The 228878-nt window shown below is 68.1% G+C and carries 209 protein-coding genes, 2 tRNA genes and 1 pseudogene (2 of these 212 running past the window's edge); 81 read left to right on the top strand and 131 right to left on the bottom strand.

The genetic code is table 11. The features are described 5' to 3' along the window. Positions 1-546, bottom strand: partial view of a ScyD/ScyE family protein gene (locus tag AB0M15_RS25645; RefSeq protein ID WP_363823943.1) — the 5' portion only. Its footprint begins 504 nt before the window's first position; the window shows 546 of its 1050 coding nt (coding positions 1-546); the start codon lies at positions 544-546; the stop codon falls past the left edge of the window. 996 nt (positions 547-1542) lie between these two features. Beyond that, positions 1543-2457: a heme o synthase gene (locus AB0M15_RS25650; RefSeq protein ID WP_363824403.1), complete on the bottom strand. Its 915-nt coding sequence runs from the start codon at positions 2455-2457 to the stop codon at positions 1543-1545. 485 nt (positions 2458-2942) lie between these two features. Here AB0M15_RS25650 and tkt point away from each other — a divergent pair, with 485 nt between their 5' ends. Genes tkt through AB0M15_RS25685 form a run of 7 tightly spaced genes read left to right on the top strand, consistent with a single transcriptional unit; the run spans position 2943 to position 12302 of the window. After that, positions 2943-5120: a transketolase gene (gene tkt, locus AB0M15_RS25655; RefSeq protein WP_363823944.1), complete on the top strand. Its 2178-nt coding sequence runs from the start codon at positions 2943-2945 to the stop codon at positions 5118-5120. 28 nt (positions 5121-5148) lie between these two features. Beyond that, on the top strand, positions 5149-6258 hold the full coding sequence (gene tal, locus AB0M15_RS25660; RefSeq protein ID WP_363823945.1) for a transaldolase: 1110 nt from the start codon (positions 5149-5151) through the stop codon (positions 6256-6258). Then, on the top strand, positions 6255-7868 hold the full coding sequence (locus tag AB0M15_RS25665; RefSeq protein WP_363823947.1) for a glucose-6-phosphate isomerase: 1614 nt from the start codon (positions 6255-6257) through the stop codon (positions 7866-7868). Before tal ends, AB0M15_RS25665 begins: the two co-directional genes overlap by 4 nt. After that, entirely contained in the window at positions 7865-9415 is a 1551-nt protein-coding gene (gene zwf / locus AB0M15_RS25670) for a glucose-6-phosphate dehydrogenase (protein ID WP_363823949.1), read from the top strand. The genes AB0M15_RS25665 and zwf overlap by 4 nt, the downstream gene beginning before the upstream one ends. Further along, positions 9412-10677: a glucose-6-phosphate dehydrogenase assembly protein OpcA gene (locus tag AB0M15_RS25675; RefSeq protein WP_363823951.1), complete on the top strand. Its 1266-nt coding sequence runs from the start codon at positions 9412-9414 to the stop codon at positions 10675-10677. The genes zwf and AB0M15_RS25675 overlap by 4 nt, the downstream gene beginning before the upstream one ends. Next, complete coding sequence (gene pgl / locus AB0M15_RS25680; protein ID WP_363823952.1) at positions 10674-11447, top strand: 6-phosphogluconolactonase; 774 nt, start codon at positions 10674-10676, stop codon at positions 11445-11447. Before AB0M15_RS25675 ends, pgl begins: the two co-directional genes overlap by 4 nt. Before the next feature lie 45 nt (positions 11448-11492). Next, entirely contained in the window at positions 11493-12302 is an 810-nt protein-coding gene (locus tag AB0M15_RS25685) for an isocitrate lyase/phosphoenolpyruvate mutase family protein (RefSeq protein ID WP_363823954.1), read from the top strand. Between the two features lie 69 nt (positions 12303-12371). Here AB0M15_RS25685 and AB0M15_RS25690 read toward each other — a convergent pair whose 3' ends face one another. The 6 genes from AB0M15_RS25690 to whiA all read right to left on the bottom strand — a co-directional run bounded on the left by AB0M15_RS25690 (position 12372) and on the right by whiA (position 17270). After that, complete coding sequence (locus tag AB0M15_RS25690; RefSeq protein WP_026162441.1) at positions 12372-12731, bottom strand: RNA polymerase-binding protein RbpA; 360 nt, start codon at positions 12729-12731, stop codon at positions 12372-12374. A gap of 16 nt (positions 12732-12747) precedes the next feature. Further along, a complete protein-coding gene (gene secG, locus AB0M15_RS25695; RefSeq protein WP_328324205.1) occupies positions 12748-12981 on the bottom strand; it encodes a preprotein translocase subunit SecG in 234 nt (77 codons plus the stop codon). Then, positions 12978-13784: a triose-phosphate isomerase gene (gene tpiA, locus AB0M15_RS25700; protein WP_363823955.1), complete on the bottom strand. Its 807-nt coding sequence runs from the start codon at positions 13782-13784 to the stop codon at positions 12978-12980. Before tpiA ends, secG begins: the two co-directional genes overlap by 4 nt. Positions 13785-13790: 6 nt before the next feature. Then, positions 13791-14993, bottom strand: a complete 1203-nt coding sequence (locus tag AB0M15_RS25705) for a phosphoglycerate kinase (protein ID WP_363823957.1) — start codon at positions 14991-14993, stop codon at positions 13791-13793. 84 nt (positions 14994-15077) lie between these two features. Next, complete coding sequence (gene gap, locus AB0M15_RS25710) at positions 15078-16082, bottom strand: type I glyceraldehyde-3-phosphate dehydrogenase (protein ID WP_343972409.1); 1005 nt, start codon at positions 16080-16082, stop codon at positions 15078-15080. 204 nt (positions 16083-16286) lie between these two features. Beyond that, complete coding sequence (gene whiA / locus AB0M15_RS25715) at positions 16287-17270, bottom strand: DNA-binding protein WhiA (protein WP_020384835.1); 984 nt, start codon at positions 17268-17270, stop codon at positions 16287-16289. Between the two features lie 133 nt (positions 17271-17403). On the opposite strand from whiA, the gene AB0M15_RS25720 reads away from it, so the two are divergent. Both AB0M15_RS25720 and AB0M15_RS25725 read left to right on the top strand, forming a co-directional pair. Continuing rightward, entirely contained in the window at positions 17404-17901 is a 498-nt protein-coding gene (locus tag AB0M15_RS25720; RefSeq protein ID WP_363823960.1) for a SigE family RNA polymerase sigma factor, read from the top strand. Beyond that, a complete protein-coding gene (locus AB0M15_RS25725) occupies positions 17898-18668 on the top strand; it encodes a hypothetical protein (protein WP_363823961.1) in 771 nt (256 codons plus the stop codon). Before AB0M15_RS25720 ends, AB0M15_RS25725 begins: the two co-directional genes overlap by 4 nt. A 1-nt stretch (position 18669) precedes the next feature. On the opposite strand, the gene yvcK is transcribed toward AB0M15_RS25725, so the two are convergent. The 3 genes from yvcK to uvrC are packed head-to-tail and all read right to left on the bottom strand — an operon-like array spanning position 18670 to position 22508. Further along, positions 18670-19611, bottom strand: a complete 942-nt coding sequence (yvcK, locus tag AB0M15_RS25730; RefSeq protein WP_363823963.1) for a uridine diphosphate-N-acetylglucosamine-binding protein YvcK — start codon at positions 19609-19611, stop codon at positions 18670-18672. Then, positions 19608-20474, bottom strand: a complete 867-nt coding sequence (rapZ, locus tag AB0M15_RS25735) for an RNase adapter RapZ (protein WP_343972427.1) — start codon at positions 20472-20474, stop codon at positions 19608-19610. Before rapZ ends, yvcK begins: the two co-directional genes overlap by 4 nt. A gap of 6 nt (positions 20475-20480) precedes the next feature. Beyond that, positions 20481-22508: an excinuclease ABC subunit UvrC gene (gene uvrC / locus AB0M15_RS25740; RefSeq protein WP_363823966.1), complete on the bottom strand. Its 2028-nt coding sequence runs from the start codon at positions 22506-22508 to the stop codon at positions 20481-20483. Between the two features lie 198 nt (positions 22509-22706). On the opposite strand from uvrC, the gene AB0M15_RS25745 reads away from it, so the two are divergent. Next, a complete protein-coding gene (locus AB0M15_RS25745; protein WP_363823968.1) occupies positions 22707-24011 on the top strand; it encodes a S8 family serine peptidase in 1305 nt (434 codons plus the stop codon). A 175-nt stretch (positions 24012-24186) separates the two neighbouring features. Here the strand turns inward: AB0M15_RS25745 and AB0M15_RS25750 are convergent, their stop codons facing one another. After that, positions 24187-24711 carry a Rieske (2Fe-2S) protein gene (locus tag AB0M15_RS25750; protein ID WP_363823969.1) on the bottom strand — a complete coding sequence of 175 codons (525 nt, stop codon included), beginning with the start codon at positions 24709-24711 and terminating at the stop codon, positions 24187-24189. 346 nt (positions 24712-25057) lie between these two features. Next, a complete protein-coding gene (uvrA, locus tag AB0M15_RS25755; RefSeq protein ID WP_363823971.1) occupies positions 25058-28096 on the bottom strand; it encodes an excinuclease ABC subunit UvrA in 3039 nt (1012 codons plus the stop codon). Positions 28097-28223: 127 nt separating this feature from the next. On the opposite strand from uvrA, the gene AB0M15_RS25760 reads away from it, so the two are divergent. Genes AB0M15_RS25760 through AB0M15_RS25770 form a run of 3 tightly spaced genes read left to right on the top strand, consistent with a single transcriptional unit; the run spans position 28224 to position 29983 of the window. Beyond that, the gene (locus AB0M15_RS25760) at positions 28224-28925 is read left to right on the top strand and encodes a maleylpyruvate isomerase family mycothiol-dependent enzyme (RefSeq protein WP_363823973.1); all 702 of its coding nucleotides are present in this window, start codon (positions 28224-28226) and stop codon (positions 28923-28925) included. Positions 28926-28939: 14 nt separating this feature from the next. Continuing rightward, the gene (locus AB0M15_RS25765; protein ID WP_363823975.1) at positions 28940-29599 is read left to right on the top strand and encodes an MBL fold metallo-hydrolase; all 660 of its coding nucleotides are present in this window, start codon (positions 28940-28942) and stop codon (positions 29597-29599) included. 6 nt (positions 29600-29605) lie between these two features. Next, on the top strand, positions 29606-29983 hold the full coding sequence (locus tag AB0M15_RS25770) for a hypothetical protein (RefSeq protein ID WP_363823976.1): 378 nt from the start codon (positions 29606-29608) through the stop codon (positions 29981-29983). Here AB0M15_RS25770 and AB0M15_RS25775 read toward each other — a convergent pair. After that, the gene (locus AB0M15_RS25775; protein WP_363823978.1) at positions 29980-30264 is read right to left on the bottom strand and encodes a hypothetical protein; all 285 of its coding nucleotides are present in this window, start codon (positions 30262-30264) and stop codon (positions 29980-29982) included. The two genes, AB0M15_RS25770 and AB0M15_RS25775, sit on opposite strands and share 4 nt — an antisense overlap. Positions 30265-30300: 36 nt before the next feature. After that, positions 30301-31761: a glycoside hydrolase gene (locus AB0M15_RS25780; RefSeq protein ID WP_363823980.1), complete on the bottom strand. Its 1461-nt coding sequence runs from the start codon at positions 31759-31761 to the stop codon at positions 30301-30303. Between the two features lie 114 nt (positions 31762-31875). Here AB0M15_RS25780 and AB0M15_RS25785 point away from each other — a divergent pair, with 114 nt between their 5' ends. Beyond that, the gene (locus AB0M15_RS25785; RefSeq protein ID WP_363823983.1) at positions 31876-32409 is read left to right on the top strand and encodes a GNAT family N-acetyltransferase; all 534 of its coding nucleotides are present in this window, start codon (positions 31876-31878) and stop codon (positions 32407-32409) included. On the opposite strand, the gene AB0M15_RS25790 is transcribed toward AB0M15_RS25785, so the two are convergent. The 15 genes from AB0M15_RS25790 to dop form a co-directional block, all read right to left on the bottom strand. Beyond that, entirely contained in the window at positions 32399-33328 is a 930-nt protein-coding gene (locus AB0M15_RS25790) for a trypsin-like peptidase domain-containing protein (protein WP_363823985.1), read from the bottom strand. The genes AB0M15_RS25785 and AB0M15_RS25790 overlap by 11 nt on opposite strands. A 22-nt stretch (positions 33329-33350) precedes the next feature. Continuing rightward, positions 33351-34133: a hypothetical protein gene (locus AB0M15_RS25795; RefSeq protein ID WP_363823987.1), complete on the bottom strand. Its 783-nt coding sequence runs from the start codon at positions 34131-34133 to the stop codon at positions 33351-33353. A gap of 50 nt (positions 34134-34183) precedes the next feature. Next, positions 34184-34257, bottom strand: a tRNA-Pro gene (locus tag AB0M15_RS25800). 71 nt (positions 34258-34328) lie between these two features. Further along, positions 34329-35711, bottom strand: coding sequence for a ribosome biogenesis GTPase Der (gene der, locus AB0M15_RS25805; RefSeq protein WP_363823989.1), 1383 nt, complete (start codon positions 35709-35711; stop codon positions 34329-34331). Next, positions 35704-36435, bottom strand: a complete 732-nt coding sequence (locus tag AB0M15_RS25810; protein ID WP_363823991.1) for a lysophospholipid acyltransferase family protein — start codon at positions 36433-36435, stop codon at positions 35704-35706. Before AB0M15_RS25810 ends, der begins: the two co-directional genes overlap by 8 nt. After that, positions 36432-37118, bottom strand: a complete 687-nt coding sequence (cmk, locus tag AB0M15_RS25815; protein ID WP_363823993.1) for a (d)CMP kinase — start codon at positions 37116-37118, stop codon at positions 36432-36434. Before cmk ends, AB0M15_RS25810 begins: the two co-directional genes overlap by 4 nt. 10 nt (positions 37119-37128) lie before the next feature. Continuing rightward, positions 37129-38202, bottom strand: a complete 1074-nt coding sequence (locus AB0M15_RS25820) for a prephenate dehydrogenase (RefSeq protein ID WP_363823994.1) — start codon at positions 38200-38202, stop codon at positions 37129-37131. Beyond that, entirely contained in the window at positions 38199-38567 is a 369-nt protein-coding gene (gene aroH / locus AB0M15_RS25825) for a chorismate mutase (RefSeq protein WP_343972475.1), read from the bottom strand. Before aroH ends, AB0M15_RS25820 begins: the two co-directional genes overlap by 4 nt. Positions 38568-38659: 92 nt before the next feature. Next, positions 38660-39505 (bottom strand): bifunctional 5,10-methylenetetrahydrofolate dehydrogenase/5,10-methenyltetrahydrofolate cyclohydrolase, encoded by an 846-nt coding sequence (locus AB0M15_RS25830; protein WP_363823996.1) that lies wholly within the window; start codon positions 39503-39505, stop codon positions 38660-38662. A gap of 11 nt (positions 39506-39516) precedes the next feature. After that, on the bottom strand, positions 39517-40155 hold the full coding sequence (locus AB0M15_RS25835; protein ID WP_363823998.1) for a GNAT family protein: 639 nt from the start codon (positions 40153-40155) through the stop codon (positions 39517-39519). Between the two features lie 43 nt (positions 40156-40198). Then, a complete protein-coding gene (locus AB0M15_RS25840) occupies positions 40199-40810 on the bottom strand; it encodes an NUDIX hydrolase (protein ID WP_363824000.1) in 612 nt (203 codons plus the stop codon). Continuing rightward, positions 40807-41679 carry a proteasome subunit alpha gene (gene prcA / locus AB0M15_RS25845; RefSeq protein ID WP_363824003.1) on the bottom strand — a complete coding sequence of 291 codons (873 nt, stop codon included), beginning with the start codon at positions 41677-41679 and terminating at the stop codon, positions 40807-40809. Before prcA ends, AB0M15_RS25840 begins: the two co-directional genes overlap by 4 nt. 32 nt (positions 41680-41711) lie before the next feature. Then, positions 41712-42554 carry a proteasome subunit beta gene (gene prcB / locus AB0M15_RS25850; protein WP_363824006.1) on the bottom strand — a complete coding sequence of 281 codons (843 nt, stop codon included), beginning with the start codon at positions 42552-42554 and terminating at the stop codon, positions 41712-41714. Between the two features lie 8 nt (positions 42555-42562). Then, positions 42563-42772 (bottom strand): ubiquitin-like protein Pup, encoded by a 210-nt coding sequence (locus AB0M15_RS25855; RefSeq protein ID WP_328324267.1) that lies wholly within the window; start codon positions 42770-42772, stop codon positions 42563-42565. Between the two features lie 76 nt (positions 42773-42848). Further along, on the bottom strand, positions 42849-44369 hold the full coding sequence (gene dop / locus AB0M15_RS25860; RefSeq protein WP_363824009.1) for a depupylase/deamidase Dop: 1521 nt from the start codon (positions 44367-44369) through the stop codon (positions 42849-42851). Positions 44370-44442: 73 nt separating this feature from the next. Here dop and AB0M15_RS25865 point away from each other — a divergent pair, with 73 nt between their 5' ends. Genes AB0M15_RS25865 through AB0M15_RS25875 form a run of 3 tightly spaced genes read left to right on the top strand, consistent with a single transcriptional unit; the run spans position 44443 to position 47171 of the window. Continuing rightward, positions 44443-45675 carry a phosphotransferase gene (locus tag AB0M15_RS25865; protein WP_363824011.1) on the top strand — a complete coding sequence of 411 codons (1233 nt, stop codon included), beginning with the start codon at positions 44443-44445 and terminating at the stop codon, positions 45673-45675. A gap of 36 nt (positions 45676-45711) precedes the next feature. Then, positions 45712-46344 (top strand): RNA polymerase sigma factor, encoded by a 633-nt coding sequence (locus AB0M15_RS25870; protein ID WP_363824012.1) that lies wholly within the window; start codon positions 45712-45714, stop codon positions 46342-46344. Further along, positions 46341-47171, top strand: coding sequence for a hypothetical protein (locus tag AB0M15_RS25875; RefSeq protein WP_363824014.1), 831 nt, complete (start codon positions 46341-46343; stop codon positions 47169-47171). Before AB0M15_RS25870 ends, AB0M15_RS25875 begins: the two co-directional genes overlap by 4 nt. On the opposite strand, the gene AB0M15_RS25880 is transcribed toward AB0M15_RS25875, so the two are convergent. From AB0M15_RS25880 to AB0M15_RS25935, 12 genes are all read right to left on the bottom strand, one after another. Further along, entirely contained in the window at positions 47168-47509 is a 342-nt protein-coding gene (locus tag AB0M15_RS25880) for a hypothetical protein (RefSeq protein WP_343972501.1), read from the bottom strand. The genes AB0M15_RS25875 and AB0M15_RS25880 overlap by 4 nt on opposite strands. Positions 47510-47581: 72 nt before the next feature. Then, positions 47582-50254, bottom strand: coding sequence for a protein kinase (locus tag AB0M15_RS25885; protein WP_363824017.1), 2673 nt, complete (start codon positions 50252-50254; stop codon positions 47582-47584). Beyond that, the gene (locus AB0M15_RS25890; protein WP_363824019.1) at positions 50251-51024 is read right to left on the bottom strand and encodes a PP2C family serine/threonine-protein phosphatase; all 774 of its coding nucleotides are present in this window, start codon (positions 51022-51024) and stop codon (positions 50251-50253) included. Before AB0M15_RS25890 ends, AB0M15_RS25885 begins: the two co-directional genes overlap by 4 nt. Further along, on the bottom strand, positions 51021-51599 hold the full coding sequence (locus AB0M15_RS25895; RefSeq protein WP_363824404.1) for an FHA domain-containing protein: 579 nt from the start codon (positions 51597-51599) through the stop codon (positions 51021-51023). The genes AB0M15_RS25890 and AB0M15_RS25895 overlap by 4 nt, the downstream gene beginning before the upstream one ends. Next, the gene (locus tag AB0M15_RS25900; protein ID WP_363824021.1) at positions 51596-52258 is read right to left on the bottom strand and encodes a 4Fe-4S single cluster domain-containing protein; all 663 of its coding nucleotides are present in this window, start codon (positions 52256-52258) and stop codon (positions 51596-51598) included. Before AB0M15_RS25900 ends, AB0M15_RS25895 begins: the two co-directional genes overlap by 4 nt. Next, positions 52234-54057: an AAA family ATPase gene (locus tag AB0M15_RS25905; protein ID WP_363824023.1), complete on the bottom strand. Its 1824-nt coding sequence runs from the start codon at positions 54055-54057 to the stop codon at positions 52234-52236. The genes AB0M15_RS25900 and AB0M15_RS25905 overlap by 25 nt, the downstream gene beginning before the upstream one ends. After that, positions 54054-55100 carry a hypothetical protein gene (locus tag AB0M15_RS25910; protein ID WP_363824024.1) on the bottom strand — a complete coding sequence of 349 codons (1047 nt, stop codon included), beginning with the start codon at positions 55098-55100 and terminating at the stop codon, positions 54054-54056. The genes AB0M15_RS25905 and AB0M15_RS25910 overlap by 4 nt, the downstream gene beginning before the upstream one ends. A gap of 167 nt (positions 55101-55267) precedes the next feature. Then, complete coding sequence (locus AB0M15_RS25915; RefSeq protein ID WP_363824025.1) at positions 55268-57466, bottom strand: hypothetical protein; 2199 nt, start codon at positions 57464-57466, stop codon at positions 55268-55270. Between the two features lie 129 nt (positions 57467-57595). Continuing rightward, a complete protein-coding gene (gene arc / locus AB0M15_RS25920) occupies positions 57596-59341 on the bottom strand; it encodes a proteasome ATPase (RefSeq protein WP_363824026.1) in 1746 nt (581 codons plus the stop codon). A 69-nt stretch (positions 59342-59410) separates the two neighbouring features. Beyond that, the gene (locus AB0M15_RS25925; RefSeq protein WP_363824027.1) at positions 59411-60367 is read right to left on the bottom strand and encodes a tRNA (adenine-N1)-methyltransferase; all 957 of its coding nucleotides are present in this window, start codon (positions 60365-60367) and stop codon (positions 59411-59413) included. Positions 60368-60415: 48 nt separating this feature from the next. Beyond that, positions 60416-61567: a site-2 protease family protein gene (locus AB0M15_RS25930; RefSeq protein ID WP_363824028.1), complete on the bottom strand. Its 1152-nt coding sequence runs from the start codon at positions 61565-61567 to the stop codon at positions 60416-60418. Between the two features lie 34 nt (positions 61568-61601). After that, positions 61602-62450 carry a 3,4-dioxygenase subunit beta gene (locus AB0M15_RS25935; protein ID WP_363824029.1) on the bottom strand — a complete coding sequence of 283 codons (849 nt, stop codon included), beginning with the start codon at positions 62448-62450 and terminating at the stop codon, positions 61602-61604. Between the two features lie 147 nt (positions 62451-62597). On the opposite strand from AB0M15_RS25935, the gene AB0M15_RS25940 reads away from it, so the two are divergent. The 6 genes from AB0M15_RS25940 (at position 62598) to glpK (AB0M15_RS25965) (ending at position 70918) form a co-directional block, all read left to right on the top strand. After that, a complete protein-coding gene (locus AB0M15_RS25940) occupies positions 62598-63485 on the top strand; it encodes a PD-(D/E)XK nuclease family protein (protein ID WP_363824030.1) in 888 nt (295 codons plus the stop codon). Positions 63486-63570: 85 nt separating this feature from the next. Further along, positions 63571-65256, top strand: coding sequence for a ribonuclease J (locus AB0M15_RS25945; protein WP_363824031.1), 1686 nt, complete (start codon positions 63571-63573; stop codon positions 65254-65256). A gap of 50 nt (positions 65257-65306) precedes the next feature. After that, on the top strand, positions 65307-66065 hold the full coding sequence (locus tag AB0M15_RS25950) for an ABC transporter ATP-binding protein (protein WP_363824032.1): 759 nt from the start codon (positions 65307-65309) through the stop codon (positions 66063-66065). Next, the gene (locus AB0M15_RS25955) at positions 66065-68590 is read left to right on the top strand and encodes an FtsX-like permease family protein (protein WP_363824033.1); all 2526 of its coding nucleotides are present in this window, start codon (positions 66065-66067) and stop codon (positions 68588-68590) included. The genes AB0M15_RS25950 and AB0M15_RS25955 overlap by 1 nt, the downstream gene beginning before the upstream one ends. 61 nt (positions 68591-68651) lie before the next feature. After that, on the top strand, positions 68652-69410 hold the full coding sequence (locus tag AB0M15_RS25960; protein ID WP_363824034.1) for an IclR family transcriptional regulator: 759 nt from the start codon (positions 68652-68654) through the stop codon (positions 69408-69410). Further along, entirely contained in the window at positions 69410-70918 is a 1509-nt protein-coding gene (gene glpK / locus AB0M15_RS25965; RefSeq protein WP_363824035.1) for a glycerol kinase GlpK, read from the top strand. The genes AB0M15_RS25960 and glpK (AB0M15_RS25965) overlap by 1 nt, the downstream gene beginning before the upstream one ends. Positions 70919-70921: 3 nt before the next feature. On the opposite strand, the gene AB0M15_RS25970 is transcribed toward glpK (AB0M15_RS25965), so the two are convergent. The 3 genes from AB0M15_RS25970 to AB0M15_RS25980 form a co-directional block, all read right to left on the bottom strand. Continuing rightward, positions 70922-71737, bottom strand: coding sequence for a GNAT family N-acetyltransferase (locus tag AB0M15_RS25970; protein ID WP_363824036.1), 816 nt, complete (start codon positions 71735-71737; stop codon positions 70922-70924). A gap of 1 nt (position 71738) precedes the next feature. Then, a complete protein-coding gene (locus AB0M15_RS25975; protein ID WP_363824037.1) occupies positions 71739-72557 on the bottom strand; it encodes a GNAT family N-acetyltransferase in 819 nt (272 codons plus the stop codon). A 75-nt stretch (positions 72558-72632) separates the two neighbouring features. Further along, positions 72633-73103, bottom strand: a complete 471-nt coding sequence (locus AB0M15_RS25980; RefSeq protein ID WP_363824038.1) for a nuclear transport factor 2 family protein — start codon at positions 73101-73103, stop codon at positions 72633-72635. Positions 73104-73179: 76 nt separating this feature from the next. Here AB0M15_RS25980 and AB0M15_RS25985 point away from each other — a divergent pair, with 76 nt between their 5' ends. Further along, positions 73180-73674 (top strand): helix-turn-helix domain-containing protein, encoded by a 495-nt coding sequence (locus AB0M15_RS25985; RefSeq protein WP_363824039.1) that lies wholly within the window; start codon positions 73180-73182, stop codon positions 73672-73674. Between the two features lie 42 nt (positions 73675-73716). Here the strand turns inward: AB0M15_RS25985 and AB0M15_RS25990 are convergent, their stop codons facing one another. Genes AB0M15_RS25990 through AB0M15_RS26000 form a run of 3 tightly spaced genes read right to left on the bottom strand, consistent with a single transcriptional unit; the run spans position 73717 to position 77869 of the window. Continuing rightward, positions 73717-75429: a glycerol-3-phosphate dehydrogenase/oxidase gene (locus AB0M15_RS25990; protein ID WP_363824040.1), complete on the bottom strand. Its 1713-nt coding sequence runs from the start codon at positions 75427-75429 to the stop codon at positions 73717-73719. 58 nt (positions 75430-75487) lie between these two features. After that, positions 75488-77005 carry a glycerol kinase GlpK gene (gene glpK, locus AB0M15_RS25995; RefSeq protein WP_363824041.1) on the bottom strand — a complete coding sequence of 506 codons (1518 nt, stop codon included), beginning with the start codon at positions 77003-77005 and terminating at the stop codon, positions 75488-75490. A 27-nt stretch (positions 77006-77032) separates the two neighbouring features. Further along, positions 77033-77869: an MIP/aquaporin family protein gene (locus AB0M15_RS26000; protein WP_363824042.1), complete on the bottom strand. Its 837-nt coding sequence runs from the start codon at positions 77867-77869 to the stop codon at positions 77033-77035. A gap of 220 nt (positions 77870-78089) precedes the next feature. Here AB0M15_RS26000 and AB0M15_RS26005 point away from each other — a divergent pair, with 220 nt between their 5' ends. Genes AB0M15_RS26005 through AB0M15_RS26020 form a run of 4 tightly spaced genes read left to right on the top strand, consistent with a single transcriptional unit; the run spans position 78090 to position 81398 of the window. Continuing rightward, positions 78090-78812, top strand: coding sequence for an ATP-binding cassette domain-containing protein (locus tag AB0M15_RS26005; RefSeq protein ID WP_363824043.1), 723 nt, complete (start codon positions 78090-78092; stop codon positions 78810-78812). After that, complete coding sequence (locus AB0M15_RS26010; protein ID WP_363824044.1) at positions 78809-79570, top strand: hypothetical protein; 762 nt, start codon at positions 78809-78811, stop codon at positions 79568-79570. Before AB0M15_RS26005 ends, AB0M15_RS26010 begins: the two co-directional genes overlap by 4 nt. A gap of 14 nt (positions 79571-79584) precedes the next feature. Continuing rightward, complete coding sequence (locus AB0M15_RS26015) at positions 79585-80742, top strand: sensor histidine kinase (protein WP_363824045.1); 1158 nt, start codon at positions 79585-79587, stop codon at positions 80740-80742. Continuing rightward, positions 80739-81398, top strand: a complete 660-nt coding sequence (locus AB0M15_RS26020) for a response regulator transcription factor (RefSeq protein ID WP_363824046.1) — start codon at positions 80739-80741, stop codon at positions 81396-81398. The genes AB0M15_RS26015 and AB0M15_RS26020 overlap by 4 nt, the downstream gene beginning before the upstream one ends. Positions 81399-81607: 209 nt before the next feature. Here AB0M15_RS26020 and AB0M15_RS26025 read toward each other — a convergent pair whose 3' ends face one another. The 7 genes from AB0M15_RS26025 to AB0M15_RS26055 form a co-directional block, all read right to left on the bottom strand. Then, on the bottom strand, positions 81608-82666 hold the full coding sequence (locus AB0M15_RS26025) for a dipeptide ABC transporter ATP-binding protein (protein ID WP_363824047.1): 1059 nt from the start codon (positions 82664-82666) through the stop codon (positions 81608-81610). Positions 82667-82680: 14 nt separating this feature from the next. Beyond that, positions 82681-83706 carry an ABC transporter ATP-binding protein gene (locus tag AB0M15_RS26030; RefSeq protein WP_363824048.1) on the bottom strand — a complete coding sequence of 342 codons (1026 nt, stop codon included), beginning with the start codon at positions 83704-83706 and terminating at the stop codon, positions 82681-82683. Continuing rightward, a complete protein-coding gene (locus AB0M15_RS26035) occupies positions 83703-84716 on the bottom strand; it encodes an ABC transporter permease (RefSeq protein ID WP_363824049.1) in 1014 nt (337 codons plus the stop codon). The genes AB0M15_RS26030 and AB0M15_RS26035 overlap by 4 nt, the downstream gene beginning before the upstream one ends. Before the next feature lie 88 nt (positions 84717-84804). Beyond that, positions 84805-86562, bottom strand: a complete 1758-nt coding sequence (locus AB0M15_RS26040) for an ABC transporter substrate-binding protein (RefSeq protein ID WP_363824050.1) — start codon at positions 86560-86562, stop codon at positions 84805-84807. An 84-nt stretch (positions 86563-86646) separates the two neighbouring features. After that, complete coding sequence (locus AB0M15_RS26045; RefSeq protein ID WP_363824051.1) at positions 86647-87642, bottom strand: ABC transporter permease; 996 nt, start codon at positions 87640-87642, stop codon at positions 86647-86649. Positions 87643-87877: 235 nt separating this feature from the next. Beyond that, entirely contained in the window at positions 87878-89482 is a 1605-nt protein-coding gene (locus AB0M15_RS26050; RefSeq protein ID WP_363824052.1) for an ABC transporter substrate-binding protein, read from the bottom strand. Between the two features lie 17 nt (positions 89483-89499). Next, positions 89500-90150, bottom strand: a complete 651-nt coding sequence (locus tag AB0M15_RS26055) for an HAD family phosphatase (protein ID WP_363824053.1) — start codon at positions 90148-90150, stop codon at positions 89500-89502. A 129-nt stretch (positions 90151-90279) separates the two neighbouring features. Here AB0M15_RS26055 and AB0M15_RS26060 point away from each other — a divergent pair, with 129 nt between their 5' ends. The 3 genes from AB0M15_RS26060 to AB0M15_RS26070 all read left to right on the top strand — a co-directional run bounded on the left by AB0M15_RS26060 (position 90280) and on the right by AB0M15_RS26070 (position 92905). After that, the gene (locus AB0M15_RS26060) at positions 90280-91125 is read left to right on the top strand and encodes a PAC2 family protein (protein WP_343972602.1); all 846 of its coding nucleotides are present in this window, start codon (positions 90280-90282) and stop codon (positions 91123-91125) included. An 83-nt stretch (positions 91126-91208) separates the two neighbouring features. Beyond that, entirely contained in the window at positions 91209-91994 is a 786-nt protein-coding gene (locus tag AB0M15_RS26065) for a L,D-transpeptidase (RefSeq protein WP_363824054.1), read from the top strand. A 23-nt stretch (positions 91995-92017) separates the two neighbouring features. After that, the gene (locus AB0M15_RS26070; RefSeq protein ID WP_363824055.1) at positions 92018-92905 is read left to right on the top strand and encodes a hypothetical protein; all 888 of its coding nucleotides are present in this window, start codon (positions 92018-92020) and stop codon (positions 92903-92905) included. A 172-nt stretch (positions 92906-93077) separates the two neighbouring features. On the opposite strand, the gene mshC is transcribed toward AB0M15_RS26070, so the two are convergent. The 6 genes from mshC to AB0M15_RS26100 form a co-directional block, all read right to left on the bottom strand. Beyond that, positions 93078-94298, bottom strand: coding sequence for a cysteine--1-D-myo-inosityl 2-amino-2-deoxy-alpha-D-glucopyranoside ligase (gene mshC / locus AB0M15_RS26075; protein WP_363824056.1), 1221 nt, complete (start codon positions 94296-94298; stop codon positions 93078-93080). A 143-nt stretch (positions 94299-94441) separates the two neighbouring features. Beyond that, positions 94442-95461, bottom strand: a complete 1020-nt coding sequence (gene glnII, locus AB0M15_RS26080; RefSeq protein ID WP_363824057.1) for a glutamine synthetase — start codon at positions 95459-95461, stop codon at positions 94442-94444. Positions 95462-95589: 128 nt separating this feature from the next. After that, positions 95590-96870 (bottom strand): hypothetical protein, encoded by a 1281-nt coding sequence (locus AB0M15_RS26085; protein ID WP_363824058.1) that lies wholly within the window; start codon positions 96868-96870, stop codon positions 95590-95592. Positions 96871-97225: 355 nt separating this feature from the next. Beyond that, positions 97226-98017 (bottom strand): SCO1664 family protein, encoded by a 792-nt coding sequence (locus tag AB0M15_RS26090; protein ID WP_363824059.1) that lies wholly within the window; start codon positions 98015-98017, stop codon positions 97226-97228. Further along, positions 98014-98589, bottom strand: a complete 576-nt coding sequence (locus AB0M15_RS26095) for a DUF3090 family protein (protein WP_363824060.1) — start codon at positions 98587-98589, stop codon at positions 98014-98016. Before AB0M15_RS26095 ends, AB0M15_RS26090 begins: the two co-directional genes overlap by 4 nt. Before the next feature lie 13 nt (positions 98590-98602). After that, a complete protein-coding gene (locus tag AB0M15_RS26100; protein WP_363824061.1) occupies positions 98603-99313 on the bottom strand; it encodes a histidine phosphatase family protein in 711 nt (236 codons plus the stop codon). A 49-nt stretch (positions 99314-99362) separates the two neighbouring features. Here AB0M15_RS26100 and corA point away from each other — a divergent pair, with 49 nt between their 5' ends. Next, positions 99363-100346: a magnesium/cobalt transporter CorA gene (gene corA / locus AB0M15_RS26105; protein WP_363824062.1), complete on the top strand. Its 984-nt coding sequence runs from the start codon at positions 99363-99365 to the stop codon at positions 100344-100346. Between the two features lie 108 nt (positions 100347-100454). Here corA and AB0M15_RS26110 read toward each other — a convergent pair whose 3' ends face one another. Together AB0M15_RS26110 and AB0M15_RS26115 are read right to left on the bottom strand one after the other, a co-directional pair. Beyond that, complete coding sequence (locus AB0M15_RS26110) at positions 100455-101282, bottom strand: undecaprenyl-diphosphate phosphatase (RefSeq protein ID WP_363824063.1); 828 nt, start codon at positions 101280-101282, stop codon at positions 100455-100457. A gap of 6 nt (positions 101283-101288) precedes the next feature. Beyond that, positions 101289-102347, bottom strand: a complete 1059-nt coding sequence (locus tag AB0M15_RS26115; protein WP_363824064.1) for an LLM class F420-dependent oxidoreductase — start codon at positions 102345-102347, stop codon at positions 101289-101291. 51 nt (positions 102348-102398) lie between these two features. Between AB0M15_RS26115 and AB0M15_RS26120 the strand changes: the two genes are divergently transcribed. Together AB0M15_RS26120 and AB0M15_RS26125 are read left to right on the top strand one after the other, a co-directional pair. Then, on the top strand, positions 102399-103340 hold the full coding sequence (locus AB0M15_RS26120) for an aldo/keto reductase (protein WP_363824065.1): 942 nt from the start codon (positions 102399-102401) through the stop codon (positions 103338-103340). A gap of 34 nt (positions 103341-103374) precedes the next feature. Then, positions 103375-103560 carry a DUF5703 family protein gene (locus AB0M15_RS26125; protein ID WP_185445878.1) on the top strand — a complete coding sequence of 62 codons (186 nt, stop codon included), beginning with the start codon at positions 103375-103377 and terminating at the stop codon, positions 103558-103560. Between the two features lie 9 nt (positions 103561-103569). Here the strand turns inward: AB0M15_RS26125 and AB0M15_RS26130 are convergent, their stop codons facing one another. Then, positions 103570-104313 (bottom strand): N-acetyltransferase, encoded by a 744-nt coding sequence (locus tag AB0M15_RS26130; RefSeq protein WP_363824066.1) that lies wholly within the window; start codon positions 104311-104313, stop codon positions 103570-103572. Continuing rightward, positions 104270-105031 carry a hypothetical protein gene (locus tag AB0M15_RS26135; RefSeq protein WP_363824067.1) on the bottom strand — a complete coding sequence of 254 codons (762 nt, stop codon included), beginning with the start codon at positions 105029-105031 and terminating at the stop codon, positions 104270-104272. Before AB0M15_RS26135 ends, AB0M15_RS26130 begins: the two co-directional genes overlap by 44 nt. A 47-nt stretch (positions 105032-105078) precedes the next feature. Between AB0M15_RS26135 and AB0M15_RS26140 the strand changes: the two genes are divergently transcribed. Together AB0M15_RS26140 and AB0M15_RS26145 are read left to right on the top strand one after the other, a co-directional pair. Continuing rightward, on the top strand, positions 105079-106266 hold the full coding sequence (locus AB0M15_RS26140; protein WP_363824068.1) for a hypothetical protein: 1188 nt from the start codon (positions 105079-105081) through the stop codon (positions 106264-106266). 106 nt (positions 106267-106372) lie between these two features. Further along, positions 106373-106639 carry an SDR family oxidoreductase gene (locus AB0M15_RS26145; protein WP_363824069.1) on the top strand — a complete coding sequence of 89 codons (267 nt, stop codon included), beginning with the start codon at positions 106373-106375 and terminating at the stop codon, positions 106637-106639. Positions 106640-106676: 37 nt separating this feature from the next. On the opposite strand, the gene AB0M15_RS26150 is transcribed toward AB0M15_RS26145, so the two are convergent. After that, positions 106677-107438 (bottom strand): SDR family oxidoreductase, encoded by a 762-nt coding sequence (locus AB0M15_RS26150; protein WP_363824070.1) that lies wholly within the window; start codon positions 107436-107438, stop codon positions 106677-106679. 5 nt (positions 107439-107443) lie between these two features. Continuing rightward, positions 107444-108772, bottom strand: a complete 1329-nt coding sequence (locus AB0M15_RS26155; RefSeq protein ID WP_363824071.1) for a M20/M25/M40 family metallo-hydrolase — start codon at positions 108770-108772, stop codon at positions 107444-107446. A 90-nt stretch (positions 108773-108862) separates the two neighbouring features. On the opposite strand from AB0M15_RS26155, the gene AB0M15_RS26160 reads away from it, so the two are divergent. Both AB0M15_RS26160 and AB0M15_RS26165 read left to right on the top strand, forming a co-directional pair. Further along, a tRNA-Leu gene (locus AB0M15_RS26160) sits at positions 108863-108947 on the top strand. Between the two features lie 321 nt (positions 108948-109268). Next, entirely contained in the window at positions 109269-109631 is a 363-nt protein-coding gene (locus AB0M15_RS26165; RefSeq protein WP_363824072.1) for a hypothetical protein, read from the top strand. A 172-nt stretch (positions 109632-109803) separates the two neighbouring features. On the opposite strand, the gene AB0M15_RS26170 is transcribed toward AB0M15_RS26165, so the two are convergent. Together AB0M15_RS26170 and AB0M15_RS26175 are read right to left on the bottom strand one after the other, a co-directional pair. After that, entirely contained in the window at positions 109804-110502 is a 699-nt protein-coding gene (locus AB0M15_RS26170) for a GAF and ANTAR domain-containing protein (RefSeq protein ID WP_363824073.1), read from the bottom strand. Further along, positions 110502-110891 carry a sigma factor gene (locus AB0M15_RS26175; protein WP_363824074.1) on the bottom strand — a complete coding sequence of 130 codons (390 nt, stop codon included), beginning with the start codon at positions 110889-110891 and terminating at the stop codon, positions 110502-110504. Before AB0M15_RS26175 ends, AB0M15_RS26170 begins: the two co-directional genes overlap by 1 nt. Before the next feature lie 176 nt (positions 110892-111067). On the opposite strand from AB0M15_RS26175, the gene AB0M15_RS26180 reads away from it, so the two are divergent. The 5 genes from AB0M15_RS26180 to AB0M15_RS26200 all read left to right on the top strand — a co-directional run bounded on the left by AB0M15_RS26180 (position 111068) and on the right by AB0M15_RS26200 (position 114840). Further along, positions 111068-112042 carry an acyl-CoA dehydrogenase family protein gene (locus AB0M15_RS26180; protein WP_363824075.1) on the top strand — a complete coding sequence of 325 codons (975 nt, stop codon included), beginning with the start codon at positions 111068-111070 and terminating at the stop codon, positions 112040-112042. Continuing rightward, positions 112027-113313 (top strand): bifunctional PIG-L family deacetylase/class I SAM-dependent methyltransferase, encoded by a 1287-nt coding sequence (locus tag AB0M15_RS26185; RefSeq protein ID WP_363824076.1) that lies wholly within the window; start codon positions 112027-112029, stop codon positions 113311-113313. Before AB0M15_RS26180 ends, AB0M15_RS26185 begins: the two co-directional genes overlap by 16 nt. Then, complete coding sequence (locus AB0M15_RS26190) at positions 113310-114002, top strand: glycosyltransferase (RefSeq protein WP_363824077.1); 693 nt, start codon at positions 113310-113312, stop codon at positions 114000-114002. Before AB0M15_RS26185 ends, AB0M15_RS26190 begins: the two co-directional genes overlap by 4 nt. Positions 114003-114149: 147 nt before the next feature. After that, complete coding sequence (locus AB0M15_RS26195) at positions 114150-114581, top strand: SRPBCC family protein (RefSeq protein WP_363824078.1); 432 nt, start codon at positions 114150-114152, stop codon at positions 114579-114581. Positions 114582-114612: 31 nt separating this feature from the next. Beyond that, on the top strand, positions 114613-114840 hold the full coding sequence (locus tag AB0M15_RS26200; RefSeq protein ID WP_363824079.1) for a DUF2945 domain-containing protein: 228 nt from the start codon (positions 114613-114615) through the stop codon (positions 114838-114840). A gap of 151 nt (positions 114841-114991) precedes the next feature. On the opposite strand, the pseudogene AB0M15_RS26205 reads toward AB0M15_RS26200, so the two are convergent. Both AB0M15_RS26205 and AB0M15_RS26210 read right to left on the bottom strand, forming a co-directional pair. Beyond that, a pseudogene (locus AB0M15_RS26205) lies at positions 114992-115060 on the bottom strand (hypothetical protein); the annotation flags it as partial. A gap of 306 nt (positions 115061-115366) precedes the next feature. Next, on the bottom strand, positions 115367-116539 hold the full coding sequence (locus AB0M15_RS26210; protein ID WP_363824080.1) for an alcohol dehydrogenase catalytic domain-containing protein: 1173 nt from the start codon (positions 116537-116539) through the stop codon (positions 115367-115369). A gap of 68 nt (positions 116540-116607) precedes the next feature. Here AB0M15_RS26210 and AB0M15_RS26215 point away from each other — a divergent pair, with 68 nt between their 5' ends. Further along, entirely contained in the window at positions 116608-117045 is a 438-nt protein-coding gene (locus AB0M15_RS26215) for an SRPBCC family protein (RefSeq protein WP_363824081.1), read from the top strand. Positions 117046-117348: 303 nt separating this feature from the next. Here AB0M15_RS26215 and AB0M15_RS26220 read toward each other — a convergent pair whose 3' ends face one another. The 12 genes from AB0M15_RS26220 to AB0M15_RS26275 form a co-directional block, all read right to left on the bottom strand. Beyond that, positions 117349-117663 (bottom strand): MerR family transcriptional regulator, encoded by a 315-nt coding sequence (locus AB0M15_RS26220; protein ID WP_363824082.1) that lies wholly within the window; start codon positions 117661-117663, stop codon positions 117349-117351. Between the two features lie 277 nt (positions 117664-117940). Continuing rightward, entirely contained in the window at positions 117941-119287 is a 1347-nt protein-coding gene (locus tag AB0M15_RS26225; protein WP_363824083.1) for a TIGR01777 family oxidoreductase, read from the bottom strand. Between the two features lie 286 nt (positions 119288-119573). Then, positions 119574-119960 carry a hypothetical protein gene (locus AB0M15_RS26230; protein ID WP_363824084.1) on the bottom strand — a complete coding sequence of 129 codons (387 nt, stop codon included), beginning with the start codon at positions 119958-119960 and terminating at the stop codon, positions 119574-119576. Positions 119961-119962: 2 nt separating this feature from the next. Continuing rightward, complete coding sequence (locus AB0M15_RS26235; RefSeq protein WP_363824085.1) at positions 119963-120604, bottom strand: hypothetical protein; 642 nt, start codon at positions 120602-120604, stop codon at positions 119963-119965. A 55-nt stretch (positions 120605-120659) separates the two neighbouring features. Continuing rightward, positions 120660-121103 carry an Hsp20/alpha crystallin family protein gene (locus AB0M15_RS26240; RefSeq protein WP_363824086.1) on the bottom strand — a complete coding sequence of 148 codons (444 nt, stop codon included), beginning with the start codon at positions 121101-121103 and terminating at the stop codon, positions 120660-120662. A gap of 263 nt (positions 121104-121366) precedes the next feature. Beyond that, on the bottom strand, positions 121367-122353 hold the full coding sequence (locus tag AB0M15_RS26245; RefSeq protein ID WP_363824087.1) for an acetate/propionate family kinase: 987 nt from the start codon (positions 122351-122353) through the stop codon (positions 121367-121369). Next, a complete protein-coding gene (locus AB0M15_RS26250; RefSeq protein WP_363824088.1) occupies positions 122350-124722 on the bottom strand; it encodes a phosphoketolase family protein in 2373 nt (790 codons plus the stop codon). Before AB0M15_RS26250 ends, AB0M15_RS26245 begins: the two co-directional genes overlap by 4 nt. A 91-nt stretch (positions 124723-124813) precedes the next feature. Beyond that, positions 124814-125194, bottom strand: coding sequence for a Rid family hydrolase (locus AB0M15_RS26255; protein ID WP_363824089.1), 381 nt, complete (start codon positions 125192-125194; stop codon positions 124814-124816). A 15-nt stretch (positions 125195-125209) separates the two neighbouring features. Next, positions 125210-125707: a hypothetical protein gene (locus AB0M15_RS26260; RefSeq protein WP_363824090.1), complete on the bottom strand. Its 498-nt coding sequence runs from the start codon at positions 125705-125707 to the stop codon at positions 125210-125212. 88 nt (positions 125708-125795) lie between these two features. After that, positions 125796-126980, bottom strand: a complete 1185-nt coding sequence (locus AB0M15_RS26265) for an acetate kinase (protein ID WP_363824091.1) — start codon at positions 126978-126980, stop codon at positions 125796-125798. Beyond that, a complete protein-coding gene (gene pta, locus AB0M15_RS26270) occupies positions 126977-129049 on the bottom strand; it encodes a phosphate acetyltransferase (protein ID WP_363824092.1) in 2073 nt (690 codons plus the stop codon). Before pta ends, AB0M15_RS26265 begins: the two co-directional genes overlap by 4 nt. Before the next feature lie 177 nt (positions 129050-129226). Continuing rightward, on the bottom strand, positions 129227-129493 hold the full coding sequence (locus AB0M15_RS26275) for a response regulator transcription factor (protein ID WP_363824093.1): 267 nt from the start codon (positions 129491-129493) through the stop codon (positions 129227-129229). Between AB0M15_RS26275 and AB0M15_RS26280 the strand changes: the two genes are divergently transcribed. Both AB0M15_RS26280 and ppk2 read left to right on the top strand, forming a co-directional pair. Further along, a complete protein-coding gene (locus tag AB0M15_RS26280) occupies positions 129461-129775 on the top strand; it encodes a universal stress protein (RefSeq protein WP_363824094.1) in 315 nt (104 codons plus the stop codon). The genes AB0M15_RS26275 and AB0M15_RS26280 overlap by 33 nt on opposite strands. Before the next feature lie 56 nt (positions 129776-129831). Then, a complete protein-coding gene (gene ppk2, locus AB0M15_RS26285; RefSeq protein ID WP_363824095.1) occupies positions 129832-130653 on the top strand; it encodes a polyphosphate kinase 2 in 822 nt (273 codons plus the stop codon). Between the two features lie 13 nt (positions 130654-130666). Here ppk2 and AB0M15_RS26290 read toward each other — a convergent pair whose 3' ends face one another. Further along, positions 130667-131326 (bottom strand): PEP/pyruvate-binding domain-containing protein, encoded by a 660-nt coding sequence (locus AB0M15_RS26290; protein WP_363824096.1) that lies wholly within the window; start codon positions 131324-131326, stop codon positions 130667-130669. A gap of 83 nt (positions 131327-131409) precedes the next feature. Here AB0M15_RS26290 and AB0M15_RS26295 point away from each other — a divergent pair, with 83 nt between their 5' ends. Next, positions 131410-132369 (top strand): flavodoxin domain-containing protein, encoded by a 960-nt coding sequence (locus tag AB0M15_RS26295; protein ID WP_363824097.1) that lies wholly within the window; start codon positions 131410-131412, stop codon positions 132367-132369. 19 nt (positions 132370-132388) lie between these two features. Here AB0M15_RS26295 and AB0M15_RS26300 read toward each other — a convergent pair whose 3' ends face one another. From AB0M15_RS26300 to AB0M15_RS26315, 4 genes are all read right to left on the bottom strand, one after another. Continuing rightward, on the bottom strand, positions 132389-132721 hold the full coding sequence (locus AB0M15_RS26300; RefSeq protein ID WP_363824098.1) for a hypothetical protein: 333 nt from the start codon (positions 132719-132721) through the stop codon (positions 132389-132391). A gap of 5 nt (positions 132722-132726) precedes the next feature. Then, complete coding sequence (locus AB0M15_RS26305) at positions 132727-132891, bottom strand: hypothetical protein (protein ID WP_363824099.1); 165 nt, start codon at positions 132889-132891, stop codon at positions 132727-132729. A 69-nt stretch (positions 132892-132960) separates the two neighbouring features. Next, positions 132961-133359, bottom strand: a complete 399-nt coding sequence (locus AB0M15_RS26310) for a DUF3892 domain-containing protein (protein ID WP_363824100.1) — start codon at positions 133357-133359, stop codon at positions 132961-132963. An 86-nt stretch (positions 133360-133445) separates the two neighbouring features. Further along, the gene (locus tag AB0M15_RS26315) at positions 133446-133856 is read right to left on the bottom strand and encodes a ribonuclease H (protein ID WP_363824101.1); all 411 of its coding nucleotides are present in this window, start codon (positions 133854-133856) and stop codon (positions 133446-133448) included. A gap of 202 nt (positions 133857-134058) precedes the next feature. Here AB0M15_RS26315 and AB0M15_RS26320 point away from each other — a divergent pair, with 202 nt between their 5' ends. From AB0M15_RS26320 to AB0M15_RS26330, 3 genes are read left to right on the top strand one after another with little or no spacing between them, the layout of a single operon-like run. Continuing rightward, on the top strand, positions 134059-134712 hold the full coding sequence (locus AB0M15_RS26320) for a response regulator transcription factor (protein ID WP_363824102.1): 654 nt from the start codon (positions 134059-134061) through the stop codon (positions 134710-134712). Further along, complete coding sequence (locus tag AB0M15_RS26325) at positions 134709-135953, top strand: HAMP domain-containing sensor histidine kinase (RefSeq protein ID WP_363824103.1); 1245 nt, start codon at positions 134709-134711, stop codon at positions 135951-135953. The genes AB0M15_RS26320 and AB0M15_RS26325 overlap by 4 nt, the downstream gene beginning before the upstream one ends. A gap of 50 nt (positions 135954-136003) precedes the next feature. Then, positions 136004-137248 carry a hypothetical protein gene (locus AB0M15_RS26330; RefSeq protein ID WP_363824104.1) on the top strand — a complete coding sequence of 415 codons (1245 nt, stop codon included), beginning with the start codon at positions 136004-136006 and terminating at the stop codon, positions 137246-137248. Between the two features lie 12 nt (positions 137249-137260). Here AB0M15_RS26330 and AB0M15_RS26335 read toward each other — a convergent pair whose 3' ends face one another. Genes AB0M15_RS26335 through AB0M15_RS26350 form a run of 4 tightly spaced genes read right to left on the bottom strand, consistent with a single transcriptional unit; the run spans position 137261 to position 141298 of the window. Beyond that, positions 137261-138631 carry an FAD-binding oxidoreductase gene (locus AB0M15_RS26335; protein ID WP_363824105.1) on the bottom strand — a complete coding sequence of 457 codons (1371 nt, stop codon included), beginning with the start codon at positions 138629-138631 and terminating at the stop codon, positions 137261-137263. Beyond that, complete coding sequence (locus AB0M15_RS26340; RefSeq protein ID WP_363824106.1) at positions 138628-139227, bottom strand: DedA family protein; 600 nt, start codon at positions 139225-139227, stop codon at positions 138628-138630. The genes AB0M15_RS26335 and AB0M15_RS26340 overlap by 4 nt, the downstream gene beginning before the upstream one ends. Then, on the bottom strand, positions 139224-140306 hold the full coding sequence (locus AB0M15_RS26345) for a glycosyltransferase family 4 protein (RefSeq protein ID WP_363824107.1): 1083 nt from the start codon (positions 140304-140306) through the stop codon (positions 139224-139226). The genes AB0M15_RS26340 and AB0M15_RS26345 overlap by 4 nt, the downstream gene beginning before the upstream one ends. Further along, on the bottom strand, positions 140303-141298 hold the full coding sequence (locus tag AB0M15_RS26350; protein WP_363824108.1) for a YbhN family protein: 996 nt from the start codon (positions 141296-141298) through the stop codon (positions 140303-140305). Before AB0M15_RS26350 ends, AB0M15_RS26345 begins: the two co-directional genes overlap by 4 nt. A gap of 112 nt (positions 141299-141410) precedes the next feature. Here AB0M15_RS26350 and AB0M15_RS26355 point away from each other — a divergent pair, with 112 nt between their 5' ends. Continuing rightward, positions 141411-142217, top strand: coding sequence for a PIG-L family deacetylase (locus AB0M15_RS26355; protein ID WP_363824109.1), 807 nt, complete (start codon positions 141411-141413; stop codon positions 142215-142217). On the opposite strand, the gene AB0M15_RS26360 is transcribed toward AB0M15_RS26355, so the two are convergent. Next, complete coding sequence (locus AB0M15_RS26360; protein WP_363824110.1) at positions 142204-142854, bottom strand: response regulator transcription factor; 651 nt, start codon at positions 142852-142854, stop codon at positions 142204-142206. The genes AB0M15_RS26355 and AB0M15_RS26360 overlap by 14 nt on opposite strands. Next, positions 142851-143945, bottom strand: coding sequence for a sensor histidine kinase (locus AB0M15_RS26365; RefSeq protein WP_363824111.1), 1095 nt, complete (start codon positions 143943-143945; stop codon positions 142851-142853). Before AB0M15_RS26365 ends, AB0M15_RS26360 begins: the two co-directional genes overlap by 4 nt. Before the next feature lie 143 nt (positions 143946-144088). On the opposite strand from AB0M15_RS26365, the gene AB0M15_RS26370 reads away from it, so the two are divergent. From AB0M15_RS26370 to AB0M15_RS26380, 3 genes are read left to right on the top strand one after another with little or no spacing between them, the layout of a single operon-like run. Continuing rightward, positions 144089-144814: an ATP-binding cassette domain-containing protein gene (locus tag AB0M15_RS26370; RefSeq protein WP_363824112.1), complete on the top strand. Its 726-nt coding sequence runs from the start codon at positions 144089-144091 to the stop codon at positions 144812-144814. After that, positions 144814-145572, top strand: a complete 759-nt coding sequence (locus AB0M15_RS26375) for an ABC transporter permease (protein WP_363824113.1) — start codon at positions 144814-144816, stop codon at positions 145570-145572. The genes AB0M15_RS26370 and AB0M15_RS26375 overlap by 1 nt, the downstream gene beginning before the upstream one ends. 47 nt (positions 145573-145619) lie before the next feature. Beyond that, a complete protein-coding gene (locus tag AB0M15_RS26380; protein WP_363824114.1) occupies positions 145620-146297 on the top strand; it encodes a response regulator transcription factor in 678 nt (225 codons plus the stop codon). Between the two features lie 30 nt (positions 146298-146327). Here AB0M15_RS26380 and AB0M15_RS26385 read toward each other — a convergent pair whose 3' ends face one another. After that, entirely contained in the window at positions 146328-147707 is a 1380-nt protein-coding gene (locus AB0M15_RS26385; RefSeq protein WP_363824115.1) for an ATP-binding protein, read from the bottom strand. A gap of 162 nt (positions 147708-147869) precedes the next feature. Here AB0M15_RS26385 and AB0M15_RS26390 point away from each other — a divergent pair, with 162 nt between their 5' ends. After that, positions 147870-148697, top strand: coding sequence for an undecaprenyl-diphosphate phosphatase (locus AB0M15_RS26390; protein WP_363824116.1), 828 nt, complete (start codon positions 147870-147872; stop codon positions 148695-148697). 22 nt (positions 148698-148719) lie between these two features. Here the strand turns inward: AB0M15_RS26390 and AB0M15_RS26395 are convergent, their stop codons facing one another. The 3 genes from AB0M15_RS26395 to AB0M15_RS26405 are packed head-to-tail and all read right to left on the bottom strand — an operon-like array spanning position 148720 to position 151553. Next, positions 148720-149496 (bottom strand): hypothetical protein, encoded by a 777-nt coding sequence (locus tag AB0M15_RS26395; RefSeq protein WP_363824117.1) that lies wholly within the window; start codon positions 149494-149496, stop codon positions 148720-148722. Next, positions 149493-150863 carry a HAMP domain-containing sensor histidine kinase gene (locus tag AB0M15_RS26400; protein ID WP_363824118.1) on the bottom strand — a complete coding sequence of 457 codons (1371 nt, stop codon included), beginning with the start codon at positions 150861-150863 and terminating at the stop codon, positions 149493-149495. Before AB0M15_RS26400 ends, AB0M15_RS26395 begins: the two co-directional genes overlap by 4 nt. Positions 150864-150875: 12 nt before the next feature. After that, complete coding sequence (locus tag AB0M15_RS26405) at positions 150876-151553, bottom strand: response regulator transcription factor (RefSeq protein WP_363824119.1); 678 nt, start codon at positions 151551-151553, stop codon at positions 150876-150878. A 100-nt stretch (positions 151554-151653) separates the two neighbouring features. On the opposite strand from AB0M15_RS26405, the gene AB0M15_RS26410 reads away from it, so the two are divergent. The 3 genes from AB0M15_RS26410 to AB0M15_RS26420 are packed head-to-tail and all read left to right on the top strand — an operon-like array spanning position 151654 to position 153853. Next, positions 151654-152598 (top strand): ABC transporter ATP-binding protein, encoded by a 945-nt coding sequence (locus AB0M15_RS26410; protein WP_363824120.1) that lies wholly within the window; start codon positions 151654-151656, stop codon positions 152596-152598. Beyond that, positions 152595-153365: an ABC transporter permease subunit gene (locus AB0M15_RS26415; protein ID WP_363824121.1), complete on the top strand. Its 771-nt coding sequence runs from the start codon at positions 152595-152597 to the stop codon at positions 153363-153365. The genes AB0M15_RS26410 and AB0M15_RS26415 overlap by 4 nt, the downstream gene beginning before the upstream one ends. Then, a complete protein-coding gene (locus AB0M15_RS26420) occupies positions 153362-153853 on the top strand; it encodes a hypothetical protein (protein ID WP_363824122.1) in 492 nt (163 codons plus the stop codon). The genes AB0M15_RS26415 and AB0M15_RS26420 overlap by 4 nt, the downstream gene beginning before the upstream one ends. On the opposite strand, the gene AB0M15_RS26425 is transcribed toward AB0M15_RS26420, so the two are convergent. The 4 genes from AB0M15_RS26425 to AB0M15_RS26440 form a co-directional block, all read right to left on the bottom strand. Next, positions 153834-154151, bottom strand: coding sequence for a protease inhibitor I42 family protein (locus tag AB0M15_RS26425; RefSeq protein ID WP_363824123.1), 318 nt, complete (start codon positions 154149-154151; stop codon positions 153834-153836). The two genes, AB0M15_RS26420 and AB0M15_RS26425, sit on opposite strands and share 20 nt — an antisense overlap. 23 nt (positions 154152-154174) lie before the next feature. Then, a complete protein-coding gene (locus AB0M15_RS26430; RefSeq protein WP_363824124.1) occupies positions 154175-156514 on the bottom strand; it encodes a C1 family peptidase in 2340 nt (779 codons plus the stop codon). A 92-nt stretch (positions 156515-156606) separates the two neighbouring features. Continuing rightward, the gene (locus AB0M15_RS26435; protein WP_363824125.1) at positions 156607-157320 is read right to left on the bottom strand and encodes a helix-turn-helix transcriptional regulator; all 714 of its coding nucleotides are present in this window, start codon (positions 157318-157320) and stop codon (positions 156607-156609) included. A 105-nt stretch (positions 157321-157425) separates the two neighbouring features. Continuing rightward, entirely contained in the window at positions 157426-158961 is a 1536-nt protein-coding gene (locus tag AB0M15_RS26440) for a S8/S53 family peptidase (RefSeq protein ID WP_363824126.1), read from the bottom strand. A gap of 90 nt (positions 158962-159051) precedes the next feature. On the opposite strand from AB0M15_RS26440, the gene AB0M15_RS26445 reads away from it, so the two are divergent. Further along, positions 159052-161634 carry a CHAT domain-containing protein gene (locus tag AB0M15_RS26445; RefSeq protein WP_363824127.1) on the top strand — a complete coding sequence of 861 codons (2583 nt, stop codon included), beginning with the start codon at positions 159052-159054 and terminating at the stop codon, positions 161632-161634. Positions 161635-161653: 19 nt separating this feature from the next. Here the strand turns inward: AB0M15_RS26445 and AB0M15_RS26450 are convergent, their stop codons facing one another. The 4 genes from AB0M15_RS26450 to AB0M15_RS26465 form a co-directional block, all read right to left on the bottom strand. Next, positions 161654-162253 (bottom strand): hypothetical protein, encoded by a 600-nt coding sequence (locus AB0M15_RS26450; RefSeq protein ID WP_363824128.1) that lies wholly within the window; start codon positions 162251-162253, stop codon positions 161654-161656. Beyond that, positions 162250-163596, bottom strand: a complete 1347-nt coding sequence (locus AB0M15_RS26455; RefSeq protein WP_363824129.1) for a PASTA domain-containing protein — start codon at positions 163594-163596, stop codon at positions 162250-162252. The genes AB0M15_RS26450 and AB0M15_RS26455 overlap by 4 nt, the downstream gene beginning before the upstream one ends. A 107-nt stretch (positions 163597-163703) precedes the next feature. Beyond that, on the bottom strand, positions 163704-164168 hold the full coding sequence (locus AB0M15_RS26460) for a hypothetical protein (protein ID WP_363824130.1): 465 nt from the start codon (positions 164166-164168) through the stop codon (positions 163704-163706). Next, positions 164143-164772, bottom strand: a complete 630-nt coding sequence (locus AB0M15_RS26465) for a sigma-70 family RNA polymerase sigma factor (RefSeq protein ID WP_363824131.1) — start codon at positions 164770-164772, stop codon at positions 164143-164145. The genes AB0M15_RS26460 and AB0M15_RS26465 overlap by 26 nt, the downstream gene beginning before the upstream one ends. A gap of 202 nt (positions 164773-164974) precedes the next feature. On the opposite strand from AB0M15_RS26465, the gene AB0M15_RS26470 reads away from it, so the two are divergent. Next, the gene (locus AB0M15_RS26470) at positions 164975-165538 is read left to right on the top strand and encodes a hypothetical protein (RefSeq protein WP_363824132.1); all 564 of its coding nucleotides are present in this window, start codon (positions 164975-164977) and stop codon (positions 165536-165538) included. Positions 165539-165615: 77 nt separating this feature from the next. Here the strand turns inward: AB0M15_RS26470 and AB0M15_RS26475 are convergent, their stop codons facing one another. The 9 genes from AB0M15_RS26475 to AB0M15_RS26515 form a co-directional block, all read right to left on the bottom strand. Next, positions 165616-167388, bottom strand: a complete 1773-nt coding sequence (locus tag AB0M15_RS26475) for a hypothetical protein (protein WP_363824133.1) — start codon at positions 167386-167388, stop codon at positions 165616-165618. A gap of 109 nt (positions 167389-167497) precedes the next feature. Continuing rightward, positions 167498-168565 (bottom strand): hypothetical protein, encoded by a 1068-nt coding sequence (locus AB0M15_RS26480; RefSeq protein ID WP_363824134.1) that lies wholly within the window; start codon positions 168563-168565, stop codon positions 167498-167500. Continuing rightward, entirely contained in the window at positions 168562-168972 is a 411-nt protein-coding gene (locus AB0M15_RS26485) for a cellulose binding domain-containing protein (protein WP_363824135.1), read from the bottom strand. Before AB0M15_RS26485 ends, AB0M15_RS26480 begins: the two co-directional genes overlap by 4 nt. 359 nt (positions 168973-169331) lie before the next feature. Next, positions 169332-172313 carry a CHAT domain-containing protein gene (locus tag AB0M15_RS26490; protein WP_363824136.1) on the bottom strand — a complete coding sequence of 994 codons (2982 nt, stop codon included), beginning with the start codon at positions 172311-172313 and terminating at the stop codon, positions 169332-169334. 23 nt (positions 172314-172336) lie between these two features. Beyond that, positions 172337-174781, bottom strand: coding sequence for a CHAT domain-containing protein (locus AB0M15_RS26495; RefSeq protein WP_363824137.1), 2445 nt, complete (start codon positions 174779-174781; stop codon positions 172337-172339). A gap of 25 nt (positions 174782-174806) precedes the next feature. Further along, positions 174807-175835 (bottom strand): hypothetical protein, encoded by a 1029-nt coding sequence (locus AB0M15_RS26500; RefSeq protein ID WP_363824138.1) that lies wholly within the window; start codon positions 175833-175835, stop codon positions 174807-174809. Between the two features lie 169 nt (positions 175836-176004). Further along, the gene (locus AB0M15_RS26505; RefSeq protein ID WP_363824139.1) at positions 176005-176235 is read right to left on the bottom strand and encodes a hypothetical protein; all 231 of its coding nucleotides are present in this window, start codon (positions 176233-176235) and stop codon (positions 176005-176007) included. 60 nt (positions 176236-176295) lie between these two features. Then, positions 176296-178812, bottom strand: coding sequence for a caspase family protein (locus AB0M15_RS26510; protein ID WP_363824140.1), 2517 nt, complete (start codon positions 178810-178812; stop codon positions 176296-176298). 25 nt (positions 178813-178837) lie between these two features. Next, positions 178838-181768 (bottom strand): AAA family ATPase, encoded by a 2931-nt coding sequence (locus AB0M15_RS26515; RefSeq protein ID WP_363824141.1) that lies wholly within the window; start codon positions 181766-181768, stop codon positions 178838-178840. Positions 181769-182012: 244 nt separating this feature from the next. Between AB0M15_RS26515 and AB0M15_RS26520 the strand changes: the two genes are divergently transcribed. Next, complete coding sequence (locus AB0M15_RS26520) at positions 182013-184877, top strand: beta-N-acetylhexosaminidase (protein WP_363824142.1); 2865 nt, start codon at positions 182013-182015, stop codon at positions 184875-184877. A 23-nt stretch (positions 184878-184900) separates the two neighbouring features. On the opposite strand, the gene AB0M15_RS26525 is transcribed toward AB0M15_RS26520, so the two are convergent. From AB0M15_RS26525 to AB0M15_RS26555, 7 genes are all read right to left on the bottom strand, one after another. After that, a complete protein-coding gene (locus AB0M15_RS26525) occupies positions 184901-185938 on the bottom strand; it encodes a LacI family DNA-binding transcriptional regulator (RefSeq protein WP_363824143.1) in 1038 nt (345 codons plus the stop codon). A gap of 39 nt (positions 185939-185977) precedes the next feature. Beyond that, positions 185978-187228: a multiple monosaccharide ABC transporter permease gene (mmsB, locus tag AB0M15_RS26530; RefSeq protein ID WP_363824144.1), complete on the bottom strand. Its 1251-nt coding sequence runs from the start codon at positions 187226-187228 to the stop codon at positions 185978-185980. Next, a complete protein-coding gene (gene mmsA, locus AB0M15_RS26535) occupies positions 187225-188763 on the bottom strand; it encodes a multiple monosaccharide ABC transporter ATP-binding protein (RefSeq protein ID WP_363824145.1) in 1539 nt (512 codons plus the stop codon). The genes mmsB and mmsA overlap by 4 nt, the downstream gene beginning before the upstream one ends. 28 nt (positions 188764-188791) lie before the next feature. Beyond that, on the bottom strand, positions 188792-189931 hold the full coding sequence (gene chvE, locus AB0M15_RS26540) for a multiple monosaccharide ABC transporter substrate-binding protein (protein ID WP_363824146.1): 1140 nt from the start codon (positions 189929-189931) through the stop codon (positions 188792-188794). A gap of 250 nt (positions 189932-190181) precedes the next feature. Beyond that, positions 190182-191237: a Gfo/Idh/MocA family oxidoreductase gene (locus AB0M15_RS26545; protein ID WP_363824147.1), complete on the bottom strand. Its 1056-nt coding sequence runs from the start codon at positions 191235-191237 to the stop codon at positions 190182-190184. A 1-nt stretch (position 191238) separates the two neighbouring features. Beyond that, positions 191239-192081: a sugar phosphate isomerase/epimerase gene (locus tag AB0M15_RS26550; protein WP_363824148.1), complete on the bottom strand. Its 843-nt coding sequence runs from the start codon at positions 192079-192081 to the stop codon at positions 191239-191241. Next, positions 192065-193237 (bottom strand): ROK family transcriptional regulator, encoded by a 1173-nt coding sequence (locus AB0M15_RS26555; RefSeq protein ID WP_363824149.1) that lies wholly within the window; start codon positions 193235-193237, stop codon positions 192065-192067. The genes AB0M15_RS26550 and AB0M15_RS26555 overlap by 17 nt, the downstream gene beginning before the upstream one ends. A 787-nt stretch (positions 193238-194024) precedes the next feature. Between AB0M15_RS26555 and AB0M15_RS26560 the strand changes: the two genes are divergently transcribed. Both AB0M15_RS26560 and AB0M15_RS26565 read left to right on the top strand, forming a co-directional pair. Beyond that, a complete protein-coding gene (locus tag AB0M15_RS26560; protein WP_363824405.1) occupies positions 194025-194432 on the top strand; it encodes a crosslink repair DNA glycosylase YcaQ family protein in 408 nt (135 codons plus the stop codon). Between the two features lie 123 nt (positions 194433-194555). Next, on the top strand, positions 194556-196412 hold the full coding sequence (locus AB0M15_RS26565; RefSeq protein WP_363824150.1) for a S41 family peptidase: 1857 nt from the start codon (positions 194556-194558) through the stop codon (positions 196410-196412). A 35-nt stretch (positions 196413-196447) separates the two neighbouring features. Here AB0M15_RS26565 and AB0M15_RS26570 read toward each other — a convergent pair whose 3' ends face one another. Beyond that, positions 196448-197677: a glycoside hydrolase family 6 protein gene (locus AB0M15_RS26570; RefSeq protein WP_363824151.1), complete on the bottom strand. Its 1230-nt coding sequence runs from the start codon at positions 197675-197677 to the stop codon at positions 196448-196450. 139 nt (positions 197678-197816) lie between these two features. Between AB0M15_RS26570 and AB0M15_RS26575 the strand changes: the two genes are divergently transcribed. Then, a complete protein-coding gene (locus AB0M15_RS26575) occupies positions 197817-198113 on the top strand; it encodes a chorismate mutase (protein WP_363824152.1) in 297 nt (98 codons plus the stop codon). A gap of 59 nt (positions 198114-198172) precedes the next feature. Beyond that, on the top strand, positions 198173-198403 hold the full coding sequence (locus AB0M15_RS26580; protein WP_363824406.1) for a hypothetical protein: 231 nt from the start codon (positions 198173-198175) through the stop codon (positions 198401-198403). On the opposite strand, the gene AB0M15_RS26585 is transcribed toward AB0M15_RS26580, so the two are convergent. Beyond that, positions 198352-198984, bottom strand: a complete 633-nt coding sequence (locus AB0M15_RS26585; RefSeq protein WP_363824153.1) for a DUF2461 family protein — start codon at positions 198982-198984, stop codon at positions 198352-198354. The two genes, AB0M15_RS26580 and AB0M15_RS26585, sit on opposite strands and share 52 nt — an antisense overlap. 106 nt (positions 198985-199090) lie before the next feature. On the opposite strand from AB0M15_RS26585, the gene AB0M15_RS26590 reads away from it, so the two are divergent. Next, the gene (locus AB0M15_RS26590; RefSeq protein WP_363824154.1) at positions 199091-200287 is read left to right on the top strand and encodes a hypothetical protein; all 1197 of its coding nucleotides are present in this window, start codon (positions 199091-199093) and stop codon (positions 200285-200287) included. Between the two features lie 3 nt (positions 200288-200290). Here AB0M15_RS26590 and AB0M15_RS26595 read toward each other — a convergent pair whose 3' ends face one another. Next, a complete protein-coding gene (locus AB0M15_RS26595) occupies positions 200291-201658 on the bottom strand; it encodes a serine/threonine-protein kinase (RefSeq protein WP_363824155.1) in 1368 nt (455 codons plus the stop codon). Between the two features lie 22 nt (positions 201659-201680). Here AB0M15_RS26595 and AB0M15_RS26600 point away from each other — a divergent pair, with 22 nt between their 5' ends. After that, positions 201681-202253 (top strand): sigma-70 family RNA polymerase sigma factor, encoded by a 573-nt coding sequence (locus AB0M15_RS26600; protein ID WP_344846919.1) that lies wholly within the window; start codon positions 201681-201683, stop codon positions 202251-202253. Here the strand turns inward: AB0M15_RS26600 and AB0M15_RS26605 are convergent. The 3 genes from AB0M15_RS26605 to AB0M15_RS26615 all read right to left on the bottom strand — a co-directional run bounded on the left by AB0M15_RS26605 (position 202244) and on the right by AB0M15_RS26615 (position 206872). Then, positions 202244-203773: a cytochrome b N-terminal domain-containing protein gene (locus AB0M15_RS26605; RefSeq protein WP_363824156.1), complete on the bottom strand. Its 1530-nt coding sequence runs from the start codon at positions 203771-203773 to the stop codon at positions 202244-202246. The genes AB0M15_RS26600 and AB0M15_RS26605 overlap by 10 nt on opposite strands. 158 nt (positions 203774-203931) lie before the next feature. Beyond that, positions 203932-204576, bottom strand: coding sequence for a hypothetical protein (locus AB0M15_RS26610; protein ID WP_363824157.1), 645 nt, complete (start codon positions 204574-204576; stop codon positions 203932-203934). Positions 204577-204700: 124 nt separating this feature from the next. Beyond that, complete coding sequence (locus AB0M15_RS26615; protein WP_363824158.1) at positions 204701-206872, bottom strand: MMPL family transporter; 2172 nt, start codon at positions 206870-206872, stop codon at positions 204701-204703. Between the two features lie 342 nt (positions 206873-207214). Between AB0M15_RS26615 and AB0M15_RS26620 the strand changes: the two genes are divergently transcribed. Next, positions 207215-210562, top strand: a complete 3348-nt coding sequence (locus AB0M15_RS26620) for a S8 family serine peptidase (protein WP_363824159.1) — start codon at positions 207215-207217, stop codon at positions 210560-210562. Between the two features lie 73 nt (positions 210563-210635). Further along, entirely contained in the window at positions 210636-211499 is an 864-nt protein-coding gene (locus tag AB0M15_RS26625) for an alpha/beta fold hydrolase (RefSeq protein ID WP_363824160.1), read from the top strand. Between the two features lie 45 nt (positions 211500-211544). On the opposite strand, the gene AB0M15_RS26630 is transcribed toward AB0M15_RS26625, so the two are convergent. Further along, positions 211545-215105: a choice-of-anchor D domain-containing protein gene (locus AB0M15_RS26630; protein WP_363824161.1), complete on the bottom strand. Its 3561-nt coding sequence runs from the start codon at positions 215103-215105 to the stop codon at positions 211545-211547. A 161-nt stretch (positions 215106-215266) separates the two neighbouring features. Here AB0M15_RS26630 and AB0M15_RS26635 point away from each other — a divergent pair, with 161 nt between their 5' ends. Together AB0M15_RS26635 and AB0M15_RS26640 are read left to right on the top strand one after the other, a co-directional pair. Beyond that, positions 215267-215866, top strand: a complete 600-nt coding sequence (locus AB0M15_RS26635) for a hypothetical protein (protein WP_363824162.1) — start codon at positions 215267-215269, stop codon at positions 215864-215866. A gap of 102 nt (positions 215867-215968) precedes the next feature. Next, a complete protein-coding gene (locus tag AB0M15_RS26640) occupies positions 215969-216724 on the top strand; it encodes a phosphoribosyltransferase family protein (protein ID WP_363824163.1) in 756 nt (251 codons plus the stop codon). 14 nt (positions 216725-216738) lie between these two features. Here the strand turns inward: AB0M15_RS26640 and AB0M15_RS26645 are convergent, their stop codons facing one another. Then, complete coding sequence (locus AB0M15_RS26645; protein ID WP_363824164.1) at positions 216739-218529, bottom strand: GAF domain-containing protein; 1791 nt, start codon at positions 218527-218529, stop codon at positions 216739-216741. Between the two features lie 129 nt (positions 218530-218658). Between AB0M15_RS26645 and AB0M15_RS26650 the strand changes: the two genes are divergently transcribed. From AB0M15_RS26650 to AB0M15_RS26695, 10 genes are all read left to right on the top strand, one after another. After that, positions 218659-218892 carry a hypothetical protein gene (locus AB0M15_RS26650; protein WP_363824165.1) on the top strand — a complete coding sequence of 78 codons (234 nt, stop codon included), beginning with the start codon at positions 218659-218661 and terminating at the stop codon, positions 218890-218892. Positions 218893-219038: 146 nt separating this feature from the next. Beyond that, complete coding sequence (locus tag AB0M15_RS26655) at positions 219039-220691, top strand: hypothetical protein (RefSeq protein ID WP_363824166.1); 1653 nt, start codon at positions 219039-219041, stop codon at positions 220689-220691. A 3-nt stretch (positions 220692-220694) separates the two neighbouring features. Beyond that, on the top strand, positions 220695-221759 hold the full coding sequence (locus AB0M15_RS26660) for a 2Fe-2S iron-sulfur cluster binding domain-containing protein (protein WP_363824167.1): 1065 nt from the start codon (positions 220695-220697) through the stop codon (positions 221757-221759). Next, positions 221756-222946 carry a hypothetical protein gene (locus AB0M15_RS26665; RefSeq protein ID WP_363824168.1) on the top strand — a complete coding sequence of 397 codons (1191 nt, stop codon included), beginning with the start codon at positions 221756-221758 and terminating at the stop codon, positions 222944-222946. The genes AB0M15_RS26660 and AB0M15_RS26665 overlap by 4 nt, the downstream gene beginning before the upstream one ends. Next, complete coding sequence (mimD, locus tag AB0M15_RS26670; RefSeq protein ID WP_363824169.1) at positions 222943-223314, top strand: propane 2-monooxygenase effector subunit MimD; 372 nt, start codon at positions 222943-222945, stop codon at positions 223312-223314. Before AB0M15_RS26665 ends, mimD begins: the two co-directional genes overlap by 4 nt. 19 nt (positions 223315-223333) lie before the next feature. Beyond that, on the top strand, positions 223334-224377 hold the full coding sequence (locus AB0M15_RS26675; protein ID WP_363824170.1) for an amidohydrolase family protein: 1044 nt from the start codon (positions 223334-223336) through the stop codon (positions 224375-224377). Beyond that, on the top strand, positions 224377-225093 hold the full coding sequence (locus AB0M15_RS26680; RefSeq protein ID WP_363824171.1) for an iron-sulfur cluster assembly protein: 717 nt from the start codon (positions 224377-224379) through the stop codon (positions 225091-225093). Before AB0M15_RS26675 ends, AB0M15_RS26680 begins: the two co-directional genes overlap by 1 nt. After that, complete coding sequence (locus tag AB0M15_RS26685; RefSeq protein WP_363824172.1) at positions 225090-226115, top strand: NAD(P)-dependent alcohol dehydrogenase; 1026 nt, start codon at positions 225090-225092, stop codon at positions 226113-226115. The genes AB0M15_RS26680 and AB0M15_RS26685 overlap by 4 nt, the downstream gene beginning before the upstream one ends. A gap of 51 nt (positions 226116-226166) precedes the next feature. Then, on the top strand, positions 226167-227858 hold the full coding sequence (groL, locus tag AB0M15_RS26690) for a chaperonin GroEL (RefSeq protein WP_363824173.1): 1692 nt from the start codon (positions 226167-226169) through the stop codon (positions 227856-227858). 96 nt (positions 227859-227954) lie between these two features. Next, positions 227955-228434 (top strand): hypothetical protein, encoded by a 480-nt coding sequence (locus AB0M15_RS26695; protein ID WP_363824174.1) that lies wholly within the window; start codon positions 227955-227957, stop codon positions 228432-228434. On the opposite strand, the gene AB0M15_RS26700 is transcribed toward AB0M15_RS26695, so the two are convergent. Beyond that, positions 228431-228878, bottom strand: partial view of a hypothetical protein gene (locus tag AB0M15_RS26700; RefSeq protein WP_363824175.1) — the 3' portion only. 86 nt of this gene lie beyond the right edge of the window; the window shows 448 of its 534 coding nt (coding positions 87-534); its start codon lies beyond the right edge, outside the window; the stop codon is at positions 228431-228433. The genes AB0M15_RS26695 and AB0M15_RS26700 overlap by 4 nt on opposite strands.

Here is a 228878-nt window from a genome sequence, read left to right on the forward strand (position 1 = left end):
CCGCGGCTTCAGTCTCGCGACCGTCTTGATCTTCCCGTTCGGCCAGACCCGCAACAGGTCGTTGCCCGCGGCATCACTCACCAGCACCGTCCCGTCGCGCAACGTGGCCACCCCGAACGGATTCGACTCCGTCGGCTCGTCGGCCAGGTTGTACGGATCCGGGTCGTGCGCCTGGTACTTCGCAATATCAGCCACCTTGACCGGCGCCTTCCCCGGCCGCAGCCTGAACAAGGTCGCGCTACCTGGCGGGAGCGGCTGCCCCGGCTCTCCTCCAGCACCGGTCAGCGCGTACGTCCGCCCCCACCGATCCGTATCGATCGCCGGCGGGAAGCCACCCGGCACGGTACCGAGCTTCCTGATCCCCTTGTTGGTCCCGTAGCCCCAGGCCTCGTACACCGACCCATCGCCCACGCTGTAAACGATCTTGGCCCCGTTGGCCGCCACGCCCCGCGGCCCATTCAGGCCGGTAACCACCGGCTTCAAACTGCTGTGCCCCGCAGTACCGTCCGCCTGCCCGGCCACCAACACCGTCCCAACCAACGCCACCGCGGATACCGCCGCTATTCGTGCTGTTCTACTCCGCACAGTGCCCCCTACATTCCCCGTCCCCCCAGCGTGGAGCCGCCCCCCACGGACCCTTCATGGCAACACCGCTCGCCGCTCAGGTCAACGGGACAACCCCCAGCCACCACCCGCACACCGAGGGCACATAGGCCGACCAGGCAACCACTTCTGCCCCATCGGGCAGTTCGCATACGCAGCACCTGGTACTTCCGTGAGGCCGGTGTGGTTGCGTGGTGCTGTGCTGAGGGACTGTGGTTCGCGGGCTCCCGCGGAGAGGTCTGAGCCAAGGGGTACTTGGGCAAGGCGGGTCGTGTTGCGAGGTGAGGCGGCACGGCGGCTGGATTTGGTTGCTGAGGGCAACGGGCGGCCGTGGGCGCATACACAACTCGGCGGGCAAACGTTTACCTCGGCGTGTCGGGTGGTTCCCGGGAGTTGTGCATGCGTGTCGGTCCGGGGCAGGGTGGTTGGGGAGAGCCGTATCGGGCAGGTTGCTCCTGTCACATGGCCCGAATGGGCTGATGACAACCCTGCAGGAGTCTCCGTGCCGTTCCCGGGCCGGATGACGGGCGCGCCGGGCCTTGGTGGCCGGCCCGTCGTTCATTTGTGGCCGGTCTTCTCAGCGGCTCCGAGATAGCTGCGTCCTTCCCTGGTCGTGGTGGTGTGTGTCAAGGGTCGAACTTGTTCGATCCCGAAGGGACGCCGATGGCGCCCTTGATGCACACCACCACGACCAGGACACTCAAGCAGCCCGGCGACGCGATCCACAGCCCCATGGACTGGGAGGCATGGTTGGCAGGGTGCCCAGTGATGCGATCCAGGGTCTCTTGGGGTCGGAGGCGTGGTTGGTGGGGTGCCCCGCGACGCCATCCACAGTCCCTTGGACTGGGAGGCGTGGTTGGCGGGTTGCCCGGCGACGCGATCCACAGTCCCTCACCATTGGCAACCCCGCATCCACACCGGCGGGAGGGCTTCGGCGTACTAGCGCAGCAGCGGGTCGATGGCTGCGGCTATGAAGAGGAGCGCCAGGTAGATGTTGGAGAAGTGGAACAGGCGCATCGGGCGGAGGGCTGCTCCGTCGGCGCCGGTGTTGGCTCGGGCTAGGAGGGCGAAGGCTTCGCGGAGGAAGACGACGCCCAGGGCAACGGCTGCGAGCGGGTAGACCCAGCCGGTGCCGCCGACCGGCCAGAGGGCGATCGAGGTGATCACCATGACGATCGAGTAGACGAGGATCTGCCGGGCCGTCTGGACCGCAGTGGCGACTACCGGGAGCATCGGGACGTCTACCGAGGCGTAGTCCTCGCGGTAGCGCATCGCCAGCGCCCACGTGTGCGGCGGAGTCCAGAAGAAGACGACACCGAAGAGAACCAGCGGCGTCCAGGCGAGCGAGCCGGTGACGGACGTCCAGCCGATCAGGGTCGGGAAGCAGCCCGCGATCCCGCCCCAGACGATGTTCTGGACCGTCCGCCGCTTCAGCACCATCGTGTACCCGAAGACGTAGAAGGCGTTCGCCGCCAGCGCGAGCAGCGACGACAGCCAGTTGACCAGCAGGCCGAGCTCGATCGTCGCCAGGATCCCCAGGACGATGCCGAAGACGGTCGCCGAGCGCGGGCTGACCGCGTGCCGGGGCAGCGGGCGGCGGCGGGTACGGCGCATCTGCTCGTCGATGTCGCGGTCGAGCACGCAGTTGATCGTGTTCGCGCTACCGGCGGCCAGGATCCCGCCGACCAGGGTGGCGGCGACGACGCCCAGCCCGGGGACTCCCCCGGCGGCCAGGAACATCACCGGAACCGTGGTGATCAGCAGGAGCTCGATGATGCGCGGCTTGGTCAGACCGACGTACGCCTTGATCACGTCGCGTACCGACGGACCGGATACCTCGAGGGCTGGGTCCAACGGAAGCGGCGCCGGGTACGACGTCGTCGCGGCTGGACGCGGGTCGACGGCCGTCACGAACACCTCGAACTGAGTGGGTTGACGCCGGGGACCGGCGCTGACGGTTCGACAGTCTACGACGCCCCGTAGGAGTCCTTTGCACCCACCCGCACCGGGGTGTCGCCGACCCGCCGCGGACAGTCCGCCGGACAACCGTGGCGCCGTAGTAACGCGCCCGTCGGACAGCGGTAATCCAGCTGTGGAATAAGAGGCGTGGACACCGTCGAGAGGGGTACCGATGTGATCTGCCAGACGCCCCGGGCCGCGGGGGAACAACGACGGGCCGGTCCCGGTTGCGGAGGTATGAAGGGCTCGGGACGACTGGGCGAGTAGGCTCGCTCACGGTAACGCGAGGGGGCGCGACGGCGTGGGACGCAAGCGTCCGGCCGGATCCTCGAGCGTCAGTGTCTGCAGTGTCAGCAGCTATCGAGAGGAGCGCCGCCGGCGTGACGGAGAAGACCAGCCCCAAGCTTGACTGGACCGAGCTCGACAAGCGCGCGGTCGACACCGTGCGGGTCCTCGCGCTGGACGCCGTGGAAAAGGTCGGCAACGGCCACCCCGGTACGGCGATGAGCCTCGCCCCTGCGGCCTACCTCCTGTTCCAGAAGGTGATGCGGCACAACCCCGCCGACCCGCACTGGGCCGGACGCGACCGTTTCGTGCTGTCGGCCGGGCACTCCAGCCTGACCCTCTACATCCAGCTCTACCTGGCCGGTTTCGGCCTGGAGCTCGACGACCTGAAGTCGCTCCGTACCTGGGGCAGCGCGACTCCTGGCCACCCGGAGTACAGCCACACCCCCGGCGTCGAGACCACCACCGGTCCGCTGGGCCAGGGCGTCGGCAACGCGGTCGGGATGGCGATGGCGGCCCGCCGTGAGCGCGGTCTGCTCGACCCGGACACGGCCAAGGGCGACAGTCTCTTCGACCACCGGGTGTACGTGATCGCCTCCGACGGCGACCTGGAGGAGGGTGTCTCCTCCGAGGCCTCGTCCCTCGCGGGCCACCAGCAGCTCGGCAACCTCACGGTCATCTACGACGCCAACAAGATCTCCATCGAGGACGACACGAACATCGCGTTCTCCGAGGACGTCGCCGCCCGCTACGCGGCCTACGGCTGGGATGTCCACGACGTCGACTGGACCAACGGCGGCACGGGCTACGAGGAAGACGTCCAGGCCCTGTACGACGCGATCGAGGCGGGCCACGCGGTCACCGACAAGCCCACCTTCATCCGGCTGCACACGATCATCGGCTGGCCGGCCCCGAACGCCCAGAACACCGGCAAGATCCACGGCTCGGCCGCGGGTGCCGCCGAGGTCGCCGCGACCAAGACGGTGCTCGGCTTCGACCCGGAGAAGTCTTTCGACGTCGCCGACGACGTGATCGCCCACACCCGCGAGGCGCTCGACCGCGGCAAGGCGCTGCAGGCCGAGTGGACCACGAAGTACGACGCGTGGCGGCAGGCCTCCCCCGAGCAGGCCGCCCTGTTCGACCGGCTGGACAAGCACGAACTGACCCCTGGCTGGAAGGACGCGCTGCCGACCTGGGAGGCCGACGCGAAGGGTGTCGCCACCCGGGCCGCATCCGGCGAGGTGCTGACGAAGCTCGCGCCGGCGCTGCCCGAGCTGTGGGGCGGTTCGGCCGACCTGTCCGGCTCCAACAACACGACTCCGAAGGGCCAGCCGTCGTTCATCCCGGCTGAGCACGCCACCAAGGAGTTCCAGGGCAACGAGTACGGCCGGGTCCTGCACTTCGGCATCCGCGAGCACGGCATGGGCTCGATCCTGAACGGCATCGCGCTGCACGGCGGCACCCGTCCGTACGGTGGCACGTTCCTGGTGTTCAGCGACTACATGCGCCCGGCGGTCCGGCTGGCCGCGCTGATGAAGCTGCCGGTGACGTACGTGTGGACGCACGACTCGATCGGCCTCGGCGAGGACGGCCCGACCCACCAGCCGGTGGAGCACCTGGCCGCTCTGCGCGCGATCCCGGGCCTGGACGTGGTCCGCCCGGCCGACGCGAACGAGACGGCCGCCGCCTGGGCGACCATCCTCGAGCACACCGACCGCCCGGCCGGCCTGGTGCTGACCCGGCAGAACGTGCCCACGTACCCGCGCGGTACCGACGGCTACGCGACCACGGAGAACGTGCACAAGGGCGGGTACACGCTGCTCGACACGGACGGTACGCCCGACGTGATCCTGATCGGCACCGGCTCGGAGGTCCAGCTGGCCGTCGAGGCGAGCAAGACGCTGGCCGCCGAGGGCATCAAGGCCCGCGTCGTGTCGCTGGTGTCGCGCGAGTGGTTCGACGAGCAGGACGACGAGTACCGCAACTCGGTCATCCCGGTCGGCGTGCGGGCCCGCGTGTCGGTCGAGGCCGGCATCAAGCTCGGCTGGCGCGAGCTGGTCGGCGACGCCGGGCGCAGTGTCAGCCTGGAGCACTACGGCGCTTCGGCCGACTACAAGAAGTTGTACACGGAGTTCGGCATCACGGCCGAAGCCGTCGTGCAGGCAGCAAAGGACAGCATCGCCGCGGCAGCCGAGCTCGGTGGCAGCGGTGTACCGGCAGGACGTGCCGCGGCTGGGCCAGTGGGTCCGGCAGACACCTACGCCGCCAACTAAGCAACGACAAAATTCGGAGGCTTCGGACATGACCGATCGTTTGAAAGACCTCGCCGACGCCGGCGTTTCCATCTGGCTCGACGACCTGTCCCGGCAGCGGCTGACCAGCGGCAGCCTGGCGAACCTGATCCACGACCAGCACGTCAGCGGGGTGACCACCAACCCGACCATCTTCGCCAAGGCGATCTCGGACGCGAACGCGTACGCCGAGCAGGTCCACCGGCTCGCGGCCGAGGGCGTCTCGACCGACGAAGCGATCCGGGTGATCACCACCTCGGACGTCCGCGACGCCGCCGACCTGTTCAAGCCCGTCTACGACGACACCGACGGCGTCGACGGCCGGGTCTCGATCGAGGTCGAGCCGGGCTTCGCCCGCGACACCGCGAAGACCGTCACCCAGGCCAAGGAGCTGTGGGCGACCGTCGGCCGGGAGAACGTCTTCGTCAAGATCCCGGCGACCAAGGAAGGCATCCCGGCGATCACCGAGACGCTGGCGAACGGGATCAGCGTGAACGTGACGCTGATCTTCTCCCTCGAGCGCTACAAGGCGGTCGTGGACGCGTTCCTGAGCGGCGTCGAGAAGGCGATCGACAACGGCCACGACGTCACGAAGCTGGCCAGCGTGGCCTCCTTCTTCGTCAGCCGGGTCGACACCGAGATCGACAAGCGACTCGATGCCATCGGCACCGATGAGGCGAAGGCTCTGAAGGGCAAGGCCGCCATCGCCAACGCCCGGCTCGCCTACGAGGTGTTCGAAGAGGTTTTCGCGACCGACCGCTGGCGCGAGATCGAGACCGCCGGCGCCAAGGTGCAGCGGCCGCTCTGGGCCTCCACGGGCGTGAAGGACCCGGCGTACAAGGACACCCTGTACGTCGAGGAGCTGGTGGTCGGCAACGTCGTCAACACGATGCCGCAGGCAACGATGGACGCCTTCGCCGACCACGGCGAGGTCCGTGGTGACACGGTCACCGGCGACTACGACGGGGACCGCAAGGTGATCGCGGATCTCGAGAAGCTCGGCATCTCGTACGACGAGGTCGTGCAGCTGCTCGAGGACGAGGGCGTCAGCAAGTTCGACGTGTCCTGGACCGAGCTGCAGAACAGCGTCACCGAGTCGCTGAAGGCGGCCGCCAAGTGACCGAGCCGGCTGTCTCCACTGCCAACGGCGAATGGGCCGAGACGATCGACCGGCTGGTGTCGGAGAAGATCGCCTCCCGGATCGCCGCGAAGGACGCCACCATCTGGGGTCCGGACGCCGAGTCCGAGTCCGCGATCCGGCTGAACTGGGTCGACCTGCACGACACCTCGCGGCCGCTGCTGGCCGAGATCGAGGCGCTGCAGGCCGACCTGCGGGCCGAGGGCCTGGACCGGATCGTGCTGGCCGGCATGGGCGGTTCGTCCCTGGCCCCCGAGGTGATCACCCGTACTGCGGGTGTCGAGCTCGTGGTCCTCGACTCGACCAACCCGAGCGTCATCGCCCGGGCGCTGGCCGGTGACCTGCAGCGCACCGTGATCGTGGTGTCGAGCAAGTCCGGCGGCACCGTCGAGACCGACAGCCAGCGGCGCGTGTTCGTCAAGGCGTTCACCGACGCCGGCATCGACGCGGCCTCGCGGGTCATCGTCGTGACCGACCCGGGCTCGCCGTTCGAGAAGCTGGCGGCCGACGAGGGCTACCGCAAGACCTTCTTCGCGGATCCGAACGTCGGCGGCCGGTACAGCGCGCTGACCGCGTTCGGTCTCGTCCCCTCGGCTCTCGCCGGGGCCGACGTGGCCGAGCTGCTGGACCAGGCCGCTGAGGCGGCTCCTGCGCTCCAGGCCGACTCCGTCGACAACCCGGCCCTCGTGCTGGGCGCAGTACTGGCTGCCAGCGGTGGCCGGGACAAGGCGATCGTGGCCGCTGAAGGCTCCGACATCGTCGGGTTCCCGGACTGGGCCGAGCAGCTGATCGCGGAGAGCACCGGCAAGCTCGGCAAGGGCGTCCTGCCGGTCGCGGTGAAGGGTGTCCACGCGCCTGAGCTCAACAGCGACTGGTCGGACATCGTCCACGCGCTGCTGGCCGACAAGCCGAACAGCGGCGTACCGACTGCTCTGACGTCGGGTTCGCTCGGTGGGCAGTTCCTGCTGTGGGAGACGGCGACTGCGGTCGCTGGGTACCTGCTCGGGATCAACCCGTTCGACCAGCCGGACGTCGAGAGCGCCAAGAAGGCCGCTCGCGGTCTGCTCGACGCTCAGCCGGAGCCGGAGGCCGCGGCCTTCACCGACGGCGCGATCGAGGTCCGTGGCACGGACGGCCTGCTCGACGGTGTCGACACCGTCTCCGGTGCACTCGACTCGCTGCTGGGTCAGCTCGGCGAGGACGGGTACGTCGCCGTCATGGCCTACCTGGACTCGGCACGGGATGAGAAGCTGCACGCGATCCGGCCCGCCCTGGCGAGCAAGACGCAGCGTCCGGTCACCTTCGGCTGGGGTCCGCGCTTCCTGCACTCCACCGGCCAGTACCACAAGGGCGGCCACCCGCAGGGTGTCTTCCTGCAGATCACCACCTCGGAGTCGTCCGACGTGGAGATCCCGGACCGTCCGTTCACCTTCGGCGTCCTCATCTCGGCCCAGGCCGCGGGCGACGCCGGCGTACTGGCCGACCGCGGCCGGCCCGTACTACGGCTGCACCTCACCGATCCCGCCGCCGGTGTCGAGCAGCTGATCTCTCTCCTCAACGCACCTGACAAATCGGAGGCAAGCGGCGCATGACCGCAGATTTCGACGAGGAGTCGACCGGACCGGTGAACCCGCTGCGGGATCCCCAGGACCGGCGGCTCCCGAGGATCGCCGGGCCTTGCAGCCTGGTGATCTTCGGCGTCACCGGTGACCTGGCCCGCAAGAAGCTGATGCCGGCGGTGTACGACCTGGCGAACCGGGGCCTGTTGCCGCCCGGCTTCGCCCTGGTCGGCTTCGCCCGCCGCGACTTCACCAACCAGGACTTCGCCCAGATCGTGCACGACTCGGTGAAGGAGCACGCCCGGACCCCCTTCCGTGAGGAGGTCTGGCAGCAGCTCGCCGAGGGCTTCCGGTTCGTCCCCGGCGACCTGACCGACGACGAGGCGTTCAAGCGGCTCAAGGAGACGGTCGACGAGCTCGACGTCAACCGCGGTACGGGTGGCAACCACGCGTTCTACCTGTCCATCCCACCGGGTCTCTTCCCGCAGGTCGTGCAGCAGCTGAACGAGCACGGGCTGACCAAGGAGACGCCGGGATCGTGGCGGCGGGTGGTGATCGAGAAGCCGTTCGGGCACGACCTGAAGAGTGCTCGTGAGCTGAACCAGGTGGTCGAGTCGGTCTTCCCGCCCGAGGCGGTCTTCCGGATCGACCACTACCTGGGCAAGGAGACCGTCCAGAACATGCTGGCGCTGCGGTTCGCCAACGCCATGTTCGAGCCGGTCTGGAACAGCCACTACGTCGACCACGTGCAGATCACGATGGCCGAGGACATCGGCATCGGTGGCCGCGCCGGGTACTACGACGGCATCGGCGCCGCCCGGGACGTGATCCAGAACCACCTGCTCCAGCTGCTCGCACTGATCGCGATGGAGGAGCCAGTCTCCTTCGACGCGTGGTCGCTGCGGCAGGAGAAGAAGAAGGTGCTCGCGGCGGTCAAGCTGCCCGAGGACCTCAGCCTGCACACCGCACGTGGCCAGTACGCCGCCGGCTGGGCCGGTGGTACGAAGGTCAAGGACTACCTGCAGGAAGACGGCATCCCGAAGGACTCCGCGACCGAGACCTTCGCCGCGTTGCGGGTGGATGTGGACACCCGGCGCTGGGCCGGCGTCCCGTTCTACCTGCGGACCGGCAAGCGGCTCGGCCGCCGCGTCACCGAGGTGGCCGTGATGTTCAAGCGCGCGCCGCACCTGCCGTTCACCAAGACGGAGACCGAGGAACTCGGCCAGAACGCCCTGGTGATGCGGATCCAGCCGGACGAGGGCATCACGATGCGGTTCGGCGCCAAGGTGCCCGGCACGATGATGGAGATCCGGGACGTTAACATGGACTTCGCGTACGGCGGCTCCTTCACCGAGTCGTCGCCGGAGGCCTACGAGCGGCTGATCCTGGACGTGCTGCTCGGCGACCCGCCGCTGTTCCCGCAGCACACCGAGGTGGAGCTGGGCTGGAAGATCCTCGACCCGGTGATCAACTACTGGGCCGAGCACGGCAAGCCCGAGCAGTACGAGTCGGGCGCCTGGGGCCCGTCGTCCGCCCACGAGATGCTCGCCCGCGACGGACGCGCTTGGAGGCGGCCATGATCATCGACCTCACCAACACGACGTCCAGCGAGATCGCGTCCGCACTGCTGCGGGCCCGCCGCAACGCCGGTTCGCCGGCGATGGGCATGGTCGGCACCATCGTCGTGGTCGTCGACGAGGCTTCTCACCACGACGCGATGAAGGCCGCGAACGAGGCCGGCCGCGAGCACCCTTCGCGAGTTCTCGTCGCGATACTGCGTCCGGGTCGGGGCGCGGGCGGGCTGGATGCCGAAGTACGGGTCGGCGAAGGCATTCCTGGCGAGGCGGTGCTGCTTCGGCTGCACGGCGAGCTCGCCAAGGTGCCCGAGTCGGTCATCACGCCGCTGTTGCTGCCCGACTCCCCCGTCATCGTCTGGTGGCCGGGTGGCGGGCCGAAGGTGCCGCACGAGGACCCGCTGGGTGCGCTGGGCCGTCGCCGGGTGACCGACGCGGCTGCTGGTCGACGGGCTGCCGTGGACTTCCCGGCGCGTGCCGAGGGTTATGCACCGGGCGACACGGACTTCGCGTGGTCGCGGCTGACGCCGTGGCGTGCGCTGATGGCTGCTGCGCTCGACCAGTACCCGACGAAGGTGTCGGGAGCTGAGGTGGTGTCGGCCAAGGGCAACGCGTCGGCGGATTTGATGGCGGCTTGGCTGCAATGCCGTCTCGGCGTACCGGTGGAGCAGCGGAACTCGCGAGGGCCGGGCATTACCGCAGTACGGATGTTCACGCCGGCCGGGCCGATCGCGTTGACGCGGCCGGACGGCGCGGTGGCGACGTTCAGCATCCCTGGTCAGCCTGACCGGCCGGTGGCGCTGAAGCGGCGGAACACGTCCGAGTTGCTGAGCGAGGAGCTGCGGCGGCTGGACCCGGACGACGTGTACGCGCAGACGCTGGCGTGCATGGTCAAGCGGGAGAACATGCCGGAGTCGGCCAAGATCGTCAGCGAGGCCGATCGCCGGTCCGCGCAGACGGCGGCCGAGAAGGCAGCGCACCGTACTGCGACCACCGCGAAGACTGCATCGCCTGAGCTCGAGGCGCACGCGGCCGGTAGCCGGAAGACGGCACCGAAGCGGCCCGCGGCGAAGAAGGCAGCTGCCAACAAGGCAGTGGTCCGGAAGGCGAGCGCTGCGGCGAAGTCGGCACGGAAGTCGGTGGCGGCCAAGAAGACGGCGCCCGCGAAGACCGCGGCGGCTGCGAAGAAGACCACCGCCAGCAAGGCGACGGCCAAGAAGTCGACGGCGAAGAAGAGCACGAGCAAGAGGGTGGCAGGACGGTCATGACTAAACCGTCGATCCTGATCAACCGCGACGCCGAGGGCCTGGCCCACGCCGTCGCGGCCAGGCTGATCACCAAGCTGGTCGACGCGCAGAGCAACGGCGGGGTCGCGCAGGTCGTACTGACCGGCGGCCGCGTCGCTGCGGTGGTCTACAAGGCCGTCGCGGAGTCTCCGGCCCGTACTGCGATCGACTGGGGCCGGGTCGAGTTCTGGTGGGGTGACGAGCGCTTCCTGCCCGAGGGCGACCCGGAGCGCAACGACACCCAGGCGTGGGACGCGCTGCTGTCCCACGTGCCGGTCGACAAGGCGCTGGTGCACCCGATGCCCGCCGACACCGGCCAAGGCGCTGAGGCGGCCGCTGCGGCGTACGCCGAGACGCTGGCAGCCGCTGCCGGCCCGCGGGACGGCGCGGTCGACGACGCGGGCGATGGACCCGCCTTTGGGGACGGTGTACCGGCGTTCGACGTACTGATGCTCGGCGTCGGGCCGGACGGGCACGTCGCGTCCCTGTTCCCGGAGAACCCGGCTCGGGTCGTCGTGGACAGCTCGACGGTCGCGGTGTTCGACTCCCCCAAGCCGCCGCCTGTGCGGGTCTCACTGACCTTCCCGGCGCTGGCAAACGCGCGGGAGACCTGGTTCGTCGTGTCTGGCGAGGACAAGGCGGACGCGGTCGCCGATGCTCTCTCCGGCAGCAGCGATCTGCCTGCAGCGATCCCCCAAGGTATCGACCGCACGCTGTGGCTGATCGACGAGGCCGCCGCCTCGAAGTTGTGATTGGTTCGCCGGTGGCCGAACAGTCCGAATGGCACGATGGCTGTCATGACGACCTTGCGAGAGCTGCATGAAGCGACCACCGGATTTGTGATGCCGAACGCGTGGGATGCCGGCAGCGCCGTGCTGCTGGTGGAGGCCGGCTTCCCCGCGATCGCGACCACGAGTGCGGGCATCGCCTTCTCGCTCGCGAAGGGTGACCACACGCTGCCTGACGGGGCGAAGGCGGTCTCCCGCGAGCAGATGTTCGAGCGCATCCAGCAGATCGTCGCGGCTTCCGGCGTACCGGTGAGCGGTGACCTGGAAGACGGCTACGGCGAAAGCCCCGAGCGGGTGGCCGAAACGATCACCCTCGCCCGGGAGGCAGGCCTGGCCGGCGGCAACATCGAGGACTACGACGGCCACACCCTGTACGCCGAACAGCTCTCCGTCGACCGAATCGTCGCCGCCCGCGAGGCCGCCGGCCCCGACTTCGTCCTGACCGCCCGCACCGACGGCCAGCTCCTGGCATCACCCACCACGCTGGCCGACTCGATCCGCAGGGCCAACCTCTACCGCGAAGCCGGCGCCGACTGCCTCTACGTCCCCGGCGTCAACGACCTCGACTCCATCACCACCCTCGTCAAGGAGATCGACGCCCCGATCAACGTCGTGATCGGCCTGGGCACCAGCACCCTCACCACCCACGCCCTACTCGCCGCGGGCGTCACCCGGATCAGCCTCGGCGGCAGCATCGCCCGAGCCGCCCTGGCGTTCATCCGCTCAGCCGCAAACGAACTCCAGACCGCCGGCACGATCACCTTCACCGCCAACCAGATCCCCCAAGCCGAACTCAACCAACTCTTCGGCTCGCTGTAGCTGTCCGGACGAAAGAGTCAGCGCCCGGGCTGTCTGGTGACAGGCCGGGCGCTGCTCGAGGTGCTGAGATCAGAAGATGATCTCGCCGCGGGCGCGGCGGGCGCGCAGCTTCTGCAGGGCTTCGTCGAGGATCTCGGCGGCCTCCTGCTCGCTGCGGCGCTCCTTCACGTACGCGAGGTGTGTCTTGTACGGCTCGATCTTGGTGGGGGGCGGCGGGTTGTTGACGTCGGTGCTGGTCGGCAGACCGCACCTCGGACAATCCCAGGCCTCTGGTACGGCCGCCTCCACCGCGAACACCGTCGCGGTCTCGTGCCCGTTGGCACAGAAGAAGACGACCCGCTGGCGGGGCGCGGTGTCGCCGCGCTCCGCCTCGCCCATCGGTCCGGCACCTACCCGGCTGCCACGAATAGCACTGCCACCACCAGCCACGGGAGCTACTCCCCTCTCAGCCGAGCTTGTACAGCAGGCCGAGCCCGACGATGGCGGCGAACCAGATCAGGCCGACGCCGATCGTGATCCGGTCGAGGTTCCGTTCGGCCACCGACGACCCGCCCAGGCTGGACGAGACGCCGCCGCCGAACAGGTCGGAAAGGCCACCACCGCGGCCTTTGTGCAGCAGCACGAGCAGCGTGAGGATCAGGCTGCAGATGACGACGACGATCGAGAAAGCGAGAATCACGAGGAGTAGCCTAACTGAAGGTCCAGGTAACGGCAGATACCGGCGAACTCGTCCACCTTGAGGCTTGCTCCACCCACCAGGCAGCCGTCGACATCCGGCTGGGCCATGATGCCACCTGCACTGGCCATCTTCACCGACCCCCCGTAAAGAATCCGTACCGAGTCGGCCACTGCCGGTGAAATCTCCTCCAGCCGGCCCCGGATCGCGGCACAGACCTCCTGCGCGTCCTCGGGGGTGGCGACCTCGCCGGTACCGATCGCCCAGACCGGTTCGTAGGCGATCACGATCTTGCGGACGTCGTCCGGCTTCAGCCCGGCGATCGCGCCGTCGACCTGGCCGAGGCAGTGCTCGACGTGGCCGTCGGCCTTGCGGACCTCGAGCCCCTCGCCGACGCAGACGATCGGGGTGATCCCGGCCGCGAGCGCCTTGGTGGCCTTGGCGTTCACGGTCGCGTCGTCCTCACCGTGGTACTGCCGCCGCTCGGAGTGACCCGCCAGCACGTAGGTCACGCCGAGCTTCGACAGCATCGCCGCCGAGATCTCGCCGGTGTACGCGCCGTCGTCGTGCACGGAGATGTCCTGCGCACCGTAGACGATCTTCATCCGGTCACCGTCGACCAGCGTCTGCACGCTGCGGATGTCGGTGAACGGCGGCAGCACGGCCACCTCGACCCGCTCGAAGTCGTGCTTCTTGTCCTGCAGCGTCCAGCTCAGCTTCTGCAGCAGGTGCACGGCCTCGACGTGGTTGACATTCATCTTCCAGTTGCCCGCCATCAGCGGCGTACGGGCAGCTTTGTCAGCCATAGGTAGTCAGTCCTCTTCCAGCACAGCGAGACCGGGGAGCTCTTTGCCCTCCAGGTATTCCAGTGACGCGCCGCCACCGGTCGAGATGTGGCCGAACTGGTCGTCGGCGAAGCCCAGCTGCCGTACTGCGGCCGCCGAGTCACCACCACCGACCACACTCAGCCCATCCACCTCGGTCAACGCCTGCGCGACAGCCTTGGTTCCACCGGCGAACGCCTCCATCTCGAAGACACCCATCGGGCCGTTCCAGAACACCGTCTTGGCCGACGAGATCTCGGCGGCGAACGCCTTGCCGGACTCCGGGCCGATGTCCAGGCCGAGCTGGTCGGCCGGGATCGCGTCCGCGGCGACGACCGTGGCCGGTGAGTCGGCCTTGAACTCGGGCGCGACCACGATGTCGGTCGGCAGCACGATCTCGACGCCCTTGGCCTTCGCGGTCTCCAGGTAGCCCTTGACCGCGTCCAGCTGGTCTTCCTCGAGCAGGCTCTTGCCGACCTCGTGGCCCTGCGCCTTCAGGAAGGTGAAGACCATGCCACCGCCGATCAGCAGCTTGTCGGCCTTGGCCAGCAGGTTGTCGATCACGGCCAGCTTGTCCGACACCTTCGCGCCACCCAGTACGACGACGTACGGGCGGGCCGGGCTCTCGGTCAGCTTCTTCAGCACCTCGACCTCGGCCAGCACCAGGCCACCGGCGGCGTGCGGGAGCTTGCGGGCCACGTCGTACACGCTGGCCTGCTTGCGGTGCACGACGCCGAAGCCGTCGCTGACGAACACGTCGGCCAGGCCGGCCAGCTCCTCGGCCAGCGCGCCGCGCTCAGCCTCGTCCTTGCTCTCCTCGCGGGCGTCGTACCGGACGTTCTCGAGCAGCAGTACCTCGCCCTCGTCGAGCTCCTGGACGGCCTCCTGCGCGCTGTCGCCGGTGACGTCGGTGGCGAAGTGCACCTTGACGCCCTCGGGCTCCAGCAGCTCGCCGAGGCGCTTGGCGACGGGCGCCAGCGTGAACTCGGGGTTCGGCTTGCCCTTGGGGCGGCCGAGGTGGGCGGTCACGATCACCTTGGCGCCGGCCTTGGCCAGCTTCAGCAGCGTCGGCACGCTGGCCCGGATGCGGCCGTCGTCGCCGATCTGGTCACCCTTGATCGGCACGTTCAGGTCGGAGCGCACCAGCACCCGGCGCCCGGCGAGGTCGCCGAGATCTTCGATCGTCTTCACGTTCTTTGCTGTCCTGTCTGGAAACAGGCTTGCGCCCGAAGCGACACCAGGGTCACCTTCGGACGCAAGCTGTGGAAAGGAACGTCAGAGCGAGGCGCCGACGTAGGTGACCAGGTCGACGAGACGGTTGGAGTAGCCCCACTCGTTGTCGTACCAGCCGACGACCTTCACCTGGTTGCCGAGCACCTTGGTCAGGCCGGCGTCGAAGATGCAGGAAGCCGGGTCGGTGACGATGTCGCTCGACACGATCGGGTCCTCGGTGTACCGCAGGTAGCCCTTCAGCGCACCCTCGGCGGCGGCCTTGACGGCGGCGTTGACCTCTTCGACCGAGGTCTCGCGGCCGACGTTGACGGTCAGGTCGGTGGCGGAGCCGGTCGGGACCGGGACGCGCAGCGCGTAGCCGTCCAGCTTGCCCTTGAGCTCCGGCAGGACCAGGCCGATCGCCTTGGCGGCGCCGGTCGAGGTCGGCACCACGTTGATCGCCGCGGCGCGGGCGCGACGCAGGTCGGAGTGCGGGCCGTCCTGCAGGTTCTGGTCCTGGGTGTAGGCGTGGACCGTGGTCATCAGGCCCTGCTGGATGACGAACTCGTCGTGGATGGCCTTGGCCATCGGGGCGAGGCAGTTCGTCGTGCAGGACGCGTTCGAGATGACGGTGTGCTGGTCCGCGTCGTAGAGCTCGTGGTTGACGCCCATCACGATGGTCAGGTCCTCGTTCTTCGCCGGGGCGGAGATGATGACCTTCTTGGCGCCGTTGTCGGCGTGCGTCTTGGCCTTGGTGGCGTCGGTGAAGAAGCCGGTCGACTCGATCACGATGTCGGCGCCCACATCAGACCACTTCAGGTTCGCGGGGTCGCGCTCGGCGAACGCCTTGAAGCTGTGGTCGCCGACGCTGATGTCGGTGTCGGTGGCAGACACGTCACCGGGGAAACGGCCCAGGATCGAGTCGTACTTGAGCAGGTGGGCCAGGGTCTGGTTGTCGGTCAAGTCGTTGACGGCGACGACCTCGATGTCGGCACCGGACGCCTGCACGGCGCGGAAGAAGTTACGGCCGATCCGGCCGAAGCCGTTGATACCTACGCGTACGGTCACGGGACTACGTCTCCTCAAACTAGCTTTCGAGCACTGCCGCTACACCCGAAACACTAGCCCAACAGCCCACTTGACCCACTGGTACCGTCCACATATAACCACCGTGACCCACCGGTAGCTCTTCGAGCAGACCACTGAGAACAACTGATGGCCCCCGGGAGTTTCCCCGGAGGCCATCGGCAGGTAAGCGTTTGCGGGCGCCGGTCAGGCCGGGTCGAGCATGTCCGGGGTGAGGTTGGCTTCCGTGTTCGGGATGCCGAGGTCGGCGGCGCGCTTGTCGGCCATCGCCAGCAGGCGACGGATCCGGCCGGCGACCGCGTCCTTGGTGAGGGCCGGCTCGTGCAGCTGGCCTAGCTCCTCGAGGCTGGCCTGCTTGTGCTCGAGGCGCAGCTTGCCCGCCACCTGCAGGTGGTCCGGTACGTCGTCGCCGAGGATCTCCAGCGCCCGCTCGACCCGGGCACCGGCCGCGACAGCAGCCCGCGCCGAACGACGCAGGTTCGCGTCGTCGAAGTTGGCCAGCCGGTTCGCGGTGGCACGCACCTCGCGCCGCATCCGGCGCTCTTCCCAGGCCAGTACCGACTCGTGCGCACCGAGCCGCGTCAGCAGCGCGCCGATCGCGTCACCGTCGCGGATCACCACGCGATCCACATTGCGGACCTCACGCGCCTTCGACCCGATCCCGAGCCGCCGTGCAGCGCCGACGAGAGCCAGCGCGGCCTCCGGCCCAGGGCAGGTCACCTCGAGCGACGAGGACCGCCCCGGCTCGGTCAGCGACCCATGTGCCAGGAACGCACCCCGCCAAGCCGCCACGGCGTCACATGACGCCCCGGACACGACCGCCGGGGGAAGACCCCGCACCGGCCGCCCGCGGTTGTCCACGAGGCCGGTCTGCCGCGCCAACGCGTCACCGTCACGGACCACGCGGACGACGTACTTGGTCTGCTTCCTGATCCCCGACGGCGAGATCACCACCACGTCCGACGGGTGCCCGAAGATCTCCGCGATGTCCTTGCGCAATCGCCGCGCGGCCGCCCCGCTGTCGAGCTCCGCCTCCACCACGATCCGGCCGGACACGATGTGCAGACCGCCCGCGAACCGCAGCACGGAAGACACCTCGGCCTTGCGGCAACAGGGTTTGGTGACCTGGATACTGGTCAGCTCGGACTTCACCTGTGCTGTCATCGCCATGTAGTGAATCCTCCCACCGCTGTCAAAGACCCTCGCGTCACTTGTGGTCCAACTGTCAGAAGTGGCTGGTGTTACGCGTTGCGGCAACCTTTCGTGTCACTGACCTCGTTACCCTCCCGACGAGAGGAGCGGGATGCGGAGACAGGACGAAGCGGACTTCACCGAGTTCGCCGGCGCGGCCATCGGGCGGCTGCGGCGTACGGCGTACCTGATGTGCGGCGACTGGCACCGGGCCGAGGACGCCGCCCAGGACGCCCTGGTCCGGATCTACCGCCGCTGGGACAAACTCAACCGCCACAACGGCCTCATCACCTACGCCCACAAAGTCGTCGTCTCAGTCGTACTCGACCAGTCCAGACGCCCCTGGCGCCGCGAACACGCCACCGCCGACCCCAGCGAGCTCCCAGGCCCCGACGCCGCGACGACGGTCGACGACCGGCATCTCGTGATCGCTGCCCTGGAAGCCATCCCCGCCGGCCAACGTGCCTGCGTCGTACTACGCCACTACGCCGACCTCACCATCGAGGAGACGGCCCAGGTGCTGGGCATCTCGACCGGCACGGTCAAGAGCCAGACCTCCAAGGGCCTGCTCGCGCTCCGCGCACAACTCGGCGAAAGGACCTCGTCATGAGCAAGGACATCGAAGACCTGCTCGCTGCCGCCGCCGACGACGCCGACCAGCCGCTGCGGAACTCTGTCGACGACATCGTCCAGCGCGGCCGCCGCTCGGTCCGCCACCGCCGGCTCGCAGCCATCGCCACCGCCGGTCTCACCGCCGCCGTGGTCGTCACCGGGGTCGCGGTCTGGCAGGGCGATCGCCACGAAGGATTCGCGCCCGCCGAGTTCGGCAAGACCAAGCCGGCCCCACCGGTGAGCCCGCTGGCAGACGCCGAGATCATCAAGCGCTGCGGCCAGAACGACAAGGAATGGCTGGAGTCGATGACGGAACAGGGGGCGAACCAGGAGGACAAGGCCGGTCCGATCAACCGCAGGTGGACGGTCCCGCTCAAGATCGGCCAGGGCGACGTGTTTCTGGCCTTCCTTGTCTCGCCAGACCAGAAGGTGATCGGGACCTGCTACATGAAGGGCAAGACGATCAGTACGGGTGAATCGTCCTACGGCCGGGAGATGATGGCGGACCAAATGGATCACCCGGCGGCGCCGACCGGCCCGGGTGGTCCCAGTCGGGAGAACTGGACACGAGTCCCCCCGACGGTGACGCGGGTCGTCGCGGTACCGCCCAAGGGCGAGCCGTGGGAAGCGCGCGTCTCGAACGGCTTCTACGCCTGGGGGATCCCGAACCCGACCAGGCAGCAGCAGGTTCTCGTCAAGATCGTCGGCCTCGACGCCAACGGCAAGGTCGTCTTCCGGGAGCAGGCAGCCATCGCCCCCGGCTGAGCTACTCGAAGAGTTCGCGGTAGATCTTGGCGAGTTTGCCCGGGTCGTGGTGGAGGTGGCGGGCCTCGTCGGCGATGTCGGCGATCACGAGGTGGGCGCCCAGGGAGTCGGCGGTGCGGCGAAGTGACTCCGGGTCGGGGACGTGCCGCTCGTCGGCCAGGACTACGTCGATGCGGAGGTCTGGCGCGTGGGCGGCCAGTACCTCGAGATGGGTCTCCGGGGAGAAGCCGTCTGTCTCGCCTTTTTGCTCACCGAGGTTGAGGGTGAGGAGGCGGCGGGCGCTGGTCTCCTGGAGGCCGCGGGAGAGGGCGGGGACCAGCAGGTTGGGGATGACTGAGGTGAACCAGGAGCCAGGGCCGACGACTACCCAGTCGGCTTCGGCGATGGCTACCAGGGCTTCGGGGCAGGCAGGTGGGTCGGCTGGGTCGAGGGAGACGTCCACGACCTGGCCTTCGGTCGTGGCGACCTCGGCCTGGCCGCGGATCTCGGTGATCGCCTCGGGATGGGCGGGGTCCAGACCGATCACCCGGGCGGTGATGTCGAGCGGTACGGCGGACATCGGTAGTACGCGGCCTTGGGCGCCGAGTAGCCGGGCGACCCAGTCCAAGCCGTCGACGGCCTCGCCGAGCAGCTCCCACAACGCGACGATCAGCAGGTTGCCGACCGCGTGGTCGTGCAGCTCGCCGTCACTGCGGAAGCGGTGCTGCAACACATCGGCCCAGGTGCGGCCCCACTCGTCGTCGCGGCACAGCGCCGCCAGTGCCATCCGCAGATCGCCGGGCGGCAGTACGCCGAGCTCCTTGCGGAGCCGGCCCGACGAGCCGCCGTTGTCGGCGACCGTGACGACCGCGGTGAGCTGGTCGGTGACCTGACGCAGTGCGGACAGCGAGGCGGCGAGCCCGTGCCCGCCACCCAATGCGACTACCCGTGGAGCTCGCGTCACTCCCGCCCCAGATCCCGGTGCACTACCAACGTCGGTGAACCCTTCTCGCGCAGCCGTTTGCCGATCTCCTCGGCCATCGCGACACTCCGGTGCTTACCACCGGTGCAGCCGATCGCGACCGTGACGAATCGCTTGCCCTCGTTCAGATATCCGGTCCGCAGCGTGTCCAGCACGTCCACGTAGTTCTGCAGGAACTGCTGGGCCAGCGGATGACCGAGCACGAAGTCTGACACAGGCTTGTCCTGGCCCGTCATCGGGCGCAGGTCGGGCTGCCAGTACGGGTTCGGGATGAAGCGCATGTCGGCCACCACGTCGGCGTCGACCGGGATGCCGTACTTGAAGCCGAACGACACCACGGTGGCCCGCAGCTCGGCGTTGTCCTCGTCCCCGAAGGCGTTCACGATCTTCGCGGCCAGCTGGTGGATGTTCAGGTTCGAGGTGTCGATCACCATGTCGGCGCCGGCCCGGATGTCGCCGAGCAGCTCGCGCTCGCGCTGGATCCCGGTCAGCAGCCGGCCCTCACCCTGCAGCGGGTGCGGCCGCCGGACGCTCTCCTGCCGGCGCACGATCACGTCGTCGGAGGCCTCCAGGAACAGCGTCACCGGCCGGTAGCCCTTGGTCCGCAGGTCCTGGATCGCCGAGCCCAGCTCGTCGAAGAACATCCCGGTCCGGACGTCGACCACGATCGCCAGCCGCGGCGAGGCGCCGGTGCCGACGATCTGCTCGACGATGGTGGTCAGGAACATCGGTGGCAGGTTGTCGACCACGAACCAGCCGAGGTCCTCCAGTACGTCCGCGACCGAGCTCCGTCCCGCGCCGGACATCCCGGACACGATGATGAGATTGCCGCTCGACTCGTCCATCAGTTCTCAGTTCTCCCCGTTCGGATCCCCGTGGCGCAGGCCGGTGAGCTCCGGCCCGTCGTCGTCCAGTATCTCGCCCGTCGCGGTGTTGACCGACGGTGCACGAGAAGTGTCGGCCTTCGTTGCCGCGGAGTTCACTGCCAGTACGACGGACTCCGCCGTCCGGCGGCCGAAACCGGGCAGGTCGGCGACCTCGTCGACGGTGGCCTGGCGCAGCTTCTTCAGCGACCCGAAATGCTTGAGCAGCGTCTTCCGCCGTACCTCGCCCAGCCCGGTGACCTCGTCGAGCACGCTCTCGACCATCGACTTGGACCGGCGATTGCGGTGATGCGTGATCGCGAACCGGTGCGCCTCGTCCCGCAGTCGCTGCAAGAGATACAGGCCTTCGGACGTACGGGAGAAGATGACCGGGTCCTCGTCGTCCGGCAGCCAGACCTCCTCGAGCCGCTTGGCCAGGCCGCAGACCGGGATGTCACCGAGACCGAGCTCGTCCATCGCCTGCCGCGCGGCCGCGACCTGTGGCGGACCACCGTCGACGACGACCAGGCTCGGCGTGTAGGCGAACTTCTTCGCCCGGCCGGTGTCCGGATCGATCAGGTACGCCGTCGGGTCCTCACCTTCCGGGATCCCGGCCCGGTCCTCCAGCATCCGCTTGAACCGCCGGGTCAGCACCTCGGCGATCGAGGCGACGTCGTTCTGGCCGTCGACGCCCTTGATCACGAACCGGCGGTACTCGCTCTTGCGCGGCAGCCCGTCCTCGAAGACCACCATCGAGGCGACCACCTCGGTGCCCTGCAGGTTCGAGACGTCGTAGCACTCCATCCGCAGCGGGACCTCGGGCAGGTCGAGCGCGGCCTGGATCTCCTCCAGTGCGAGGTTGCGGGTGGTCAGATCGCTGGCCCGCTTGGTCTTGTGCATGGCCAGCGTCTGCTGCGCGTTGCGCTCGACCGTCGCCATCAGGTCCTTCTTGTCACCGCGTTGCGGCACCCGGATCGCGACCCGCGAGCCACGGAACTCGGACAGCCACTCGACCAGGACCTCCTCCCCCGCCGGCTCCGTCGGCACCAGGATCTCGCGCGGGATCGCGTCGGCGTTCTCCCCCGCGTACAGCTGCTGGATGAACCGCTCGACGAGGTCGGCGGTCGTCGCGTCACCGTCCGCCTTGTCCGCGATCCAGCCACGCTGACCACGGATCCGGCCACCGCGCACGTAGAAGATCTGTACTGCGACCTCCAACGGATCCTCCGACAGCGCGATCACGTCAGTGTCCGTACCGTCGCCGAGGACGACCGCGTTCTTCGCCAGCGCCTTGTCGAGAGCGCTCAGGTCGTCCCGGATCTTCGCGGCCCGCTCGTACTCCAGCTCGGCCGCTGCTGCCTTCATCTCCTTCTCCAGCCGGCGCACGTACGTCGCGGTCTGGCCGGACAGGAACGCGGAGAAGTCCTCGACGATCTTGCGGTGCTCCTCCTGGCTGACCTGGCCGGTGCAGGGCGCCGCGCACTTGCCGATGTAGCCGAGCAGGCAGGGCCGGCCGATCTGGCGGTGCCGGTTGAAGACGCCCTTGCTGCACGAGCGCATCGGGAACACCCGCAGCAGCAGGTCGACGGTCTCCCGGATCGCCCAGGCGTGGCTGTACGGACCGAAGTACCGGACGCCCTTCTTCTTCGGGCCGCGGCCGACCATCACCCGCGGGTACTCCTCGTTGAGGGTGATCGCGAGCCACGGGTACGACTTGTCGTCGCGGTACTTCACGTTGAAGCGCGGGTCGTACTCCTTGATCCAGGAGTACTCCAGTTGGAGCGACTCGACCTCGTTGGCCACCACGGTCCAGTCGACCTTCGCCGCGGACGTCACCATCGTCTGGGTCCGCGGGTGCAGGTTGACCACGTCCTGGAAGTACGACGACAGCCGGGAGCGCAGGTTCTTCGCCTTGCCGACGTAGATCACCCGCCCGCCGGCGTCGCTGAAGCGGTACACACCAGGCGAGTCGGGAATCGACCCCGGGGCGGGACGGTAGGAGGAGGGATCAGCCACCGACCCAGCCTAGTTCGCCCCGCCGACAGAACACGCCGCACCTTGCGATCGTCCGGCGGTCGTGTTGCGGGTTGTCCCCTAGCGCCCGTTTGATCCCGGCCTGGGATGGGCGCGGTCCGTAGCTTGTCACTCAGGGTTGACGTGCAGGATCCGTGCGTGAGGCAACCGGGCCCGCGCTGACTCGAGGGAGTTCCGCCCATGTCCCCAGTGACAACACCGCGCTGGTCTTCGCGTCGGCCGCGGCCTCGGCTGCGAGCCGCCGCCGGTACGACGGCGGCGATGGCGCTCGCCGTGGCCGGACTGCTCGTCACCGCGCCCAGCAGCCAGGCCGGCCTGATTCCCCTGGACGATCCCTCGTCTCCCCCGCCGACCGAGCAGACCCAGGCGACTCCGCCGACCGGCATGGTCCGTGGAGCCGCCAGTCCGACGGCCGTTCCGGGGAGCTACATCGTCGTGCTGTCCGGGGCACGCTCGGCCGCGGAGACCCGGGTGACCACGCAGAACCTCGCGACGTCCTACGACGCGAAGGTCCGCCGGCAGTTCAGCGCCTCGATCAAGGGCTTCTCGGCGAGCATGTCGCCGGAGCAGGCACAGAAGATGGCCGGCGACTCGCGGGTCGCGTTCGTCCAGCAGAACCAGCGGTTCGCCGCGAACCAGGACAACCCGCCGTGGGGTCTGGACCGTACGGACCAGCGGGACCTGCCGCTGGACCAGAAGTACGAGCCCTCGGCAACGGCCGACAACGTCAGCGTGTACGTGATCGACACCGGCATCTACGCCGCCCACAAGGACTTCGGCGGCCGCGCGGCGGTCGGCACCGACACCGTCGGCGACGGGCAGAACGGCGTCGACTGCATGGGTCACGGCAGCCACGTCTCCGGCACCATCGCCGGGACGAACTTCGGGCTGGCCAAGGGCGCGAAGGTCTACGGCGTCCGCGTGCTCGACTGCAACGGTTCCGGCACCACCGAGACCGTCGTCGCCGGGATCGAGTGGGTGACGGCGAACGCGAAGAAGCCCGCGGTCGCGAACATGAGCCTCGGCGGCAGCGCGGACGCCGCGCTGGACGCGGCCCTGAAGGCGTCGATCGACTCGGGTGTCGTCTATGCCGTTGCTGCGGGCAACGACTCCTCGGACGCGTGCAACAACTCACCGGCCGACGCACCCGCGGCGATCACGGTCGGCGCGACCGACGACAAGGACGCGAAGGCGACGTTCTCCAACTGGGGCAAGTGCGTCGACCTCTTCGCACCCGGCGTCGACATCGAGTCGGTCGGCATCACCTCACCCGACGCCACGGCCAAGATGAGCGGCACATCGATGGCGACCCCACACGTAGCCGGCGCCATCGCCCAGTACTTGAGCGCGCACCCCGACGCCAAACCCGCCGACGTCGCCACCGCCCTGCTCGGCGCAACCACCCCGGACAAGGTCGCCGACCCCGGCACCGGCTCCCCCAACAAACTCCTGTACGTCGGCAAGGTCGACCCAGCCACACCTTGACCCCTGCAAGCCCACATCTGGTGGGCTCGGACAGCTCCTGGTGGGCCCGGACAGCTCCTGGTGGCCTCGGACAGCTCCTGGTGGGCTTGAACACCTTCCGGTGGGCTTGAACAAGTTTTTACTTGTTCAAGGTCGCCGTTAGGTGTCCGAGCCCACCAGATGTGGGCTTGTCCCGTCAGGCGGGGCCGAGGATGTTGCCGCCGGAGACGGTGACCGCGATCGCCGCGAGTGGCGCCGGCGCGGGGCCGCCCTGGACGCTGCCGTCCTCGGCGCTGTACTTGCTGCCGTGGCACGGGCAGTTGATGGTGTTGTTCTCGACCGTGCGGACCAGGCAGCCCGCGTGCGTGCAGACCGCGGTGAACGCCTTGAACTCACCGGCCTTCGGCTGGGTCACCACGATCTTGTCGAACACCTTGCCCCCACCCACGGGGACATCACTCACCGGCCCGAGGACCGGTCCCCCGCCGCCGCTGGACGGCGTACCGGAGGAAGAAGGCGCCGAACTGGGCGCCGAGGTCGGTGCTGACGTGGGGCCGCCGCTGGACGGCGTACCGCCCGCGTCGTCGCTGCCACCGCACGCGGCGAGCAACGGCACGCTGACACCGGCGAGACCGGCCACCGCAGCGCCGCGGAGCACCGCCCGCCGGTCACGCAACGTGTCGATCGCCCGGGCGAGTTCTGCCGTTCTGTCGTCGCTCATGAATCTGGACCTCCAAGAGCCTGCTGGCAAAAGTAGTTGAACGCTTGCTTACTTGCTGTTGTAGCCGACGCCACCAAATCCCGGTGCCGATACCTTCGCTACACGGATCAGTCCGCCGGATGGTTCAACGGACCACCGGGCCTTTACCGAATACGCGCAGACCCCCGCCCCGGTGACCCGGGTGCGGGGGTTCTGAACGTACTAGTCCGGTCCCGACGCGTCAGCCGACGCGCTGAACTCCCAGCACCTTCTCAGGCGCTGGCGCCGCCATCTTCCCAGGCGCTTGGCGCACCATCCGAGGCGCTTGGCGCCGTCACCTGGCCAGGCGCTTGGCACCGCCCGCAGCTCAGGCGCGCTTGCGGGCCGCTACCTTCTTGGCCGGCGCTACCTTCTTCGTCGCCGTGCTCTTCACCGCCGTCGACTTAGCAGCGGTCTTCTTCGCCACAGCCTTCTTCACCGGCGCCTTGGTGGCCGCCTTCTTCGCTGCGGTGCTCTTGACGGCCGGTGCGGGTGCTGCCTGCTTCGCGCTCGGCTTGGCTGCGCGACCGTGCAGGATCTCGGCCAGGAACTCCCCGGTGTACGACGCCGGGTTGGCCGCGACCTCTTCCGGCGTACCCTCCGCGACCAGCGTGCCTCCACGACGGCCGCCATCAGGTCCGAGGTCGACGATCCAGTCGGCCGTCTTGATCACGTCGAGGTTGTGCTCGATCACCAGCACCGAGTTGCCCTTGTCCACCAGGCTGCCCAGCACGCCGAGCAGCTTGCGGATGTCCTCGAAGTGCAGACCCGTGGTCGGCTCGTCCAGCACGTAGACGGTCCGCCCGGTCGAACGCTTCTGCAGCTCGGACGCCAGCTTGACGCGCTGCGCCTCACCACCGGACAGCGTCGGCGCCGGCTGGCCGAGCCGGACGTACCCGAGACCGACCTCGTTCAACGTCGTCAGGTGCCGCGCGATCGCCGGGATCGCCGCGAAGAACTCCGCGGCCTCCTCGATCGGCATGTCCAGGATGTCGGCGACCGTCTTGCCCTTGTAGTGCACCTCGAGCGTCTCCCGGTTGTACCGGGCGCCGTGGCACACCTCGCACGGCACGTAGACGTCCGGCAGGAAGTTCATCTCGATCTTCAGCGTGCCGTCACCCGAGCAGGCCTCGCAGCGGCCGCCCTTGACGTTGAACGAGAACCGGCCCTGCTGGTACCCACGGACCTTCGCCTCCGGCGTCTCCGCGAACAGCTTGCGGACGTGGTCCCAGACCCCCGTGTACGTCGCCGGGTTGGACCGCGGCGTCCGTCCGATCGGCGACTGGTCGACGTGGATCACCTTGTCGACCAGCTCCAGCCCGGAGATCTTCGTGTGCCGGCCGGGGATCGTCTTGGCGCCGTAGATCTGCCGCGCGAGCGACGTGTAGAGGATGTCGTTGACCAGCGTCGACTTGCCCGAGCCGGACACGCCGGTGACCGCGACGAAGACCCCGAGCGGGATCGCCACGTCGATGTCCTTGAGGTTGTGCTCGCGCGCGCCGAACACCTTCAGCTCGCGACCCTCGGTCAACGGCCGGCGGACGGCCGGGATCGGGATCTCGCGACGGCCGGAGATGTACGCGCCGGTGATCGAGTCCGGGTGGTTGCGCAGATCCTCGACCGTGCCGGACACGACGACCTGGCCGCCGTGCTCACCGGCGCCCGGGCCGATGTCGACCACCCAGTCAGCGTGGTCGATGGTGTCCTCGTCGTGCTCGACGACGATCAGCGTGTTGCCCAGGTTCTTCAGCCGGACCAGGGTCTCGATCAGCCGCCGGTTGTCGCGTTGGTGCAGACCGATCGACGGCTCGTCGAGCACGTACAGCACGCCGACCAGGCCGGAGCCGATCTGGGTCGCGAGCCGGATCCGCTGCGCCTCTCCACCGGACAGCGAGCCGGCCGGCCGGTTCAGCGCCAGGTAGTCCAGGCCGACGTCGAGCAGGAACTGCAGCCGCTCGCCGATCTCCTTCACCACCCGCTCGGCGATCTGCATCTCGCGCGGCGACAGCACCATGCCGGCCAGGAAGTCGTGCACCTCGTCGATCGACATCGCGCCGATCTCGGCGATGTTCTTGCCGCCCATGGTGACCGCGAGCGAGATCGGCTTCAGCCGGGCGCCGTTGCAGGCCAGGCAGGGCACCTCGCGCATGTAGCCCTCGAACCGGTCCCGGCTGGTGTCGCTGGACGCCTCCGCGTGCCGGCGCTCGACGTACGGAATCACACCTTCGAAGGTCGTGTTGTACGACCTCTCGCGGCCGTAGCGGTTCTTGTACGAGACGTGGACCTGGGTCTCGTGGCCGGTCAGCAGCGACTTCTTCGCCTTGGCGGGCAGCTCGGCGAACGGAGTACTGGTCTTGATGCCGAGGTCTTTGGCCAGGGCGCTCAGCAGGCGCTCGAAGTACTGCGTGACGTTGGCGCCGGCCCATGGCTGGATCGCGCCCTCGTCGAGCGACTTCGACGGGTCCGGGACCAGCAGCTCGGGGTCGACCTCCATCCGGGTGCCGAGTCCGGAGCAGACCGGGCAGGCGCCGTACGGGGAGTTGAAGGAGAACGAGCGGGGCTCGAGCTCGTCGATCGCGAGCGGGTGATCGTTCGGACAGGCGAGCTTCTCGGAGAAGCGGCGCTCGCGGCCCGGGTCCTTCTCCGGCAGGTCGACGAAGTCGAGCGTGACGATGCCGCCGGACAGCCCGAGCGCGGTCTCCACCGAGTCGGTCAGCCGCTGCTTCGCGGTGCCCTTGACCGCGAGCCGGTCGACGACGACGTCGATGGTGTGCTTCTTCTGCTTGTCCAGCTTCGGCGGCTCGGTCAGCTGGATCGTCTCGCCGTCCACCCGGGCCCGGGAGAAGCCCTGGCCGGTGAGCTGGCGGAAGAGGTCGAGGTACTCACCCTTGCGGCCGCGGATCACCGGCGCGAGCACCTGGAACCGGGTGCCCTCGTCCAGCTCCAGCACCCGGTCGACGATCTGCTGCGGGGTCTGCTTGGCGATCGGCTCGCCACACTCGGGGCAGTGCGGGCGGCCGGCCCGGGCGAACAGCAGCCGGAGGTAGTCGTACACCTCGGTGATCGTGCCGACGGTCGACCGCGGGTTCTTCGAGGTCGACTTCTGGTCGATCGAGACGGCCGGTGACAGGCCCTCGATGAAGTCGACGTCGGGTTTGTCCATCTGGCCGAGGAACTGCCGCGCATAGGCGGACAGCGACTCGACGTAGCGCCGCTGGCCCTCGGCGAAGATCGTGTCGAAGGCCAGGCTGGACTTGCCGGACCCGGACAGCCCGGTGAAGACGATCATGGCGTCGCGCGGCAGGTCGAGCGAGACGTCCTTCAGGTTGTGCTCACGCGCTCCGCGCACGATCAGACGGTCAGACACAAGCTCTACTCTCAGCCGTTCTCGAGGGATTTCCAGGGGCGTCCGTGATGCTAACCGGGCCCACCGACAAAAACTTCCGCGCCGGTTCCGCAGGCGCTTTCGAAAGCATATTCGATAGAGTCCCCACATGGTCGCACCGGAGCCAACGAGCCGCCTGATCGCCGAGTTACCGTCCGCGAGCCGGCGCCTGCTCGACACCGTTACCCAACTACCGGACGAGGCAGTACTGCGTCCGTCGTTGCTGCCCGGCTGGACCATCGGGCATGTGCTGAGCCACGTCGCCCGCAATGCCGACGCGCTCGTGAACTTGTGCGACTGGGCCCGTACCGGCGTCCGTAAACCAATGTACGTGTCGGTGGAAGCGCGCGAGGCCGACATCGCGGACGGAGCCGGCCGGCCGGTGCCGGAGCAGGCACAGGACATCGCCGACACCCAGGCGCGGCTGCTGGAGCGCTTCGAGGACCTCCCGGCGGCGGCGTGGGAGGCAGAGGTGACCTGGCCGAGTGGTGCGGTCCGTGCCGCGACTCAGGTGGTCACGGCGCGGCTGTGCGAGTTGGAGGTGCACCACGTCGACCTGGGGCTCGGGTACACGTTCGACGACGTACCGGTCTCGTCTCGCGACATCCTGCTCAGCTACACGACCAGTAGGTGGCCTGGTGAGTTTGCTGTGGCGTTACGGAGTACGGACTCCCCCTGGGTGTCGCCTGCGCACCCGGCCGATGCAAGGATCCTCACTGGTGGCAGCGCCGCTCTGCTGAGCTGGGTGCTCGGCCGGAGCGACGGTAGTGAGCTGGGTGGCGACGTGCCGCAGGCACCGCCCTGGGGATGAACCGAGGAGAGCGCATGACGGAGTATCACGGCAACGTCCACGTCGGCGGGCCGGCGCAGACGCACGAGCTGGCCAAGCTGATGATCACCAAGGTCGCCGTGGGTCCGGGCAACAACAACGCCTATCTGTTGCGCAGCCGGCTCACCGACGAGCAGGTGCTGATCGACGCCGCCGACGAGGCCGAGACGCTGCTCAAGGTGATCGGTGAGGGCGGTATCAGCCGCGTCATCACCACCCACCAGCACGGCGACCACTGGCAGGCACTGGCCGAGGTAGTCGCCCGTACCAGCGCTGTCACCGTCGCCGGCCGCGACGACGCCGAAGGCATCCCGGTACCGACCGACGAGCCCGTCACCGACGGCGACCGCATCCACTTCGGCGAACTCACGCTCGAGGTGATCACCCTGGTCGGCCACACCCCCGGCTCGATCGCCCTCCTCTACGACGACCCGACCGGCCCACCCCACCTGTTTACCGGCGACTCCCTCTTCCCCGGCGGCGTAGGGAACACCAGAGGCGTCAAGGAGAACTTCGACTCGTTGTTGCACGACGTAGAAACCAAACTCTTCGCCCGCCTCCCCGACGAAACCTGGGTCTACCCCGGCCACGGCGCCGACACCACCCTCGGCACCGAACGCCCCCACCTCAACGAATGGCGCGAACGCGGCTGGTAGGTCACCGTGCCCCCGACTCAGCAGGACGTCGCTGCCTTGACCCGTTGGTGGGTCGATCTCCAGCCCGAGATCCTGCCGGCCACGCGTGGGCTCTGGTTCGGGATCACGAACCTGTCGGGTGGTGACGGCTACCGATCGCTTTACGTGGCCGGCTGCCCGACGTTCGATCCCGATGACGCGGACGGCGAATGGGCCACCGACTACTGCTGGTGGCCGACCGCTCGCTACGTCGCTCTCGCTGACTTCGCCATGCTGCCGGATCAGCCGCATGCGAACGTCCTCACCTACGGAGCCGACCTCGTGCGCACCCTCGACGTCACAGCACTGCCCGGCATCGAAGGAGCAGCCATCGCCTTCGACGACGGCGACCTCGTACTCCTCTAGCAGTAGCCGGCCAGGAACGCCTGCATCGGTTCGGTCGGTAGGTAGAAGGCCCAGGCGCCGTTCGAGAGCTCGCCGGCTGCGAAGAACAGTGCTGGTTCGTGGCCGGCGAGCTTGTAGACGGGCAGGTCGTGGTGTTGGCGGGGATACGACGGGTGCGCGACGGTGACGTTGCCTACCGCCACCGGCACCCAGTCGGCGCTCCATGGGTTCGTGCCTGCCAGTTCTAGCGGGTCGCCTTCTCCGACGATCGCTACGAACGTCCAGCCGCTGGTGAGGTCCACGAGGGTGAGTGTTCCCCAGCGGGTCACGCAGTCCGCTCAGAGGGTGACGTCCGGTACTTCGAAGGTCTGGATGGTGTTCGCTTCGAAGTACGACCAGAAGCGGGTGCCGTGCATGGTGGTGTCTTGGTGGAATTGGTAGCGGTCCGAGCCGCCGGTGATGGTGGACCAGCGCGGGATGGCGGCGCCGTCGGTGGAGGGCTTGGTGAATTTGGAGAGGTCGAAGTCGAGGTACTGGGCGGTGCCGTAGTTGGTGGCGACGATGATCAGTCTGCGGGTGGTGGGGTCGTACGCCGCGATGGTGTTGCCGTTGCCGCCGTCGATGATGCGCATGCCGGGGCGGATGTGGCGGGCGTACTGGGCCAGGACGTAGTACTTCGGGTTGACTCCCCCAGTGACGCCGCCGCCGAGGTCCTGGATGAGACCCCAGCCGCCGCCGTCGACCACTTGCCAGTACACCCAGGCGGACGGGTGCAGCCAGCGGAAGTCGAGGTTGAGGTTGCTGGCCAGGCTCATCCCGGTGGCGTCGCTCTCGCCGTACTCCGAGTTCCACACCTTGCGGCCGGCGGCCTTCGCAGCGGAGTACAGGAGGTCCCGGCGGCCACCGCCTTGCTGGTAGCCGTGCACGTTGATGCGGCCGACGTTGCCGCGCGTCGTGCTGTCGAAGCTGTTCCAGGTGGACAGGGCCGAGTCGTAGCCCCAGGAGTCGGACGCGGCGATCGGCATCCAGCCCAGGTCGCGTGAGTTGAGTTCTGCGCGCAGATAGTTGATCACTGGGCGCTGGGTGGCCGGTTCGAAGTGGCAGCCCTCCTGAGAGCCGTCGGCCTTCCACCAGTTGCCGTCGGGCTCGTTGAACGGCTCCACCGAGGTGAAGTCGACACCCCAGTGGTCGTGGGCGTAGCGGGCGACGGTGGCGAGGTAGACGGCGTGCTGCTGGTGGTTCCAGGTCTGCAGGTTGTCGCCGCCGTTGGCCGCGCCGGAGGGGTTGTGGTTCTGGCACATCCACCACATCGGCGAGTTGGAGAACAGCTCGATCCGGTTGACGCCGCGGTCGCGCGCCTTCCACATCAGGTTGCGCTGGGCGCTGTCGGCGTACCAGTTCCAGCTCGCCGACGACGGGTCCGCGCTGAACCAGTCGAGCCAGTAGCCGTCGATCTGCCGCGGGTCGCCGATGTTGGGCGACCGGACCATCGACTCACCGTTGATCGGCTTCGTCGAGCAGGCGCCGGCGTTGTACCGGGCGATGTTCAGGCCGAGTCCCGGGAGGGTCGTGCCCTGGTACTGGACGTTGCCGCGGGTGAAGAACACGTCAGCCAAGTCGTCGCGATTGCCGTGCGCCTTGCCCCACCAGCACAACGACGTTCCCCAGCCCTCCCACGCTCCCCAGTCGACCCGCGGATCGATGACGCTGGCTGCCGCCGCGGCCGGTGTCGTCTGAGCGAGTACCGCCGCCCCCAACGGAGCGGCAACGATCGAGCCCAGCAGAGTACGACGACGCATGGCAGCCTCCAGGGGACGGTCCGGTAGCTAACTCCCCGCGACCCTACCCCCACCAAAAGTAGTTGCCCACCTCCGCAACAGGCGCCGATCGCCTGCTGCCTAGGCTCTGCGTTCATGAACGGATTCGCGCCCTACGACCCAGACTCGTCCCGCCGGCCGGCGGAGAGCGCGCTCTCGGTACGACCAGCTGTCGCCACAGATCTCGCAGCCTGTGCCGAGCTCATCGTCACCAGGACCGGCGGGCCGGGCGAGGCTCGCAGGGAGATGTTGCTCGACGATCTCGAGCGAGCTGACCGATACGTTGCGGTCGCCTGCGCGGGTTCCGAGGTGGTTGGCTACGGCGGTGTGTTTCGGCACGAGTTCGTACCTGAGCATCCGGCGGCGCCGACCGGGCACTACCTGGTCGGTCTGATCGTCGCGCCGGCCTGGCGGCGGTACGGGATCGGGGAGCTGCTGACTCTCGAGCGGATGCGATGGACGGCCGAACGCGCCGAGGAGATCTACTGCTTCGCGAATATCGCCAACGGGGCAACCCTCGACCTCCACGAGAGGTTGGGGTTCAGCGAGGTGACCCGTGACTTCACCTTCCCCAAAGCGCCGATGGCGCCTGGGGCCGGTGTGCTGCTCAAGGCCTTGCTCAGTCGGTGAGTTCGGCGGGTTCGGCGACGACGTCGACCAAGGCGCCGTTGCGGACCGCGGTGATCTCGGTACGCCGGCCGATCGCGTCGGCGAAGAGTTGGCGTTGGAGGGATTGGGCGTCTCGGAGCGGCGTGCCGTCTACGGCTAGGACCAGGTCGCCTTGACGCAACCCGGCGTCGGCGGCCGGGCTGCCGGAGATGACCTCGACGACCCGCAACGCGTTCCGCTGGCCGAAGCGCTCGGCTAGCTGTGGGCGGAGCGGGGCTGGGGTGGTGACCAAGCCGAGGTACGCCCGGCGCACCCGGCCGTCGTGGAGCAACGAGTAGATGATCCGGCGGGTGGTCGGGTTCATCGGTACAGCCAGGCCGAGACCGATGCCGGCAACCGCGGTGTTGATGCCGATCACCCGACCGTTGCCGTCGGCAAGCGCTCCCCCGGAGTTGCCCGGATTGAGGGCCGCGTCCGTCTGGATCACGTCCTCGATGATCCGGCTCGCCGTCCCGGACCGTACCGGCAGCGATCTCCCCAGTGCACTCACCACCCCGGCCGTCACGCTGCCTGCCAGCCCGAGTGGATTGCCCACGGCAACCACCAGATTGCCGACCTTCACCTTGTCGGCGTCACCGTACTCCGGTGGATCGGGAATCTCGCGGTCGGCCCGCAACACGGCCAGATCGGACAACCGATCCACCCCGATCACCCGCGCCTGCGCCGCCGTACCATCCGCGAACTCCGCCGTCGCGCTACTCCCGTCACCGACCACATGCGCATTGGTCAGCAGATGCCCGTCCCCCGTCAACACCACCGCCGACCCGGACGACTCCCCCCGCCGCCCCTTCACCCGCAAACTGGCCACCCGCGGAATCAGCAACTCCGCCACTCCCGACACCACCCGCGAGTACGCATCCAGCACGTCGTCATCCATCATCTCGCACCTCCTGATTACATCATTACCCAGCAATCAAGCCGGAGGCATCACCCACTCGATAAGGCAGGTAGGTATCGACATAAATCCCGGTCCGCCCAGCGAGCACGGAACTCGGGATCACGTAGATGCTGCCGTCGCCGAGCACGATGAAGAACAGGTCGAGGGAGTCCGGGTCGTAGGGCATCTTCCCGGCCGACTTGTCGAGCGCGTACGGCCGCCGTCCGACCCCGACACTCCACCGCCCCTTGCCGTTCGGCCGGACCGACGTCTTGATCTGGACCCGCTGCACCCCGTCCGCAGTGGTCACCAAGAGGTCATACAGCTGAGGCTCCACCGGCAGCGCGACCGCGCAACCACGCATCGCGAACCACGCCATGGCAATGCCGGGCGCCGCGGCACTGAGCATCTCGGGCTGCACCGGCAGATCGAACACCTCACCCGTCATCGACGGCCGATGCGGCGTCTTCAAATGGCTGCAGTCCAGTTCGAGCCGGACAGCGTGCCCCTTGATCCGGACCCGGTCCTGACCGCTGTCGGAGATTCCGAGGCTGACGAAGACCTCGCTCCAGCAGGTCGATCCCTGCAACGCTTGCCGGAGCTGACCGTCGGTCCACCGGGGCTGCCCGGTGAAGTGTGCGCTGTCCAGGTCGAGTCTGAGGGCGTGGCGTTTGATTGTGCGGATCACACCCGCGGACGTGTCCTTCAGGCCGAGAGCGCGGGCTACCGCGCGCCACGAGGTGTTGTCCTCAACTGCCTTGCGCAGTTGAGGGTCGGTCCAGCTTCGCTTGTCCCCGATGGTGTTCATGGGGAGACAGTAAAGAGGGGCACCGACGGGATCGGTGCCCCTCTTTTCGGTCGGGCTGACAGGATTTGAACCTGCGACCCTCTGGCCCCCAGCCAGATGCGCTACCAAACTGCGCTACAGCCCGAATTCGCTTGCCCAACAGGAGCAAGCGGGTAAACCTTACCCCATTCCCAGGCCAGTTCGGACCAGGGGTGGTTAGCGTTTCGGCTTCTTGACGCGGGGGCGGATCTGGACGTGGACGGGGCTGCCGACGAAGCCGAAGTCTTCGCGGAGGCGGCGTTCGATGAAGCGCTGGTACGAGGGCTCGAAGGCGCCTGAGGTGAAGACGGCGAAGGTCGGCGGCATCGTGGTCGCCTGGGTGCCGAAGAGGATCTTCGGCTGCTTGCCGCTGCGGACCGGGTGCGGGTGCGCGGCGACGAGGCGACCGAGGAACGCGTTGAGCTGACCGGTGGGGACTCGGGTCTGCCAGCCGTCCAGCGCTGCCTCGATGGCGGGAACGAGCTTCTCCATGTGGCGGCCGGTCATCGCACTGATGTTGACCCGCGGGGCCCAGCGGAACTGCACCAGGTCGCGGTCGATCTCGCGCTCGAGGTAGTACCGGCGGTCCTCGTCGACCAGGTCCCACTTGTTGTAGGCGATGACGAGGGCCTTGCCGGCTTCCTCGACGGTGTTCATGATCCGCAGGTCCTGCTCGGTCATCGGCTCGGACGCGTCGATCACCACGACGACGACCTCGGCCCGCTCGATCGCGCTGTTGGTGCGCAGGCTGGCGTAGTACTCGTGCCCCTGCACGTTCTTCACCTTGCGCCGGATACCGGCGGTGTCGATGAAGCGCCACTGCTTGCCGCCGAGGATGATCTCCTCGTCGACCGGGTCGACCGTCGTGCCGGAGACCTCGCTGACGACGACGCGGTCCTCCTTGGCGACCTTGTTCAGCAGCGACGACTTGCCCACGTTCGGCTTGCCCACGATCGCGACCCGCCGCGGTCCACCGAGCTGAGCGTCCCGCTCGGCAGGTGCCTCCGGCAACGCGGCCAGGACGGCGTCCAGCATGTCGCCGGTACCACGCCCGTGCATCGCCGAGATCGGGAACGGCTCCCCGATGCCCAGGCTCCACAGGTTCATCGCCTCGGCCTCGACCCGCGCGTCGTCGACCTTGTTGGCGGCCAGTACGACGGGCTTGCCGGCCTTCCGGAGTACGCGGACGACCGCCTCGTCGGAGTCGGTGATGCCAACGGTCGCATCGACGACGAACAGCACCGCGTCAGCCGCGTTGATCGCAACCTCGGCCTGCGCCGCCACCAGAGCAGCCATGCCGACCGCATCCGGATCCCAGCCGCCGGTGTCCACCAGCGTGAAGCCGCGGCCGGCCCAGTTGGCGTCGTACGAGACCCGGTCGCGGGTGACGCCCGGTGTGTCCTCGACCACAGCCTCGCGGCGGCCGATGATCCGGTTCACCAGCGTCGACTTGCCCACGTTCGGCCGGCCGACGATCGCCACTACCGGGAGCGGGCCGGTGTCCTCGCGGTCGTGGGTCGGCTCCGCGTCGAACTCGTAGCCGGTGGGCAGGTCACTCATCAGGATCCTTCTGGTCTGGCGCGCCCGGGAGCGGGTGGCCGGTGGCTTCGACGGCCGCCTGCACATGGGCCCGCAACACGTCGCCGATCTGGTCGGCAACCGCGCTTACGTCGACGTGCCTCCGAGGAAAGGATACGCGGTCAACCGTGAAGGTCTCGCCATATACCACGTGGACCCGGCTGCCGCGCGGCGGGAAGTGCTCGATATTGCCCCCTGGCTGCCGCGTCCCGAGCAGCGCCACCGGCAGGATCGGCGCTCCAGTGACCATGGCGAGGTAGGCCACTCCCCCGCGGATCCGGCGGAAATCGCCCGGGCCGCGGTTTCCCTCGGGATAAACGCTCAGCGCGCGGCCTTCGCGCAGGATTTGGATCGCCCGGCGGATCGCCAGTACGTCGTACTGCGAGCGGTCGATCGAGATCTGGCCGGCCCGGTGCAGCATGAAGCCCTGCAGGCCCTGGAACGCCTCGACCTTGCCGAGCTGGTGCAGCATCCGCGGCGCGACGGCGCCGAGCAGCGGACCGTCGAGCAGGCTGAGATGGTTCGGCGCGATCAGCACCGGGCCGCCGACCGGGAAACGCTCCTCGTGGTGAATCGTCAGGTCGTAGCGCCAGCGCATGTACGGCCGGACGACGTGGCGCAGGACACTGCCCAGCCGATGCGGGATCGCGGGCAGATCGTCGGTCCGGGGCAGATCAAGGTGCCCGGTCAGCTCGTCAGCAGTCATGAGTCCCGGTCGCGTGACGCGGCCTCAGCCTCCTTCGCCAGTCGGCAGATGACATCGATGACCTCTTCCAACGTCAGGTGGGTCGAATCGATTTCCACCGCGCCGTCGGAGGCCACCTGGAACTGCGAGACGGTCGAGTCGTCGGCGTCCCGGCGGACGATCTGGTCCCGCAACTGCTCCGCGGTCACCGAGCCCTCGGCCAGCTCGGCCTTGCGGCGAGCCATCCGGGCGTCCTGGTCCGCGGTCAGCAACACCTTCAGCTCCGACTGCGGCGCCACCACGGTCGCGATGTCGCGCCCTTCGACGACCGCCCCGCCGGTCGGCTGCGCCGCCTCGATCAGCTCACGCTGACGCCGGATCAGCTCGGCCCGTACGTCGAGATTGGTGGCGATCTTGCTGACGCTGGCGCTGATCCGGGGATCCCGGATCGCCTCGGTGACATCGACTCCGTCCGCCGCGAACCGCGCCCGCTGTGGATCGGTACTGATCGACAGCTCTACCACGCGGGCCCGCTCGGCCACCGCCGCAAGGTCATCCAGGTCGAGCCCGTGCTCCAGGGCCGACCAGGTCACCGCCCGGTACATCGCGCCCGTGTCCAGGTACTGCAGACCGAGCCTGGTCGCGACTCCGCGGGCCGTGCTCGACTTACCGGACCCACTCGGGCCGTCAACAGCGATGATCATGGGCCGAAGATTACCGGTGGACGGCCCAGCCCCGCTCGGTCAGTACCTCTACCAGCTGATCCACCGACGCCGGCTTGACCGACAGCTCGACCTCACCGACCGGGCGGCCGGGGCTGTGGTCGATCCGCAGGTCCTCGACGTTGGCGCCGGACTCGGCCGCATCCGCGAACAACCGGGCCAGCTGGCCGGGCCGGTCGGGGATGGTGACGAGCACGGGGACCAGCTCGATGTGTGGGGCGCCGTGTTTGCCCGGCACCCGGATCGCGCCGGAGACACCGCGGTTGAGCACGGCAGTCACCTCGTCGGTGGCCTCTTCCTTGCCGAGGGCAATCAGCAGCCGGTCGAGCTCGTCGCGGATCCCTTCCAGCAAGCCGCTCAGGGCAGGCGAGTTGGCCGAGACGATCTGGGTCCACAGGCCGGGGTCGCCGGCCGCGATCCGGGTGACGTCGCGGACACCCTGGCCGGACAGCTCGAGATGCGCGGCGGGCGCGTCGACGAGGGTGCCGGCGGCCAGCGATGACATCAGCTGGGGCAGGTGCGAGACGCGGGCCACGGCGAGGTCGTGGTCCGCAACGGACAGCTCGACCGTGCGGGCGCCGGCGGCCTCGGCGAGGCGGCGTACCAGCTCTACGGCGTCGGGGTCGCTGGTCTCGTGCGGGGTGATCGCCCAGGTCGCACCCTCGAAGAGGTCCGCCCGGCCGGCCAGTGGGCCGTTGCGCTCGGAGCCGGCCATCGGGTGGCTGCCGACGTACCGGGAGAGGTCCGCGGGTGAAGCGACCAGGGCGCGTGCGTCGCGGAGTGGCTTCGATTTGACGCTGGCAGCGTCGGTGACGATCGCGTCGGTCTGCTGGAGCTGCTCGACGATGACCTCGCCGACGTGGTCCGGCGGGACGGCGACAACCACCAGTTGCGGCTCGATCTGGACCAGGCGTGAGCCGGCTCCGATCCGCTCGGCCATCAGCGCGTTGTCCGGGTCGGCGTCGACGAGCTCCACGACGACTCCGAGCCGGCCCAGCGCGAGGCCGATCGACGTACCGATCAGGCCGGTTCCGACGATGCGGACCGGGCCGCGCAGCTCGGTCACTGGGCGCCGGTCAGGTCGGGGCGCAGGCTGACGGCACCGTGCAGGTAGACGTGCTGGATCTTCTCCCGCGACCGCGGCGAGTCGGCATGCACCATCATCCGGACCACCCGCGGCAACGCGTGCGGCACGTCGATCTCCTGCATGCACATCAGCGGTACGTCGGTCAGTCCGATCTGCCGGCCGGCCACCGCCGGGAACTCCGAGTGCAGGTCCGGCGTGACGGTGAACAGGATGCTGATCAAGTCCGCCGACTCGAGGTCGTTGGCCTCCAGCACGGCCCTGACCAGCTCGGCGGAGCGTGCGAGCAGATGCTCCCGCTCGTCCACCTCGAGCTGGGTGGCACCGCGGATCGCCCGTACCGCCACAGCGTCTGCCTCCTCAATCGAATGCTTGTGCAGTCTCAACCCTAGGACAGAACGTCCAATCGGTGCTCGACCGTCTCGGAAACCGCACCTCGTCAGCGCGGCGTCTGCGCCTCAGCGGCGTCGACGGTCTGCTCCAGCAGCAGCGCGATCGTCATCGGGCCGACGCCACCGGGGACCGGGGTGATCAGGCTCGCCACCGGCGCAGCCTCCTCGAAGTGCACGTCGCCGACATTGCCTTCGTTGTATCCGGCATCGATCACGACGGCGCCGGGCTTCAGCCAGTCGCCCCGGACGAACTTGGCCCGGCCCACCGCGGCCACCACGATGTCCGCGGTCCTGACGATGTCGGCCAGCCCGCGCGTCTTCGAGTGCGTGTAGGTGACCGTCGCGTTCGATGCCAGCAGCAACATTCCGGCGGGCTTGCCGAGGATCGGGCTGCGGCCGATGACGACGGCATGCGCGCCTTCCAGCGGTACGTCGTACGCCTGCAGCAGCCGCAGGATGCCACCCGGCGTACAGGAAACGAAGCCCGGTTCGCCGAACGCCATCGCCGCGAAACCGTGCATGGTGACGCCGTCGACGTCCTTGCCCGGCGCGATCGCCTCGAACGCGGCCCGCTCGTCGATCTGCGCCGGCACCGGGTGCTGCAGCAGGATCCCGTGCACCGCTGGATCAGCCGACAGCTTCGAGATCTCGGCGACCAGCTCCTCAGTGGTCGTGGCCGCGGGCAACACCACGCTCCGCGACCCGATCCCGGCCTTCTTGCTGCGATTCTGCTTCATCCGCACGTACGTCGCCGACGCCGGATCATCCCCCACCAGCACGGTCGCGAGGCACGGCTGCACACCGGTCTCCTCAACCAGCTTCGCGGCCCGCTCCCCCGCCCGCACCACCATCTCGGCAGCCAACTCGGTCCCAACCATCAGCTTCGCACTCATGGCCCCTGAGTTTACGTAGCCCCGAAGAAGCTCCTGCACTGCTCCAGACCTTCCACCTGTACGTCGGTGCGCTGCCGCCAATCGGCTCGCGTCAACCGCAGGCGGTCGGAGATCACGGCCCCGCCGTTCAGTGCGTCGCGCGAGATGCCGTCGGGGCGATAGCCGAGTTTGCGGGACACGGCCTGCGATGCGTGGTTGTCCTGGAAGACCTCTGACAGCGCGGCCTCCGCTCCGAGTTCCGCGAAGGCGAGGTGCAAGAGCGCAGTACGGGCCTCTGTCCCGTATCCCTGTCCCTGATACGCCAGCCCCAACCACGAGCTGCTCCGCACCTCCCGCAGTACTGCGAATTGGGTCGCGCCCATCCACACTTTCCCGATCGGGAGCTCATCGCGGAAGACGACCAGCCCCAGACCCCAGTCGTCCGGCGACCAACTGCCGAGGCCGCTCCAATGCCCTTGGATCACCCATCGCGCGCGCTCCGCCGGCGGCAGATCGGTCCACGGCGTGAGAAACGGGCGCTCACCGGGTTCATGCACGCCGGCCGCGGCGAGATCCGCGACCGCCGCCAGTTCCTCGTCGTCGGGCAGCCGGAGGACGAGTCGCTCGGTGGTGAGGCGAAGCCGGCGCAGCGGCCAGTGATCTGTCAGCACGCGGCAATCCTCGGGCTACCCCGGAGCAGCGGCAACCGAATTGTCAGAGCAGGCCGGCGTGGTCCAGGAGCAAGTAGGTGGCGTCGGTGCCGGTCATCGCGCCCGGGGTCCGGAGGTCCGCGCGGAGTTCGGCTGGGGTGAGCTCGACCGGGACGCAGTCCTCGAACTCGTCCAGGGATTGCTGGCCGTCGGGGCGGCAGCCGTGGGCGATGGCGACGTACTTGCGGAAGGTCGAGGACGCGCCGGCCCAGAGCCAGCCCTTCACCTCGATCGAGTCGCAGGTGTAGCCGGTCTCCTCGAGGAGTTCGCGGCGGCCGGCGTCGGCGGGCTCCTCGCCTGGGTCGATCAGGCCGCCGGGGAGGTTGGTGACCACTTGGTCAGGGCCCGGGCGGAACATCCGTACGGTGACGATCCGGCCGTCCGGGGTCAGCGGGAGCACGGTGATACCGGCCCGGATGTCCGCGCCGGACTCGGGTCCGGAGACATCCCAGTCGGCCTCGCGGCCGTCGGGCAGGCGGTACCGACGTACGTTCACCGTCAAGAAGCCCTTGTATCCCGGCTTCTCCCCGACCAGCACCCACGGCTCAGGATCCCCAGGCCGAACGGCGTCCGCCCCGGACGGGAAGTCGGGGGCGGACGACGTGGAAGGCGTCACAGCGGGCGGTCGGTGTCCGGGTCTGCCGGCGGAGCGATCGGTGTGTCGTCCTCGGCGGGCGGCGCCACCGGGGCGTCGTCCGTCGAGGTTGCCGCGTCGCTCTCGTAGGAGCCGCCGTTGACGGTCTCCTCCGGTTCGTGCGTGACCGGCTCGGCCGGTGACGTGTCCGGGCGCGACTCGGACAGGATCCGGGCCAGCGTCTCGTCCGAGATTCGCTTGAACTTCCGTACCTGGGTGCGGGTCCGGTCGAGGATGGCGACCTCGATCTGGTCCGGCTCGAGCTGCCTCACCTCGGTACCGTCGTGACCGAGCGCATCCACCGCGAGACGCAGGGCCCCCGCCAGCGAGATGCCCTCGGAATAGTGCTCACCGACGTACTCGGCGACCTGCTCGGCCGGGCCGCCCATCACGGCGTAGCCGCGGACGTCCGCGATCGAGCCGTCGTAGGTGAGCCGGTAGATCTGGTCCTCGGCCGTGCTGGCGCCGATCTCGGCGACCAGGATCTCCACCTCGAGCGGCTTCTCGCCACCGGAGGAGAAGATCGCACCGAGCGTCTGCGCGTAGGCGTTCGCCAGCGCTCGGCCGGTCACGTCGCGGCGGTCGTAGGAGTAACCGCGCATGTCTGCCAGCCGGACGCCGGCGATCCGCAGGTTCTCGAACTCGTTGTACCGCCCGACGGCCGCGAAGGCCATCCGGTCGTAGATCTCGGCCACCTTGTGCAGCGCCGGGGACCGGTTCTCGGCGACGAACAGGATGCCGTCGGCGTACTGCAGCGCGATCGCGCTGCGCCCCTTGGCGATGCCCTTGCGGGCGAAGTCGGCCCGGTCCCGCATCAACTGTTCGGGCGAGACGTAGAACGGCGTACTCATCTGGGGTGTCGTCCTCTATCAGTCGATGGTGGTCAGGTCAGCGGCGCGGACGGGCCGTCGGGACGCTCGTGCCGGGCAGCCATCACGGTGTCCACGATCGCGCCGACCTCCTCGGCCGGAAGCCGCCGGTAGCCGTCCGCGGTGACCACGCCGACCACCGGGAAGATCCGCCGCAACATGTCCGGGCCACCGGTCGCGGAGTCGTCGTCGGCAGCGTCGACCAGGGACTGGACCAGCACGGTCGCCACCTCGGACTCGTTCAGGTCCGGACGGTAGAGCTTCTTCAGCGCGCCACGGGCGAACAGAGAGCCGGAACCGACGCTGTGGTATCCGCCGAGCTCCTCGTACCGACCGCCGGTCGGGTCGTAGGAGTAGATCCGGCCGGCCTTCAGGTCGTGGTCGTAACCCGCGAACAGCGGCACCACGGCCAGGCCCTGCATCGCCATCGGCAGGTTGCCGCGGATCAGCGCGGTCAGCCGGTTGGCCTTGCCGTCCAGGCTGAGCGTGGTGCCCTCGAGCTTCTCGTAGTGCTCCAGCTCGACCTGGAACAGCCGCACCATCTCGATCCCGAGCCCCGCCGTCCCGGCGAAGGCGACGCACGAGTACTCGTCGGCCGGGAAGACCTTCTCGATGTCGCGCTGGGCGATCACGTTGCCCATCGTCGCCCGCCGGTCACCGGCCATCACGACGCCACCGGGGAAGATGGCGGCGACGATGGTCGTCCCGTGCGGGACGTCCTTGCCGAAATCACCCGCCCCCAGGTCGCGCCGTCCGGGCAACAGGTCGGGCGCGTGCCCGGCCAGGAAGTCCATGAAGGACGAGCCACCTGGGGTCAGGAAGGCTTCCGGCAACCGGCCGGAGGCATCGAATGTCATCTAGCGGTTCACTCCCCACCCTTTTGCACGAAGCCGCGGACGAACTCTTCCGCGTTCTCCTCCAGCACCTCGTCGATCTCGTCGAGGATCGAGTCCACGTCGTCGTCGAGCCGTTCCTTGCGCTCGGCCACGTCCTCACTGGACTTGGTCTCGGCGACCTCTTCCTCGGTCGACGAGCGCTTCGGCTGCTTGTGCTGCTGTCCGCCGTCTTTAGCCATGGCACACACCTCCTAGAACCGCCGTCTGCGACGGTCGCCCAACCGGCCCTCGCAGTATTTCTTTCTACGGCAGACCCTACCCGGCAGCGCCCCCAGTAATGGTGCGAACCAGGTCACTCGCGGTGTCGCACTGGTCCAGCAAGGCGCCGACATGCGCTTTCGTGCCACGCAACGGGTCCAGCGTCGGGATCCGTTGAAGCGATTCACGGCCGGGCAGGTCGAAGATCACCGAGTCCCAGGACGCGGCGGCCACCTGACCGGCGTACTGCTGCATGCAGCGGCCCCGGAAGTAGGCGCGGGTATCGGTCGGCGGGTGCGATACCGCCATCCGGATCTCCTCGTCGCTGACCAGCCGTTGCATCCGGCCACTCTTGACGAGTTTGTAGTACAGGCCCTTGTCCGGCCGCAGATCGGCGTACTGCAGGTCGACCAGGTGCAGCTTGGGGTCGTCCCACTCCAGCCCGTCGCGGTCGCGGTAGGACTGCAGCAGCTTGTACTTCGCGACCCAGTCGAGCTGGTCGGACAGCTTCATCGGGTCGGTCGCGAGCTGGTCGAGAACGCTTTCCCAGCGTTGCAGCACGTCCTTGGTCTGCCGGTCCGCGTCGTCGCCGTACTTGTCCTCGACGTACTTGCGGGCCTGCTCCAGATACTCCACCTGGAGCTGGACGGCGGTGATCTTGCGGCCGTCCTTGAGCGTCATCAGGTGCGTACAGGTCGGGTCGTGGCTGATCTCGTGCAGGGCGCTGACCGGCCGGTCGACCGAGAGGTCGTCGGTCAGCCAGCCGTCCTCGATCATCGCCAGCACCAGCGAGGTGGTGCCGACCTTCAGGTAGGTCGAGATCTCGGCCAGGTTCGCGTCGCCGATGATCACGTGCAGCCGGCGGTACCGGTCCGGATTCGCGTGTGGCTCGTCGCGGGTGTTGATGATCGGCCGCTTCAGCGTCGTCTCCAGGCCGACCTCGACCTCGAAGTAGTCGGCCCGCTGGCTGATCTGGAAGCCGTTGGTGTTGCCGTCCTGGCCGATCCCGACCCGGCCCGCCCCGGTGACCACCTGGCGGCTGACGAAGAACGGGGTCAGGTGCCGCACGATCGACGCGAACGGCGTGGACCGGCGCATCAGGTAGTTCTCGTGCGAGCCGTACGACGCGCCCTTGTTGTCGGTGTTGTTCTTGTAGAGGTTCAGCTGTGGCGCGCCGGGGATCTGCCGGGCCTGCCGGGCGCCCTCCATGATCACCAGCTCGCCGGCCTTGTCCCAGACCACCACGTCGCGCGGGTTGGTGCATTCGGGCGCGGAGTACTCCGGGTGGGCATGGTCGACGTACAGCCGGGCGCCGTTGGTGAGGATGACGTTGGCCAGGCCGGTCTCCTCGTCGGTGAGCTGGCTCGAATCGGCCACCTCCCGGCTCAGGTCGAAGCCGCGCGCGTCCCGCAGCGGGTGCTCCTCGTCGAAGTCCCACCGGGTTTTGCGCGCCAAGGGCTGCGTCTGGGCGTAGCCGTTCACCACCTGGCTCGAAGTCAGCATCGGGTTGGCCCCGGGCTGGCCAGGAACCGAGATGCCGAACTCGGTCTCGGTCCCCATGATCCGCCGAACACTCATGCGATCGAGCCTACGCGGTGCGAGGGACTAATTGCGTTGAAGTGTCCACAGGGTTATCTGTGAGACTTCGGAAATGGACGAACTGGTGGCTCTGCTGGACAGTGACGGCCGGGTGTGCGGGTCGGCGCCACGGTCGGTGATGCGGCGCGAAAACCTGCGCCATGGGGCAACCGGCGTACTGGTCCGGAACAGTGCCGGTGAGATCTACGTGCACCGCCGGACGCCGACCAAGGACGTCTACCCGCATCGGTACGACTTCGCGGCCGGGGGTGTCGTCGCGGCGGGCGAGGACCCCTACGACGCCGTCGTACGGGAACTGGACGAGGAGCTGGGCATCACGGGTGTCGAGCTGTCCCGACTGGCCGAGGGCGACTACGCGGACGACCACACCAGCTACCGCGCCTACCTGTACACCTGCGCCTGGGACGGCCCGGTGAAGCACCAGCCGGAGGAGGTCGAGTGGGGCGCCTGGATGTCACCAGCTGACCTCGTCGCCAAGTTCGACGAGTGGTCCTTCATGCCGGACACCGTCGCCCTGCTCGGTCCACTGGTCCGGACCTACGCGACCATCACCGATGACGGTTGGGACAGCCGGGCGTGGCTGGACGGCGAGTGGCTCAACCGTGAACCCCGCCGCGACGCGGTCCGCCCGCGGCTGCTCGCCGAAACCCGCCTAATGCCCTGGCTGGCCCCGCAACTCCCGGTACCGGTCCCAGTGCCCGAGCCGACGCAGTACGGCGTGCGGCACCGCGTCCTGCTCGGCGAGCCACTCGAAGAGGGCAGTACTGCCCTCGGCCGCGAACTAGGCGAGTTCCTAAGCGCTCTGCACGCCGTAGACCCGGCCGAGGCCGCCGCCCGAGGTGCCGTCGACGCAGCGACGGCCGCTGCAGCCAAGACGGTCTTCCTGGACGAGTGTCGGGCGCAGGTAGTCCCACTGCTCCCAGCCCACGCCCACCAACCCGCCCTCGAACTCCTAGGCCGCGTAGCCGCCACCCGGACGGCGCTGGTGCACGCAGACCTCGGCTCCGAGCACATCCTCGTCCAGGACGGCCGTATCGGCGGCATCATCGACTGGACCGACGCAGAGATCGGCGACCCGGCCCTAGACCTCTCCTGGCTCCTCAACGACGCCCCGGACGGCATGGCGGCTGGCCTGGCCGAGACCTACGACATCACCCCGGTACTCCGCGACCGCGCGCTCGACTGGCATCGCCTCGCCCCCTGGTACGGCGTGCACCGAGGGCTCCTGCTCGGCCTCCCCGACGACGTCGAGACCGGCCTCACGGAGATCCTGACCCGGCTGTGATGCAACCATCGGCGGACCGAGCGGTCACTCCCCGGTGTGAAGATCATCCTGACCGACGAGACGGAGCCCGTCATGGCGACCGGATCCGCAGGGAGCCCACCGGACCATGAGTTGTGGGACCGGCTGCGGCAAGGGGACCGACACGCCCTCGGCGAGCTTTTCGATCGTTATGCGGACGACGTGCACGCTTTCGCGTTCCGGCGTACCGCCTCGTGGAACACCGCCGAGGATGTCGTCCAGACCACGTTCCTGAACACCTGGCGCCGGTTCCAGCGCAACCCACCAGGTCCACTGACCGCCCCGAGCGCCCGCGGCTGGCTGCTGGTCGTCGCTGGCAACGAGTGCCGCACCCTGGCCCGCACTGCCGCCCGCTTCCGCAACCTGATCGACCGTCTGCCCGACCCCGCGCAGGGCCCGGACCACGCGGCCGAGGTGGCCCGCAGGCTCGACGACGAGCGCCAGATGTCCCGCATCCGCCAGGCGGTCGCCAAACTCCCCCGCCACGAACGCGAAACTCTCGAACTTGTCGTCTGGGCCGGCCTGACCCAAGCGGAAGCCGCCGACGCCCTCGGTGTCCCCCTGGGCACCGTCAAGGCCCGCCTCCACCGCACCCGCCGCCGCTTCCCCGACCTGCTCGACCGGGTCACCCTCTCCGAGGAGATCTCATGAACCTCAAGCTCGACCCACCCCAGATCCCCCCGCTATCCCCCGCGACGCGCAGCCGGCTCCGGAACAACCTGATGGAACGGACCGCGCCCGTCAGCCGGTCTTCCCACCGCTGGGCCGCACCTACGATCACGGCCGCCGCCGTCGCGGCAGTACTGGCAGGCACGCTCGTAGCCGTCGACCAGTACGGCGGCTCGAACCAGGCCGACCCACCGGCAGCCGGCGACACAGACATCGTCGACCGCGACCTCGGCCCGGCCACCCCGCAGCAGATCGACGCGGCGATCAAGGCCTGCATGATCCCCCACAGTCGGCCGTTGCAGACGGTATGGAGCCGCCGCGTGCTTGGACCAGACGGGCCTGCGGACACCCCAGGCACCATCCTGCTGGTGCGCGAGCCTGCGCCGAGGCCGGCGGGCCACCCGCCGCTGTCGTTCTGTTTGGCGCCGATTCCCGTGGCAACGGGCCACGAGGAGCGCGAGATCGCCAAGCTCCCGACTGCCGCTCAGGGCATCCTGATCATCGACCGGACAACCGACCTCACCCGGCCGGCCGGCCGGCCCGGAGAGCTGCCCAAGAGTAGGCCGGACAGGAGCAACGTCGGAGCGGAGGTAGGAACCTCCTTGATACGCGTCAGGCCCGGCATCGCCCGGCTCGAGTCCCGCTATGTCTGGAAGGACGGTGCGGGTCTGTGGTCCGAGGGCGCTGTCGCCGACGGGTTCGGATTCACCCAGAGCGTCGTGGACACCGGCACCGCACCCCGCGTCGAGCAGCGCGAGGAGTTCCGGGCCTTCGACTCCAGCGGAAACCAGGTACCGCTGCGGTACTAGTGCTGGCGGCCGATGAAGCGGGAGATGGAGCGGGCCAGGTTGATGCCGACCAGGCCGCCCCAGCAGATGACGATGGCGAAGGCGCCTTCCTGGGCCGCGGCGATGGCGGTGATCGGGATACCGGCGGTGACCGAGACGATCGCGAGGGCGAGCCCACCTGGGTCGCCCTCGCGGCTCGGCTTCGGTGCCTGCACCGGCGGCGTGGCGAGATGCTGGGCGGTGTGCGCATCGAGCTTCGAGAGGAACCCCTCTATCACCTCGAGCTCGTACTCCGGCCCCAGCTCCTGCCGCGCCGCCACCGCGGCCCGCAGGTCCTTGCGAATCTCGTCCGTCGCCATACCCGTCAAGGTACGACGCCGAAGGTCCGCCGACCATCGGGGACAACCCCGGCCGCACCCTGTCCAGGCCCGTCACCCGGCTTTGAGCAGCGCCGGCAGCGAGTAGCTCAGCTTCTTCGACTTCTCCAGGCGGACGGTGAACATCGTCTTGGCCGGCGCCGTCCGCCGGGTGGCGCTGATCGGCGCGGAGATACTGCCGTCGATGTATACGCCGGTCGGCAGCACGATCGTCTTGGCCCGCCGCCAGCCCTCGTAGAACTCCAGCATGTTGCACCGGCCCGCCGTGTTGCTCCGGGTGTTGGCCGCGAACAACGTGTAGACGACATCGGGTTTCGTCCGATCCACCTGCTTGCTGGTGAAGGTCACCGACGCCTTTCCGCAGGAGCTGTAGTGCTTCTCGAAGGGGTACGGCGTGCTTCTCAGCGCCCTGATCGTCGCCTGCTCCTGCCGGTTCCACTCCTGCTCGACGAAGGGTTTCCCCCACCACCAGGTGGAGCCGAGCAGCACGGCCGCGACCACCAGGGTCGAGGTCCGTTTCCGCCACGGCCGGACCAGGATGAAGGCCGCGACGAGGACCGCGACCACCAGACAGCCGGTCACCCAGTCGGTCAGGAAGTACGCGCCGGCATCGCGCGCCTCGGACTCGAAGACGCCCGCCGCCTCGCGCCGGGGCCACCGATCCCGCAGCAGGTTGTGCCCGAGCAGCCACGGCACGATCACCGTGATGCAGACCCCGAACCCGATCATCAGTGCGCTGAAGTCCCGGTTCTTGCGACGGTCCTCCAGGATCTGCTGTTGGCGCCGGGCTTGCGCGGCCTCCCGCTCGTCCTGCTGCCGCTTGGCCTCGGCTGCCGCGGCCTCTTGCTTCGCCCGGGCGGCGGCCGCCACCCGGGCGACCTCCTTCTGCTGCTCCGCGATGCGGTCGAGCCAGGGCGATACGACGAGCATCAGTAGCGCGGCCTGGGGAAAGACGTCCAGGTCGATCTCCGGCGGCAGTGCCACCGGACGAGGCGGGATCCAGGTTCCAGCCGCGGCCGGAACCAGAGTCGCCAGCTCCCGGGCCCGGGACCACATCTGCCGCCGGGTCCGGTCGTTGAGCGCCGCCTCGAGCAGAGTTCCTTCCATCGTCTGCTGGGCGTTGTCGACGAACTCCTTCAGCTGCGGCGCGGCCAGCAGACCGCTCCGGAGCTGCCCGCTGTCCACCTGCCGCCACCAGATCACCAGGAGTTCGTCCGCCCGCGACAGCCGCGGTTCCTCGGCATGGTGCCCGACGATCGACATCACCGACGAGCGCCGCAGCTCGCGGATCCACCCGATGGCGGCCTGGTCGCCGGTTTTGGCTGCCTGGATGGCCGTGGCGAGACCTGCCATCGACAGCTCCCGCCCGCGGAAGCCGGGCTCGTGCCCCGGATCGAGCAACACCTGGAGTTCCACCGCCGCACGGGCCGGTGTGCTGTGCCCGGCGCGTACGGCCTCGAGCACGTCGTCGGCGGCCGTTTCGACCGGAGTGTCGTGCAACCACTTCTTCAGATCGATCACCCGTACGCCGGCCAGGTGGTCGGTCGCGATCGTGAAGTTCTCCCGGATCGCCGCCGCCAGCGACTCCGGATCCAGGCATTCGACGCCGGCGAAGTGGTACGCACGCCTGCGCCGCTGCGAGGTCGGCGCGCCGCTCGGCCAGCGGGCACCGACCTCGGGCGTTCCACCCTCGAGCCACTCCTTGACCTGCGTCCACGTCCATCGTCCGGCGGCCGGCGCCAGCAGTCCGTCGAGCAGCAGCCGCCAGCGCGGATCGGTGACGTCGTCGTACGACCAGGTCTGTTCGAGGAAGGCGGCCCGGACCCGGAGCTCGCTGAGCATGCCGTCGCCGCCGGGCGAGGAGTGCAGATGCCGCCCGGTCAGCAACTCGTGGGCGATGATCCCCAGCCCCCACCAGTCGTTGGCCTTGTTGCCGCGGCCGACGCTGCCCTCGGGCGAGGTGTAGGTATACGTTCCGGCCACCGAGCCGATGGCGTTGGACAGTACCGACACCGTCGCCAGCCCGAAGTCCGCCAGCACGCAGTCCAGCGGGTCTTCGCGCCTGATCAGGATGTTCTGCGGCTTCAGATCACGATGGGCGATGTCGAGGCCGTGGATGTGGTCCAGCGCCTCGCCGACCTCGTGGACCACAGCCCAGACGAAGGCCGGGTCCTGCGCGCCGCCACCTCGCCGCAGCGCAAGGTCCTCCAGGCTGCCCAGCGGGCAGTACTCCTGGACCTCCCAGATCTGGTACTCGTCCCGGTCCAGCCTGAAGGGCAGGACGTGATCGCGATGTGCCTTGGAGAGCCGGCTGATCGCCTCGTCCTTGAGGGTCGCCGCGGCCTCGGGCCGGTAGATCTTGATGGCGACCGCGCCACCCGTCTTGAGATCCGTACACAGCACGACGTCGGCCTGCGTCCCACCGGACGACAGATCCTCCTCGTACCGGTACTCCCGATCAACCGCGTCGGGCATCACGAACCGTCGTCGCGCCGCCGGTCGCACAGGCCCGCCCGCCGCCTCGTGCCGGGTAGCCGGTCTGCCACCCTCCGAGGCCTCGTGCCGGGTAGCCGGCCTGCCATCCTCCGCGGCCTCGTGCCGGATGGCCGGCTTGGTGCCGTCCGGCGCCTCGTGGCGGGTGGACGGCTTGGCGCCGTCCGCCGGTTCGTGCCGGGTGGCCGGTTTGCCGTCGGCGGCTTCGTGGCGAGTGGCGGGTCGGTCGGTCATGGCTTCCTCACCGGATGCTCGTCGGACGGGATCAGATCCAGGACGATCACCGAGACGTTGTCCGGTGCGCCTTGCTCCAATGCGGCGGCAACCAGCGCCCTGGCGGCGCTCTCCACCCCACCAGGTCTTCCGATCGGGCCGCCCAGCGCTGACCTGAGTCGTTCGGCGTCGACGACGTCGGTGAGTCCGTCGCTGCAGGCGAGGAGCCGGACGGGACGTAGTACGGGGAAGGTCTGTACCGCCGGGTCGGGTGTCGAGGTGAAGACGGACAGGCTCTGGGTAAGGACGGATGCGTCCGGCCGGTGTGGATCCGGCCGCCGGTCGGGCACGGTCAGCTCACCGACCGAACCGTCCGCGGCTCTGAAGACCGAGCTGTCCCCGACGCTGAAGACACTGAACTCGGTCGCGGTGACAGCGATACCGGCGACCGTCGAGCCGAGACCCTTGAGATCGCGGACAGCGTCCGACACCTGCTGGATGTTGCGCGCCGCCTCGATCACCCGCTCCGTGATGGCATCACAACCAGCGCTCGGCCAAGGCCGCAGGGCCAGCGTCATGGCCGCCAGCCGGGAAGCTACGGAGCCACCCGCGTGACCGCCCAGACCGTCGCACACCGCGACCACATACGCCGGGTCGTCCGGCAGCAGCCGGACGTCGCCGTTCCGCCGGGTGTCGCGCGCAGAGACCCAGCCGTCGAGCAGTACGCAGTCCTGGTTCTCCGACCTGACGCGGCCTACGTCCGTGATCGCGGCGACCCGCAAGGCCGTCATCCGGACACCGCCGTCAGTACGTCGACCGCGATGACGGCCTGACGGCCCAGGCGCAGTTGGTGGTGTCCGGGTTCCAGCGGTACGCCGGCCGCGGCGGCCCGGGCTCCATTGACGAAGGTGCCGTTGGTCGACCCGAGGTCGGTGACCGTCGCGCAAGTGTCGGAGACGGTCAGCTCAGCGTGCCGGCGGGAGACTCCGTCGTACGGATCCAGTCCGTCCGCGATCCGCGCGTCGAGGCTGTCGCGGCCGATCACCAGGTCCCGCCCGGGCACCACCTCGACGGTCGCGCCGCCCGGCAGAACCAGCCGCACCGAGGAGATCCGCGGTCCGGCCACGACCGGGCCGGCCGTCGGCAACGGCTGGAAACAACTCGGACAAACGGCGGTTCCGACCGTGTACTCGTGCCTGCACCAGGATCGCGGGCAGATCGCCGTCTCGACCGCTGGGGAGACCGGCGCCGGCGGCACGCTCTGAACCGTCGTCGCCTCCTCGCCCACTTCGAACTGGGTCGAGTGGCAGAACGGGCACAGGAAGACGTCCCGGCTGATCTGGCGACCGCAGGCGCGGCAGCTCATGCTCTCCACGAGACCTCCCCCAGCCCGACGCCACGCTCCCGTAGCCGGCTCTCGAACTCGCTGAGATCGCCCGGCTCCGGAAGACCGACGAGAAGCAGATCGCCCTGCTCAGCGGTGACCTGAAGCCGAGCACCATCGGCGGCGTTCCAGTCTTCGTACCGCCGGCGGGCGGCCGCCGAGCCGTAGCTGACCGTCTGGTTGCCCGAAGCAACCAATCGCCCCTCCCCTGGGAGCTCACGACGATAAGGACCTGCCACCACACAATCGGCCAGGGCGAGCAGCGCCGGTGCTACCCGGGTGGCCGCTGGGTGGGTCCTACCGGTGAACAACAAGACATCGAGAGGACGCGGCCCGAGGCGCGCCCGCAGCGACGTCACCAGCTCTGCCAATGCCTCGGGCTGGCTGGTCGGCTCGCCACCGGTGATGGTGAGGCCGTCCAGGGACAGCTCGCCGATCTGGTCAGCGAGAAGCTTGCACACCTCATCGACCGGTACGGCTTCACCGCCGGCCGGATCCCAGGTATCGACCGACGCACAGCCGGGACAGGCGATCGCGCAGCCCTGGACCCACACAGCGACCCGTCGGCCGGGCCCCAGCACGGTGACGGGCGCCAGGATCCGCGCGAGGCGCAGGGTCAGGCCAGCTTCACGGTGAGCCATCCGCCCTCCTCTCGGACCAGGTCGGTGACGGTTGCAGCAGTGGTCCCATCCGGCAGGTCGAAGAGCGCCCGCGACAGCGGATTGACCAGCGCCGACTCGACAGCCCGCCCAATCCCCCGGCCGCCCTTGGAAAGGTCCGCGACCGCGAGTGCCGTGATGTGCTCACGGACCGCGTCACCGAGCGTCAGGACCAGGCCGTTCTGCTCGGCCGCGCGGGCCAGCACGTTGTCGATGAACCTCGCCGCCAGCTGACGGGCCGTGTCCGGGTCGATGTAGTCGAAGACCACGATGTTGTCGCCGATCCGGCCCAGCAGTTCGGGCCGGTTGATGGTGACCGCGAACTCGTGCTCGATCGCCTTCTTCACCGACCTCTCGAGCTCCTGCCCGGTCGGCACCGGCTCGCCCTCGCGGAGCTCGGAGATGCCGAGGTTCGAGGTGAAGACGATGATCGCCTCGCCGAAGTGGACGGTGTCCCCGGAGCCGTCGGTCAGCCGGCCGTCGGACAGGATCTGCAGGAACTTGTCCAGGATCCGCGGATGGGCCTTCTCCACCTCGTCGAACAGCACCACGCAGAACGGCTTCTGGCGGACCGCGTTGGTCAGCTCCCCGCCCTCGCCATGGCCCTCGTACCCGGGCGGCGAGCCGATCAGCCGGGCTTCGGAGTGCTCGGCGGCGAACTCCGACATGTCGAACCGGACATAGGCGTTCTCGTCGCCGAAGACCAGGTGGGTGATCCGCTTGGCCAGCTCGGTCTTGCCGACGCCGGTCGGTCCGGCGAAGAACAGGATGCCGCGCGGACCGGCCGGGTCGCCGCCGCGCTCGGCTCCGGTCATCCCGGTGTTCGACCGGATCAGGATGTCCAGGGCATGCCGGACCGCGCGTCGCTGGCCCTTGACCTTCGACGAGAGCAGTTCCTCGCCGTTCCTGATCCGGTCTCGCAGTCCCGGCCGGGCCCACGGGTTCTCCGTCATCCCGATCCGGTAGGCGCGGACCGCGTCGTCGATCCGGTCCGGGCCGAGTGCCTGGTCCAGTGCCAGCTGGGTCGTCGCGATCATCGCGTGCAACGACATCCCCTCCGACCGCTCCGCGAACCGGACCGCGGCACCTTCCAGCGCTGCCGGTGGTTGCGCGTCCCCGCCCGGCAAGGATCCGACCAGCCCCCGGGCCAGCTGCAGCCGGGAGTCGAGGTCCGGCGCGGGGACCGAGATCTGCCGGATGCCTTCCGACCCGCCGGTCAGCCAGGGCGGCAGATCGGCCGGCCGGTCGACCAGCCAGAAGAACGGGTTGTAGAGGCCGGTCGACCGCTGCTCGCCGACTACGGTCGGCTGCGCGTCGTGGATGGCCGCGAGTGCCGCCTGCATGAACGCGTGTTCGGGATCCGTCGGAGAGTTGCCGGCCGGACGCCATTGCGACACGTAGTCGATCGTCAGGGCCAGCCGGGCGTCACGGCAGTTCACCAGCGCACGGAGTACGCCGGTCAACTGGTCTGGTCCGACCGGCCGATTGATCAGGTCCCCGGACAGGCCGGTCACCTTGGCGACCAGGGTGCGGGCGCTCTCGTCGGCCGGCAGGACGCGGAGACCGGACGGGGTGTGCCGGACGATCGCCGAGAAGCCGCTTCGCCGCAGCGTGTCCCACAGGGCCCGGTGGAGGTCGAGCGGCTGCCAGCCGCCGGTCTCGCGCGGCACCAGGTACCGGTCGCGCAGGTTGCCGTGCAGCACGTAGGCCGGCGTCACCGTCAGAGCGGAGTCGATCTCCTGCAACCAGGTCGGGTGCTGGTCCAGACCGCGCGGGCTCACAGCTTGCGCTTCCGTACTGCGGGAGTCGCCGTGCGCGCGGCCGCAGATCTGGTCTCGCGCCGTACTGCGAGACCACCCGGCGCGACGTGATGGGTCAGATCCGTCGGTACGCCGCGCTCCGACAAGCCTTGGCGCAGCCGATCCACGTCACCGCAGGACGACTCCTCGAAGGCGACGTCATCGCGGACATCTGTGTCGTCGAAGGCGACCGGAATGGTGTGCAGCCCGGCCCGGCCGGCCGGAAAGACCAGTCTGAGCCCGTGATGCGGCCAGGCCTGGGTCGACGCCAGCGCGACCAGCTCGCCATCCGCACCGACAGGACCGACCTCGACCGCGTACCCCATCTCGCGCAGTACGGCGGTCGCCTGCTCCACCGCGAACCGCCGATCCGCCGCGGCTGCCCGGCTCCGGTCGAGCTCGCCGAAACGGCGTACGGCGGCATCGATGCCGACCTGGTCGGGCCGGCCGGTCAGGTTCTCGAGGATGACGTGTGCCTTCAGGCCTTCCTCGGTCTTGCTGCTGAGCAGGTCGGCGAAGGCATAGCCCAGCTCCTCGACCCGGCGGGTCAGTCGCTCCTGCGCGCGCTGCCGGTTCGTGGCCGCCGTGACCCTGGCTTCCATCTCGGTGAGGAAGCCCAGGGCTTTCGCCGGTGCCGCCGCTGGATCGGCGACCACCTCCGCCAAGCGCCGGAGATCACCCTGCAGCGAGTCGTCCAACTCGGTCGCCAGATCGAGAACGGCCTGCAAGCGACGGACAAGCTGCGGTGCGGCCGCCGGCCTGCTTTCGGCCCGCGGCTCGTTGGTACCCCGGAACCGGAGGGCAGGCAGCTCGATCTGCAAGGAATCCAGCTCGGCTGCGAGGGCAGAACGCGCCCGGGCAGTGCGGTCTCGCTGTCGTGCCGCTGAGATCGCGGCCTCTTCGGCTACCAGCGCGTTCTCCAGGACACCCAGTTGCGCCAGATTCGCCGTGCCGAGTGAGTCGGCACGCGTCGCCGGTATGTCGGCCACCAACTCCTCACCGACCGCGATCCGAAGGGTAGCCACCGCCGCCCGTCGCGCCGCGACCCGGGAACGAGTCGCCTCTGTCTGTCGGCGGAGCAACTCCTCTGCGCTGACAACCTGGTAGGCGATTCCCTTCGGCCCACTCACACTCGTCCCCCTCCGACCGCCCGTCATCCCTACTCAGGCACTGACGGACAGCCGGGCACGGGTCAGCGTCGGCGGTGCGGGACTCGGCCGTCGCCGGACGCCCAGAAGTCTGAGACGACCTCGACGCGGCCGCTGCCGTCGTCGACGCGCAGGACGGCTCGGTGGTCGCCCTCGAAGTCCATGAGGTCCGCGAAGAGCTCAGAGCCTGTACCGACGGGCTGCCCGTCTAGCTCCCACTGCAGCTGGTCGTCGGGCAGTGGGCGGCCGAAGCAATCTGTAGCCAGTGCCCAGAGCCGTACCAAGGAGCCGGCTCGCACAGTCGCTCCGGGGGCGGGCGCAAGGATGGACGCCTCGGGTGCTCGTCTGGGGACGTCGAGTCGGGTCCACTCGCTTACTGCGGTGTCGAAGCCGTCCGAGATGATCACCTGGACCAAAGCCGAGCCAGCGGTCAGTGGGGCAACCGGTACGGTCGCCTCGCCCGCGTCGAGCGCGCCGGCCAGTACCTGCCAGGTCTCCCCCTCGTCGGGCGACCAGCGGAGCAGGCGGAGGACCTTTTCGGCGTACACCTCCTCTTGCCAGGTCAGGCGGACCCAGTCGCCTTCTACGGAGCCCTGCAGGCCCTCTACCCGTGGCGGAGCACCAGCAGGCTCGCGGATCCAGGTCTCCTCCTCGTGACGCACGATTCGCAGCGTGGAGCCCCGCGGCGGCTCCGGTATGACCGCACAGATCACCCCGGAGGTCATCGGATCAGCACAACCTCCACTGCAGCCTCCACAGCCGCCACGACCATCCCCGCATGCAGCGGTCTCGACCACCTGCACCGGAGCCGTGGCAACGATTCGCCCCACGTCGTCGATCAGGTCCAGCCGTGTGCCCGGCAGGCTGGACCCCAGCTGAGCAACAGTCGTCTCCAGCGTCAGCACGTGCTCGACCTCGATCTGACCGTCGACCAGCCGCCCGAACACCATCAGCGTCAGCACCGGACTCTGCAGATCGACCACCCACGGTGGCGGCGGGTCCGGGATGTAGTGCGGTATCGGCCCGTCCAGATCCAGCTCCACGTTCGGCGGCCACATGTCGCCGGGCCCCGGGATCCAGGTCGGGTTCAGCGCCGAGTGCTGAAGCATCCGCTTGTACTGGTAGAGCGACGGCCAGCGCGGGTTGCAGTAGGACATGAAGTCGCGCCCGACGGCCGGGGAGATCATGTTCGGCCCGGCCAGGTCGAAGCCGTACTCGCCGATCGACGCCATCTTGTTGGTGGCCGAGTCGTACGGCTCGTACGCCGGATAGTCCAGGTCGACCTTCGGATCGTTGTTGAGTCCACAGGGCGCATGCCTGAAGCCGAGCACGTGGCCGAGTTCGTGGCCCATCGGCTCCTGCGATCCGACCGGCCCGGCGCCGAGTCCCGCTCCACCGCCGCCGCAACCGCCGGTACCGTCGCGGGGGATCGCGCTCGGCAGCATCCCGTAGTACAGCCAGCCGGGCTTGTTGCCATCGGCCATCTTCACCAGGTAGAGCCACGCCAGCAAGCTGTTCCAGACGTCCGGGCACTTGCCTTGGACGATGCCGCCGATCAGCGGCACGAACCAGTTCATCTGGCCGGCCACCGAGAGCTCGGGGGTCTTGGAGACCGGGTACCAGTCCAGCGTCCGCCGTACCGTCGCCTGCAGGTCGGCCAGCGACGGCGCCGGCAGGTCGACGTGATTGCCGGTGATGTCATCGCCCGAGTAGTGGACGGGAATCATCCGCACCTTGAGCGTCTGCAGCAGGCTCGCGTTGACCACCTGCGTGTACTCCGCCACCTGGCGGCCGCTGCTCGCGGACACCTTCAGCCGGAACGCGCCACGCATCTGAGCAGCCGGGATGACGAAGTTGAGGCTGTTCGAGAGCGAACCCCGTTCGGTCGCGTAGTCCGGATCAGCGAGCGCGGTGATCGACCCCGGCAGCTGCTGGACCAGCGACCCGGCGTCCACCCAGATCCCGTACCGCATCTTCTGCACTGTCACAGTCGCCCGCACGTTGGGCACATCCCTGAACACCCCGTGCACGAACACCCGCACGTACGCCGTTTTGTCGGCGACCAGCTGAATCGAGTTGTCCGGACCATGATCGTCCGAGTCGATCAGATGCTCGGCGGCGTGCCGGTACTGGATCACCTGGGTGACCTCGACGCCGTCGATGAAGAACCCGGCCAGGAACGGCCTGAGCCAATCGGCCTGCACCGCCTGCTGAACGATCCCGGACATGCTGAACCTGGGCATGTTCGCCCACCCCCTGTAGCCCTCCCCCAGGCCCTTCCCCTTGGAGCCTAAGAAAGCACGACCGGGCGGCCAAAGCAACAGCCGCCCCGGTCCGAGATCGCGGACCGGGGCGGCTGCTGTCGATGCTGGTTACAGGTACTGACCCGTGTTGGTGGCCGTGTCGATCGACCGGCCCGGCTCGGTGCCCTGCTTGCCGGAGATGAGCGTCCGGATGTAGACGATCCGCTCGCCCTTCTTGCCGGAGATCCGGGCCCAGTCGTCCGGGTTGGTCGTGTTCGGCAGGTCCTCGTTCTCCTTGAACTCGTCGACGCACGCCTGCAGCAGGTGCTGCACCCGCAGACCCTTCTGCTTGTCGTCCAGGAAGGCCTTGATCGCCATCTTCTTGGCCCGGTCGACGATGTTCTGGATCATCGCGCCCGAGTTGAAGTCCTTGAAGTACAGGACCTCCTTGTCACCGTTGGCGTAGGTGACCTCGAGGAAGCGGTTCTCGTCGGCCTCGGTGTACATCCGCTCGACCGTGCGCTGGATCATCCCGTTCACGCACGAGGCCCGGTCGCCGCCGAACTCACTCAGGTCCTCGGCGTGCAGCGGCAGGGTCGTGGTCAGGTACTTCGAGAAGATGTCGCGCGCCGCCTCGGCGTCCGGCCGCTCGATCTTGATCTTCACGTCGAGGCGGCCGGGCCGCAGGATCGCCGGGTCGATCATGTCCTCGCGGTTCGAGGCGCCGATCACGAGGACGTTCTCCAGACCCTCGACACCGTCGATCTCGCTCAGCAGCTGCGGGACGATGGTGTTCTCGACATCGGAGGAGACGCCGGAGCCGCGGGTGCGGAACAGCGAGTCCATCTCGTCGAAGAACACGATCACCGGCATGCCCTCGGAAGCCTTCTCCCGGGCCCGCTGGAAGACCAGGCGGATGTGCCGCTCGGTCTCACCCACGTACTTGTTGAGCAGCTCCGGACCCTTGATGTTGAGGAAGAACGACCTCTGCTCCGCCACCCCGGTCCGCTCGGCGACCTTCTTGGCCAGCGAGTTCGCCACCGCCTTCGCGATCAGCGTCTTGCCGCAGCCGGGCGGGCCGTAGAGCAGCACGCCCTTCGGCGGCTTGAGCTCGTGCTCCAGGAACAGGTCCTTGTGCAGGTACGGCAGCTCGACCGCGTCCCGGATCGCCTCGATCTGGCCGGCCAGACCACCGATCTGGGTGTAGTCGATGTCCGGGACCTCTTCGAGCACCAGCTCCTCGACCTCGGACTTCGGGATCTTCTCGTAGACATAGCCGGAGCGGGGCTCCAGCAGCAGCGAGTCGCCGGTCCGCAGTGCGATGTCGAGCAGCGGCGAGGCGAGCCGGACGACGCGTTCCTCGTCGGCCTGCGCGATCACCAGTGCCCGCTCGCCGTCGGCCAGCAGCTCCTTCAGCATCACCACGTCGCCGACGACCTCGAAGTCGCAGGCCTCGACCACGTTCAGCGCCTCGTTCAGCATCAGTTCCTGGCCGAGCCGGAGCGCGTCCAGGTCGACTGATGGGCTCGCCGCGACGCGGAGCTTGCGGCCCCCGGTGAACACGTCCAGCGTGTCGTCGTCGTTGCGGCCCAGGAAGGTACCGAAACCGGACGGCGGTTGCGCCAGCCGGTCGACCTCCTCCTTCAGGGCGATGATCTTCTCTCGGGCCTCGCGCAGTGTTTCCGCCAACCGCTCGTTCTGGGCGGTCACACTCGACAAGGACGCCTGGGTTTCGGACAGTCTGCTCTCGAGCGACCGGCTGTCCGCCGGGTGCTCCAACAACCTCCGCCGCAACGCTGCGACCTCGGCCTCCAGGTAACGGACCTGGTTACGCAGCTCTGCCGCGGTAGGACTCTCGTCTCCAGCCACGATCATCACCTCACCATGTGGGGCTCGACCCTATGGACCTTACCCAGAAAAGCACGCCGAGCAAGCTGAATCCCATCACGTGTCGGTTGCGGATGAATCGGTTGTGTCCGGCGTGTCGGCGGGTGTATCGGACTTGCGCGGCCCGGAATAGTCGTCGCCGTACGCGCCCGGGGCCGGCCGGCGCTTCTTCCGCGGGGCCTGTACGCCGTGCGCCATCCGTCGAGCCGTGACCAGGAAGGCCGTGTGACCTTGCATTCGATGGCCGGGCCGGACGGCGAGCCCCTCGACGTGCCAGTCCCGCACCAGCGACTCCCAGGCCCGCGGCTCGGTGAACTCGCCATGGGCCCGCAGCGTCTCCACAACCCGGCTCAGCTGGGTCGTGGTGGCCACGTACGCGCAGAACACCCCACCCGGCACCAGGGCACCCGCGGCGGCGTCGATGCACTCCCAGGGGGCCAGCATGTCCAGCACGATCCGGTCGACATCCTCTTCGTCCAGCGACTCCACCAGGTCGCCGACGTGCAGCGTCCAGGCCGGGTGCTCGGCGCCGAAGAAGCCCTTGACGTTCTTGCGGGCCACCTCGGCGAAGTCCTCGCGGCGTTCGAACGAGATCACCTGGCCATGGATGCCGACGGCCCGCAACAGCGCCGTGGTCAGCGCGCCCGACCCGGCACCCGCCTCGACCACCTTCGCGCCCGGGAAGATGTCGGCCATCGTCACGATCTGGGCCGTGTCCTTGGGGTAGATCACCGCGGCACCCCGCGGCATCGACACCGAGTAGTCCGCCATCAACGGCCGCAGGGCGAGGTACTCGACCCCGCCCTTGGACCGGATCGTGACTGCGTCGGGCCCGTCGATCAGCTCGTCGTGCTCGATCCCGCCCTTGGTGGTGTGGAAGATCTTCCCCCGCTCGAGGAACACCGAGTGCCGGCGCCCTTTGGAGTCGGACAGGGTGATCCACTCACCGGCCTGCAGCGGCCCGTGGTGCACCCCGGAGAAGGAAGCATCAGGAAAATCACGAAGATCAGACATAAGGCGCTCACCCTACTTCGCCACCCCGGCAAGCCGAGAAAATGAGGGTCAGCGGTTCCGGAAGGCCTGCTCGACGTCTGCGGTGGCGAGGACGCCGTAGACCTGGCCGTTGGCGTCCAGGACCAGGTACTCCGAAGCGGGGTTCTCGCGGAGGGTCGCGAGGATCTCCTCACCGGTGTCGTTGACGCCGATGATGTGGCCGGCGCCGATCCGGGTGGCCACCTCGCCGACCGTGGTCCACGGGCGCTGGTTCTGGGCGACCGAGTTGACGGCGGATTCCGAGACGAGCGCGTGCGGCTTGTCGTCGCCGTCGATGACCACGACCGCGCCGGCTTGAGCACCTGCTGCGAGTCGTACGGCCTCCGAAATCGGCGTACCGGCGTGTACTGCGATCGCGCGGCGGGCCAGCGTGCGCACCTGCAGGGAGGGCAGCTTGCTGCGGAGCCGGGCCTGCATCAGGGACGCGGTGGAGCCCATCCAGAGGAAGAAGCCGACCGCCAGCGCGATGATGAAGTCGACGAGCGTGGGTTGCCGGTCGAAGACCCGCTCGAGGATCACCGGCGCCGCCAGAACCGCGATCGCGATCAGCCGGCCGGCCCAGGCAGCGGCGATCGTGCCCTTGTGCATGTTGCCGGTCAGCTTCCAGACCAGCGCTCGCAGCACCCAGCCGCCGTCGAGCGGCAGCCCGGGCAGCAGGTTGGTGACGCCGACGATCAGGTTGGCGATGGCGAGCTCGAACAGGGCGACATACCCGACGCCCTCGTCCACGGCCCGCGAGCCGAGGTACGCCAGGCCGCCGACCAGTAACGACGCCAGCGGGCCGACGACGGAGACGGCGAACTCCTCGAAGGGGCTCTTCCGCTCCCCCTCGATGTGCGTGCCGGCCGCGAAGAACCCGAGGTTGATCTCGGTCACCGAGATGCCGAACCGCAGCGCGACCAGCGCGTGCGCCAGCTCGTGGATCAGGATCGAGGCGGTGAACGCGACCACGAAGGCGAACGACGCGACGTACCGCCAGCTGCCCAACTCGGGGAACTGCGCCCCGATCACGCTGGCGAAGCCGAGCGCCAGCAGCATCGCCACCGGCAGCCAGGTGAACCGCATGGTCAGCTTGATCCCGCGGACACGACCGATCACCCAGGTACCGGGGGTAGGGCCGGCAGGCTGGGCGGGACTCTGGGGATCACGCGACTCAGACATCGGTGCAACGCTACTGGTCCCGTGTTAACAAGCCTTACACCCCCACGGCAAGCCGAGCGGTGAATCCCGTCTTCACGTCCCCGCTCATCGTCGCCAGCTGGTGCACGGCTGCGTCGTCCCGGAACACGTTGTCGGTCTGCAGCGACGTGTTCGCGAGGTTCCGGGCACTCCCGTCGTACCCAGAGGTCGCATAGACCGCAGTGCACGCGTCCTCTGGCAGGGCGAGCTGTGAGGTCGCACTGATCTTCCCTGCTGCAGTGGCCTCGGACAGCGACGAGTAGACCTCGAAGTGGATGTGCGGCCACCTCCCCTGGTACGCCGCCGGGAAAATCGTGGTGAAGGTGACCTCGCCGGCCGCATTCGCAGCCTGTACTCCGCGGCAGTAGTTCTCCTCGGTGATCTCCCCGTCGTAGAGCGAGTAGCGCCCCTGGGCGTCGCAATGCCACAGGTAGACCGCAGCCCCGGCCAGCGGCGTGTCCTTCGCCGCATCCAGTACTACGAGCTGCACCGTCAGCGGCACGCCCTCAGCCACCCCGGTCGCACTACCGAAGCTCTTGGTGAGGTCACTACGCACGATGCCCGACTCGGTCAACACATTCGGCCCATTGGACCCATCCCCCGGAAACGGCCCCGCCGTCTCCTCCGGAATCTCGTCGACTCCGGCACCCGACGATGTCGCCGACGGCGTGCTGCTTGCCGTGCCGGAAGCGCTCGGCGACGGGCTGCTCGTGCCGGAGGCACTCGGGGTCGAGCCGCTCGACGGGCTGTCGTCGCTCGCGCAGCCGGCGACGACCGCCAGGCCCGCGCCGGCGAACAGGCCCAGGACCTTGCGTCTGCGGAGCATGCCGAGGTCGTGTTCGAGGCCTCTGTCGTGGTCGTGCATGTCGGTCTCCCTTACTCGTTGGGTCCAGAGTGCCGACCGGGACCGATGGTTTCCCGAAAGCCTGCTGGGAGTTCGCTGTGAGCCTGTTATCCACAACCAGTGCGCCGACGGCTCCGACTGTCGGAGCTCTCGCCTAGCCTTGGCGGCATGAGCGTTGCAGCAGCAGTCGACAGGCACGGCCACCCGAACGGAGCGCTGTCTCCGTCCCGGGCGGCGGACTTCATGAGCTGCCCGCTCAAGTACCGGTTCCGGGTGATCGACCGGCTGCCGGAGAAACCTTCGGCGGCCGCGGTCCGCGGCACGGTCGTGCACGCGGTGCTGGAGCGGCTCTTCGACCTGCCCAGCGGGCAACGCACGCTGGAGCACGCCGCCGAGATGCTCGAGCCGCAATGGCAGAAGCTGCTCGAGGCCGAGCCCGAGGTCGCCGAGCTGTTCGCCGAGGACGCCGACGGCGAAGAGCTCGCCAGGTGGCTGGCCGAGGCGCACGGACTGCTCGGCAAGTACTTCAAACTCGAAGACCCGAACCTGCTGGAGCCGGCCGAGCGCGAGCTGTACGTCGAGACCGAGCTCGAGTCGGGTCTGACCCTGCGGGGCTACGTCGACCGCCTCGACGTCGCGCCGACCGGTGAGATCCGGGTGGTCGACTACAAGACCGGCCGGTCGCCGTCGGAGTTCTTCGAGGCCAAGGCGCTGTTCCAGATGAAGTTCTACGCGCTGGTGCTGTGGCGGCTGCGCGGCGTCGTACCGGCGATGCTGCAGCTGGTCTACCTCGGCAACGGCGAGATCGTCCGGTATGTGCCCGACGAGGCCGACTTGCGCGCTTGTGAACGCAAGGTCGGCGCGCTCTGGACCGCGATCACCCGGGCGCTGGAGTCCGGCGACTGGCGGCCGAGCCCGGGTCCGCTGTGCGACTGGTGCGATCACAAGGCCATCTGCCCCGCCTGGGGCGGCACTCCGCCACCGCTGCCGGACCGCTCGGTCGAGGAGGTCGCCCAGGAGTCCGCGGGCGTCGATCTGGTCGGAGTCGACGGGTGAATAGCTTCCCTATCACCGAGCTGAGTTTCTGCTCACACCCGGTCGATGCCATTGACAACCGCCTGGGCGGGATACGGTCCGCACTATGAGTCATCCGCATCCCGACCTCGGCCAACCGCCCCGCCTGCCCGACACCGCGCTCCGCGTGGTCGCTCTGGGCGGTCTCGGTGAGATCGGCCGCAACATGACGGTGTTCGAGCACCGCGGCCGGTTGCTGATCGTGGACTGCGGCGTGCTGTTCCCCGAGGAGCACCAGCCCGGCGTCGACGTGATCCTGCCCGACTTCGGCTACATCCGGGACCGGCTGGACAAGATCGACGCGATCGTCCTCACGCACGGCCACGAAGACCACATCGGCGGCGTCCCGTACCTGCTGAAGGAGCGCGCCGACATCCCGGTGATCGGCTCCAGGCTGACCCTGGCGTTCATCACGTCCAAGCTCAAGGAACACCGGATCACCCCGAAGACGATCGAGGTCAAGGAGGGCGACCGGCGCAAGGTCGGCACCTTCGAGACCGAGTTCTTCGCCGTCAACCACTCGATCCCGGACGGTCTGGCGGTGGCGATCCGGACCAAGGCCGGCATCGTCCTGCACACCGGTGACTTCAAGATGGACCAGTTCCCGCTGGACCGCCGGCTGACCGACCTTCGCGGCTTCGCCAAGCTCAGCGAAGAGGGCGTCGACCTGTTCATGACGGACTCGACCAACGCCGAGGTGCCCGGCTTCACCACCTCCGAGAAGGACCTCGGCCCGGCGATCGACACGGTCTTCCGGACCGCGCCCGGCCGGATCATCGTGTCCAGCTTCGCCAGCCACGTGCACCGGATCCAGCAGGTGCTCGACGCGGCCAAGCTGGGTGGCCGCAAGGTCGCCTTCGTCGGCCGCTCGATGGTGCGCAACATGGGCATCGCCGGCGACCTGGGCTACCTGAAGGTGCCGAAGGGCCTGATCGTCGACCTGAAGGAGCTGGAGAAGCTCCCCGACCGCAAGGTCACCCTGATCTGCACCGGCTCCCAGGGTGAGCCGATGGCGGCTCTGGCCCGGATGGCGAACCGCGATCACATGATCCGGATCGGTGAGGGCGACACCGTGCTGATGGCCAGCTCACTGATCCCCGGCAACGAGAACGCGATCTACGGCCTGATCAACGGCCTGATCCGCTGGGGCGCGAACGTCGTGCACAAGGGCAACGCCAAGGTGCACGTCTCCGGTCACGCGAGCGCCGGCGAGCTGGTCTACTGCTACAACCTGATCAAGCCCCGCAACGTGATGCCCGTCCACGGCGAGTACAGGCACCTGAAGGCGAACGCGGCGCTCGCGGTCGCCACCGGAGTGCCGGCCGATCGGGTGATCATCGCCGAGGACGGCGTGGTCGTCGACCTGGACAAGGGCCGGGCGAAGATCGTCGGCAAGGTCGAGGCCGGCTATGTGTACGTCGACGCCATGACGGTCGGCGGGGTCACCGAGGCGAACCTCAAGGACCGCCGCACGCTGGCCGAGGAGGGCGTCGTCACCGTCGTCCTGCTGGTCGATGCCAACACGGGTCTGCTGGCCGAGCCGCCGGACTTCCTGGCCCGCGGGTTCGTCCACGACGACACCACCTTCAAGGACGTCATCCCGGTCATCGAGGACACCTTGGCCAAGGCGGCCGCGGAGAGCATCGGCGACGCCAACGCCCTGGAGGAGCTCGTCGGCCGAGCCGTCGGCAACTGGACCTGGCGCCACTGGCGCCGCCGCCCAGTCGTCATCCCCGTAGTCATCGACGCCTGACAGCTGACCATCCCACCGGGGCGGACCCGGTGGGGGTTAGCGTTCTCGCTGTGACGGTGAGAGTTGTCGGGCAGGGCGTGGCCATCCGGACCAGCGGTCTCGGGAAGAGTTACGGATCCGGGGACACCCGGGTGGAGGCGCTGGCCGACGTCGACCTGGAGTTCGGCAAGGGCAGGTTCACGGCGATCATGGGCCCGTCCGGCTCGGGCAAGTCGACGTTGCTGCACTGCCTGGCCGGGCTCGATCGCCCGACCACCGGCCAGGTCATGCTCGGCGACGTCGAGCTCACCCGGCTCGACGAGAAGCGCCTGACCCATCTGCGGCGCGACCGGATCGGGTTCGTCTTCCAGGCGTTCAACCTGGTCCCGACCCTGTCCGCGATGGAGAACATCACGCTCCCCCTCGACCTCGCCAACCGCAAGCCGGACCAGGAATGGGTCGACAAGGTCATCACCGCGATCGGCTTGCAGGACCGCCTTCACCACAAGCCGTCCGAGCTGTCCGGCGGCCAGCAGCAGCGCGTCGCCTGCGCCCGCGCTCTCGCCTCCCGTCCAGAGGTCGTGTTCGCCGACGAACCGACCGGCAACCTCGACTCCCGCTCGTCCGCCGACGTGCTGGGCTTCCTGCATCGCTCGGTCCGCGAGTTCGGCCAGACCGTCGTGATGGTCACCCATGACCCGACCGCGGCCTCGTACGCCGATCGCGTGGTCTTCCTCGCCGACGGCAGACTGCAGGACGAGTTGCTCGACCCGACCGCGGACACCGTGCTCGACAAGATGAAGCAGCTCGACACCCACGAGGCGGGCTGATGCTCAAGCTCGGCCTCCGGTCGGTGCTCGCGCACCGGCTCCGGTTCGTGCTCTGCACGGTCGCCGTCCTGCTCGGCACCGCCTTCGTCGGCGGTGCGCTGATCTTCACCGACACCTTGTCGGCAGCGCTGAAGAAGAACTTCGCCGGCAGCCCTTCCGACATCACCGTAACCCCGGTCGAGAACCTCAAGAACAACCCCGGCCTGTCCAACGCCCGCCCGGCCACGCTCACCTCCGACCTCGCGAACCAGATCGCCAACCTCCCCGGCATCGCCGGCACCGACCCGCAGGTACTGGTCCCCGGCGCCCAGATCCTCGGCACCGACGGCAAGCCGACCGAAGCGTTCGGCCTGCCGACGTACGCCACCGGCTGGCCGCACGACCTCCGGACGGCGAACGTCAAGCTCCTCGACGGCCAGCCACCGTCCGGTCAAGAGCAACTCGCCCTCGACCAGTCGACCGCGAAGCGCGAGGGCTACGAGATCGGCGACCAGGTCAAGGTCGTCACCCCGGGCAAGGCCGTCACGGCGACGATGACCGCCATCACCACCCCGAATCTCACCGGCGCGTCCGCCGGCGCCCCGCTGATCACCTTCGACTCGGTCACCGCCCAGCGGCTGCTGCTCGGCAGCCCCGGCTGGACCTCGATCACCGTCGCCGTCCAGCCCGGCCAAGATGTCCAGACCGTCATCCAGGCGATCAGCAAGATCGCGGGCAAGGACGTCAGCGTCCGCACCGCGGCGCAGGTCTCGGCGGACGGCGAGAGCGCGGTCGACCACACCTTCGGCGGCTTCAGCGCAGTACTGCTGCTGTTCGCCGGGATCGCCCTGTTCGTCGGCACGTTCCTGATCGTCAACACCTTCTCGATGCTCATCGCGCAGCGCTCCCGCGAGCTCGCCATGCTCCGCGCGATCGGCGCCTCCCGGGGCCAGGTCACGAGCACGGTACTGATCGAGGCACTCATCATCGGCGCGATCGGCTCCACCCTCGGCCTGCTGGTCGGTGCCGGCGTCGCCGCCGCCCTGCAAGCCTTCTACCAGTCGCTCGACCTCGCGATCCCAGGTTCGAGCCTGCAGATCAGCGTTCCGACCATGATCGCCTGCTACCTCGTCGGCATCGGCGTCACCCTCTTCGCGGCGCTCCCGGCCGCACGCCGCGCCGGCAAGCTGCCACCCGTCGCAGCGATGCGCGACGACGTCAGCGTCCCGGAACGCTCGCTGCTCCTCCGCCTGATCATCGGCGGCTTCCTGCTCCTGATGACCGCCTTCCTGGTCGCGATCTCCTTCACCCTCCAAGGCCTGCCCGCGGCCATCCTGCTCGGCCTCGGCGCCGGTCTCGCGATGCTCGGCCTGGTGATGACCAGTCCGCTGATCAGCCGGTACGCCGTCCGCGGACTGATGGCCCCGTTCGGCCGCAAAGCCCCGATCACGCTCGGCCGACGCAACGCGGCGCGCAACCCCCGGCGTACCGCGGCGACCGCGTCCGCGCTGATGATCTCGGTCGCCCTGGTCAGCGGCCTGGTCGTCATCGCCGCCTCCGCCAAGGCTTCGGTCAACCGCAACCTGCAGGACGCGATCGGCACCGCCGAACTCCTGGTCAGCGGCGACGAGCCGTTCAGCAGCGAGGTCGGCGACAAGATCGCCAAGGTCCCCGGAGTCGCCGCGGTGCACCGGGTCCGGCAGATGCCCGGCGACATCGGCGGCCACCGGGTCACCGTGGCCGGGGTCGACGACGGCACCATCGACGGCCCGATCACCACCCGGTTCGTCTCCGGCTCGGCCGACGGTCTGAAGGACGGCGAGGCGGTGATCCCGCGCAACCTGGCCAAGCAGCTCGACCTGGTCGTCGCGAAGAAGTTCGAGCTGACCACGACCAGCGGCAGACAGACCCTGCGGGTGGCCGGCATCATCGCGCCGAACCGCCAGCTCAACGCGATCATCCTGGCCCAGCCCGGCTTCGCCAAGGCCGGCGGCGCGACCACCGACAACACCCTGTACGTCGATGTTGCCGACGGCACCGATTTCGGCAAGGTCCGGCTGGCGGTGGCCGCCGAACTGACCGACTACCCCGCCGTCGAGGCCCGCGACCAGCAGGCGTTCGCGAAGAGCCAGCAGCAGCCGATCGACATGGTGCTCGCCGTGATCGCGATGCTGCTCACGCTGGCGATCATCATCGCCGTACTCGGCATCGTGAACACGCTCGCGCTCGGCGTGATCGAGCGCACCCGGGAGATCGGTCTGCTGCGGGCGATCGGGATGGACCGGCCGCAACTGCGCCGGATGCTCCAGGTGGAGGCGATCGCGATCGCCTTGCTCGGCGCGCTCCTGGGGTTGCTGGTCGGGGTCCTGTTCGGGGCGGCCATCCAGCATGTGATGCGGGAGGACGGCCTCAGCGTGCTCGACATCCCCGTGGTCCAGTTGGTGATCGCGGTCGTGGTGGCGGGCGTGGTCGGCGTACTGGCTGCAGTGTGGCCGTCACGGCGTGCAGCGAAGCTCGACGTACTGCGGGCGATCGCGGCCGAGTGACGCGTGCGCAGTACCGCTACGAGGGGCAGCCACGGCACGCAATCGCAGGTAGCCTGCGGGTGTGCCGGGCAGCGTGCAGTCGATCGAGCGGGCCGCGGCAGTGCTGCGACTCCTCGCCGCAGCGCCCAACGGACTGGGGGTGGCCGATTTGGGCAACGCACTCGGGCTGGCCAAGACTACTGTGCATGGCATCCTCAAGACGCTGCATCAGGTCGGTTTCGTGGAGCAGGACCGCAGCGGGGCGCACTACCGGCTCAGTGACGCGTTCGGCCGGCTCGGCGAGACGTACCTCGATCCGAACGAGCTGCGCAGCCGCGCGATCAACTGGGCCGACTCGCTGGCCTCCCGCAGCGGCGAGGTGGTCCGCGTCGGTCGGCTCGTCGAGGGCAAGGTCGTCGTCGTGCACCACGTCTTCCGGCCCGACGACAGCGACCAGGACCTCGATGTCGGTACTACGCTCCCGCCGCACGCGTGCGCTCTCGGCAAGGCGGTGCTCGCCTTCGACGCGTCCGGCGCCACCCGGCCGCGCAAGCTCGACGCCTACACGACGCGCACCATCACCGATCCCGCCCGGCTGGCCGAAGAGCTCACAGCCGTCCGCGCGAAGGGGTGGGCCGGGGAGTTCGAGGAGCACACCGTCGAGCTGGCCGGCATCGCCGCACCGATCCGCGGCCTCGGCGGCCTGGTCGTAGGCGCAGTCGGCCTCACCGGCCGGATCGAACGCATCTGCGACAGCCGCCTCCGCCACCGTACCGACCTGGTCACCATGGTCCGAGCCACCGCCGAAGCCATCGGCCGCGACCTCCGCGAGGACCGCTGATGGCTGAGCAATATGTTGCTGCGGTCGATCAAGGCACCAACTCGACTCGGTGCATTCTGTTCGATCGGCGTGGGCGGTTGGTGTCGGTGGCGCAGCGGGAGCACAAGCAGCACTTCCCCAAGCCGGGGTGGGTCGAGCACGACGCGGCGGAGATCTGGCGCAACGTCACTCGCGTCGTACCGGCCGCGATCCGGCAGGTCGGCGCCGAGCCGTCCCAGATCGTTGCCATCGGCATCACCAACCAGCGGGAGACCAGCCTGCTGTGGGACCGCCGGACCGGCGAGCCGATCGGGCACGCCGTCGTCTGGCAGGACACCCGGACCGACCGGCTCGTCAAGGAGTTGGCCGGCGACGAAGGGACCGACCGGTTCGCCGACCTCTGCGGGCTGCCGCTGACGACGTACTTCTCCGCGCCCCGACTCCGCTGGATGCTCGACCACACCCCCGGGCTGCGAGCGCGAGCCGACCGCGGCGAGGTGCTGTTCGGCACGATGGAGAGCTGGCTGATCTGGAACTTCACCGGCGGCCCGGACGGCGGCCTGCACGCCACCGACGTGACGAACGCGAGCCGGACGATGCTGATGAACATCGAGACGCTCGAGTGGGACGACGAGTTGCTCGCGGCCTTCGACGTACCACGCTGTGTCCTGCCCGAGATCCGGCCGTCGTCCGGGGTGTTCGCCACGGCGACCGCGGTGCTTCCGGGCGTACGGATCGGCGCGGCGCTCGGGGATCAGCAGGCAGCGCTGTTCGGGCAGACGTGTTTCAGCCCGGGTGAGGCCAAGTGCACCTATGGGACCGGGTCGTTCCTGCTGCTGCACACCGGCAAGGAGATCGTCCGGTCGACGCACGGCATGCTCACGACGGTCGCGTACCAGATCGGGTCGGAGCCGGCGGCGTACGCGCTGGAAGGGTCGATGGCGGTCACCGGCTCGCTCGTGCAGTGGTTCCGGGACGGTCTCGGGCTGATCCACACCGCGGCCGAGATCGAGACGCTCGCGCGGACGGTCGAGGACAACGGTGGCGCCTACATCGTGCCCGCGTTCTCGGGGCTGTTCGCGCCGCATTGGCGCAGTGAGGCCCGTGGGGTGATCGCCGGGCTCACGTCGTACATCACCAAGGGCCATCTCGCCCGGGCGGTGCTCGAGGCGACCGGGTTCCAGACGCTCGAGGTCGTCGACGCGATGAACGCCGACTCCGGGATCGCGCTCAAGGCTCTGAAGGTCGACGGCGGGATGACGGCGAACAACCTGCTGATGCAGTTCCTCGCCGACCTGCTCGACGTACCAGTTGTGCGACCGATGGTCACCGAGACAGTGTCGCTCGGTGCCGCGTACGCCGCCGGTCTCGCGGTCGGCTATTGGCCCGACCTCGAAGGTCTGCGGAGCAACTGGCACCGGGCCGGCCAGTGGCTCCCCCACATGGACCCTGACCGGCGCGCTACGGAGTACGCGAACTGGCAGGCGGCGGTCCAGCGCACCTTCGGCTGGATCCGCCCCGACCAGTAGGGCTCAGGGCCGCCAGATCCAGTTCCGGCGGTCGTACCGGATCTCGAATCCTGCCCGGACCATGTTGTTGAGCGAGCTGTTCTTCTCGCCCTCGTCCGGCTTGCCGGTCTCCGCGCTGAACCACTTCACACCCGCAGCCACTGCCTTCTGCGCCCGCGCCGCCAGCAGCGCCGACTGCGCGCCCTTCCCGCGATGCTCCGGCAGCGTCGCCGCGCCACAGAACTCCGCCACCTCACCGGTGATCAGCACAGTCGCAGCGGCGACCAGTTCGTCACCTTCATAAGCCCCGTACGCCGTCCAGCCCGGCTGACCCACGACGCCCTTCGACATCGGCACCAGCAACTCCTCCGGCATCCCGAAGCCACGAGTCAGCACGGTCGCCCACAACTCGGCATCAACCGGCTCGATCTCGGCCACCCGCAACTCTGTCTCCGGCGCCGCAACCAGCCCCGCGGGCCGAGCAAGCTTCACCCAGGTACCGCCGCCCGTGATGCCTTCCTTCGCGCAGATGGCATCCCAATCAACTGGCAACACCGACGGCGCGATGTTCAACACCGCGATCGGGTTCCCGTTACCGCGGTAGAAATCGGTGACCGAGGCAACTACTTCAGCCGAGAGCGGCTCGCTGAAGCCAAAGCCGAGCGCCCGACTCCAGTAGTTCGTCGCATCATCCCGCACCGCCAGCGCCACCCCACCACCGATCCGCGCCGACGCCATCCCAAACCGCTCCATCACCTCCGGCGTCGCATACGTCTCATACCCCCAAACCGACTCAGCCTCGGCGGTCTCCAGCAGTTCGGTGATCCGGTCGTGCGACATCTCAGGCCCTCCAGGTCCAGGACTGCCGGTCGTACAGGTCCTTGAAACCGGCCCGGCGCATGTTGTCCAGGGACGGGTTCTGCTCGCCATCAGCCGGCTTGCCTGTTTCGGTGGAGATCCACTTGCAGCCGGCCTTGACCGCATCCTCCACTCGCAGGGCGATCAGCGCGGATTGTGCGCCGCGGCCGCGGTACTCCGGCAAGGTCGCCGCGCTCACGCATTCGCCGACTTCACCTCGGACGTACAGCCCGGCCGTCGCCACCAACTTGTCGCCGTCCCAGGCGGCGTACGGCTGAAAGTCCGGTACGTCGCACAGGGCGGCCAGCATCCCCCTCAACAGCCCGTCCCGGTCCGGCAGCCCGAAGCCGATCATCTGCGTCTCGACCCACGCCCGAACACTCTCGGAGTCCGCTCGATCGAGCGGCCCGATCCGCAACGACGACTCGGCCGCGGCGACCGGCGAGGCGTCGTGCAGCAGCTTCACGATCGTCCCGCCCGCTTCGAGGCCGTACGCCGCCCGGATAGCGTCCCAGTCCTCCGGCAACACGTCCGGCGCCAGATGGAAATGGGCGATCGGCGTCCCCGCGTCCCGGTAGAACGAGACCACCTCGCCGATCAGCTCAGCCGTCACCGGCCGGTCGAACCCGAACCCCTGCGCCCTGGACCAGTACTCCGACGGATCCTCCCGCACCGAGATCGCGACCCCACGCCCGAACCGCCGCCCGCTGATCCCGAGGCCGTCACGCACCGGCCCGTCGATCCCAGCGATTCCGAACATCAGCTCGGCCTCGACCACCTCGGCCAACTCCACGAGATTCATACTGCATACTTTAGCCAGCCGCCCCAGCCGGCCCCAGCCACCCGCGCCGCCTCAGCTGCTTGCCGACGACAACGGTCAGGCGACCGCCGGCACCTCGTCGGTGATCTGCGCGGCGTGCGCCTCCTCATACCCGGCCGCCGCCAGCCGGTCCAGCGTCCGCTCGAGCACCGCCGTGTCCTCCAGCGTCCGCACCTCGGTGATCTTCCCCCACCGCATCCGGACGAACTGATGAACCACGTTCTCGTACCGCGACCCGTCGACCACCCCGACCCGAACCGTCACCGCGGTTGCCACCCGGGTGTCCCACGGCCAGCCGGCCACCAGCACGTCCCGCACCTGGAAGGTTGTCTCCGGCAACAACCTGAAGCACCGCTCCCACCAGCGCCGGAGCGCCTCGTGGGTATGCCGCTCGCCACCCAGTGCATGATCGCCATAGAACCGATAGGTGAACTCCGGCGCCATCCCGGCCACCATCGCCTCCCAGTTGCCCGCGCTGATCTCCGCGAACGCCGCCCGCACCTTGCCCGCCACGATCCGGTGGTACATGCCGCTCTCCCCTCGTCGATGTGGTTCCGAGCCTAGGCTTAGTCAGTTCAATACAGCAACTGACTAAACTGATGACATGCGGAACACGAGCTTCGCCGAGATGCACTGCTCCCTCGCCCAGTCACTCGAGGTGATGGGCGACTGGTGGAGCCCACTGATCCTGCGCGACCTGTACCTGGGCCTCGACCGGTTCGACCAGTTCGTCACCGACCTGGGGATCTCCCGCAACCTGCTCACCGACCGGCTGGCCACACTCATCGACGCCGGGCTGGTCGCGCGTACGCCGTACCAGGAGAACCCGGTCCGGTACGCCTACTCCCTCACGCAACCCGGCCAGGAGCTGATCCCCGTCCTGATCGCCCTCACCGCCTGGGGCGACCGCTGGGCCACCCCACCCGCCGGCCAGCCGATCCGCTTCACCCACACCACCTGCGGCAAGCCGACCACTCCCACCATCTGCTGCTCCGAGTGCGGCGACCAACTCACCACCGCCAACACCACCCCCTCGCCCGGCCCCGGCGGCCGCACGGCTCCGGGCACGGCCCTCATCGCCACCGTCATGCAGACATGAAGAAAGCCCCGAAGATTTCTTCGGGGCTTACTCCAAGAACGGTCAGGCCGGGGAGACGATGTCCGGAGCTCCCAACCGCACCTTGTCGGCGGATTCGTCGTCGGGCTGGTCCTGCGAGTCGCGCTCGGACTGGACCCGCTGCTGGTAGAAGGAGACCTCGCGCTCGATCGTCTCCTCGTTCCAGCCGAGCACCGGAGCCATCAAGCGGGCTGCCGCCTCGGCTGCCTCCACCCCGCGGTCCCAGGCCTCGATCGAGATCCGGGTGCGGCGGGCGAGGATGTCGTCGAGGTGACGAGCGCCTTCGTTCGTGGCCCCGTAGACGACCTCGGCCTTGAGATAGTCCTGCGTGCCAGGCAGCTGCTCCCCCAGCGACGGGTCCTTCTCGACCAGCGCGAGCACCTCGTCGATGAGCGCGCCGTACCGGTTGAGCAGGTGCTCGATCCGGGCCACATGCAGCCCCGAGCGCTGCGCGATCAGGTGCCGCTGGTTCCACATCGCGTGGTACCCGTCGGCGCCGACCAGCGGCGTGTTCTTGGTGACCGACTTCGGCACCCGCCCGTCGAGGGCGTTGGCGGCCGCGTCGACCGCGTCCTTCGCCATCACCCGGTACGTCGTGTACTTGCCACCGGCAACCACCACGAGACCGGGGGCGGCGTGCGCGACGACATGCTCACGCGACAGCTTCGAGGTGCTCTCCGACTCCCCCGCCAGCAAGGGTCGGAGGCCGGCGTACACGCCCTCGACGTCTTCGCGGGTCAACGGCGTCACCAGCACTGCGTTCACGTGGTCGAGCAGGTAGTCGATGTCCTTGCTGGTCGCGGCCGGGTGGGCCTTGTCCAGGTTCCAGTCGGTGTCGGTGGTACCGATCAGCCAGTGCCGGCCCCACGGGATGATGAACAGCACGGACTTCTCGGTCCGCAGGATCATCCCGGTGCTGGACTGGATCCGGTCCTTCGGCACCACCAGGTGGATGCCCTTCGAGGCGCGCACGTGGTACTGCCCGCGCTCGCCGACCATCGCCTGGGTGTCGTCGGTCCACACGCCGGTCGCGTTGACGACCTGTTTGGCCCGTACCTCGAACTCGCGCCCGCTCTCCAGGTCCTTCGCCTGGACGCCGGTGACGCGCTCCCCCTGGCGCAGGAAGCCGGTCACCTTGACCCGGTTGGCGACATGCGCGCCGTACGACGCCGCAGTACGGGCCAGCTCCATCGTGTGACGGGCGTCGTCGACCTGCGCGTCGTAGTACTGCAGGGCGCCGATCAGTGCGGACTTCTTCAGCGACGGTGCCAGCCGCATCGCGCCGCGACGGGTCAGGTGCTTGTGGATCGGCAGGCCCGCGCCGAGACCCGAGCTGAGCGCCATCGCGTCGTACAGCGCCACACCCGAACCGGCGTAGAACCGCTCCCACCACCGGTGCTGCAGCGGGTAGAGGAACGGAACCGGCTTCACCAGGTGCGGTGCCAGGCGTTGCAGGAGCAGTCCACGCTCCTGCAACGCCTCGTGCACCAGACGGAAATCGAGCATCTCCAGGTAGCGCAAGCCACCGTGCACCAGCTTGCTGGACCGGCTGGAGGTACCGCTCGCGAAGTCACGAGCCTCCAGCAGCCCGGTGGTCAGGCCCCTGGTAGCGGCGTCGAGGGCCGACCCGGTGCCGACCACCCCGCCACCGATCACCAGGATGTCGAGCTCGCGGCCGTCGGCCATCGCGTCGATGGCCTCGGTCCTTGCCTGCGGTGACAGTGCCACTGCGCCCACTGTGCTGTTCCTTCCGTCGTCTCGCCTCTTACTACCTACAACGCCTACCGCGCTTGCCTTAGTCCACGTCCACCCAGTCGAGGGTGCGCTGGACGGCCTTCTCCCAGCCCTTGTACCCCTCGGCCCGCTGCTCGTCGTTCCACTCCGGGCTCCAGCGCTTGTCCTCGTTCCAGTTCTGCACCAGCTCGTCGGTGTTGTTCCAGAACCCCACCGCCAGGCCGGCCGCGTACGCCGCTCCGAGGGCCGTCGTCTCGGCCACCACCGGCTTGCTCACCGGTACGCCGAGGATGTCGGCCTGCATCTGCATGCAGAGCTCGTTCGCCGTCACTCCGCCGTCGACCTTGAGGACCTCCAGCTTGACGCCCGAGTCCTTCTCCATCGCGTCGGCGACGTCCTTGCTCTGGTAGCAGATCGCTTCCAGTGTTGCTCGCGCCAGGTGAGCGTTGGTGTTGAACCGGGACAGTCCGACGATCGCACCACGTGCATCGGACCGCCAGTAGGGCGCGAACAGGCCGGAGAACGCCGGTACGAAGTACACGCCGCCGTTGTCCGGTACCTGGCGGGCCAGTGTCTCGGTCTCGCTCGCACCGGAGATGATGCCGAGCTGGTCGCGCAACCACTGCACGGCCGACCCGGTGACCGCGATCGATCCCTCGAGCGCGTAGACCGGGGCCTCGTCACCGAACTTGTAGGCCATCGTGCTGAGCAGACCGGCCTTCGACCGGACCAGCTCGGTACCGGTGTTCAGCAGCATGAAGTTGCCGGTGCCGTAGGTGTTCTTGGCCTCGCCCGGGTTGAAGCAGACCTGGCCGACGGTGGCCGCCTGCTGGTCACCGAGGTCACCGGTCAGCGGTACTACGCCGCCCAGCGGCCCGTTGGCCAGCGTCTCGCCGTACTTGTTCGGGTCCGACGACGGCCGGATCTCCGGCAGCATCTGGCGGGGGATGTTGAAGAACGAGATCAGCTCGTCGTCCCACTCGAGCGTCTCCAGGTTCATCAGCATCGTGCGGCTGGCGTTGGTCACGTCGGTGACGTGGACGCCGCCCTCGGTACCGCCGGTGAGGTTCCACAGCAGCCAGCTGTCGGTGTTGCCGAAGACGGCGTCACCGGCCTCGGCGGCCTCGCGGACCCCGTCGACGTTCTCCAGGATCCACTGCACCTTGCCGGCCGAGAAGTACGTCGCCGGCGGCAGGCCGGCCTTCTGCCGGATCACGTCGCCCTTGCCCTCGCGCTCGAGTGCGGAGGCGATCCGGTCGGTCCGGGTGTCCTGCCAGACGATCGCGTTGTAGTACGGCCGGCCGGTCTTCTTGTTCCAGACCACCGCCGTCTCGCGCTGGTTGGTGATGCCGAGCGCCGCCAGGTCGCTCGCATGCAGCCCCTGGGCGTTCAGCGCGGTCCGGATGACCGAGCTGGTCCGCTCCCAGATCTCCACCGGGTTGTGCTCGACCCAGCCGGCCTGCGGCAGGATCTGCTCGTGCTCCAGCTGGTGCTTGCCCACCTCGTTGCCGGAGTGGTCGAAGATCATGAAGCGGGTGCTCGTGGTGCCCTGGTCGACGGCACCTACGAAGTCAGCCATGGAATTTCCTCTCCTCACGCTCGCGGGTCATGCGGTGGTGTTCTCTTCGGGGATCCGGCCCGGTTCCTCGTCCTCGTCGGAGATCGGCAGGTTGCGGCCGACCAGCAGGTCGTACAGGAACGCGCCGACCAGGGCGCCGATGATCGGTGCCACGATCGGCACCCAGAAATAGACGTCCCCGAACTGATCTTTCATCGCTCCCCCGTACCCGGTGAAGAACGACGCCAGCCGCGGGCCGAAGTCACGGGCCGGGTTGATCGCGTACCCGGCGTTGGTGCCCCACGCCATCCCGATGCCGACCACCAGCAGGCCGACGATCAGCGGCGCGAGGTTGGCCGCCGGGGAGGTGTTGCGCAGGTCGGTGATGGCCAGGATGACCATCATCAGGATCGCCGTACCGATGATCTGGTCCCGGAAGCCGCCCCACATGTGGACGCCGAGATCCATGCTGCCGTTGCCGGGCAGCGTCGAGAAGACGCCCTGGGTCTTGATCGTCAGGCCCGGGTCGACCTTGTGGAGTGCCTCGGTGTAGTTCCAGCGAACCACGAGCGCCGCCAGGAACGCTCCGAGGAACTGTGCCACCGAGTACGGCAGCACCTTCTTCCAGCTGAACCCGCGGAACGCCGCCAGCGCGATCGTCACCGCCGGATTCAGGTGCGCGCCGGTCATCCGGCCCGCCACGTAGATACCCAGTGTCACACCGAGTCCCCAGGCCCACGCGATGGAGTCGTGGTCCCCGATCCCGCCCGCGACCACCTGCGCGACGACGCCGCAGCCGAACAGGATCAGGATGAACGTACCGGCGAGCTCGGCGGAACACTCCCCCAGAAGGGTCTTCGCCTTGACCGCCTCGGTCGTAGCCATGCTTGATCTCCCTTCCACCCCGTGACGACCACGGAGAACTGGAATGTAGGAGCGTTAGCGAGGCGGCACAACGCCACTCGTTCGACATTGTCGAACGAGACCACTTTGCCACAGGTCTGCGGCAGCCGGGGCTGCGTACGACCTTCGGCGTACGGCGTGGCGGCGGTTCGCAGACCTTGGGGAGACGCCGGGAGCGGTGGCTGATTCCTAGCGTCGGAGCATGATCGAAATCCAGGGATTGACCAAGCGGTACGGCGGCGCGGCCGTCGTCGACGACCTGTCCTTCGCCGTCGGGCCGGGGCGGGTGACCGGGTTCCTCGGCCCGAACGGGGCCGGCAAGTCCACCACGCTGCGGATCCTCGTCGGGCTGGTCCGGGCGACCAGTGGGACGGCGACGATCGACGGTGTCCCGTACGCCGAGTTGCCCGATCCCCTGCGCCGGGTGGGCGCCCTACTTGAGGCGACGCCGGTGCAGCGTGGGCGTACGGCGTACCGGCAGTTGCTGGCGCTCGCGCAGACGCACGGGATCGGGACCAGCCGGGTGGAGGAGGTGCTCGAGCTGGTCGGGCTGAGCTCGGCCGCGGGACGGCAGGCGTCGGAGTACTCGCTGGGGATGCGGCAGCGGCTCGGGATCGCGGCGGCGTTGCTGGGTGAGCCGTCGACGCTGATCCTTGACGAGCCGACGAACGGACTGGACCCGGCCGGGGTCCACTGGCTGCGCAACCTGCTGCGCGCCCAGGCCGCGGAGGGGCGGACGGTACTGGTGTCGTCGCACCTGATCAGCGAGATGGCCCTGACCGCCGACCAGCTCGTGGTGGTCGGACGCGGGCGGTTGCTGGCCGACCTGCCGATGGCCGAGCTCACCTCCGGTCACGCCTCACTCGAAGCGGCCTACCTCCGGCTGACCGGCGACGCGGTCGAGTTCTCGGGAGGATCGCGATGACCTTCCAGCACGTACTCCGGTCCGAATGGACCAAACTGTCGTCGTCGAACTGGGCCGCGCTGATCGCGCTGCCCGTCGTGTTCAGCGCGCTTTCAGGCTGGATCGGGCATGCCAACCACGCGCAGGCGACCCCGGCGACCCTGAGCGTGGGTGGCGGCTTCCTGCTGTTCGCGGTGGCGATCGGGGTGTTCGGGCTGACCATGATGACCGGCGAGTTCCAGTCCGGGGTGATCCGGGCGACCTTTGCCGCGGTACCGCGGCGGCTGCCGGTGTTGTGGGCCAAGGCGATCGTCTTGGTCGTGGTGGCGACACCGGCCTTGCTCGTCGCGTACTTCGGCGCGTTCCTCACCTTCCAGGCGTTCACCGACAGCGCTTTCCGTCTCTCCCTGGGGGGTCCGGGGATCTTGCGGTCGTTGTTCGGAGCGGTCGGTGCGACCGTTGCTGCCGGGCTGATGGCGCTCGCGTTCGGGACGCTGCTGCGCAGTACTGCGGGCGCGCTGTCGGCGTACATCCTCCTGCTGGTCGTCCTGCCGTCGGTACTGATGTCCGCGCTGCCCGTGTCGTTCCAGGGCGCACTGCCGTACTTTCCCACCCTCGCGCTGCAGGGGATGTTCCGGAACACTTCGGAGGCGATGGTCCAGGTCGGCAGCGCACCGGACGTGATGCTCTCCCCCGGCGTCTCGAGCATGGTGGTTCTCGGCTGGGTCATCCTGTTGCTGGCGTGGGCCGCGGCGCTGCTCCGGCGCCGCGACGTCTGACACCGGAGGATCCGTTGAGAGACCGTTGGAGCATCCGTCCGCCACGGCTGGTGGACGCCTGCCTCACGGCACTGGTGGCGCTGATCGTGCTCCCGGCGACGGTAGGCGGCTCTACCGCGCCAGGAGCGATCGGATCGGGTCCGGGGATCGCCGGTGCCACGTGGGTCTTGTTCGCCGCAGTACATCTGCCGCTGATCTGGCGACGGCGCGCCCCGGTCCTCGTCTTCTGGTCGATCTTCGTCCTGGTCGGTCTCTGCGTCCTGCTGGATGTCGCTGGCGTCTACCTAGTCTTCGCCCCGCTGTTCGCCCTCTACGGCGTTGCCCGGTACGCCCGCCTGCTCCAGCTTTGGCCCGCGCTCGCAGCGGTGCTGACCTCGGTGGTCGTCGCGACCCTGACCAGCGACGGCCACCTGTCGACTCTGATCGGGATCTGCGCCATCGTCGCCGTCATCTGCCTGCTGGCGATCTCGCTCCGCCTGCGGGAGACGGCCGAGCAGGAACGGATCCGGCACCGGCAGCAGGAACTGGAGGCGCAGACGAGGATCGCGGTCGCGGCCGAGCGGACCCAGCTGGCCCGGGAGGTACATGACGTGGTGGCGCACAACCTGGCCGTCATGGTCGCGCTCGCCGACGGCGCGGCCGCGACGGCCGCGACCGATCCCGGCCAGGCGACCGAACTGATGCGGCAGTCGTCCACCACCGGGCGGGCAGCCCTGACCGACATGCGCCGGCTGGTCGGCGTACTGCGGGACGGTCAGTCGCTCTCCCCGCAGCCAGGCATCACCGACCTCATTGACCTCGTCGCCCAGGTCCGGGAGGCCGGGCTGTCCGTCGAACTCAGCGTCGGCGAACTCCGTGAAGCACTGTCGGCCGGCGTCGGCCTGGTCGTCTACCGGATCGTCCAGGAAGGCCTCACCAACACCCTGAAACACGCCGGCCCCACCGCCCGCGCAACGGTCCGCCTGCACCGCACCCCCGACGGGCTGGAACTCGACATCACCGACGACGGCGCCCACACACCGGCCTCCGCTCCGATCCCCGGCGGCCACGGCCTCCTCGGTATCACCGAACGCGCCACGGCCTACGGCGGTACGATCCGCGCCCTCCCGCTCCACCCGACCGGCTGGCACCTGCACGCCCACCTACCGCTCGATCCCAAGGTGCCGGCATGATCAGGATTCTTCTCGCCGACGACCAAGCCTTGCTCCGGCTCGGATTCCGCGCATTTCTCGGCCAGGAACCGGATCTCGAGGTGGTGGGCGAAGCCGGGAACGGTCAGGAAGCGGTCGCGCTGACCAGAACGCTCGCCCCCGACGTGGTCCTGATGGACATCCGAATGCCCGTCCTCGACGGCATCGAGGCAACCCGCCGAATCGTCGCCTCCGGCTCCCCTGCCAAGATCCTGGTCCTGACGACGTTCGACCTCGACGACTACGTGTACGCCGCCCTCCGAGCCGGCGCCTCCGGCTTCCTCATCAAAGACGCCCTCCCCGCCGACCTCATCAACGGCATCCGAATCGTCGCGGCCGGCGACGCGGCCGTCGCGCCGAACGTCACCCGCCGGCTGATCGAGAAGTTCGCCGACCACCTGCCGGCTCCCGGCGTACCGGCCTCCGATCCGCCGGCCGGCCTGACGCCCCGGGAACGCGAGATCCTGCTCGAGATCGCCCGCGGCCACTCCAACAAGGAGATCGGCCTGCACCTCCACCTGTCCGAGGCGACCGTGAAGGTCCACGTCGGCCGCCTGCTCACCAAGCTCGGTCTGCGCGACCGCGCCCAGGTCATCGTGCACGCCTACGAGACCGGCATCGTCCGCCCGGGGAGCTAACGACCCAACCATCCACCGGCTTCATCACGCCTTCACCGGTGACGATGCGACCGCCCGGGTGTGGCTGTGGCACGAGTTGATGCGGCTGGCACCGAGACAGCGGGCCGCGATCGTCCTGCGGTACTACGAGGACGTGCTTGCCGTCCTGCGGCGGTTCGCCGAGGAGAACTGAAAGAGTCCGGGACCATTTGGTCTCGGACTCTTCAGGTTCAGCTGGCCGTTGCTTTGCGGGGGGTGTCGGTGCCTGGCTGGTTTTCTGGGAAGTGGCAGGCCGTTTGGTGGCCGGGGGCTATCTGCAGGAGGGGTGGTTCTACCGTTTTGCAGATGTCCTGGGCTTTCCAGCAGCGGGTGTGGAAGCGGCAGGCCGGGGGTGGGTTGATCGGGCTGGGGACGTCGCCCTGGAGGCGGATGCGTTCCTGCTTGCCGCGGCGCTTGACGTCCGGGATCGGGACGGCCGACAAGAGAGCCAGGGTGTAGGGGTGCATCGGGGTTTCGTAGAGGTCGACCCGGTCGGCGATTTCTACGATCTTGCCCAGGTACATCACCGCTACCCGGTCCGAGACGTGCCGGACGACCGAGAGGTCGTGGGCGATCATCACGTACGTGAGGTCGAACTCGTTCTGCAGGTCCTCGAGGAGGTTGACGACCTGCGCCTGGATCGAGACGTCCAGGGCCGAGACGGGCTCGTCGGCGACGATCAGCTTGGGGCGCAGGGCCAGCGTGCGGGCGATGCCGATGCGCTGGCGCTGGCCGCCGGAGAACTCGTGCGGGTAGCGGTTGTAGTGCTCCGGGCTCAGACCGACCAGTTCGAGCAGCTCCTGGACGGCCTTCTTGGTGCCGCCCTCGGTCTTCACGTTCTGCAGCTTGAACGGTGCGCCGACGATCTTGCCGACCGTGTGCCGCGGGTTCAGCGAACCGTACGGGTCCTGGAAGATCATCTGGATGTCTTTGCGCAGCGGCCGGATCTTGCCCTCGGACATGTGCGAGATGTCCCGGCCGTCGAAGACGATCTTGCCGTCGGTCGGCTCGAGCAGCCGGGTGAGCAGCCGGCCGGTGGTGGTCTTGCCACACCCCGACTCCCCCACCAGGGAGAGCGTCTCGCCCTTCCGGACGGTGAAGTCGAGGCCGTCGACGGCCTGGACCGCGCCGACCTGGCGCTGCAGCAGGCCGCGCCGGATCGGGAAGTGCTTGGTCAGGTTCGTCACCGAGAGCAGGTCTTCGCCGTCTGCCGGGGCAGGCGTCACCGGTTCGGTTTCAGCAGTAGTCACAGTGGGTTGCTCCGTCACAGCTTCGGCTTGATCTCGGTGTCCCAGATCTTCTGGCGTTGTCCCGGCGACAGGTGGCAGGCCACCTTGTGCCCGGCTCCGATGTCCAGAAGCTCCGGCCGATCGGTCTCACTCGCGCCCTCGTTCAGCGAGGCGTAGTTGCAGCGCGGGTTGAACGCACACCCGGACGGCACGTTGATGAGACTGGGCGGCGAGCCCTTGATCGGGATGAGGCGCTCGGTCCGTTCCCGGTCGATCCGCGGCATCGAGCCGAGCAGACCCCAGGTGTAGGGGTGCTGCGGCCGCTCGAAGATGTCCTCGGCCGTGCCGTACTCGATCGCGCGGCCGGCGTACATCACCTGGATGTCGTCGGCCAGCTCGGCCACCACGCCCAGGTCGTGGGTGATGATGATGACGGCCGAGTTGAACTCGCGCTGCAGGTCCCGGATCAGGTCCAGGATCTGCGCCTGCACGGTGACGTCGAGCGCGGTGGTCGGCTCGTCGGCGATCAGCAGGTCGGGGTCGCAGGACAGCGCCATCGCGATCATCGCGCGCTGCCGCATCCCGCCGGAGAACTGGTGCGGGTAGGCGTCGACGCGCTTGTCCGGCTGCGGGATGCCGACCCGGTCGAGCATCTCGATCGCGTGCTTGCGGGCGACCTGCTTGGTCACCTTGTTGTGCACCCGGTAGGCCTCGATGATCTGGTGGCCGACCGTGTAGTACGGGTGCATCGCCGACAGCGGGTCCTGGAAGATCATCGCCATCCGCTTGCCGCGCAACTGCCGGACCTCCTCGGGAGTGGCGTTCACCAGCTCCATCCCGTCCAGGATGATCTCACCGGAGATCTGCGCCGTGCCGCGCTTGTGCAGGCCCATCACCGACAGGCTGGTGACGCTCTTGCCGGAGCCCGACTCGCCCACGATGCCGAGCGTCTTGCCCCGGTCGACCGAGAAGGACAGACCGTCGACCGACTTGACCAGGCCGTCGTCGGTCGGGAAATGCACCTTGAGATCCCGCACCTGCAGGAACGGTTCGGTAGTCACTTGGCTCGCACCCTCGGGTCGATGACGGCGTACAAGAGGTCCACGATCAGGTTCGCGAACACGATGAAGACGGTCGCGACCAGCACCACGCCCATCACCTTCGGCATGTCCTGGTCGCTGATCGCGGTGACCGCGTACATGCCCAGACCGTTGATGCTGAACACCTTCTCGGTCAGCACCGCACCACCGATCAGCAGGCCGAAGTCCAGGCCGAAGATGGTCAGGATCGGGGTCAGCGCGCCGCGCAGCCCGTGCTTGACCACCACATCACGCTCGACCAGGCCCTTGGCCCGGGCGGTCCGGATGTAGTCCTCGTTCATCGTCTCGAGCATGCCCGCGCGGGTCAGCCGGGCGTACTGCGCGGAGAACAGGAAGGCCAGCGTGATCCAGGGCAGGAACAGCCCCTGGGCCCATTCGACCGGGTTCTGGGTGAACGGTACGTACGACCCGCCACCCTTGAAGATCTGTAACTGGTAGGCGAAGATCGCCAGCGCCATCAGGCCGGTCCAGAAGATCGGCATCGAGACGCCGGCCAGGGCGACCGTCATCGCCGCCCGGTCGAAGATCGAGCCTCGTTTCAGCGCCGACAGCACACCGGTACCGATACCGCTGAGCAGCCACAGCACCGCGGCGCCGATGGCCAGCGAGAACGTGACGGGTATTCGGTCCAGCAGATCCGGCCAGACCGGTGCCCGGTTGATGAAGGAGTAGCCGAGGCAGGGGGCCGGGCAGTGGTCGACCGACGTCCCCATGTCGTAGTCCGCGCCCGCCACGAGGCCCTTCGCCCAGTGCCAGTACTGCACCGCGATCGGGTCGGTGAACCCGAGCCGCACCGCAGTCGCGTGCACCGTGTCGGCCGTTGCGGTTCGCCCGACGTACCGGGCCGCCATCGTGTCCGGTCCGGCACCCGCGATCCGCGGCACCAGGAAGAAGATGGCGAAGGTGATGATGCTGATGACGAACAGCAGTCCGACTGCGGCGATCAGGCGCCTGATGATGTATGTGACCACTACCGATGGCGCCGGTGGCCGGTCCGGCGGATTCCGCCGGACCGGCCACCTTCTGCCTTCACCTACCTAACAGGTTTTGAATGCTGACTTACGAGTGGCCGAGATTCAGGTAGTCGTACATTCCGTACTGCGCGTTGACGAAGACGTTCGTCAGGTTCTTGCTGCGCAGCAGCAGGCTCTTGGCCCACACACCCGGGTAGACGACAGCCTGCTCCATCACGAGCTTGTCGATCTGGCCCCAGTAGGCCTCGCGCTTGGTCTTGTCCAGCTCGTTCTGCGCGGCGTCGAGCATCTTGTCGACCTCGGGGATCCGGACGCTGGTGTTGGACGAACCACCGGTGTCGCGGATGACGCGGGAGTCGAAGATCTGCGACTCGAAGCCGAAGCCGTCGTTCCAGTCCGCACCCCAGCCGTTGACGGCCAGACCCAGGTTGTTCTTGACCACGTACGGCGGGTTGCCGGCGTAGGTCGAGAAGTAGTCCTTGCGCGGGTAGCCCTTCGGGGTCAGCTTGATGCCGATCTTGGCCAACTGCTGCTGGAACGCCTCGGCGGCCGCCTTCTCCTTCGGACGCTCGATCCGGTAGGAGATCTGGGTCGAGAAGCCGTTCGGCATACCGCACTTGGTCAGTGCTTCCTTGGCCTTGGCCAGGTCGCCCTTGCCGTCCGGGGTCGGGAACGCGTCGTTCTCGGCGTAGCCCGGGATGATCGGGGGCAGCATGCTGCTGGCCAGGTCACCACCGGCGAACGCGCCGCCGTAAGCGGTCTGGTAGGCCGTCTTGTCCATCCCGTACATGACCGCCTTGCGGCACTCGATGTTGTCGAACGGCTTCACCGTCGGGTTGATCGAGGTGTACCAGGTCCGGGCCAGCGTCGGGTTGTCCGCGCGCGCCTTCAGGTCCGGGTTGCTCAGCACCCGGCTCTGGCTGGCGGTGGTGACACCGGTTCCGGTGATCGCGATGTCGAGGTCGCCGGAGGTGATCCGGTTGTCGATGTCCTCGGCGTTGACGTTCATCTGGACCTGGAAGCCGTCCGGCAGCGCCTTACGGTTCTTGTCCGTGTCGGCGCTCCAGTTCGGGTTCCGGACGAGCGTGTAGCTCTTGCCCTCCTGGTAGTCGGAGAACATGTAGGGACCGGAGGAGATCGGGTGTTCCTTGTACTTCGCGCCGGTGTCCTTCGCGGCCGGGGCCGGAGCACCCTGCGGCGTGGTCAGCACGTAGTCGAAGCCGGAGAACGGCTTCTTCAGGTGGAACACGATCGTGTAGTCGTCCGGCGTGGTGATCGCCGAGTCGACGTTCATGCCCTTGGACTTGTACGGACCCTTGTAGGCGGCCGGCCAGTCGAGCATGTCGTTGAAGTACGTCGGGCCGTCGGGGTAGATCTCCTTGTCGAAGGAGCGCTCGACACCGTACTTGACGTCCTGCGCCTTGATCTCGGCGCCGTCCTCGAACTTGACACCCTTGCGGATCTTGTAGGTCCAGGTCTTGCCCTGGTCCTCGGTCTTGCCCAGCGTCTCGGCCAGGTCCGGGACCACGTTGTCGCTGGTCTTGCCCGGGCCGACCTCGAACATGGTCAGCGTCCGCACATAGTTACGGACCATGTTCCACTGGCTGCCGTAGTAGGTGTCGGCCGGGTCGGTGGAGTCCGGCACGCTCTCGTCGGCGATCTTGATGATGCCGCCCTTCTTGTCAGAAGGGTTGAACACCTTTTCGAGACCGGCGTTGAACTCCGCCTTGGTCGTCCCAGAACCTCCGCCCGAGGTGTTGTCGGAGCCGCCGCCACAGGCCGAAAGGCCGAGAGCGAGCACTGCTGCCGCGGCGATCGCCGTTCGCAGTCGTCTGGTGTTCATCGTTTCCGATCCACCCCTTCTTCCATCTTCTACTCAGCCTCGGCGAAACTGCCGGGAGCTATTTGACCGGTTGGTTCTTGTGGCTCATCGGGACCGCGGGTCGAGCGCGTCCCGTAGCCCGTCACCGAACAGGTTGAAGGCCAGCACGGTGATGAAGATCGCCATGCCCGGCCAGAACATGAAGTACGGCATCGTGTAGTACGCCACGGCCTCGGACAGCATGCCGCCCCAGGTGGCCAGCGGCGCGTTCACGCCGACGCCGAGGAACGACAGCGCCGCCTCGAACAGGATGTTGGTCGGGATGATCAGCGTCGAGTAGACGAGGATCGGGCCGATCAGGTTCGGCAGCAGCTCGGTGAACAGGATGTACGGCCGGCGCGCGCCCAGGCTGCGGGCGGCGTCGACGAACTCGCGTTCGCGCAACGACAGCGTCTGGCCACGGACGATCCGGCCGATGTAGGGCCAGTTGAAGAAGCCGACCAGGAAGATCAGCAGCGCGATCCGCAGGCCGTTGCCCTTCAGGCCGAACGCCTCGTCCGGCATCACGCCGGCCAGCGCCAGCGCGAAGACGATCAGCGGGAAGGCCAGGAACATGTCCATCAGCCGGCTGATCAGCGCGTCCACCCAGCCGCCGAAGAAGCCGGCGATGATGCCCATCGTGGTCCCGATCGCCACCGACAGCAGAGTGGCCAGGAAGGCGATCAGCAGCGAGACCCGGGCGCCGTAGACGACCCGGGAGAAGATGTCGCGGCCCTTCTCCGGCTCGATCCCCATCGGGTGCTCCCAGGAGATGCCGCCGAACTTGCCGAGCGGGGCCAGCGTGCCGCCCTTGGTGTCGATCAGGTCCTGGTGGTACAGGTTCGGCGACTGACCGATCGCCTTGCAGATCAGCGGGGCGAAGATCGCCACCAGCATGAGCAGGATCACCACGACCGCGCCGGCCACCGCGACCTTGTCGCGCTTGAGCCGCCGCCAGGCGATCTGGCCGAGCGAGCGCCCCTCGATCTTGCCGGCACCCGTGAGGACGGCCTCAGGATCTGTTCCCGTCGCACCGGGCTCGGCCCCGAGTGGTGTGGTCACGCGTCGTGTTCCCCTGCCTGAAAGTCGTCGGACCGGCCGAAAGAGAAAAGCCGGTATGGCTGCCGCCTTAACCTGCCGCGATTACTGCCCGGAGTCAAACGCCGAAAGTGCTGCGTTGCCCGATCGTGATGAGCAGGAAATCGTCCCGTATCGTGGGACAACTCGCAGTACAGCATGCACGCACACAGGGTCGCTGGCGACGCGCTGTCACTGGCACCGACGGGCCACTGGGCAACTACTTGCGCAGGGGCGAGAAGTACACGAAAGACAGCGGATCCAGGGTCTTGCCGACGTTCTCGAGGTCCTGCCCCGCGACCACCGTCAGCCGGCCCTGCCAGACCGGGATCACCGGTGCTTCCTGCGCCAGCAGGTTCTGCAGATCGGTCAGTAACGCTTCGCGTTCGAGCTGGTTCTGCTCGGCGATCTGCTGGTCCATCAACTTGTTCGCCGCCGAGTTGCGATAGCCGTTCTGGAAGAGACCACCGTCGCGGACGAAGGGCTGCAGGTAGTCACCACTGTCCAGGTAGTCGGGGATGAGGCCGCCCTGGTAGAGGTCGTATGCCCCGGCCCTGGCGAGTTGCTGGTACCTCGGCCACTCAGCGCTCTTGAGCACGACCTTGAACAGTCCCGACGCCTCCAGTTGCCGCTTCAGCTCCAGTACTTCGGCCTTGGCGCCCGCACCGTACTGAACCGGCGTCCACCCGACGGTCAGGGTCACCGGCGCCGTGATGCCTGCTTCGCGCAGGATCGCGGTCGCAGCCGTCTTGTTCGGGTCCTTGTACTGCGTCCGGAACGCGTCCACCTGCCCGGCGAACCCGGGTGGCACCACGGAGTACAGCGGCGTCACGTGGTCGCCGTACGCCTTCTTCGCGATGGCCGGCCGGTCGATCAGCTGGGCCACGGCGCGGCGTACCGCGGGCTTGCGCGAGACGAGCGAGGCCATGTGGAAAGCGAAGAAGCGGATCTCCGCCGATCCGGCGTCGACGACCTGCAGCTTCCCGTCGGCGCGCAATCTGTCCAGCGCGCTCGGTCCGAACCCGTGGACGCCGAAGTCGGCTTTGCCGGTCTTCAGTGCCTGTTCCAGCGCCGCCGCGGTCGTCAGCAGGCTGATCTCGACGGTGTCGTTCTGCGCGGCCCGCGGTCCGCGGTAACCCTTGAACCTACCGAGCACCGCCTCCGAGCCCGCCTTGTACGACTTCAGCTGGTACGGCCCGCTGCCCATCGCGTTGTCGCTGAGCAGCTTGCTCGCCGGGTAGAACTGCTCGTCGACGATCGACGCCGCCGTCGTGGTCAGCAGATACGGCAACCGCGCGTCAGGCTTCTTCAGCGTGAACACGGCCGTCAACTTGTCCGGCGTACTGACCGAGGCGACCGAGCTGAACAGGCCGGCCGGGCCGCCGGGCGTCTTCAGCCGCAGCATCCGGTCGAAGCTGAACTTCACGTCCGACGAGGTGAGTTCATGCCCGTTCGGGAAGGTCAGTCCGTTCTTCAGGCTGCACGTGTACGTCGTCGGCGCGTCGTACTGGCAGTCGGCGGCGTCCGGCACCGGCGACGGCTTGTCCGGCAGGATCGTGAGCAGCGTCTGGTACAGGTTGGCCTGCAGGGTGCGGGAGCCGATGTCGTACGGTCCGGCCGGGTCGAGCGAGCTGACCGAGTCGGTGGTCGCAACCTTGATGACCATTTCCTTCGGCGCCGTCCCACCCTGGCTCGGGTGATCCGCATTCGGTTTGCCGCAGGCCGCGAGCGACCCCGCCAGCACCCCGACCGCCGCCAGCCACACGGCACGCCGCTTGATCACCGTCACCACCTCGAACCCTCCCCAGAACGCCCCCGTAAGCACCCAAAGAAGGTAGCCCCTCAGCGGAGCAAGTCGCGCAGCGCGTCCGGGCTGAGTGATTCAAGTGACTCCAGCACCAGCCGCCGCGGGGCCGGCGGGATCGTCACCCACTGCGGTACGGCGACCACGAACGCGCCCGCCGCGGTACCCGACTGGGTGCCGCCCGGCGAGTCCTCGATGACGACGCAGTTGGCCGGTTCGACGCCGAGCTCGGCCATCGCGGTCAGGTACGGCTCCGGATGCGGCTTCCCGTTGGTCACCTCGTCGCCGGCTACCACCACGTCGAACAGATCCGGCGGCAGATGGGACAGGACCGCCTCGATCATCGTCCGGTACGACGCCGACACCAGCGCGCATGGGATGCCCGCCGCCTTCAGCCCGGTCAGCAACTCCAGCGCGCCGGGACGTACCTCGACCTCGTCCTTCAGCGTGCGGATCACCTCGCCGTAGATCCGCGCCGCGAGGTCGTCGGGCTGGATCAGGCCCTCGGGCAGCTGCGCCATCCAGACCTTCAGCGCGTCGCTGAGGTCACTGCCGACCAGCGCCAGGGAGTCCTCCGCGGTCCAGGTCGCGCCGAGCTCGGCCAGCACCGAGATCTGGACTCGCACCCAGACGGGCTCCGAATCGACCAACGTGCCGTCCATGTCCCAGAGCACCGCTTGGAGCGTCATGGCTCGATCCTATGTAAGCCAGGGGCGACACCTTTCCGCTGGCTGTGAAACCGCAGCCAGCGAGTGGGCGATAGAAGTAGGCTGGGCAGTCCGGTAAGGCACAGAGACGACTAGGACAGGGGATGGCGAGTGGCAGATCTCGCGAACCTTAGGGATCCGGTCGTGATCGCCGCGTTCGAAGGCTGGAACGACGCGGCCGAGGCGGCCACCGGAGCGGTCGATCACCTGATCGAGGAATGGGACGCCGAGCTCGTCCTGGCGATCGACCCCGAGGACTACTACGACTTCCAGGTGAAACGGCCCGAGGTCGAGTTCGACGACGAAGGAGTCCGGCGGCTGACCTGGCCGACCACCCGGATCTACCTGGCGCGCCCGGATGACACCGGCCGGGACGTGATCCTGATCCGCGGTATCGAGCCGAACATGCGCTGGCGCGGTTTCTGCCGGGAGCTGCTCGAGGTCGTCGACGAGTCGAACACGCAGCTCGTCGTCGTGCTCGGCGCGCTGCTCGCCGACTCGCCGCACACTCGGCCGATCCCGGTCACCGCGTCGTCGTCCGACCCGGAGCTGAACGCGTCGTGGAGCCTCGAGCCGTCGAGCTACGAGGGCCCGACCGGCATCACCGGCGTCTTCGCCGACCTGTGCACCACGCTCGGCGTACCGGCCGTGTCGATCTGGTCGGCGATCCCGCACTACATCGCGGGGACGCCGTGCCCGAAGGCGTCGCTGGCGCTGCTCAGCAAGGTCGAGGCGTTGCTGGACCTGCCGATCCCCGAGGGCGATCTGCCCGAGCTGGCTCGTGCTTGGCAGCGTGGCGCGGACGAGCTGAGCGAGGAGGACCCGGAGGTCGCGGAGTACGTCGCGTCGCTGGAAGAGCAGCGCGACACGACAGATCTGCCCGAGGCCACCGGTGACGCGATCGCGGCCGAGTTCGAGCGCTATCTGCGCCGGAGGAACACGGACCGACCCGAATAGAAAAGCTGTACTGAGGAGTAGCCTCTTCGCTTCAAGCGTTCTATTGTCGACCGGGACGCTGGGGACCAACGGGGAGCTTTCGTATGCGGAAGGTACGCGCCGACGAGCGCGGCGGTGGATCGATCGGGGCACTTGCGGTGCTCCTGGTCCTCGGTGCCGTCGCGGTCGTCGGGATCCTCGGCAACCGCAAGCACGCCGAGGCCGCGGTCGACCTGACCACGCTGACCGGCACGTCCACCCAGATGACGATCCCCTCCGCGCCACTCGACCCGCATCCGTTCGCAGTCACCGACGGATTGGTCGTCCATCCACGCAGCCAGACCGCCCTGTACTCCGCGCCCGACGGCGACGCCTTCGCCAAGATCGGGCCGACCCAGTTCGGCCCGACCTGGCTGCCCGTCGTCGAGCAGTCGGACGGCTGGCTGCGCGTGCTCCTGCCGTCGAAGCCGAACCGGTCGACCGGGTGGATCCGCGACGAGGAGCTGGATCGCGCCTCCTCGTCGTACCTGATCCGGGTGCACACGGCGTCGCGGACGATCGAGTTGTTCGAGCAGGGCAAAAGCCTCGGCAGCTGGAAGGCCGGCGTCGGCGCGCAGAAGACGCCGACACCGCCCGGCCGGACGTTCCTGCTCGGATCCATCATCGACAACAAGCGGTCGGCGTCGCCGATCGTGCTGCCGTTGGGTGCGCACAGTCCCACGTTGGACACGTTCGGTGGCGGTCCTGGTACCGTCGCGATCCATGGCTGGCCCAGACCGGACGTCTTCGGAGCCGCGATCAGCGCCGGCTGCGTGCGGGTGCCGAAGGTCGCGCTGGCCAAACTCCAGAAGGTCCCGTTGGGGACGCTCGTTCTGATCGACAGCAAGTAAGCCTTTCGAGAGTGGGGATCTTGATGCGACGACAGTTGGTACCGACCATCACGACGTTCGCCGCCGTGACCGGGGTCGTGGCGTTCACGTTGGTGGCGAGTGCTCCGGTAGGCAATGCGGCCGCGCGGCCCTCATCGGCGTACGCGATCAGCGCCGAGGGACAGGTCCCAGTGGCCCGTACTCCGTACGCGGAATCGCTGGACGGCAAGCGGCACACCACGTCCGCGCTGGAGCTGCCGAAGAACCCACTGATCTCCTTGCGGGCCGGCACGGCGACCGCCGGGAACGACGCCGCCTCGGTCGAACTGTTCGACATCACCGTCGGGCCGAACATCCTTGATCAGATCAAGCTCCCGCCGGACCTCAAGAAGAGCTGCGACACCCTGCCCGCGACGGGCGCCGACGACCTGCCGATCCCCAAGCTCCCGCTGCCCGACCTGGGCATCCCGCTGCCGGACCTGAGCACGATCGACCTGCCGGTCAAGAATCTGCCGGACCTGTGCAAGCTGCTGCTCACCCCGCCGAGCTCGCTGCTCGGCATCGAGGGCGTCAACGTCTGGTGCTCCGGCGACACCGGCGGCGTCGACATCGGTGCGCTAACCCTGCTCGGCCAACGGATCGCCGTCCCAACGGTCAAGCAAAGCGCCTCGATCCCCGCCGCTCCCCTGGCGACGATCACCGTCAACGAACAAACCAAACACCCAGACGGCGCCTTCACCATCACCGGCCTCACCATCAACCTGGGCGGCGGCGCCGAGGTAATCCGCCTAGCCTCGGCAACCTGCGCCAAACCCGCAGCCAAACCGACCCCCAAGCCCACCACCACGCACCCCCAGCCACCCCGCGAAGCCCCGGCCCCCGCAGCCCCAGTCCCCACCCCGGTAAAAACCCACCACCCGGTAACCGGCTGACCCCCCATTTACTGTCCAAGCCCACATCTAGCGGGCTTGCACACGAACTGGTGGGCTTGAACACCCTTGGGCGACCTTGAACACGTTATTTCATGTTCAAGGTCGCCGCTTCATGTTCAAGGTCGCCGCTTCTGGCCGGCTCGGCGAGGTGCCGGGCTGTCAGGCGTACGGGCTAGAGCTTGATGCCGAGGAGTGCGTCGACTGCTTGGGCCACCAGGGCAGGGGCTTGAGTGTCGTCGCCGTTGCTCTCGGCCCACTGGTCTACAGCAGCCAGTGCTGCAACGGTGTCCAAGTCGTTGGTCAGAGCAGCGCGCAGTGCGTCGACAGCAGCCGCCCCATCCGGGCCAGTGCCCCGGCCGACAGCCCCACGCCACACGTCCAGCCGCTCCTGTGCAGCCAGCAGGTCCGACTCTGTCCAGAACCAGTCCGTTCGGTAGTGATGCGCCAGCAGCGTCAGCCGGATCGCCATCGGGTCCGTACCGGCCAGGCGCTCCTTCGACACGAGTACCAGGTTGCCCTTGGACTTCGACATCTTCTCGCCGTCCAGCCCGACCATCGCCTGGTGCACGTACGCCCGCGCGAACGGGTGCTCCCCCGTCGCCACCTGCGCCCCGCTCGCCGACATCTCGTGGTGCGGGAAGATCAGATCACTCCCACCACCCTGTACGTCGAACGTCATCCCGAGATGCTTCAACGCGATCGCCGAGCACTCCACATGCCACCCCGGCCGCCCACGCCCGAACGGGGAATCCCAAGCCGGCTCCCCCGGCCGCTCGGCCCGCCACAGCAGGCTGTCCAGCGGGTCGCGCTTGCCCTCGCGCTCCGGGTCGCCGCCGCGTTCGGCGAACAGCGCCCGCATCGTCTCCACGTCATAGCCCGAGACCCCACCGAACGCCGGGTCGGCCTTCACAGCGAAGTACAGGTCATCGTCGACGGAGTACACGGCACCCGCCCGCTGCAGGTCCTCGATCGAGCCGACGACCAGGTCGATCGACTCGACCACACCGATGTAGTCCTGCGGCGGAATCACCCGCAGCGCCGTCATGTCGTCACGGAACAACTGGATTTCGTTCTGCGCGAGATCGGTCCAGTCGACACCGGTCGCGGTCGCCCGCTCGAGCAGCGGGTCGTCAACGTCGGTGATGTTCTGCGTGTAGTGCACGTCGTACCCGGCATCGCGCCAGAGCCGGTTGATCAGGTCGAATGTGACGTACGTCGCAGCGTGCCCCATGTGGGTCGCGTCGTACGGCGTGATCCCGCAGACGTAGATCCGCGCCGACCCGTCGACTCCCGGCGGCACCTCGACCGGACCCGCCGAGGCGGTGTCGTAGAGGCGAAGACGCCGCGCCGGCCCGGGTACGACCGGGATTTCTGGTTTCGTCCACGCCTGCATGAGGAGGAGCCTATCGAGTCAGCGACTTCGCGACACGCAGCGGTTCCACTCCCCGATCCGGCGCGCGCTTCCGGCCGATCTGCGCTAGTCGAGCCCCCAGGAGTTCTCCTGGGGGCCTTCGGGTGCTTTCGGGTGAAGCGCGGTCAGACCTGGCCGGCCTTTTCCAGGGCGGCGCAGCAGGTGTTCACGATGAGGCGGGTGACGTTGTAGGGGTCGATGTTGGCATTGGGGCGGCGGTCCTCGATGTAGCCCTTCTTGTCCACCTCTACCTGCCACGGGATGCGGACCGAGGCGCCGCGGTCGGAGACGCCGTAGCTGTAGACGTCGTGCGGTGCGGTCTCGTGGGCGCCGGTCAGACGCTCTTCGATGCCGTCGCCGTAGCCGGCGATGTGCTCCTCGACCTTGCCCGGGGCGCCGAGCGACTCGCAGGCGGTGATGATCGCGTCGTAGCCCTCGCGCATGGCCTGCGTGGAGAAGTTGGTGTGCGCGCCGGCGCCGTTCCAGTCGCCCTTGGCAGGCTTGGCATCCAAGGTGGCGGCGACGTCGAACTCCTCAGCGATGCGGTAGAGCAGCCAGCGGGCCACCCACAGGTGATCGGCGGCCTCGACCGGGCCCGCCGGGCCGATCTGGAACTCCCACTGGCCGGGCATCACCTCGGCGTTGATGCCGGAGATCTTCAGGCCCGCCTCGAGACAGGCGTCCAGGTGCTTCTCGACGATCTCGCGACCGAAGACCTCGTCGGCGCCGACGCCGCAGTAGTACGGGCCTTGCGGGGCGGGGAAACCGACGGCCGGGAAGCCCAGCGGGCGTCCCTCCTGGAAGAAGGTGTACTCCTGCTCGATACCGAACCAGGAGTCCTGCTCGGCGTACTGTTCGGCGATCGGGAGCAGCTTGGCCCGGTTGTTGGTCGGGTGCGGGGTGCCGTCGACGAGGTAGACCTCACACAGCACCAGCAAGTGGTCGCCGCCGCGGATCGGGTCGGGACACGAGAAGACCGGCTTCAGCACGCAGTCCGAATTGTCGCCGGGCGCCTGGTTGGTGCTCGAACCGTCGAAGCCCCACTCCGGCAGCTCGGCGCCGTCGGCGAGGATCCTCGTCTTGGAGCGAAGCCGTGCGCTCGGCTCGGTACCGTCGATCCAGATGTACTCGGCCTTGTAGGTCAACCGTCTGTCCCTTCGTCGCGGCCGTCCCCTCAGGTGTTCCTGAACCGGCCGACGCCGACAGTGTCAATCGGCCATTACGGAGCTGTTGCTCGATTGTGAACAGCGTGTTAACCGGGTCCGGGACGACGTCAGAAGGCGGGTAGCTCGAGGACGCCTCCCTGGTCGTCGTCGCTGCCGGGCAGCGCACCCACGTAGGTCAGCCAGATCCTCGATCCGTCGGTCGAGGTCGCGATTCCGTTCAGCCGCGCGACCCCGAGCGAGTGACGCCCCAGGCGAACTCTGCGCACGCCCACGATCGAGCCGTCCTGGCGCATCCGGACAATCGTGTCGTTGCCACGGTTGCAGACGTAGAAGTCGCTGCCCGGCTGCAGCGTCGTATTGCTCGCCCGGTCAGGATGCGTGGTCTCGATCCGCACCGGAGCCAGGTCGACCGGTTGGTCGAAGGTCGACGACCTGATGGTGCGCAGGCCGCCGGGCAGGAACACCTCGTTGCCTTGCGGGCCACCGACCGTCAGCTTGATCACCTTGATCGAATCGTCGAAGGGCTGGCTGACATACAAGACGAGCTCGGGCGCGTAGCTCATCACGACGCCGAGCCGCGGCAGCGAAACCTGCCCGCGGTGTCCCCGGGCATCGCCCCAGGAGCGATGCACGAGCGGGTGGACCGTCCGCGGCGGCGCGATGCCGTCGAGCGCCTTCACCGTGTGCTCCTGTACGACGCTGCCATCAGCCACCACGACAGCGAACACGGCCCGTCCGCTACCGTCCGGCGATCGGCCGATGAGAGCGGTACCGGCAGCCGCCCTGGAAATCGCGCCGGGAACGATCTGGGCCGGGGTCCGGCCGGTGACGTCGTCGAAGTAGACACCACCTGTGCTCGGGTTGAGCGCATTGTTCAATGGACGTCCGTCCGGATCGGCGATCGACGAGGAGCCGGGGCCGTCCAGCCCGTACGGCGCGTTGGCCGGCCAGAACCGCCCGAAGGCATTGTTGATCGACATGCCGAGCGGGTTCGCGACCGCCGTCTGGTCCGCGGTCACGGCAGTGGGTGTGTAGATGCCGTTGTGCCAGTCAGGGCTCTGCGCGCTGTACAACTGGACGGCTCCGGCCAGCGCTGACGCCTGCCCGCCCGAGGCCGCGAACCGGCCCGGTACGACCAGACCGGCGCTGCCCGGATCGATGGACAGGAACGAACCCGCGGCCTGGTCCGGATTCGCCTTCGGTGCGCCGAAGTTCGACCTGCTCCCTACCAGGATGCGAGTCGGGTCACAGACCCGGCCGGGCTGGTTGAAGGCCGCAAGCACGGGATTGGAATTGATCGGGCTGCCCGGCAGGAACGTGCCGACGGGCGCGATCGCCGATGCGCCGGGAATGCCGACCGCTACGACGCGGCCGTTGATCGCCGGCACACCCCCGCGAACCTCGGCCTGGGCGCTCGGCGCGCGCGTGACGGCGTCGACACCGGCGGCCCCGCCACGCCAAGTGCCACGAGAGCCTGCCGCCGACTGATCTGGAACCCGTTTTCGGGTGTTGCCGAACCTGACATGATTCGTACCCCCTACCGCATTTCCCTGCCGCACCGATGACACAGACCAGCGAACCGCGCGGTCGTGAAGAGTCCTCATCCCTGCCCCCTGGCAGCGACCTCAGTCTTCATCGCGGGAACGGCATCGTCACCGGCTCGGACACCATCAGCCGGGCCGGTACCGCCGTACGGTCGTTGCTTCTAGCAACCGTCCGCTCACGCTCGGTCGTGCTCGGCGGTCAGAAGGCCGGCCAGGGGATTGCGGGCCAGTCGTCGCTCGGTTGCGGGAAGTTGCCGGTCTTCAGCAGGGTCGCGCAGCGCTCGCGGGTCGCGGTCAGCTCGACGGCGGTGATCAGTTCGGACAGCTCGGCACCGAGCGAACCGGCCAGCCCGTCGGCCAATTTGCGGACGTCTTCGAGCAGCTCCGGTGGTACCGGCTTGCCGGCCCAGCCCCACAGGACCGTACGGAGCTTGTCGTCCGCGTTGAAGGTGACCCCATGATCGACGCCGAAAACGCGTCCATCGCCCGGGTTCAGCACATGCCCACCCTTGCGGTCCGCATTGTTGACGACGGCATCGAACACCGCCATCCGCTGCAACGCCAGGTTGTCCGCGTGCACCAAGGTCACCGGCTTGTGCCGCCCGTCAAGCGCATCGAGCACACCGACCCACCCCTTCGGCACCCGCCCTTGCGGAACGATGTCGACCAGCTCCGTCTTGCCCGGAGCCAACTCGACCTCATCGATCCACAGCTGCACCATGCCCACGCCCAGCGGCCCGTCCCGAAGCAGAGTCGGCGGTACGACCTGCCAACCGAGCGCCTCGGACACCACGTACGCCGCGTACTCCCGCTCGGCCAGTGTCCCGTCCGGGAAGTCCCACAGCGGCCGCTCACCCTCGACGGGTTTGTAGACGACCGTCGCCGACTCGCCGTCGAGGCTCACCGTGCCCTGAAAGGTCCCGTTGGACGCGGCCACCAGGCGGCCGAGCAGATCCAGCTCGCCACGCGCGAGCAGGTCCGGGTCGATCATTCGCGGACGTGCCTGCGGTAGCCGTTGGCGCGCGGGCAGATGTGCCCATCCGGGTCGATCGGGCGGCCGCAGAACGGGCAGCTCGGCCGCCCGGACGCGACCAGCGCGACCGCCCGGCGGGCGAACGCGCGGGCCTGCTCCTCGCTGATCCGGACGATGAACACCTCACCGTCGTCGGACTCCAGCGCCGCCGCCACCGGGTCGGGCTCCTCCTCGGCCTGCTCGCCGGCCACTACGACCGCGAAGACCTCGATCACCACCTTCTCGGCGTCGGCCTCCCAGGCCAGCGTCATGGTGCCGGCCCGGAACTCCTCCTCGATCGGCTGCTCCAGCGGATCGGTGTCGTCGACCGTGGTCTGGCCGGCCGGCTCGCGGTCGAACCGCCGCGCGACCTCGTCCAGCATCACGTCCAGCCGCTCCGCGAGCGCCATCACCTGTTCCTTCTCACAGGCCACCGAGGTCAGCCGGTTACCCGCCCTGGCCTGCAGGAAAAAGGTCCGGGCACCGGGTTCACCGACGGTGCCGGCGACGAACCGGTCCGGATCGTCATACGAATGCACTACGCGCGCCATGTCTTAGACCCTATTACCGTCCGCCTACAACGGCGTCAGAGGACTGTACTGCGGACTTCTTCGCGCGGCCCTTGGCCTTCTCCGGCGGCTTCGGGATCAGCGAGGTGAGCTCGCTGCCGGAGTCGTTCAGCCTGACCAGGAAGGGCCTGGTCCTGGTGTAGGTGATGATCGTGGTCGAGGCGGTGTCGACGACGATCCGCTGGAAGCTGTCCAGATGCTGGCCGAGGGCATCGGACACGATCGCCTTGATCACGTCCCCGTGCGACACGGCGACCCAGACCGCGCTCTCCCCGTGCGAGGCCGCGATCGCGGCGTCGTGCGCGCGGATCGCGTCCACCGCGCGCTGCTGCATGCCGCGCATCGACTCGCCGTTCGGGAAGGTGACGCCCGACGGGTGCTGCTGGACGACCGCCCAGAGCGGGTCCTTGGCCAGGGTGGCGATCTTCTGCCCGGTCCAGTCGCCGTACCCGCATTCGGTCAGTCGCCGGTCCGTTGCCGGACGCAACGCCGGGTGGTGCTTGGCGATCGCCGCCGCGGTCTGCTTGCAGCGGTCCAGGGGCGAGGTGACGATCGCGGCCAGTGGCAGCGAGGCGAGCCGCTCGGCCACCGCGGCGGCCTGCTGCAGGCCGGTCTCGTCGAGCTTCACCCCTGGCGTCCGCCCGGCCAGTACGCCGGAGGTATTGGCACTGCTGCGTCCGTGCCGGACCAGAATCACCGTGGGCATAGACCGCACGTTATCCGGTCGGGCAAGTCACCGATGCCATGATGTGACCGTGATCGTGGATTGCGGGGTCTATTCGGAGGGTCAGCGGCACGACCTGCCCAAGGACCCCGAGACGGTGGCGCGGACCATCGGCGACGACCAGCAGGCGTTCGGCTGGGTCGGCCTGTACGAGCCGACCGAGGCCGAACTGACCCGCGTCCAGGACCTGTTCAAGCTGCACCCGCTCGCCGTCGAGGACGCGCTCGAACCGCATCAGCGGCCCAAGGTCGAGCGCTACGACGACTCGTTCGTGATGGTCCTGCGCACGCTCTGGTACGTCGACGCCGAGGACGCCGTCGAGACCGGCCAGGTCAGCATCTTCGTCGGCCGCCGGTACGTCGTCACCGTCCGGCACGGTGAGGGCGCCCCGCTGACCACCGCCCGGCAGGACCTGGAGGAGCGCGCCGCGGTCCTCGGCCACGGCCCGGCCGCCGTGCTCTGGGCGATCTGCGACTCGATCGTGGACGGCTACGAGACGGTCGCCGAGGCGGTCGAGGTCGACGTCGACGAGGTGGAGACCTCGGTCTTCTCCCCCGAGCGGACCAGCGACGCCGCCCGGATCTACACGCTCAAGCGCGAGGTGCTGGAGATGCGCCGAGCGATCGCCCCGCTGCGGGAGCCGATCGAGGCGTTCGCGCACGGCGCCGTACCGGGGATCAGCCACGAGGCCGCGCCGTTCTTCCGCGACGTCGCCGACCACGTGATCCGGGTCTCCGACCAGACCGAGGCGCTCGACACCCTGCTCAGCTCGGCCCTGAACGCGCACCTGGCCCGCGTCTCGGTCCAGCAGAACGACGACATGCGCCGGATCTCCGCCTGGGTCGCGATCGCCGCCGCGCCGACGATGATCGCCGGCGTCTACGGGATGAACTTCCACAACATGCCCGAACTCCGCTGGCACTACGGCTACTACGCCATCGTCGCCCTGATGGTCGTGACCTGCAGCACCATGTACGCCGGCTTCCGGAAGGCCGGCTGGCTCGGCCCCTCGTAGTACCCGGCGCTGATTTTGAACCAGGACGCCGCTTCGTGCGTCTGAGCCGGTACGACGAGACGCCCGGGCGTTGGGAGCAGCCCGGGCGTCTCGTCGTACCGGCTGGGCTCAGGTGGCGGTGATCGTGCTGGTGGCGAGCAGGATCAGGATGACGACGCCGAGCAGGACGCGGTAGAAGGCGAAGATCGACGTCGAGTGCTTGGCGACGAAGCGGATCAGCCAGGCGACCGAGGCGTACCCGACGATGAAGCTGACGATCGTGCCGACCAGCAGCGGTACCGCGCCGATGTCACCGCCGAGCGCGTCCTTCAACTCGAAGACCGCTGCCCCGACGAGCGCCGGGATGCCGAGCAGGAAGGCCATCCGCGTCGAGGCGACCCGGTCGAGCCCGCGGAACAGGCCGGCCGTGATGGTCGCGCCGGACCGGGACACACCCGGGATCAGCGCCAGGCACTGGATCAGGCCCATCACGATCGCGTCGATCAGCGTGATCCGGGTCAGCGGCCGCGCCTTGCTGCCCAGTTTCTCGGCCGCGACCATGAAGAACGACCAGACGATCAACGAGCCCGCGACCCACCACATGCTGCGCAGCGGGCCGGAAATGATGTCCTTGGCCAGGAAGCCGATGATGCAGATCGGCAGCGAGCCGACGATCACGAACCAGCCCATCCGGTGGTCGAACTCGCCGCGGTGCTCGGGGTGGCGCAGGCCGCGGAACCAGGCGACGGCGTACCGGCTGATGTCCTTCCACATGAAGAGCACGACAGCCGCGATCGCGCCGAACTGGATCACCGCGGTGAACGCGGTGACGGCCGGGTCGTCGATCTTCATGCCGAGCAGCTTCGACGCGATGGTCAGGTGGCCCGTGCTGGAGACGGGCAGGAATTCGGTCAGGCCCTCGACGATGCCGAGGATGATGGCGTCCCAGATCGACATGGGGTGTCAGTCACCGATCCCGGCGAGGTCGAGTGCCTCGGCCACCGTGCGCAGGGTCGCGATGCGCTGCTCCACGGTCGGCTCGAAGGGGGTCAGGGCGACTGTCGTGGTCCCGGCTTCGGCGTACGCCGTGAGCTTGTCGGCGATCCGCTCCTTGCCGCCGAGCAGCGAGATGGAGTCGATGAAGCCGAGCGGTACGGCCGCCATCGCCTCGCGGTGCTTCTTGGCCAGGTACAGGTCCTGGATCTCCTTGGCCTCGTCGGCGTACCCCATCCGGACCGCGAGGTTGTTGTAGAAGTTCTTCTCCCGGCTGCCCATCCCGCCGATGTAGAGCGCGGTGTAGCCGCGGATCGGGTCCGCGCCGGCCTCGATGTCGTCGCCGACCACGACCGGGACCGACGCGACGACGTCGAACCCGTCCATGCCGAGCCCCTCTTGACGGGTCGCGCGACCCGCCTTGATCAGGTTCAACTGCTCTCCCAGGTAAGCGGGGTCGTTGAGGATGCCGAGCCAGCCGTCGGCGATCTCGCCGGCCAGCTCGAGGTTCTTCGGCCCGACCGCGGCCAGGTAGATCGGCACGTGGTCGCGGACCGGCCGGATGGACAGCTTGAGCGGCTTGCCGGGCCCGTCCGGCAGCGGCAGGGTGAAGTGCTGACCCTCGAACTTGACGGTCTCCCGGCGCATCGCCGAGTTCACGATCTCGACGTACTCGCGGGTGCGGCTCAGCGGCTTGTCGAACCGGACGCCGTGCCAGCCCTCCGACACCTGCGGACCCGACACGCCGAGGCCGAGCCGGAACCGGCCGTTCGAGAGCCGGTCCAGGGTGGCCGCGGTCATCGCCGTCATCGCCGGCGTCCGGGCCGGGATCTGGAACACCGCCGCCCCGATGTCGATGGTGGAGGTCTGGGCGGCGATCCAGCTGAGCAGCGTGGCGGCGTCCGAGCCGTACGCCTCCGCGGCCCAGGTGACCGAGAATCCGAGTGCCTCGGCCTCCTTCACCAGCCTCAGATGATCGAGATGGTCGTCGCCACCGAAGACGAAGCCGATGTTGAGTCCGAGTCGCATGACAGGCGAGCCTAACGAGCCCTTGTCGGTGGCCCGCAATAGGCTCGCTCCATGCAGCAGCGCTATCTCGGTCACAGTGGCCTCACGGTGAGCAGGCTCGGCCTGGGCACCATGTCCTGGGGACGCGACACCGACGAACACGAGGCGCGCGAGCAGCTGGCCGCCTTCGTGGCCGCCGGTGGCACCCTGATCGACACCGCGGCGGCGTACGGGGACGGTGACAGCGAGCGGCTGATCGGGTCGCTGCTCGGCGACGTGGTGGACCGCGACGATCTGGTGATCGCGACCAAGGCCGGCTTCAGCGTCCGGCGGGGCGAGCGGATCACCGATACCTCCCGCGGCGCGCTCCTGCGCGACCTGGAGGGGTCTCTACGGCGGCTGAACGTCGACTACATCGACCTGTGGCAGCTGCACACCTGGTCGGACGACGTGCCTCTCGAGGAGACCCTGTCGGCTTTGGACCACGCGGTGAGTTCGGGCAAGGTCCGGTACGTCGGCGTGTCCAACTACGCCGGCTGGAAGTCCGCCCGGGCGGTCACCTGGCAGCAGGCCTGGCCGGGGCGCGCAGTACCGGTCTCGAACCAAGTGGAGTACTCGCTGCTCGCCCGGGACGCCGAGGCGGACGCCATCCGGGCCGCCGGCGGGCTCGGCATCGGCGTACTGGCGTGGTCGCCGCTTGGGCGGGGTGTGTTGACTGGGAAGTACCGGACCGGCATCCCCGCTGACTCGCGGGCGGCGTCTCAGCATCTGTCCAGATTCGTCGACCCCTATCTCGACGGGCGAGGTTCGGGCATCGTGGAAGCGGTCGCCCGTGCCGCTGACGGACTGGGCTGGACCCCGCTCGAGGTGGCGCTCACCTGGGTCAGGGACCGGCCCGGGGTGACCGCGGCGATCGTCGGGGCCCGGACGGCGATGCAGCTGAAGTCGGTACTGGGTGTGGAGGAACTCACTCTGCCGCCGGCCATCGTGGCGGCGCTGGAGGATGTTTCGTGAGGTAATGCTTGTTCCGGAAGGTTCGGAGGTGCGGATGGCCGAATACGAGTTGCAGCAGTTCGAGGTTTCCCGGACGGAGACGCGTGGGGCTGTGCGGCGGCTGCTCACTGAGCACGCCGAGTACGGCGGCTGGGAACTCGCCCGGCTACGGCGCTATCCCGACGGCACCCGCCGGGTCTGGCTCCGCCGCCGCATCATCAAGGTGATGCGGACCCTCTAGAGGTTGTGCCTAGAGGTCGTGCCGGACCCAGACGTTCGGCTCGACGTACACGGCGTAGTTGTGCTCGACGTCACAACGCACCGGCACGAGTGCCTTCGGGACGATGACCTCGCCCGTACGGTCGAACGGCAGCCCGGTCCATTCGCGCCACTCGTCGAGCGAGCCCGCCATCACCATCGACCGCTCCGCGACCTGCACGATCTCGGCGCCCGCCTTCACGTGCACCCGTAGCCACGGGTCGACCGGCAGACCGTCCGCACGGAACTGCTGGATGTACTCGGCCATCGGCTGATGCGGATCCTGCTTCCCGTTCGGGCGTACCGGTGCGTAGAGCGTCTTCAGGCCCATCGCCTGGACGTTGCGGCGCATGGTCGCGAGCATCTCGTGCGACAAGCCGCGGCCGAGGTGGCTGGCGGTGATCGAGATCTCCAGGGCGCTGGCGACTGTCGGCGTACGGCCGTGGCGATGATCCGCGACGCCCCAGATCAGCGCCCGGTCCCAGCCGCCGCTGGGTAGCTCTTTGCGATCCTCGTTCGGAAACTCGAACGGGATGCTGCGTCCGTGGGCGACCAGGTCGTCGCCCTCCACCGCCATCAGGCAGTGCTCGGGGAACAGCTCCGGCACCCGGCCCATCAGCGAGCCGCCGATCGGATCCTGCGCCATGAACGTCGGCCAGCCGCTCTTGAACCCCTCCAGCAGCTCGAACAGCTCAGGCCGCTCGGCCAGGGTGGTGATCACGATCTCGTCGGACATGAATCGCAGTCTGGCAGGGAGCGCTCTCCGCCGCAGCCGCATTTCTCCTCACGACCAGCACTCCGATGGCGACTGAGGCAGTCACCGCGCCCGCGCCGATCAAAGTGTGTTCTGCACCGGCGGCGGCGATCACCGATCCACCGACCAGCAGGCCGGCCGAACTACCCGCGTTCACCACCACAGTCTGGCCCGAGAGCAACGCGCGCCGCTCAGCGCCGGTCGATGATCTCGTGATCACTCGCGAGATCGCCGTGATCCCGAGCACCAGAGTCGCTCCGGAGAGCGCGGCAACTGCAGCGATCGCCGGGGGCGTCGTCCAGATCCCCATTCCGATCCAGCACAGACCCATCAGCGTCCAGGCGAGAGCAGCCAGCGGCGCCGGAGAGAAACGCCGGACCACGGCCAGCGACACGATCGTGCCCACCACCGAGCCCAGGCCGTAGCCCGACATCCCCGCTGCGAGATACACCCCTGGCCGGCCGCGCTCAGCACCGATCACGGACAGCCCGAGAGGGAACGCGAACCAGGTGAAAGAGCCGGTACCGCGCGCAATCCAGCCGTACAAGACGTCGGGCCGTCCCGCCAGGCTGCCCCGGATCGAGGGCGCCTCCGCCACGGCCGGAGAGCGCTCCCCGACGATCCCGATCGCGAGCAGCCCTGCGATCAGTACGGCGACCGCCTCCACCCACAACATCGCGTCGGTGAACCCGGCCGCCACCGCCAACGCCCCTCTCCGCGACGTCAGGTACCGTCCGCCTCGATGCCATGGCCCTCGGGCTGAGCACCTCGGCCGGCTACAGCGTTCGCGTCCTCGCCGTCGACAGCAAGCAGCGCATCACCGGCCAGGCATCACCCGTGTCGAATCTCGTCGTCGACGACGGGCGCGCGCCGGACGGCAGTACCCTCCTGAGTTTCATTGCTGCTGGCAACAACTCGCTCGTTGCCCTGCGCACTGTCGCCGGCGGCACCGAAGTACGGCGCTACTCCACGGAAACCGGCGTTTATGGCACGGTGTTGACCTCGGATCCCGGTATCGGCTCCGACTACCACGTGATCGGCGTATCCCCGGACTCGCACCGGGTGCTACTCGCGCACGCAACCCAAGCAGGCGGCGACGTCCGACTCGAGACCTGGGACACCGCTCTTGGCGCACTGGTCGGCACTTCGGTACTCCGGGCTTCGGAGTACCGGGTTGTCGCCGGAAGGGTCGACGCCAAGCGCAACCGGGCCGCAGTACTGGTTCGCGCCATCACCAGCAACGTGGACTCGGTGCTCCCGGTCGACCTCGCCGGCGGCACGGTCGGAGCCCCGATCATTGCTGATGGCAACGGTACGATCGCGGCCGGCACCTACAGCCTGCTGGAGCTCGATCAGTCCACCGGCAGTGTGTTCCTCGGCAAGATCGGCAGCGCGATCCTCTGTCTCGGCGGGGTCGCGCCGGCGAAGATCGACCTCGACACCGCGACGGTGACCACGGTGGGATCGGTGTCAGCCTGCGGTCGCGGCATCGCCTCCGACGGCGCGGGCACGCTCTACAACCTGGCGGCCGGCTCGGTTAGCACCAAGATCGCGCCCACCACCACGCTCACGCCGTACGACGAAACCACCCAGACCGCAGGCGATGGCTTCGCCTTGCGCAAGGGCACGCCGAGCACGCTTGCCGTGGATGGGATCCATCACCTGGCGCTGGTGTCGTTCTCGGCCCCTGAAGGCGCCATCTACTTCGGCGCTCAACAGGGCTTCATCTCCGACAACAACGCGACCAGCCAGGTGGCGGTCGTCGACCTCAGCACCGGCGAGGTACTCCGCACCCTGAACACCGGGATCGTCACCAACCGCGGCGGCCTACTGCTCCACGGCACCCAGGACTCCTCACTCCAACTGGACCCGGCCACCCGCTCAGCCTGGACCTACAGCCCGGACGGCACCCAGCTACAGCAGTTCTCCTACTAACCGATCAAGCCTAAGAGGATCAGGCAAGAACCCTAGAGGAGCGGGCAAGAACAAACCGGCGCTCAAGACACGATCATGCAGATCGAGAAGCTCGGCGGCAAGGCCGTTGCCTTGCCGCTCTCGGTCGGCGACAGCACCACGTTCGCCGAGTTCCGCGACTCGGTACCTGGCCAAGGAGCTCGCGCCACGCGGCATCCGGGTCAACTCGGTCGCCCCCGGCCCGACCCGGACGCGACTGGGCGGCGACGCCTTCGCGAAGTACCCCGAACTGATCGAGCCACTGGCCGCCCGGACCGCACTAGGCCGAATCGGCGAACCCGACGACATCGGCAAGATGTCGCCGTACTGCTCTCCGACGACAGCGGCTGGGTGACCGGCCAGAACGTAGAGGTCTCCGGCGGATTCCGCCTCTAGAACTGAACCCCGCGGGTCAAAGCGCCGTCAACGACAAGGTTGGTTCCGGTGATGAAGCTTGCAACCGGGCTGGCCAGAAACACGGCGGCGCGAGCGATCTCATCGGGCCGGGCCATCCGCCCAGTCGGATTGAGAGAGAGCGCTTCCTGGAAGAACGCAGGATTGTTCTGCTCGATGCTCTCCCACACCCCACCCGGGAAATAGGTGTTCCCCGGCGAGATCGAATTGGCCCGAATTCCCTTCCCTGCAAGCTGATACGCCAACCCCTGCGTGTAGTGCACAATAGCCGCCTTGAACGTCCCGTACGCACCCGCAGCAAAATCGATCTCCCGCCCAGACACGCTGGACACGGTGACAATCGACGGCGCCCGACTCTCCTCGAGAAACGGCATCGCAGCGTCAACCAGCCGAACCGTCCCCATCATGTCCACCTGAAAACTCCGCTGCCAGAACTCCTCGCCCTCCCCAATCGCCAGCGCACTCACGTTGGACACCACGACGTCGATCCCGCCCAGTTCGGCCGCGCTGTCTCGTACCCACTGCGCGAGCGCATCCGCGTCACCTACATCTACGGCCCGCCCGCTCACGGTGGCGCCAGCTGCTTTGAGCTTCTCGACGGATGCCGTCACATCGGCCTCGGTCCGCGCGCAGAACGCGACGGTGGCGCCTTCCGCCACCAGCCCCTCAACAATCGCGTGCCCAATCCCCTTGGTCCCACCCGTCACCAACGCCTTGAGCCCAGCCAGCTGAAGATCCATCGTTGTCAGGCCTCCGTGAAGAAGCGGTCGAGTACCCGGGAGCCGAACTCCAGCGACGCGGTCGGCACCCGCTCGTCGATGCCGTGGAACATGCCCATGAAGTCGAGGTCCGGCGGCAGCTGCAGCGGTACGAATCCGAAGCATCGCACCCCGAGACGAGACCACGACTTGGCGTCCGTACCGCCCGACATCAACAGCGGCGCCGTCCGGCTCTGCGGGTCCTCTGCGGACAGTACCGACTTCATGATCTCGACCAGCCGGCCGTCGTAGCTGGTCTCCAGCGCGATGTCCTCGATCACCGTCTCCCGCTGCACCTTGTCGCCGAGCAACTCGTCGATGGTGGCGAAGAATTCATCCTCGTACCCCGGCAGGAACCGCCCGTCGATGTGCGCCTCCGCATCACCAGGGATCACGTTGACCTTGTACCCCGCGTTGAGCATCGTCGGGTTCGCCGTGTTGCGAATCGTTGCCCCGAACATCCGGCTGAAGCTACCGAGCTTCGCCAGCGTCTCAGTCATGTCCTCGGGATCGAGCTCGGTACCGAGTACATCCTCGAGCGTCGCGAGGAACTCCTTCACGGTCGGCGTCAACCGCAACGGCCAGTCGTGGTTACCGATCCGGGTGACCGCCTCGACCAGGTTCGTCACCGCGTTGTCGTTGTTCACCATCGACCCGTGGCCCGCCGTACCTCGCGCCTTGAGCCGCATCCAGTTCATCCCCTTTTCGGCGGTCTCGATCAGGTACAGCCGCAGATCGTCCTTCATCGTCACCGAGAACCCGCCGACCTCACCGATCCCCTCGCTGCAGTCCGCGACGGTCTCCGGGTGGTTCTTGATCAGCCACTGCGCGCCGTACAGCCCCCCGGCCTCCTCATCCGCCGTGAACACCAGCCGCACCGGCCGCCGCGGCTTCACCCCCGCCCGCTGCCGCGCCCGCACGACGGAGATCACCATCGCGTCGAAGTCCTTCATGTCGACAGCGCCGCGCCCCCACACACACCCATCAAAAATCTCCCCCGCAAACGGATCCACTTTCCAGTCCTTGGGATCCGCCGGCACCACATCCAGATGCCCATGCACCAGCAACGGCTCGGCCGTCGGGTCCTCGCCCTCCCAATGCGCCACCAACGAGGCCCGCCCAGGCTCGGACTCATAGATCGTGGACGAGATCCCCACCTCATCCAACTTCCCCGCCACGTACTCCGCAGCGTCCCGCTCCCCGTTGCTCTTCCCGTTCCCGTAGTTGGTGGTGTCGAACCGAATCAGCTCACTACACAGCTCCACCACCTCGGCATCAGGCGTGTACGACTGGTCACCGGGCGTCGAAAAAGTCATAGCCCCACCCTGCCAGCACCCGATGTGAAAAACACCCGTGGGGTTTGCTAAGGTTCTCCAGTCGACGCCGCACAGCGGCAGACACCACTCGTCCGGGTGGCGGAATGGCAGACGCGCTAGCTTGAGGTGCTAGTGTCCTTTACGGGACGTGGGGGTTCAAGTCCCCCCTCGGACACAAACAGCCGCAGACCTGAGGGTCCGCGGCTTTCTTGTTGTGCCGGGCTCCCTCGAACGGCGCGTGCTCCTCGCGACGCGCCGTACTGTCGTCGGCCGCCAGAAGTAAGTCAATCGTTACCTGCGGGTTCAACGGCCCAAACCGCTCTCCGATCCACCGATTGATCGCCGCCGCCCGCGAAGCTCGTAGGTCCGCTTCTTCGACATCCGTTGCCAACTGCTCGACGACCGGTCCGCGTGCGTAGCCACCGGCACGCATAAGTTTCAGCCGATCAGGGGTTGCCGGGGTTTCAGGCCGGTTGGCCGCGGTTACCGCATCAGCATGGCTACAGAGACCGCGTCAGCGAAGATCCATGCTCTTCGATCGCGGTTGCGACTGCTTGATGGGGCGGCGCTGCTGGCGGTGGTTGCCGTCTTGGTGATCAGCGGGAGTTCGCTGGCCTCGGCCACCGTCTTGCTTGCCGGCAGCAACAACGCGGACCCCGCAGCCGTGGTGGTCGGCACCTCAGGGTCCGGCGGTGCCGCTGCCAGCCCCAGTCCGCTCCCCGGCGGGGATGTCGATGGAGATGCGAACGACTGGACGGGAACTCCCCTGATCTTCATCGCCGTCCTCGTCATCCTGGTGGTCATCGGCGGCATCGTCATCGCCCGCTACCGAAGCCGACGGGCAGGGCCTCGCTCATAGTGCGCGGTGCAGCACCCAATTCGCCCTCACCGGATGGCTCCTGGGTTGGGCCTGGTCCGCCGGGGCACCGGGCGATCAGGCCGGTGGTGACCCGCGGATCTCCACTGGCTCAGGTTCCCGGTGTTGAGAACACAGCGCCGGGAACCAACGCTCTTGACGCGCGTACCCGGTGTCAGTCCTTCTTGAGCCGCTCCTCGCCGATGCGATCGGCGTCGGCGACAAGCTCCTCGGAGACCCGGTTGAGTTTGACGTTCCCGTGCTGGGACAACCGAGCCAGGAAGGCGAAGGCGCGCTGATCCGTCAGCGTACAGCGCTCCATCAGGATGCCGATCGCCTGGCCGATCGTTCGCCGGGTCCGCAGCGCGTCCTGCAGATTGCTGATCTCGCGTGCATAGTCGATTGCCATCGCTGACTGATGCGTGAAGAGCACGCCGATGACGCCGAGATCCCCGAACGAGCCCACAGTCTTCGAATACAGATTCAGCGCCCCCTGCGATTTAGGCGCGTCGAAAAGACGGAGGCCGGCCTGCGCGGCGATACCGACGGCGACCGCGCTTGCGGCGTATCGCGGAAAGCGCGCATCGGACGCAAGATCCGGGGAAAGGACATGCACGCTGTCGGTGGCAGCCTCGTAGCACGGCCCCTCCTGAAGCTCGTACTGCGCAGCGTCCACACCCCACAGCAAGTCGTCGGTCGGCGCGGCGGTCTCCAGCCGGCCGTCGCTGTGCTTCACCGTGATGCTCGCGTACTCCACCTCAGGAAGCACCTCCACCGCCGCAGCCGTGATGCGACCCAGCGTAAGGTCCAGGTCGCCCGCAGTCAGCGACTTCGACAGCCGCCGCGTCGCCTCCAGGAGCTCTGTGTCATCCATCAACCGCACGTACCCGAGTCAATCGGTCCGAACCAGCGACAGGACGGAAAACAGCGGGCCCCCCTTTCCTGAAGCCGGCGCGGGATCCGCACCATCCACGCGGAGTCACGGAAGTACCGCTTCGCGGCTTTCATCAGCCCCAAGCAGGCGACCTGCGCCAGATCGTCGCTCTCCGCACCGCGCCGGTCGAAACGTCGCGCGATGCCGCGGGCGATCTCCAGATTCAATTCGACGATCTGTCCGAGCAACTCCTGCCGCTCGTTCTGGTCGGTACTGCACTCGCGGCGGTCGAACAGCTCTCTGGTGACAGCCTCCCGATCGGCGCGCTGCTCAGCAGACGAGCGCTGCATGGGTTCCACATGTTTGGTGGTGGTGACGGAAGAAGACATCTTGACCTCGCGACATCGAGCCACGGCGCAGCCACTTCTCCGGACCACGGTCGAAGACTTGCTCTCCCGAAGTACCCCTGACCCACCTTCGCCATGGTGGAAATCCGGCCCCAAACTTATGCAGCCCCGCTGAGCCTCTGCGCCGGGTCCGTTTCTCCCCGGGGTACCGGCGCCGCATGACTCCTCCCCGAGATGCCGCATCCGTGGCGCGCGAGCTTCGGCAGCTGGTCGCCGACGGCTCCATCGAGGTTCCGGATCCGGGGGCCGGGCGCACCATCGAGCGGTGGGCGACGCTGGCCCTGCTCGGCCGTCGGGATCTGACCCTGGCTCGACTCGGCGAGGGCCACCTGGACGCGGTCTCGATCCTCCACCAAGCTGGCCGCGCCGAGATACCGGAAGCTCTGTACGGTGTCTGGGCCGCGCGGTCGGCCGGCACGGGCGCGTACCTGAAAGACGGCGTACTGTCCGGGACAGTCAGGTTCTGCTCCGGCGCGCACAGCCTCGACCGAGCTCTGATCGCGGCTCTCACACCCGATGGCGGCTCGATGCTTTTGGACGTCGATCTCCGAGACCCGCGAATCCAGCGCCAGGCCGACACCTGGCAGGCGGTGGGTATGGACGCCTCCGACAGCCCCGACATCATTCTCGACGACGTCGCAGTCAGCACGGCCGCTCACGTCGGCCCGCCTGGTTTCTATCTCGGCCGTCCCGGCTTCTGGTGGGGCGGGGGTGGCGTCGCCGCGGTCTGGTACGGCGGTGCTCGCGGCCTGGTCGACCGCACAATCGACTACCTCCGGTCGGGCAAGGGCCCCGACGAGCACCAGCTAGCTCATCTCGGTGACCTCGAAGCGACCCTCGCGGCAACCAGTTCGTTGCTGGAAGCAACCGCTCGGCTCATCGACGCCGAACCGGAAACCGATGTGATGCGGGAGATCTGGGTACTTCGCGCAGCCACCGAACGCGCCGTCCGGGCGACGATCGACCAGGTCCCCCGGATCACCGGCCCGACCCCGTTGTCCCGCGATCGGGCTTTCGCCCAAGCACTCACCGATCTCCAGGTGTACGTCCGCCAACATCACGCCGAACGCGACCTGGCCGCGCTCGGCCGGTTGATCAGCGAAGGAAAGGACGGCACATGGCCCGCCCGGTGACCGACGAGCTGGACTGGCGCGAGTTCCTGGACGCACGCGACCTTCCAGCCTTCGATCCGCGCGGGCTGCGCCGGGTGGTTGTACTGGCCGCTCACCCCGACGACGAGACCTTGGGCGCCGGCGGCGTCGTCCAAGTACTGCACGCGGCCGGTGCCGAAGTCTCGCTGATCGTCGCCAGCGATGGCGAGGCGGCCTTTCCGGCTCTTGGTCAGGCCGACCGTGCCCGGTTGGCCGCCACCCGCCGTGACGAGCTGACGGCCGCGATAGTTGCCCTGGGCGTCGATCCGGAGGTCGTTCAGCTGCTCGGGTTGCCGGATTCGGGGATCGCCGACCACGAGGACGAGTTGATCGAGCGGCTCGACGAACTGCTGCACGACGCCGACTGCGTCATCGTTCCCTGGCCAAGCGATCCGCACCCCGACCACGCGGCCGTCGGCCGGGCCGGTCTGGCCGCCGCTCCGGTCGAGGCCCACTGCTGGTCCTATCCGATCTGGACCTGGCACTGGCTGGCCACCGACGACCCGGGCATCCCCTGGCAACACGCTGCCATCTGTCGTCTCGACGACGACCAACGCACCCGCAAGCAGAACGCCATCGACATCTTCGAGTCTCAACTGACCACTGGACCGAACGGCGAAGACCCGATCGTCGACCCCGCGATGCTCACCCATTTCGGCCGGCCGTTCGAGGTCCTGTTCCGCGAGCCCGCCACCGTCTCCGCCCCGGTCGATCGCTTCGCCGGTCTCTACGCCGCTCAGGAAGATCCCTGGCACACGATCGACAGCTGGTACGAGCGCCGCAAACGCGCTGTGATCCTCGCCTGCCTCCCAGCCGAGCGGTACCGCCGGACTCTCGAGCCGGCCTGCGGCATCGGCGAACTGACCAGGCAACTGACCACCCGCAGCGACCACGTGATCGCCTTCGACCCGGTAGAAGACGCGGTACTCCGCGCCAAGAACGCGGCGCCAAGCGCAGAACTGAGCGTCACCGCACTGCCGGCGACCGCGACCGATCACCCCGTCGACCTGATCGTGCTCAGCGAAATCCTCTACTACCTGAGCGACGAAGAACTCCAGTGCAGTCTGGATCACCTCCTGCGACTCCTGGAGCCCGGCGGTCATCTGCTCGCCGCGCATTGGCGTCCGTGGGCTCCCGAGGCACCACGCGACGCCGCCGCGGCCCATCGGATCCTCCGGGAGCGCCCTGAGCTGGACCAGATCGTCGAACACGTCGACGAGGAGTTTCTCCTGCACGTCTTCACCCGCAGATGATCGGAGCCGCCGGAATCGTCATCCCCGCTCACAACGAAGAACGACTGATCGCGGCCTGCCTGCACGCCCTCCAGAACGCCGTCGCGTCAGTTCGGGTACCGATCAGTATCTGCGTGGTCGCCGATCGCTGCTCGGACCGCACGGTAGAGATCGCGACGGCCACGGTGCCCGAAGCCTCCTTACTCCGGACCGGCGTTTTGAGTTCTCTCGGGCAGGTGCGCGACCTCGGTATGCGGTACCTGATGGCAGAGTTGGAAGGCCATGACCCGGCCAAGGTCTGGTTGCTCGGAACTGACGCGGACAGCTACGTCCGCCCCGACTGGATCGAACGGCAACTGGCTCACGCGAACGCCGGAGCCGATGCCGTGACCGGCCTGGTCGACCTCGAACCCGCACCTCACCTGACGACCGAGCTCCGATCGGCTTACCGGACCCTGATCGGTGAACGGATCCGGCCGGCCGATCACGACCACATCCACGGTGCCAACTTCGGCGTACGGGCCTCTGCATACGCCGATGTCGGTGGCTACCGCGCCTTGGACACCGGCGAGGATCGCGACCTGTGGTTCCGTCTGCAAGCCGCCGGTCACTCGATGCTGCAACCCCGCGACCTCGACGTCCTCACCAGCGCCCGCACCACCGGCAGAGCACGCGGAGGCCTGGCCGACCTCCTGGCCGCCCTTGGTTGACAGCGGCAAACTTATGCAGTTGCCCGCCGGCTGCATCCGTTGCCCGGCGAGGGGTACCGCAACTTGTCCGAAACCTACTCAAGGAGCCTCAGATGCCGGAAACGAACACTCCAACCAACGATACCGTTGAGCGCTGAGGCGGCACCGATGATCACCATCGAACGAGTCATCACCGTCGACAAGCCGATCGACCTGGTGTTCGCCTACCTTGCGGACTTCGAGAACACCAACGAGTGGGATCCCGGCACCGTCCGGACCACCAGGACGAGTGGAAACGGCGGAATCGGTACGACCTATCAGAACACGTCGTCGTTCGCCGGGCGCCAGACCGAGCTCGAGTACACCGTCGAAGACCTCCAACCGCGGAAGCGATTCCGCCTCCGCGGCGAGAACAACTCGATGACCTCGTACGACACGATGACATTTCGGCCAGTCGGCGCGGGAACCGAGGTCACCTATATCGCCGAGTTCGACTTCCAAGGCGTCGCACGACTGGCAGCCCCGTTGCTCAAAAGCCAGTTCAAGAAGCTCGGCGACAACGCCGAACAGGGCATGAGACAGCAACTCGAAAAGCTGTGATCACCCAGGCGATCGAGGAAAGGATCCCGCAGTGACCGACCAGACGTTCCACCAGGGCGATGCCGTCGAGTGGGACAGCCACGGCGGTACCGCGCACGGGAGGGTCGAGCGCAAGATCACCGAACGCACCGAAGCCGGCGGCCGAACGGTCGACGCTTCACCGGAGGAACCGCAGTACCTGGTACGCAGCGACAAGTCAGACAGCACCGCCGTCCACAAACCAGCCGCCCTCCGCCATGACCGCCAACCACGACCCTGATCGGTGTCGTTCTGGCCAGCAACTTCGACCGGCAACAGATGCAGATCCACCTCGACTTCGAGGTCACCGACCTCGACGCCGCCCAGCGGCAGGCGATCGCCTCTTCCTGCCGGGGTTCCAGAATCTCCTCGGCCTCGACCCCCAGCCGCTCGGCGATCTCGGCCGAGGTGGGCTTCCGACCGAGCTCCTGCTCCAGAATCGCCGGCTTCGCCGCGATCATCCCCTGTAACTCCTGCAACCGGCGCGGGGTCCGCACCGTCCAGGCGCGCCCCCACCAACCCCAGACAGCCGACCTGCTCGAGGTCCTCCAGAACCTGGTCGACGCGGTCACCCACCACGTCGAGCAGGAGTCGCTATACCTCGCCTCAGCCTCGGCCCATCCGGGCGGCGGAGTCCACGGCGCCTGCGGATCCAACGCAGCCCGCGCCGGCGGATCGACCAGTGGCGGTGGACGACCGATCCACGAGCTCAGGTAGGGCGTCGCGATCTTGCCGAGCAGTGAACCCACGACGACCAAGGACGCGGGTCACGGGGTGAGCAGTACCTTCACGGCACCGTCCTGCTTCTTCTGGAACATCTCGTACGCCGCTGGGCCTTCGGACAGTGGGAGACGATGGGTCGCGAAGCCGTCCACGCCGAGCGGGTCGTCGTCGGTGAGCAACGGCAGGATGTCGTCGACCCAGCGGCGCACGTTGCCCTGGCCCATCCGGAGCGCGATCTGTTTGTCGAACATGGTCAGCATCGGCAACGGATCAGCCGCCCCGCCGTACACACCGCTCAACGAGATCGTGCCACCCCGGCGTACCAGCTCGATCGCCAGATAGAACGCCGCCAGCCGGTCGACCCCGATGGTCTCCATCATCTTCTCCGCGACGGCGCCCGGCATCAGGCCGACCAGCTTGTGCGCAGCCTGTGCCTTCGGCGAACCATGCGCCTCCATGCCCACGGCATCAATCACCGAATCCGGACCGCGACCGTCGGTCAACTGACGTACCTGCTCAGCCACATCAGCGGAATACGTGAGCGTCTCCACCCCACGCGCCTGCGACCGGCCGAGCCGCTCGGGCACCAGGTCGATCCCGATTACCCGGTACCCGCGATGCAGACCGATCCTGGCGGCCATGTCGCCGATCGGGCCCAGGCCGATGACCGCCAGCGTCCCTCCGTCGGGCACCCCGGCGTACTCGACCGCTTGCCAGGCCGTCGGCAACACGTCCGACAGGAACACGAATCGATCATCAGCCGGCCCCGCAGGCACAACAATCGGCCCGTACTGCGCCTGCGGCACGCGCAGGAACTCCGCCTGCCCGCCGGGCACCTGCCCGTAGAGCCGCGTGTAGCCGAACAGCGCGGCGCCCATCCCCTCATCGCGGACCTGAGTGGTCTCGCACTGCGACTGCAGGCCACGGTCGCACATGAAGCAACTACCGCAGGCAATCCCGAACGGGATCACCACCCGATCCCCGACCTTCAGGTTGGGGACTTCGGTGCCTGTCTCGACCACGATCCCCATGGGCTCGTGCCCGAGCACGTCGCCGGGCGACAGGTACGGGCCCATCACCTCGTACAGATGCAGATCCGACCCGCAGATCCCGGTCGAGGTGACCTCGATGATCGCGTCCGTCGGCTCCTTGATCACCGGATCCGGCACCTCGGAGTACTCGATCTTCCGCTTGCCCTGCCACGTCAATGCCTTCATACGGCCGCCGGTACCCGCGCCATCACGAGCGAACCAGGCAGCGGTTGGTCCTGGGTACAAAGTTATGCATGAGCCAGAACGAACGCCTGATCCATGCTTCCGTCGACGACGTCTTCGCTGTACTGACCGACGGCTGGGGCTATGCGTCCTGGGTGGTCGGCGCGTCCCGGATCCGCACCGTGGAGGCGAACTGGCCACAGCCGGGCCACAGCATCCATCACTCGGTCGGCTCGTGGCCGCTGCTCATCGACGACTCCACCACTGTCGAGGCCTACGAACCTCTCCGCCTGCTCCGGCTGCGCGTCCGGGCCTGGCCCACCGGCGAAGGCATCGTCGAATTCGAAGCCACCGACGAGTACGGCGAATGCCACCTCGTCATGCGCGAACACACCGCCAAGGGCCCCGCCACACTCATCCCCGACCAGGTTCTCGACCCCATCCTGCACCTACGCAACGCCGAAACCCTCCAGCGCCTGGCCCTCCTCGCCGAAGGCCGCAACCCCTGAGCCGCTCAGGAAGGTAGCCACAAGCCCAGTAGTCGCACGACAAGGAGACGAAGACCCCAACGAACAACTCCCACACATCTGAGCACGAGTCGCGCCGCCGGCCGTGATCTCGCGCCAGGCGCTTACGCCAGCGGCCAGCGGATGACCTACTCAGGGACTCGATCAGGATGCCTTCGGCGATGGCGATAGGCGTCGTGTGTTGTTCCAGCTCCATATGTGCGGCCTCATGACCCCAGCGGAGGAGCGGTTCTGGTTCCGCAGAGCCTCGTGTCGGGCATTGCAGCCCAGCGCATCCCCGTGTCGCTAGTCCTGTTCCCGCCGCTGTTCGTTGATCCGCAGGGCTTCGGCGAGTTGGTCTTCCAGGATGATGATCCGGCACGCGGCCTCGAGGGCGGTGCCTTGGTCGACGAGTTCACGGGCCCGGGCTGCCAGGCGTAGCTGGTAGCGGGAGTAGCGACGGTGACCGCCCTCGGAGCGTTGCGGGGTGATCAGCTTCGCCTCGTCCAGGCTGCGCAGGAACCCCGGCGTGGTGCCGAGCATCTCCGCGGCCCGGCCCATCGTGAAGGCGGGGTAGTCGTCATCGTCGAAATTGGCCGCCCCGGCCGGGGTTGAGCTCATCGGGGCCAGCCTCTCGCTCGACGACGCGGACGCATGCGATTCGGAGCTGCTGAGCCACCAGATCGGTGACTTGGCCAATCCACTCAACGGTTGGCTCCGAATGAAGAATCGTGGTGTCGCACGGCGGCTGGGGTGTACGCCGCCAGCGAGCAGCCCGAGGAATGCCTCGGCACGGAGTGTCAGACCCCCGAGGCAACACCAGCCTTCCGACTGACCGTGGTACTTCGCCACCGATGCAGGCGCGGATGGGTGGCATCAGCCTGTGGGGGCGAGGCGTTCAGTTCGGCGCGGGGCCCGTTCGGCCCAGCAGATGGCGTAGAGCCGATCGCAAGTCGGAGTGTCTGAAGGTATGACCGAGGTCCGTCAGCCGGCGCGGTACAACTCGTTGGGAGGCCAGAGCGAGTTCTTTCGTGCCCTCCTCGCCGAGGATGAGGCGTGGACCGAGGGCGGGAACACGGAGCAGCATGGGCCGATGCAGTACTCGGGCCAGCGTGGCCGAGTACTCGTGATTCCGTACCGGCTCAGGCGCGACCGCATTGATCGGACCGAACAACTCCGGGTCGTACAAGGAGCGGTGATAGATGTCGACAAGGTCATCGATGCCTATCCAGGCCTGCCATTGGTGACCGTCGCTCAACGGCCCGCCCAATCCTGCGGCGAAAAGCGGGTACTGGAGTCGCAGCATCCCTCCGGCCGGCGTCTGCACCAGGCCGGTTCGGATGTTGACGACTCGAAGACCGCCGGCCGCAGCTGGTTCGGTCGCGTCCTCCCAATCCGCCACCAACGTGGCGAGGTAGCCCTCTCCACGGGCGCTGTTCTCCCCCAACACCTCGTCGCCCCGGTCTGGGCCGTAGTACCCGATCGCGGAGGCAGAGACGAAAACCCTCGGGCCGTTCGGCGTATCCGCAGCGAGACGTGCCAACTGTCTGGCTGGGCCGATCCGCGAATCGCGAATGGCTCTGCGGTGCGCGGGGGTGAACCGGCCTGCGATAGAGGCTCCCGCCAAGTGGATCACCGCGTCGACTCCCCGCAGTAGCCCTGGCTCTGGGTTCTCCACGTCCCAGCGCCGCTCGTCCGGGCCATCGCCGTTTCCGCGGACCAAACGGATCACCCGATGACCGTTCGTCGACAACAGGGCTGCGAGGGCGGTACCGATCGTCCCGTGGCTGCCTGTCATCGCGACGGTCAGTGGGCGCATTCCGCCATCGATCGCTCGCGCGCGGGCGGCGAGATCGGCGGTCAACTGCCGATGGCGGTAGGCGAGCATGGATTTCAGGAGACCGGCAGGCACATTACTGTCGATCCGGTCGATCACCCTGGTGTGGTCCGGTGGCACTACTTCGAAGTCGTGTGTATGACGCCAGCGCACAAGCCAGCGCAGCGGTGCGGAGTCCAGCTCGTCAACGAACTGCGCAGGTGGCACCGCGCCCCTATGGCGCGCCACCCAATCCAAACCCAGGGGAAAGCCCAGTACTGCGGTTCCATCGGCGAGATCGGTCGCCTCGCGTTTGATGTGCACCGGCATCCACGGCGGAGTGAGGCGCACGATCGCACCCGGCCGCTGGAACCAGGAGAACACTTCTGAGCGAGGTGCATCGACGACGGTACTGCTGGTCAAACCCATGAGTACGTCTCCTCCGATCGGAGGCTCCAGCATGCCATGAACAACTTATGCACAAGTTCGACCCAGGGCAGCAGATGATCGACACGCACTCTCGACCGATCCGATGGCGTCGCCGCACCGAAGCGGGCCCGGATGGCCGGTCGCCGCCAACCGCTCTTGAGACGCTGCCTACTCCAAGCGCGAACAGGACCGGCGCGACAAGCTGGCCGCCGACCGGAACACCGACTGACCAGCTTCTCTCGACCACCCGTGCAGGCCGGCCTCACGCCCGCGGGAATCGACGGTTTCAGCCAGCCATCGCATACATGGAGAACGTGTCAGCTGCCCCGGTACCCAGGTGCGGGTCGCGGTCGAGCAGGCGGACACAGGTGCCGGTGCGGTCGGCGAACACGGCGTACCGGCCGATCGAGCTGGTGACCGGGGCGATCAGCCAGTCCAGCTCGGCATGGCCGTCGAAGAACGCATCTACATCGCCGACCTCGTACACGCCTCCGCTGCCGAGTGCGGCTTCGGCGGGGTCGCGGACGAGCACGATCGTCGCCTCCCCCTCGGGCGGAGCCAGCAGTACCGTGTCGTCATCAGGCCAGCCCAGCGGCTCCAGGCCGAGGCCGCGGTAGTAGTCGACACTGGCTTCCAGGTGTTCGACCGGACGGATCTCGAACAACAGCTTCATCGCTACCCCTTCTGATCTGTGGATTCGCGGTCGGCGATGCGGAACCGGCTGCCCTGGCGTACCTCGTCGGTCCGGTCGTTGACGTCGGAGATGCGATCCGCCAGCGCCGGATGATCCCGGCTCAGCTCGGCCCGCGCCGCGGCCAACGGCTCGAGCAGGGCAAGGGAATCGTCCTCGCCCAATGCCACACTGACCCGATCGACGCTTGCCTGTACCACCGGATCCAGATCGTCCAGCGAGCTGATCTGCCCCGCGAGCCTGCGCAGATCGGCCGCGTTCTGCCTGGCCCAGGTCGCCACCGCGCGATCGCCGGCCCGCTGATCGCGGACGGACTGCAGCCGCTGCTCCCCGTTCAGCGTCGGATCGGTGCTGTTCGTACTGTGTCGCAGATAGCGCCGCTCAGCCGCTTGCCTGCTGGCCACTCCGAGTGCGGAGGCGAGCTGGGCCCAGCTCACCCCGCGACGCCGGGCTGCCTCGATCAGCCGAGGTTCGTATCTGGTGAGCTGCTCGCGCAACTCCCGGATCCTGGTCAAGGCCTCGAGGAGGTCGTCAGGCTCCCGACCGTCGAGCCCGCCGGCAACCTCCCGGACGAACACCAGCACATCGGGGTCGTCCGGGTCGGTGAAAGCCGGGTGCTCGGTCAAGGTCGGTCCTCGCATCGAAGTGCCCGCAGCCAAGCGGTTGGTCAGGCGGCCGGCATCAGGCGTCGATCTGCTGCGGACCGTCAGCCGGCGCGCTGATGCTGATCTTGCGCGGCTTGGCCTGCGGCGCGACCGGGATCCGCACAGTCAGTACGCCGTTGTCGTACGCCGCCTCGATCCGCTCGGTGTCGAGGGTGTCGCCGAGGAACAGTTGCCGGGAGAACACACCCAGCGGCCGCTCGGCCACCTGCATCTCGACGCCTTCCGCCACTGCCACCGGCCGGCGCTCGGCCTTCACCGTCAGCACGTTCCGCTCGACATCGACGTCGATCGCGTCCGCCGAGACGCCGGGCAGGTCGAAGACCACGACGTACTCGTCACCCGAGCGATAGGCATCCATCGGCATCGGGCTCGGCTTGGACCAGGTCCCCGGGGCGGTGCCGCCGGTCACCAGCTGGGCCAGCCGGTCGAACTCACGGAACGGGTCGGTGCGCATCAACATCGTTCCACCTCCTGACTAGTTGTTCGTCGGTGTCAACACGCAGAACTTTTATAACGCGTCATCGGATCATTGACAACCCATATGTCATCATTCCGTTGACAATATTGCCGCCTGCTCCCCCGGCTCGAGAAGGCGGCGCGCGACCAGCTCACCGGCGGTCAGCGGCACCCCGCCGAGGCAGAGATGAAGCAACGCCGGGTCACCCCGGTCACGAAATGGACCCTGGCGACAAGTAGCGCCAGTCAGCTGAACAGGTTGAATACCTACGACGATTGCTTGACGAGGACCGAACGGGCTTGCGTCGCCATCGTCAGGTCCTCGCGGGCCTCGACCACGCGGACCTCGACAGCACCGAGCCACCCGAGCCGGCCGACCACGTCTTCCCGCAACGCGGCCGAGTGCTCACCGACGCCGCCGGTGAAGGCGATCGCGTCCAGACCGCCGAGCGCGGCCGCCATCCGGGCGATCTCCCCCACCAGCCTGTGCACGTACACGTCATACCCCAGCCGACTGGCGTCGTCGCCCTTCTCGACCCCGGCCAGTACTTCGCGCAGGTCAGCCGACCCGCTGAGCCCGAGCAGCCCCGACTCGTGTTCGAGCGCGTCGCCGATCTCCTGCGCGTCGAGCCCGCCCGACGTCTGCAGCCACAGCAGCAAGCCCGGATCCACCGACCCCGAGCGCGTCGCCATCACCAGCCCGTCGAGCGGCGTGAACCCCATCGTGGTGTCCACCGACCGCCCGTCCGCGATGGCACACAACGACGCACCGGCGCCGAGATGAGCACTCACCAGCCGAGGTACCGGCACCTGGCGGGCGACGTAGGCGTGAGACAACCCATGGAACCCGTACTTGCGCAGCCCGAACCGCTCCCGCCAACTGCCCGGCAGAGCGTAGGTCGCCGCACTCGCAGGGATCGTCCGGTGGTACGAGGTATCGAAACAAGCCACCACCGGCCGATCACCCGACCGCGTGTGCCGGATCAACTCCAGCGCCCGAGGCTGGTGCAACGGCGCCAGCGGCACCAGCTCCTCGATCGCCGCCTCCACCTCGTCGTCGACGAGCGCCGCACCGTCGAACCGCTCACCACCGTGCACCACCCGATGCACCACCGCGTCGCCGGCCATCGCATCGAGGGGATCCGGCGACCCGTCCCACTCGGAGACATCCTTCTCGTCCAGCAACTCGTCCTCGTCGGAGAGCACCCGCAGTTCGAGGCTCGACGACCCGGCGTTGACGATCAGCAGGCTCATCGGCTCCAGCGCCAATCACGGACCTCGGGCAGATCCTCGCCGTACTCGGTCACGTACGCGTGATGCCGGGTCCGCTGGTCCGCGAACCACTGCCGCGTCGAGATCGCATGGCTGCCCAGCGACGGCACCCGGTCGATCACGTCCATCGCCAGGTGGTACCGGTCGAGGTTGTTCCGGACCACCATGTCGAACGGCGTCGTCGTCGTACCCTCCTCGATGAACCCGCGCACGTGCAGATCCTGGTGGTTGTTCCGCCGGTACGTCAGCCGATGGATCAGCCACGGGTACCCGTGGTACGCGAAGATCACCGGCGTACCAGGCGGGAAGAGCGCGTCGAAGTCCGGATCGGTCAGGCCGTGCGGGTGCTCGGTGGCGTCCTGCAACCGCATCAGGTCGACCACGTTGACGACCCGGATCTTCAACTGGGGAAGGTGTTCGCGCAGCAGATCGACCGCGGCCATCGTCTCCAGCGTCGGTACGTCGCCCGCGCACGCCATCACCACATCCGGATCCCCGTCGTCGTTGCTCGCGAAGTCCCAGACGCCGATCCCACGGGCGCAGTGCAAGGCGGCCGCTTCCCAGCCGAGCCAGTTCGGCTGGGGTTGCTTGCCGGCCACCACGACATTGATGTAGTTCTTCGTCCGCAGGCAATGATCCATCGTCGAGAGCAGCGTGTTCGTGTCCGGCGGCAGGTAGACCCGGACGACCTCCGCCTTCTTGTTCACGACGTGATCGATGAAGCCCGGATCCTGATGGCTGAAGCCGTTGTGGTCCTGCCGCCAGACATGCGAGGTCAGCAGGTAGTTCAACGACGGGATCGGCCGGCGCCAGGCGAGCCGGCTGACGGTCTTGAGCCACTTCGCGTGCTGGTTCACCATCGAGTCGACGATGTGCACGAACGCCTCGTACGACGAGAACAACCCGTGCCGGCCGGTGAGGAGATACCCCTCCAGCCACCCCTGGCAGGTGTGCTCGCTGAGCATCTCCAGCACCCGCCCGTCGGCCGCGAGGTTGACGTCGGTGTCGCGCGTACTCGCGTTCCAGGCCTTGGCGGTCACGTCGTAGACCGCCGACAACCGATTGGACTCGGTCTCGTCCGGCCCGACCATCCGGAAGTTCCGATGCGACTCGTTGGCCGTGAACACGTCCCGCAGGAATCCGCCCAGCACCTTCGTCGGCTCACCGTCCTCGGCTCCGGGCGACTTCACCGGTACTGCGTACTCCGCGATCGCGGGCAACTCCAGGTCGCGAGTGAGCAACCCTCCGTTGGCATGCGGGCTCGATCCCATCCGCAACCCGGGCGAGGGCGCCAGCTCCAGCACGCTCGTCACGGGCCGGCCGTTCGGCTCGAACAACTCGTCCGGCCGATAGCTGCGCAGCCAATCCTCCAATTGCTTCAAGTGGTCATCGTTGGTCCGTACGCCGGACAGCGGCACCTGATGCGCTCGCCAGGTGTCCTCGACCGGCTCGCCGTCGACCGTGTGCGGACCGGTCCAGCCCTTCGGCGTCCGGAGTACGATCATCGGCCAGGCTGCCCGAGTGACGCTGCTGGTCGTAGTACGGGCCTCTCGCTGGATCTCGTCGATCCGATCCAGGCAACGATCCATCGCGGCCGCCAACGCCTGATGGACGGCCTCCGGATCCGAACCCTCGACCAGGTACGGCTCGTGACCATAGCCGCGGAGCAACGCGGTCAGCTCCTCCTCGCCGATCCGCGCGAGGACCGACGGGTTGGCGATCTTGTAACCGTTCAGATGCAGGATCGGCAGTACCGCGCCGTCCCGCCGTGGGTCGACGAACTTGTTCGAGTGCCAAGAAGTTGCCAACGGCCCCGTCTCTGCCTCGCCATCACCGACCACACACGCGACGACCAGCCTCGGGTTGTCGAAGGCGGCGCCGTACGCGTGACTGAGCGAGTAGCCCAGCTCGCCACCCTCGTTGATCGACCCTGGTACTTCAGGCGCCACGTGACTCGGAATGCCACCCGGGAACGAGAACTGCTTGAACAGCCTGGTCAGCCCGGCGAGATCCTGCCCGGTATTCGGGTACGTCGCCGTCCAGCTGCCCTCCAGCCAGCTGTTCGCCACGATCGCGGGACCACCGTGGCCCGGCCCGATCACGTACATGAACTCACGGTCACGCTGCCGGATCACCCGGTTGAGGTGCGCGTAGATCAGGTTGAGTCCGGGGGTCGTACCCCAGTGCCCGAGCAACCTGGGCTTGATGTGCTCAGGCCTGAGGGGCTCGGTCAGCAACGGGTTGGCGAGCAGGTAGATCTGCCCGACAGACAGATAGTTCGCGGCTCGCCAATACGCATCGAGCCCCTGCAACTCCTCGTCACTCAGCGGTCCGCCGTCGATCAGCTGCACGCTCAACTCCTCCGTAGTACGAACTCCCCGCGCGCCCCAGGTACCCCGGGGCGCGCCGAGCAATCACCCCGGCGGCGGCGCGGCGGGTGGATCAGCCGGTGAAGGCGGTCATTCTGATCGAGACGAGCAGGCCGGGGAGATCGACGCCGAGTTTGGCCACGTAGCGGGTCGGTGGGTCGGTGGGGAACCACCGCGCGTACTCCTCGTTCAGGACGGCGAAGTCGGCGGGGTCGGTGAGCAGTACGCCGACCTCGGTGACGTCGTCCAGGCCGGCGCCGCCGGCTTGGAGAATGGCCTCACAGTTCGCCAGGGCCTGTCTCGTCTGGGCTTGGATGGCCGGTTCGACCAGACTTCCGGTACTCGGGTCGATGCCGACGATGCCCGAGACGAAGATGTGTGGTCCGGCCTTGACCCCTTGACTGTAGAGCGGCGAACTCGGTGCGTTCGGGGTCGTGATGATCTGGCGTGGCATGAAGCTCCTCCTGAGCTACCGGAACCGCGTCGACGCTCTCGTCGACGCTTGGACGGGCTGGTGCTGTGACGGGACCTGCGCGCGGTCCACCGGGCGGCTGACGTCGTTGGCGTGCAACAGGTCGCCTGATCTCAGCAACCGGTGGACCTCCTCGGGGCGGTCCAGCGGTAACTGCCCACCATGCCATCCAAGCAGCCGGACGGCACTCAGCCGGTGGACCGCGGTCGTGGATTCACCGAGGACGGCGGCCGCCTCCGTCACAGTGATGCGGGGCGGCGACTCCACCCACGCGAGCACATCCGCCAACCGGACGGGTCTGGTGGACAGTCGTCCTTCAGCAGCGTTCTGGCGCGAGAGAACACCGTCGTCGAGCATGCCCCGCACGACTGCGACAGTCACCTCCAGGACCGCGGACGCCTGTTTGAGGTCGATCAACGGATCCTCGGCGAGCAGCGGCTCGCCGAGTAGGTCCTCGAGCCGGGTTCGCTCCATTGCCGACAAGCCGATGATCACGTACCACCTTCTGACGCCATCGCGCACACAGGCCACGACTCTGCTCGCCACCTCGGGCCCGGCGCCAGGGTCTTTGGTCCCTAGCTGGTCAGCGGAGCAGGGTGAGGGCCTCGCGGGCGATCTGCCATTCCTCGTTGGTGGGGACGACCAGTACTGCGACCGCGCTGCCGTCAGTGGACACGAGGCCAGGGGTGGCCGAGTTGTTGCGTTCGGGGTCTAGCTGGATGCCGAGGCGGTCGAGGCCTGCCAGGGATGCGGCGCGGACCTCGGCGGAGTGCTGGCCTACTCCGGCGGTGAAGACGATCGCGTCGACCGTGCCCAGGACGGCGTAGTAGGCGCCGATGTACTTCCTGATGCGGCGGCAGTAGATGTCGAAGGCCAGTTGGGCGTGGGGGTCGCCGGTGGAGCGGCGTTCGGTGAGTTCGCGGAAGTCGTTGTCGCCTGCAATGCCTTTGAGCCCGGATTCGTGGTTCAGGGCGTGGTCGATCTTGTCCGGCGTCCAGCCGAGTTCGTGCGTCAGGTACGCCAGGATCGCCGGGTCGACGTCGCCGGACCGGGTGCCCATCACCAGGCCTTCGAGTGGGGTCATCCCCATCGAGGTGTCGACCGAGACGCCACCGCGCAGGGCCGCCGCCGAGCAGCCGTTCCCAAGGTGGAGGACGATCAGGTTCAGATCGGTGAGGTCGCGCCCGAGTAGCCGGGCCGCCTCGCCGGAGACGAAGGCATACGAGGTCCCGTGGAAACCGTACCGGCGGATGCCGTGGTCATCGCGCCACTCCAGCGGCACCGCGTAGGTATAGGCCTCAGGTGGAAGCGTCTGATGGAAGGCCGTGTCGAACACCGCGACCTGCGGATGATCCGGGAAGAGCCGCCGGGCCACCCGGATCCCCTCGAGGTTGGCCGGATTGTGCAGCGGAGCCAGCGGCACCAGCTCGGTGACCGCGGCAACCAGTTCGTCGTCGATCAGCACCGGGTCGGCGAACCGCGAACCCCCGTGCACGACACGGTGGCCGATGGCAACGATCTCGACATCGTCGAAGGACGGCCCGTACTCCGCGAACGCATCGATCACCGCCCGCATCGCCTCCTCGTGGGAGGCGATCTCCAGCGTCGCACTCGTCTCGCCGGACGGGCCGCGGTGCACATGGCGACCTTCCGGCTCACCGATGCGTTCGACCAGGCCCGAGGCCACCGCCGCTCCGGAGGCGCCGTCGATCAGGCTGTACTTGAGTGAGGACGACCCCGCGTTGATCACCAGCACGTGGTCGCTCATAGCTGGTACGCCTGAACAGCCGTGATCGCCACGGTGTTGATGATGTCGCGCACCGTCGCTCCCCGGGACAAATCGTTCACCGGCTTCCGCAACCCCTGCAACACCGGCCCGACAGCGACCGCGTTCGCCGAACGCTGCACTGCCTTATAGGTGTTGTTGCCCGTATTGAGGTCGGGGAAGATGAACACCGTCGCCCGCCCGGCCACCTCCGAGTCCGGCAGCTTCGTCCTGGCCACCGCACTGTCGATCGCCGCGTCGTACTGGATCGGCCCTTCCACCAGCAACGAAGGCGCCCGCTCGCGGACCAACTCGGTTGCCTTCGACACCTTCTCCACATCGGTCCCACTGCCCGACGTACCAGTCGAATAGGACAGCATCGCCACCCGCGGCTCGACACCGAATGCAGCAGCCGTCGCGGCCGACGAGATGGCGATGTCCGCCAACTGCTCCGCCGTCGGATCGGGGTTGACCGCGCAGTCGCCGTACACCAGCACCTGGTTCTCCAGGCACATGAAGAACACCGACGAAACCACCGACACCCCGGGCAGTGTCTTGACGACCTCGAGCGCCGGCCGGATCGTGTGCGCCGTGGTGTGGACCGAGCCCGACACCATCCCGTCCGCCAGTCCGAGCTGCACCATCATGGTGCCGAAGTACGAGACGTCCTTGACCAGCTCACGCGCCTTGTCGAGGTCGACGCCGCGATGCTGCCGCAGCCGGTGATACTCCTGCGCGAACCGCTCCCCCAGCTCATCGTGCTCGGGATCGATCACCCGCGCCGCCGCGACGTCCACACCCAACGCCGCGGCCCGAGCGCTGATCACGACGGGATCGCCGAGCAGGGTCAGCTGCGCCACCCCACGGCGCAGTACGACGTCCGCCGCCCGCAGGATCCGCTCCTCCTCGCCCTCGGGCAACACAATGTGCTTGCGGTGGGCAACCGCTTCGTCGATCAGCTGATGCTCGAACATCAGCGGCGTCACCGCACCACTGCGCGCCACCGCCAGCCGGTCCAGCAACACCGAGCCGTCGACATGCTGGTCGAACAGAGCCAGCGCCAGGTCCACCTTGCGTGGCGAGTTCTTGGTGAGCCTTCCCCGTACGGCGGTCAGCGCGGTCGACGCCGCATGAGTGCCGAGGCTGGTCTCGATCAGCGGCATCGTGCTCCCGATGCCCTCCAGCAGCCGCAGGATCTGCTCCGGCAGCGCGAACCCGCCGTTGAGGAAGATCGCCGACACCTGCGGGAAGTTCTGCGACGCGTGCGCCATCAAGACGCCGACCACCACCTCGGGACGGTCCGCCGCGGTGATCACGGCAGCACCCTCGAACAACCGGTCGAGCACGTTCGGCATCGTCATCCCCGCCACGACCAGGCCACTCGCCTCCCGGGACAGCAACTCGGAGTCACCGCTGAGCAACGTCCCGTCAACGGCGCTCATCAGGTCCGCGACAGCCGGCGCACCGAGGAACGCCTCCTCCGGGATCGCGTACGCCGGTACGCCGGTACCGGCCAGCGCAGCAACCGCCGACGTCAACTCGTCCTTGCCGACCCGATTGGCGATCACCGCGAACAACGAACCGTGGTTGGCCGCCAGCTCGGCGGCAGCCAGATCCGCCAGCGTGCTCAGATCCGCCGTACTCCGGCCCGCACCGTTCAGCACGAGCAGGACGGGCGCTCCCAGGTTGGCCGCGATCCTCGCGTTGTAGGCGAACTCGGTCGGCGTCCCCACATCGGTGTAGTCGCTCCCGACGATGACCACCGGATCACCCCGGTCGGCCACGTCGCGGTACCGCTGCACGATCAGGTCCAGCGCGGCATCGGGATCCTTGTGCACCTCGTCGTAGGTCACACCCACGCACTCGTCGTACGACAACGACACCGCATCATGCGAGACGAGCAGGTCAAGGACGTAGTCGCGCCCGCCGTACTGCGCGCTGTCCGGCCGGACGATCGGGCGGAACACCGACACCCGCTCGACCCGCCGGGACAGCTGCTGCAACACCCCGAGAGCCACCGTCGACTTCCCGGTGTACCCCTCGACCGATGCGACGTACACGCTGCTTCCCATACCGGAACCCTATGCGTTGCCCCCGCCGGATCAGGTCGGGACGTCGGTCCCGGATTTTCAGGGCCAATGGCACTGAACCACGAGCACTGTCGGCGGGTTCGATGGGTTGCAGCGGTAACCACGGGCCGGACGGAGCGGGCGATGAGCGAGACGAGCCGGGAAACCGGCCGTGGGGACCTACTTCGGGGGATGCTGCCGGTTGCGCTCGACGGCGTAGACGGCGGCCTCGGTGCGGCGTTCCATGTCGAGCTTGCGGAGCAGTCCGGAGACATAGTTCCTCACCGTCTTCTCGGCCAGGAACATGTCCTGGGCGATCTGCCGGTTGGTCTTGCCTTCGGCGATCAGCTCGAGGATCTTCCGCTCCTGCTCGGTCAGCGACTTGTACCGCGGGTCCTCGTCCTCCGCGGCCGGATGACGCAGCCGCTCGAGCACCGCGGTCGTCATCGCCGGGTCGAGCAGCGACTCTCCCGCCGCCAGCCGGCGGATGGCGCCGACCAGGTCGGTTCCGCTCACCTGCTTGAGCAGATAGCCGGCCGCACCCTCGAGCTGGTACAGATCCACGGCCGGCCCGCGGGCGAGATTCTCGACCTGGCCGCTGCTGCCCGGCTGGTCGTGATCGGCGCCCGCGGCCTCGGCGGCTGCACCGGCCTGGCGCTGGGCTCCGTCAGCCGGACAGTCCTTCACCACGCGACCTGCCCGGTCGCCGTGATCCCCGCCGGGATCTGATCCAGCGGCCCGTACGGTGGGTAGTGACAGCGATCCTCGGGGCAGGAGGCCGGCAGATGGCTCATGGGAAGAGCGACAAGGCGCAGCGGATGCCGAAGAAGATCTACGAGCGGGAGCTGCTGCGGTTGCAGGCCGAGCTGGTCAAGTTGCAGGAGTGGGTCCGGGTCGAGGGCGCACGGGTGGTGGTGATCTTCGAGGGACGCGACGCGGCCGGCAAGGGCAGCACGATCAAGCGGGTCTCGGAGTACCTGAATCCGCGCGTCGCGCGGATCGCGGCGCTGCCGGCCCCGACCGAGCGGGAACGCACTGAGTGGTACTTCCAGCGCTACATCGAGCACCTGCCCGCGGCCGGGGAGCTGCTCCTGTTCGATCGCAGCTGGTACAACCGGGCCGGCGTCGAACGCGTGATGGGTTTCTGCACCAACGCGGAGTACACCCGCTTCCTGCACCAGACCCCGATCTTCGAGCGGCTCCTGGTCGAGGACGGCATCCTGTTGCGCAAGTACTGGTTCTCCGTCAGCGACAACGAGCAAGAAAACCGCTTCCGCAGCCGCCTCGAGGACCCAATGCGCCGCTGGAAGCTGTCCCCGATGGATCTGGAGTCGATCTCCCGCTGGGAGGACTACTCCCGCGCCAAGGACGAGATGTTCGTCCACACCGACGTACCGGAGGCGCCGTGGTACGTCGTGGAGAGCGAGGACAAGCGGTCAGCCCGGATCAACATGATCGCCCACCTGCTCTCCACCATCCCGTACTACGAGGTGCAACGCCCGCCACTCGAGTTGCCTCCACGCCCACCCTCCAAGGGATACCAGCGGACTCCGCGGGAGATGCAGACCCCCGTTCCGGACCACGCCTCGACCCTGCACGGACACTGACCGCCGGTACCGCTCAGCTCGCCGAGGACTCCTCGAGGACCGGCCCGGTCGCCCACCAAGAGGTGATCGGCTCGACCTCGACCGCGAGATCGACAGTCAGGTGGTCGATGTCACGCACCTCGCGATACACCATCGCCCGGTCGGTGAACAGTGAGCCCCAGCAGCGCTTGACCGCCGCCAGCAGGGCCTGCTCACCCTGCACGCCGAAGAAGATCTCGCGCGGTCCGGTCAGGAACTCGTCGAGCTGGTCGTCCGCGATGACTGCTCCCACCACCAGTTCGGTGCTGGTACGTCCGAGCCGGTGGTACGCGCTGACGATCGCCTCGGCGAGATCGGCCGGCAGTTCTGCGTCGAAGTACGCAGTACGGATGAAGGCGCCCACGGCAACCAGATCGGCACCTTCGCGGAGCCGCCGGAGCTGGGTCGCGATGAGCGGCCGGAGCCGGGCCGCCTGGAGGAACTCGCGGTAGGCGGCGGCCGTGGTCACGAATCCCGCTGGCCGGCGCAGCTGACGACGTACTGGTTCTCGGTCATGACGCGTTCTCCTCTGGATCTCACGGCGATCGGGCCGTTGGTTGCCGTCGATCCCATTCGAGGACAGCCGGGGTCCGCTGATCAGAGCCGAAGGTCCTCGATCGTCCGGGCACCTCCCGGGACCGATCCATCGGCCCACCGTTCTCAGGACCTTTGGCTCTGCTGAGGCCGCTCTGACCGGCGTTGGCTGGACCTACGCCGATAGAACGTAGGAGGTTCCCGATGTCCAGCAAGGTTCTGGTGGCCTACGCCAGCAAGATGGGGGCGACGGCCGGGATCGCCGAGGCGATCGGCACGGTACTGCGCGAGCACGGTCACCCGGTCGACGTCCGCGACGCGGGCGACGTCGGCTCGGTCACGCCGTACGACGCCGTCGTCCTCGGCAGCGCGATCTACCTCCGGCGATGGCGCCCGGCGGCCGTCCGGTTCCTGCGCCGGTACGCCGACGAGCTCGGCGACCGCCCCGTCTGGCTGTTCCACAGCGGCCCGGTCGGCCCCGACCGTGAGCAGACCCAGGAGATGCCGGCCGGCGTCCACCGCCTCGCCCGCCGGATCGGCGCGGCCCCTGCCACCACCTTCGCGGGCGCCATCCTTCCCGCCACCGCAAAGGGGTTCATCGCCCGTCACCTCGCCACCGGCAACCTCGCTGGCGACTCCCGCGACTGGCAACAGATCACCAGCTGGGCCGAAGGCATCGCCGAGGCGATCGGCGCCGAGATCCGCGACCACGGCCACCAGGTCGACGTTTGCGAGATCGGGCAGGTCAGCACGATCGGCTGGTACGACGCAGTCGTCCTCGGTAGCGCCGTCCATGCCCACCGCTGGCGCCCGGAAGCCGTCACCTTCCTCCGCCACCGCACCAACGACCTGCGCAACCGCCAGGTCTGGCTCTTCCACAGCGGCCCCGTCGGCCCGGCCAGCGACCAACTCCAGCCGATGCCGAGGAAGGTCCAGCGACTGGCCCGCCGCATCGGCGCGACCCCGGCGATGACCTTCGCCGGCAAACTGACCCAGGAAACCGCCGACGGCTTCCTCGCCACCCGGCTGGCCCGCACCCAGCTCGCCGGCGACTTCCGCGACTGGCCCCTGATCACCGCCTGGGCCAAGGACGTCGCCGCCGCCATCACCTCCATCGAAGTCAGCTCCTGGCACCGCCCGGAAAGCCACGAACCATCTCGATGACAACCCAGCGGCCGCCGGCCTACGTGGGCCGGGCGATGGCCTGCAGCTGAGGTAGCAGTAGTGCGGCCTGCTTGGCCCGGGCGGAGATGCCGAACACCTCGCGTGCCAGCAGGATGAGTGAGATCGGGAACATCACGATCGCCACCAGCATCACGAAGATGGCGGCGAGACCGTCCAGGGCCGAGTCGTTGCTGCGGGCATCGCCGCTGCTCGGTGAGGAGAAGTTCAAGCTGTCCCGCTTGCCCGTCTCGAGCAGGCACCGCATCTTCAGCTTGTACGGGCGTACCGTCGCCTTGCTCCCGTCGGCGAACCGGAGCCTGAGGCGGCTGCGGATGAAGATGCCTCGGGACACCCCCGTCACCGGAGGCAGCTGACGCCATGGACGGTCGGGGCGCTCGAGGACCGAGACGCGGTCTTCTTCAGCAGCACCATCGTCACGCCCGGGGGCAGCGGAGCCTCGCACGCGGCGCGGACTTCTTCGAAGGTGTGCTGCGGCAATGGGTCGACCTGCTTCTTCGCCACGATGTCCCCCTCCAGAGGCCATGACCGATCCGTTCCTGGAAGGCTAGCGTCTGTCCGCAGGCGATCTGGTTACATCGCCGGTCTGGCTCGCCGACCGATTGTCCAGCGCCAGCCTGGTTGCCGGACGGCCTTGCGGTAGCCGGGGCTTCGATCAGGAGGGTCGACGGGAGCGAGTCGCGGCAAGGTCAGCAGCGCGTCTTCCGTTTCGTCGTCCGGGTTGCTTCGGATGTACCGCTGCGAGTTCAGGTTGACGACGCGGATCCGTGGTCCGCGACTCCCGTCCCGCTCGCTGACGTAAGCGATACCGGCACTCTGGTCCAGCCACCGGATGACGTCCTCGATCGAGCTGTCTTCCGACCCTCCGTGAGGGCCTGACCACTCAACGCGAGCGATCCCGCGCAGGTCGTCACGGTCCTGCCACATAGCGACCGCAGTCACCGTGACGGCCGGGTAACTCGCAAGGCTCACGTGCGCTCTCCTGGTATATCAACCCCCGCATCGTGACACTCTCCCCCGCCGGACCGGAAGAGCCAGACCACCTAGTGGACTCGCAGTCAGTGCTGGGGAAAGCAGGCGGCGACGGCCAGCGCGTCGACGAAGTCGTTCATCTCGTGGCCGGAATGGCCCTTCACCCACTGGAAGGCGACGTCGCCGCGCTTGGTCACCAGATCCACCAGGGGTTCCCACAGATCGCGGTTGGCGACCGGCTTCTTGGCCGAGGTGAGCCAGCCTCGGTCGAGCCAACCGGTGTGCCAGCCGTCGCGGAAACAGTTGACGACATAGGTCGAATCCGAGACGACCAGCAGTGGACCGTCGTTCACCCGCACGGCCTCGAGGGCCGCACGGATCTCCATCCGCTGGTTCGTGGAGTCAGCCTCGTGACCGGAGGCATACTCGGTCTTCGACAACGCCCAGGCCCAGCCGCCAGGCCCGGGGTTCCGCGAGCAGGCACCATCGGTGAACACCGACCGCGCGCCTACGGGGACCGCCATATCGGCCGGACGAGGACGACGAGCGCGAGAAATCACAGCGAGACCCTACGCTGACGAACCGGTCAGCTCCCCGGCTGGGCGGCCCTTGGCGTAGCTGGGCAGGGCTGAGAGGACGCTGAGTGGGGGTTGTGGCCGGGAGCGTGGTCTGAGGGGTGTTCGTCGGTACGGTCTTGGTGTGGCCAGAGTCCTTGTCTGTGAAGACGATTCGGCGTTGCGTGGCGTTTTGCGGCGGGCGTTGGAAGGCGACGGGCACGCGGTCGTCGCCACCTCGGATGGTGCTGGCCTGCTGGGGCAGTTGGTACCGGTTCCGCAGGTGGTGATTCTGGATCTTGGGCTACCTGATGCGGATGGGCGGGATGTCTGTCTGGCGCTGCGGGCGCGCGGGGTGGATGCGCCGGTGCTGATGCTGACGGCGCTGGGCGGGATGCATCACAAGGTGAGTGGGTTCGAGGCGGGGGCGGACGATTACCTTACGAAGCCTTTCGACGTACCCGAGTTGCTCGTGCGGATTCGCGCGTTGCTGCGGCGGACCACGACGGCGGTGACCGCGGACGAGGTAATGCTCGATCCGGCCAGTCACGAGGTACGCCGAGGCGCCGCCGGTGAAGCCTTGACCCCGACCGAGTTCCGCCTGCTCGGCCGGCTGATCTCCGTCCCCGGCGAGGTCGTCCGCCGCCACTCACTGATCGCCGCCGGCTGGCCGCACGGCGCCTCGGTCAGTGAGAACACCCTCGACTCCTACCTCCGGCGCCTGCGCGTGAAGCTCGAGCGGCTCGGCCTCGCCGATCGGGTCGCCACCGTGCGCGGCGTCGGCTACCGATGGGGATGAGCGGGTTCCGCGGGCGGATCGTCTCGCTCGCGGTGCTGACCGCGACGCTCGTCGTCGCCGTCCTGGTCGTCCTGAGCCACGTGCTGCTCTCCCGAGCGACCGACGCGGACACCCGCACGCTTGCCCGCACCCGAGCCGAAGCGGTCGCCAGTACTGTCCAGGTCCACAACGGGACGGTGCGACTCGTCGAGGGCACCGGCGACGCGTTCGACACCGTCGCCTGGGTCTACGCCGACGGCCGCCTCATCGACGGAGCCCCACCGTCCACCGCGACCGTCGGCCAGCTCGGCCGCGAGGGCCGCGAGCGGTTCCTCAACACCGGCCGCCATCTCCTGTACGCCGTACCGCTCCCAGTACCCGCCCACGCGGTAACCGTAGTAGTCACCCTCGACCTGGCGCCGTACGAGAACTCCGAACAACGCAGCCTCACCATGTCGCTCATCCTCGGCGCCCTCGCCATCCTGCTAGCCGGCTTCGTCGCCTACCTCGGCGTCAACCGTGCCATGCGCGTCGTCCACCAGATGTCCACGCTCGCCGACGAATGGGGCGACCACGACCCGGGCCGCCGCTTCGGCCTCGGACCCGCTCGCGACGAGTTCGGCGAACTGGCCCAGACCTTCGACCGCCTCCTCGACCGGGTTTCGGCCACCATCGCCGACGAACGCCGGCTGACCGATGAGATCGCGCACGAGCTGCGGACGCCGATCACCGTACTGCGCGGCGACGCCCAGCTGGCCGAGTTCGCCGGGACACGGGTCGACCCGCAGCTCGTCCTCACCGAGACCGACCGGCTCAGCAACGCGGTCTCCACGATCCTCGACGCGGCCAGGTCTCGTACTCGCACAGAGGCGTCCTGCCGGCTGTCGGTCGCGCTACGACAGGTCGCCGGCGGGCGCGAGGTACAGGTCGACGCACCCGCTGATCTCGAGGTCGCCGTGCCCGCCGACGTGGTGGCTGCTGTCCTGAGACCCCTGCTGGACAACGCCGCGCGTCATGCGCGGACAGCCGTATCCCTGTGCGCGCAGGCGGTCGGCGACAGCGTCCTGGTCCAGGTGATCGACGACGGACCGGGCTTCCGGCCGGACGAACTCGATCGCGTCTTCGCACCCGGCCACAGCGGCACCGACGGGCACGGACTCGGGCTCGCGGTGGTACGCCGGATCGCGACCGCGACCGGCCTCGACGTCCGCGCGGTTGCCGACGGCCACGGACATGTCGAAATCCGGTTCCCCCGAGCCTGACCAGAAAGCAGTCAGGTTGTGTGCAGGTGCTTCCGGCAAGGGTGGGCCGCATGACAACCGATACCGCGTCCCGGCCGGCCGTCCCCCGGGTACTGCTCAACAAGGTCCCCGAAGTCACCATCTGGTTCTGGCTGATCAAGATTCTCTGCACCACCGTCGGCGAGAGCTTCGCCGACTGGATCAACATGCAACTCGGCGTCGGCCTGATCGCCACCGCAGTCATCTTCACCGTGGTGTTCGCCGCGGCCCTGGGCTGGCAGCTGAGCACCTCCCGCTATCGTCCGGCCGCCTACTGGCTCACAGTCGTGGTCGTCAGCGTCACCGGCACGCTCTACACAGACATCCTCACCGACCAGCTCGGCGTACCGCTGTGGCTCAGTACCTCCGTCTTCACCGTCGCCCTGGTGGCCGTGTTCGGCATCTGGTGGGCCCGCGAACGCACCCTGTCCATCCACAGCATCGTCAGCCTGCCCCGCGAGCTGTTCTACTGGCTCGCCGTCCTGGTCACCTTTGCCCTCGGCACCGCAGCCGGCGACTGGACCCTGGAGCTGACTGGCTGGAGCCCGGGTGTCTCGGTACTTCTCCCGCTAGCCCTCATCGCGATCATCGTCACTTGCTGGCGACTGGGCGCGAACCCCGTACTGGCCTTCTGGCTCGCCTACATCCTGACCCGGCCGCTCGGCGCGAACCTGGGCGACTGGCTCGCCTCCCCCAAGGTGCCCGACCAGGGTCTGGGACTCGGCACCCTGGTCACCAGCCTCATCTTCCTCGGTGCGATTTTGGCGACGGTCGTCTACCTCACCTTCACCAAGTCCGACGTCATCGAGGGACACCAGCACAGCCAGCGAACGGCCAAGTACCACCAGCCGCGCCGCGAATGGCCGCTGGTCGCAGTGATGGCAGCCGCCACCATCGCCGCCGGCATCCTGCTCAACTGGGCCTCCGCCCAACCACACGCCAACGCAGCCGCCGAAAACGAAGGCCCGAACCCAGCAGCCAAAAACCTTCACCTGACCCCGCAACAGGCGACCGCCCACTTCCCCGCCACCGACATCGCCCAGTTCCGCACCTTGGTCCAGGGCATGAACACCGACGACCAGCCCGCCCTCAACACCGCCGTCAACAACTACGAAAAGGCCTGGGACGACGCCCAGAACAAACTCCAGCCCCTCGACCCCAAGGCCTGGGACTACATCGACAGCCAGAACGACGCCCTCTTCACCTCAGTCCGCACCACCAAAGACCCAACAGCCGAAAAGCAAGCAGTCACAGCCCTCCTGAAAACCCTCGGCTAGCGCCCGAAGCCGTCATGGCAGCAGGTTCAATCGGTGGGCGAGGGCCGAGCCGAAGCGCCGGTCCGGGTCGAGGCGGTCGCGGGTTCGCTGCCAGGTCTTCAGCCTGGGGTACATGTCGGGGATGAGCGCTGGGTCCACAGTCGAGTCCTTGGCGAGGTAGACCCGGCCGCCGGCCTCGGCGACCATCGCGTCGATCGAGCGGAGTGTTCTGCCGTCGCCCAGCCAGCGGGCCGGCAGGTCGGCGGCCAGGGTCCAGCCGTGCAAGGGGAAGGACAGTGGTCCGGCGGTACCGAAGCCGAGGTTCTTCAGCGTGGTGAGAGCGGGCGACATCCGGCTGCCGACCAGGAAGGCCAGCACTCGGCGCAGTACTGCCGTCGCCTCGCTGGGGATGGCGAACTGGTACTGGACCATCCCTCGGCGCCCGAAGGCCGCAGGCCACGCATCAGCACGATCCAATGGACACAGGGCCGACAGCAATGGAAGCAGTCGATCTCGAGGCCCGCCTAGGTGCCACCGGGCCATCGACGCGGCGGCGATCGTGGGTGCCAGGACCACACCCGGCCCCGGCAGCGAACGAACCGGCCGCCTTCTGGTGGACCGTCGCGGATCAGGGTCTGGCGGCACACCCTTGGGTAGGTCGCCCAGCTGGGCGGGGTGCGACTCGTCGATCACTCCCCGGCCGAGTCTCGTCCCGGGAGCGTGGGTGTCCAGCCAGGCCACCACGTGGAGGTTGGGGTCGGTCTCCTGCCTGACGGCCAGCTCACGGAGTACTGCGATCGTGTCATCCAGCGAGCGAGTACGCCGACGGCGCTGCTTGGCCCAGCCGGTCTCCGCCGGCTGCAACTGGATGGCCGCCTTCAGGATCACGCCAGTGAGGCCCATCCCGCCGAGCGTGGCCCAGAACCCATCTGGGTCGTGGCCTGCCGACAGTTCGGTGACCGAGCCCTCGGCGTCGAGCAACGACAACCACAGCACGTGCTGCCCGAACGAGCCGGCGCCAGGGTGGTTCTTGCCGTGGACGTCGCTGGCCAGGGCGCCACCGACGGTGATCCTGGCCGATCCGGGCAGAACGGGGAGGGTCCATCCCAGCGGAAGTACCTGGTTGAGGAGATCGCCCAGGACCACGCCGGCCTCGAGCACGATCACCCCGTTGAGGTGGTTGAACGACAGCACCCGGTTGCGGGCGGTCAGGTCGAGCACGATCCCCTGCTCGGGCAGCGCCGCGTCGCCGTAGCTGCAGCCGGCACCGCGGACCGTCACCTGGCCGGCCGAACCGATCGCGTCGACCAGTTCCTCGTCGGTCGTGGGCCTGCGGACGATGGTCCGCCGGTTGGCCGACCGTCCCCATCCGCTCAACGAGATGCTCGTGTCGTCGTCGGTCATGCCGTGGGCCGGGAGTGTTGCCGGAGCAACTCGACTCCGACCGGGACGAGCGAGACGATCACGATGACGGCGATGATCGGCAACAGGTACTTGTCGATGCCCGGGATCTGCGAGCCGAGTAGATGGCCGGCCAGCACCAGGCCGAGCGTCCAGACGACACCACCGGCGACCTGCCAGCGGGTGAAGGCCTTGGCATCGATCCGCAATGCACCGGCCAGCGGGTTCATCACCGTGCGAACACCCGGGATGAAACGGGCTAGCACGACGGCCCGGCCCACGCCGTACGACTCCAGGTGCTCTCTGGCCCGCTCAGCCGCACGCTTGAGCCGTGGCCGCTCGACGATCGCAGGGCCGAACTTGCGGCCGATCAGGTAGCCGACCTGGGCTCCGATCACCGCACCGAGTGGGGCAAACACGAGAGTCAGCGGCAGGTTCAGATGAATGCCGGTCGTGGTCAGCAGACCGGCGGTGAAGAGCAGTGAGTCGCCGGGGAGGAAGAAGCCGACCAGCAGGCCGGTCTCGGCGAACATCACCAGCAGTACCGCCCACGGGCCAAGCTGGGAGAGCAGGCTGTGCGGGTCGAGCAGGTTCATCATGCTCTCGACGGTAGGTAGCCGGCGCTGAGAGCCGGCTGAGTGACGGTGTAGAGCGCCACATGCTGGTCGATCACGGTTGGCCAGGTCATCGTCGGGTCGGTCGATCTGTTGTGGGCTTGGAGTTTCCGGAGTCGGGGAAGGTCGGTCAGCAAGTCGGCCGCGACCGCTGCCATCTCCTGGTGACTGCCAACCAGGTAGCCCTCCCGGCCCTCCCGTACGAACTCGCCGACCCCTCCGGAGGCCATGGCGATAACTGGCAGCCCCGCGCACCGGGCTTCCAGGGCCGCGACCCCGAACGACTCGAGTTCCGCCGGAGCCAGGTAGACATCCGCGGAGGTGTAGAGCTGCTGGATCTCGAAACGGGTCAACCGGCCCGGCAGTTCGACCCACTCGGGGCCGAGACGTCGCGCGGATCTGGCGGTCGCCGCGGCTCGCGGACCTGCGCCGATCAGTACCGCCCGCAACGGGATCTCGGCCGGGATGCTGTTGCGGACGGCCCGCAGAACGTGGAGCAGGGCGCCCGGACGCTTGCGCCGCGTCAGGCGCATCGTGCTGACGATCGTCAACGGGCGATGAGCTTGTTGCGGGAGGCGCCAACCCTGCGGGTCGATGCCATTGTGCAGCACCTCGGCCGGCGCAACCCGCTGCAGCCGTTCGGTGACCACCTTGCTCACGCCTGTCCATTGCGCGTGCGGGCTGACTCTCGCCCGCAGCCGCGGCAGGAGGACATCGCCGTTGGCGGGCAACGAATGGAGGGTGATGACCGCGGGCACTCCGCAGTCCGCGGCGATCCGGGTCGCGGTCCAGGCGAGTGGGGAGAAGAACGAGGTGTGGGCGTGAACCACGTCGTACTCCCCGGACCCGAGAGCAAGCCGGAGGGCCTCGACGGAGGTGGGGACGCCGGCCACGACGGGCAGGCGTAGTACGGGCACGTCGGTGGCTGGGGAGTCGGACGGGGTGGTCGTGAAGACGGTGACGGCGTGGCCTGCCCGCTGGAGCTGGATCGCGAGATCATGCACGTGCATCTCGATCCCGCCCAGCCGTGGCAGATAGACATCGCTGACGAGGGCGATCCTCACGCCGCCACCGCCTGCTTGCGGTTCGCCAGCAACCAGACTGCCAGCGTCACTCCCCCGACCGGAATCTCCAGCAGATAGGTGAAGCTGCGGAACAGCACCATCCCCGCGGTGACAGCAGCGGGGTCACCGCCCAAGGCGACCAGGGCCGCGGTCGTTCCCACCTCGACCACCCCGGCGCCACCGGGGGTGATCGGGATGAGGGTCAGCAGCCGCTCGACTGCCAGCCCGGTGACCAGCACGGCCGGACTGAGTGAGGTGCCCAGCAGTTGGAAGCACAGCCAGAGCAGGGCGAGCTGCAGCGCGAGATAGCAGACCATCCCACCTGTCATCGGTCGCCACCCGCCACGGAACACTCGTCGGACCGACATCCGCAGAGCAGGAAGGCACCGCTCGAGCTTGGTACGCCCCCTCGTCAGGCGGTCGAGCCCACGGCCTGCGGTGGTCGCGGCGCCCTCGCTGCCCAGGAACCAGACGACCGCGGCGAGGGCGGCCAGTACCGGAATCAGTAGCAGGCCGGTACGTCCGATAGGCAACGCGGTCGCCGTACCAGCGAAAGGGCTGAGCGCAAGAGCTACGGCGACGACACCTAGCTTGGCCACGACGTTGATCAGCGTCGTGACGGCGAGGAAGCCACCGAAAGCCGCGGAGCTGAATCCCCACCGCCGCGTCATCGCGAAGTTCAGTCCGGTGCCGGCCGCACCACCCAGCGGCAGGACGTTGGCGACCGCACTGCCGGTCAGGCTGAGGGTTAGCCCCCTGCGTTTGGTGAGGCCGGGCAAGGAGGCGGCAAGGACGAACGAGTGCGACCACAGCCCCGCGATCCACACCACCGACAGCAAGACGAGCGCTGGCAGCGACAGCTGACCGAGCAGGCTTCCAACGGTCGCCCAGTCGGTACCGACTGCCCGTGGCAGCAACGCGACCAGCGCGATGGTCACGGCGCCGGTCAGCACCGAGGTGATCGCCCGCCGGGCCTTGCCAGTCGTCTTCATCCGCCACCCTGTCCGACGCTTCGAGCTGCTCTCCGCTCATCGTGGAAGCAGGTCGCTGAGAGGTCGCTGAGAACGGTTCGGGCCGCTGGCAACGACGTGTCATGGTGGTTGGGTGGCCTACACCTTGGTGTCCTTCCACGCCCATCCCGACGACGAGGCGCTGCTGATGGGCGGCACTCTCGCGCGGGCCGCTGCCGAGGGGCACCGGGTGGTGCTCGCGGTGGCGACGGACGGCGAAGCGGGCGCCGCGTCTTCGGAGTACCGGGCGGACCTGGCGGCCCATCGGCGCGATGAGCTCGACCGTTCGGCCGAGGCGCTCGGTTGCGCGCGGGTGGTGCGCTTCGGCTTCCGCGACTCAGGCTGGTCCCGCACGGCATCCCCGGCGCCCGGGACCTTCAGCGCGCTGTCGTCGGCTGAGGCTGCCGCGCCGCTGGCCGAGCTATTGATCGAGGAGCAGGCCGATGCGCTCACGATCTACGATCCGGCGGGCGGCTATGGCCATCCCGACCATAAGCAGGTCCACACCGCCGGCCTGTATGCCGCCCGTGCGGCCGCCACTCCTTTGGTGCTAGAGGCAACGATCGACCGCACGCTGATCCGCCGGCTGATCCGGTTGGTCGAGGCGGTACCGGGCGTGCTCCCGGACGTTCGGGCCGCCGACTTCGCCACGGCGTACACGGCCCGCGAGCACCTCACCCATCGCATCGACGTCCGCGCCTACGCCGACGCGAAGCGCCGGTCCTTCGAGGCGCATGCGAGTCAGGCGACCTCCGACGACGACGCCCGCACCCTGGCGCTGCTGCTCAAACTTCCGCCGTGGCTGTTCCGCCTGGCCCTCGGCCACGAGTGGTTCGTCGATCACAGCCGCTCCCCCGGCCGCCTGGCCGACGATCTCTTCGCGTCCCTCAGACGGCGCTGACCAGCCCGGCGCGGAAGGCGAGGATCACCAGCTGCACCCGGTCGCGAGCATCGAGTTTCGTCAACAGGTGCGCGACGTGCGTCTTCGCCGTACCGGGCTCGATGTGCAGCCGCCGGGCGATCTCCGCGTTCGACATTCCCTCGGCGACCAGGAGCAGTACCTCCCGCTCCCGCTCGGTGACGGCCGACAGGCGGAGGGTCGGTCGCGGTGCTTGTGGCAAGGTCGCGAACTCGTCGATCAGCCGCCGTGTGATCGATGGCCCGAGCAGTGCATCGCCAGCCGCGATCACCCGGATCGCGGCGAGTAGTTCGGCCGGCGGTGTGTCCTTCAGGAGGAACCCGCTCGCACCGCCCCGCAGGGCGGCGTACACGTACTCGTCCAGGTCGAAGGTGGTGAGCACCAGCACCCGGGCCGCCGACGATGCGGTGATCAGGCGAGTCGCCTCCAGCCCATCCATCCCGGGCATCCGGATGTCCATCAGGATCACGTCGGGCAGCGTGGTCGGGATCAGCTCGACAGCTGCGGCTCCGGTAGCAGCTTCACCGACCACCTGCAGGTCGGGCGCGGTACCGACGATGCCTTTGAGTCCGGCGCGCACGAGCGCCTGGTCTTCGGCGATGAGCACCCGAACCGTCATACCGGCCGCCTCAACGGCAGCCGGGCCGACACCTCGAATCCGCGATCGGGCAATGGCCCGGCTCGCAGCGATCCGCCGTACAGAGCGACTCGTTCGCGGATTCCGACCAGCCCGTGCCCGTTGCCCAAGACGCCGTCCGGACAACCCACCCCTCGGTCGACGACCGTGACCGCAAGCTCGGCCTGCCGGTAGTCGACGAGCGCCTCGGCCGTCCCAGTCGCGGCGTGCTTGACCACGTTCGTCAGCGCCTCCTGGACGATCCGGTATGCCGACAACTCCACTCCCGCGGGCAGGTCGACCGGTTGACCCTTCACGGTCAATCGCACCTCCACCCCGGCCCGGCCGGTGTGCTCGATCAGCTGATCCAGCTGGTCGAGTCCGGGCGCTGGGCCGAGGGCCGCTCCGTCGTGTTCTGACCGCAGTACGCCGAGCAGCTGCCGCAACTCGGCCAGCGTCTGCCGTCCGGTGAGCTCGATCGCCGCCAACGCCGCACGGGCCTCGGCGGGCTGCTCGTCGATCACCAGATGGCCGTAGCCCGCCTGGACGGTGATCACACTCATGCTGTGGGCAACGATGTCGTGCAACTCCCGCGCGATCCGCATCCGCTCCTGCTGAAGTACCAACTCCTGGCTGTGCCTGCGCTGCTGCGCTACCACGTGACCGATGACCCAGGCCGCCGCGAACATCATCGCGAACGGCACGACCGCACCCGGCTTCCCAGGCAACGCCGTAACCACCGCTCCCAGCTCAGCCACTACGAGAACTGCCACGCTGCTAAGCCGTCCAAAGCCTCCCGCAACCCGGAACAGCGCGAAGCACAGCGGGATGACAGCGACGAAGCCGAGCGACGTCTCAATCGGCATCAGCACGAGCGGCACCCACGCGCTCACGAACGCCCACAGCGGGTGCCGCCTCGTGAGCACGATCGCCACAGCGACAAGAGCCGTTCCGAGTAGTGCCAGCACCGGATGAGGGCTCTTGTGCGTGAACAGCACCCACGCAGCACCGCCGTACGCCGCCGCAAGGCCACTCTCCACGGCCAGCACCTGTCCCGGCCCGAGCCGCGTCACCAGTGGCGCCCGATTGTCCATAGTCAGGACGGTAGAGCCGGGAAGGCGGCCGGTCATCACCCTCCAGGCATACATCCGGAGGCAGGCATCAGCCCTCAGGTGGACACGAAATCTCTGCCGCCGGCGCAATGCCCGGCCCTCCCCGGCCCGGAGATCGTGAGGCCATGATCGAAGTCCACGAACTCAGCAAGCGATACCGCGCCACTCAAGCCGTCGACGGCCTCACCTTCACCATCCAGCCCGGCCGCGTGACGGCCTTCATCGGCCCGAACGGCGCCGGCAAGTCCACCACCTTCCGCATCCTGCTAGGCCTCGACCGCCCCGACAGCGGCCACGCCCTGATCGACAACACCCCGTACTACGCGCTGAAACGCCCAGTACTCCGGGTAGGCGCCCTCCTCGACGCCAACGCAGCCCACCCCGGCCGCTCCGCCCGCAACCACCTCCTCTGCATCGCCCAAGCCGCCGGAATCGACAGCAGCCGAGTGACCGAAGTACTGGAGCTGACCGGACTCACCGACGCGGCCCACCGACGAGTCGGCGGCTACTCCCTCGGCATGCGCCAGCGACTCGGGATCGCCGCCGCACTGCTCGGCGACCCCGCAGTACTGCTGCTGGACGAGCCGGTCAACGGCCTCGACCCCGAAGGAGTCCGCTGGATCCGGCGGCTGCTCCGCGGGCTGGCCGACGAGGGCCGGACCGTCTTCGTCTCCAGCCACCTGATGAGCGAGCTGGAGCTGGTCGCGGATCACCTGATCGTGATCGGGCGCGGCCGGCTGATCGCCGACAAACCGCTGGCCGAGTTCACCGCGGACGGCCGCTCACTGGAGGACGCCTACCTGGATCTGACCGATGCGGCCGCGCAGTACAAGACCGGAGGGACGAACTGATGTTGCGCTCTGAATGGACCAAGTTGCGATCCGTCCGCTCGACTCCGCTGAGCCTGCTGGCCGCCTTCGCGGTCGCGGTGGCCGGCGGGCTGTTCTCGGCCACCGGCCGGGCGCACGACTACCCGACCTGGTCGGCCGCCGAGAAGGCTGCCTTCGATCCGGTCAATCTGAGCTTCGACGGGCTCGCTTTTGCCCAGCTGGCGTTCGCGGTGGTCGGGGTGCTGGCGATCAGTTCGGAGTACACGACCGGGCAGATCCGGACCACCTTCACGGTGGTTCCCAGACGGCGCTCTGTCCTGGCCGCGAAGGTGCTGGTGCTCGGCGGCGTGGCGCTCGTGGTCGGCGAGCTGCTGTCGCTGGTCAGCTTCCTGGTCGCACAGCTGGGGCTGCGCAGCATCCACCTGAACGTCTCGCTCGGCGACGGCTCAGCACTCCGCGCGGTGGCTGGAGCGGGCATCTATCTGGTCGCTCTCACGCTGCTCGGGCTCGGCCTGGGCGCGATCATCCGGCACACGGCAGGCGCGGTGAGTACGGTCTTCGGGCTGGTCTTCGTCGTACCGCTGGTCGCCGCGAACCTGTCGGGCTGGGTCAGCTGGCCGTCCAAGTGGAACCTCTGGGCCGCGGGCAACGCGCTGATCTCGACCCAACCACCTGCCGACGGAGCTCCGTCACCAGCGCTGGGCCTGCTGATCTGTGCCGTATATGCGCTCGTCCCACTCACTGTCGCGGCCGTCCTGACCAGTCGGCGGGACGTTTGAGCCCGTCACTCAGCTGATTCTCAGCGGAGCGGGGACAGACTGATGGCATGCGGGTGCTGATGGTCGAGGACGAGGTACGGCTGGCCGACACGGTCCGGCGGGGGCTGACCGACGCCGGATTCGTGGTCGAACTGGTCCACGACGGCGAGGACGCGCTCTGGGCGGCGACCGAGCATAGCTACGACGTGATCGTGCTCGACATCATGCTGCCCCGGCTGAACGGCTACAAGGTGCTCGAACAGCTCCGCGAACGCGGGGTCTGGACCCCGGTACTGATGCTGACCGCGAAGGACGGCGAGTACGACCAGACCGACGCGTTCGACCTCGGCGCCGACGACTACCTGACCAAGCCGTTCAGTTTCCTGGTGCTGGTCGCCCGGCTGCGGGCCCTGATCCGGCGAGGCGGCCCCGAGCGCCCCGTCGTGATGGCAGCCGGCGACCTGACGCTCGACCCGGCCCGGCGCCGGGTCGAGCGGGCCGGCCAGGAGGTCACGCTGACGCCGCGGGAGTACGGCCTGCTCGAGTTCCTGCTCCGGCACCGCGGCGACACCGTCTCCAAGATGGAGATCCTGGAAAGCGTCTGGGATCCGGCGTTCGACGGCGACCCCAACGTGGTCGAGGTCTACATCCGCTACCTCCGCCTGAAACTCGACGCCCCGTTCGGCCGGCACGCGATCGAAACCGTCCGCGGCATGGGCTACCGCCTCGACCCAGATGGTGGCTGACGGCAACGACCACTCAAGCCCCGAAACCCATCACCTGGCGACGGGCAGCCTGACCACGAAGCGGGCGCCTCCGAGCGGTGACTCGCTGATCTCCACGGTGCCGCCGTGACCGCGTACGACCTCCTGCACGATGGACAAGCCGAGTCCCGAGCCACCACTGCCCCGGTCGCGGCTCGCGTCCAGCCGGACGAATCGCTCGAACACCCGCGACCGCTCCCGCTCGGGGATCCCGTCCCCGTCGTCCTCCACCGTCACCGTCGCGGCACCAGGCTCCTCGGCGAGGGTGAAGCGCACCTTCGAGTGAGCTGCCCGGACGGCGTTGTCGGCGAGGTTTCGCAGTACCTGGCTGAGCTTCGCCGCGTCGCCGGTGACCCGCACCGCCGGTACTACGCCCTCCACGGAGGGCCCGCCGCTCGCCCGCAGCCGGCGCAACTCGACATCGACCAGATCATCCAGATCCACATCGGTCCGCTGGATCCGCAAGCCGGTGTCGTCGGCCTTGGCCAGCAGCAGGAGATCCTCGACCAGCCGCCGCATTCGCTCGGTCTCCGCCTGCATCACCTCGTGCAACTCGGGTGCCGCCCGGCCGGACTCGTCCGCCACGATCACGTCGAGCGCCGCCATCAGGCTGGCGATCGGCGACCGCAGCTCATGACTCGCGTCCGCCACGAACCGCCGTTGCGTCTCCTGACCCGACTGCAACCGGTCGAGCATCTCGTTCATCGTCACCGCGAGCCGGGCGATCTCGTCGTCGGCGGCCGGCACCGGCACCCGCTCCGCCAGCTGCCCGACTCCGATGCCGTGCACCCGCGAGCGAATCTGCTCGACCGGCCGCAACGCCCGCCCGACCAGCATCCAGGTCGCCACCCCGACCAGTACGAGCAACAACGGGAACCCGATCAGCAGGTACCCCGTGACGGTGGTGACCGTGTCGCGCTGGGTCTCGACCGACGACGCCACGATGACCGTGTACCGGGCCCCCTCGAACTCGGTGCCGCGGGCAACGATCAGGTACGGGCTGTCGTCGTCGAGCAACGGCATCTCACCGACCTCGTCCCGCACCGACTGACCGTCCGGCGGCCTGGTCGCGGTCAACGGCTCCCCCGCGCCCTTCGGTGACGAGCTCGCCACCACCTTGTTCTGCGCGTTCACCACCTGGATCAACTGGCTGACCCGGGTGTTCTCGACCAGCTCCTGACCCAGCCCGACCTCACCCTCCTCCTGGATCTGCCGAGCGACATCGAAGGCCCGCGACTCGGCCTGATCGACGACGCTGGTGATCAACGTCCGCTGCAACAGCAGAAGCAAGACCGCCGCCCCGATCGTCAGCGCGGCAGCAACGACGACCAGAGCGGCTGCGGTCGACCGCAGCCGAACCCCGGAGCTGCGCACAAACGCAGGCATCCTCATCGGTCACACCGTGCAGCAGCCACGCCGCGCACCTCGCTCCGCCATCTCTGAAGCCTAGCCGGAGCGCTCTCTCAGCGGATCCTCAGCAACGGCCGACTACCTTGCTCGACGCAACCGAGTCGATCCAGGAGCGAACGTGAAGCTGACCCCGGCGGACCGCCGATGACGATCTGGCAGTCCATCATCCTCGGCATCGTCGAGGGCCTGACCGAGTTCCTCCCGGTGTCCAGCACCGGCCATCTCACGATCGCTTCGAAGATCCTCGGCCTGAAGATCGACGACCCCTCCATCACCGGGTACACCGCCGTCATCCAGGTCGGCGCGATCGCGGCCGTGGTGCTCTACTTCTGGGGCGACATCCGCCGAATCGTGACCGCCTGGGTCCGCGGGCTGGCCCGACCACAACATCGCGCCGACGCCGACTACCGGCTGGGCTGGTACGTACTCGTCGGCTCATTACCGATCGGCATCATCGGCTTCGTTGCCCAAGGCCTCATCTCGGGCCCACTACGCAGCCTGTGGTGGGTGGCCGGCGCCCTGATCGCCTGGTCCTTCGTAATGGTGGCCGCCGAGCGCCTAGGCACCCGGACCCGCCCCTTCGACGACTTCACCTTCACCGACGCGATCGTGATGGGCCTGGTCCAGTGCCTGGCCCTGATCCCCGGCGTCTCCCGCTCCGGCGCAACAATCTCAGCCGGCCTCTTCCGCGGCCTGGACCGCGTGGCGGCAACCCGAATCGCCTTCCTACTCGGCATCCCAGCACTAGCCGGCGCCGGCCTCTACGAACTCAAGGACGCCGTAAGCGGCAACGTCGGCGCGGCGGCCCTCATCGTAGGAACCATCGTCAGCTTCGCTGTCGCCTACGCCTCAGTCGCCTGGCTCCTCCGCTTCGTCACCAAACACTCGATCGAGGTCTTCGTCCTCTACCGAGTAGCCCTAGGCCTCACCCTCATCATCCTGCTAGCAACAAGCACCATCTCGGCTACCTGACACCCCAGGGTTCGCAGCGCGGTCAGGAGATGATTTCGACCAGCTGTAGCACCTCTCGTGGGCCTTTCACGGAGCCTTCGAAGACCTCGCCGATGCCGGGGACGTAGTACTTGTTGTCCAGCACCTCGGGTTCGAGGGCTGTCTTCTCCTCGGTACGCAAAGCGTGCCGGAACGATCGGTAGGGGACGCGGATCCGGGCTGACCGGTCGATCACGCGGAAGGTGTCCTCGGCCTGCCCGGCGTACCACTCCTGCCGGAACCAGCGGCACAGTTGCGGACGCGCCTGCATGAAAACGCCCGGCTGCGCGCCGTCCACGCCTGCGTGGAAACTGCCTTCGGTGCTGATCACCCGGCCGCGGGCATCGAGGGTTGCCGTGTCCTCGCCGAAGTACCACACGTTGCCGCACCGGTCCTGGGCGTAGTAGTCGCTCGTCCGCTCCTCCAGCACGCTGTCCAGGTAGAGCCGGTCCTCGACCACCCGGGTTCTGACCCCGCCGACCACCTTGGTACGCGAGGTGGTCGTCGTGATGTTCAGCGCCTTCTTCCCGTCCTTGATTCCCGTGTAGACCAGGGTGCGCCCGACCTTCAGGGGAAAGAATCGGTTGGTGACGTACGGGCTGAAGTCACCGGGCGAGATCCGCGGCCGGTACGTTGCTCCGGACCCGAACGTCGGCAGTGGACAGTTTCGCCCTGCAGTCAGAGCTGATGCCGTCGCCGGCTGGGTGGGCAGGAGCATGGCGGCCGTGAGCGCAGCGGCCAGCCATCGTCCTCCTCGTGCGAAGGTGAATCCGGATTTCATCCTTGCCTCCTGGGGTTCGCGGGTCGGATCGACCCGGTCTGCACCCTGCCATCGCGCTCCTGAACCGACGCTGAACCGAGCGGGAGGCGTACTTGGACGGACGTACCGCCGGAGGGTGTTTCGGCCATTCGCGCAGAGCCGCCGTGCGCCCGGGCAATCTCGGCGACGATGGCGAGGCCGAGACCGCTGCCGCCCTCGTCGCGTGCCCGCGCGGCGGTTAGACGGACGAATCGGTCGAAAACGCGGTCGCGATCCGGCAGCGGAATCCCCGGCCCGTCATCAGCGATGGTGAGCAAGACGTCGCCGCCGTCCTGCTGCAGCCCGAGGCTGATCCGGCTCTGCGCGTACCGGGCCGCGTTCTCGCCGAGGTTGAGAATCAATCGCCGCAACGACGCTTCGTCCCCCAGCACCTGGATCGCTGACACCGCAGCGCTGTCGATCTCCAGTTCGGTTGCCGCCCGCAACCGTCTGGCCTCGTCGAACAACAGATCGTCGAGGTCGACCGGATCCTTGTGCAGGCGAAGAACCTGCTCGTCCGCCCGGGCGAGCAGGAGCAGGTCGTCGACCAGTCGCTGGATCCGGAGATTCTCGGCGAGCACGGTCCCGGCCAGCTCGGCGAGCGACGACCGGTCAGGATGCGCCAGAGCGACCTCGACGTGCTGGCGGATCGACGCGATCGGCGAGCGGAGTTCGTGCGACGCGTCGGAGACGAACCGCCGCTGACTGTCCTGCGCCCGCTCCAGCCGGTCGAGCATCCGGTTCATCGTGGCGGCCAGCCGTCCGATCTCGTCGCCGCTGTGCACGGAGGGGACGCGCCGGTGGAGCTCGGCCGCGGAAATCTCGTCGACCTCACGCCGGATCGCTGCCACCGGGGCCAGGGTCCGGCCGGCTACCACCCAGGTCACTCCCCCGACGATCAGGAGCATCACCGGTAGGCCCACCGCCAGTACCCGGGTGACGAAACCGGTCGAGTCCGCTACGTCGACCAGCGGACGACCAACGATCACTCGCGCCACCTGCTGGCCGCGGTCGGGACTTACTGCCGCCGCCGCGAAGACGAAGTCCTCGTTGAAGCCCGCAGGTTCGACCTTCACGCAGCGCGCCCCGGGGTCGGCCGGTTTGAGGCCAGCGGGCGTGCCCACCTCCGCGCCTGCTCGGTCGACCCACTGAACGATCTCACTCGGCCGGGAGCTGTTCACCGTGCCGACCTCATTCACGGCCAGTTGGGACGCCCGCTCGCGGGCATCGGCGCAGACCTGGTCGGTGAGGACAGATCCGAGCAAGGCGACCAGGGCGAGTGCACCGGCGACCAGCGCCAAGCCGACCACCAGTACTGCGGCGAGCGTGACCCGCACCCGCACCGTCATCGCACCGGCTCGCTAGTCGTCATCCGCGGTCAACCGATACCCCGAACCGCGCAGAGTCGTGATGGAAGACCGTCCGTAGGGCCGGTCGAGCTTGTTGCGCAGCCGCCGCACATAGACCTCGATGATGTTCGGGTCACCGTCGAAGTCGTAGTCCCAGACATGCTCGAGGATGGTCCGCTTCGACACCACCGTCCCTTGCCGCCGGATCAGGAACTCCAGCACGGACAGTTCCCGCGCCGTCAACCGGAGTTCGGTATCGCCACGCCAGGCCCGCCGCGCGGCGGGGTCGAGCCGCAGTTCGCCGGCTCCGATCACGACCGGCCGTTCGGCGGCGCCGCGCCGGACGAGTGCGCGCAACCTGGCGATCAGTACCGCGTACGCGAACGGCTTGGTCAGGTAGTCGTCGGCACCGGTGTCGAGGGCCCTGACCTGGTCGGTGTCGGCGTCTCTGGCCGTCAGGATCAGGATCGGGGTCCAGACCTTCTCGCTGCGCAGCCGGGCGCAGATCTCGAAGCCGTCGATGCTCGGCAGCATCAGGTCGAGCACCATCACGTCGTAGCTCTGCTCGCGGGCGAGCCAAAGCCCGTCCGTACCGGTCAGTGCGACGTCGACGGCGAAGCCTTCCGCCTCGAGCCCGGTCCGCAGACCGGCAGCCAGCCGGAGTTCGTCCTCGACCACCAATGCCCGCACCCAGATACCTCCTTGGAGGTGATTGTCGTCCATTCTGGCTGAACGGCGGCTGAACGAGACGTTCAGCCAGGGTTCAGCCGCGCCGTCCTACCGTCGGCACATGTCAAGTCTCGAAGTGGTCCAGCTGAGTAAGCGGTTCGGCGCCCGGACCGCTGTGGACGCGCTGAGCTTCAGCACGCGGCAAGGCGACATCATCGGCCTGCTAGGCCCCAATGGCGCGGGCAAGACCACCACGATCCGCTTGCTGACGACGATCCTGCGGCCCAGCGGAGGATCCTTCTCCCTCACCGGTATCCCGGGCGAGCACCAGGCTGCGATCCGCGAACGCATCGGCGTACTCCCCGAAAGCGCCGGCTATCCGGCACGTCAGACGGGCTGGGAGTACCTGCGCTACTCGGCCCGCCTGTTCGGTCTCGGACGTGTCGAGTCCGCCAACGTCACGGACCGCCTGCTCGCCGACGTGGGCCTGAGCGATCGGGCCGGGTCACGGATCTCGACGTACAGCCGTGGCATGCGCCAACGACTGGGAATCGCCCGGGCACTGGTCAACGATCCGGCGGTCGTCTTCCTGGACGAACCGACGCTCGGCCTCGACCCGGCGGGTCAGCGGGAAATACTGGCTGCTGTTCGCGACATCGCGCAGCGACGCGGAGCGACCGTGCTGCTGTCCACGCACACCCTGACCGAGGTCGAGCAGATCTGCACCAACCTGCTGATCCTGAACCGGGGCAAACTACTTGCCGCAGGCACCGTTTCCGACGTCATCGCCACAGTGGGCGCTCGACGCTCCGGCCGGCTGCGCGTCGCACCCGACCTGACTCCGCTGGCACAGGCGACGCTCGACACTGTAAACGGTCTCAAGGTCACCGGCGACCCGGACCATCCCGGTGAACTCAGGCTGGAGGCGATCAGCAGTGCCAGAGACCCGTGGGACAACGCCTTACGGGCACTGCTCGATGCGCGGATCGCGGTGCTGGCGTTCGACACCGACGCGACCAGACTGAGCGACGCGTTCCTCAGCCTCACCGAGGAGGACCAGACATGACCGTGCAGGTGGTAGCCGGCCAGGAGTGCAAAGACCTGTGGATCGGCGGCCGTGGGCCACTGCTCTTACTCGCCTACAGCATCCTCCTCAGCGCGATGACCTACCTGGCGGCCACGAACCGGGCGATGAACTTCCTCGAGCAACGAGAAGCCGTCAACCTCACCCTGCAGGTGGCCCTGTCGGTCGGCGTACTGCTCACCCTGCTCGTCAGCGCCGACGCGATCAGCGGCGAACGCGAACGTGGCACGCTCGAGAGCCTCCTGCTCACCCCCGTCGGCAGACGCGCCATCGTGGTCGGCAAGCTGACGGCGGCGATGACACTGTGGCTAGCCTGCCTGCTCGTCGCGCTCCCCTACCTATGGGTCCTGGGCCGCGGAGTCGCTGTCGCCGGATCCGCTGCACTATTGGGGTTCTGCGTCGGCACGCTGGTCGCGCTGGGCCTGGGCAGTCTCGGTCTCCTGATCAGCGCCGGTACCAACTCCAACAAGACCAGCCTTGCGATCAGCCTGCTGGTGTTGCTGATCTTCTTCGCCCCGACCCAGATTCCGGCCCTGCCGAAAACCGGCATCGGCGAATTCCTGACCAGGGCCAACCCAGTCGGGTCCGCGCTGACCTACATCGCCCAAGTCCTGGTCAGCCACCGCAGCTGGACCGACAACCCCACCTACCTCGCCGCACCAGCCCTCCTCGCCGCCGCAACCCTCACGATCCTGATAGTCGCCGGCCCCAAGATCATCAAGCTGAACGCAGGAGTGACCTCATCATGATCCCTCTACCCCTGCTCGCGACCGTCCTGATCCTCACAGCCCCCACACCACCCGACATCACCATGAGCCAGGACCAACTCGCCGGCGTCACCGGCCAATCCTTCACGCTGCAATCCGAGGTCACCGCTCCAGCAGGCTCAATCGCCCACCTCGACGTCACCAGCCTCGACGGCGTCTACGTAGACCTCGAGGACTGGACCCAAGACGTCACCCAACCCGTCCCAGCCGAGCCACAAACCCAACTCGACTGGGACTTCCAGGCAGTAAACAGCGGCCACTTCGCCGTCTACGTCGTACTGATCCCCAAGAACGGCCCGCTGATCGTCAGCACCCCGGTCCACCTAACCATCGCCCCCCGCCAAACCCTCGACACAGGCGGCGCCCTACCCGTCGCCCTGACAATCCCCGCAGCCCTCGCCTTGGCCACGCTCGCCGGCGCGTATTCGAGAAGTCGCCCAAGGCGGGCTACTACTCGGCAATCACCTTGACGTTCAGTTCGAACTGTTTGATGGGGTCGTTCGTCCAGGGGCGGTCGAGATTGGCGGATAGGAGGGCTTGTCCGGGGGCTTGGGCTTGGTAGATGAGATGGCGAACGCCTCCGGCGCCGGGTGTGGTCGTGGATGGATCGAAGGAGCTTCGGAGGAGTTTGAGCGTCTCCCCTGAGTCCGTCCCCGCTGTCCAGGTGTAGCCAGTGCTAGGAGTCTCCGGCAACGTCAGGTCGAGCGTGTCGCCGACCGCTATCTCGATCGCTTCGCCGTGTCTGGACTCGGTGAGGATGTGCAGCATTTCTTCTCCCCATAGCCACTACGTCAGGGGACTATCAGTCGCCCCATTTGCAGGGTAACCACGCTGCCGCGTGCCACCTGCACCCCCGGTGCCGGATTCTGGGCCCGGACCTCGGCGGCCGGGCTCGCCACACCGACATACCGGGCCTTCAGCTCGGCGGCGCGCAGTTTGGCGCCTGCCACCGCACGGACCTCCCCGACCACGTCGGGAACAGCGACCTGTCCCGCGCCCGTGAAGACATCAACAGCGATCGGCACGCTCTGCTCTCCGAACCACTGGACGCCCTCTTCGAGCATCTGCCAACGGAAGTACGCCCTCCCCGGCGTCGCCGGCGCCGTGATCTGGAACCGGAACGTCGTCTCCTCCCCCGAGGCGACCGGCGCAGCCAACTCCACGCGCCCTAGACCCCAGATCGTGTTGTCCTGCGGCTGCTGCGAACCCAGCCGGTAGGAGCCCGGTACCCAGGTCCCCAGACCGACGTTGCGCATCGTGACCTCGACGTTGCGCTGTTCGTTCACGATCAGCGTCGCTGGTGCCGCCTGCGAAAGGAAAACCGCGTCTCGCTCGGCCAGATCCGTAGCGAACCAGTAGTCGTTGTCGTCCCGCTCGGCGAAGCCGGTCACCTCCTGCTGTCCCATCGTCCACTGCGGATCGGAATAGCCGAGGTGAGAGTGCAGTGCATGGTCTGTCAGCACATGGATCAGCCGGAGCTGTTTATCCGTCGTCCAGGCACCACCACCGGCGACTTCCACCCGCCAGTCGTCGTTTCCATCGCCGGCTCCGTCTGCACCGAAGCACGTCACCTCTTGCTGGCCGGTCACCGGAGAAGGGAAGCCTGCGTGACTGTGCAGATTCCTCCTGGTCTGTACGTGCGTGAATCGCAGCACGTCGCCGTGCTGAATCGGACGGCCTGCGTAGTCCGCGTCCGCACTACCGTCCGGTCCCCGGAGTCGCCAGAGATCGTTCGCGTCGGACTTCTCGTAGCACGTCACCTGCTGCTGCCCCGAACTGCCGGGGTGCCCGTAGTCGAACAGGTGTGAGTGCAGAGCTCTTCCGGACAACAGGTGCCGGAGTTTGATGACGCTGCCGAAGCGGAGCGCTGCTGCCGCGGGCGGTACGACGACCTCCGGGGTGAAGTCGCCGAACCACGTGACATGCTCTTGCAGCATCCGCCACTGCAGATGGGCCGGCAGTTGCGCTGGAGTCGTCAGCGGGATCGCGAAGGTCACCTCGCTCCACGGCGGTACATCGTGGGGAAGCTCCACCCGGCCGGTCCCCCAGGTCAGGTTGTCTTGCGGAGCCTGCGAACCCAGCCGAAACGCCCGGCCCCTGGTCCAGGTCTGGATCCCGGTGTTGCGCATGGTCACGGATGCCTGCACCGGCTGACCTGGCGTCGCCGCGCTGGGAACGCGTTGCGACACGAAGTGTGCGTCGAGCGGAGCGGCCGGCGGGCGGACACCCTCGATCGTCCACATCTCAGCGTCGATCCCGACGTTCCCGTAGGCGATCCGGAAGAATCCCTGATCGCCCCACGCCGGACCCCAGCTGTTCTTCGCGATCCAGCATCCGGCGTTGTCGTCGTACCCGATGATGCAGACACAATGGCCGCCCAGGAACTCGCCGGCCACATGGCGGTAGACCGATGAGCCGACGAAGCGGAAGTCGTCGTACACGGAGAAGCAGGCAACCAGGGGCCCTTCACTCGTCAGCCAGTTCTTCATGGAGGCCGGCGTGACGAAGCGACGCCAGCCGTCGATGAAGGTCAGCCGCCCGTCGGAGTCACCACACAGACCGGTGCAGTTCTGGTCGACGTCGGTATACGGGTAGCAGCCTTCATCAGCGACGCCGAGCCGGCGGAACGCCTCGAGCGCGCGGTCGGCCCACCAGCCGTTGCTGCAGTTACGGCCTTCTGCGCGAGCGTGGCAGTAGAACAGCTGCGCCTCGGACAGATCGATGTCCAGGTCTGCGTCCCGCAACGCGTACTTCAGCGTTCCTTCCACCGCGGCGATCACACCGAACGCCACGCACGACCCGCAATTGTGCTGATCTCTGATCGGCGTGATGTAGGACTTACCGTCGATGTCCCGGAGATCGACTTTCGCCGGCAGCGCGGCTGCCACGGCCGCCACGGCGGCTGCCCCCGGCGAAAGCACCGAACGCCCGAGGACGCTCGCGGCGGCCAGATTCAGCTCGCTCGCAAGCTCACGATCATCGAGGGTGGGCTCGTGCGGTCCGGGAACATAGCCCAGCCGTTTGCGAAACTCGTCGAGCGGCAGGTCGGAAATCGGGTTCCGACTCGGCTGCCAGTCAGCCGTCGACGCGTCCAGGGCGGTCTGCAGTGCCGCCAGATTCAACTCAGCCATGATCTTTCCCCCTACCCGACAGGTACCAACGGATCTCTCGACGATGCAGGATTCCTTCGCACCCCCGACATACGCAGATCTGCGTATGCCGGTCAGCGCCGCGTCGACCCGGCGATCTCCGCCGAATGCGACGCGAGTACGCCGAGATCGGAGGCCACCCGGACGGCGGTCAGCCGGTCGTGGACGCCGAGCTTCGGATAGATGTGCTCGAGATGCTTGTGAACCGTCCGTTCCGACATCACGAGACGGCGCGCGATCCCGTGTGCCGTGTGGCCATCCGCCAGCAGCCGGAGCACGGCGAACTCCCGGCCGGTCAACCCGGCATCCTCCGCGGTCCGGGCAGCTGATCTCCCCGCACTCGCGAAGGCACGACTCTGCCGGTGCAGCGCGACCAGCGCCGGTTGCAATCGCCGCGCGACCAGCAGGTCGTCGTCGGAGAAGTCCCTTCTGCCGCGCGCGAGTACGAAGGCAAGGTGTTCGGTCGGGCCCAGTACATAAGGCAGAGACAGCTGCTGATCTCCTTCGACCGGTCGAAGGAAGTCGATCGCAAGGCGCCGATCCTGCTCCGGTACGAACGAACGCGGCACCCGGCTGGTTGTCTGGGCCCTCGGGTCCTGTACGACGTCGTACCAACGGACGAGCGGATGTCGTCGCATGAAGGCCGGCGTCGACCATTCGGTGCGTTGATCCTCCGTCACGCCGGCCAGGACCTCCGGCCGGTCGATGTCGAAGCCGGCCTGACCGGCGGCGGTACGCCACTGCCACGTCACCGCGACGACATCGAACGTCGCGCGAAGCTCGGCCATGATGCCGCTCGTCGGCATCGCCGTCAGTGGCTCGCGTAACAGCTCACACATCACCCCCAGCCAGTGTGCGACGCGACAGTCGTTGCTGATCATCGCTGCCGGCCGTCAGTGCGGACCTGGTGGGCAAGTACCGCAGACCTGGTCCGGGTACAGGACCGGGCCGATCCCCGCTGCTGCCTGGCTGCGGGCGAATCGCAGGAGTGCCCTTGCCGCGCGCGGCGCGTTCTCACCGGTCGCGGACATTCGTGCCGCCATCATGCCGGCCACCAGTGGCGTCGAGAACGACGTACCGCTCCAGTTCACCAGGCCCTCGAAATGCCTCTTCTTCTTGGGCTCCTCCACACATTGGTAGTCGCCGACCGCGAACGCGTTCACCAGGTCTTCGCCGGGTGCGTAGACATCGACCCAGTGGCCATGATTGGAGAAGTGCGCACGACTGTTGCCGTCCGCGGACAGCGCTCCCACGCCGATCACCCACGAGTAGGCGGCCGGGAACGTGGGCAGCCGCGAGTCGTCGTTACCGGCCGGAGCGACCACGACGACGTTCACGTGACGCAACCGCCGGTCGTAGAACGCGTTGAAGGTATGCATCGGGAGATGCAGCCTGGTGACACCGTCGAACTCGCAGACGATGATGTCCGCGCCGAGGTCGAGCAGGTCGCTCATCCGCTGGATGATCTCGTGCTCGTAGGCCGTTCCCCCGTGCTTCTTCAGGTCGATGTCCTTCGCCTTCTTGACGTACACCTCGGCCTTCGGTGCCGTACACCGCACGCAGCCGGCGACGAACGTCCCGTGGCAGGCGTAGGGCTGGATGTCTTGATTGGGGAGAGCGCCCAGATCGGGATCGCCGTCCACGCCGGCCATCCACGGCCACCTGGTCACTGCGTCCTTGACCAGGCCACCGTCCACCACACCGACCATCACCCCGTCGCCGTCCCATCCGCGGGTACCGCAGCAGATCCCGCTGTTGACGGGAGGGACCGGTCCGCTCGACTTCGTCGGCACCGCGGCGGGCTCCGTCGCCGGGCAGGGATGCCCGTTCCCACACAGCCAGAGCGCATGGTCCGGTGTCGCCTTCCCGACACCGATCACCTTGTCCAAACGCTCCAGCACCCGCGGGGTCGACAGCGGATCGTCATCGTCAGGACGATCATCCTGGCCGCCGTCGGAGTCGCCGCCGGAGTCGTTGCCGTTGCCGGAGTCGCTGCCGGAGTCGCTGCCGGAGCCGTCGGCGTTGCCGTCGCCGTTGCCGTCGCCGTTGCCGTTGCCGTTGCCGTTGTTAGTGACGCCCTTGGCATCCGGTGCCGATCGCTCGGTCCTGCCGTAGCGCCAGACCAGACCGGTGACGCCATCGATGACCGGCAACAGCTCGATCTCAACGCTCTCGGGAATGATCGGACCGGAGCCGGCTTCGTGAGCATCTGGATCGGCTCGGAGCGCAAGGACGACCAGGTCCACGTCCTCGGTGCGGACCAGGATGGTGTCCCGGCGGTAGAAATACTCGGCGCTCCCGCCGGTCGCCCAGTCGTGGGGATGCACGGCGGTGCTGTCGTACCACCGCCCGGCGTCCGGCTTCGCACCGTCCTCCAGGTCCTTGACGATGAGGCTGAGTGCGTCCTTGAGACGTTGATCCGCTTCCATTTCCGTTCCCTCCTAGATGGTGAAACTGTCCTGAGTTGCACTGCCCGGGCGTACTACGATCTGTTGGGCAGGGAAGGGGGCGGTTGTGCCGTGGACACCGACGACCTGCACGCGCTCGCCCTGTCGCGTCCCGCTGACGCCGTGCGGATGGCTCGCGAGGTTCTCGCCGGGTCTCCGTCGGACGCCGAGGCCGCGGCGGCCCATCAGGCGGCAGGTGTTGCCCACCGGGACTTCGGTGACATCCACGAAGCGGTCGCGGAACTCAAAGCGGCGCTCCGGTACGCGCGCAGGGCGTCCGATCCCGACCGTGCGGCGGATATCCAGGCGAGCCTCGGCGTCGCCCTGGTGATGGCTGGTCAAACCGGCCGCGGGCTGGCCATGCTCGACTCGATCGTGCTGGGCCGCACCGGAGTACAGGCCGGCCGGATCCTGATCCGCCGGGTCTGGGTTCGCGGCGCACTGCTCGGCCGCTACCCCGAGGCCCTTGCCGACGCCGAACAAGCGGTTCAACTGCTGAGCGATGGCGGCGACCTGGTCTGGGAGGCCCGGGCCTTGACGCACCGGGCGATGGTGCTGCTCGCGATGGGCGAGGTCGAACGCGCCGACCACGACTATGCCCGCAGCGAGCAGTTGTTCGCGAGCTGCGGTCAGCAGGCCGAGTTCGCCGACACCCGCCAGGCACGCGGCGCCGCCGCATTCGCCCGTGGTGACCTGCCGAAGGCACTGCAGTACCTCGACGACGCTCAACGGGTGGTCGAAACGCTCGGCATCCTGGAACCAGACCTGCTCGCCAACAAGTGTTTGGTTCTGCTGGCGGCCGGCCTGTCGCGTGACGCTCTGACCGAGATCGACAGTGCGCTCGATCGGATCCAGCAGCAGCACGGTTCCGCGGCACGCCTGGCCGAGCTGTTGTACTGCGCCGGGCTGGCGGCGCACGCAGCCGGAGCGATGGACCTCGCCGAAAGCCGCGGCCACGACGCGCTCGTACTCTTCCGCCGCCAGCAGCGTCCCTGGTGGGCGGCTCGCGCGGAGCTCGCGCTGCTCCAGTCCCGCTACGCGGGCGGCGACCGGACAGCACGTCTGCTTCGAACCGGCCAACGGCTCAGCGCCGAACTCGACCAGCTCGACCCGAGTCTCGCGGCCGAGGCGCATCTGCTGACCGGCCGGCTTGCGATGGCGCAGACCGACCAGGCCGAGGCCAGGCGTCATCTGCAGATCGCGGCCGCTGCCCGAACCGGTGGCCTGCAGGCCCGCGGCGCCGGCTGGCTCGCCCTGGCGACACTTCATCAGGGAGACGGCCGATCGCGCGCGATGCTGGCCGCCTGCAGGCAGGGGCTCAGTCTGATCGAGATCTACCTGCGTACGCTCGGCGCCACCGAACTGCGCGTCCTGGCCACCTCCCAGGGCGCCGAGCTCGCCGCGATCGCGCTCCGGTACGCGATCCAACGGCACAATCCACGGCAGGTCCTGGAGTGGACCGAACGCTGGCGGGCCACCGTGCTCGCGATCCCGCCGGTCCGGCCGCAAGCCGACGACGGACTCGTCGCCGACCTCGCCGCGCTGCGCAGCCTGACCCAGCGGATGGAGACGAACTACGACCACAGGCCTGGGTCCGGTCCACTGGACCGCGAACGCCGTCGCCTCGAAACAGCAGTCCGCCGGCGGGTCCTGCGAACGCCAGGCAGCGTCGGCGAGGGCCCCGACCGTTTCAGTACCGCCGAGTTGCTCGACCACCTCGGCGACCGCACCCTGCTCGAGCTCACCGACGTCGACGATCAGTTGTACGCGATCGTGGTAGCCCGAGGCCGGGTCCGCCTCGAGCTCGTCGGCCCTACCGCGCTGGCGAATCATCGTCTGTCCCACGCATTGTTCGCGCTGCGCCGCGAGGCAACCGCACACGGCACGAACCAGCTCGACCTCGACGCCATCGGCGCCCGGCTCGAGACAGTCCTGCTCGGTAACGCGATCAGGCATCTGCGGGACGGCCCCGCAGTCGTCGTACCGACGGGCCGGCTGCACGCGGTCCCATGGAGTCTCCTGCCGTCGTTGCGGCATCGGCCGACCTCGGTGGCTCCGTCGGCCGCGGCGTGGCTGCGCGCTCGGAGGGCCGTACCACCACCGACCGAGCGAGTAGTACTGGTCGGCGGTCCTGAGTTGTCAACGGGACAAGAGGAGGTGCGACGGCTGTCCGAGCTGTATCCGGCCTCGATCGTCCTCACCGATGGTGGTGCGACGGCGGAGGCGGTGCTGGCGGCAGTGGACGGGGCGTCGTTGGTGCATGTGGCGGCGCACGGCACGTTCCGAGCGGACAGCCCCCTGTTCTCGGCGCTCCAGCTGGATGACGGTCCACTCACGGTGTACGACCTCGAACGGCTGAAGCAGGCTCCGCACCGGGTGGTGCTGTCGAGCTGCAGCTCGGCGCTCGGTGGTCCCAGCGGCGCGGACGAGTTGCTCGGTCTGGTCAGTGCGCTGATCGCACTCGGTTCGGCCGGGGTCGTGGCGAGCGTCGTACCGGTGAACGACCCGGCGACGGTGCCGCTGATGTTCGACCTGCACAGCAGGCTGTGCGCCGGCGACGATCTCGCCGGCGCGCTGGCCGGGACCAGGGCGTCGGCGGGCGACAGCCGGTTCGCGCGCACGGCAGCGCATTCGTTCATCGCGCTCGGAGCTTGAGTCACGGATCCGCCAGCCTTCAGATCAACGGCACGGGAGGATTCAGGGGCAGGAAGAGTTCGAGGTCGACGGCGCGTTGCTGCTCGGCGAGGCGCAGACCGTCGAAGCTCAGTGCCCCCGTCACGACGCATCGGCCACCGTTCAGCCTCAGCAGGGTGCCGGCCCGGACGACCGCCTCGAGCGCAGTCACCTCGAAGGCTAGATCCAGCTCGAACTCGAACGAATGAAGCGTCGCCCCGTTCACCACCAGATCCAGCCGCGGCCTGGACGTCGATCGCATCCGGTGCGCCGCCAGGCTCACGATCTCCCGGCTGCCGGCGACGGCGATCGTCCGGCGCGCGGCATCGGTCAGCTCGGAGTACTTCCGCCAGCCGGCGATCAGCAGGTCGCCGAGATCCAGATCCAGCAAGTCCTCGGCCATCGCAGCGACTTCGTGGTCGACCACGGCGATCGCGGATCGGGTCAGCCGGCGCACTGGTCGCAGCGCGATCCGGGTGATGTCTTCGTCGCCGATCACTTGCTCGATCGCATCGGATACCGACGCGTTGCTGGACAGGAGCGCGCGAACGGTCAGCGGAGTAGGTGACGTGTCGTCCAGTACCAGCGTCGCAGTAGTCATGAGTCATGCCTTTCGAGAATGTGGGTGCCTCGGTCGCCACGCGGTTCGATCCGTACGACCGGCATTGCCGGGTTCGCGTCCGTCTTGGTGATCGCCGGCACCGAGAGCGGCGCCGCAGTCGGGACGACGCGCACCATGCGTCGAACCCAGCGTCGGTTCAGCCGCAGTCGCAGCAGGCGAGCCGCACCCGCGACGGCCCCCGCCAGGACCACCGCGAGCAAGGCCTTCCGGGCATCGGCCGGTTCGCTGTCGACAAGATCCGGTACGGGCACGAGCGGGATCGCCACCAGCGATACGGTCACCAGGCGGCCGGCCGTGACGAACGTTCCGGCCAGTGGTCGTTGGGTCGCCACGATGCGGTCGTTCTGCGGTGTTCCTCCGAGCCTCAGCCCGACCGCCGTCAGAGTCGACCGCGCGGTCGACACCTTGCGTCCCTTCAGGTCAGGCACCCGAATCATGACCGGAGCCTTGATGTCCGATCGGGTACTGACGCCGACGGCAGTGCCGACCAGAACTCGCGAACCGGGGACTGGACGCTGGTCCATGACGATCTTCCCGGTGCCCGCCACCGACCCCAGTACCAGCCGGCGACCGCGCAGGACAGCCCGAGCCTTGGTGAGACTCCGCCCGACCACGTTCGGTACCACCGTGCGCGGAGGCTGTATTTTCACCGGACGAAGGTCGATGTCCACCGGACTGCCGGGCTCCGCCTCAGTTCCGGAACCGGGGCTCTGAGTCGTGACCTTGTCGCCTTGGCCGGAGACTCGGCCGACCGACAGCTTCGCGCCGAGCACCGCCTTCTCCGCCGCGTCGCGATCCATGCCGATGAGGTCCGGAACGATGGCCGGCTGCTCCGTCTCCGCACGAGTCACTTCGAACGACGCAGAGACGTCCAGCGAGTCCGTACCCCGACACTTCGCCATGACGGTATGCGCTCCGGTCGTCGCCCCCTCGGGAACCAGGAACTCTGCACTCACAACACCATCGCCGGTGTCTGTCGCCTCGGCGACCAAGGTGCTTCCATCCCAACGGAACTCCACCCGCCCGCCGGCCACCCGCTCTGCGGCCGGCGCGGCCACAGGCTCCCCAGGGCCTGACGACGGCTCCGGGACCGGCGGTGGTGGCTCCACTGGCAAGCATCGGTCGTAATCACTTGCTACGGCAGTGACCCAGCTGCCAGGCAGGCCGCTCGCCGGGTCGAGCTTCAGCGACCCCGGGTGCCCGTTCCCCGCCTGGGCCGCTCCAGCCGCCGGCAGGGCAAGCAGGACCGCGAGCACGCACATCACGAGAAGCCGCCGCAGGTGCGTGGTTCCGGCCACCGGCCGGCGACCGTCGAGCTCCATCGCGATCACCCATCTCGCAAGTTCGGTGAGGCCGTGGAAGGAACCTCACTGACTCGGAGACGCGAAGCCTGCGTTTGATACCGGCAGTGACCGAATACCGGGGTCGGCTACGGAGACACCCAGCCGGTCAGCACCGTCACGCCGGAGTCGGTCCTGCAGAGGACCTGGAACGGATGGCGCGGAACAGGCCGCACCACGAAGAAGCCGAGGTCGTCGACCGGCGCGGTGCCCAGATCGTCGGAACCAGCGGTCAGTTGGACTGTGCCACCCTGCGGTGGGCTGACCTGCCCGATCAGCTCGTCCGGCGTCAGTTCCAGTTCGATGCTCAGGCTCTCGGTGGCGAAAGTCAGCCTGCGCAGACTCGCGCTCTCCGCTGCCCGGGTCACCAACACCTCCCCGGTGTCCCACGCGGAGTCGTAGGTGAGAGCAGCAAGCTCCGCATCGATGGTGCGCCAGGCGAACACCGCCTTGCCTGCCTCGACGAACCCCGGCGGTACCTCGCCCGCGCTGGTCAACGCATCACCCAGAGCTTCGAACAGCTGGTCGTCATCGCTCCACCACTGGCCGGCCATGCCGCTCACCTCCGTCCGAATCGATGGGGCGCTCGTCCCGGGTTCCGATCAGCACGGCAAGAGCCGGCGTCTGTCGCAACCGCTCGAGGCAACGGGCCCGGTTGGGTCCGATGCTGCCCACCGGCATATGTAGTTTCTCGCTGACCTCGCGGTACGCCACTGGCGGATCCTGAACGAGCATCGACAGCAGTAGCCGACAACGCGGCGACAACTGACCGAACCCGGTCCTGACCGCGACGCGCCGTTCGTGGCGCAGGAGCTCCTCGTCGACCGAGACGGAGTCCGCCGGCATCGCCGAGGTCAGCTCGGCCGGATCAGCGGGCTCGGACCGTTGGCCGACCTTGAGCAATCGCAGGCATTCGTGTTGGGTCGTGGTCACGATCCACCCGGGCAAAGCGGCCGGCTCGCGCAGGCCGGGCAGGTGCTCGACCAGAAGCAGCCACACACTCTGACCGACATCATCGACGTCCGCCGCGGACAGTCCATAGCGCCGGCTGATCGTCCAGACCAGCGGCGCATACCGCTCCACCAGCTCGTCCCAGGCTCCTCTGTCCCCAGCTCGGGCGCCCACGACCATTCGGATGACGGCGGGATCATCGCGCATTCCGTCCCTCCTTCCGGGTTCGATGTCTACTGGAGCGGAGGACGCCGCACGCGCGTTGATACACAGCGGGTCACAGTCCGAGCACCAGGAACGACGAAGCCGGCAGGTGTCACGCCGTACCGCTCATTATCCGGCCGATGTATCCAGATGCCTCCTCCGAACTCCGGGTCTGTGTAAGCCCGAAACCGAGTGGAGGCGTCAGATGGACAAAGCGATCAAGCCGATCACCCGACCGGAGCGGTACGCCGGTGAGAATCGGCCGGCCTGGCGGCGGATCGTCGCGGTGAACATCGCCGAGGCCATCGCCGCCCTGCTCTGGCTGATCGCCGCCTACGGCGTGTCCGAACAGCTCGTAGCCGACCAAGAGGCAGCCGGATCGACCAGGCTGGCCCATCGCACGTTCGGCTGGTGGATCCTGGACATTTCCATCACGCTGAACATGAGCCTGCTCATCGTCGGAGCAGCCGCGGGAGCCGTCGGCAGCGTCATTCGGCAGAGCATGACACTGACCAGAAGCTCGCAGAGCGGAGCGGTCCGATCCATTTGGTGGTACGTCCTGCGCCCGCTGTGGTCGGCGCTACTCGGCTCGGTGTCCGTCATCGCTGTCAACACCGGGCTGATCAGCATCGGGGACGAGACCACGTCCAGCGCGGGCATCGCCGTACTGGTCCTCACCGGATGTCTAGCCGGCCTGTTCACAGACCAAGTACTCCAGCGGCTGCGCAACATGGTCGACCGCTCGCGCACCGGCCGTCCGCGGCACTGACGCTCCGCTTGACCTTCACCGAAGAAGAACGCCAAACGCTCGGCTGGGAAACCCAGCCGAGCGTTTGCCGGTCGATCTCAGGCGCGCCGAGGGACGATCGTCCGGGAGTCGATCGAGGTGGCCGAGCGCCCTGCGCCTGCCGCCGTGTGAGTGACGGTGACCTCGAGCGGATGATCGGCTACGACGTCGAGGACACCCAGTACGAGCGGCCCTCCGGTCGGGCCGACCGCTTCCTCGAGGCTGCAGCAGTCGTCCAGGGTGGCCTCGCCCGGCTCGAGCACGATCTTGGCGAACGGGCGCGCCCGTACCGTCCGCGGCTCGCGTCCCACCGGATCGCCGTGCAGGATGAGCGGCGCGAAGTACTTCACGATCGTGACCGCACAAGTAGTCGGGTTGTAGATGGTCACGGCCGTGGCGTACCGGCCGTCCACGACGGTTTCGCATTCCTCCTTGTCGCCGTGGTCGTCGTCACCGTGGCGCCTGTCCTCCACACCGCACACCATCTCGACACTGTGGTGCCAGCGGCAGGCGGGAACAGTGACTGTGACCGGCTTCGTTGCCACAACCACGCCGTCGGCGACGACGTCGAGATTGCCGGTGAAGACCTGGTCCTCGTCCTCGCAGTCGCGTACGCCCGTCCAGATCACCTCGAACGGCAGGTTGTGCGAGGTGTCCCCGGCCAGCGGGCCGTAGCTCGGCGGCGCGATCGACGTGACGAACTGGGCGATCGGCCCGCTCGGCTGGAGATGCACCTCGCCGATCGACTGCACGGCAGCCCTGATCAGGTCGACGAGCGTCGTGACGATCTGGCCTTCGTCGATGCCCACGGTGTGGGTGCCGCCTGGCGTCGCCGCGGTCAAGCGGGTGGCCTGCCCAGCGTTGCCACCGACCACGCAAGCTCCGTAGTCGATGGCACCGGCGGTGGGATCGCCGTCGAGGGCTCCGGCAGTGCCGGTATCGGTGCTCACGGCAACGAGTGTGATGCCGGCCGCGACCAGCGCCGCCGTCGCGGTCGCTTCCGTGACGTCAGTACTCCCCGTCAGCGCGGCACAGACCGGATCGTGTCCCGGCGCATCACCGAACCAGACCACGATCCGCCTACTGTCTGCGCGCCAGCCGATCGCCGGATCAGTCGCCAACGTCTCGAGGGCGAACAGCTGGCCCTCGGGGATATCCCGTCCGTCAGAGGCGACCCAAGTGGTCACTGCCGCCGACACATCCGCGACCCCGAGGGTCGGTGCCAGTTGATGCTGGAAGGCGTACGGATTGAGATCCAGCGGGAAGTCCTTGTAGTTCCCCGCACCCCAGGCGACGTCGAAGCCGGCGAACGCCGGATCGTTCACGATCGTCCCGATACCGGCCTGCACCGCACCGATGATCCCGGCCATGCTTCCGGTGGTGTCCGCCAGCAGATAGACATCGGCCTTCGGTGGGACGCGGGACGCCGGGATTCCGATCGTCACCGTCTCTCGTTCAGTCACGCATTCCGGCAGCCGCCAGTCGTTGGTCGGTGGATCGACCGTGACGGGTTCGGCTGTTCGTGCCGTCGCGGTTGCGGCTGTCGGCGCGGCGACGGACACGAAGAGATCTCTTCCGGCCACTGCCTCCAGTCGACGCCGCGGATGGACGGCGCCGGACTCGTCCACAGCGACCTGAGCGGTCCGGTTCGGCTCACCCGGCACGCTTCCGTGGAACAGCCGTACCTCACGGCCGTCCGGCATCCGGCCACCCGCCCCGGCGACGATGTCGATCTCTGCCGTCCCGAGCGCGTCGGCCAGCGCGGCGCGCACGGCGTCCGCAGGATCCGGTCCGATCGATCCACCGGACGAACCCTGACTTGTTGAACTCATGGTTGATTCCCCCTCTAGCTGGTGTCCTACCGCTACGGACACCAGCCAGACGGGTCTGATACACGATCCTGCCTTCGTTGCCCTAGGCCCTTACCGGGCCAACCGAGGGTCAGCCGGTATAACCGGCGAAGATCTGGCTGAACTGGTAGGGGGTTTGGGGGACGTTGGTGCAGGTGACGAGGGAGCCGTTGCAGGCGTTGCGGTCTCGGGTCATCTCCCAGAAGGAGAGCATTCCCAGGTGTTTGGTGCGGGCGAAGTTGACCAGTTGGGTGGAGTGGGTCTGGTTGAAGGTGCCGCCGTCGTCGTTGCGGCCGAGCATCGGGGTGACGCCGACCTTGAGCCAGGCCTGGGCGTCGGTGAGTGACGGCCAGAGGGATTTGATCTGGTTGAAGGTGCTCTGCGCGGCCTGTACTGCGAAGTCGCCGTAGTTGCCCGACGAACGGTTGTAGTCCATCGCCATGATGTTCACGACGTCGAGGTTGATGCCGTTGTCGCGGGCGGACCTGAGGACCGCGAAGCCGTTCGCGTCGAGGCCCTCGGGCAGGACAGGCAGCGTCAGCGAGATCTTCAGGGCCGGCCGGTTGCTCTGCAGGATGGAGAGCGCCTGCGAGCGCCGGGCGATCGAGACCGGATCTGCGGCCGCGCCGCCTTCGATGTCCAGGTCCAGGTAGCGCAGCTGGTAGGCGTCGACGACCGCTTGGTACTCCGTGGCGGTCGCCTGCGCGGACGGGCAGACCTGGGCGAGTTCGCTGCCGGCCGCACCACCGAAGGAGATCTTCACGTCGCCGCCGCGGGCCCGGATCGCGTCGATCTGGTCCTTGCTCCAGGCGGTCCGGGGGTCGTACGCGCCGAACCAGCTCGCCTTGCAGCCGCCGCTGCCGGTGATGAATCCGAGGGTGAAGGAGCGCAGGTTGCCGGCGGTCGCCATCGCGGTGAGCGACGGAGTCGGCCAGGCGCCCATGTCGACGTACGGCGCTACCGGCACCAGCGAGCCGGCGGGGCCGGGCACGGTTGTCGCGGTGACCGTGTTGCTGGCGGGCGATAAGTTGCCGGCGGCATCATGCGCCCGAACCACGAACGTGTAGGCGGTTCCCGGGTTGAGTCCACCGACCGTACCGGTGGTTGCGTCTGTGCTGATCAGTTGCGTGCTGCCGGAGTAGACGTCGTACCCGGTCACGCCGATGTTGTCGGTGGATCCGTTCCAGGCAAGGGAAACAGTGCTCGACTCGTCCCAGTGACCCGGAAATTGCCGGGAGCGGTCGGCGCGCTGGTGTCCCCCGCACCGCCGGCGCAGAGGCCGCCGTTGACCCGGCAGTTCGCCGGCCGGGCGGGACCGTTGGCGATGAACCCGAAGGTGGCGGACTGCCCGGCGGCGAGCGGAGCGTTCCAGCTCGCGTTCGCGGCGACGATGTGGTTGCCGGTCCGGGTGACGACGGAATCCCAGGAGCTGGTGATGTTCGTTCCGGCCGCGAGATCGAACTCGACCCGCCAGCTACTGATGGTGGCAGCCGTGCCGTTGGTGACGGTGTAGGCGACTTGGAAGTTGCCGTTCCACTCACCGGTCAGAGCGTAGGCCGCGGTCACCGATCCCGCCGCGGTCGCCGGGGGCGCGACTGCAAACGGAACCAGCAGAGCGAGGAGGGCGAAGACAGAGAGCAGAACACGTGATCTGGGGCGGATCATGGGTGCCTCCGGGCAGTTGTTCAATTATTAAGAAGCAACCATATATAAAGATTATGCCAGTCAAGACCTCAACGCCTCCCGTCAACCGGCCGTGGGATGGCCTCCGCTGATAGCGAGCGAAGGCGAAGCAGGCGCTGCCTGAGCTCGGCGGAGAGCTCGGTCGGGTCGATGCCGGCCTCGATTCGCAGGGAGACCGCGCGGCGTAGTTCTTCCAGGAACAGATTTCGCAGACGCTCAGTGGGATCGGGCATGGCGTGGCCTCAGCGGCCGCGGCAGGCCAGCGCGGACCAGAGCGCCGGACGAGTCAGGTCGATTGTTTCGACGGTTCTGACATGGGCGCCGGTCAGCAGCGGCGCCAGGTCGCGATCGGGGTCGAGCATCCACCGATGGACGGCATTCACCGCCGTCGCCGGTGGAAGACGATGGTCGACAAGCATCAGGTGGGTCATGAAGAGGGCCAGTTCGGCGTACGGCGCCGGGACCGGCCATTGCCAGCCGATGACGCTCGAGAAGCCCGCGTCGAGGAACTCGTCGGCGATCGACGCGAACCCGCCGGGGATCGGCTTCGCCAGGACGACCAGTCCCTTACCGCGCACGTCGTCGTCGCGTACGGCGAGTACATCCCCGTCGGCCAGGAGGAACGACGGTGCCCCGTTGTGTTGGAGCCCGCAGGCCAGGTGCGTCATCGATGCGCCGGGCAGGCTGCTCAGGACGTCCGCCCTCGTCCCTGCCGCGTCCACCTGCTCGATGGCACGTCCCATACAGGTCGAGCGCGGATAGAACAGCCTCCGGAGGGCCATGACGTCGGCCATCTCCGCATCCCGGTCACCGCGTGGATTGACCACGAACAGCGGAGCGTCGCTGATCGGTACGGTCGGGCGGCCGGCCAGGTCGATCACGCGCGTGCCGGACGACACGTAGGTGACGCTCATGTCCTGGGCGAGACGTCGGCCTGTGGAGGTACGCACGGCGGGCATGGCAAGGCGGCTGAGCTCGCCGGTGGCGACAACGAGGAGGCTGCCGGCCGACCACCGCCCCGTGATCGCCGACCAGCCGGGATCGTCCAGCAGCAGCGGATCATTCACCGGAACATTCGCGAGCACGTCCAGGCGGTCGGTAGCCGGATCCAAGCACAACACCCCGGCCGTCCGGCCTGCGTCATCGGTCGGATGAAGATAGACGAGCGCGGTGGCTCCGACCTTCCGGACCGCGGCAGCCACCTCCGAGGGCGTCGGTACCTCGACAGGCGGCGAGGCCTGGGGATCGACTCCGAGAATGACGCCGATAACGTCGTCGGCCAGCCGCACTGGCTCGCCGGACGCAGTCGCTGCGACTTCGAGAGCGGTGAATGCCTCCGCGGTATGCCCCTCCCCCAGCATCTGCCCGGCGAACCGCGCCGCGCTCTCCTTGTCCTGCCCGCCCCCGTTCAACGCGCTCATCCCCGCGTCGCGGCTCAGCTCAGCGTCTCCGGAGGTTGCGCGCCGGCGATACGCCAGGGCCAGCCGCCAGCACGATCGGGTGCGCAGCCCCACGGACGCGTCATCGAGGTCCCAGATCGCCTTGGACAGCAGGTGAATGGCGGCGTCGAGATCTCGCCGCTCCCCCGTCAGCTCGAGGTAGCTCGCTCCAACCACCGCAGCGAACCTTGGCGACAGAACCTCGCCGGTAAGTCCGTCGACAGCTTCGCGCAGCATCTCCGCGTCATCGTGAACCAACGCGTCGAGCAGCCTCAGGAGTCCCTTCGGCTCCGCACCGGCCACTGCGCGGACCGCAGCGGGATCGAGCGACCGCACGGCCGCCGCGAGTCGAAGCTGCTGGACCGCGGTCGACAGCGTGGCGTACGCGAAATGATCCGTCGGTACGGCGGCGACGGCCGTCGCGAGCGGTGCTGGATCGACGCCGATCCCGGTGGCGACCAGCCGACACAACTCGCTGACCGCGACCACCGGCACCGAGCGCGTCGACACCTTGGCGGCGTACGCCTCGAACTGACCAGTGATCGCGCCGGCCAACGGCCGCGCCTGGTCAAGAATGCCGCCAACCGCCTCGACGACAGCCGCCGCAGCCGGATGGTCGACCGGGATGAGCTTGCCCGCAGCAAGCAACTGCTCCGCGGCGGCGAGGTTGGCGCCGGTGTCGTCCTCCTCACCCCATCCACTGCCGTCCCGCCGTTCCCGCAAACACAGCCCAACCGCCGCGAGCAGACGATCCAGCCCCGACTCGACCGGGTCATCGTCCGGGGCCGCGGCCGCATTCATCGCCGCACCGACGTACGAGTCCAGCTCTTCAACCCCGAACTGCTCCGGCCCCGCCTGAAGCAAAGCCAACGCCTGCTCCCACACCGGCTGTCCCGACACCCCCGACAACGTCGCCAACCGACTCCGCGCAGCCTTCCGGGCCGCATCGGGTTCGACGGTCGCAACCGGCGTGGAGGCGGGCCGACGCGGCGGCGAGACCGGCTTCAACGGAGCCGCGCCCTGCAGAGTGGCAATGGGATGGTCGAGCGGGTCGACGGTGTCGAGGTCGAAGGAGAAGGACAGTGGCGAAGGCATACCCGCGGCGCCTGGCATGACCAACGGGCCGCCGCCTTGCTGCAGCTGCTGCACGGTCGTCATCGCACTCATCATCTTCGTGATGTCGAAGCCTGCCAGGTTGCCGTCGAGCAGCGGCCGGATCGCCTCGACGAGCGTGAGCATCGCCTGGACCAGCGTGGTGAGCTCGGCGCTGACCACCGGGCCGGCGAGGACTTCACGGAAGCACTCGGCCGCGGTGTCCGCATCGGTCTTCGACGAAACGGACGTACCACCCGCGAAGCCACCGCGGGCCGCGGCGGGGTTGACTGCCTCCAGGGCCCGGTTCATGTGCAGCTGGCCGAGTGACAAACGTGCTGTGATGACCTCCATCGGCGGGAAGCCCGGGTAGCTGAGCGCCTCACCGAGCACGGTGATGCCGGTCTCTCGGTCCTCCGCGGAACTACCGTGCATGCCGTAGCGAGCGCCTAACAGATAGCCGAGTAACCCGGCGAGGTGCCCGCGGGCCGGGTCGCCGGGCCTGGCCAGGTCATGCGCCTCGTCGATCGCAGCGATTGCGTCGGACAGGTCGCCCAGCGCGCCTGGGGTGCCCGGTCCGGTGCGGACGTAGCGCCTGCCGAGTTCCTGCCCGAGGAGTAGCAGCTTGGACAGCCGCACTGGGCCTTCCAGCTGCGAGAGTTCCTCCCGTAGCTTCGCGATGGTCACATCCATGGCATTGCTACCTTCCCTGTTGGTCATTGTCCCCAGTGGACGAACCCGGCCCACGAGGTGAGGCGGGTGGGGTCCGAGTCCGCGAGCATGCGCCGCAACGGCGCAGGCATGTCGCCGGGCGCCGATCGAGCGTCGTCGAGCATCCACAGCTGCGCCTGCCGGAGCGCGTCCCACGGTGGGCGGTGCTCGGTGATCAAGTAGTGGTGGAACATGTACATCAGCAATGAGGTGTCTTGATCCGGGATGCTCCACTGAGTCGACAGCACCGTGCGGGCGCCGGCAGCGAGAAAGAGCGTGCCGAGGCTGTATGCCTCGTCGTACCCGTGAACCGACTCGCCGGTGTGGCAACCGGCCAGCACCACCAGGCCGATGGGATGTCGACGCGCGTCCAGAAGGCGGATCAGTTCATCGGCGGTGAGGTCTCCACCAGCCAGCAGCAGGCGTGACGACGCGTGGGCCGCGTCGGTGCTCAGATCTCCGTGGGTCGCGAAGTGGACCATCGTTCCCGCGTGTGCGCCGTCTGCCCGCAGCCAGTTCCGGACCTCATCCGGGGTGCCCGCGCCCGAGGCGCTGACGCTGCCGTCCGGACGGCGGCCGAGATAGGTCGCGCCGGGATAGAAGGTTCGATGGATCGCGTACGCCTCGAGGCGCGCCGACTCCAGGTCCACTTCCTCGGTCTCCGGGTCGGCCACCACCAAGCCGGCCGCTGTGTGCCGCACCGGCTCAGCCGCGGCGGAGGCGCACAGCATCCGCGCCGACGCGGCCTGCGATACCGCGGCGAGCTCCACCAGATACTTGCCGTCGGGTCGTCGTGCGGCCTGCCACGGAATCCGGGCCAGCTCGCCCATCGGAATGAGCACGAGACGTGGCGTACGGCCCGATGTGTCATCCAGGAACGGCTTGATGATCGGCCCGATGGCCGCCTTCCAGGCCCAGCCGCACAGTGCGTCCAGGCTCTCCGCGAAATCGGCCGGCTCGACGCCCCCGATGTCACGGGTCTTACCGAGAAGTGCGACATCCCGGGCAGCCGCGGCGGCGAGATACCGCTCGATCTCCATCCCGTCGTCGATCGTCAGGTAGGGCAGCGGGAGGTAGCGGGGCGGCCCCTCTGCCGGCGCGATCACCGCCCAGCCCGGCGTCGGCGCAACGGCGGGGACCAGGTAGACCAGCGCATCGACGCCGACCCGGCCCAGCGCATCCTGGATCTCTTCCAGCGTTGGCGGATCGAGCAGGTCGGTGTCGCGGGACAGCACCTCGACGACCTCGTCCCGCAGCCAGGCCGAAGGCTGCGCTTCCGATCGCCACCTCTCTGCCAGGCCACGCTCGCCGGCCTCGATCAGCCGCGCGCAAGGATCGCGCAGCTCGGTTGCCGAGAACAACAGCAGCCCCCGTCCGGCGTCCAGCGCACGGAGCGCGTCGACGGGTTCGTGGTGGACGAGGAAACGGCCGGCTGCCTCCACGGCATCTTGGGCCGCGCTCAGGGCGGTCGCGCGGGCAACTCCGGGGTCCGGCTGTAGCAACACCTGCCAGGCGTAGCCACGGAGGGCGTCCAGCACCGCAGGACTCGATGACGAGCTTTTCCCGCGGCGCTCACGGTATTGGGACAACATGTCGTTGACGAGGCTCCAGTGCGGATGGGCCGGTCCACGGGCCAGGACCCGGGCTCCCTCCAGTACCGCGATCGCTTCGTCGACGTCGGCGAGCGATCCGGTCACCTCCGAACGGCGGTAGACGGCCATCGCGAGGCCGGCCCGGTGGAGAACAGCGTCCGGACGATCCCCGGAGAGCTTCACCGCCTCTCGCAGGTCGGCGATGCCCTCGTTGATTCGGTCGAGGTTCTGCTCGTTGCCCTCGTTCAACGCCGCGCCGCCGGCGGCAGCCAGGCGTATCGCACGTTCGGCGTCGGTGCCACCCGGTTGGGTTCTGAGCCTTCGCAGCGCCTCGAGCTGGCGGTCACGGCCCGCTTCGTCACCATCCGGCACGCCGTCCATCGCTTGCATCAGTTCGGAGACGTGGGTTATCTCCGCCGCCACTGCCCGCAGTGGTGAGTCCGGTAGATCCTCGGCCCGCTTCGAAAGATCAGAGAACCGGGCAAGCGTCGTGGCCATGTCGGCGCCCTGTAGGTGGGACTGCACGGCGTCCAGGTAGTCCGGCATCAGGTCCATCAGCGGGCCGGCCTGGGGGCCGGCGATCCGGCTGAGGTTTTCGAGCACCCGGCGCATCCCCTCCACATCGACGAATCCGGGTGCGGCGGTCATCTTCAGGACGGCGCGGGTCGACTCGATCAAGGTCTCGACCTGCACATCGCCCACGAACACCGCCGCCAGCCGATCCACCTCGTCCGCTGCCGTCCGCGGGTCGGCCAGCGTGCCGCCGGCGGCCGCCTCCTGCAGCTCGATCAAACGGGTCACCGCTTCCGGCTTCGTCCAGGTCCGCTGCGCTGCCCCGTCGTCGATCGGTTGGTCCATGCTCGAGTCCTCCTCGGTCCGCCTCCTACTGTTCTGACGGACGGTGGAGGTCGGGGAGCAGGTCGAGGACGGCGGCCACGATCCGCTTGAGCTTGACCGGGTCGTCGATCAGGGCGGCAGCCTGGTGGAGGGCGCCCTCGTCGGCCGGCAGCCTTTCCAGATCGTGTGCCGTCGGCAGGCTGCCGAAGACCGTACCGAGTACGTCGGTGATCACCGCGGTGGCGTCCTCGCCGCGGTCGATGCGCGCGATCATCACCTCGATGGAGGTGTTCGCCAGCTCGTGCAGGACGGCCTCGTCGCGCTCGTCCGGCTCCACCAGGGCGAGCGGCGGCGGCTCGATATGCCCGTCGGTGGAGCTCTGCGACGGGTACCAGACCTGCGCCTGCTTGCGACCCAGCGGGCGCTCGACGTACTTGTCGTACCAGGCACGCCGCCGGCGCATGGCGGTCAGGACGATCTCCACCTCGGCGGCGACCACGGCCTCGCCTGCGGTGTGGTCCCCGGTATGGCGGGCGCGCCGCTCGGCGAAGGCGATCAGCGGCCACAGCGCGGATCCGGCCGTCGTGTCGGTGCCGACCCATTCGAGGATCGCCTTGGCCAGCTCGACCAGCCAGGCGTCCTGCCCCAGCTCGTCGGCGAGCCAGGCCGGTACGCGGGGCTTCTGGGGAGCGCCGCGTTCGCCACGGCGACGGCGGTAGCCGTCCACGGTGGCCCGGAGCAGCCGTGAGGTGAGCCAGCCCTCCAGGTTCAGGATCGGCGCCTTCGCATAGGCGAACAGGTCCACCACGACCGCGTCGACGTCGTCATGGAAGCGGTCCAGGCAATCGGGCAACATCCGGTGAAAAGCGCTCGCGCATTCGAAGTGGCGACGCCTGCGCTCGACCGGCCTGGTCACCCGCTCGTACACCAGCGGCCCGGCGATCTCGGCGGCGCCGGCCCGCAACCTGCGCCGTTCGTCGCGGGATCCGTGCTGGAATCGGTTCGCGAGCTCTCCGGCGCCGGCCAGTCGGCGTACCTCTTCCGCGGCGGCGGACGGCTGCTCTGAGTGGGGCACGATGGCACTTCCTTCGCATCGACGTTGGACAGATCGTCGATCGCCGGAAACGCCCCAGAACATGGCTTTCGGGTCGGCCGCGGGGAACTACGTAGACGGCCGGAAAAACGCCTCAGGACATACGTACGGGCCGGGTTCCCAGCGGAACCCGGCCCGTTTCACCCGAGCGTCAGGACATCTCGCTGGGCTTCGGTCCCTTGGTGAGATCGAGGACCACGTTGGAGGTGGCCGCGCCGTTGAGGAGCAGCGTCACGGCGTCCCCGGCCCGGTCGTAGAGCTGGAGCTCGACCGTGCTGCGGTTCGTCATCGCGTCCCGGACCAGTGCGGCGATGCCCTCCGCGTCCGCATCGGCGATACCCCACTCCTGCTGCCCGATGACGAGTTTCTTGCTGATGTTCATCCTGTTGCTACCTTTCGATGATGCTCGCCAGGCGAGCGGTTGAGGAGATCGGGACGGCTTTCAGTCCACCGCCTCGACCGAGAATGTGAAGGAGAAGTCCTGCGGGTGCCGGACGTGACGGCCGATCCCGAACTGCTCCTGCGCGAGCAGGGAGGTCCGGTAGATTCCGATGCTCTGGCCGACGGCGCCGAGCAGGAGCTCGTACCCCGTGTTCACCAGCACCGCGCCCGCACTCACCGCCGCGACCGCCATCGCGGCATGAGGTGCGGTCATCCCGAGCGTGGCAACCGCCTGGACCGCGTCGTGCCCGGTTGCGCTGCCGAGTTCCTTCTCCAGCAGGGCGCTGAGCGCCAGGCTGCCGGTCGCGTCGCGGGAGACCCAGACAGCGATGTCGAGGAAGTCCACCGCCGGTCCGTGGTAGATCAGCAGGTTGTCGAGCGGTAGCCGCTCACCGTCGCGGATGTTGCTGAACCGCGTGGTCTCCGCCCGGTACACCGGCTGATCGCCGGTACCGCCAGTCAGGACCATCGCGTCGACCCGGACGTCGGCGCTGAGCAGCGCCCGGTTGCGATGGACGACCAGCTCGGCGATCCGGACAGCCACCTTGCGCCGCCTCAGGCCACGGGTGGCGAGCAGGCGTACCGGCTGTTGTGGGCGGTCGTCGATGAGGAACGTCGCCCGTTCCTCCGTGGGCGGCGGCGTCGGGCTCAGGGTGAAATCGATCTGCTCGACCGAGTAGCGGACCGACCTGGCCGGAGCGTCGCCGACGTCGCGGGTGGCGCCGGTGGCGATCTGGCTCAGCAGGCTCCCGAGCAGGGATCCGTCGTCGCGCCGCGCACCGCCGGTCCGGACGCCCTGGTTCTTCAGGGTTCCGACGTCGACCGGCCCGTCGCTGATCAGCGCGATGACCGTCTCGGGGAGCGCGACCGTCGTTTCGACACCCTCCGGCCAGCTCATCGCGACGCCGGTGAGCCGGCGCAGGTCTTCGTTCCAGCCGTACGTGTACGACGCCCCCGGCGCGAGCCGGACACCACCTGGGTCGGCCGCGGTGAGAATCGAGATCCGCGACGCGATGCCGATGTCGATCAACGACACGAACATCGCGCGCTCGCCGTTGTTCCGGAGCCGGAAGAAAACCCGCTCGTCCCGGTACGCGAAGAGCAACGCCCCCGCCACGGGAAGTAACTCCTCCTCCCCGTCGCGCACCCGGCCCCACTCGATCTCGACACCGTGGGTCAGCGGCTTGGCCGGGTCGCCCGCCAGCCGGCGCAACGCCGCGGCCTGGGCGATTCGCTGCAGGTTGGCCATGATCGAGCTGATCCCGAGAGGCGTCGGCGAGTACGGCGGATGCAGCGGCACTCCGTTGTCCTGGACAACCAACTCGCCCTGCGCGTCGACGGCGACCTCCGTCGATGCGTGCAGGTCCAGACTCTCGTCGGCCGGCCGGAGCAGCGGTCGCGACTCCATCGCCTTGACCAGCTCGGCGGTCACTGGATGCTGCTGAGGCAGCCGTACCGGCAGAGCCGGCGCGGCGGCTCGAGTGCGGTGCGCGCGAGCGTCCGGAGGCACGGTTCGGCCAGCCGGCAGGGACCGCAACTGCGCGAGCGCGGCAGTCGGCATGACTTGCTCCACTGTCGCGGCGCCGATCGCCGGACCATCCTCCGGTCCGGTGGCAGCCGCGGGCATGATGGCGAACTCGTCGCCGACCTCGACGCCCAGCAGCGGCGCGCCGAGCAGCTGGATCCGGCCAAGTCCGACGTTCACCACCGGCAACGTGTCCAGTGGCTCCAGATCCGTTGTCTCGAACGGCTGCCGTTCGGACGGGCCTTCCGCCTCAGGTCGTTGGGTGGGTGCGAAGGTCTGTACCTCCTGACGGACCGCGTCGATGAGGGTGGACCAGTTGACCCGCAGGCCCTCTGCCTCGCGGAGAGCCCGGGACAACGCGTCGGTCAGCAGTCCCATCCCCACCCCGTCCCGGTTGACCGCTTCCCAGGCCGACTCCGACGGCGAGCACGCCACCACCCGGACGGCTCGCGGGCTGCTGATCAGGTGCCTCTCGTGCACCGGCAGACCGGCCTCGACAAGGTGGTTCACCCGCCGTTCGACGACCTCGTACGTCGGCTTCCAGGCCGCCCGCAGGAGCGACTTGACTCGCAGACCGGGGTCGCGGGACATGTGCGCGGCGTGGCAGCAGTCGAGCACGACCGTGGCGTTGGCCGTGCGCTTGCTGAGCCGGGCGAGCAGGACGGACAGCTCGATGCCGGTGATACCGCGGAAGTCGTCGTCATCGGAATCGGCGTAGTCGTCCGGCACGATGAACTGCAGGTCGCGGCCACCCGGCGTCTGCAGGCGGCCGCCGTGGCCGCTGTAGTAGATGACGACGGCGTCGTCCTCATGGGTGTCCATGATGAGTTTCTCGTAGGCGTCGAGCACCGCCGCCTGGGTCGCATCCGGCGTCACCAGACGCTCGATCTGGAAGCCGCGCGGTTCGAGTGCCCCGGCCATCGCATCGACGTCGTTGAGCACACCGGTCAGGTTGTTGGTCTGCGCACCGATCAGCAGAGCTTTTCGCGTCATGCCCGTCCCTGACGGACAGTACGCGTCAGTCGAGCAGTCCCTCCTTGTGCGCCAGAGCCACGGCCTCGCCGCCGGTCCGCACGCCCAGCTTCTTGTAGACCTTTCCGCGCTGCGTCTCGACCGTTCGCGGCGACACGTTGCGCGCGGCCGCGATCCCCGCCGCGTCCTTGCCCTCGGCAAGGAAGCGCAACGTTTCGAACTCCGCTTCGGTGAGGTCGTACGGCCGCTCGACCTCGGCCGGCCGGTCCAGGTCGAGGCCGACTCGCTTGGCCAGCGCGTACACCTTGTCGCGCAACGGCTCGGCGCGCAGCTTCGTCACCACCTTGTGGACGTCCCGGAGGATCGAGCGTGCCGCAGTCTTGTCACCAGCAGCGGCGGCGGCGGTCGCCTGACGGAATCCGGCGTACGCCGCCGGGTACGGCCGATCCGGCTCGGCCCAGCCGGCGACCACCTTGCTCCACAAGGCGTCGGAGTCCGTGCCCTGGATACGTTGCCGCTCTGCCTTGCACAGCAGAACCAGCTGCTCCGTCTCGGCTGTCGGCGACTCCGGCGCTGCGCCAGACCCCTCGTGGGCTAGCCAGTCACCGATTGCTCTCGCGCTGACCCGATCCGCCTCGGTTGCACCCTTCCGGGTTGCCCCGTCAGCCGCTGCCCGCAGACCGACGGCGCAGAGCCGCAGCAGCTCAACGCTGTTGTCGCTACCCCGAACGGCCTCCACCCCGCGTTTCACCTCGTCGACGGCTCGGGCCCGGTCGCCTTCGCACAGCGCCAGCTCGGCCCGGATCGTGTGCAGCGGTCCGAGGAAGCGTGGATCCTCGCCGTGCTCGACGGTGGCGATCGACGTGAGCAGGTCGTGGGCCTGTCCGTAGTCGCCGCGGGCCACCTTGATCTCGGCGAGGGTGAGGCGCGGATACAGGCTCTCGGCGACTGGTCGTTCCAGCGACACCTCGGTGATGATCCGCTCGGCGTCGTCCCACTCCCCCAGCAGGACGAGCGCGGCGCTGCTGTTGTTCGCCAGGACCGTGCCCTGCCGGGTGTTCGCCAGGTCGAGCTGCCGTGCCTCCTCGAGCCCTTGCTTCGTCACCTCTGCGGATTCCCTCAGCCGGCCCGCGTGCTCGAGGACGAGCCCGAGGTTCCCGTACGCCCGGAAGAGGTCCTCGATGTGATGAACCGTCTGCGCGATCTCGAGCGAACGCCTCAGCCGCTCGACGCCGTCCTGGTCGCCGAGCATGCACCTCGCCAGACCGGACACGTTCAGCGCCCTGCCCTCCTCCGCCGACGCGCCGACCTTCCTCGCCAGCTCCAGCGCCTTGTCGGCCTCCTTCTTGCCGTCCACGTAGTGACCGGCCTGCAGGTAGGCGAGGGCGATCCCAGCGAGCACCCGCGCCTCCATCGCCGACGGCGGCTTCCCGTCCAGCAGCCGCTTCGCTTCCTGGAACGCCTTCGTGGATTCGGCTTTCTGACCGGCCTCCCACAGATACGTGGCGAGCCGTTCCTGCAGCTCGGCGCGGCGATCCGTCGTGGAGCCGGCCGTAGTCTCCTCGATGGCCTCTCGGATGTACTCGACAGCCCGATCGACATGGCCGGACCAGCGAGCGGCGTCGGCCGCCTCGATCAGCAGCTGGACCCGTCCGACGCCGGCCAGCTCCTCCGGATCGGCAACCTGCCGCCACAACTGCAACGCCCGGCCGTACTGGACCTCCGCGGACGGAAACGCCAGCGTGCGCGCCGCAAGCTGACCGGCCTGTACGGCGGACGCCAGCGCCTTCGGCCGGACATCCGCCTGGTACCAGTGGCTGGCCAGCTCGGCGGTCGCCGAACCCTCGGTCAGGCTCAGCCCCGGATCGTCCGTCAATGCTTCGGCCATCGCCGTGTGCAGGTCGACCTGAGTGTCGCGGACGGTCCCCTGATAAACCGCCTCGCGGAGCAACGCGTGCCGGAACCGGTAGACGTCCCCGTCGTCCTGTCCGGTCATCAGCATCTGCCGGTCGAAGCACTCCTGGAGTGCCTCGCGCAGTGCCTCGGGAGGCAGGCCGCTGACGGTCCGCAGCAGTTGGCGGCTCATCGCGCGACCGGCGACAGCGGCCACCCGCAGTACCTTGAGCGCGTCCTCGCCCAGACCGATCAGCCGGGCCAGCACCAACGACTCCATGTTGGGCGGCAGCCGGACGTCGTCCTGGCTGTTCAGGGCGCCGGTGGCGATCAGTTGCTCCGCATAGAAGGCAATGCCGTCGGACCAGTCGTAGCAGAGCTTTACCAGCTGCGGGTCGGTCCGGCCTCCGTTCACGGCGTCGAGGAACTCACTCAGCTCCGTCCGGGTGAAGGCGGGCAGCTCGATCCGCTCGGTCTGCCGTACGAACGCCGGCCCGGCCATCAGCTTCCACAACGGGTTGTCGCGGCTCAGCTCGCTCTGCCGGAAGGTACAGATGAGCAGCAGTCGCCGGTCGTCCTGCCGGGCCTGGCCGAGATGCCGGACCAGGTCGAGCGTCGACGGGTCCGCCCAGTGCAGATCCTCGATGATGAGGACGACCGGCGTGTCCGCGCCGAGGTCGTCCAGCATCCGGCGTACGGACAGGAAGACCTGTTGGGGACTGGTCATCGAGTCGCCGCCCAGGTCGAAGAACCGGGCCAGCCGCTCATAGGCCGGTCCACCGACCTCACCGGCCTTGTCCCCGTGCTCCCGGGCGAAGTTCTCCAGCAGCTCCAGCAACGGCCGATACGGCATCGGGTCACCGAAGTGTTCCTCGCAGGCGCCGGACAGCACATGGGCACCGGTCGCGCGAGCCGACTCTGCGAACGTCGCGACCAGCCGGCTCTTGCCGACGCCGGCATCGCCGCCGATCAGTACAGTCCGAGCATGGCCGTCCCGCACTTCGGCCAGTCGTCGGTCAAGCTTCTCCCGCTCCTCAGCCCGTCCGACGAACGCTGCTTCCGCGGGTTCCGTGGCCGGGTTCACTCGCCCACCACCAGCCGCGCCCCATAGATGTCCGCCCACACGTCGGCCTCCCCCTCTACCGGCCACTCCCCTGGCACGGAATGCTCAGCTATACCAGCATCCGCCCGCTGATTCCATAACTCAGAGCGACCGAACGAGTCGGCTGACCTCGCCGGGGCCGAAGCCGCGCCGGTTGTCTTGCGGGGCCGGGGAGTCGGGCGAAAGATGTTACCCGTGACACCGCCCTGCACCGGTGAGGAGTGACATGAGAATTCCTGTCCTGATGGTTGGTGCTCTGGTCGCCGCCGGTCTGGTGGTGCCGGCGACAGTGGGACAGGCCGCCGCCGATCCCTCGGTCGTCGAGAGCGTCAACCTCGCCCTGCTGCCGGGTGCGGTCGCCTCCGCCAAGTCCCAGCGCATGACCGCGCCCGCCGCGACGTACGCACCGGCCAATGCGGTTGATGTGTTCGTGCACAACGGGTGGACTTCGAACTACGCGTCGGTCGGTGGTGGGTATGACCCGACGCAGGACTGGTTCCTGGTGAAGCTGGCTTCGCCGGCGCCGGTTCATGAGGTGTTCAGCCGGTGGACTTCGCCAGGCAAGCCGTCGCAGTACGACCTGCAGGTCTCGACGGACGCGGACTGCCAGACCTGGTCGACGGTCAGCCATGTGGTGAATCCGGCTGACAAGGATTCGCAGGTGATCGATCAGCTGGACCCGGTCTCGTGTGTCCGGATGCAGGCGCTGGCGACGACCTCCACCGTCGGGTACACCCTCAACGAGTTCGAGATCTGGTCGGGCCCGAAGCCGCCGGCGGTGGTCGGGCAGATCATTCCGGTGCCGGTGAAGCAGGAGGTCGGTACGGGTCCGGCCTGGGAGCTGACGAACAAGTCCCGGATCGTCGTTTCCAGCGCAGGCCTGAGCGCGACGGCTGAGGTGCTCGCTGGGTACCTGCGACCGGCGACCGGGTTCGTGCTTCCCGTGGTGACCGGTTTCGCTACGGCCGCGGACATCGCCTTGAGCACTGGGGCGGTACCGGGTCTTCCGGCGGACAAGGCGGCTGAGGGGTACTCCCTCGCGGTCAGCAGTGCAGGTGCGAAGATCGTCGCGCCGCAGGCACATGGTCTGTTCAACGGCTTCGTGAGCCTTCGCCAACTGTTGCCAGCAGCAATCAATTCGTCGGCGACCGGCGTGGGGCCGTGGACGATACAGCCCATCTCCGTCCTGGACTATCCGCGGTACGAGCATCGAGGTCTTCAGCTCGACCCCGCGCGCAACTTCCTCAGCGTCGCCGAGACCCGGTCCATGATCGACCAGCTCGCGGCGTTGAAGGGCGACCGGCTGCACCTGCACCTGAGCGACTCGCAGTCCTGGCGCCTGGAGATCAAGGGCTATCCGGCGTTGGACGGCACCGGCTGCAACGGAACGGGTTGTATCGCCGGCTTCTACACGCAGGAGGACTTCAAGGGCCTGGTGAAGTACGCCGCCGACCGGTTCATCGAGATCGTCCCGGAACTGGAAGGCCCGGCCCACGCCAACGCGGCGGTCAGGTCGCTGGGCGGCGTCGCGGTCATGGGCTGCCAGGGCCAGACCCAGCTCGACCGCTTCTGTACCAACCCCAACGACCCGGCAAGCCAGCGGGCGCTCGCGTTCTGGCGGGACGCGATCGCCCAGCTCGCTGCCATCTCCCCCGCGCCGATCATCCACATCGGCGGCGACGAGGCCATCGGGATGCCGCACGAGGACTACAAGTGGTGGATCGGGCAGATGGAGACCATCGTCGACAACGCCGGCAAGCGGCTGATGGGCTGGAACCCGGCGATCGAGGGCTACGCACCAGGCTCGACGTCCATCAACCACTACTGGTCCGACTACACCGGCGGCGGTCCCCCGCTGATCAAGCCCGAGTGGTTCAACCAGGGCCGCCAGGTCATCACGACGCCGGAGTGGAACGCCTATCTCGACTTCGGGTACGACGGATCGCCCGGCCGCACGCCGCGGACGGAGCTCGACAAGGCGTACTCGTGGGATCCCGAGTGGGTTTGGGAGAAGTACCGGAATGTCTGGGCGCAACCGGCGTACGGCGGACCGAAGGCGGCCGACATCATCGGCATCGAGGCGCCCATCTGGGGCGAGCAGATGCGCGGCCTGGCCACCAACGAGTACATGGTCTTCCCGCGGCTGGCAGGCATTCTCGAGAAGGCCTGGTCGTCCAAGGTGCTCACCCAGGACTACGACGCGTACCGCCAACGGCTCAGCGTGGCCGGCGCGCGGTGGGCGTTCGCGAACGTGAACTACGGATCCATCGCCCAGGTCGCCTGGACTCCGGAGGCGATGGGCACGGTCACCCGATTCGGCGTGGACAGGACGCTGGCCAACGCGCCGCTGGGGCGCCTGGCGGCCGGCTCGACTCCGCCGGGTGAGTTCACCGCCATGATCGATTGGGGCGACGGATCCCCGGCAGAGGCCGGCGCCATCGCAGCCCGCGACTACCTCGCGAGCCAACGCCAAGGCCGAAGCCTGATGACCGTCAACGGGAGCCACACCTACCCGACCGACGGCATCTACCACGGCACCGTCACCTACACCCGCCTCGGCCAGACCTGGGTCGTACCGTTCGTCGCAACCGGCGTTCCAGCCTGTACGACGATGCTCTCCGGAACCCACAACGGCCCACTGAAGGTCACTGCAGGCATCGCGTGCTTCGACGGCGCGACCGTCTCCGGACCCGTAACCGTCGCTGCAGGTGCCGGCCTCTACGCAGCCAACTCCGAATTCCGCGGCCCGGTCACAGTGTCCGGAGCAACCAGCGTCCTGCTCTGCGGCACGACCATCTCCGGCCCGGTGACCATCACCGGCGCAACCCGGGTCTGGCTGGGCAACGGCGAATGCGCGCCCACGAAGGTCAGCGGTCCGGTGAAGGTCACCGGCACGGTTGGCCAGGTGACCATCGATCACGCCACCATCGGCGGCCCGTTGGTCGTACAGAACAACACCGGCCCAACGGTTGTCTCCGGCAACCACATCACCGGCCCGCTGTCCTGCTCGGGCAACTCCCCCACACCGACCAATGCAGGCCAGCCCAATACGACCGGAGGCCCGAAGTCAGGCCAATGCGCCGGCCTCTGACCTGTGAGGAGGGAGTTGCCGGGTTAGCGCTCAGCAGGTGCGCTGGTGGAATCGCGCACGGCCAGGGCGGGACGGATCAGCTGGGTCGACGGATCGGTCTCCCCGTCCAGTGCTCGCAAGGTCAGCTCGACCGCCCGGCGGCCCAGCACGGAGAACTCCTGGTCGACCGTCGTGAGGGCCGGCCACAGGTACCGCGCCTCGGGGACGTTGTCGAAGCCGACGACGCTGATCTCGCCGGGGATGTCGCGCCCCTTCTCGTGCAGGGCATAGATCAGCCCCATCGCCATCGCGTCGTTCGCCACGAAGACCGCTGTCACGTCCGGATCCTCGGCGATCCGCAGGCCGGCCTGATAGCCGCTCTCGGGCGACCAGTCGCCGGCCAGCTCCGGTCCCGGCAGGACATGGCGGTCCTCGTGCGCTCGCTGCCATCCGGTACGCCGCTGACCGGCCTCCACCCACTCCAGCGGGCCGGTGACGTGGGCAACGTGTCGATGCCCCAGGTCGAGCAGGTGCTCCACTGCTACCCGGGCCCCCGCTTCCTGGTCGATGCCCACCGCCATCCGCTGACCTTCGCTCACCCCCTGGACGACGATCATCGGGACGGGTGCGTCCAGCGACTCCACCTGCTCCAGCGCCTCGCGGTGGGCAACAGCGACCACGATCGCCTCAACCGCTTCGTCGAGCAGCCGATCCAGGGCGTTGCGCAGTGACTGCACCGAGAAGTCCTCGACGGCGACCAGTGACACGTCGTACCCGGCCTTGTGACCAGCGTCCTGCACCGACACCGCGATCATGCTCGGCCCGTGCAACACCAGATGAGCCGAGATCATCCCGATCCGGTGCGACCTGTTCGTCACCAGCAGCCGGGCCGCGTTGTTGCGCCGGTAGCCCAGCTCGGCAATCGCCGCCAGCACGCGGGTCCGGGTCTGCGGCCGAACCAGCTCCGAACCGTTCAGCACCCGGGAGACGGTCTGGTGCGAGACGCCGGCCGCGGCGGCCACATCCGCCATGCTCGGCGCCCGGCCGTGAGCCCCGCTCGGTCCCGTCCCCGCAGTCACCATGGGGAAATAGTAAGGAAGACCGGCGGGGGGCCGCCCGATTCAGCGGGCGGCACCGGCGCGGCGCTTGTTGTAGATGTCGAAGGCAACGGCCAGCAGCAGCACCAGGCCCTTCACGACCGACTGGGTCGACTGGTCGATCCCCATCAACTGCATCCCGTTGCTCATCACCGCCATGATCAGGCCGCCGACCATCGCCCCGACGACGGTGCCGACGCCACCTGCGACCGCCGCGCCGCCGATGAAGGCCGCGGCGATCGCGTCCAGCTCGAACATGTTGCCGGCCGCGGGCTGGGCCCCGTTGGACCGGGACGAGTAGATGACACCGGCCACCCCGGCCAGGAAGCCCATGTTGACGAAGATCCAGAAGTTGACCTTGCGGACCTTGACCCCGGACAGCATCGCCGCCGAGAGGTTGCCGCCGATCGCGTACACCTGCCGGCCGAGCACGGTGTTCTTCGTCATCAGCCCGTAGACGATCACCAGGACGGCCAGCACGATCAACACGATCGGCAGGCCGCGGGCGTGGGCGAGTTGCCAACCGAAGTACATGACGACGGCCGCGACCACCAGCACCCGGGTGACGAACAAGGGGAAGGACTCGACCGGCTGCTCGTACCGGATCCGCGCCAGCCTGGTCCGGAACACACTGACCGCATAGCCGGCGACCGCGAGCGCGGCGACGAGCAGGGTGAACGCGTCGTACCCGTGGCCGCCGATCAGGCCGTTCAGGAAGCCGCTGGCGACCTTCTGGTACTCCCCCGGGAACGGGGACAAGGAGACGTTGTCGAGCACCTGCAGGGTCAGACCGCGGAACAGCAACATGCCCGCCAGCGTCACGATGAACGCGGGCATCCCGACGTACGCGACCCAGAAACCGTGCCAGGCGCCGACCGCCGTACCGACGGCCACCGCCGCCACGACGCCGACCCACCAGGGCTGCCCGTGCTGGATCACCAGCACCGCCGACACCCCACCGGTCAGCGCCACGATCGACCCGACCGACAGGTCGATGTGGCCGGCGATGATCAAGATGACCATGCCGATCGCGAGCACCAGGATGTAGGAGTACTGCAGCACGATGTTCGTGATGTTGCCCGGACTGAGCAGCACGCCGTCGGTCAGGAACGCGAACAGCGCGACGATCACGACGAAGGCGATGTAGATGCCGCTCTGCCGCAGGTTGCGGGTGATCAGCGTGCGCGGATCACTGGTACCGACGTGCAGCGCGGCGGCCGGAGCACTCTCCGCCGGCGTCGCCTCGGCCGGTGCGGATGGTTTGGTACTTGTCATCCGGCGAGCTCCTTCTCCTTCGTCATGAGCGCCATGAGACCCTCCTGGGTCGCTTCGCCGACCGGCACCTCACCAGTGATCCGGCCGGCCGACAGTGTGTAGATCCGGTCGCACATCCCGAGCAGCTCCGGCAGTTCGGAGGAGATGACGACGACCGCCTTACCGGCCGCCACCAGCCGGTTGATGATCGTGTAGATCTCGAACTTGGCACCGACGTCGATGCCGCGGGTCGGCTCGTCGAGGATCAGCACGTCCGGATCGGTGAACAGCCACTTCGACAGCACGACCTTCTGCTGGTTGCCGCCGGACAGCGTGCCGACCGGGTCCATCACGGTCCGGGTCTTGATGTTCATCTCACGCCGGCCGTCCTCGGCGACCTTGATCTCCTCGTTGCCGTTGACCCAGCCGGCCCGCGACAGCTTGCCGAGCCCGGCGGCGGAGACGTTCACCCGGACATCGGCGATCAGGTTCAGCCCGTACCGCTTGCGATCCTCGGTGGCGTAGGCGATCCCGGCCCCGATCGCCTCGGCCACGGTCCGGGCCCGTACCTGGTTGCCGTGCATGTACAGGCGGCCGCTGATGTTGCGTCCGTACGATCGCCCGAAGATGCTCATCGCCAGTTCGGTACGTCCCGCGCCCATCAGTCCCGCGATGCCGACCACCTCACCGGCGCGGACCGCGAAGCCGGCCCCGTCGACGACCTTGCGCGGCTGGACCGGGTGCCACACCGTCCAGTCCTCGACCCGGAGCACCTCTTCGCCCGGCGTGGACACCCGCTCCGGGTAGAAGGTCGCGATGTCGCGCCCGACCATGCCGCGGATGATCCGCTCCTGCGTCGCCTCCGCCGAACCCATCTCGAACGTCTCGACGGTCCGGCCGTCGCGGATCACCGTGGTGGAGTCGGCGATCGCGGTGATCTCGCTCAACTTGTGCGAGATCATGATGCAGGTGATCCCCCGGTCCCGCAGCCGGCGGAGCAGGTCGAGCAGGTGCGCCGAGTCGACGTCGTTGAGGGCGGCGGTCGGCTCGTCGAGGATCAGCAGCCGGACCTCCTTCGACAACGCCTTGGCGATCTCCACCAGCTGCTGCTTGCCGACGCCGAAGTCGCTCACCGGCGACACCGGGTTCTCGTCCAGGCCGACGGAGGCCAGCAGCTGGCCGGCCTCCGCGTTGGTCCGGTTCCAGTCGATGAAGCCGCCCCGGCCGCGCCGCTCGTTGCCGAGAAAGATGTTCTCCGCGATCGACAGGTAGGGCACCAGGGCCAGCTCCTGATGGATGATGACGACGCCGACGGCCTCGCTGTCCCGGATGCCGTTGAACCGCACGGGCGTACCGTCCAGGACGATCTCGCCGTCGTAACTGCCGGTCGGGTAGACACCGGACAACACCTTCATCAGGGTCGACTTGCCCGCTCCGTTCTCCCCGCAGATCGCGTGGATCTCCCCTCGCCGGACGGCGAGCGAGACGTCCTCGAGCGCCTTCACGCCCGGAAAGCTCTTGCTGATGCCACGCATCTCCAGCAGTACGTCGCCCATCGACCCTCCTTCGCCGGTCAGCCGGCCGTCACTTGGCCTGACCGGCGGCCACCTCGGCGGCCGTGTAGTACTGGGAATCGACCAGCGCCTTCTTGATGTCCGGCTTGAAGACGGTCTGGATCGGCAGCAGGTAGGCCGGGACGACCTTGACGCCGTTGTCGTACGACTTGGTGTCGTTGGCCTCCGGCGTCTTCTTCTGCAGGAACGCCTCCGACGCGTTGACCGCCTGCTCGGCCAGCAGCCGGGTGTCCTTGAAGATGGTCGAGCTCTGCACCCCGTCGTTGATCAGCTTGACCGAGGCGATCTCGGCGTCCTGGCCGGTGATCGGCGGGACCGGACCGGCCGTCTTGCCGTAGCCGGCGTTCTGCAGGGCGGTGATGATGCCGCGGGAGATGCCGTCGTACGGCGACAGCACGCCGCCGACCTTGCTGCCGTCGTTGTAGCTGGAGGTCAGCAGGTTCTCCATCCGCTTCTGCGCCGCCTCCTGCTGCCAGCGCAGGGTCGCGACCTGCTCGAGCTTGGTCTGCTTCGACTTGACCACCAGGGTTCCGTCGTCGAGGTACGGCTTCAGGGTGTCCATCGCGCCCTGGAAGAAGTAGTGGGTGTTGTTGTCGTCCAGCGAGCCGGCGAACAGCTCGATGTTGATCGGCCCGGCCTTGGCCGTCTTCGCGCCGTCCGCGTTCTCCAGCCCGAGACCGCGCAGCAGCGCCTTGGCCTGGGCGACGCCGACCTTGTAGTTGTCGAAGCTGACGTAGAAGTCGACGTTCTGGCTGCCACGGATCAACCGGTCGTAGGCGATCACCGGGATCTTCTTGTCGGCCGCGGCCTGCAGCTGGCTGCTCAGCGCGGTGCCGTCGATCGCGGCGATCACCAGGACGTCGGCGCCGCGGGTGATCAGCTGGTCGACCTGCTGGGACTGGGTCGGGATGTCGTCGTTCGCGTACTGCAGATCGACCTTGTACCCCTTCGCCTCGAGCTTCTCCTTGACCGCCTTGCCGTCGGCGATCCAGCGCTCGGAGGTCTGTGTCGGCATCGACACCCCGATGGTCAGGTCGGCCGGCTTCTGGCTGGCGGTGTCGGTGGTCGCCCCCGCTCCCTCACCGCCACACGCGGCCAGGCCGAGCACGAGCAGAGCACCACTGAGAGTGGCCACGAACTTCTTCTTCACGAACTCTCCCCTTCCGGGACAGGTCACTCCCGCAGGAACGGGGGTTGAGCTGCTGAATGTTAGCGCTCACATGTTGGCGCTCACCTCGAGCCCGGTCAAGACATCAGCCAGACATCCGAGCGTCACGGTCTCATAACAACCGCAGCCGAAACTGTTTCGCGCGGCTCAGGTGGCGGCGAGCTGTGAGCGTTCACATACGAAGACCCCGTGACCGCGGACAGAGCCGGGTCACGGGGCCGGGGCCGGGCGGTCAGCGGGTGATGGCGACCTCGGAGCCGGTCCGGGCCGACTCGTAGACGGCGGTCAGGATCCGGGCCATCTCGAGGCCGTGCTCGGCGGTCGCGTCGGCGGGGATCTCGCGGCGGCAGATCCGGAGGAAGTGGTCGATCTGGTTGGCGAACGCGGTGGTGAAGTCGAAGCCCAGCGAGTCGATCTGCGGCTGGATGTGGACCAGCGTGTCGTGCTGCTCGGTGATCATCAGCAGCTCGGGTTCGATCTCGGCGCCGCCCTTGTCGCCGTGGATCTTCACGCTGGTGGAGTTCCTGGCGTGCAGCGAGTACGACGTGTCGACGTCGAGCACGGCCCCGTTCGCGAACCGGATCTGTGCCGTCGCGTAGTCCTCGACGTTGTTCACCCGGGTCGCGGACGCCGCCCGGTACCGGGTCAGGTGCTGGATGTTGTCCCGGGCACCGAGTGGTGAGAAGGTCGCGCCGGACGCCGATACAGCTTCCGGCCCTCCCATCAGATACCAGCACAGGTCGATGATGTGGACGCCCAGGTCGATCAGCGGGCCGCCACCGGAGACGTCGACGTCACCGAACCAGCCGCCGGGGTTGCCGGCCGCCCGGATGATCGAGGCCCGGGCGGCGTAGATGTCGCCGAGCTCGCCCTCGTCCAGGAAACGCTTGATCACCAGGGCGTTCGGCGCGAACCGGCGTACGTAGCCGATCTGCAACGCCTGTCCCGTCTCCTTGGTCGCCCGGACCAGCGCCTCGGCCTCGGCCACCGTCACCGACATCGGCTTCTCGATCAGCACGTCCTTGCCGGCCCGCAGCGCCGCCTCCGCGATCTTGGCGTGCAGGACGTTCGGCACGCAGATGCTGACCGCGTCGACCTCGGAGTCGGAGAGGATCTCCTCGACGACGTCCGTGGCCTTCGGTACGCCGAACTCGTCCGCGCGCGCCTTGGCCCGGTCCCGGTCGAGGTCGCAGACGGCGACCAGCTCGGACTGCGGGTTCTTCTGGTACGAGATCAGGTGCTGGCCGGCGATCGCGCCCAGCCCGATCACTGCGATCCGGGTCGTCATGTCAGGCTCCAACCAGTTCGAGAATGTTCTCGAGTGAGCGCTCGATGGCCTGCGGAGTCGCCTCCATGCCCTCGAACTCGAGGCTGACCGGCAGATCGGGCTTGGTGGCGACCAACGCCAGCAGGCTGTGCAGGTCGACGTCTCCATGGCCCGCGACCGTACCGAGCAGGTAGTCGCCGGCCAGCGTCTTCAGCCAGCCCTCGCCTGGCGCCGTACGCCGGATGTGGAAGTCCTTCACGCCGACCGAGGCCGCGACGTCGATCAGTCCGGCCGCCGTCTTGCCCGGTACCTCACCGACGCACAGGCCGTTGCCGAGGTCGAGCGTGACGCGGAAGTTCGGCCGGTCGACGGCGTACACGAGCCGGGACAGCCGCTCGCTCCCGTTCATGAAGAAGCCGTGGTTCTCGATCGTCGACACGATGCCCAGCGACGCTGCGTGGTCGGCGACTGCCTGGCAGCCGATCACGACCTGCTCGAACGTCGACTCGAACTCGGCCTGGTCCTGCTCGCGCCAGGCCCACGGCGCGACGTCGTGCCGGAAGATCCGCGCGCCGAAGCGGTGCGCGACATCGAGCTGCCGGCGCAGCCGATCGATCTCCTCGCAGTCGGCCGTCCGCAGGTCACCACTGACCAGATAGTTCACGATCGGTACGCCGATGTCGGCGGCGTGCGCGGCCGCCTTCCGCACGACCTCGTCGTTCTCGAGGTAGTACTCGCCGTCGACCGCGGCGACCTCCACATGCTCGGCGGGCGAGGCCGCGACCCAGTCCAGGACGGCGATCAGGTCCATCTCACCGCTGGCCATGAGCTTGCGGAAGCAGTACGAGCTAACTCCCAATTTCACTGGTGGTCCTCTCGACGTCATGAGTGATGGGCGTCCACGGGCTCGGATAGCCGTGCACGCAGTAGATGTCCGAACTGAACCGGTCGAACGCGTTGCCGGCCGCTCCGAGCACCACGGCCTCGCGGCCCAGCGCCGAAGCGACGAACGGCGGTCGTTCAGGGATGAGCAGCTCCTTGTCGACGGCCGCTTCGAGCGCCCCGATCAGCACGTCGCTGTCCGCAGCCGGCCCGCCCCGGACGACCAGGACCTCCGGGTCGACGACCAGCAACACGGTGGCGATCCGCTCGGCGATCTGCGCGCAGAAGTCCTCGATCTCGGCGCGGGCATCGGGGTCGCCGGCCGCGGCGGCCTTCAGTACTGCCTCACCGGTCGGCCGCGAGGTCCATACCAGCTGCCCTCGTTTTGCATTGCGGGTCCAGCGCATCTTGCGCTGGGCGCCGAGTTCGCCGGCCATCCGGTGCCGGCCCTGGCGGATGACACCATTGAGAACGATCGACACCGACAGTCGGGTACCGATCTGCAGGTAGACGACATCCTCGTACCCGCGACCGGCGCCACCCCGTTGCTCGGCCAGCGCCGCGAGCTTGATGTCGTTGTCAATGGCAACGGAACAGCCCAGCGTCTGCGTCAGCGTCTCCGCGATCGGCAGGCCGACCAGGTCAGGAATCGCAAGACACGCGCGCAGGCTGCCGTCAGCCTCGACCACGCCCGGCAGAGCAACACCGACCGCCCGCAGGCGCTCGATGTCGACGGAGGCCTCCTCGACGACGGCCCGTACGGCCCGCTCGATCAGCGCGACATCGGGGCGCTCCCCCATCAACTCGACGTAGGCCAGCCGCTCGCCGGACAGATCGTGAAGAACCCCACGAGCACCTCGCGGCCCGAGATCCACCCCGGCCACCAGCCCCACCTCGCGAGCGAACCGAAACGCACGAGCAGGCCGCCCAGGCCCCGCCACCGCCGGACTGGTCGCGCTCACCAGCCCAGCCTCAAGAAGATCGTCCAACACAGCATGCACAGTCGGACGCGACAGCCCGGTTCCGGCACTGATGGCGCCGACCGTCTGCGCGTCGTCAGTGGTGCTCAGGAACTGCAGACAGGCGACCTGATTGGCCGACCGCTCGACCTGAGCGGCGCCTCGGATCCCACCGTCCATCGCTCCGCCCTCTGGTTATCGCAACCGGCTTTAATAAACACGGTATCAGAATCGTGGTGCGCCCGCGTTGCCGTACCGTTGGCGCCGACCATCGGCGTCGACGGGGAGTGGGACCGGCAGTGCTCCACCTGACGAAGCAGCAGGCGCGGCGGATCGCAGTACGGGCTCAGTTGCTGACCGCGGACCGGCCGACCGACCTGGTGACGATGGTCCACGACTTGACCTTGCTGCAGGTCGATCCGACGGCGGCGATCGCTCCCAACGCGGATCTGGTCGCGTGGAGCCGGTTGGGTGCGGCGTACCAGCCGGCCTTGTTGCGGCAGGCGCTGGAGGTGGACCGGACGCTCTTCGAGTACAACGCGTTGATCCGGCCTACGAGCGATGTCGGCTTGTACCTGGCCGGCGCGGCCGAGCAGCCGACGTGGGAGCGGGCCCGCGAGTGGATGAAGAAGAACGACGGCTTCCGGCGCGACATCCTGGAGTTGCTCGGCGAGCGAGGGCCGCTGATCTCACGCGACATACCCGACACCTCGACCGAGCCGTGGGCATCGACCGGCTGGACCAACGCTCGCAACGTCACCAAGATGCTGGACTGCTTGATCGCCCGCGGCGAGGTCGCCATCACCGGCCGGGTCGGCCGCGAACGCAAGTGGGATCTCGCTGAACGGGTCTACCCGTCCGACCTCGTCATCCCCACCGTCGAGGAAGCGACCCACCTGAGGAACGAGCGCCGGCTGCGCTCATTGGGAATCGCCCGGGCCAAGGGCACCGAGGTCCCGGTCGAGCCCTGGATCGTCGGCTTCGTCGGCAACCGGCCGAGGTCGAAGGCACGAAGGGTGAATGGCGAGTGGATCCCGCCGCCCTCGAGGCCGATGACTTCGAGGGCCGTACCGCGTTCCTCTCCCCCTTCGACCGCCTGATCCACAATCGCGGCCGGGCCGAGGAACTGTTCGACTTCGAGTACACGCTGGAGATGTACAAACCAGCAGCCGACCGTCGCTGGGGCTACTTCGCCCTACCGATCCTCCACAACGACCAACTCATCGGCAAACTGGATGCCACCGCCGACCGCAAGGCGTCCGTCCTCTGCGTCAACGCGATCCACCAGGACGTCCCTTTCACCCGCCGGACAAGCAAGTCCGTCCAGACCGAACTCGGCAACCTCGCCCAATGGCTCGGTCTGGAGCTCGCCTAGGGCCTTGCTGGCCGACAGCTGCGGGGGGATGCTGGAAGGCAACTTGCCGGGGGTGGTGGAGTCATGGCTCAGCCAGACAGTGTTGTTCTCAGTGCGGATCATGGGTTGGGGACCGTTCGCACGATGCCGCAGTTTCGGGGGCATATCGCGCGGGGGCCGTTGAGTGACGCGCAGCGTCGGGTCGTGCTGGATCAGGCGGAGATTCTGATCGGTGAGGTTTACGCCCATCTACCGCTCAAGCGGGCGATGCATGCGATCGATCCGCTGCAGGCGCTGCGGCTGCTGCGGCATCGGTTGGCCGATCTCAGCGAGACCGAGTTCCATGTGCAGTTGCAGCGGATCTTTCTCGGGCTGCACGACCTGCACACCAACTACATCCTGCCGTCGCGGTACGCCGGCTTCGCGTTCCTGGGGATCTTCCTCGAGCGCTGCGTGGACGACGGTCAGACGAAGTACCTGGTGACCAAGACGTTCGACCACATAGTCGGCGACCCGCAGCTCACCGCGGGAGTCGAGGTGACGCACTGGAACGGTACGCCGATCCAGCTCGCCGTCGAGGCGAACGCAGCCCGCGAGGCCGGCAGCAACAAGGCCGCCCAGCTCGCGCAAGGCCTGCAGAACATGACGTTGCGCTCGATCAACATGTCGCTGCCACCGGACGAGGACTGGATCGACGTCACCTACAAGGTCGGCGGGACGACCCACGAGACCCGGGTTCCCTGGCGGGTCTTCGAATCCGCCGAAGAAGTGACCACCCCCGGAACCCTGCCATCGCTGCCGACCGGAATCGGGGTCGAGGCACACCACCTGGTCGGTATGGACCTCCGCACCGAACTGGCGCGCCGAGTGAAGCGCCGGCTGTTCGCGCCGGCCTCCCTCAATCCGGCGCCCGTCGCCGCGAAGGCACGCGCCCGCAAGCCCCGCGCCGCCGCACCACTCGCGGCCGGCCCGGTCCCGACCAGCCGTCCCGACGAACTCAAGGCCCGCATCGTCGACACCCCGAGCGGCACCTTCGGACACCTGCGGATCTTCACCTTCCACATGCAGGACCAGGACATCGAGGGCTTCCTCAACGAGGTCGCCCGGCTGCTCTCCCTGCTTCCATCCGAGGGTCTGGTGCTCGATGTCCGCGGCAACGGTGGCGGCTACGTGATCGCAGCGGAGTATCTGTTGCAGTTCTTCAGCCCAGGCCGGATCACGCCGGAGCCGTTCCAGTTCGTGAGCACACCTGGTACGACCGGACTGTCCACGACAGTGCCTGACTACCAGGCTTGGAAGGCGTTGCTGGAGGAATCGGTGAGCACCGGTTCGGCGTACTCCACCGCCTTGTCGCTCTACCCGATCGACGTCGTCAACAGCACCGGACAGCTCTATCAGGGGCCGGTCGTGCTGGTGACCGATGCGCAGTGCTACAGCGCCTGCGACATCTTCGCCGCCGGTTTCCAGGACCATGAGATCGGGCCTGTACTCGGTGTCGAGGGCAACACCGGCGCGGGCGGCGCCAACGTCGTCACGCACGAGGAACTCCGGACCGAATGGACCGACGGCCAGCTCAAGCAACTCCCCAAGGGAGTGCAGATGCGGGTGGCGCTACGTCGCTCGCTGCGGGTCGGCACGCGGATCGGCCAGCCGTTGGAGGACCTCGGCGTAGTACCCGACGAGATCCACGAACTCACCAAGCGCGACCTCATCGAGGAGAACGCGGACCTGATGGCCGCCGCGGGCGTCCTGCTGGCTGAGCGGCAACCGCGCCTGCTGCGCTTCACGTCTGCCGCGGCGGGCGCCAAGAAGCGCAAGCTCACCATCACCACGGGATCCGTCAGCAGTGTCGACGTGTACGTCAACGGCCGACCGGTCGCCACGAGCGCCACCACCGACGGCGACATCCAGCTCACCGTCCCTGGCGCCGCCGGCGACGTCATCCGAATCGAAGGCTACGACGCCGGCAAACTGGTCGCCGCCAGCCAACAGGAGGGGTAGCTACCACTCGATCGGACCCAGCCAGCCGAGTCGTGCTAGTGGCCGAGGAGCTTCATGGCGATGGCTGGACTGAAGTCGCCGGCTTCGCTGCCGGCGCCGATACCGCAGTCGCCGTCGGATTCGCCCGGCGGCTTGACCCAGAGCTGCAGGTCCAGGCCGGTAGCACCGCCGGTACGAGGTGTGACGCCGACCCGCTGGCCGGTCGGGTTGCACCAGTCGTCGCCGTTCAGGGGGTTGCCGTTGCGGCTGGTGTCGATGACGAAGTGCTTGGATGAGCCGAGGGCCGCGTTGACCGCGTTCGCGTAGCTGACGTTGCGGGCGGTGGACTGGAAGTTAGACACGTTCAGCGAGAACCCACGGGCGTTGGCGATACCGGCGGCCTTGAGCCACTTGGCCATCGTGCCGGCGGGCGTCCAGTCGTCGTGGCCGGCGTCCAGATACGTCCAGGTGTTCGGCGCCGACGATCGCAGTTGATCGACCGCATAGCTGAACAGCGACAACCGGGTGGTCTGCGCCGACGAGCTCAGGCAGTCCAGCTGAGGCAACGCATCCGGCTCCAGGATCACGACGGCGGGATTCTTGCCGATCGCCGCGGCCATCGAGTCGATCCACGACCGGTACGCCGAGGCGCTCGAAGCACCCTCACCGCCCCCGCAACCACGCTGCGGAATATGGTAGAAGACGAGCACCGGCAGCTTCCCCGCTCGCGACGCTCCTACGACGTACGCCTTGGCGTCGGACACATCCGCGCCATCGCCGTTGAACCAGCGTGCGAGCGGGCGATCGGCGATCCCCGCCTTGATCGACGCCCGCCGCGCGTCACCACTGTGCTCGCTGACCCAGTACACCGGCTGGGACTGCGGGTCGACGTACAAGCCGTCGGTCTGCGAGAGCGGATTGCCCTGCTGCGGCACCACCACAGGCTTCACCACCGGCTTGGTAGTGGGCTTCTTGGTCGGCTTGGCCGAGGGCTTCACCGTGGTTTTCGTCGAAGGCTTCACCGACGCGGGGCTGGACGGCTTGCGGACCGGTACAGTCGACGACCTCGCAGGCTGAGTGGTCGACGGCCTGCCGACCGAGGGCTTCGTACTGGCTCCAGCGGCCGCCTGGTCGGCGATCTCGTTCACCGCGGTCGGCTTCGCCCCTGCGGAATGGTCCGAGTCACCGCGTCTCGCCAGTGCCACCGTCGTTCCCGCGGCGGCGATCGCGCAGGCCGCGACAACCGCGACCACTACCCTGGACCGCCGTGTGTATGGCAGCCGCATCTCATCTCCAAGCTCGATTCACGCGGCTTTCCCCGCGACAGCGACGAACACTAGTTGATAACGACCAGATAACAAACCCCTGGAAGTGGCGCAGCTATAGCTTCCGGTTATGAGTGCGGCTCTGTGCCAGAGTGGTGCGGTGACTGAACTGGATGTGACTGCTGAACTCGGCCGGCTGCGTGGCACGATCGACAACATCGATGCAGCGTTGGTGCATCTGCTCGCTGAGCGGTTCAAATGCACTCAGCAGGTGGGGGCACTGAAGGCCCGGAGTGGGTTGCCGGCAGCCGACAAGTCGCGGGAGGAGCGGCAGATCACCCGGCTTCGATCACTGGCGACCGATGCGGGGCTGGACCCGGTGTTCGCCGAGAAGTTCCTGAACTTCATCATCGCCGAGGTGATCATGCACCACGAACGAATCGCCGAGGCACACTGATCGAGCCGGGCGGTTGAGTCGCAGCAGCTGCTGATTCACACGCTAGCTTTGTACCGGTCCTGGGCCGGCAACGCGACTGGTTCCCCGCCTTCTACACCCGCTCGAGCGGGCTACGGATCCCCCACCGCGTCGACGACGAACAGACAGTCTGCACCGCAAGCACCACTGCGGGCATCACCGGGCCGCCGTCACCCCCTACGTCCTGGCCCAGATCGAGCAACGAGTCGTCGCAGCGACATCAAGCTAGGGACACGTGGTTGACCAGCCAGCGAGTCAGCGGGCGTAGCTGACTGAAGGTGTCGTGCACCCGGTCAACCGCAGCCTCTGTATGGATCCAGCCGTCGCAACCAAGATGACGGCCTGCGATAAGGGTCCTGTGCCGCAGCAACTGCGCTCGCGGATGATCGGCCGGATAACCCCGCAGCGGCCGCTTCAACAGATCGCCCGAGATCTCATACCCCTGCCGCTCAAGCTTCCGGACGATGGCCACGAACCGCGGCCCAGACGTCGAGTCGGCCACCGCGCTCCGGTACCGCTCAATCTGCTCCGACGGCGCGTACCACCAAGCCGCGCTGATCCCCAGCCCGTCCAGATCGAAGCGCAGCGACAGCTCGACGTTCCGCCCCAGCCGCACAATCGCCCCCTGCCGCTGCCACGCCTCCAACATCACCCCGCCGTACCGCCAAACCGCAAAGTCCTCGTACTCGGCATCCCGATCAGCCACCGCACTCAGCAGGTCGACCATCGGCCGCCGAACCAGCTCCTCCCGGTCCCGCCGACACCGTTCCCTAACCTCAACCGACGGCACCCCATCGAGCTCGAGCAGCACATCGAAGGCGGCGCTCGGCCACCCCGCGAATTCACCGGTCACAAGCCGGAGCCTACGCAGGCTTTTCCCGACCTCGTGAACCGATCGTGTCGGCCGGCCATCAAAGCCCTCTGTTACGACAAACTGTGGACTTACTCGGAGGGGCATTATGAAGCGGAATATCAAGCTCGCGGGGCTGGTGGCCGGGGTTTCGGTGGGGGCTGTGGTGGCGGGGATCGTGGTTGCCGCGCAGCAGACGCCGACGTTGGCGTCGGCCTCCGGGGACGGGAGTCTCAGGCCGATCGACAGCGTGACCAAGCCGGTGACGAAGCCGTCCACGCCGACGAGCCGGCCGTCGGGGGCGCCCTCGACCAAGCCGAGCGAGCCGGCCGAGCCGTCGGGAGCCGTCAAGCAGACGATCGACCTCACCAAGCTCAAGCAGGGCGCCGCACCGGCCACGTCGTACGTCGACGGCCGGACCGTGCACGTCGGTGGTACCAAGTTCACCCTGCCCGCCTCGGACGGACCGGTCTGGGATGTTGCGCGGACAGGTACGGGCGCGCTTGTGCTGCACCGGCCGAAGGAGAACGGCAACGCGGTGCTCACCACCTGGACCAACGGCTCCCGTGGTGAATCCGTCAACGACGTCACGACGGTTGCCTCCTCGGCCGACCAGGCGAGTAGCGCCTACGGCGTCCAGCCGACCAACGCCGACGGCACCGCGCTGCCCCGGTTCACGCTGACCTGGCGCGACAACCCCAGCGGCGAGAAGTACTCGTTGCAGGTCAACGGCCAGCACGAACCGATGGTGCTCGCGGTCCAGGGCAGCGAGGTCTATTTCAGCGCGTCGAACAAGAGCGAGAAGCAGAGCCTCTACAAGTGGACGGCCGGCGACGACGCGGCGAAGCCCGTCACCGCCGTACCGGATCCGTCCGCGGTATCGCCGAACCTCAAGCTCGCGGCGTCGATCGTTTCGACGACCGACGACGGCAGTTGCACCGCACTGATCGATCTCGCGACGGCCAGGAAGAGCTGGGCCACCTGCGAATACGCGGTGGACGAGCTCTACGCCAACGGCGCCTACGCGCTCGGCGGACCGGCCTATCGGGACGGGTACGGCGACGGCCTGTTCGCCGCGATCGACGTGCGGACCGGCCACGCCGTGCGCGAGTGGTCCGGTGGTTCCGCGGTCGCGATCATCTCCAGCGTGATGGAGGACGCCAACCACATCCTGGTGCTGGCCGAGCAGGGCGGCAAGACCGCCATCGCCCGCTGCACTCCGCAGACCGGCGCCTGCGAGCTCGCCACCCCGCTGAAGAAGGGCACCGGCGACGAGGACAACCGGCCGTACCAGCTAGGCCACTGAGCTCTATTTCTTGGGGTTGTAGGCCAGCGAGTCGAGCACTCGCTCGGCCTGCGCCCCGTCCTCGGCGCGCACCTGGATCCGTACCAGCGCGCCGTCGATCTGCTGCACCCGCTCGAACGTCGTCATCCCGGCCGGGCAGCCGACGTACTTCGCCGTCGCGATGAACGGCTTGTCGGACCGCTCCGCCGACTCCGCGCAGCCCGCCGGACCAGGCAAAGCAGCCGACGACGGCAGCTCCCCCGGTGGCAGCACTCCCGCGAAGACCCCCGACACCCTCGCATCGGACTTGCTCCAGTTGCTGTTGTCGCCACTCACCAACAGACCGGGCAGCGGACTCGTCGCCCCCTGCGGCTGCCAGCCGTCGCCGGAACGGGTGCGCGCCCACTCCCGAGGAAGCTCAACCGACAGGACCTGCTGTTGATCCACGACCCGCACCCGCTGGCGTTGCACGCCGTACTGCCAGCCCAGATAACCCCCGGTACCACCCAGCAGCGCGGCCGCGATGGTTGCCGCCACCCACGGATTGAGCGAGAGGCGACGGCGAGTGGGGACAACCTCCAGCGCAGCAGCCGTCCGCAGCGCCTCGGCGAACGACTGAACATCCGGCCAGCGCTGCTCGCGATCCTGGCTCAGCCCACGCCGGATCACCTCGTCCACCTCAGCCGGTACATCGTCGCGAACCGTCCGCAACGAGTCCGGTGGCCCGGCGACAGTCAGGACCGCCGCCAGAGTCGTCGCACCGTACGGCGGCTTGCCGGCCAGCGCGGCGTACGTGACGGCAGCCAACGCATACAGATCAGCTCGCGGGTCGAGTACATCGCCGCGCACCTGCTCGGGCGCGACGTACGCCGGAGTCCCACTCGGCATCGTCACCCGCGACACCGCTTCGAGCGACTTGCCCAGACCCAGATCGCCGAGCATCGCCCGCTCGCCGGTCGGCGTACTGCGGAACAGCACGTTCTCCGGCTTCACGTCCCGATGCAGGACACCTCGATTGTGCAACTCCTGCAGCCCGGCGCTGACGTTCGAGATCACCTCCACCGCGTCGGCCAGCGGAAGGGGGCCGGTCTTGATCCGGTCGGCCAGCGATCCACGGTCGGCGTACGTCAGCACCAGGAAAGGCCGGTCGTCATCGGTGGTACCGATGTCGTGCACGCCGACGACGTACGGCGACTCGACCTTGCGCAGGAAGCGCCCCTCCTCGACGAACCGGCGGCGTACGTCGAGATCGTCGACCCAGTGCTCGGCCAGCACCTTCACCGCGACCTCGGCGTCGAGCTCTTCGTCGCGGACCAGCCAGACAGCAGCGAATCCACCACTGCCGAGCCGCCGGATCACGGCGTACCGGCCAAAATGAGAGGGCTGAACCATGCGAGTCATTATCCTCAAGCCCATGGTCACCGACGCGGACGCGCTCGACGAACTGGCGCGGCGCGCTGCTCAGGACCCGGCGTTGCTGGACGAGCTGATCCGGCAGGTGCAGCCGCAGGTGATGCGGATCTGCCAGCGGGTACTGCCGTTTCGGGCGGACGCCGAGGACGCCTGTCAGGACGCGCTGCTGTCGATCGCCACGAAACTCGGCACCTTCAACGGCCGGAGCCGGTTCAGCACCTGGGTCCACGTGGTGGCGTCGAACGCGGCCCGCGAGACCTACCGGCGGCTGAAGCGCCGCGCCGTCGAGAACACCGCGGCCTGGCAGGACGACGATCGCCCCGCCCGGTACGACCGTCCCGACCCGCGCACGACCAGCGTCGTCGCCGGCACCAGGCTGGATCTGCTCGACGCGCTCGAGCAGCTGGAGATCGACCTGCCCGAGACGGTCACGGCCGTGGTACTACGCGACATCTACGAGCTCAGCTACGACGAGATCGCCGAGCAGGTCGGTATCCCGGTGGGCACGGTGAAGTCGCGGATCAGCCGTGCCCGCGTCTCGCTCAAGGCCCACCTTCTCCCCCGTCAGGACTGATCCGGGCCTGACCCGACGGCGGCCTTCGAAGGGGCCGGAGGCAACGAGTTGTCCTCCGGCGCCGGAGTCAGCCGGTCCTGGTCGAACAAGTTCGCCAGCCGGATCTGCAGCCGTCGTGCCGCGGAGTACTGAGGAGCAAGCGGTACTGCCGGGACGCGGACGAAGCCGGCCAGGCGATAGCGCCGGTACGCATCGACCGGGCGGTGGTCCTCGACGTACCCGCCGTTCGGCAACCGGACGATCCGGCCGCTCTCGGTTCCCTCCACGGCAACGTCCAAGTCGTGTTCCTGCAGCCCGACGCAGATGCGACGAGTCAGGACAAGCGCGGCCGGCGGACCGACGATCACGAGCGCCTGCAACAGGTGGATGATCCAGTTGAACGACGTGTGGAACATGACGGCCATCGTGTCGGCACCGGCGGCGGCCCACAGGGTGCCGTAGAAGACGATGCCGGCGACGCCGATGCCGGTCCGGGTCGGGTTGTTGCGGGGCCGGTCGAGCAGGTTCTGATCCGCCTTGTCGCCGACGATCCAGTCCTCGATGAAGGGGTAGACGGCGAAGAGCACCAGGAACAGGCTGCAGACCACGACCGGTACCAGGATGGCGAGCGTCAGGGTCCGGCCCCAGACCTCGACCTCCCAGCCCGGCATCAGCCTGAGGCCGCCGTCCACGAAGGCGAGGTACCACGCCGGGCCGATTCCGGCCGAGGCGTTCGCCGGGTCGGCCGGGCCGTACATCCAGATCGGGTTGATGGTCGCCGTGACACCCATCACCAGCGAGACGCCCACCACGAAGCAGAACAGTCCGGCACCCTTGACCGCGGCCACCGCCCCCGAGTGCCCGACGATGTTGTCGTTCGTGCGGCCCGGTCCGGGGTACTGCGCGGGTCCGTGCTTCAGCCCGAGCACCGCGGCAGCGATGAAGAGGACGACGAGCAGGGCGGGCAGGACGTACACGTGCAACGGATAGAACAGCCTGAGCACGTCACCCGGGAACTGTCCGTTGAACAGAATGGCCGAGATGTCCGAGCCGATGAACGGGATCGACTTCACCACACCGTCGATGACCGAGAGGCTCGACCCCGACAGCATGTCGTCCGGGAGCGACGTACCGGTCTGGGCCGCGCCCAGCGTGATCAGGAACAGTCCGAAGACGACCAGCCAGCTCAGCCGCCGCGGCCGGCGGAAGCCGCCGGTGAAGAACAGCCGCAGCAACTGCAGCATGATCGCTGCGACCATCAGCAACGACGCCCAGTGGTGGACCTGGCGCACCAGCAGTCCGGCGCGCATCTCGAAGCTGATCTTCAGCGTCGAGTCGAGCGCCCGCGACATCGACACACCGCGCAGAGGCGAGTACGGGCCGTCGTAGACGACATGCTCGATCGACGGATCGTAGGGAACCATCAGGACCAGACCGCTGACCATCACCACGATGAAGCTGTAGAAGGCGATCTGGCCGAACAACAGCGACCAGTGGTCGGGGAACACTCTCCCCCGCAGCTTGCTCAACGAGCGGTGCATCAACCTGGGTCCTCTCGCCATCACGGTCCGGCCGCGAACCGGGCTCATACATACGACCGATCAGCGCCCCGATTCGTGACATCGCGGGCCGCCGGGAGTAAAGCTGTGAAGGCCGAGCGCAGAAATGAGGGGACATGACAACTCTTCAGAACACAGAGCTACAGCACCGTTGCGAGCTGCTCCGGTCGCTGCATCGTCCGGGTACACCCCTCCTGCTCCCGAATGTCTGGGACGCGGCGACGCAGGAAGGTCTGCTCGATCTGGGTGGCGAGCGGCGCCGCGTCCGGGAGCTGATAACCGCCGGCGAGCTCGGCCGGTGTCAGGCCCCGGGGAAGCTCGAGCAGCGCGAGCGGATTGCCCCGGGACTCCGCGATGATCCGGTCCCGGATCTTCTCGTCCAGGCGTCCTGGCCAGGCCGCGTCGAGGAGCTCACGGGCATCGCTGCACCTGAGCCCGCTGACCACCAGTTCCGGCAACCCGGCGAGCTCCCGCACCTCACTGGGCTGCCGGGTCGCGACCACCAGCCCGATCGGCTCGGCCAGCAGCCGCCTGGCGACGAAAGCGATCGTCAGGAGCGACTCCCGGTCGAGCCATTGAGCGTCGTCGATGATGCACAGCAGGGGCTGCTCCTCCGCCGCCTCGGCGAGCAGCGCCAAGGTGGCCAGCCCGACGACGAACCGGTCCGCGGGTCCTTGGGTGCTGAGCCCGAACGCGGTGTCGAGCGCATCCCGTTGCGGCCCGGCAGACGGACGCGTTGCCCAGCGTGTGCCCCAGCAAGGCCGACTTGCCGATGTCGGGGTCACCACGCAGGACCAGGACCTGGCTCTGGCCGGCTCGGACAGTGTCCAGGAGCCGGTCCAGGAACCGCGACTCAGTGTGTCGACCCAGTAACCCGTACCGCGGATGCTCAGTCGACATGACAGGACGCTACAACGCCCTCCCACCGCTGCCAATGCGCTCCTTTTCTGCCCGTACTCCGGACTCGCCCGGCGCCGGTGACGGCGCCGACTTCTGGTCCTGGCGGCCCGGCCACCAGGCGGCGTGACCGATCAGGGCGGTCAGGGCCGGGGTGAAGAACATGGCCATCACGAACGCGGCGACGACGATGCCGAAGGAGACCGCGAAGCCCATCTCGGTCAGCAACGAGTTGCCGGCCAGCATCAGGGTGGCGAACGTCGCCGCCAGGATGAACCCGGCCGCGGCCACCGTCGGACCGGCGTGCCGGACCGCCATACTGGCTGCCTCACGCGGCTCGCGGCCCTCGCGCGCCTCCTCGCGGAGCCGGGAGATCATCAGGATGTTGTAGTCGGTGCCGATGGCAACCACGAACAGGTACATGATCACCGGCAGCATGAACATCAGCCCCGAGTGGCCCTGTCCCTTCTGGAAGATCAGCACGGTGGCGCCGAGCGTGGCGGCGAAGCCGAGCCCGACCGAGGCCATCAGGTACCAGGGCGCCACGATGCTGCGCAGCAGCAGGCCGAGGATGACCATGATCAACAGCGCGGCGAGCGGGAACACCGTGCGGTAGTCGTGGTTCACCGCCGCGTTGATGTCCTTGAAGATCGAGGTCATCCCGCCCACGAGCGCCTTCGTGCCGGGCGGCGCCTCGGCATGCGCGACGTTGCGGACATCGCCGATCACGTCGAGCGCCGCGTCGGTGGCCGATCCGTACTTCAGCGTGACGGTGATGTTGGCCGTCTTGCCGTCCTTGCTCAGCGCGGCCGGCGAGACATCCGCGACCCCCGGCACCGCGCCGAGCTTCTTCTCGTACGCCGGAAGCGCACCCTGATCGATTGCGCTACCCGAGGTGACGAGCACCGAGGTCGGCTCCGCGGCGCCGGCCGAATACGAGCTCTGCATCTCGGACTGGACGACCATCGACTCCTTGGTCTCCGGCATCGAGCCGGCCGCCAGGTCGAAGGTGGCCTTGAACCCGAGCGTGCCGAGCGCCAGCGCGACCATGATCACGCCGGAGACAGCGGCGTACAGACCCGGACGGCGCTGCACGCCACGGCCGAGGGCCGCGAAGCGCGCGTTCGTGGGCTCCTTGCGCCACGACGCCTTCGACGGCCAGAAGAGCGCCTTCGGCGGGATCAGCGAGCAGACCGCCGGGAAGAGCGTCAGCGCGGCGATCAGGGTCACGGCGACGCTGATGGCGAGCGCGGGGCCCATCTGCTTGAGGAAGCCGAGCGTCGACAGCAGCAGCGCGAGGAAGGAGATCATGACCGCACCGGCTGCCGAGGCGATCGCCTCGCCCACCCGGCCGACCGCGTTGATCATCGCCTGCTTGGGCTCGTCGCCGGCCCGCAGCCGCTCGCGGTAGCGGAACATCAGGAACAGGTAGTAGTCGGTGCCGACGCCGAGCAGGACGACGATCAACAGCGCCGAGATCGAACTGTTCGCCTCCAGCCCGAAGAGCTTGGAAGCGTCGGCGATCAGCGCGTTGGCCGTCGTGGACACCAGCGCGAGCAGGACGACCAGCGGCAGTACCGCGAGGATCGGCGAGCGGAAGATGATCAGCAGCGTGAGCAGGATGATCACGAAGGTACCGACGAAGGTCAGCACGTTGGCGCGGTTGGACGACTCCTGCTGGTCCAGCCCCTGCGCCGCCGAGCCACCGAGCTTGGCCTCCAGTTGGGTGCCCTTGGTGAGTTCCTTGGCGTCGTTGCGCAGCGCCTTCGCGGCGTCCATCTGCTTCGGCTGGCCGGCCGTCTCGTCGTTCATCGAGACCAGGCCCATGACGTACTTGCCGTCCTTGGACGGCGGGCCGGGCACGACCTGCTCGACCTGGTCGATCTTCTTGGCGCCGAGCTGGGTGGTGATCCCGGCCGCGGCCTTCAGGTCCTCCGGGGTGAGCTTGCCGCCGTCGGCGCGCTGGTACAGGACGATCGCGGACGGCGTGAAGCTGCTGGGGAAGGCACTTTGCTGCAGCTCGGCGGCCTGGATCGACTCGTAGCTCTTGGGCAGGAAGCTGCTCTCGTCGCTGCTGGACGGCAGGCTCGGCGCGGTGGCGACGACCGCTGCCGCGACGAACACCCACGCCAGGATCGTCCAGATGGGATGACGGACGACGGCGCGTCCGATGCGATGGAACATGTCGGTCTGCCTCCAGGCAGGAAGTGGTTGCGGGGATCGTGCTGGACCACTATCACCAACCCCGCTGACACCGCGCTGACACGACGCGCCAGCCTCCAGTCAGTTGCTGGAGTCAAGCGTTCGGGTGATACCAGTAGGGCCTGAGGTCTACCCGAGGGGTGAGGTTGAGGCATAGCCTCGGCTCAGGCGGGCGCCAGAGGGGGTTGCCTGCCGGTACGCCGGTACCCGGGGGGGATCGGTCACAGGACTGAGGGTTTGTCAGCGTCGTTCCTGGGGGTCAGCCTGAGGTCTGCGTGCCAGCTCCTCCGCTGACGGCGTCATCTGCCTTCACGGGAGGCCCACATGAGGTCCAGAACCCGGACCCGCAGCAACCGACGCTCCACCATCGCCGGCCTGTCCGCCGGCCTGCTGATCGCCGCCACACTGCCCGCGTTGAGCGCGGAGGCGGCCACCCCCGACCCCAGCGGCCGGACCTGGACCGCGACGCCACTGACGCTCGCCGGTACGGTCAACGGCGCCAAGTCGCCCAGTGGCCAGCTCGCCAAGAGCGACCCGGCGCTCGTCAACAGCACCTCGGCCAAGCAGGTCCGAGTGGTCGTCAAGCTCGACTACGACTCGCTGGCGGCGTACCGGGGCGGACTCGCCGGCCTGCCCGGTACCAGCCCGTCGGTCACCGGCAAGCGCCTCGACCCCAAGAGCGCGAACGCGACGAAGTACCTCAAGCACGTGACTGCCGTCGAGGACACCTTCCTCGCCGCGATGCGGGCCAAGGTCCCGAGCGCGACGGCCGGCCAGAAACTGCGGACCGTCTACGGCGGCATGGCGCTGAGCGTGCAGGCGAACAAGGCCCGCGATCTGCTGAAGCTGCCCGGCGTGGCAGCGGTCCAGCAGGACGACCCGCAGCAGCTGCTCACCGACTCCAGCGGCGCCTTCATCGGCGCCCCGACGATCTACAACCAGCTCGGTGGCTCGGCCAACTCCGGCAAGGGCATCATCGTCGGCATCCTGGACAGCGGCGCCTGGCCCGAGCACCCGTCGTTCGCCGATCCCGGCAACCTGCCGGCCGCACCGGCGACCACCGACGGCACGCCCCGGGTGTGCGACTTCGGCGACAACCCGCTGACACCGGCGAGCGACCCGTTCGTCTGCACCAACAAGCTGATCGGCGGGCGGCCGTTCCTCGACACCTACAACGCGGTGATCGGCGGCGACGTCTACCCCGACTCCGCGCGTGACTCGAACGGTCACGGCACCCACACCGCCACCACGTCGGCCGGCGGAGCGGTTGCGCACGCCAACCCGCTGGGCATCGACCGGGGCGCGCTCCTCGGTATCGCCCCAGCGGCGAGCGTCTCGGTGTACAAGGTCTGCGGCGCCGAGGGTTGCTTCCCGAGCGACTCGGCAGCGGCCGTCGCGCGAGCCATTCTCGACGGCGTCCGGGTGATCAACTTCTCGATCTCCGGCGGCAGCGACCCGTACTCCGACCCGGTCGAACTCGCGTTCCTGGACGCGTACGCGGCCGGTGTGTTCGTCGCCGCCTCGGCCGGCAACTCCGGCCCGGGTGCGAACACGACCGACCACCGCAGCCCGTGGGTCACCACGGTCGCGGCCTCCACCCAGAGCCGTACCTTCCGCTCGACCGTCACGCTGACGGGCGGTGGCGTCACCGGCACGGTCTCCGGCGCCTCGATCACCGGAGGCATCAGTACGCCGGCCCCGGTCGTCCTCGCGTCCGCGCCGCCGTACAACGACGCGACGTGCAACCACCCGGCGCCGCCAGGCATCTTCGCGGGCAAGATCGTCGCCTGCCAGTTCACGGCCGGCCGGGTGATGAAGGGCTTCAACATCCTGCAGGGCGGCGCAGTCGGCATGCTGATGTACAACTCCGATCCGTTCGACGTGTTCACCGACAACCACTGGCTCCCGGCTGTCCAGCTGGAGAAGCCCGACGCCGACGCGCTGCTGGCCTTCCTCGCGGCGCATCCCGGTACGACCGCCAAGTTCACGCAAGGCACCAAGACCACCTGGCAGGGCGACGTGATGACGTACTTCTCGTCGCGCGGACCCGGTGGTGACTTCCTCAAGCCCGACGTCACCGCACCCGGCCTGCACATCCTGGCCGGCTTGACGCCGACGCCCGAGGGCCCGGCCGAAGGACCGCCCGGCAACCTCTACCAGGCGATCGCCGGTACTTCGATGTCCTCACCGCACGTGGCCGGCGCGGCCGCGCTGGTCTTCGCCCTGCACCCGTCGTGGACGCCGGGCCAGGTCAAGTCCGCGCTGGAGACGACTGGCAAGACGACGGTCAAGAAGCCGGACCGCGTCACCCAGGCCGACCCGTTCGACTACGGCGGCGGCCGGATCGACCTCACCAAGGCCGGCGACCCCGGTCTGACGATGGACGAGACGGCGGCGAACTACGCGGCCTCGGCCGCCGACCCGCTGAACCGGATCGACCTCAACCTGCCGTCGGTGAACGCGCCGACCATGCCGGGCCTGATCACCGCCGAGCGGACGGTCAAGAACGTCACCAACCAGACGCTCAACTTCACTGCCGGCGGTACCACGGTCAGCGGCGCGAACATCACCGTGCTGCCGGGCGGGTTCTCGGTGAAGCCCGGCAAGACACAGAAGCTGACCATCGCCATCACCGCACCCGACCTGCCCGACGGCCAGTACTTCGGTCAGGTCAACCTCAAGCAGGTCGGCGGCGGCAGCCGGGCCTTGCACCTACCGGTCGCGTTCTTCCGCCAGGAAGGCATCGTGCCGATCGACCAGACCTGCACGCCGTCGAGCATCCCGCGGAACACCGGGGCGTCGACCTGCTCTGTGACCGTGCAGAACAACAGCCTGCAGACGACGGACGTCACCGCACTCAGCACCTTGAGTTCGCAGCTGCGGCTGAACAGCGTCACGGGCGCGACCAAGGTCGGTACCCAGATCGCGACCAAGACCGCGACCCTGGCCGGGCGTCAGCCTGACCAGCCGGTGATCGCACCAGGTGTGTCTCCGGCGGGGTACCTGCCACTCGATCTCTTCGGCATCACGCCGATCCCGATCGGGGACGAGCAGGCGCTGAACTTCAACGTCGGCGCGTTCCAGTTCGCCGGGCAGAGCTACACCCGGATCGGCGTGACCTCGGACGGCTACTCGGTCGCGGGCGGCACGACCTCCGGCGACGACGTCCAGTTCCTCCCGCAGACGCTGCCCGACCCGGCTCGGCCGAACAACGTGCTCGCGCCGTTCTGGACCGACCTCAACGGTGACGGAGCACCGGGCATCTACGCCGGCAACCTGACCGACGGGGTGAACAACTGGCTGGTCATCGAGTGGCGGGAGTTCCTCTTCGGGACCAACCAGCTGAAGGTGTTCCAGCAGTGGATCGGCACCAACGGCGCCGAGGACATCTCGTTCACCTACGACCCCGGCAACCTGCCGGGCGACCCGGGTCCGGCGTACGGCCTGACGGTCGGCGCCGAGAACGCCGAAGGAAACGCCGGCAGCCAGATCACCGGCCCGCCGGTCGTGGACTACCGCGTCACCAGTACGCCGGGCGCGCCCGGTGGCTCGATGACGTACTCGATGAACATCAAGGGTGTGCAGAAGGGAACCGGAACCGTGACCACCGGAACCTCCACGCCACTCGTCAAGGGCCTCACCATCGAGGTCGACAAGATCACCGTCGACTAGCGCGCTGAGAGAGGTCCGGGCCAGGTCGGCCCGGACCTCTTTCGCTGTGGTCGCGCATGTCTAGGATGCAGTCATGGAGCGGCTCGAACTTGCTGACGGACGGGTTGTCGAGTACCTGGTCGAAGGACCCGCCGGTGCCCGGCCCTTGGTGATGCACCACGGCACGCCTGGGGTGGCGATGGCCTTGGAGCCGGTGATCGAGGCCGCTGCTCGCCACGGTCTGCGATTCGTCACTCATAGTCGACCGGGCTATGACGGCAGCACCCCTCAGCCGGGTCGCCGAGTCGCTGATGTCGCGGACGACGTCAGCGCGCTCCTCGACGCCGTCGGAGCGGACGACTTCGTCACCATCGGATGGTCGGGCGGCGGTCCCCACGCACTGGCCTGCGCTGCCCTGCTGCCGGACAGGTGCCGGGCCGCGGCGATCATCGCCGGCGTCGCACCGTACGACGCGGAAGGTCTCGACTGGCTGGCCGGCATGGGCGACGAGAACGTCGCCGAGTTCGGAGCGGCGGCGACCAGCGAGGACGCGCTGGACGGATTCCTTACCGAGGCGAGGGCCCAGCTGAAAGACGTCCAGCCCGACGAAGTCATCGCCGCCTTCGGCGACCTGGTCCCCGCAGTCGATCAAGCTGCCCTGCGCGGCGGCCTCGCCGGCTACGTGGCCGCCGCCTTTCGTGGCGCCGTCTCCCGCGGGTACGAGGGCTGGCGCGACGACGATCTCGCGTTTCTCGCCGACTGGGGCGTCGATCTGGCGAGCATCCGGGTTCCGGTCTCCATCTGGCAAGGCGACCTGGATCGGATGGTGCCGCGCGACCACGGTCGCTGGCTCGGCGAGCACATCGACGGCGCGACCACCCAACTGGTGCCGGGCGAAGGTCACTTGTCGTTGATCAGCAACATCGACTCCATCGTGGCCGGGCTCGCCTCAGCCTGACCCCGTGGCCGGTACGACTGATCAGTCGTACCGGCCTTTCCTGGCTTAGGAGTTCCAGATCTGGAAGTCGGAGATCTGGCCGGCGATCCAGCCGGTGTTGGCGGTGATGTTCAGGCGGAAGTAGCGCTGGGTCGTCGGGTTGAAGGTGATGGTGACGGTGTTGTTGTTGCCGGGGGCAAAGTTGTAGCCGGCGGATCCGACGATGGTGCTGAAGTTGGAGCCGTCGGTGCTGCCGAGGACGGACAGCGTCTGGGTGCGGGCTCCCCAGCCAGCCGGGAGTTGCAGGACGATCCGGCCGGCGCTCTGCGCGGAGCCGAGGTCGACCTGTACCCATTGCGGGAAGGCGTTGTTCGCGCTCTCCCAGTACGTCGCCTGGTTGCCGTCGGTCACGTTGCTCGACTGGTAGACGTCGTTGTGGCTGGACTCGCTGGTGGGCTTGCCCGCGGCAAGGTTGGTGTTGGGAGCACCAGCGCCGGTACCGGACAACGCGACCGTGGTGGGGCTGTTGGTCGCATTGCTGTTGACCGTCAGCGTCCCCGACCGAGTCCCGGACGCAGTCGGCCGGAAGCTGACGTTGACCGTGCAGGAGGCGTTGACCGCGATGCTGCCGCAGTTGTTGGTCTGCGAGTAGCCGCCCGACACCGTGACGCTCGAGACCGACGCAGCCAGGCTGCCGGTGTTGGTCACCGTGACCGCCTGCGCGGCGCTGGTCGTGTTGAGTGCCTGCGACGCGAAGGTGAGCGATGACGGGTTCGTGCTCAGTACGGGGGTGTTGATCGGGGTACCACCGCTCGGGTACACCTCGAACTCCGACACCTGCCCGGCAGGCCAGCCGCTGTTGCCGGTGATATTGACCCGGACGTACCGGGCGTTGGTTGTCGGGACGGTGATGTTGACGACGTTGGCCGGCGAGGTGAATGTGTACGTCGCGGAGGCGACCGGCGTACTGAAGCTGGAGCCGTCGCTGCTCGCCTGCACGGACAGCGTCTGGGTGCGGGTGCCCCAGGCCGTGCTCGGCGGCAGCTTCAGGGTCACCTTGCCGATGCTGCGTACCGCGCCGAGGTCCACCTGCAACCACTGCGGAAAGGCGTTGTTGTTGCTTTCCCAATAGGTGTTGGCGTTGCCGTCGGTTGCCGTGGTGGCCGCCTGGGTGCCGTTGACCTGGCTGCTCGCCGTGACCGGTTTGTTGAGGGCCAGGTTGGTGTCGGTTCCGACGCCGCTTCCGGTCAGGGAGATCGTCGTCGGGCTGTTGTTCGCGTTGCTGGTCAAGGACACGCCGCCGGACCGTGCTCCCCAGGCGGTCGGCCGGAAGGTGACGGTGACCGTGCAGGATGCTCCGACCGCAACAGTGCCGCAGTTGTTGGTCTGGCTGAAGTCGCCGGTGGCCGAGACGGCCGACACGCTGGCTGACGCCGTACCGGAGTTGGTCACCGTGATCGCCTGGGTCGACGAAGAGCTTCCGACCAGGGTGTCCGGGAAGGACAGGCTGCTCGGGTTCGGGTTGAGGATCGGGCCCGGTGCGACGCCCGTACCCGACAGCGAGACGGTGCTGGTGACGCCAGCCGCGTTGACGGTCAGGTTGCCGCTCCTGCCTCCGGCCGCTGCCGGACTGAAGGTCACGTTCACCGTGCACGTGCCGCCGGCCGCGATACTGCTGCCGCAGTTGTTGGTCTGACTGAAGTCACCGGTGGTCGCGATCGAGCTGACCGGTGCCGCCGCGCTGCCGCTGTTGGTGACAGTGACGGCTTGCGGTGCACTCGACGCGCCGGTCGCCACCGAGCCGAAGCTGAGCGCGGTCGGGCTGATCGAGATCTGCGAGCCGTTGTCCGGCAGGTACGGCGGGAAGGCGGGCGTGGTGATGTTCTGGCATTGGTTGGCGCCGAAGATCCCCGAGTTGCCGCCGCCGTCGGTGAGCGTGAAGCCGACGCCGCAGTTGTAGATCGGGCCGGGCGCCTGCGTGCCGGTGGCCGTGCTGTTGGTGATCGTCGCCGAGCCGCCGACCTGTTCCTGTACCACCCAGGTACCGGTGTTCTGGATCGTCGCGTTGTTGATCTTCACGTTGGTGATGTTCGAGCCCGAGACGAACTGGATCGCCTCGAACGGGCTCTGCTGGATCAGGATGTTGTCGACGTTGGTCAGCCCGGTCATCGCGCCGTCGCGGGCGTCGAACCACAGTGCCCCGACCCCGAAGTTCCAGTTCGGGTCCAGTCCCCCGGACCGGATGATCGTGTTGCGCAGTACGTCCGTGCGGCCCAGGGTCGTCGATCCGAACCGCTGCGCGACGTGGATCGCGCCACCTTGGGTGAGGCCTGCGTCGATCACCCGGTTGTCGGTGACGAAGTTGTCGTGGCCGCCGTAGATGGCGATGCCGTTGGCCAGGATCGGGTACTGCACGGTGTTGTGGTCGAACGAGTCGTTCGCGTCGGCGTTCTGTTCGGCCCAGGTGGCCAGGCCGTCGTCGCCGAGGTTGCGCAGATCGCTGTTGGTGACCTTGGAGTTGGTGACGCCGTTGTGGAAGTTCACACCGTCGGCCGTCACGTTGCGGATCCGCAGCCCGCTCATCACCAGGTTGGTGAACGGGCCGTCCATCCAGGCGCCGACCTTCTCGTGCTCGATCCAGACCCGGTCGACGGTCGAGTTGTTCAGCGCACCGCCGATACCGTTGACCTGAGCACCGTCGTTGCGTTCCTGCACATCGCCGAAGATGGCGAAGTCCGACAGGTGTACGCCGCTGCTGGCGTTGGGCGCGTAGTTGCCGTAGAAACCAGGCGCCGCACCGACGACGGTCGAGTGCCACATGCCCGCACCCTTGAAGGTGATGTTGTTCAGGATCAGGTGTCCGGGGATCTTGAACGTCCCGGCCGGGATCCACACGGTGCCACCGGAACCGGCCTGCGACATCGCCGAGTTGAAGGCGTTCGTGGAGTCCGCGGCGCCGGTCGGGTCAGCGCCCGTACTGGTCACCGAGACCGAGCCGGCCGGCTGGGACAGGGCGCCGGCGACGTTCTCGAAGTCGGCGAAGTCGATCGTGTACGACGAAGCGGTGTCCTCCGCGTCGACCTGCAGCTTGAACTTCGTACCGGCCGGATAGGTGGTCGGGAACAGCCGGTGCACCTCGTCGTAGAAGTGGTGTGGGTTGCTCCCCGGTGTGTTGGTGAACGGGTAGCCACCGTAGTACCAGCTGTACGCGTTGGTCAGGGTGAAGTTCGGCTGCTTGGTGCCGTTGACGTAGAGCGACAGTTGCGGCGTGTAGACCGAGCCGCCGCCGGCGTCCGGGATGCTGTAGCGGAAGACGATCGAGTTCGTTGCCGTCGGCGTCGTGAACTCGACGAACTTGCCGGTGCCCTGCAACGTCACCGCCTTGCGGTAGGACGCTTCTGCGGCGAGCGTGTTGTAGGCGGCGCTCGGGCCGATCAGGGTGCCGTTGGTGGACGAGTTCTCGGCCTGTACTTCGACGTACGGCAAGGTCGCACCGACACCACCCGTCGCCGCGGCCCAGGCCGGCGCGGTTGCCGTGACGGCGAGGCCGCCGGCGATCAGGGCACCGCAGGCGGCGAGTACGCCGACGCGAGCCTTCCGACTCCAGGATTCGATTGACCGGAACATGGGCAGCTCGCTCTCGACACGGGGCGGAGTGTTGGCGAGACCGTAACGCCGCCGACACATCACCGCAATATCTCGATCAATCTTTGCAAGAATTCGACTCTCTAGATCCGGCTCGAGGCCACGTTTTCGCCGATCCGCGGCGGCCGGTTAAGGTTTCGATGGTGTCCACTTTCGATGTCGCCGCAACAGACCACGAACTGCCGGACGTAGAGGAACGCGCCTGGCGCGAAGTCTCCGATGTCGGCATGGCCACCGCCCGGACCGAGTGGGCGGGCGCAGCCCGGGAGATGCTGCTCACCGCCGCCAAGAAGTACCAGGCACTGGTCCAGCACAAGGACATCGCCGCCGGTGTCCAGGACCTGACCGGTATCCGGACCAAGCAACCGACCCGCCAGTGGATCGGCGGGGTGCTCGCCGAGGTGTCCGCCGAGAGCCTGCGCCGTGGCGAGCCGATGCTGTCGTCGCTGTGCGTCAACCCCGACGAGAGCGTCTTCGACGGCTACGCCGCCATCGTCGGCGCAGCTACCGGTACCACTCCCCCGGACCCCGACGTCCACGCCTCCCACGAGCGGCTGGCCATCTACCGCCACTTCGAGGCAGTAGGCCTCCCGGCCGGCGGTGGCACCCCGATGATCCCGTCCAAGCTCGGCGCCGCCCGCGCGCGGGCCCGCAAGGCCGCGATCGCCGAGCGCCCGATCAAGAAGTGCCCGAAGTGCAACATGCAGACCCCGGCCAACGGGATCTGCGACACCTGCGACTGACCGCACCAAAGCACTGGCGGCCGCGAGCAAACCGGTCGCCAGTGTCCGTACCAGTGTGTTGCCCGGGTGCGATCGCACCCGGGCCGGAGCGATCGTCGTCGTATGAACACGACAGAGATTGCGGCTCCGCGGAGCTTGGCGAATGCGCATCGGGTGAAGGTCGCCGTGCCGGGTGATGTGGCTCGGCTGACGGTCGTGCCGCGGCTAGATCTCACGGCGAAGCTCGCGGTCGTACCGGGGCTCGTACGGCCGGGCGTCTCGCACTGGGACATGAAGACTCGGCTGCCGCTGCATCCGTTGTCGGTCGAGAACGCTTATGCCGACCCGCGACTGCTGCGCGAGCTCGCGGCGCCGGGAGCGGACTTCGCCCAGCGCCTCGGGGCCGAGGTTGTCGTCGGCGCCGAGACCGGTGGGATCCCGCTGGCGACGGCGATCGCGCTGTCCGGCGACCTCCCGTTCGCGTTCGTCCGCAAGCCCGGGTATGTCGGCCACGAGGATCACGAGCCGCGCGTCCGTGGTGCGGGCGTCGCCGGCCGACGGGTAGTACTCGTCGATGACGCGATCTCGTCCGGTACGTCGCTCGAGGCCTTCGCCGACGAACTCCGCGACGAGGGCGCCATCCTGGTCGGCGCCTTCGCCCTGGTCGACATGCGCGATGTCGCCACGTCGGTGACCGCGACGGCGAGGAACCTGCCGATCGGTTCGGTCGCCACGTACCTCGACGTACTGGAGGCAGCGACCGACGCCGGAGTGCTCGACCCAAGCGTTCACCGGCTCGCCGTCGACGCGCTGGTCAACCGCTGGACGGACGACGACCCTCGCTGGTCGCTCCTCGACCACCAACCCGCAGCGGCCTAAGAACTAGACCACTACTAGCGGATCCCGTAGTCGTGGATCTTCCGGTAGATGGTGGCCCGCGACATCCCCAGGGCTCGCGCGGCCTCGCGCCGGTTGCCGTTGTTGTCGAGCAGGCTGCGGATGATGGCATCGCGCTCGAGCGCCTCGAGCTGGCTGAGGTTGCGCCGGCTGATCGCCTGCAGGTCGGCCGGCAGGTCGCCGAGTACGACGACGCCGGTGCGCCGGCGGTGCTGGACGATCTGCTTCAGCACTCGATGGAGTTCTGCGGTGTTACCCGGCCAGGCGGACCGCTGGAGCTGGTGCAACGCCTCTGGCGAGCAGCGCAGATCACCGCGACTCAGCTGGCTGAGGAAGTACGGGACCAGTTCCCGAATGTCGTCGGCGTGATGCCGCAGCGGCGGAACCGTGACGGTCAACGCGAACAGCGGTAGCAACTCGCCGAGATCCGGTTCGGTGGTCCCCGCGGTCGTGAGTGTCAACGCGACCCACGGCGGGTCCGACCGCCGCCGCTCCCGAGCGCTGTAGAAGGCGCCGATCAACTCGTCCAGCTGGGCCGGCGCGAGCTTCTCGGTGTGCCGGATCATCAACGCCTGAACGGTATCGTCGGCCAGCTCAGCCTCGACGTCGGCCGCAAAATCGGCGACCGGTACGCCCGCGTCCAGCACGTCGAGCGCGCCGGCCGGATTGTTCTGCAGGTGGGCCGCTCGGGCGAGCGCGACCTTGCCGGTGCCGGCCTCGCCGCTGAGCACGATCCACTGGCCGACGCGATAGGCGTTGTCGACATCCCGGCAACAGGCGAGCCAGGGACCGCTCCGGCCGACCATGCCGGGCAGCTCCGGGCGTGGTGGCGGCCGGTTCGTGCTGATCACCATGACGCCGAGGCCGGGCGTTCGCGGGCTGACCTGAAGTACCGCCGCGTTGGTCCGGACGCCTTCGGGCACTGGCCGGCAGGTGATCCGGACGCGGCTACCGCTCGGCAGCTCGACCGCAATGGCGGAACGTCCCTCGGTCAGCATCTCCGAGCCGTGCGCGAGGATCGCCGCCTGATCGCTGTTGTCGAGGTTCCGCCGGGCATTCGTGTTCATCACCAGGAGATCGCCGTCGAAGGCGAGCACCATGTCCGCATTGCGGCGCCCGGCCTGCAGGTACTCCTCGACGAGCTCCTGCTGGCGGGCCGAGCAGTCCCGCAGCAAGGCCGCGCGGATCTGGTCCGCCGTCGTCTTGGCCAACGCGATCAGCAGCGAGCCGGCGTCCTTGCGCCAGCAGGTGAGATCGATTGCACCGATGGTCTTGCCACTGATCGGATGCTTGATCGGTACGCCGGCGCAGGCCAGGTCCTCGAGATCCTCGGCGTAGTGCTCGTGCCCGAACACATGCATCGGGCCACCGCGCTCGAGGGCGGTACCGATGCCGTTCGTCCCGGCGAACTGCTCGGAGTAGCTGAAGCCCGGCGCGAGGTTGACGCGGTCCAGATGCCTGCTCAGCTGGGTGTCCGCGGTCAGCCGCCGCAGTACCAGGCCGTCCCGCTCGGTGAGGATGACGCTGATCGGCTGGCCGTCGAGATGCTCGTGCAGCCGTATGATCACCGGATCCGCGCTGCGGGTCAGCGGCTGGTCCAGATCCGGGTCCGCGACATACGGCAGGTCGATCCGGTCGGCAGGCAGGTTGCGGCGGCGCGAACGCACCCAGGAAGCGAGCACCGGACGGCGCACGTCGCCGACCGGGAAGGCGTCGTAGGTCAGGAAGCTCAACCGGGCATGGGCGGTCCGGCCGCTGTCTCCTGACACGGTTTCGAGTTCTTCCACGACGGGGCCTCCTGTCGCGGGTCCATCGTTGCTTTCAGGGTAGTCGCGGCGAACGATCCGGCTGTCTCAATTTGAGACAGCCGGACGCGCGCGGGAGAGGTCTGATGTAAGGAGCGGAAGGGGTAGCCGATGGACACAGACGAGACCTACAACCCCTGGACGATCGTGAATGCGGTCTTCCATCAGCTCGCCGAGGCCGGGCTGCATCCGGTACTCGGTTCGGCCGGCGATCCGGGAGCGGCCGCCGCCGCGTTGCTCGCCACGCTGGGCATCCGGCCCGCGGTACCAGGCGATTCCCGCAGCCTGCAGGACGCGGCCGACGAGCTCGCGAAACTGCGCGAAGCCGTCTTCGGCGACCGCTGACAAGCGGCGTCTCAATTTGAGACCTCCCGTCGCGGACCGTGTGCGATGTACTGCAAAGGCAAGCAGGACGTGGGTCTGCCCCACGTCGCACGGCCCCGGTTGAGCGGGGCCCGGCCAGAGGCCACAGCGAGCCATAGAGGAGTGCCATGAGTCGCCAAAGTGTGGCGAAGGCCCACCAGAAGATCCAGGAACTGTCCTGGGAGCCCGCCTACCACGAGCCCGTCTCCCAGTACGGGACCGACTACACGTTCCAGAAGGCGCAGAAGAAGGACCCGCTCAAGCAGGTCCTGCGGTCGTACTTCCCGATGCAGGAGGAGAAGGACCACCGGGTCTACGGCGCCTCCGACGGTGCCATCCGAGGCAACATGTTCCGCCAGGTGCAGGAACGCTGGCTGGAGTGGCAGAAACTGTTCCTGAGCATCATCCCGCTGCCGGAGATCTCGGCCGCCCGGGCGATGCCGTTGCTGTTCCGGACGGTCCCGAACCCGGAACTGCACAACGGTCAGGCGATCCAGATGATCGACGAGGTCCGGCACTCGACGATCCAGCAGAACCTCAAGCGCCTGTACATGAACAACTACATCGACCCGGCGGGCTTCAACTCCAGCCTGCGCAACTTCCAGAGCGACTACTGCGGCACCATCGGCCGGCAGTTCGCGGAAGGCTTCATCACCGGTGACGCGATCACCGCGGCCAGCATCTACCTGACCATCGTGGCCGAGACCGCCTTCACCAACACGCTGTTCGTCGCGATGCCGGCCGAAGCCGCCGCGAACGGCGACTACCTGCTGCCGACGGTGTTCCACTCGGTCCAGTCCGACGAGTCCCGCCACATCAGCAACGGCTACGCGACGCTGCTGATGGCGCTGGCCGACGAGAGCAACCACCAGCTGCTGGCCCGCGACCTGCGCTACGCGTGGTGGAACAACCACCGGGTGGTCGACGCCGCGATCGGCACCTTCATCGAGTACGGCACGAAGGACCGCCGCAAGGACCGGGAGAGCTACGCGGAGATGTGGCGTCGCTGGATCTACGACGACTACTACCGCAGCTACCTGGTGCCGCTGGAGAAGTACGGTCTGGAGATCCCGCACGACCTGATCGAGGAGTCCTGGAACCAGATCTGGAACAAGGGCTACGTGCACGAGGTCGCCCAGTTCTTCGCCACCGGCTGGCTCGCCAACTACTGGCGGATCGACCCGATGACGGACAAGGACTTCGAGTGGTTCGAGTACAAGTACCCGGGCTGGTACGACAAGTACGGCGCCTGGTGGGAGAACTACAACCGGCTGTCCACCCCCAACGGGCACAAGCCGATCGTGTTCGAGGACGTCGACTACGAGTACCCGCACCGCTGCTGGACCTGCATGGTCCCCTGCCTGGTCCGTGAGGACATGGTGATGGGCAAGGTCGACGGCCAGTGGCGGACGTACTGCCACGAGATGTGCAAGTGGACCGACGAGACCGCGTTCCGGCCGACGTACCAGGGCCGGCAGACGCCGAACATGGGCAAGCTGATCGGCCACCGCGAGTGGGAGACCCTGTACCACGGCTGGAACTGGGCCGACGTGGTCTCCGACATGGGCTTCGTCCGCGACGACGGCAAGACGATGGTCGCCCAGCCGCACCTGGACCTGAACCCGGACAAGATGTGGACCCTCGACCATCTGCGCAAGTGCCCGCCGCTGGCGAGCCCGAACGTGCTGCTGAACGAGATGTCCGACGCCGAGCGCACCGCGTTCGCGGCCCGCTACGTGAAGGGTGGTCCGGGCGGACGGCCCGCCCCGGCTGACGCCTGAGCCATGGCCGGCAAACACGTCGTACGGTTCGAACCGGTCGGCATCGAGATCGAGGTGGCGGAGGATCAGACGATCCTCCGCGCCGCGGCCGAGCAGGGCGTGATGCTCATGCACGGCTGCAAGGAGGGGCAGTGCGCCTCCTGCAAGTCCTTCGTTCTCGACGGTGAGGACATCGAGCACGATCGGTACTCGACCTTCGCGCTCCCGGACTACGAGCTCAACGAGGGTTACACGTTGCTCTGCCGGGCGCACGCCTACGAGGACCTGACGATCGAGCTGCTCAACTACGACGAGGAGATGATCCGCTCCGGACTGCCGATCCAGGAGCGGACCGCCGAGGTGGTGGCGATCGACGCGGTCACCCACGACCTGCGCCACCTGGTGCTGCGGCTGACCGGGGAAGACGGCGAACTGAAGTTCTTCCCCGGCCAGTACGTCGACCTGAAGGTGCCCGGAACGGACGCCAGCCGGTCGTTCTCGATGGCCAACACGTCCAGCCGGGAGAGCGGGCAGCTGGAGTTCGTCATCCGGGTCTACCCCGGTGGGCTGTTCTCCGAGTTCCTCGACCAGCGGTTGCGGGTCGGCGACCAGCTGGAGCTGACCGGGCCGTTCGGGGTCTTCACCCTGCGCGACAACCCGGGCGCGCGGATCGTGTTCGTCGGCGGCGGCGCCGGGATGGCCCCGATCCTGTCGCTGCTGCGGACGATGTCGGAGCGTGGCATCGAGCGCCAGGTCACCTTCTACTACGGCGCCCGGACCCGCCAGGACCTCTGCTTCGTCGACGAACTGCGCGAGCTGGAGCGGACCCTGCCCGGTTTCCGTTACATGCCGGCGTTGTCCGAGGACGAGTGGGACGGCGAGAACGGGCTGATCACCGACGTGGTCCGCAAGCACGAACCGGATCTCAAGGGGGCCGACGCGTACGTCTGCGGCCCGCCACCGATGGTCGAAGCGGCGATCCCGATGCTCGAGCGACTGGGCGTCGTGACGAAACACATCTACTACGACAAGTTCACCACGACCGGCGACGCCGGTGACTCGAAGGTGCTGGAGGCAGAGAGCCGATGACCACCACAGAAGCGAGTGAGGCGAGGATCGAACGCAGTGTGCCGAAGCCGGTCTTCACCGACGCCGAGGCCGGCGCCCGGGAGTTCCCGGACTCGACCTTGCGGCACTACAACTACTACAAGCCGCAGAAGCGCAAGCAGAGCCACTACGAGGACGTCACGGTCGACGTCCAGCCCGACCCGCGGCACTATCTGAGCCAGGGCTGGCTGTACGGCTTCGCCGACGGCCGTGGCGGCTACCCACTGGACTGGACGGCCCTGAAGGCGTGGGGCTCCGACGAACCGTCGCCCAAGCGCGGGCCGGGCTCCGGCGGGCTGTTCGTGAAGGAGTGGCCGGCCACCGGCTGGCACGAGTTCCGCGACCCGAACGAGGAGTGGGAGCTCACCTTCTACCGGAACAACTCCAACATGGTCCGCCAGGTCAACCAGAACATCGACTCGGCCCGGCAGGCCAAGGCGTTCGAGCAGTGGAACCCGAACTGGGTCCGCTTCGTCGAGCAGCACGTCGGCGCCTGGATGCACGTCGACCACGGGCTCGGCCTTTACCTGTACGCGAACGCGAACCGGCGGGCGCCCACCAACATGCACAACAACGCGATCTCGGTGAACAGCATGCACCGGATCCGGGCCGCCCAGGACCTCGCGCTGTACAACCTCACGCTGTCGGAGGAGATCGAGGCGTTCGACGGCAGCGCGCACCTGGAGACCTGGAAGTCCGACCCGGCCTGGCAGGGTGTGCACGAGCTGGCCGAGCAGCTGACCGGGATCGACGACTGGTGCGAGGCGATCTTCGCGGCGAACATCGTGTTCGAGCCGTTGGTCGGCGAACTGTTCCGCAGCCAGCTGGTCCAGCAGGCCGCGCCGCGCAACGGCGACTTCGTCACCCCGACCGTGATCGGCGCGGCGGAGTTCGAGTTCGCCGAGCGCGATCTGCGCTACACCACGGCGATGTTCGAGCTGCTCACCGGGGACCGGGAGTTCGCCGACCACAACGTGGCGATCCTGTCGGGCTGGATGAGCACCTGGACCGCCCGGGCCCTGTCCGCCGCCCGGACCCTGCAGCCGCTGTGGTCGCAGCCGGACGCCAAACCACCGCGGTTCGAGGACGGCCTCGACCGGGTCAAGAGCCGGTTCAGCGGCATCGTCGCCTCGCTGGGCCTCGAGGAACCGAAGGAGTTGGCACAGTGACCACGCTCAAGACGACCACCGAGAGTCCGTTCAAGGCGGACAGCTCGGCGTCCAACAAGGCCGGTGTCACGCTGATGAACAACCAGGTCGGCGCGGTCGTCGCCAACGTGATGGCCGGCCTGGACAACGTCACGGTGACCCACCTGCCGTCGATGATCCGGGTCGACGCGGTCGGCCGGATGGACTTCGTCTACGACGACATCTCCGAGGCGCTCGGCCAGGAGCCCGGGTACTTCGACCAGGCCGAGTTCGAGGAGAACATGTCCACCCACTACGGGCGGATGGTTCACCTCGACGACCGGACGATCATGTTCGCCAACCCCGAGGACGCCGCCGAGTACATCGGCTTCGACCTGACCGCGCACTGAAGATCCCTGGAGGCCCGACGTGTATCAGAAGGATGGCGAGAAGTACTTCGTGGTCGACAGCCACATGCACTACTGGAACGCGGGGCCGGACAACTGGGTGCCGGGTGCCGAGCAGTACGCGAAGGGCTGGATCGAGTGCTTCCACGCGTACCAGAGCCTGGCACCCAAGGAGACCCACTGGCCGATCGAGAAGTTCATGAGCTACACCGAGGACGACCTGATGAAGGACGTCTTCGAGGACGGCTACGTGGACGTCGCGGTCTTCCAGCCGACGTACCTGAAGGAGTGGTACAAGGAAGGGTTCAACACCACCGAGAAGAACGCCGGCCTGGGTGAGAAGCATCCCGGCATGTTCGTCCTGAACACCCGGTTCGACCCGCGCGACGGGGACAACGGGCTGGACGAGCTGAAGGCGAACGTCGACCGGTACGGCTCGAAGGGCGTCAAGCTCTACACCGCCGAGTGGAACAACGGGTCGCGGGGCTACAAGCTGACCGACCCGGCGGCGTACCGGTACCTGGAGAAGGCGCAGGAGTTGGGGATCAAGAACATCCACGTCCACAAGGGCCCCACCATCTGGCCGCTGGACAAGGACGCGTTCGACGTCTCGGACGTCGATCACGCCGCGACCGACTTCCCCGGGCTCAACTTCATCGTCGAGCACGTCGGGCTGCCGCGGATCGAGGACTTCTGCTTCATGGCGACCCAGGAGCCCAACGTGTACGCCGGGCTGTCGGTCGTGATCGGTGGCCTGATGGCCGCCCGGCCGCACTTCTTCGCGAAGGTGATGGGCGAGCTGCTGTTCTGGGTCGGCGAGGACAAGATGACGTTCGGCAGCGACTACGGCATCTGGGAACCGAAGTGGCAGATCGAGGGCTTCGTCGACTGGGAGTTCCCGGACCTGGCGGAGTTCGCCGACTATCCCAGGCTCGGGGTCGAGGGCAAGAAGAAGATCCTCGGGCTGAACGCGGCGAAGCTCTACGACATCAAGGTGCCGGACGAGCTGCAGCTCAAGGAGGCCACTCCCGCGGCGCAGGACGACGCGAAGCTGGTCACCCGGTAATGACGGCAACAGCTGAGAGGTCCAGGGTGCTGAGCGCCCTGGACCTTGTCCGCGATCCGGAGCTGGACGAGCCGATCACCACGCTCGGGTTCGTCTCGTCCTGTCATGTGTCGGCAGCCGGTGACGTCGTCGTCAGACTCCGGCTGCCGACCTATTTCTGCGCGCCGAACTTCGCCTTCCTGATGGTCGCCGACGCATACGACGTACTGGCCGCGCTGCCCGAGGTGCGCAGCGTCGACGTGACGCTGGAGGATCATTTCGCGGCCGACCAGATCAATGCGGGCGTGGCTGCGCGGGCCGGGTTCGTCGCGGCCTTCGACGGCGAGGCGGCCGCCGAACTGGACGACCTGCGCCGGACCTTCGTGTCGAAGGCGATGCTGGCCGGCACCGATCAGGTCTGCCGGCCGTTGGTTGCCGCAGGCTCCGATCCGGCGGAGCTGACCCGGCTGACGCTGGGCGACGTACCGCCGTCGGCCGACCTCGACCGGCTGCGGCGCCGGCGGGCCGAGCTCGGTCTGCGCTCGGACGACGGAGCGCCCCTGCTCGTCGATCCGGGCACCGGCACGCCGATCGCCGCGGCCGGCGCACCGAAGTACCTGGGCCTGGCCCGGCTCACCCAGACCGGGATCGAGGCCAACACCGGCATCTGTAGGGGAATGCTGCGGCACCGGTACGCCGGGGCCGGAGCCGGGGAATCGGAGGAGGGACAAGGATGAAAGCAGTCCGGCTGCACGGGTACCACCAGCAACCAGTGGTCGAGGACGTTCCCGAGCCGAAGATCAACGGCCCGCTGGACGTGATCATCAAGATCGGCGGCGCCGGCGTGTGCCGCACCGACCTGCACATCATCGAAGGCCAGTGGGCCGACGCGATGCAACCCACCCTGCCCTACACGATCGGCCACGAGAACGCCGGCTGGGTGCACGAGATCGGCTCCGCCGTCACCAACGTCCAGGTCGGCGACACGGTGATCCTGCACCCGACGCCGACCTGCGGCCTGTGCCACGCCTGCCGGGCCGGCGACGACATGCACTGCGAGAACAGCACCTTCCCCGGGCTCGACAGCGACGGCGGCATGGCGGAGTACCTGCTGACCTCCGCGCGGGCGTGTGTGAAGCTCGATCCCTCCACTCAACCCAAGGATGTCGCGGCACTCGCTGACGCGGGCATCACGGCGTACCACGCGGTGCGCAAGGCGATTCCCCTGCTGTACCCGGGGACGACCGCCGTGCTGATCGGGGCCGGCGGGCTCGGCCACATCGGCATCCAGTGCCTGTCGGCGCTGACCGCCACCAACATCATCGTGGTGGACCGCAACCCCGAGGCGCTCCAACTTGCCGAGCAGCTCGGCGCCGACCACACGGTCGTTGCTGACGGCAACCAGATACAAGCGGTCCAGGAGCTGACCGGTGGCGCGGGTGCGCACGTCGTACTGGACTTCGTCGCCGAACAAGGCGCCGAGCAGGACGGTTTCGCGATGACCAGGCCGGCCGGGTCGTACTACGTCATCGGCTACGGCGGCCAGGTACAGATCCCGACCCTGGACATCATCTCCACCGAGCGCAACATCGTCGGCAACATCGTGGGCACCTACAACGAGCTCGCTGAGCTGATGGCGCTCGCACAGGCCGGCAAGGTCACCCTGCACACCAGGGCCTACCCCCTGGACGCCGCCGCCGACGCGGTCGCCGATCTGGACGCCGGCCGGGTGCGCGGCCGCGCGATCCTCGTCCCCTGACGCACCTACTACACCGTTCGCCCGGACCGGGCACGTACTGAGGAGGGAACGATGGCCAAGGAACTGCGATTCGGTGCACAGGCGCGTGAACTGATGCTGAGAGGGGTCGAGCAACTGTCGGAGGCAGTCAGCTCGACGCTCGGCCCGAAGGGGCGCAACGTGGTGCTGGAGAAGATCACCGGCTCTCCCGTCGTCACCAACGACGGCGTCACGATCGCCCGCGAGATCCACCTCAAGGACCAGTTCGAGAACATGGGTGCCCAGCTGGTCAAGGAAGCCGCGATCAAGACCAACGACATCGTCGGTGACGGCACCACCACCGCGACGGTGATCGCGCACGCGATCGTCCGGGAGGGGATGGCCGCGATCGGTTCCGGCGGCAACCCGGTGCTGATCAAACGGGGCATCGACCTCGCGGTCGCCCGGCTGGTCGAACGACTGCGCCAGGTGGCCTACCCGGTCGCCACCGAACTGGACTTCGCCCGGGTGGCGGCAATCTCGGCCAACGACGACAACACGGTCGGGGCGGTGATCGCGAAGGCGCTGCACTCGGTCGGCGACGGCGGCATCGTGACCGTCGAGGAGTCGGCCGAGCACGGGATCCGGGTGGACTTCGTCGAGGGGTTCGAGTTCGACAACGGGTATCTGTCGCCGTACATGGTGACCGATCCGGGCAGCCTCCAGGCGGTCGTCGACGATCCGTACATCCTGCTCTGCAGCGAGAAGATCACCAAGGTGCAGGAGCTGATGCCGCTGCTCGAGAAGGTGATGCGCGACCCGAAGCCGCTGGTGATCATCGCCGAGAACCTCGAAGGCACGGCGCTCAGCATGCTGGTGCACAACCACATCAACGGGCACTTCCAGTGCGTCGGGGTGCGGGCGCCCGGGTTCGGCGACCGGCGGCTGCACAAGCTGGAGGACATCGCTGCCATCACCGGTGGCGCGGTGCTCAGCAAGCACTCGGGCTTCGGCCTGGAGACGATGACCATCGACCAGCTCGGCCGGGCCGACCAGGTCCGGGTCACCGCCGAGCGGACGGCGATCGTCGCATCACCAGGGCATGAGAAGGATGTCGAGTTCCGGCTGGCCCAGTTGCGCGCCGAGCTGGGGCGGGCGACCTTCGGGGTCGACGAGGACGTACTGACCGAGCGGATCGGCTCGTTGTCGGGCAAGGTCGGGGTGATCTCGGTCGGAGCGCCGACACCGGCCGAGCTGAAGGAGCTCCAGCACCGGGTCGAGGACGCGTTGTCGGCGACCCGGGCGGCGATGGCCGAGGGGATCGTGGCCGGTGGCGGGGTGGCGATCCTGCACGCCGCGTCGGCGCTCGACGATCTCGAGGTGAAGGACGACTACGCGATCGGCGTGGACATCGTCCGGCGGGCGCTGCGCGAACCGGCGTACCTGATCGCCACGAACGCCGGCTACAACGGCGAAGAAGTGCTGGAACGGATCACCCAGCTGGGCACCGACGACGGCTTCGACGCCCTCGAAGGCCGCTACGGCAACATGCTCGAGATGGGCATCGTCGATCCACTCCGGGTCGCCAGATCAGCCCTGCAGAACGGCGCCTCGGTGGCCGGCCTCCTGCTCACCACCAACGCCATGATCGCCGAAGAACAAACCGCCTGGGGCGGCAGCGCCGCCCTGATGACCGAGTTCGGCCCCCTCGACGAAGGCCTCCACCAACCCTCCCCCGACTCCAGCACTCCGCAGTCCCTGGGCCTCGGCCCATCCGTCGGCTGAGCCTGCAACAACCTGCAGCTGTCTTGCGCTGACGCCTCTGTCCGTGGTTGATATGGACCCATCAACCACGTACAGAGGCACGACTGGACCCGCCCGTTGGCGAGCGTCGAGACACTCGAGATCCCGGTCCGGCGCGCTCGTCAGGTCTTGTGCCTGACCGGGACCGCGCTGTTCGGCGGCTGGTTCGGTTACGTGTTGGTCGCCAGTGGCGACGAGCCGTTGACCGGGTATCTGCGGTTCGCCTTCCATATCTGCGCGGCGGGGCTGGCCGTCTACGGGCTCGGTGTGGTGCGCCTGTACTACGGGATCTTCACCGGCCGATCCAGGCTGACCATCGGCCCGGAGGGCGTCACGCTCGGGGATCACCGGATGGGTTGGGACGACATCCAGGAGATCACTCTGCGGCCGACCTCACCCGTGGCGCGTTATCTCGTGCCGCCGTCGGTACGGATCCAGGCGCGGCAAAGGCTTCGCCAGATCGAGGTGACCCGGGATCATGTCAAGGATCTCAGGGGTTTTGCCGATTGGCTGCGGAGTATTCACGAGGCTCGGATCCGGTCTCTGCCGCCGGGTTAGAAGCAGCGGCCGGGGCGGAGCGTGTGGCGCGGGCCCATCTCGCGGGCGAAGTGACGCATCCCCGAGCGGTACTCGATCCGGATGCCGGTCAGGCGTGCCTCAGCGAGCGGGTCCGGGCGATGAACGTGAACGACCAGCTTCGCACCGGCCGACCTCTCGAGCTGGGCGCCGACCGCGAGGGTGGGCGCGCCGTTCTCGCCGTCGAAAGGACCGTTGCCGAAAGCCCAGCCGGTCTTGCTGCCGCTCGACGAGTTCGCGCCCTCCGGCACCAGCAGGGCCCCGTCGTTCTCGACACCGTCCGGACCGATGATCGAGACGGCGGTGATCGTGACCGGGTCGGACCCGGTGTTCTTCAGCGGCAGCAGGCCGATGGTGGCGTCGGTGGTCTCACCGACGCTCAGGCAGACCGCGTCTCCGAGCATGTTGCCGCTGAGTGGACCGCCG

Origin of the sequence: Kribbella sp. NPDC051718, from assembly GCF_040681515.1 — a bacterium.
Lineage (GTDB): Bacteria > Actinomycetota > Actinomycetes > Propionibacteriales > Kribbellaceae > Kribbella.

What these genes read in the sequence shown, in the direction of transcription:
- AB0M15_RS26115 (WP_363824064.1), bottom strand. Translation starts at nt 102,347, where the DNA reads ATGCGACTCGGACTCAACATCGGCTTCGTCTTCGGTGGCGACGACCAT.
- ppk2 (WP_363824095.1), top strand. Translation starts at nt 129,832, where the DNA reads ATGGCTCATGGGAAGAGCGACAAGGCGCAGCGGATGCCGAAGAAGATC.
- AB0M15_RS26685 (WP_363824172.1), top strand. Translation starts at nt 225,090, where the DNA reads ATGAAAGCAGTCCGGCTGCACGGGTACCACCAGCAACCAGTGGTCGAG.
- AB0M15_RS26625 (WP_363824160.1), top strand. Translation starts at nt 210,636, where the DNA reads ATGGAGCGGCTCGAACTTGCTGACGGACGGGTTGTCGAGTACCTGGTC.
- AB0M15_RS26180 (WP_363824075.1), top strand. Translation starts at nt 111,068, where the DNA reads ATGACTCCTCCCCGAGATGCCGCATCCGTGGCGCGCGAGCTTCGGCAG.
- AB0M15_RS25930 (WP_363824028.1), bottom strand. Translation starts at nt 61,567, where the DNA reads ATGTCTGAGTCGCGTGATCCCCAGAGTCCCGCCCAGCCTGCCGGCCCT.
- AB0M15_RS25935 (WP_363824029.1), bottom strand. Translation starts at nt 62,450, where the DNA reads ATGCACGACCACGACAGAGGCCTCGAACACGACCTCGGCATGCTCCGC.
- AB0M15_RS26245 (WP_363824087.1), bottom strand. Translation starts at nt 122,353, where the DNA reads ATGAGCCTGCTGATCGTCAACGCCGGGTCGTCGAGCCTCGAACTGCGG.
- AB0M15_RS25880 (WP_343972501.1), bottom strand. Translation starts at nt 47,509, where the DNA reads ATGGCGACGGACGAGATTCGCAAGGACCTGCGGGCCGCGGTGGCGGCG.
- AB0M15_RS26605 (WP_363824156.1), bottom strand. Translation starts at nt 203,773, where the DNA reads ATGCACCGCTCGTTGAGCAAGCTGCGGGGGAGAGTGTTCCCCGACCAC.
- AB0M15_RS26150 (WP_363824070.1), bottom strand. Translation starts at nt 107,438, where the DNA reads ATGGATCTTCAGCTGGCTGGGCTCAAGGCGTTGGTGACGGGTGGGACC.
- AB0M15_RS25685 (WP_363823954.1), top strand. Translation starts at nt 11,493, where the DNA reads ATGACGACCTTGCGAGAGCTGCATGAAGCGACCACCGGATTTGTGATG.
- AB0M15_RS25955 (WP_363824033.1), top strand. Translation starts at nt 66,065, where the DNA reads ATGCTCAAGCTCGGCCTCCGGTCGGTGCTCGCGCACCGGCTCCGGTTC.
- AB0M15_RS26460 (WP_363824130.1), bottom strand. Translation starts at nt 164,168, where the DNA reads ATGGCCGGCCAGTGGTGGAGCGATGACGACCAGCTGTTCGAAGCTCTG.
- prcB (WP_363824006.1), bottom strand. Translation starts at nt 42,554, where the DNA reads ATGACATTCGATGCCTCCGGCCGGTTGCCGGAAGCCTTCCTGACCCCA.
- AB0M15_RS25915 (WP_363824025.1), bottom strand. Translation starts at nt 57,466, where the DNA reads ATGCCCAGGTTCAGCATGTCCGGGATCGTTCAGCAGGCGGTGCAGGCC.
- AB0M15_RS26370 (WP_363824112.1), top strand. Translation starts at nt 144,089, where the DNA reads ATGATCGAAGTCCACGAACTCAGCAAGCGATACCGCGCCACTCAAGCC.
- AB0M15_RS26380 (WP_363824114.1), top strand. Translation starts at nt 145,620, where the DNA reads ATGCGGGTGCTGATGGTCGAGGACGAGGTACGGCTGGCCGACACGGTC.
- AB0M15_RS26210 (WP_363824080.1), bottom strand. Translation starts at nt 116,539, where the DNA reads ATGAAGGCATTGACGTGGCAGGGCAAGCGGAAGATCGAGTACTCCGAG.
- AB0M15_RS26335 (WP_363824105.1), bottom strand. Translation starts at nt 138,631, where the DNA reads ATGACCGACGACGACACGAGCATCTCGTTGAGCGGATGGGGACGGTCG.
- AB0M15_RS26280 (WP_363824094.1), top strand. Translation starts at nt 129,461, where the DNA reads ATGACGCAGCCGCTCGAGCACCGCGGTCGTCATCGCCGGGTCGAGCAG.
- AB0M15_RS25985 (WP_363824039.1), top strand. Translation starts at nt 73,180, where the DNA reads ATGCGGAACACGAGCTTCGCCGAGATGCACTGCTCCCTCGCCCAGTCA.
- AB0M15_RS26545 (WP_363824147.1), bottom strand. Translation starts at nt 191,237, where the DNA reads ATGACGACCCGGATCGCAGTGATCGGGCTGGGCGCGATCGCCGGCCAG.
- cmk (WP_363823993.1), bottom strand. Translation starts at nt 37,118, where the DNA reads ATGATCATCGCTGTTGACGGCCCGAGTGGGTCCGGTAAGTCGAGCACG.
- AB0M15_RS26325 (WP_363824103.1), top strand. Translation starts at nt 134,709, where the DNA reads ATGAGCGGGTTCCGCGGGCGGATCGTCTCGCTCGCGGTGCTGACCGCG.
- AB0M15_RS26040 (WP_363824050.1), bottom strand. Translation starts at nt 86,562, where the DNA reads ATGAACACCAGACGACTGCGAACGGCGATCGCCGCGGCAGCAGTGCTC.
- AB0M15_RS26110 (WP_363824063.1), bottom strand. Translation starts at nt 101,282, where the DNA reads ATGTCGATCTGGGACGCCATCATCCTCGGCATCGTCGAGGGCCTGACC.
- AB0M15_RS26455 (WP_363824129.1), bottom strand. Translation starts at nt 163,596, where the DNA reads ATGGAGCTCGACGGTCGCCGGCCGGTGGCCGGAACCACGCACCTGCGG.
- AB0M15_RS25810 (WP_363823991.1), bottom strand. Translation starts at nt 36,435, where the DNA reads ATGACTGCTGACGAGCTGACCGGGCACCTTGATCTGCCCCGGACCGAC.
- AB0M15_RS26125 (WP_185445878.1), top strand. Translation starts at nt 103,375, where the DNA reads ATGGCCGAATACGAGTTGCAGCAGTTCGAGGTTTCCCGGACGGAGACG.
- AB0M15_RS26655 (WP_363824166.1), top strand. Translation starts at nt 219,039, where the DNA reads ATGAGTCGCCAAAGTGTGGCGAAGGCCCACCAGAAGATCCAGGAACTG.
- AB0M15_RS25875 (WP_363824014.1), top strand. Translation starts at nt 46,341, where the DNA reads ATGAACCTCAAGCTCGACCCACCCCAGATCCCCCCGCTATCCCCCGCG.
- AB0M15_RS26660 (WP_363824167.1), top strand. Translation starts at nt 220,695, where the DNA reads ATGGCCGGCAAACACGTCGTACGGTTCGAACCGGTCGGCATCGAGATC.
- AB0M15_RS26390 (WP_363824116.1), top strand. Translation starts at nt 147,870, where the DNA reads ATGACGATCTGGCAGTCCATCATCCTCGGCATCGTCGAGGGCCTGACC.
- tpiA (WP_363823955.1), bottom strand. Translation starts at nt 13,784, where the DNA reads ATGGCTGACAAAGCTGCCCGTACGCCGCTGATGGCGGGCAACTGGAAG.
- AB0M15_RS25895 (WP_363824404.1), bottom strand. Translation starts at nt 51,599, where the DNA reads ATGAGCTGCCGCGCCTGCGGTCGCCAGATCAGCCGGGACGTCTTCCTG.
- AB0M15_RS26415 (WP_363824121.1), top strand. Translation starts at nt 152,595, where the DNA reads ATGACCGTGCAGGTGGTAGCCGGCCAGGAGTGCAAAGACCTGTGGATC.
- mshC (WP_363824056.1), bottom strand. Translation starts at nt 94,298, where the DNA reads ATGCAGGCGTGGACGAAACCAGAAATCCCGGTCGTACCCGGGCCGGCG.
- AB0M15_RS26130 (WP_363824066.1), bottom strand. Translation starts at nt 104,313, where the DNA reads ATGTCCGACGAGATCGTGATCACCACCCTGGCCGAGCGGCCTGAGCTG.
- AB0M15_RS26650 (WP_363824165.1), top strand. Translation starts at nt 218,659, where the DNA reads ATGGACACAGACGAGACCTACAACCCCTGGACGATCGTGAATGCGGTC.
- AB0M15_RS25750 (WP_363823969.1), bottom strand. Translation starts at nt 24,711, where the DNA reads ATGAGCGACGACAGAACGGCAGAACTCGCCCGGGCGATCGACACGTTG.
- groL (WP_363824173.1), top strand. Translation starts at nt 226,167, where the DNA reads ATGGCCAAGGAACTGCGATTCGGTGCACAGGCGCGTGAACTGATGCTG.
- AB0M15_RS26640 (WP_363824163.1), top strand. Translation starts at nt 215,969, where the DNA reads ATGAACACGACAGAGATTGCGGCTCCGCGGAGCTTGGCGAATGCGCAT.
- AB0M15_RS26360 (WP_363824110.1), bottom strand. Translation starts at nt 142,854, where the DNA reads ATGACGGTTCGGGTGCTCATCGCCGAAGACCAGGCGCTCGTGCGCGCC.
- AB0M15_RS25885 (WP_363824017.1), bottom strand. Translation starts at nt 50,254, where the DNA reads ATGACCGACCGACCCGCCACTCGCCACGAAGCCGCCGACGGCAAACCG.
- AB0M15_RS25900 (WP_363824021.1), bottom strand. Translation starts at nt 52,258, where the DNA reads ATGGCTCACCGTGAAGCTGGCCTGACCCTGCGCCTCGCGCGGATCCTG.
- AB0M15_RS25725 (WP_363823961.1), top strand. Translation starts at nt 17,898, where the DNA reads ATGAGCAAGGACATCGAAGACCTGCTCGCTGCCGCCGCCGACGACGCC.
- AB0M15_RS26495 (WP_363824137.1), bottom strand. Translation starts at nt 174,781, where the DNA reads ATGGACCAACCGATCGACGACGGGGCAGCGCAGCGGACCTGGACGAAG.
- AB0M15_RS25855 (WP_328324267.1), bottom strand. Translation starts at nt 42,772, where the DNA reads ATGGCTAAAGACGGCGGACAGCAGCACAAGCAGCCGAAGCGCTCGTCG.
- AB0M15_RS26590 (WP_363824154.1), top strand. Translation starts at nt 199,091, where the DNA reads ATGAAGCGGAATATCAAGCTCGCGGGGCTGGTGGCCGGGGTTTCGGTG.
- AB0M15_RS26165 (WP_363824072.1), top strand. Translation starts at nt 109,269, where the DNA reads ATGGCTACAGAGACCGCGTCAGCGAAGATCCATGCTCTTCGATCGCGG.
- AB0M15_RS26095 (WP_363824060.1), bottom strand. Translation starts at nt 98,589, where the DNA reads ATGGCGCGCGTAGTGCATTCGTATGACGATCCGGACCGGTTCGTCGCC.
- pgl (WP_363823952.1), top strand. Translation starts at nt 10,674, where the DNA reads ATGACTAAACCGTCGATCCTGATCAACCGCGACGCCGAGGGCCTGGCC.
- AB0M15_RS25745 (WP_363823968.1), top strand. Translation starts at nt 22,707, where the DNA reads ATGTCCCCAGTGACAACACCGCGCTGGTCTTCGCGTCGGCCGCGGCCT.
- arc (WP_363824026.1), bottom strand. Translation starts at nt 59,341, where the DNA reads ATGATCGTGGCTGGAGACGAGAGTCCTACCGCGGCAGAGCTGCGTAAC.
- AB0M15_RS25790 (WP_363823985.1), bottom strand. Translation starts at nt 33,328, where the DNA reads ATGATGGATGACGACGTGCTGGATGCGTACTCGCGGGTGGTGTCGGGA.
- AB0M15_RS26400 (WP_363824118.1), bottom strand. Translation starts at nt 150,863, where the DNA reads ATGACGGTGCGGGTGCGGGTCACGCTCGCCGCAGTACTGGTGGTCGGC.
- AB0M15_RS26225 (WP_363824083.1), bottom strand. Translation starts at nt 119,287, where the DNA reads ATGGGTTTGACCAGCAGTACCGTCGTCGATGCACCTCGCTCAGAAGTG.
- AB0M15_RS26565 (WP_363824150.1), top strand. Translation starts at nt 194,556, where the DNA reads ATGCCGCAGTTTCGGGGGCATATCGCGCGGGGGCCGTTGAGTGACGCG.
- AB0M15_RS26020 (WP_363824046.1), top strand. Translation starts at nt 80,739, where the DNA reads ATGATCAGGATTCTTCTCGCCGACGACCAAGCCTTGCTCCGGCTCGGA.
- AB0M15_RS25785 (WP_363823983.1), top strand. Translation starts at nt 31,876, where the DNA reads ATGAACGGATTCGCGCCCTACGACCCAGACTCGTCCCGCCGGCCGGCG.
- AB0M15_RS26220 (WP_363824082.1), bottom strand. Translation starts at nt 117,663, where the DNA reads ATGAGCTCAACCCCGGCCGGGGCGGCCAATTTCGACGATGACGACTAC.
- AB0M15_RS26665 (WP_363824168.1), top strand. Translation starts at nt 221,756, where the DNA reads ATGACCACCACAGAAGCGAGTGAGGCGAGGATCGAACGCAGTGTGCCG.
- AB0M15_RS26215 (WP_363824081.1), top strand. Translation starts at nt 116,608, where the DNA reads ATGAGCCAGAACGAACGCCTGATCCATGCTTCCGTCGACGACGTCTTC.
- AB0M15_RS26100 (WP_363824061.1), bottom strand. Translation starts at nt 99,313, where the DNA reads ATGCCCACGGTGATTCTGGTCCGGCACGGACGCAGCAGTGCCAATACC.
- AB0M15_RS25760 (WP_363823973.1), top strand. Translation starts at nt 28,224, where the DNA reads ATGGTCGCACCGGAGCCAACGAGCCGCCTGATCGCCGAGTTACCGTCC.
- AB0M15_RS25925 (WP_363824027.1), bottom strand. Translation starts at nt 60,367, where the DNA reads ATGTCTGATCTTCGTGATTTTCCTGATGCTTCCTTCTCCGGGGTGCAC.
- AB0M15_RS25780 (WP_363823980.1), bottom strand. Translation starts at nt 31,761, where the DNA reads ATGCGTCGTCGTACTCTGCTGGGCTCGATCGTTGCCGCTCCGTTGGGG.
- AB0M15_RS26070 (WP_363824055.1), top strand. Translation starts at nt 92,018, where the DNA reads ATGCGACGACAGTTGGTACCGACCATCACGACGTTCGCCGCCGTGACC.
- AB0M15_RS25890 (WP_363824019.1), bottom strand. Translation starts at nt 51,024, where the DNA reads ATGACGGCCTTGCGGGTCGCCGCGATCACGGACGTAGGCCGCGTCAGG.
- AB0M15_RS26185 (WP_363824076.1), top strand. Translation starts at nt 112,027, where the DNA reads ATGGCCCGCCCGGTGACCGACGAGCTGGACTGGCGCGAGTTCCTGGAC.
- dop (WP_363824009.1), bottom strand. Translation starts at nt 44,369, where the DNA reads ATGAGTGTTCGGCGGATCATGGGGACCGAGACCGAGTTCGGCATCTCG.
- prcA (WP_363824003.1), bottom strand. Translation starts at nt 41,679, where the DNA reads ATGAGTACGCCGTTCTACGTCTCGCCCGAACAGTTGATGCGGGACCGG.
- AB0M15_RS26275 (WP_363824093.1), bottom strand. Translation starts at nt 129,493, where the DNA reads ATGACGACCGCGGTGCTCGAGCGGCTGCGTCATCCGGCCGCGGAGGAC.
- AB0M15_RS26440 (WP_363824126.1), bottom strand. Translation starts at nt 158,961, where the DNA reads ATGGAAGCGGATCAACGTCTCAAGGACGCACTCAGCCTCATCGTCAAG.
- AB0M15_RS26230 (WP_363824084.1), bottom strand. Translation starts at nt 119,960, where the DNA reads ATGAAGCTGTTGTTCGAGATCCGTCCGGTCGAACACCTGGAAGCCAGT.
- AB0M15_RS26195 (WP_363824078.1), top strand. Translation starts at nt 114,150, where the DNA reads ATGATCACCATCGAACGAGTCATCACCGTCGACAAGCCGATCGACCTG.
- AB0M15_RS26435 (WP_363824125.1), bottom strand. Translation starts at nt 157,320, where the DNA reads ATGGCCGAGCTTCGCGCGACGTTCGATGTCGTCGCGGTGACGTGGCAG.
- pta (WP_363824092.1), bottom strand. Translation starts at nt 129,049, where the DNA reads ATGGGAAGCAGCGTGTACGTCGCATCGGTCGAGGGGTACACCGGGAAG.
- AB0M15_RS26065 (WP_363824054.1), top strand. Translation starts at nt 91,209, where the DNA reads ATGCGGAAGGTACGCGCCGACGAGCGCGGCGGTGGATCGATCGGGGCA.
- glpK (WP_363824041.1), bottom strand. Translation starts at nt 77,005, where the DNA reads ATGGCTGACTTCGTAGGTGCCGTCGACCAGGGCACCACGAGCACCCGC.
- AB0M15_RS26450 (WP_363824128.1), bottom strand. Translation starts at nt 162,253, where the DNA reads ATGACTACTGCGACGCTGGTACTGGACGACACGTCACCTACTCCGCTG.
- AB0M15_RS26615 (WP_363824158.1), bottom strand. Translation starts at nt 206,872, where the DNA reads ATGTTCCATCGCATCGGACGCGCCGTCGTCCGTCATCCCATCTGGACG.
- AB0M15_RS26470 (WP_363824132.1), top strand. Translation starts at nt 164,975, where the DNA reads ATGGACAAAGCGATCAAGCCGATCACCCGACCGGAGCGGTACGCCGGT.
- AB0M15_RS25940 (WP_363824030.1), top strand. Translation starts at nt 62,598, where the DNA reads ATGAGCGTTGCAGCAGCAGTCGACAGGCACGGCCACCCGAACGGAGCG.
- AB0M15_RS26140 (WP_363824068.1), top strand. Translation starts at nt 105,079, where the DNA reads ATGGCCCTCGGGCTGAGCACCTCGGCCGGCTACAGCGTTCGCGTCCTC.
- AB0M15_RS26120 (WP_363824065.1), top strand. Translation starts at nt 102,399, where the DNA reads ATGCAGCAGCGCTATCTCGGTCACAGTGGCCTCACGGTGAGCAGGCTC.
- AB0M15_RS26375 (WP_363824113.1), top strand. Translation starts at nt 144,814, where the DNA reads ATGTTGCGCTCTGAATGGACCAAGTTGCGATCCGTCCGCTCGACTCCG.
- AB0M15_RS26395 (WP_363824117.1), bottom strand. Translation starts at nt 149,496, where the DNA reads ATGAAATCCGGATTCACCTTCGCACGAGGAGGACGATGGCTGGCCGCT.
- glpK (WP_363824035.1), top strand. Translation starts at nt 69,410, where the DNA reads ATGGCTGAGCAATATGTTGCTGCGGTCGATCAAGGCACCAACTCGACT.
- AB0M15_RS26240 (WP_363824086.1), bottom strand. Translation starts at nt 121,103, where the DNA reads ATGTTGATGCGCACCGACCCGTTCCGTGAGTTCGACCGGCTGGCCCAG.
- AB0M15_RS26555 (WP_363824149.1), bottom strand. Translation starts at nt 193,237, where the DNA reads ATGGACGGTGGGATCCGAGGCGCCGCTCAGGTCGAGCGGTCGGCCAAT.
- AB0M15_RS26295 (WP_363824097.1), top strand. Translation starts at nt 131,410, where the DNA reads ATGTCCAGCAAGGTTCTGGTGGCCTACGCCAGCAAGATGGGGGCGACG.
- AB0M15_RS26385 (WP_363824115.1), bottom strand. Translation starts at nt 147,707, where the DNA reads ATGAGGATGCCTGCGTTTGTGCGCAGCTCCGGGGTTCGGCTGCGGTCG.
- AB0M15_RS26190 (WP_363824077.1), top strand. Translation starts at nt 113,310, where the DNA reads ATGATCGGAGCCGCCGGAATCGTCATCCCCGCTCACAACGAAGAACGA.
- whiA (WP_020384835.1), bottom strand. Translation starts at nt 17,270, where the DNA reads ATGGCGATGACAGCACAGGTGAAGTCCGAGCTGACCAGTATCCAGGTC.
- AB0M15_RS25970 (WP_363824036.1), bottom strand. Translation starts at nt 71,737, where the DNA reads ATGTCGCACGACCGGATCACCGAACTGCTGGAGACCGCCGAGGCTGAG.
- AB0M15_RS25980 (WP_363824038.1), bottom strand. Translation starts at nt 73,103, where the DNA reads ATGTACCACCGGATCGTGGCGGGCAAGGTGCGGGCGGCGTTCGCGGAG.
- AB0M15_RS26365 (WP_363824111.1), bottom strand. Translation starts at nt 143,945, where the DNA reads ATGGACAATCGGGCGCCACTGGTGACGCGGCTCGGGCCGGGACAGGTG.
- AB0M15_RS26155 (WP_363824071.1), bottom strand. Translation starts at nt 108,772, where the DNA reads ATGACTTTTTCGACGCCCGGTGACCAGTCGTACACGCCTGATGCCGAG.
- AB0M15_RS26630 (WP_363824161.1), bottom strand. Translation starts at nt 215,105, where the DNA reads ATGTTCCGGTCAATCGAATCCTGGAGTCGGAAGGCTCGCGTCGGCGTA.
- AB0M15_RS26525 (WP_363824143.1), bottom strand. Translation starts at nt 185,938, where the DNA reads ATGGTGACTGCGGGGACGGGACCGAGCGGGGCTCACGGCCGGGCGCCG.
- AB0M15_RS26510 (WP_363824140.1), bottom strand. Translation starts at nt 178,812, where the DNA reads ATGACGCGAAAAGCTCTGCTGATCGGTGCGCAGACCAACAACCTGACC.
- AB0M15_RS26330 (WP_363824104.1), top strand. Translation starts at nt 136,004, where the DNA reads ATGACAACCGATACCGCGTCCCGGCCGGCCGTCCCCCGGGTACTGCTC.
- AB0M15_RS25830 (WP_363823996.1), bottom strand. Translation starts at nt 39,505, where the DNA reads ATGAGTGCGAAGCTGATGGTTGGGACCGAGTTGGCTGCCGAGATGGTG.
- AB0M15_RS26680 (WP_363824171.1), top strand. Translation starts at nt 224,377, where the DNA reads ATGACGGCAACAGCTGAGAGGTCCAGGGTGCTGAGCGCCCTGGACCTT.
- AB0M15_RS26055 (WP_363824053.1), bottom strand. Translation starts at nt 90,150, where the DNA reads ATGACGCTCCAAGCGGTGCTCTGGGACATGGACGGCACGTTGGTCGAT.
- AB0M15_RS26620 (WP_363824159.1), top strand. Translation starts at nt 207,215, where the DNA reads ATGAGGTCCAGAACCCGGACCCGCAGCAACCGACGCTCCACCATCGCC.
- AB0M15_RS26170 (WP_363824073.1), bottom strand. Translation starts at nt 110,502, where the DNA reads ATGGATGACACAGAGCTCCTGGAGGCGACGCGGCGGCTGTCGAAGTCG.
- AB0M15_RS25975 (WP_363824037.1), bottom strand. Translation starts at nt 72,557, where the DNA reads ATGAATCTCGTGGAGTTGGCCGAGGTGGTCGAGGCCGAGCTGATGTTC.
- AB0M15_RS25765 (WP_363823975.1), top strand. Translation starts at nt 28,940, where the DNA reads ATGACGGAGTATCACGGCAACGTCCACGTCGGCGGGCCGGCGCAGACG.
- AB0M15_RS26420 (WP_363824122.1), top strand. Translation starts at nt 153,362, where the DNA reads ATGATCCCTCTACCCCTGCTCGCGACCGTCCTGATCCTCACAGCCCCC.
- AB0M15_RS26465 (WP_363824131.1), bottom strand. Translation starts at nt 164,772, where the DNA reads ATGCGCGATGATCCCGCCGTCATCCGAATGGTCGTGGGCGCCCGAGCT.
- AB0M15_RS26520 (WP_363824142.1), top strand. Translation starts at nt 182,013, where the DNA reads ATGAGAATTCCTGTCCTGATGGTTGGTGCTCTGGTCGCCGCCGGTCTG.
- AB0M15_RS26010 (WP_363824044.1), top strand. Translation starts at nt 78,809, where the DNA reads ATGACCTTCCAGCACGTACTCCGGTCCGAATGGACCAAACTGTCGTCG.
- AB0M15_RS26475 (WP_363824133.1), bottom strand. Translation starts at nt 167,388, where the DNA reads ATGAGTTCAACAAGTCAGGGTTCGTCCGGTGGATCGATCGGACCGGAT.
- AB0M15_RS25675 (WP_363823951.1), top strand. Translation starts at nt 9,412, where the DNA reads ATGATCATCGACCTCACCAACACGACGTCCAGCGAGATCGCGTCCGCA.
- der (WP_363823989.1), bottom strand. Translation starts at nt 35,711, where the DNA reads ATGAGTGACCTGCCCACCGGCTACGAGTTCGACGCGGAGCCGACCCAC.
- tal (WP_363823945.1), top strand. Translation starts at nt 5,149, where the DNA reads ATGACCGATCGTTTGAAAGACCTCGCCGACGCCGGCGTTTCCATCTGG.
- AB0M15_RS26425 (WP_363824123.1), bottom strand. Translation starts at nt 154,151, where the DNA reads ATGCTGCACATCCTCACCGAGTCCAGACACGGCGAAGCGATCGAGATA.
- AB0M15_RS26505 (WP_363824139.1), bottom strand. Translation starts at nt 176,235, where the DNA reads ATGAACATCAGCAAGAAACTCGTCATCGGGCAGCAGGAGTGGGGTATC.
- AB0M15_RS25865 (WP_363824011.1), top strand. Translation starts at nt 44,443, where the DNA reads ATGGACGAACTGGTGGCTCTGCTGGACAGTGACGGCCGGGTGTGCGGG.
- AB0M15_RS25795 (WP_363823987.1), bottom strand. Translation starts at nt 34,133, where the DNA reads ATGAACACCATCGGGGACAAGCGAAGCTGGACCGACCCTCAACTGCGC.
- AB0M15_RS26410 (WP_363824120.1), top strand. Translation starts at nt 151,654, where the DNA reads ATGTCAAGTCTCGAAGTGGTCCAGCTGAGTAAGCGGTTCGGCGCCCGG.
- AB0M15_RS26350 (WP_363824108.1), bottom strand. Translation starts at nt 141,298, where the DNA reads ATGAAGACGACTGGCAAGGCCCGGCGGGCGATCACCTCGGTGCTGACC.
- AB0M15_RS26340 (WP_363824106.1), bottom strand. Translation starts at nt 139,227, where the DNA reads ATGATGAACCTGCTCGACCCGCACAGCCTGCTCTCCCAGCTTGGCCCG.
- AB0M15_RS26005 (WP_363824043.1), top strand. Translation starts at nt 78,090, where the DNA reads ATGATCGAAATCCAGGGATTGACCAAGCGGTACGGCGGCGCGGCCGTC.
- mmsA (WP_363824145.1), bottom strand. Translation starts at nt 188,763, where the DNA reads ATGGGCGACGTACTGCTGGAGATGCGTGGCATCAGCAAGAGCTTTCCG.
- AB0M15_RS25945 (WP_363824031.1), top strand. Translation starts at nt 63,571, where the DNA reads ATGAGTCATCCGCATCCCGACCTCGGCCAACCGCCCCGCCTGCCCGAC.
- AB0M15_RS26430 (WP_363824124.1), bottom strand. Translation starts at nt 156,514, where the DNA reads ATGGCTGAGTTGAATCTGGCGGCACTGCAGACCGCCCTGGACGCGTCG.
- AB0M15_RS26265 (WP_363824091.1), bottom strand. Translation starts at nt 126,980, where the DNA reads ATGAGCGACCACGTGCTGGTGATCAACGCGGGGTCGTCCTCACTCAAG.
- AB0M15_RS25720 (WP_363823960.1), top strand. Translation starts at nt 17,404, where the DNA reads ATGCGGAGACAGGACGAAGCGGACTTCACCGAGTTCGCCGGCGCGGCC.
- AB0M15_RS26490 (WP_363824136.1), bottom strand. Translation starts at nt 172,313, where the DNA reads ATGGATGTGACCATCGCGAAGCTACGGGAGGAACTCTCGCAGCTGGAA.
- AB0M15_RS26595 (WP_363824155.1), bottom strand. Translation starts at nt 201,658, where the DNA reads ATGGTTCAGCCCTCTCATTTTGGCCGGTACGCCGTGATCCGGCGGCTC.
- AB0M15_RS26570 (WP_363824151.1), bottom strand. Translation starts at nt 197,677, where the DNA reads ATGCGGCTGCCATACACACGGCGGTCCAGGGTAGTGGTCGCGGTTGTC.
- AB0M15_RS26175 (WP_363824074.1), bottom strand. Translation starts at nt 110,891, where the DNA reads ATGTCTTCTTCCGTCACCACCACCAAACATGTGGAACCCATGCAGCGC.
- AB0M15_RS26090 (WP_363824059.1), bottom strand. Translation starts at nt 98,017, where the DNA reads ATGATCGACCCGGACCTGCTCGCGCGTGGCGAGCTGGATCTGCTCGGC.
- zwf (WP_363823949.1), top strand. Translation starts at nt 7,865, where the DNA reads ATGACCGCAGATTTCGACGAGGAGTCGACCGGACCGGTGAACCCGCTG.
- AB0M15_RS26255 (WP_363824089.1), bottom strand. Translation starts at nt 125,194, where the DNA reads ATGCCACGCCAGATCATCACGACCCCGAACGCACCGAGTTCGCCGCTC.
- rapZ (WP_343972427.1), bottom strand. Translation starts at nt 20,474, where the DNA reads ATGGACGAGTCGAGCGGCAATCTCATCATCGTGTCCGGGATGTCCGGC.
- mmsB (WP_363824144.1), bottom strand. Translation starts at nt 187,228, where the DNA reads ATGACAAGTACCAAACCATCCGCACCGGCCGAGGCGACGCCGGCGGAG.
- AB0M15_RS26600 (WP_344846919.1), top strand. Translation starts at nt 201,681, where the DNA reads ATGGTCACCGACGCGGACGCGCTCGACGAACTGGCGCGGCGCGCTGCT.
- AB0M15_RS26000 (WP_363824042.1), bottom strand. Translation starts at nt 77,869, where the DNA reads ATGGCTACGACCGAGGCGGTCAAGGCGAAGACCCTTCTGGGGGAGTGT.